At 69.9% G+C, this 220,833-nt stretch carries 205 protein-coding genes, 3 tRNA genes and 1 rRNA gene (1 of these 209 only partly in view); 104 read left to right on the top strand and 105 right to left on the bottom strand.

Going from position 1 to position 220,833, the window contains the following annotated elements:
• The 7 genes from AAHG09_RS03750 to AAHG09_RS03720 all read left to right on the top strand — a co-directional run.
• Positions 1–197, top strand: a 197-nt coding sequence (locus AAHG09_RS03750) for a hypothetical protein (RefSeq protein ID WP_342105432.1), incomplete at its 5' end; no start/stop codon positions are given.
• Positions 185–300 (top strand): 5S ribosomal RNA (rrf, locus tag AAHG09_RS03745). The genes AAHG09_RS03750 and rrf, both read left to right, overlap by 13 nt.
• A gap of 382 nt (positions 301–682) precedes the next feature.
• A complete protein-coding gene (locus AAHG09_RS03740) occupies positions 683–1,378 on the top strand; it encodes a response regulator transcription factor (protein WP_342105431.1) in 696 nt (231 codons plus the stop codon).
• On the top strand, positions 1,375–2,847 hold the full coding sequence (locus tag AAHG09_RS03735) for a sensor histidine kinase (RefSeq protein WP_342105430.1): 1,473 nt from the start codon (positions 1,375–1,377) through the stop codon (positions 2,845–2,847). Before AAHG09_RS03740 ends, AAHG09_RS03735 begins: the two co-directional genes overlap by 4 nt.
• A gap of 239 nt (positions 2,848–3,086) precedes the next feature.
• Positions 3,087–4,217 carry a patatin-like phospholipase family protein gene (locus AAHG09_RS03730; protein ID WP_342105429.1) on the top strand — a complete coding sequence of 377 codons (1,131 nt, stop codon included), beginning with the start codon at positions 3,087–3,089 and terminating at the stop codon, positions 4,215–4,217.
• A 64-nt stretch (positions 4,218–4,281) separates the two neighbouring features.
• A complete protein-coding gene (locus AAHG09_RS03725; protein WP_342105428.1) occupies positions 4,282–5,025 on the top strand; it encodes an acetoacetate decarboxylase in 744 nt (247 codons plus the stop codon).
• 30 nt (positions 5,026–5,055) lie between these two features.
• A complete protein-coding gene (locus AAHG09_RS03720; RefSeq protein WP_342105426.1) occupies positions 5,056–5,841 on the top strand; it encodes a 3-hydroxybutyrate dehydrogenase in 786 nt (261 codons plus the stop codon).
• A 545-nt stretch (positions 5,842–6,386) separates the two neighbouring features.
• Here the strand turns inward: AAHG09_RS03720 and AAHG09_RS03715 are convergent.
• Positions 6,387–6,764: a CsbD family protein gene (locus tag AAHG09_RS03715; protein WP_342105425.1), complete on the bottom strand. Its 378-nt coding sequence runs from the start codon at positions 6,762–6,764 to the stop codon at positions 6,387–6,389.
• Between the two features lie 138 nt (positions 6,765–6,902).
• Positions 6,903–7,889, bottom strand: coding sequence for a methylmalonyl Co-A mutase-associated GTPase MeaB (gene meaB, locus AAHG09_RS03710; RefSeq protein ID WP_342105424.1), 987 nt, complete (start codon positions 7,887–7,889; stop codon positions 6,903–6,905).
• Between the two features lie 181 nt (positions 7,890–8,070).
• Here meaB and AAHG09_RS03705 point away from each other — a divergent pair, with 181 nt between their 5' ends.
• Positions 8,071–9,099 carry an alpha/beta hydrolase gene (locus AAHG09_RS03705; protein WP_342105423.1) on the top strand — a complete coding sequence of 343 codons (1,029 nt, stop codon included), beginning with the start codon at positions 8,071–8,073 and terminating at the stop codon, positions 9,097–9,099.
• A gap of 10 nt (positions 9,100–9,109) precedes the next feature.
• Here AAHG09_RS03705 and AAHG09_RS03700 read toward each other — a convergent pair whose 3' ends face one another.
• Positions 9,110–9,994 carry a transglutaminase-like domain-containing protein gene (locus tag AAHG09_RS03700; protein ID WP_342105422.1) on the bottom strand — a complete coding sequence of 295 codons (885 nt, stop codon included), beginning with the start codon at positions 9,992–9,994 and terminating at the stop codon, positions 9,110–9,112.
• Positions 9,995–10,236: 242 nt separating this feature from the next.
• Here AAHG09_RS03700 and AAHG09_RS03695 point away from each other — a divergent pair, with 242 nt between their 5' ends.
• The 3 genes from AAHG09_RS03695 (at position 10,237) to AAHG09_RS03685 (ending at position 12,450) form a co-directional block, all read left to right on the top strand.
• Positions 10,237–10,581, top strand: a complete 345-nt coding sequence (locus tag AAHG09_RS03695) for a hypothetical protein (RefSeq protein ID WP_342105421.1) — start codon at positions 10,237–10,239, stop codon at positions 10,579–10,581.
• A 69-nt stretch (positions 10,582–10,650) separates the two neighbouring features.
• The gene (locus tag AAHG09_RS03690) at positions 10,651–11,169 is read left to right on the top strand and encodes a DUF533 domain-containing protein (protein ID WP_342105420.1); all 519 of its coding nucleotides are present in this window, start codon (positions 10,651–10,653) and stop codon (positions 11,167–11,169) included.
• Positions 11,170–11,388: 219 nt separating this feature from the next.
• On the top strand, positions 11,389–12,450 hold the full coding sequence (locus AAHG09_RS03685; RefSeq protein ID WP_342105419.1) for an alpha/beta hydrolase family protein: 1,062 nt from the start codon (positions 11,389–11,391) through the stop codon (positions 12,448–12,450).
• A gap of 213 nt (positions 12,451–12,663) precedes the next feature.
• On the opposite strand, the gene AAHG09_RS03680 is transcribed toward AAHG09_RS03685, so the two are convergent.
• Together AAHG09_RS03680 and AAHG09_RS03675 are read right to left on the bottom strand one after the other, a co-directional pair.
• A complete protein-coding gene (locus AAHG09_RS03680) occupies positions 12,664–13,845 on the bottom strand; it encodes a pyridoxal phosphate-dependent aminotransferase (protein ID WP_342105418.1) in 1,182 nt (393 codons plus the stop codon).
• 23 nt (positions 13,846–13,868) lie between these two features.
• Complete coding sequence (locus AAHG09_RS03675; RefSeq protein WP_342105417.1) at positions 13,869–14,060, bottom strand: hypothetical protein; 192 nt, start codon at positions 14,058–14,060, stop codon at positions 13,869–13,871.
• A 175-nt stretch (positions 14,061–14,235) separates the two neighbouring features.
• Between AAHG09_RS03675 and AAHG09_RS03670 the strand changes: the two genes are divergently transcribed.
• Positions 14,236–14,529, top strand: coding sequence for a hypothetical protein (locus tag AAHG09_RS03670; RefSeq protein WP_342105416.1), 294 nt, complete (start codon positions 14,236–14,238; stop codon positions 14,527–14,529).
• A gap of 5 nt (positions 14,530–14,534) precedes the next feature.
• Here the strand turns inward: AAHG09_RS03670 and AAHG09_RS03665 are convergent, their stop codons facing one another.
• The gene (locus AAHG09_RS03665; RefSeq protein WP_342105415.1) at positions 14,535–15,929 is read right to left on the bottom strand and encodes an ATP-binding protein; all 1,395 of its coding nucleotides are present in this window, start codon (positions 15,927–15,929) and stop codon (positions 14,535–14,537) included.
• Positions 15,930–16,529: 600 nt separating this feature from the next.
• Here AAHG09_RS03665 and AAHG09_RS03660 point away from each other — a divergent pair.
• Genes AAHG09_RS03660 through AAHG09_RS03645 form a run of 4 tightly spaced genes read left to right on the top strand, consistent with a single transcriptional unit; the run spans position 16,530 to position 19,159 of the window.
• Positions 16,530–16,853 (top strand): XdhC family protein, encoded by a 324-nt coding sequence (locus AAHG09_RS03660; RefSeq protein WP_342105414.1) that lies wholly within the window; start codon positions 16,530–16,532, stop codon positions 16,851–16,853.
• The gene (locus AAHG09_RS03655) at positions 16,853–17,554 is read left to right on the top strand and encodes an XdhC family protein (protein WP_342105413.1); all 702 of its coding nucleotides are present in this window, start codon (positions 16,853–16,855) and stop codon (positions 17,552–17,554) included. Before AAHG09_RS03660 ends, AAHG09_RS03655 begins: the two co-directional genes overlap by 1 nt.
• On the top strand, positions 17,551–18,579 hold the full coding sequence (locus tag AAHG09_RS03650) for a molybdopterin-binding protein (protein WP_342105411.1): 1,029 nt from the start codon (positions 17,551–17,553) through the stop codon (positions 18,577–18,579). Before AAHG09_RS03655 ends, AAHG09_RS03650 begins: the two co-directional genes overlap by 4 nt.
• Complete coding sequence (locus AAHG09_RS03645; protein ID WP_342105409.1) at positions 18,572–19,159, top strand: nucleotidyltransferase family protein; 588 nt, start codon at positions 18,572–18,574, stop codon at positions 19,157–19,159. The genes AAHG09_RS03650 and AAHG09_RS03645 overlap by 8 nt, the downstream gene beginning before the upstream one ends.
• A 4-nt stretch (positions 19,160–19,163) precedes the next feature.
• Here AAHG09_RS03645 and AAHG09_RS03640 read toward each other — a convergent pair whose 3' ends face one another.
• A complete protein-coding gene (locus AAHG09_RS03640) occupies positions 19,164–19,337 on the bottom strand; it encodes a DUF2256 domain-containing protein (RefSeq protein ID WP_342105408.1) in 174 nt (57 codons plus the stop codon).
• A gap of 34 nt (positions 19,338–19,371) precedes the next feature.
• Complete coding sequence (locus AAHG09_RS03635; protein ID WP_342105407.1) at positions 19,372–20,547, bottom strand: OpgC family protein; 1,176 nt, start codon at positions 20,545–20,547, stop codon at positions 19,372–19,374.
• Between the two features lie 241 nt (positions 20,548–20,788).
• On the opposite strand from AAHG09_RS03635, the gene AAHG09_RS03630 reads away from it, so the two are divergent.
• Positions 20,789–21,739, top strand: a complete 951-nt coding sequence (locus tag AAHG09_RS03630; protein WP_342105405.1) for an NAD-dependent epimerase/dehydratase family protein — start codon at positions 20,789–20,791, stop codon at positions 21,737–21,739.
• Between the two features lie 399 nt (positions 21,740–22,138).
• Here AAHG09_RS03630 and ettA read toward each other — a convergent pair whose 3' ends face one another.
• From ettA to AAHG09_RS03615, 3 genes are all read right to left on the bottom strand, one after another.
• Positions 22,139–23,791 (bottom strand): energy-dependent translational throttle protein EttA, encoded by a 1,653-nt coding sequence (ettA, locus tag AAHG09_RS03625; protein WP_342105403.1) that lies wholly within the window; start codon positions 23,789–23,791, stop codon positions 22,139–22,141.
• Positions 23,792–23,970: 179 nt separating this feature from the next.
• Positions 23,971–24,267 (bottom strand): hypothetical protein, encoded by a 297-nt coding sequence (locus AAHG09_RS03620; RefSeq protein WP_342105402.1) that lies wholly within the window; start codon positions 24,265–24,267, stop codon positions 23,971–23,973.
• 9 nt (positions 24,268–24,276) lie between these two features.
• On the bottom strand, positions 24,277–25,170 hold the full coding sequence (locus AAHG09_RS03615) for a DNA/RNA non-specific endonuclease (RefSeq protein WP_342105401.1): 894 nt from the start codon (positions 25,168–25,170) through the stop codon (positions 24,277–24,279).
• 446 nt (positions 25,171–25,616) lie between these two features.
• Between AAHG09_RS03615 and dxs the strand changes: the two genes are divergently transcribed.
• The 7 genes from dxs to AAHG09_RS03580 all read left to right on the top strand — a co-directional run bounded on the left by dxs (position 25,617) and on the right by AAHG09_RS03580 (position 34,951).
• The gene (gene dxs / locus AAHG09_RS03610; protein ID WP_342105400.1) at positions 25,617–27,596 is read left to right on the top strand and encodes a 1-deoxy-D-xylulose-5-phosphate synthase; all 1,980 of its coding nucleotides are present in this window, start codon (positions 25,617–25,619) and stop codon (positions 27,594–27,596) included.
• Between the two features lie 292 nt (positions 27,597–27,888).
• Complete coding sequence (gene hpnA, locus AAHG09_RS03605) at positions 27,889–28,917, top strand: hopanoid-associated sugar epimerase (protein WP_342105398.1); 1,029 nt, start codon at positions 27,889–27,891, stop codon at positions 28,915–28,917.
• The gene (gene hpnC / locus AAHG09_RS03600; RefSeq protein WP_342105397.1) at positions 28,914–29,825 is read left to right on the top strand and encodes a squalene synthase HpnC; all 912 of its coding nucleotides are present in this window, start codon (positions 28,914–28,916) and stop codon (positions 29,823–29,825) included. Before hpnA ends, hpnC begins: the two co-directional genes overlap by 4 nt.
• A complete protein-coding gene (gene hpnD, locus AAHG09_RS03595) occupies positions 29,822–30,673 on the top strand; it encodes a presqualene diphosphate synthase HpnD (RefSeq protein ID WP_342105395.1) in 852 nt (283 codons plus the stop codon). The genes hpnC and hpnD overlap by 4 nt, the downstream gene beginning before the upstream one ends.
• Positions 30,673–31,974: a hydroxysqualene dehydroxylase HpnE gene (gene hpnE / locus AAHG09_RS03590; RefSeq protein ID WP_342105394.1), complete on the top strand. Its 1,302-nt coding sequence runs from the start codon at positions 30,673–30,675 to the stop codon at positions 31,972–31,974. The genes hpnD and hpnE overlap by 1 nt, the downstream gene beginning before the upstream one ends.
• 42 nt (positions 31,975–32,016) lie before the next feature.
• Positions 32,017–34,014, top strand: coding sequence for a squalene--hopene cyclase (shc, locus tag AAHG09_RS03585; RefSeq protein ID WP_342105481.1), 1,998 nt, complete (start codon positions 32,017–32,019; stop codon positions 34,012–34,014).
• A gap of 226 nt (positions 34,015–34,240) precedes the next feature.
• Positions 34,241–34,951 (top strand): phosphorylase, encoded by a 711-nt coding sequence (locus AAHG09_RS03580; RefSeq protein WP_342105392.1) that lies wholly within the window; start codon positions 34,241–34,243, stop codon positions 34,949–34,951.
• Between the two features lie 130 nt (positions 34,952–35,081).
• On the opposite strand, the gene AAHG09_RS03575 is transcribed toward AAHG09_RS03580, so the two are convergent.
• From AAHG09_RS03575 to AAHG09_RS03550, 6 genes are all read right to left on the bottom strand, one after another.
• Positions 35,082–36,611 (bottom strand): Do family serine endopeptidase, encoded by a 1,530-nt coding sequence (locus AAHG09_RS03575; protein ID WP_342105391.1) that lies wholly within the window; start codon positions 36,609–36,611, stop codon positions 35,082–35,084.
• Positions 36,612–36,784: 173 nt separating this feature from the next.
• Complete coding sequence (locus AAHG09_RS03570) at positions 36,785–37,156, bottom strand: type II toxin-antitoxin system VapC family toxin (RefSeq protein ID WP_342105390.1); 372 nt, start codon at positions 37,154–37,156, stop codon at positions 36,785–36,787.
• Complete coding sequence (locus tag AAHG09_RS03565) at positions 37,153–37,347, bottom strand: type II toxin-antitoxin system VapB family antitoxin (RefSeq protein WP_342105389.1); 195 nt, start codon at positions 37,345–37,347, stop codon at positions 37,153–37,155. Before AAHG09_RS03565 ends, AAHG09_RS03570 begins: the two co-directional genes overlap by 4 nt.
• 134 nt (positions 37,348–37,481) lie before the next feature.
• Positions 37,482–40,199 carry a valine--tRNA ligase gene (locus AAHG09_RS03560; RefSeq protein ID WP_342105387.1) on the bottom strand — a complete coding sequence of 906 codons (2,718 nt, stop codon included), beginning with the start codon at positions 40,197–40,199 and terminating at the stop codon, positions 37,482–37,484.
• Between the two features lie 116 nt (positions 40,200–40,315).
• Positions 40,316–40,858 carry a PopZ family protein gene (locus AAHG09_RS03555; RefSeq protein ID WP_342105386.1) on the bottom strand — a complete coding sequence of 181 codons (543 nt, stop codon included), beginning with the start codon at positions 40,856–40,858 and terminating at the stop codon, positions 40,316–40,318.
• Positions 40,859–41,054: 196 nt separating this feature from the next.
• Positions 41,055–42,650: a TolC family outer membrane protein gene (locus tag AAHG09_RS03550; RefSeq protein ID WP_342105479.1), complete on the bottom strand. Its 1,596-nt coding sequence runs from the start codon at positions 42,648–42,650 to the stop codon at positions 41,055–41,057.
• A 543-nt stretch (positions 42,651–43,193) separates the two neighbouring features.
• Here AAHG09_RS03550 and AAHG09_RS03545 point away from each other — a divergent pair.
• A complete protein-coding gene (locus AAHG09_RS03545) occupies positions 43,194–44,624 on the top strand; it encodes a hypothetical protein (RefSeq protein WP_342105385.1) in 1,431 nt (476 codons plus the stop codon).
• Positions 44,625–45,091: 467 nt separating this feature from the next.
• Here the strand turns inward: AAHG09_RS03545 and AAHG09_RS03540 are convergent, their stop codons facing one another.
• The 3 genes from AAHG09_RS03540 to AAHG09_RS03530 are packed head-to-tail and all read right to left on the bottom strand — an operon-like array spanning position 45,092 to position 47,781.
• Positions 45,092–45,517 (bottom strand): GtrA family protein, encoded by a 426-nt coding sequence (locus tag AAHG09_RS03540; protein WP_342105384.1) that lies wholly within the window; start codon positions 45,515–45,517, stop codon positions 45,092–45,094.
• Positions 45,514–46,803 (bottom strand): NAD(P)/FAD-dependent oxidoreductase, encoded by a 1,290-nt coding sequence (locus AAHG09_RS03535; RefSeq protein ID WP_342105383.1) that lies wholly within the window; start codon positions 46,801–46,803, stop codon positions 45,514–45,516. The genes AAHG09_RS03540 and AAHG09_RS03535 overlap by 4 nt, the downstream gene beginning before the upstream one ends.
• A gap of 48 nt (positions 46,804–46,851) precedes the next feature.
• Positions 46,852–47,781 carry an NAD-dependent epimerase/dehydratase family protein gene (locus AAHG09_RS03530; protein ID WP_342105382.1) on the bottom strand — a complete coding sequence of 310 codons (930 nt, stop codon included), beginning with the start codon at positions 47,779–47,781 and terminating at the stop codon, positions 46,852–46,854.
• A 401-nt stretch (positions 47,782–48,182) separates the two neighbouring features.
• Here AAHG09_RS03530 and AAHG09_RS03525 point away from each other — a divergent pair, with 401 nt between their 5' ends.
• The 6 genes from AAHG09_RS03525 (at position 48,183) to AAHG09_RS03500 (ending at position 54,808) form a co-directional block, all read left to right on the top strand.
• The gene (locus tag AAHG09_RS03525) at positions 48,183–49,652 is read left to right on the top strand and encodes a UbiA family prenyltransferase (protein WP_342105381.1); all 1,470 of its coding nucleotides are present in this window, start codon (positions 48,183–48,185) and stop codon (positions 49,650–49,652) included.
• Positions 49,653–49,684: 32 nt separating this feature from the next.
• The gene (locus tag AAHG09_RS03520) at positions 49,685–51,031 is read left to right on the top strand and encodes an FAD-binding oxidoreductase (protein WP_342105380.1); all 1,347 of its coding nucleotides are present in this window, start codon (positions 49,685–49,687) and stop codon (positions 51,029–51,031) included.
• Between the two features lies 1 nt (position 51,032).
• A complete protein-coding gene (locus tag AAHG09_RS03515; RefSeq protein WP_342105379.1) occupies positions 51,033–51,767 on the top strand; it encodes an SDR family oxidoreductase in 735 nt (244 codons plus the stop codon).
• A 319-nt stretch (positions 51,768–52,086) separates the two neighbouring features.
• Positions 52,087–52,983: a glycosyltransferase family 2 protein gene (locus AAHG09_RS03510; RefSeq protein ID WP_342105378.1), complete on the top strand. Its 897-nt coding sequence runs from the start codon at positions 52,087–52,089 to the stop codon at positions 52,981–52,983.
• Between the two features lie 538 nt (positions 52,984–53,521).
• Entirely contained in the window at positions 53,522–54,148 is a 627-nt protein-coding gene (locus AAHG09_RS03505) for a class I SAM-dependent methyltransferase (RefSeq protein ID WP_342105377.1), read from the top strand.
• A gap of 162 nt (positions 54,149–54,310) precedes the next feature.
• Entirely contained in the window at positions 54,311–54,808 is a 498-nt protein-coding gene (locus AAHG09_RS03500; RefSeq protein ID WP_342105376.1) for a thermonuclease family protein, read from the top strand.
• 6 nt (positions 54,809–54,814) lie between these two features.
• Here the strand turns inward: AAHG09_RS03500 and AAHG09_RS03495 are convergent, their stop codons facing one another.
• The gene (locus AAHG09_RS03495; protein WP_342105375.1) at positions 54,815–55,936 is read right to left on the bottom strand and encodes an AI-2E family transporter; all 1,122 of its coding nucleotides are present in this window, start codon (positions 55,934–55,936) and stop codon (positions 54,815–54,817) included.
• 303 nt (positions 55,937–56,239) lie between these two features.
• On the opposite strand from AAHG09_RS03495, the gene AAHG09_RS03490 reads away from it, so the two are divergent.
• The 6 genes from AAHG09_RS03490 (at position 56,240) to AAHG09_RS03465 (ending at position 59,444) form a co-directional block, all read left to right on the top strand.
• Entirely contained in the window at positions 56,240–56,548 is a 309-nt protein-coding gene (locus AAHG09_RS03490) for an acyl carrier protein (RefSeq protein ID WP_168427441.1), read from the top strand.
• A 25-nt stretch (positions 56,549–56,573) separates the two neighbouring features.
• The gene (locus AAHG09_RS03485; RefSeq protein WP_342105373.1) at positions 56,574–57,041 is read left to right on the top strand and encodes a 3-hydroxyacyl-ACP dehydratase FabZ family protein; all 468 of its coding nucleotides are present in this window, start codon (positions 56,574–56,576) and stop codon (positions 57,039–57,041) included.
• Positions 57,038–58,165: a beta-ketoacyl-ACP synthase gene (locus AAHG09_RS03480; RefSeq protein WP_342105372.1), complete on the top strand. Its 1,128-nt coding sequence runs from the start codon at positions 57,038–57,040 to the stop codon at positions 58,163–58,165. Before AAHG09_RS03485 ends, AAHG09_RS03480 begins: the two co-directional genes overlap by 4 nt.
• 356 nt (positions 58,166–58,521) lie before the next feature.
• A complete protein-coding gene (locus AAHG09_RS03475) occupies positions 58,522–58,731 on the top strand; it encodes a cold-shock protein (protein ID WP_091715064.1) in 210 nt (69 codons plus the stop codon).
• A 107-nt stretch (positions 58,732–58,838) separates the two neighbouring features.
• A complete protein-coding gene (locus tag AAHG09_RS03470) occupies positions 58,839–59,207 on the top strand; it encodes a DUF6481 family protein (RefSeq protein ID WP_342105371.1) in 369 nt (122 codons plus the stop codon).
• A 36-nt stretch (positions 59,208–59,243) separates the two neighbouring features.
• The gene (locus AAHG09_RS03465) at positions 59,244–59,444 is read left to right on the top strand and encodes a hypothetical protein (protein ID WP_342105370.1); all 201 of its coding nucleotides are present in this window, start codon (positions 59,244–59,246) and stop codon (positions 59,442–59,444) included.
• A 38-nt stretch (positions 59,445–59,482) separates the two neighbouring features.
• Here AAHG09_RS03465 and AAHG09_RS03460 read toward each other — a convergent pair whose 3' ends face one another.
• Together AAHG09_RS03460 and AAHG09_RS03455 are read right to left on the bottom strand one after the other, a co-directional pair.
• A complete protein-coding gene (locus tag AAHG09_RS03460; protein WP_342105477.1) occupies positions 59,483–59,965 on the bottom strand; it encodes a GNAT family N-acetyltransferase in 483 nt (160 codons plus the stop codon).
• Positions 59,966–59,967: 2 nt separating this feature from the next.
• The gene (locus AAHG09_RS03455) at positions 59,968–60,735 is read right to left on the bottom strand and encodes an NAD kinase (RefSeq protein ID WP_342105368.1); all 768 of its coding nucleotides are present in this window, start codon (positions 60,733–60,735) and stop codon (positions 59,968–59,970) included.
• A 173-nt stretch (positions 60,736–60,908) separates the two neighbouring features.
• On the opposite strand from AAHG09_RS03455, the gene cutA reads away from it, so the two are divergent.
• Both cutA and AAHG09_RS03445 read left to right on the top strand, forming a co-directional pair.
• Complete coding sequence (gene cutA, locus AAHG09_RS03450; RefSeq protein ID WP_342105367.1) at positions 60,909–61,250, top strand: divalent-cation tolerance protein CutA; 342 nt, start codon at positions 60,909–60,911, stop codon at positions 61,248–61,250.
• A gap of 95 nt (positions 61,251–61,345) precedes the next feature.
• The gene (locus tag AAHG09_RS03445) at positions 61,346–61,942 is read left to right on the top strand and encodes a cupin domain-containing protein (RefSeq protein ID WP_342105366.1); all 597 of its coding nucleotides are present in this window, start codon (positions 61,346–61,348) and stop codon (positions 61,940–61,942) included.
• 31 nt (positions 61,943–61,973) lie between these two features.
• On the opposite strand, the gene AAHG09_RS03440 is transcribed toward AAHG09_RS03445, so the two are convergent.
• The 4 genes from AAHG09_RS03440 to AAHG09_RS03425 all read right to left on the bottom strand — a co-directional run bounded on the left by AAHG09_RS03440 (position 61,974) and on the right by AAHG09_RS03425 (position 66,742).
• Positions 61,974–63,110, bottom strand: a complete 1,137-nt coding sequence (locus tag AAHG09_RS03440) for a glycosyltransferase family 2 protein (RefSeq protein ID WP_342105364.1) — start codon at positions 63,108–63,110, stop codon at positions 61,974–61,976.
• Between the two features lie 67 nt (positions 63,111–63,177).
• Positions 63,178–63,936 carry a lysophospholipid acyltransferase family protein gene (locus AAHG09_RS03435; protein WP_342105363.1) on the bottom strand — a complete coding sequence of 253 codons (759 nt, stop codon included), beginning with the start codon at positions 63,934–63,936 and terminating at the stop codon, positions 63,178–63,180.
• Positions 63,937–64,268: 332 nt separating this feature from the next.
• A complete protein-coding gene (locus tag AAHG09_RS03430; RefSeq protein WP_342105362.1) occupies positions 64,269–65,798 on the bottom strand; it encodes a phytoene desaturase family protein in 1,530 nt (509 codons plus the stop codon).
• 101 nt (positions 65,799–65,899) lie between these two features.
• Positions 65,900–66,742, bottom strand: coding sequence for a type 1 glutamine amidotransferase (locus tag AAHG09_RS03425; protein WP_342105361.1), 843 nt, complete (start codon positions 66,740–66,742; stop codon positions 65,900–65,902).
• 249 nt (positions 66,743–66,991) lie between these two features.
• On the opposite strand from AAHG09_RS03425, the gene AAHG09_RS03420 reads away from it, so the two are divergent.
• A complete protein-coding gene (locus AAHG09_RS03420) occupies positions 66,992–67,294 on the top strand; it encodes a hypothetical protein (protein WP_342105360.1) in 303 nt (100 codons plus the stop codon).
• A gap of 45 nt (positions 67,295–67,339) precedes the next feature.
• Entirely contained in the window at positions 67,340–67,819 is a 480-nt protein-coding gene (locus AAHG09_RS03415) for a cache domain-containing protein (protein ID WP_342105358.1), read from the top strand.
• 9 nt (positions 67,820–67,828) lie between these two features.
• Here AAHG09_RS03415 and AAHG09_RS03410 read toward each other — a convergent pair whose 3' ends face one another.
• The 8 genes from AAHG09_RS03410 to AAHG09_RS03375 all read right to left on the bottom strand — a co-directional run bounded on the left by AAHG09_RS03410 (position 67,829) and on the right by AAHG09_RS03375 (position 75,793).
• The gene (locus AAHG09_RS03410; protein ID WP_342105357.1) at positions 67,829–69,052 is read right to left on the bottom strand and encodes an ABC transporter permease; all 1,224 of its coding nucleotides are present in this window, start codon (positions 69,050–69,052) and stop codon (positions 67,829–67,831) included.
• On the bottom strand, positions 69,049–70,023 hold the full coding sequence (locus AAHG09_RS03405) for an ABC transporter ATP-binding protein (RefSeq protein ID WP_342105356.1): 975 nt from the start codon (positions 70,021–70,023) through the stop codon (positions 69,049–69,051). Before AAHG09_RS03405 ends, AAHG09_RS03410 begins: the two co-directional genes overlap by 4 nt.
• Positions 70,024–70,027: 4 nt before the next feature.
• Complete coding sequence (locus AAHG09_RS03400; RefSeq protein WP_342105476.1) at positions 70,028–70,459, bottom strand: DUF2141 domain-containing protein; 432 nt, start codon at positions 70,457–70,459, stop codon at positions 70,028–70,030.
• 26 nt (positions 70,460–70,485) lie between these two features.
• Positions 70,486–72,075 carry a phytoene desaturase family protein gene (crtI, locus tag AAHG09_RS03395; protein ID WP_342105355.1) on the bottom strand — a complete coding sequence of 530 codons (1,590 nt, stop codon included), beginning with the start codon at positions 72,073–72,075 and terminating at the stop codon, positions 70,486–70,488.
• 277 nt (positions 72,076–72,352) lie between these two features.
• Positions 72,353–73,072, bottom strand: a complete 720-nt coding sequence (locus tag AAHG09_RS03390) for a cytochrome c biogenesis CcdA family protein (RefSeq protein WP_342105354.1) — start codon at positions 73,070–73,072, stop codon at positions 72,353–72,355.
• Between the two features lie 7 nt (positions 73,073–73,079).
• Positions 73,080–73,469: a thioredoxin family protein gene (locus AAHG09_RS03385; protein WP_342105353.1), complete on the bottom strand. Its 390-nt coding sequence runs from the start codon at positions 73,467–73,469 to the stop codon at positions 73,080–73,082.
• 44 nt (positions 73,470–73,513) lie between these two features.
• Entirely contained in the window at positions 73,514–74,314 is an 801-nt protein-coding gene (locus AAHG09_RS03380; protein WP_342105351.1) for a pentapeptide repeat-containing protein, read from the bottom strand.
• Positions 74,315–74,566: 252 nt separating this feature from the next.
• The gene (locus AAHG09_RS03375; protein WP_342105350.1) at positions 74,567–75,793 is read right to left on the bottom strand and encodes a YbfB/YjiJ family MFS transporter; all 1,227 of its coding nucleotides are present in this window, start codon (positions 75,791–75,793) and stop codon (positions 74,567–74,569) included.
• 80 nt (positions 75,794–75,873) lie between these two features.
• Between AAHG09_RS03375 and AAHG09_RS03370 the strand changes: the two genes are divergently transcribed.
• On the top strand, positions 75,874–76,749 hold the full coding sequence (locus AAHG09_RS03370) for a LysR family transcriptional regulator (RefSeq protein ID WP_342105349.1): 876 nt from the start codon (positions 75,874–75,876) through the stop codon (positions 76,747–76,749).
• 64 nt (positions 76,750–76,813) lie between these two features.
• On the opposite strand, the gene AAHG09_RS03365 is transcribed toward AAHG09_RS03370, so the two are convergent.
• From AAHG09_RS03365 to croR, 6 genes are all read right to left on the bottom strand, one after another.
• Entirely contained in the window at positions 76,814–77,068 is a 255-nt protein-coding gene (locus tag AAHG09_RS03365; RefSeq protein WP_342105348.1) for a hypothetical protein, read from the bottom strand.
• A 327-nt stretch (positions 77,069–77,395) separates the two neighbouring features.
• Complete coding sequence (locus tag AAHG09_RS03360) at positions 77,396–78,700, bottom strand: TadE/TadG family type IV pilus assembly protein (protein ID WP_342105347.1); 1,305 nt, start codon at positions 78,698–78,700, stop codon at positions 77,396–77,398.
• A 126-nt stretch (positions 78,701–78,826) separates the two neighbouring features.
• Positions 78,827–79,438, bottom strand: coding sequence for a TadE family protein (locus AAHG09_RS03355; RefSeq protein ID WP_342105346.1), 612 nt, complete (start codon positions 79,436–79,438; stop codon positions 78,827–78,829).
• Entirely contained in the window at positions 79,438–80,028 is a 591-nt protein-coding gene (locus AAHG09_RS03350; RefSeq protein ID WP_342105344.1) for a TadE/TadG family type IV pilus assembly protein, read from the bottom strand. Before AAHG09_RS03350 ends, AAHG09_RS03355 begins: the two co-directional genes overlap by 1 nt.
• A 237-nt stretch (positions 80,029–80,265) precedes the next feature.
• On the bottom strand, positions 80,266–81,096 hold the full coding sequence (locus AAHG09_RS03345; RefSeq protein ID WP_342105342.1) for a TrmH family RNA methyltransferase: 831 nt from the start codon (positions 81,094–81,096) through the stop codon (positions 80,266–80,268).
• 1 nt (position 81,097) lies between these two features.
• Positions 81,098–81,571 carry a 3-hydroxybutyryl-CoA dehydratase gene (gene croR / locus AAHG09_RS03340; protein ID WP_342105340.1) on the bottom strand — a complete coding sequence of 158 codons (474 nt, stop codon included), beginning with the start codon at positions 81,569–81,571 and terminating at the stop codon, positions 81,098–81,100.
• A gap of 186 nt (positions 81,572–81,757) precedes the next feature.
• Between croR and AAHG09_RS03335 the strand changes: the two genes are divergently transcribed.
• The 3 genes from AAHG09_RS03335 to AAHG09_RS03325 all read left to right on the top strand — a co-directional run bounded on the left by AAHG09_RS03335 (position 81,758) and on the right by AAHG09_RS03325 (position 84,250).
• The gene (locus AAHG09_RS03335) at positions 81,758–82,375 is read left to right on the top strand and encodes a cation transporter (RefSeq protein ID WP_342105339.1); all 618 of its coding nucleotides are present in this window, start codon (positions 81,758–81,760) and stop codon (positions 82,373–82,375) included.
• Positions 82,376–82,380: 5 nt separating this feature from the next.
• Positions 82,381–83,235 (top strand): metallophosphoesterase, encoded by an 855-nt coding sequence (locus tag AAHG09_RS03330; RefSeq protein ID WP_342105338.1) that lies wholly within the window; start codon positions 82,381–82,383, stop codon positions 83,233–83,235.
• Between the two features lie 136 nt (positions 83,236–83,371).
• On the top strand, positions 83,372–84,250 hold the full coding sequence (locus AAHG09_RS03325) for a transporter (protein WP_342105337.1): 879 nt from the start codon (positions 83,372–83,374) through the stop codon (positions 84,248–84,250).
• A 49-nt stretch (positions 84,251–84,299) separates the two neighbouring features.
• Here the strand turns inward: AAHG09_RS03325 and AAHG09_RS03320 are convergent, their stop codons facing one another.
• A complete protein-coding gene (locus tag AAHG09_RS03320) occupies positions 84,300–85,745 on the bottom strand; it encodes a homospermidine synthase (protein WP_342105336.1) in 1,446 nt (481 codons plus the stop codon).
• Positions 85,746–86,116: 371 nt separating this feature from the next.
• Here AAHG09_RS03320 and AAHG09_RS03315 point away from each other — a divergent pair, with 371 nt between their 5' ends.
• The 4 genes from AAHG09_RS03315 to AAHG09_RS03300 all read left to right on the top strand — a co-directional run bounded on the left by AAHG09_RS03315 (position 86,117) and on the right by AAHG09_RS03300 (position 91,119).
• A complete protein-coding gene (locus tag AAHG09_RS03315; RefSeq protein ID WP_243998534.1) occupies positions 86,117–86,293 on the top strand; it encodes a hypothetical protein in 177 nt (58 codons plus the stop codon).
• A 112-nt stretch (positions 86,294–86,405) separates the two neighbouring features.
• Positions 86,406–87,098, top strand: a complete 693-nt coding sequence (locus AAHG09_RS03310) for an invasion associated locus B family protein (protein WP_342105334.1) — start codon at positions 86,406–86,408, stop codon at positions 87,096–87,098.
• Between the two features lie 161 nt (positions 87,099–87,259).
• Entirely contained in the window at positions 87,260–90,658 is a 3,399-nt protein-coding gene (locus AAHG09_RS03305) for a hypothetical protein (protein WP_412759982.1), read from the top strand.
• Positions 90,655–91,119: an AAA family ATPase gene (locus AAHG09_RS03300; RefSeq protein WP_342105332.1), complete on the top strand. Its 465-nt coding sequence runs from the start codon at positions 90,655–90,657 to the stop codon at positions 91,117–91,119. Before AAHG09_RS03305 ends, AAHG09_RS03300 begins: the two co-directional genes overlap by 4 nt.
• Positions 91,120–91,135: 16 nt before the next feature.
• Here the strand turns inward: AAHG09_RS03300 and fliP are convergent, their stop codons facing one another.
• The 3 genes from fliP to AAHG09_RS03285 all read right to left on the bottom strand — a co-directional run bounded on the left by fliP (position 91,136) and on the right by AAHG09_RS03285 (position 93,550).
• Positions 91,136–91,867 (bottom strand): flagellar type III secretion system pore protein FliP, encoded by a 732-nt coding sequence (fliP, locus tag AAHG09_RS03295; protein ID WP_412759981.1) that lies wholly within the window; start codon positions 91,865–91,867, stop codon positions 91,136–91,138.
• 62 nt (positions 91,868–91,929) lie between these two features.
• Positions 91,930–92,997: a flippase-like domain-containing protein gene (locus tag AAHG09_RS03290; RefSeq protein WP_342105331.1), complete on the bottom strand. Its 1,068-nt coding sequence runs from the start codon at positions 92,995–92,997 to the stop codon at positions 91,930–91,932.
• A 100-nt stretch (positions 92,998–93,097) separates the two neighbouring features.
• Entirely contained in the window at positions 93,098–93,550 is a 453-nt protein-coding gene (locus AAHG09_RS03285) for a hypothetical protein (protein WP_342105330.1), read from the bottom strand.
• Between the two features lie 180 nt (positions 93,551–93,730).
• Between AAHG09_RS03285 and AAHG09_RS03280 the strand changes: the two genes are divergently transcribed.
• Together AAHG09_RS03280 and AAHG09_RS03275 are read left to right on the top strand one after the other, a co-directional pair.
• A complete protein-coding gene (locus AAHG09_RS03280; protein ID WP_342105329.1) occupies positions 93,731–95,041 on the top strand; it encodes a capsule biosynthesis protein in 1,311 nt (436 codons plus the stop codon).
• 95 nt (positions 95,042–95,136) lie between these two features.
• Complete coding sequence (locus AAHG09_RS03275; RefSeq protein WP_342105328.1) at positions 95,137–95,421, top strand: hypothetical protein; 285 nt, start codon at positions 95,137–95,139, stop codon at positions 95,419–95,421.
• A gap of 708 nt (positions 95,422–96,129) precedes the next feature.
• Here AAHG09_RS03275 and flbD read toward each other — a convergent pair.
• The 8 genes from flbD to AAHG09_RS03235 all read right to left on the bottom strand — a co-directional run bounded on the left by flbD (position 96,130) and on the right by AAHG09_RS03235 (position 104,223).
• Entirely contained in the window at positions 96,130–97,491 is a 1,362-nt protein-coding gene (gene flbD, locus AAHG09_RS03270; RefSeq protein WP_342105327.1) for a sigma-54-dependent transcriptional regulator FlbD, read from the bottom strand.
• A 75-nt stretch (positions 97,492–97,566) separates the two neighbouring features.
• Positions 97,567–97,899: a flagellar motor switch protein FliN gene (gene fliN, locus AAHG09_RS03265; protein ID WP_244043230.1), complete on the bottom strand. Its 333-nt coding sequence runs from the start codon at positions 97,897–97,899 to the stop codon at positions 97,567–97,569.
• A gap of 10 nt (positions 97,900–97,909) precedes the next feature.
• The gene (locus AAHG09_RS03260; protein ID WP_342105326.1) at positions 97,910–98,521 is read right to left on the bottom strand and encodes a FliH/SctL family protein; all 612 of its coding nucleotides are present in this window, start codon (positions 98,519–98,521) and stop codon (positions 97,910–97,912) included.
• Positions 98,518–99,564, bottom strand: coding sequence for a flagellar motor switch protein FliG (locus tag AAHG09_RS03255; RefSeq protein ID WP_342105325.1), 1,047 nt, complete (start codon positions 99,562–99,564; stop codon positions 98,518–98,520). The genes AAHG09_RS03260 and AAHG09_RS03255 overlap by 4 nt, the downstream gene beginning before the upstream one ends.
• Before the next feature lie 25 nt (positions 99,565–99,589).
• On the bottom strand, positions 99,590–101,221 hold the full coding sequence (gene fliF / locus AAHG09_RS03250) for a flagellar basal-body MS-ring/collar protein FliF (RefSeq protein WP_342105324.1): 1,632 nt from the start codon (positions 101,219–101,221) through the stop codon (positions 99,590–99,592).
• Between the two features lie 218 nt (positions 101,222–101,439).
• Positions 101,440–101,715 (bottom strand): CtrA inhibitor SciP, encoded by a 276-nt coding sequence (gene sciP / locus AAHG09_RS03245; RefSeq protein ID WP_007569077.1) that lies wholly within the window; start codon positions 101,713–101,715, stop codon positions 101,440–101,442.
• A 91-nt stretch (positions 101,716–101,806) separates the two neighbouring features.
• The gene (locus AAHG09_RS03240) at positions 101,807–102,490 is read right to left on the bottom strand and encodes a flagellar hook assembly protein FlgD (RefSeq protein WP_342105323.1); all 684 of its coding nucleotides are present in this window, start codon (positions 102,488–102,490) and stop codon (positions 101,807–101,809) included.
• A 74-nt stretch (positions 102,491–102,564) separates the two neighbouring features.
• Positions 102,565–104,223 carry a flagellar hook-length control protein FliK gene (locus tag AAHG09_RS03235; protein ID WP_342105322.1) on the bottom strand — a complete coding sequence of 553 codons (1,659 nt, stop codon included), beginning with the start codon at positions 104,221–104,223 and terminating at the stop codon, positions 102,565–102,567.
• A gap of 250 nt (positions 104,224–104,473) precedes the next feature.
• Here AAHG09_RS03235 and mnmA point away from each other — a divergent pair, with 250 nt between their 5' ends.
• From mnmA to AAHG09_RS03215, 4 genes are all read left to right on the top strand, one after another.
• Positions 104,474–105,628 carry a tRNA 2-thiouridine(34) synthase MnmA gene (mnmA, locus tag AAHG09_RS03230; protein ID WP_342105321.1) on the top strand — a complete coding sequence of 385 codons (1,155 nt, stop codon included), beginning with the start codon at positions 104,474–104,476 and terminating at the stop codon, positions 105,626–105,628.
• Between the two features lie 25 nt (positions 105,629–105,653).
• Entirely contained in the window at positions 105,654–106,307 is a 654-nt protein-coding gene (locus tag AAHG09_RS03225; protein WP_160533634.1) for a class I SAM-dependent methyltransferase, read from the top strand.
• On the top strand, positions 106,304–107,092 hold the full coding sequence (locus AAHG09_RS03220) for a TVP38/TMEM64 family protein (protein WP_342105319.1): 789 nt from the start codon (positions 106,304–106,306) through the stop codon (positions 107,090–107,092). Before AAHG09_RS03225 ends, AAHG09_RS03220 begins: the two co-directional genes overlap by 4 nt.
• Before the next feature lie 361 nt (positions 107,093–107,453).
• Positions 107,454–108,908, top strand: coding sequence for a sensor histidine kinase (locus AAHG09_RS03215; protein ID WP_342105318.1), 1,455 nt, complete (start codon positions 107,454–107,456; stop codon positions 108,906–108,908).
• A 259-nt stretch (positions 108,909–109,167) separates the two neighbouring features.
• Here AAHG09_RS03215 and bioB read toward each other — a convergent pair whose 3' ends face one another.
• Positions 109,168–110,163 carry a biotin synthase BioB gene (gene bioB / locus AAHG09_RS03210; RefSeq protein WP_342105317.1) on the bottom strand — a complete coding sequence of 332 codons (996 nt, stop codon included), beginning with the start codon at positions 110,161–110,163 and terminating at the stop codon, positions 109,168–109,170.
• A gap of 66 nt (positions 110,164–110,229) precedes the next feature.
• Complete coding sequence (locus tag AAHG09_RS03205; RefSeq protein ID WP_342105316.1) at positions 110,230–111,114, bottom strand: fumarylacetoacetate hydrolase family protein; 885 nt, start codon at positions 111,112–111,114, stop codon at positions 110,230–110,232.
• Between the two features lie 412 nt (positions 111,115–111,526).
• Here AAHG09_RS03205 and AAHG09_RS03200 point away from each other — a divergent pair, with 412 nt between their 5' ends.
• Positions 111,527–112,840, top strand: coding sequence for an OmpP1/FadL family transporter (locus AAHG09_RS03200; RefSeq protein WP_342105315.1), 1,314 nt, complete (start codon positions 111,527–111,529; stop codon positions 112,838–112,840).
• Between the two features lie 181 nt (positions 112,841–113,021).
• On the opposite strand, the gene AAHG09_RS03195 is transcribed toward AAHG09_RS03200, so the two are convergent.
• Positions 113,022–114,803, bottom strand: a complete 1,782-nt coding sequence (locus AAHG09_RS03195; RefSeq protein WP_342105472.1) for a PHA/PHB synthase family protein — start codon at positions 114,801–114,803, stop codon at positions 113,022–113,024.
• Positions 114,804–115,021: 218 nt separating this feature from the next.
• On the opposite strand from AAHG09_RS03195, the gene AAHG09_RS03190 reads away from it, so the two are divergent.
• Both AAHG09_RS03190 and AAHG09_RS03185 read left to right on the top strand, forming a co-directional pair.
• On the top strand, positions 115,022–115,423 hold the full coding sequence (locus tag AAHG09_RS03190; RefSeq protein ID WP_342105314.1) for a hypothetical protein: 402 nt from the start codon (positions 115,022–115,024) through the stop codon (positions 115,421–115,423).
• Between the two features lie 109 nt (positions 115,424–115,532).
• A complete protein-coding gene (locus tag AAHG09_RS03185) occupies positions 115,533–116,750 on the top strand; it encodes an LL-diaminopimelate aminotransferase (RefSeq protein ID WP_342105313.1) in 1,218 nt (405 codons plus the stop codon).
• A gap of 70 nt (positions 116,751–116,820) precedes the next feature.
• Here AAHG09_RS03185 and AAHG09_RS03180 read toward each other — a convergent pair whose 3' ends face one another.
• Positions 116,821–117,150 (bottom strand): hypothetical protein, encoded by a 330-nt coding sequence (locus AAHG09_RS03180; protein WP_342105312.1) that lies wholly within the window; start codon positions 117,148–117,150, stop codon positions 116,821–116,823.
• A 505-nt stretch (positions 117,151–117,655) separates the two neighbouring features.
• Between AAHG09_RS03180 and AAHG09_RS03175 the strand changes: the two genes are divergently transcribed.
• Both AAHG09_RS03175 and AAHG09_RS03170 read left to right on the top strand, forming a co-directional pair.
• On the top strand, positions 117,656–117,868 hold the full coding sequence (locus AAHG09_RS03175; RefSeq protein WP_342105310.1) for a hypothetical protein: 213 nt from the start codon (positions 117,656–117,658) through the stop codon (positions 117,866–117,868).
• A gap of 111 nt (positions 117,869–117,979) precedes the next feature.
• Positions 117,980–118,339 (top strand): hypothetical protein, encoded by a 360-nt coding sequence (locus AAHG09_RS03170; RefSeq protein WP_342105309.1) that lies wholly within the window; start codon positions 117,980–117,982, stop codon positions 118,337–118,339.
• Between the two features lie 113 nt (positions 118,340–118,452).
• Here AAHG09_RS03170 and AAHG09_RS03165 read toward each other — a convergent pair whose 3' ends face one another.
• Positions 118,453–118,791, bottom strand: coding sequence for a DUF3140 domain-containing protein (locus AAHG09_RS03165; RefSeq protein WP_342105308.1), 339 nt, complete (start codon positions 118,789–118,791; stop codon positions 118,453–118,455).
• A gap of 199 nt (positions 118,792–118,990) precedes the next feature.
• Between AAHG09_RS03165 and prfB the strand changes: the two genes are divergently transcribed.
• A protein-coding gene (prfB, locus tag AAHG09_RS03160) for a peptide chain release factor 2 (RefSeq protein WP_100794053.1) occupies positions 118,991–120,119 on the top strand; the annotation gives its coding sequence in 2 pieces (ribosomal slippage) (positions 118,991–119,059 and positions 119,061–120,119; 1,128 coding nt in all).
• Positions 120,120–120,324: 205 nt separating this feature from the next.
• On the opposite strand, the gene AAHG09_RS03155 is transcribed toward prfB, so the two are convergent.
• The 6 genes from AAHG09_RS03155 to AAHG09_RS03130 form a co-directional block, all read right to left on the bottom strand.
• On the bottom strand, positions 120,325–121,926 hold the full coding sequence (locus AAHG09_RS03155; RefSeq protein WP_342105307.1) for a gamma-glutamyltransferase family protein: 1,602 nt from the start codon (positions 121,924–121,926) through the stop codon (positions 120,325–120,327).
• A gap of 195 nt (positions 121,927–122,121) precedes the next feature.
• Positions 122,122–123,045 carry an ABC transporter ATP-binding protein gene (locus AAHG09_RS03150; RefSeq protein ID WP_342105306.1) on the bottom strand — a complete coding sequence of 308 codons (924 nt, stop codon included), beginning with the start codon at positions 123,043–123,045 and terminating at the stop codon, positions 122,122–122,124.
• A complete protein-coding gene (locus tag AAHG09_RS03145; protein WP_342105305.1) occupies positions 123,042–124,058 on the bottom strand; it encodes an ABC transporter ATP-binding protein in 1,017 nt (338 codons plus the stop codon). Before AAHG09_RS03145 ends, AAHG09_RS03150 begins: the two co-directional genes overlap by 4 nt.
• On the bottom strand, positions 124,055–124,969 hold the full coding sequence (locus AAHG09_RS03140; protein WP_342105304.1) for an ABC transporter permease: 915 nt from the start codon (positions 124,967–124,969) through the stop codon (positions 124,055–124,057). Before AAHG09_RS03140 ends, AAHG09_RS03145 begins: the two co-directional genes overlap by 4 nt.
• A 286-nt stretch (positions 124,970–125,255) precedes the next feature.
• On the bottom strand, positions 125,256–126,200 hold the full coding sequence (locus AAHG09_RS03135) for an ABC transporter permease (protein WP_342105303.1): 945 nt from the start codon (positions 126,198–126,200) through the stop codon (positions 125,256–125,258).
• A gap of 13 nt (positions 126,201–126,213) precedes the next feature.
• Complete coding sequence (locus AAHG09_RS03130) at positions 126,214–127,701, bottom strand: ABC transporter substrate-binding protein (protein ID WP_342105302.1); 1,488 nt, start codon at positions 127,699–127,701, stop codon at positions 126,214–126,216.
• Positions 127,702–128,155: 454 nt separating this feature from the next.
• On the opposite strand from AAHG09_RS03130, the gene AAHG09_RS03125 reads away from it, so the two are divergent.
• The 10 genes from AAHG09_RS03125 to tcuC all read left to right on the top strand — a co-directional run bounded on the left by AAHG09_RS03125 (position 128,156) and on the right by tcuC (position 140,527).
• Positions 128,156–128,629 carry a PilZ domain-containing protein gene (locus AAHG09_RS03125; protein WP_342105301.1) on the top strand — a complete coding sequence of 158 codons (474 nt, stop codon included), beginning with the start codon at positions 128,156–128,158 and terminating at the stop codon, positions 128,627–128,629.
• Between the two features lie 82 nt (positions 128,630–128,711).
• Positions 128,712–129,311: a HupE/UreJ family protein gene (locus AAHG09_RS03120; RefSeq protein WP_342105300.1), complete on the top strand. Its 600-nt coding sequence runs from the start codon at positions 128,712–128,714 to the stop codon at positions 129,309–129,311.
• Positions 129,312–129,355: 44 nt separating this feature from the next.
• A complete protein-coding gene (locus AAHG09_RS03115) occupies positions 129,356–129,694 on the top strand; it encodes a winged helix-turn-helix domain-containing protein (RefSeq protein WP_342105299.1) in 339 nt (112 codons plus the stop codon).
• 124 nt (positions 129,695–129,818) lie between these two features.
• On the top strand, positions 129,819–130,508 hold the full coding sequence (locus tag AAHG09_RS03110; protein WP_342105298.1) for a metal ABC transporter permease: 690 nt from the start codon (positions 129,819–129,821) through the stop codon (positions 130,506–130,508).
• Between the two features lie 406 nt (positions 130,509–130,914).
• Positions 130,915–132,567: a porin gene (locus AAHG09_RS03105; RefSeq protein ID WP_342105296.1), complete on the top strand. Its 1,653-nt coding sequence runs from the start codon at positions 130,915–130,917 to the stop codon at positions 132,565–132,567.
• A 1,060-nt stretch (positions 132,568–133,627) separates the two neighbouring features.
• A complete protein-coding gene (locus AAHG09_RS03100) occupies positions 133,628–135,214 on the top strand; it encodes a porin (protein WP_342105294.1) in 1,587 nt (528 codons plus the stop codon).
• A 120-nt stretch (positions 135,215–135,334) separates the two neighbouring features.
• Positions 135,335–135,622: a hypothetical protein gene (locus AAHG09_RS03095; protein WP_342105292.1), complete on the top strand. Its 288-nt coding sequence runs from the start codon at positions 135,335–135,337 to the stop codon at positions 135,620–135,622.
• Between the two features lie 283 nt (positions 135,623–135,905).
• Positions 135,906–137,504, top strand: a complete 1,599-nt coding sequence (locus AAHG09_RS03090) for a porin (protein WP_412759976.1) — start codon at positions 135,906–135,908, stop codon at positions 137,502–137,504.
• 307 nt (positions 137,505–137,811) lie between these two features.
• Entirely contained in the window at positions 137,812–139,194 is a 1,383-nt protein-coding gene (locus AAHG09_RS03085; protein WP_342105287.1) for a 2-hydroxycarboxylate transporter family protein, read from the top strand.
• Positions 139,195–139,219: 25 nt separating this feature from the next.
• The gene (tcuC, locus tag AAHG09_RS03080; RefSeq protein ID WP_342105286.1) at positions 139,220–140,527 is read left to right on the top strand and encodes an MFS transporter; all 1,308 of its coding nucleotides are present in this window, start codon (positions 139,220–139,222) and stop codon (positions 140,525–140,527) included.
• 135 nt (positions 140,528–140,662) lie between these two features.
• Here tcuC and AAHG09_RS03075 read toward each other — a convergent pair whose 3' ends face one another.
• Positions 140,663–141,316, bottom strand: coding sequence for a GntR family transcriptional regulator (locus tag AAHG09_RS03075; RefSeq protein ID WP_342105285.1), 654 nt, complete (start codon positions 141,314–141,316; stop codon positions 140,663–140,665).
• 116 nt (positions 141,317–141,432) lie between these two features.
• On the opposite strand from AAHG09_RS03075, the gene tcuA reads away from it, so the two are divergent.
• The 3 genes from tcuA (at position 141,433) to AAHG09_RS03060 (ending at position 146,828) form a co-directional block, all read left to right on the top strand.
• Entirely contained in the window at positions 141,433–142,929 is a 1,497-nt protein-coding gene (tcuA, locus tag AAHG09_RS03070; protein WP_342105283.1) for an FAD-dependent tricarballylate dehydrogenase TcuA, read from the top strand.
• 130 nt (positions 142,930–143,059) lie between these two features.
• Positions 143,060–146,224 (top strand): double-strand break repair protein AddB, encoded by a 3,165-nt coding sequence (addB, locus tag AAHG09_RS03065; protein WP_342105282.1) that lies wholly within the window; start codon positions 143,060–143,062, stop codon positions 146,222–146,224.
• A gap of 112 nt (positions 146,225–146,336) precedes the next feature.
• The gene (locus AAHG09_RS03060) at positions 146,337–146,828 is read left to right on the top strand and encodes a bleomycin resistance protein (protein WP_342105281.1); all 492 of its coding nucleotides are present in this window, start codon (positions 146,337–146,339) and stop codon (positions 146,826–146,828) included.
• Positions 146,829–147,035: 207 nt separating this feature from the next.
• Here the strand turns inward: AAHG09_RS03060 and AAHG09_RS03055 are convergent, their stop codons facing one another.
• The 3 genes from AAHG09_RS03055 to AAHG09_RS03045 form a co-directional block, all read right to left on the bottom strand.
• The gene (locus tag AAHG09_RS03055; RefSeq protein WP_342105280.1) at positions 147,036–148,265 is read right to left on the bottom strand and encodes an acyl-CoA dehydrogenase; all 1,230 of its coding nucleotides are present in this window, start codon (positions 148,263–148,265) and stop codon (positions 147,036–147,038) included.
• 112 nt (positions 148,266–148,377) lie between these two features.
• Positions 148,378–149,307 carry an AEC family transporter gene (locus tag AAHG09_RS03050; RefSeq protein WP_342105279.1) on the bottom strand — a complete coding sequence of 310 codons (930 nt, stop codon included), beginning with the start codon at positions 149,305–149,307 and terminating at the stop codon, positions 148,378–148,380.
• A 108-nt stretch (positions 149,308–149,415) separates the two neighbouring features.
• Positions 149,416–149,874 carry a hypothetical protein gene (locus AAHG09_RS03045; protein ID WP_342105277.1) on the bottom strand — a complete coding sequence of 153 codons (459 nt, stop codon included), beginning with the start codon at positions 149,872–149,874 and terminating at the stop codon, positions 149,416–149,418.
• Between the two features lie 414 nt (positions 149,875–150,288).
• On the opposite strand from AAHG09_RS03045, the gene AAHG09_RS03040 reads away from it, so the two are divergent.
• Entirely contained in the window at positions 150,289–151,962 is a 1,674-nt protein-coding gene (locus AAHG09_RS03040) for a methyl-accepting chemotaxis protein (RefSeq protein ID WP_342105275.1), read from the top strand.
• A 30-nt stretch (positions 151,963–151,992) separates the two neighbouring features.
• On the opposite strand, the gene AAHG09_RS03035 is transcribed toward AAHG09_RS03040, so the two are convergent.
• Positions 151,993–153,198 (bottom strand): trans-sulfuration enzyme family protein, encoded by a 1,206-nt coding sequence (locus AAHG09_RS03035; RefSeq protein WP_342105274.1) that lies wholly within the window; start codon positions 153,196–153,198, stop codon positions 151,993–151,995.
• A gap of 79 nt (positions 153,199–153,277) precedes the next feature.
• Between AAHG09_RS03035 and AAHG09_RS03030 the strand changes: the two genes are divergently transcribed.
• Positions 153,278–153,796 (top strand): TspO/MBR family protein, encoded by a 519-nt coding sequence (locus AAHG09_RS03030; protein WP_342105272.1) that lies wholly within the window; start codon positions 153,278–153,280, stop codon positions 153,794–153,796.
• Between the two features lie 368 nt (positions 153,797–154,164).
• On the opposite strand, the gene AAHG09_RS03025 is transcribed toward AAHG09_RS03030, so the two are convergent.
• From AAHG09_RS03025 to AAHG09_RS03010, 4 genes are all read right to left on the bottom strand, one after another.
• Entirely contained in the window at positions 154,165–154,692 is a 528-nt protein-coding gene (locus AAHG09_RS03025) for a phosphate-starvation-inducible PsiE family protein (protein WP_342105271.1), read from the bottom strand.
• Between the two features lie 70 nt (positions 154,693–154,762).
• Positions 154,763–155,320: a DUF4337 domain-containing protein gene (locus AAHG09_RS03020; protein WP_342105270.1), complete on the bottom strand. Its 558-nt coding sequence runs from the start codon at positions 155,318–155,320 to the stop codon at positions 154,763–154,765.
• A 71-nt stretch (positions 155,321–155,391) separates the two neighbouring features.
• Positions 155,392–158,520, bottom strand: a complete 3,129-nt coding sequence (locus tag AAHG09_RS03015) for an efflux RND transporter permease subunit (protein WP_342105269.1) — start codon at positions 158,518–158,520, stop codon at positions 155,392–155,394.
• A 21-nt stretch (positions 158,521–158,541) separates the two neighbouring features.
• Entirely contained in the window at positions 158,542–159,780 is a 1,239-nt protein-coding gene (locus tag AAHG09_RS03010) for an efflux RND transporter periplasmic adaptor subunit (protein ID WP_412759975.1), read from the bottom strand.
• A 244-nt stretch (positions 159,781–160,024) separates the two neighbouring features.
• Here AAHG09_RS03010 and AAHG09_RS03005 point away from each other — a divergent pair, with 244 nt between their 5' ends.
• Entirely contained in the window at positions 160,025–160,207 is a 183-nt protein-coding gene (locus AAHG09_RS03005; RefSeq protein ID WP_342105268.1) for a hypothetical protein, read from the top strand.
• Between the two features lie 50 nt (positions 160,208–160,257).
• On the opposite strand, the gene AAHG09_RS03000 is transcribed toward AAHG09_RS03005, so the two are convergent.
• The 3 genes from AAHG09_RS03000 to AAHG09_RS02990 are packed head-to-tail and all read right to left on the bottom strand — an operon-like array spanning position 160,258 to position 163,473.
• Positions 160,258–161,301 carry a glycosyltransferase gene (locus AAHG09_RS03000; RefSeq protein WP_342105267.1) on the bottom strand — a complete coding sequence of 348 codons (1,044 nt, stop codon included), beginning with the start codon at positions 161,299–161,301 and terminating at the stop codon, positions 160,258–160,260.
• Complete coding sequence (locus tag AAHG09_RS02995; protein WP_342105265.1) at positions 161,298–162,377, bottom strand: glycosyltransferase family 2 protein; 1,080 nt, start codon at positions 162,375–162,377, stop codon at positions 161,298–161,300. Before AAHG09_RS02995 ends, AAHG09_RS03000 begins: the two co-directional genes overlap by 4 nt.
• A 1-nt stretch (position 162,378) precedes the next feature.
• Positions 162,379–163,473: a glycosyltransferase family 4 protein gene (locus AAHG09_RS02990; RefSeq protein WP_342105264.1), complete on the bottom strand. Its 1,095-nt coding sequence runs from the start codon at positions 163,471–163,473 to the stop codon at positions 162,379–162,381.
• A gap of 296 nt (positions 163,474–163,769) precedes the next feature.
• Between AAHG09_RS02990 and AAHG09_RS02985 the strand changes: the two genes are divergently transcribed.
• Positions 163,770–164,747, top strand: a complete 978-nt coding sequence (locus AAHG09_RS02985) for an SPFH domain-containing protein (RefSeq protein ID WP_342105263.1) — start codon at positions 163,770–163,772, stop codon at positions 164,745–164,747.
• A gap of 5 nt (positions 164,748–164,752) precedes the next feature.
• Complete coding sequence (locus AAHG09_RS02980) at positions 164,753–165,211, top strand: NfeD family protein (protein WP_342105262.1); 459 nt, start codon at positions 164,753–164,755, stop codon at positions 165,209–165,211.
• Positions 165,212–165,244: 33 nt separating this feature from the next.
• On the opposite strand, the gene AAHG09_RS02975 is transcribed toward AAHG09_RS02980, so the two are convergent.
• Entirely contained in the window at positions 165,245–168,124 is a 2,880-nt protein-coding gene (locus AAHG09_RS02975; RefSeq protein ID WP_342105261.1) for a phosphoenolpyruvate carboxylase, read from the bottom strand.
• 117 nt (positions 168,125–168,241) lie between these two features.
• Here AAHG09_RS02975 and AAHG09_RS02970 point away from each other — a divergent pair, with 117 nt between their 5' ends.
• Positions 168,242–168,559 carry a hypothetical protein gene (locus AAHG09_RS02970; RefSeq protein WP_342105260.1) on the top strand — a complete coding sequence of 106 codons (318 nt, stop codon included), beginning with the start codon at positions 168,242–168,244 and terminating at the stop codon, positions 168,557–168,559.
• A 140-nt stretch (positions 168,560–168,699) separates the two neighbouring features.
• Positions 168,700–169,206, top strand: coding sequence for a hypothetical protein (locus tag AAHG09_RS02965; protein ID WP_342105259.1), 507 nt, complete (start codon positions 168,700–168,702; stop codon positions 169,204–169,206).
• Between the two features lie 101 nt (positions 169,207–169,307).
• Here the strand turns inward: AAHG09_RS02965 and AAHG09_RS02960 are convergent, their stop codons facing one another.
• Positions 169,308–169,673 (bottom strand): helix-hairpin-helix domain-containing protein, encoded by a 366-nt coding sequence (locus tag AAHG09_RS02960; RefSeq protein WP_342105258.1) that lies wholly within the window; start codon positions 169,671–169,673, stop codon positions 169,308–169,310.
• Positions 169,674–169,897: 224 nt separating this feature from the next.
• Here AAHG09_RS02960 and rpmF point away from each other — a divergent pair, with 224 nt between their 5' ends.
• Positions 169,898–170,086, top strand: coding sequence for a 50S ribosomal protein L32 (rpmF, locus tag AAHG09_RS02955; RefSeq protein ID WP_003601373.1), 189 nt, complete (start codon positions 169,898–169,900; stop codon positions 170,084–170,086).
• A gap of 16 nt (positions 170,087–170,102) precedes the next feature.
• Here the strand turns inward: rpmF and AAHG09_RS02950 are convergent, their stop codons facing one another.
• Positions 170,103–170,417, bottom strand: coding sequence for a hypothetical protein (locus AAHG09_RS02950; RefSeq protein WP_342105256.1), 315 nt, complete (start codon positions 170,415–170,417; stop codon positions 170,103–170,105).
• Between the two features lie 95 nt (positions 170,418–170,512).
• Entirely contained in the window at positions 170,513–171,100 is a 588-nt protein-coding gene (gene phaR, locus AAHG09_RS02945; protein WP_342105254.1) for a polyhydroxyalkanoate synthesis repressor PhaR, read from the bottom strand.
• 318 nt (positions 171,101–171,418) lie between these two features.
• Here phaR and AAHG09_RS02940 point away from each other — a divergent pair, with 318 nt between their 5' ends.
• The 5 genes from AAHG09_RS02940 to yddG all read left to right on the top strand — a co-directional run bounded on the left by AAHG09_RS02940 (position 171,419) and on the right by yddG (position 175,938).
• Positions 171,419–172,603 carry an acetyl-CoA C-acetyltransferase gene (locus tag AAHG09_RS02940; RefSeq protein WP_342105253.1) on the top strand — a complete coding sequence of 395 codons (1,185 nt, stop codon included), beginning with the start codon at positions 171,419–171,421 and terminating at the stop codon, positions 172,601–172,603.
• Positions 172,604–172,718: 115 nt separating this feature from the next.
• Positions 172,719–173,447, top strand: a complete 729-nt coding sequence (gene phbB, locus AAHG09_RS02935; protein WP_342105252.1) for an acetoacetyl-CoA reductase — start codon at positions 172,719–172,721, stop codon at positions 173,445–173,447.
• Positions 173,448–174,153: 706 nt separating this feature from the next.
• Positions 174,154–174,447 (top strand): hypothetical protein, encoded by a 294-nt coding sequence (locus AAHG09_RS02930; protein WP_342105251.1) that lies wholly within the window; start codon positions 174,154–174,156, stop codon positions 174,445–174,447.
• Between the two features lie 21 nt (positions 174,448–174,468).
• Positions 174,469–174,708, top strand: coding sequence for a hypothetical protein (locus AAHG09_RS02925; protein WP_342105250.1), 240 nt, complete (start codon positions 174,469–174,471; stop codon positions 174,706–174,708).
• A 315-nt stretch (positions 174,709–175,023) separates the two neighbouring features.
• Positions 175,024–175,938, top strand: coding sequence for an aromatic amino acid exporter YddG (yddG, locus tag AAHG09_RS02920; protein ID WP_342105248.1), 915 nt, complete (start codon positions 175,024–175,026; stop codon positions 175,936–175,938).
• On the opposite strand, the gene AAHG09_RS02915 is transcribed toward yddG, so the two are convergent.
• Positions 175,935–176,363 carry a cupin domain-containing protein gene (locus tag AAHG09_RS02915; protein ID WP_342105247.1) on the bottom strand — a complete coding sequence of 143 codons (429 nt, stop codon included), beginning with the start codon at positions 176,361–176,363 and terminating at the stop codon, positions 175,935–175,937. The genes yddG and AAHG09_RS02915 overlap by 4 nt on opposite strands.
• Positions 176,364–176,447: 84 nt before the next feature.
• On the opposite strand from AAHG09_RS02915, the gene AAHG09_RS02910 reads away from it, so the two are divergent.
• Positions 176,448–177,071, top strand: a complete 624-nt coding sequence (locus tag AAHG09_RS02910) for a ribonuclease D (protein WP_342105246.1) — start codon at positions 176,448–176,450, stop codon at positions 177,069–177,071.
• 18 nt (positions 177,072–177,089) lie between these two features.
• On the opposite strand, the gene AAHG09_RS02905 is transcribed toward AAHG09_RS02910, so the two are convergent.
• Both AAHG09_RS02905 and glnA read right to left on the bottom strand, forming a co-directional pair.
• Positions 177,090–177,728 carry a VOC family protein gene (locus AAHG09_RS02905; protein ID WP_342105245.1) on the bottom strand — a complete coding sequence of 213 codons (639 nt, stop codon included), beginning with the start codon at positions 177,726–177,728 and terminating at the stop codon, positions 177,090–177,092.
• A gap of 115 nt (positions 177,729–177,843) precedes the next feature.
• Entirely contained in the window at positions 177,844–179,253 is a 1,410-nt protein-coding gene (glnA, locus tag AAHG09_RS02900) for a type I glutamate--ammonia ligase (RefSeq protein WP_342105244.1), read from the bottom strand.
• Positions 179,254–179,590: 337 nt separating this feature from the next.
• Here glnA and AAHG09_RS02895 point away from each other — a divergent pair, with 337 nt between their 5' ends.
• The gene (locus AAHG09_RS02895) at positions 179,591–180,625 is read left to right on the top strand and encodes a glutamine synthetase beta-grasp domain-containing protein (RefSeq protein WP_331315326.1); all 1,035 of its coding nucleotides are present in this window, start codon (positions 179,591–179,593) and stop codon (positions 180,623–180,625) included.
• A 260-nt stretch (positions 180,626–180,885) separates the two neighbouring features.
• On the opposite strand, the gene AAHG09_RS02890 is transcribed toward AAHG09_RS02895, so the two are convergent.
• Together AAHG09_RS02890 and AAHG09_RS02885 are read right to left on the bottom strand one after the other, a co-directional pair.
• Positions 180,886–181,065 carry a DUF2735 domain-containing protein gene (locus tag AAHG09_RS02890; protein WP_342105243.1) on the bottom strand — a complete coding sequence of 60 codons (180 nt, stop codon included), beginning with the start codon at positions 181,063–181,065 and terminating at the stop codon, positions 180,886–180,888.
• A 168-nt stretch (positions 181,066–181,233) separates the two neighbouring features.
• Positions 181,234–181,572 (bottom strand): P-II family nitrogen regulator, encoded by a 339-nt coding sequence (locus tag AAHG09_RS02885; protein WP_003600526.1) that lies wholly within the window; start codon positions 181,570–181,572, stop codon positions 181,234–181,236.
• A 194-nt stretch (positions 181,573–181,766) separates the two neighbouring features.
• On the opposite strand from AAHG09_RS02885, the gene AAHG09_RS02880 reads away from it, so the two are divergent.
• Complete coding sequence (locus tag AAHG09_RS02880; RefSeq protein WP_342105242.1) at positions 181,767–183,284, top strand: NAD(P)H-hydrate dehydratase; 1,518 nt, start codon at positions 181,767–181,769, stop codon at positions 183,282–183,284.
• Here AAHG09_RS02880 and AAHG09_RS02875 read toward each other — a convergent pair.
• Entirely contained in the window at positions 183,277–184,740 is a 1,464-nt protein-coding gene (locus tag AAHG09_RS02875; protein ID WP_342105241.1) for a multicopper oxidase family protein, read from the bottom strand. The two genes, AAHG09_RS02880 and AAHG09_RS02875, sit on opposite strands and share 8 nt — an antisense overlap.
• 147 nt (positions 184,741–184,887) lie before the next feature.
• On the opposite strand from AAHG09_RS02875, the gene AAHG09_RS02870 reads away from it, so the two are divergent.
• From AAHG09_RS02870 to AAHG09_RS02840, 7 genes are all read left to right on the top strand, one after another.
• Positions 184,888–184,972, top strand: a tRNA-Leu gene (locus AAHG09_RS02870).
• A gap of 139 nt (positions 184,973–185,111) precedes the next feature.
• The gene (tig, locus tag AAHG09_RS02865) at positions 185,112–186,530 is read left to right on the top strand and encodes a trigger factor (protein WP_342105240.1); all 1,419 of its coding nucleotides are present in this window, start codon (positions 185,112–185,114) and stop codon (positions 186,528–186,530) included.
• A 125-nt stretch (positions 186,531–186,655) separates the two neighbouring features.
• Complete coding sequence (locus AAHG09_RS02860) at positions 186,656–187,282, top strand: ATP-dependent Clp protease proteolytic subunit (protein ID WP_012322036.1); 627 nt, start codon at positions 186,656–186,658, stop codon at positions 187,280–187,282.
• Positions 187,283–187,466: 184 nt separating this feature from the next.
• Positions 187,467–188,738 carry an ATP-dependent Clp protease ATP-binding subunit ClpX gene (gene clpX / locus AAHG09_RS02855; RefSeq protein WP_010684321.1) on the top strand — a complete coding sequence of 424 codons (1,272 nt, stop codon included), beginning with the start codon at positions 187,467–187,469 and terminating at the stop codon, positions 188,736–188,738.
• Positions 188,739–188,988: 250 nt separating this feature from the next.
• Positions 188,989–191,415 (top strand): endopeptidase La, encoded by a 2,427-nt coding sequence (gene lon / locus AAHG09_RS02850; RefSeq protein WP_342105239.1) that lies wholly within the window; start codon positions 188,989–188,991, stop codon positions 191,413–191,415.
• Between the two features lie 83 nt (positions 191,416–191,498).
• Positions 191,499–192,218, top strand: coding sequence for an aspartate/glutamate racemase family protein (locus tag AAHG09_RS02845; protein WP_342105238.1), 720 nt, complete (start codon positions 191,499–191,501; stop codon positions 192,216–192,218).
• A 61-nt stretch (positions 192,219–192,279) separates the two neighbouring features.
• Positions 192,280–192,355, top strand: a tRNA-Val gene (locus tag AAHG09_RS02840).
• 19 nt (positions 192,356–192,374) lie between these two features.
• Here the strand turns inward: AAHG09_RS02840 and AAHG09_RS02835 are convergent.
• From AAHG09_RS02835 to AAHG09_RS02820, 4 genes are all read right to left on the bottom strand, one after another.
• Positions 192,375–193,529: a glycosyltransferase family 4 protein gene (locus AAHG09_RS02835; protein ID WP_342105237.1), complete on the bottom strand. Its 1,155-nt coding sequence runs from the start codon at positions 193,527–193,529 to the stop codon at positions 192,375–192,377.
• A gap of 145 nt (positions 193,530–193,674) precedes the next feature.
• Positions 193,675–194,790, bottom strand: a complete 1,116-nt coding sequence (locus tag AAHG09_RS02830) for a glycosyltransferase (RefSeq protein ID WP_342105236.1) — start codon at positions 194,788–194,790, stop codon at positions 193,675–193,677.
• Positions 194,791–195,151: 361 nt separating this feature from the next.
• Positions 195,152–196,471, bottom strand: a complete 1,320-nt coding sequence (locus AAHG09_RS02825; protein WP_342105235.1) for a polysaccharide biosynthesis/export family protein — start codon at positions 196,469–196,471, stop codon at positions 195,152–195,154.
• Between the two features lie 715 nt (positions 196,472–197,186).
• On the bottom strand, positions 197,187–197,414 hold the full coding sequence (locus AAHG09_RS02820; RefSeq protein WP_342105234.1) for a hypothetical protein: 228 nt from the start codon (positions 197,412–197,414) through the stop codon (positions 197,187–197,189).
• A 221-nt stretch (positions 197,415–197,635) separates the two neighbouring features.
• Here AAHG09_RS02820 and AAHG09_RS02815 point away from each other — a divergent pair.
• Together AAHG09_RS02815 and AAHG09_RS02810 are read left to right on the top strand one after the other, a co-directional pair.
• A tRNA-Pro gene (locus AAHG09_RS02815) sits at positions 197,636–197,712 on the top strand.
• Between the two features lie 25 nt (positions 197,713–197,737).
• The gene (locus AAHG09_RS02810; RefSeq protein ID WP_342105233.1) at positions 197,738–198,049 is read left to right on the top strand and encodes an ETC complex I subunit; all 312 of its coding nucleotides are present in this window, start codon (positions 197,738–197,740) and stop codon (positions 198,047–198,049) included.
• Between the two features lie 4 nt (positions 198,050–198,053).
• On the opposite strand, the gene AAHG09_RS02805 is transcribed toward AAHG09_RS02810, so the two are convergent.
• Together AAHG09_RS02805 and AAHG09_RS02800 are read right to left on the bottom strand one after the other, a co-directional pair.
• Positions 198,054–198,512: a nucleoside deaminase gene (locus tag AAHG09_RS02805; protein WP_342105232.1), complete on the bottom strand. Its 459-nt coding sequence runs from the start codon at positions 198,510–198,512 to the stop codon at positions 198,054–198,056.
• A gap of 50 nt (positions 198,513–198,562) precedes the next feature.
• Complete coding sequence (locus AAHG09_RS02800) at positions 198,563–199,630, bottom strand: spore photoproduct lyase family protein (protein ID WP_342105231.1); 1,068 nt, start codon at positions 199,628–199,630, stop codon at positions 198,563–198,565.
• A 267-nt stretch (positions 199,631–199,897) separates the two neighbouring features.
• Here AAHG09_RS02800 and AAHG09_RS02795 point away from each other — a divergent pair, with 267 nt between their 5' ends.
• Both AAHG09_RS02795 and AAHG09_RS02790 read left to right on the top strand, forming a co-directional pair.
• Positions 199,898–201,925: a putative bifunctional diguanylate cyclase/phosphodiesterase gene (locus AAHG09_RS02795; RefSeq protein ID WP_412759974.1), complete on the top strand. Its 2,028-nt coding sequence runs from the start codon at positions 199,898–199,900 to the stop codon at positions 201,923–201,925.
• A 491-nt stretch (positions 201,926–202,416) separates the two neighbouring features.
• Complete coding sequence (locus AAHG09_RS02790) at positions 202,417–203,184, top strand: collagen-like protein (RefSeq protein WP_342105230.1); 768 nt, start codon at positions 202,417–202,419, stop codon at positions 203,182–203,184.
• A 26-nt stretch (positions 203,185–203,210) separates the two neighbouring features.
• Here AAHG09_RS02790 and AAHG09_RS02785 read toward each other — a convergent pair whose 3' ends face one another.
• Entirely contained in the window at positions 203,211–204,221 is a 1,011-nt protein-coding gene (locus AAHG09_RS02785) for an NAD-dependent epimerase (protein ID WP_342105229.1), read from the bottom strand.
• Positions 204,222–204,373: 152 nt separating this feature from the next.
• A complete protein-coding gene (locus AAHG09_RS02780; RefSeq protein WP_342105228.1) occupies positions 204,374–205,144 on the bottom strand; it encodes an MOSC domain-containing protein in 771 nt (256 codons plus the stop codon).
• Between the two features lie 199 nt (positions 205,145–205,343).
• On the opposite strand from AAHG09_RS02780, the gene clpB reads away from it, so the two are divergent.
• On the top strand, positions 205,344–207,968 hold the full coding sequence (gene clpB, locus AAHG09_RS02775; RefSeq protein ID WP_342105227.1) for an ATP-dependent chaperone ClpB: 2,625 nt from the start codon (positions 205,344–205,346) through the stop codon (positions 207,966–207,968).
• A gap of 108 nt (positions 207,969–208,076) precedes the next feature.
• On the opposite strand, the gene AAHG09_RS02770 is transcribed toward clpB, so the two are convergent.
• Both AAHG09_RS02770 and AAHG09_RS02765 read right to left on the bottom strand, forming a co-directional pair.
• Positions 208,077–208,805 (bottom strand): SDR family oxidoreductase, encoded by a 729-nt coding sequence (locus tag AAHG09_RS02770; RefSeq protein WP_342105226.1) that lies wholly within the window; start codon positions 208,803–208,805, stop codon positions 208,077–208,079.
• A gap of 150 nt (positions 208,806–208,955) precedes the next feature.
• Positions 208,956–210,104 carry an MFS transporter gene (locus AAHG09_RS02765; protein WP_342105225.1) on the bottom strand — a complete coding sequence of 383 codons (1,149 nt, stop codon included), beginning with the start codon at positions 210,102–210,104 and terminating at the stop codon, positions 208,956–208,958.
• A gap of 50 nt (positions 210,105–210,154) precedes the next feature.
• Between AAHG09_RS02765 and AAHG09_RS02760 the strand changes: the two genes are divergently transcribed.
• On the top strand, positions 210,155–210,472 hold the full coding sequence (locus AAHG09_RS02760) for an ArsR/SmtB family transcription factor (RefSeq protein ID WP_342105224.1): 318 nt from the start codon (positions 210,155–210,157) through the stop codon (positions 210,470–210,472).
• 78 nt (positions 210,473–210,550) lie between these two features.
• Here the strand turns inward: AAHG09_RS02760 and AAHG09_RS02755 are convergent, their stop codons facing one another.
• The 6 genes from AAHG09_RS02755 to AAHG09_RS02730 all read right to left on the bottom strand — a co-directional run bounded on the left by AAHG09_RS02755 (position 210,551) and on the right by AAHG09_RS02730 (position 217,012).
• Entirely contained in the window at positions 210,551–211,447 is an 897-nt protein-coding gene (locus AAHG09_RS02755; RefSeq protein WP_342105223.1) for an inositol monophosphatase family protein, read from the bottom strand.
• Positions 211,444–212,019 carry an NUDIX hydrolase gene (locus AAHG09_RS02750; RefSeq protein WP_342105222.1) on the bottom strand — a complete coding sequence of 192 codons (576 nt, stop codon included), beginning with the start codon at positions 212,017–212,019 and terminating at the stop codon, positions 211,444–211,446. Before AAHG09_RS02750 ends, AAHG09_RS02755 begins: the two co-directional genes overlap by 4 nt.
• A gap of 9 nt (positions 212,020–212,028) precedes the next feature.
• Positions 212,029–212,736, bottom strand: a complete 708-nt coding sequence (locus AAHG09_RS02745) for a glutathione binding-like protein (protein WP_342105220.1) — start codon at positions 212,734–212,736, stop codon at positions 212,029–212,031.
• 283 nt (positions 212,737–213,019) lie between these two features.
• Positions 213,020–213,589, bottom strand: coding sequence for a c-type cytochrome (locus tag AAHG09_RS02740; protein ID WP_342105219.1), 570 nt, complete (start codon positions 213,587–213,589; stop codon positions 213,020–213,022).
• A 23-nt stretch (positions 213,590–213,612) separates the two neighbouring features.
• Complete coding sequence (locus AAHG09_RS02735) at positions 213,613–214,902, bottom strand: PQQ-dependent sugar dehydrogenase (RefSeq protein WP_342105218.1); 1,290 nt, start codon at positions 214,900–214,902, stop codon at positions 213,613–213,615.
• Positions 214,903–215,035: 133 nt separating this feature from the next.
• Positions 215,036–217,012: an alpha/beta hydrolase domain-containing protein gene (locus AAHG09_RS02730; protein WP_342105217.1), complete on the bottom strand. Its 1,977-nt coding sequence runs from the start codon at positions 217,010–217,012 to the stop codon at positions 215,036–215,038.
• Positions 217,013–217,319: 307 nt separating this feature from the next.
• Between AAHG09_RS02730 and AAHG09_RS02725 the strand changes: the two genes are divergently transcribed.
• Positions 217,320–217,970: a protein-L-isoaspartate O-methyltransferase family protein gene (locus tag AAHG09_RS02725; RefSeq protein WP_342105216.1), complete on the top strand. Its 651-nt coding sequence runs from the start codon at positions 217,320–217,322 to the stop codon at positions 217,968–217,970.
• Positions 217,971–218,181: 211 nt separating this feature from the next.
• Here AAHG09_RS02725 and AAHG09_RS02720 read toward each other — a convergent pair whose 3' ends face one another.
• The 3 genes in view from AAHG09_RS02720 to AAHG09_RS02710 are tightly spaced (at most 1 nt apart) and all read right to left on the bottom strand, a layout consistent with a single transcriptional unit that may run on beyond the window.
• Positions 218,182–219,660, bottom strand: coding sequence for a flavin-containing monooxygenase (locus AAHG09_RS02720; RefSeq protein ID WP_342105215.1), 1,479 nt, complete (start codon positions 219,658–219,660; stop codon positions 218,182–218,184).
• Positions 219,657–220,565, bottom strand: a complete 909-nt coding sequence (locus tag AAHG09_RS02715) for an alpha/beta hydrolase (protein WP_342105214.1) — start codon at positions 220,563–220,565, stop codon at positions 219,657–219,659. The genes AAHG09_RS02720 and AAHG09_RS02715 overlap by 4 nt, the downstream gene beginning before the upstream one ends.
• 1 nt (position 220,566) lies before the next feature.
• Positions 220,567–220,833: the end of an SDR family NAD(P)-dependent oxidoreductase gene (locus tag AAHG09_RS02710; protein ID WP_342105213.1), read on the bottom strand. 585 nt of this gene lie beyond the right edge of the window; 267 of the gene's 852 nt are visible here — the last part of the coding sequence; the start codon falls outside the window, past its right edge — the gene reads right to left on this strand; its stop codon occupies positions 220,567–220,569.

The following is a 220,833-nucleotide window of genomic DNA, read 5'->3' as shown; positions in this document are numbered from 1 at the left end:
CCGATTGGCTTGATCGCTCTCGTGATCCGTGTCCGGACTGGTTCGGCAGCCGCAAGGCTGGCGCAGCCAGAGACACACGCAAACAAAAAGACCCGCAGCGTATCCGCTGCCTGCTTGCCGAACACAGTACGCGCCGTCGCAGCACCCTGCGCCGCCACGTGCCAGAAGAATTGCGATGCGCCGGTCTGGTGGCCTGAGCGGCGTGCCCAGAACCCGATCCCATCTCGAACTCGGCCGTTAAACACGCCAGCGCCTATGGTACTGTGTCTCAAGACACGGGAGAGTCGGTCGCCGCCAGACCCGCCCATCGCAATCAGCATCCCCTCGACACGATCCGTACGATCCAAACAGGCCGCTTCCTCCGGGGAGCGGCCTGTTTGCGGTTGCGTTTGCGCGCGATGCACCGGCGCTATTCTTGCCGGAAAGTCATCTCGGCGCGACCCTCCCGTAATCGGCGCTCGTCCAAGGTCCGCATGCCACCGATCCGCACGGCGGATCAGGCGGACGATGCCGTTGGCAGACTTCGTGCCCTCCGAAGTGTCTGACCGGCGGCGTCGGAACGGGCCGGGATACGCGCCCCGCGGTTCCGGCCCGTTCATCGGGCGCGCGGGGAGGGGAGTGGCTGACTATGCTGAGCGAGGCACGTTCCCCCGATCCGCGCGGCGCGCTATGGACCGGATCCATGCGACTTCTCATCATCGAGGACGACCGGGACGCGGCGGCCTACCTGGTCAAGGCGTTTCGCGAGACCGGGCACGTCGCTGATTGCGCCCATGACGGCCTGGACGGCTATGCCCTGGCGCGCGAGGGTGCCTACGATGTGCTGATCGTCGATCGCATGCTGCCGAAGCTCGATGGCCTGTCGCTGATTCGCTCCCTGCGCGAGCAGACGGTGGCGACGCCGGTGCTGATCCTGTCGGCGCTCGGTCAGGTGGACGACCGGGTCAAGGGCCTGCGGGCCGGCGGCGACGATTACCTGCCGAAACCCTACGCCTTCTCGGAGCTGCTCGCCCGCACCGAGGCCCTGGCCCGGCGGCAGGCCGGGTCCGGTGCGGCGGAAGAGACGCGCTACCGGGTCGGTGACCTCGAGCTCGACCGGCTCTCGCACCGCGTCACCCGGTCCGGCCGCGAGATCCCGCTGCAGCCGCGGGAATTCCGGCTTCTCGAATACCTGATGCGGCATGCCGGCCAGGTGGTCACCCGCACGATGCTGCTGGAGCACGTCTGGGACTATCACTTCGATCCCCAGACCAACGTGATCGACGTCCACGTGTCGCGCCTGCGCGGCAAGCTCGACAAGGGCTTTCCGTCGCCGATCATCCATACGGTCCGGGGGGCGGGTTACGTGCTGCGCGTCGATGACGGCGCGGCCGGGTGAACCGGTTGCCGATCGACGCGCTCAACCCGACCGAGACCGGCGCGGCGCGTGTCCAGAAGCTGTTCCGCACCACCGCCTTCAAGCTGTCGCTCGCCTATCTGGCGATCTTCACGCTCTGCGCCTTCCTGGCCCTCGGCTACGTCGCCTGGAATGCCCGCGCGGTGCTCGACGATCAGCTCGTCTCGACGATCGACGCCGAGATCAACGGCCTGTCGGAGCAGTACAATGCCGGCGGCCTGCGCCGGCTGATCACCGTTGTCGAACGCCGTTCGCGGGAGCCCGGCGCCTCCCTCTACCTCGTCACCACGGCCGGCGGCGACCACGTCGTCGGGAATGTCGGCTTCGTGCCGGCCGCGGTTCTGGCGACGCCCGGCCAAAGCGAGACGCGGTACGGCCGCAACGATTCGGATGCCGAGGCCCATCGGGCGATCGTGCGGGTCTTCACCCTGCCGGGCGGCTTCCGGCTGCTGGTCGGTCGGGACACGGAGGAGCGCGACCGCCTGCGCGCCGTGATCGGCCGGGCCTTCGGCACCTCGGTGGCGGCCGTGGTGCTCCTCGGGGTGATCGGGGGCTGGCTCGCGGCGAGCCGGGTCCTGCGCCGGGTCGACGCCATGACGCAGACGACCCGGTCGATCATGGCGGGGGATCTCGACGGGCGGTTGCACGTCGCGGGTAACGGCGATGAACTGGACCGCCTCGCATCCAGCCTGAACTTGATGCTGGAGCGAATCGGAGAGCTGATGCGTGGGATGCGCGAGGTCTCCGACAACATCGCGCACGACCTCAAGACACCGCTGACCCGCCTGCGCAACCGCGCCGACGAGGCGCTGCGCCGGCCTTCGACGCCGGAGGAACTGCGTGCCGCCCTGGAGGCCGTGATCGAGGAAGGCGATGGGCTGATCCGGGTCTTCAACGCCCTGCAGATGATCGCCCGGCTCGAGGCCGGCAGCGCCCGCGAGATCATGGCGCCCCTCGATCTCGGGGCCACAGCACGCGGTGTCGCCGAGCTCTACGAGGCTCTTGCCGAGGATCAGGGGTTCACCCTGGCGGTGGAGGCGCAGGACGGCGTCTTGGTCGAGGCCAACCGTGAGCTGATCGGGCAGGCGCTCGCGAACCTCGTCGACAACGCTCTCAAGTACGGCGATCCGCCGGGAGGCGGGCCGGGGCGGATCGTCGTCGCGGTCTGGCGCGACGGCGGGCAGGCCCGCCTTTCGGTTTCCGACACGGGGCTGGGCATTCCCGAGGGCGAGCGCGCGCGCGTGCTCGAGCGCTTCGTCCGCCTGGAGCAATCCCGGTCGCGGCCGGGGCTCGGGGTCGGCCTCAGTCTGGTCAACGCGGTGATGCGGCTGCACCGGGGCGCACTGTCCTTGCGCGACAATGGGCCGGGGCTGCGCGTGGAGGTAACGCTGCCGCTGGCTCCCGGCAATGCGGCCGGCGCGGAGGATCGCGAAGGGGCGGAGGCTCGGTAGGGCAGGGCGCTGCGCCGTGAACCGGGCCGATACGGCGAATCGGTAACGTCCCTCGGTGCCGGGCGGCCCCGGTCGGGACGGGGCGGACCGGGGGGCGCGACGACCGAACCGATGTTCGACGGCGTGGTGCCTGCTTCCCTGTGGACAAGGCCGCCATGGCCCGGGTCCATGACAGGATGTCACATTCCCAAGATCTCGGGCTGGCACGGGAGCGACGCGCTGAAAGCTTGGCGGCCCCGATGACGATACCCGAGTCCCTCTATCCCTCCGGCGAGGCGTCGGTCCTCGTCCTTCAGGGCGGTGGTGCGCTTGGATCCTATCAGGCCGGTATCTACGAGGCGCTCGCCGGGCATCAGACGGCGATCGACTGGGTCGCCGGGATCTCGATCGGGGCGATCAACGCGGCGCTCATCGTCGGCAACCCGCCGGAGCGCCGCGTTGACTGCCTGCGGGCGTTCTGGGAGCTGGTCTCCTCCGACCTGACCGCGAAGCCGTTCGTCCCCGGCGAGCAGGCGCGCACCGCGTTCAACGAGATGTCGGCGGCCTGGATCGCCACCTTCGGCGTGCCGGGTTTCTTCACGCCGCGGGTGCCGCCCGCGAGCTTCTATCCGCCCGGCGCTCCGGAGGCGCTCAGCCTCTACGATACGAGCGCCCTCAAGGGCACCCTGGAGCGGTTCGTCGATTTCGACCGGATCAACCGGGGGGAGGTCCGGCTCAGCGTCGGGGCCGTCAACGTCCGCTCGGGCAACTTCGTGTATTTCGACAATCGGACCGACCGGATCGGCCCGGAGCACATCATGGCCTCGGGGGCGCTGCCGCCGGGCTTTCCGCCGGTGATCATCGACGGCGAGGCCTACTGGGACGGTGGCCTCGTCTCGAACACGCCCCTCGATTACGTCCTCGACACCGAGCGCCAGCGCGACCTCGTCGTCTATCAGGTCGATCTGTTCTCGGCCCAGGGGGCGATGCCGCGCACCCTGGTCGAGGCGGCCGAGCGCGAGAAGGATATCCGCTATTCGAGCCGGACACGGCTGAACACCGACAAGAACATCGAGATCCGCAGGGCCAAGCGCGCCATGCGGCGGCTGATCGAGAGGCTGCCGCCCGAGATGCAGGCCGACGACGACGTGGTCTTCCTGCGTCAGGTCACCCGGCAGAACTTCATCACCATGATGCAGCTGATCTACCGGCAGAAGAGCTACGAGGGGAATTCGAAGGATTACGAGTTCTCCCGGGCGACGATGCTGGAGCATTGGCAGGCGGGCCACGACGATGCGGTCCGGTCCCTGCGCCACCGGCGCTGGCGCGAGCGGGCGCACAACGAGGACGGCGTCGCCGTCTTCGACCTCAGCCGGCACGCCCGCGATTGAGACGACCCTGACGGAAGCCGGGGCGGACCGGATCGCCCCGGCACGGACGAGCGGAGGCTTGACCATGACCCGCGACGAGATCCTGTCCACGACCTCGATGCCCGCCTTCAGCCCGAGCTACCCGCGCGGGCCCTACCGGTTCCGCCAGCGCGAGTACCTGATCATCACCTACGAGACCGATCCGGTTGCCCTGCGCCGGGCGCTGCCGGAGCCGTTGGAGCCGCATCCGGACAACCTCGTCTTCTACGAGTGGATGAAGATGCCCGATTCCTCGGGCTTCGGTGATTACGAGGAGAGCGGCAGCGGCGCTTACGCCTTCTACAACGGCGAGCCGTGCAACTTCTCGATCCAGATGTACCTCGACGACGAGCCGCCGATCACCGCCGGCCGCGAGATCTGGGGTTTTCCGAAGAAGTGGGGCCAGCCGGAGCTCAAGCTCATGAAGGACACGCTCACCGGCACGCTGTTCTACGACGAGCAGCGCGTCGCGATCGGGACCATGACCTACAAGCACGAGAGCCTGGACCACGATCTGGGCTCGGTCCGCGAGGGCCTGCGCAAGCTCAACGTCAACCTGAAGCTCCTGCCGGACGTCGACGGGCGGCCGAAGGTCGCCCAACTCGTGGGCTACCGGCTCGAGGACATCTCCGTGCACGGCGCCTGGAACGGCGAGGGCCGCCTCCACCTGATCCCGCACGTCAATTGCCGGGTCGCCGACCTGCCGGTGCGCCGGATCGTCGGGGCGCGCCACATGATCGTGGACTTCACCCTCCCGTACGGCAAAGTGCTGCACGACTATCTCGCCTGATTACGGGCCCGCACAGATCCGGAGGTTGCCATGACGCTCAAGACCAAGACCGCCCTCGTCACCGGCTCGACCAGCGGGATCGGGCTCGCCATCGCCCGGGCCTTCGCCGCCGAGGGGGCCAACATCGTGCTCAACGGCTTCGGCGAACCGGAGGCGATCGAGCAGGCCCGCACCGCCATCGAGACCGAGTTCGGGGTGCGCACCCTCTATTCCGGAGCCGACATGTCGAAGCCGGCCGAGATCGGCGCGATGGTCCGGGACGCGCAGGATTGCTTCGGGTCCCTCGACATCCTGGTCAACAATGCCGGCATCCAGTTCGTCGCGCCGATCGAGGAATTTCCGGCCGAGAAGTGGGAGCAGATCATCGCGATCAACCTGTCCTCGGCCTTCCATGCGATGCATGCCGCGATCCCCGGCATGAAGGCGAAGGGCTGGGGGCGGATCATCAACACCGCCTCGGCGCACTCGCTGGTGGCCTCGCCGTTCAAGTCGGCCTACGTCGCCGCCAAGCACGGCATCGCCGGCCTGACCAAGACGGCGGCGCTGGAACTCGCGCCGCACAAGGTCACGGTGAACTGCATCTCGCCGGGCTATGTCTGGACGCCCCTCGTGGAGGCGCAGATCCCCGACACCATGAAGGCTCGCAATCTCACCAAGGAGCAGGTGATCGAGGACGTGATGCTCAAGGCGCAGCCGACCAAGGAGTTCGTCACGGTCGATCAGGTCGCCGCGCTCGCGGTGTTCCTGTGCTCCGATGCGGCGAGCCAGATCACCGGCGCCAACATCCCGATGGATGGCGGCTGGACGGCGCAGTAAGGCGCCTTCAAACAAAGGCTTAGAGCTGGGCCCGACTGCAACGCGCACGGTACACGACAGGCGTGCCTCGACAGGCTTGGCAGGCGCGACAAGCCTCCCATCCCCGACGTGAGAGGGTTGGGGTGAGGGACGAGAAGTCTCAGGATCGAGCGCGATCGATGCGCCGACAACGCGTGCTTAGTTCTGAGCGTTCTCAATCCTCACCCGGCTTTCTGCGAAAGCAGACCTCACGGGAGAGGGGACCCGCGCCTCATCCGCGGAGAAGGGTACACGACACAAGACCACGAAGCCTTTTTTCGGTCGCCCAACCCTCCACCGCGTCCTGAGGCGCCGGAGCGCAGCGCAGGCCTCGAAGGAGCCCTCCAGAAGCCACAGCGATCCCAGGAGCCCTCCTTCGAGGCCCGCTGATGCGGGCATCTCAGGATGAGGTGGGCGGATGGGATCACCCGCTCGCCTCGCTGTCGCATATCGTGTGCAACGCCATCGGGTCCGGCTCCAGCGCCGGACCCGGCCCCGCCCGCGCATTCGGGCGGGGCCGCGTTCGATCAGCGGCGGCCGTGGATCAGCAGGGCGAGGCCGTAGCCGACCGCGCCCGCGATGAGCAGCGCGACCAGCGGGTTCTCCTCCACCCGGGCGCCGACGGCGGCACTGCCGTCGCGCAGGTAGGAGCCGCTGCGCTCGTAGGCGTCGCTGGCATAGTCGCCGGCGCGGTCATACACGTCGCTGGCGACGTCGCTGGCCTGGTCGGCGATGTCGCGGGCCTTGTCCTTCACCTGTCCGTAGACGTTCTGCGCCTGGCCCTGCGCCTCGCGGAACCGCCCCTCGACCGAGTCCCGGTTGGAGCCGACGTAATCGCCGGCCGCGCCCTGAACCTTGCCGACGGCTTCCTTGGCGCCGCCGACGATCCGATCCGTATCCACCATGGCACTCTCCTGGGACGTGCGCGGCGCCGCGACGGGGCGCCGCTCGATACGCCGTCGTCCTCGGAACGCGCGAGACCGGGTTTGTGCCCCCGCCCGGCACGATTTTGTGCGGCCGGGCTCTTCACAGGGCTGCCGGCCTCAGAGCCCGATCAGCTCCGCGATGGCGGCAGCGCCCGCGGCCGGCGAGGTCTCCCCCCGGGCCACGGCCGCCTCGGCTTCCGCGGTGCGGCGGCGGACCTCCGGCGACCCGACGAGGCGCTGATGCAGGCGCTCGTCGACGAGGGCCCACATCCACTTCACATCCTGGGTCCGGCGCTTCGCCTGGATTTCACCCGTGGCGGTGAGCTTCTCCCGGTGATCGACGATCCTGGACCACAGGGCATCCAGCCGGAGGTTGTGGAAACCCGAGATGGTCACCACCGGCGGCGTCCAGGTCGCGGAGGCCGGGGTGAGGATGTGCAGGGCCGCCCGGTATTCGGAGGCCGCTGCGTTGGCCCGCTGCTCGGCCTCGCCGGCATCGGCCTTGTTGACCGCGATCATGTCGGCGAGTTCGAGGATGCCCTTCTTGATGCCCTGCAGCTCGTCGCCCGCGCCGGGGAGCATCAGCACGAGGAAGAAGTCGGTGAGATCGGCCACCGCGGTCTCGGACTGGCCGACGCCGACCGTCTCCACCAGGATCACGTCGAACCCGGCCGCCTCACAGAGCAGCATGGTCTCGCGGGTCTTGGCCGCGACCCCGCCCAGCGTGCCCGAGGACGGGGAGGGGCGGATGAAGGCTTGCGGATCGTGGGCGAGCCGGGCCATCCGGGTCTTGTCGCCCAGGATCGAGCCGCCCGTGCGCGAGGAGGACGGGTCGACCGCCAGCACCGCCACCCTGTGGCCGGCCGCCGTCAGGTTCGAGCCCAGCGCATCGATGGTGGTCGATTTGCCGACGCCGGGCACGCCGGTGATTCCCACCCGGATCGCCCGGCCGGTCTGCGGCAGCACGGAATCGATCAGGGTGGCGGCGAGCGCGCGGTGATCGACCCGTTTGGACTCGGCCAGGGTGATGGCCCGGGCCAGGGCGGCGCGGTCGCCGCGCAGCAGGCGCTCGCGCAGGCTCTCGATGTCGATGGTCGGCGTCATAGGCTCTTCATGGCGGTGGCGTGGGCCGCCGTCGAGGGATAGCGCGGCCTGTGTCCCAGGCACAACACGCCGCACCGTGCCCGTACTCCACAGCGGACAGAGCCTTGCCCGCCTCGGGCCTGCCCCGCCACGGCCAAGATCCTGCGCCACGCAGGCCGCCCCACCCGAGCGTAACCGGATCATGTCGAGCCAGACCGTCTCACGCCGCGTCCTCCTCCGGTTCACGGCCCTCGCCGGTGCCGCGTCCCTCGCCCCGTCGCTCGGCGCCTGCGTCACCGACGATCTCGGGACCGGCGCGGCCCTGCCCGAGAAGCAATCGGCCCTCGACGTCATGCCGGTGCTGCTGGTCGCCACGACCCGAAAGCCCGTGGGCAACCCGCCGAAGCCGCCGTATTTCAGCAGCGAGCGCGGCCGGGGCCTGAGCTTCGCCGAGGTGCGCCTCTCGCCGCCGGACCGCTCGCTGCTCGGAAAGGTCTCGTCGGTCATCACCGGCGACTGGACGATCGGCGCCGTGCCGAAGACCGAGACCGGGCCCGGCGCGGCGGAGGCCTTCGCGCAGGCGGCGCTCGGCCGCGACGTGCTGATCTACGTCCACGGCTACCGCGAGACCTTCGAATCGGCCGCCGTCAGCGCCGCGCGACTCTCGGACGGGATCCGCTTCCGCGGCGTCTCGGGCCTGTTCACGTGGCCCTCGGCGGCCGCGACCCTCGACTACAATTACGACCGCGAGAGCGCCCTCTGGTCCCGGGACGCCTTCGAGGATCTGCTCAAGGCGCTCGCCGCCTCGCCGAGCGGCGGCCGCATCAACATCGTGGCGCACTCGATGGGCACGCTCCTGACGCTGGAGACCCTGCGGATGCTGCGCGCCGAGGCCGGCGAGGCGGCGATGGGGCGGATCGGTGCCGTGGTGCTGGCCGCCCCCGACATCGATTTCGACCTGTTCTCCAACGGCGTCTCGCGGCTCGGGTCGGACGTGTCGAAGATCACGGTGATCTCGGCCACCAACGACCGGGCGCTCGAACTCTCCGCGGCCCTGGCCGGCGGCGTCCGGGCGGGGGCGGTGGACCGCGCCAAGCTGGAGGCGCTCGGCGTGCGCGTCGCCGACGCCTCCGATTATGGCGGCGGCCTGATCAACCACGACCTGTTCCTGTCGAACCCGGAGGTTCAGGGCGTGGTCAAGCGGGCCATCGCGCGGGGCGCGGGGGTCTGAGGTCCGGCCCTCACCCCGTCCGGGTCGTCATGCTCTGCGGCGGCAGCGGCTCCTCCGGCGGGATCGCGGCCTCCTCGGACTGATCGAGATGGTCGATCCGGTCGGCCCAGACCCGGAAGCCCACCAGCGGGTTGGGCCCGAAGGTGTGGGTCAGCGGCACGTCGGCGGCGTCGCGCCCATAGGCCACCATCACCCGGCCGATCCGCGGCGCGTTGTTGCGCGGATCGAACACGTGCCAGCGCCCGCCGAGATAGACCTCCATCCAGGCGGCGAAATCGCCGGCCGGATGCGGCTCGGGCTCGCCGATGAAGCTGATGTAGCCGGTGCAGTAGCGGGTCGGCACGTTGAGGGCCCGGCAGAAGGCCACCGCGAGATGGGTGAAGTCCCTGCAGACGCCGCGGCCGCCCGCATAGGCGTCCAGGGCGGTGCGGTCCCGGTGGGCGAACTCGTAGCCGAACGCGATGTGGCCGTGGACGAAGTCGCAGACGGCCTGGACGCGGCCCCAGCCCGGGGTGATGTGCCCGAACAGCCGCCACGCCTCGTCGGCCAGCAGGTCCGATTCGCAGTAGCGGCTCGGCAGCAGGAACACGATCGTCTCCGCGGGCAGGGCCTCGATCGGGTGCTGCTCGGCCTCGGGATGGGACGAATCGGGATCGCCGTCGTCGCGGATCACCGCGTCGGTCCCGAGGGTGAAGCTGCCCGCCGGAGCCGTCAGGCGGCCGCACAGGTTGCCGAACCCGTCCTGGTAGGTTTCCACCGGCACGGGGGGCTCGGTGCGCAGCGCGTCGGGCGCTTCGAGGGACGCGGCCCGGCTGGGATGCACGTTGAGCATCACCACCATGGGCACCGGATAGGGGAAGGCGTAGCGCATCTCGCAGCCGAGCCTGATCCGCATGCGCGGTGATCCTTCGTTATCCGCCGATGATCCGGCCGGCCTGGCCGGGTGCGCCGCGCCAAATCGCGCTGACCCCGTGTGACGGGCTTGGCGCCCGCCCGCTTCACCCCTACAGCATCCCCTTGGCGGCGCGGATGACCGCCGGGCGAATCCCACGGGTTTTCGTCCGGGGCCCGGCGTCGCACCCGCGCGATCCCGCTGACCGGGCGCGCCTGAGGACGGTTACGAGAGGGATGCCGGCCATGTTCACGCTCGAGATCGACGGCACCGCCGTTGCGGTGATCAACAGCGACGAGGCGTCCGCCAAGGACCTCTTCACCTGTGCGGGCTTCAAGGAAGACATCCGGACCATGACGAGCGAGGGCAAGCCGCTCTGGAACGGCACCTCGGCCCTCAAGATCCGGCCCGCCACCGAGGACGAGATCGAGATCTTCGAGGACGCCCTCACGGAGGACGATGGCGAGGGCGAGTACGTCGAGGATCCGCACCACGCGGGTGGCGCATCGGACGACGAGGAGGACGAGGATGAGGCCGACATCGTCTTTCTCGTGGACATCGACGAGGACGAGGATGAAGCCGACGCCTGAGCGCGGCTGAACCGAAGCGCCTCCCGGGCCGTTTCCGAATCGATTCGGGACTGAGTTCGGGAGGGTTGCATGGCCGACAGCAGGCAGATGGTCGACGCGCTGGTGCGCTCGCGGCGCGGCGGACTCGCCGCGAGCGCGGCGCTCGGCGGGCTCGCGCTGATCGGCGGCCTCGCCTTCCGGGCCCTGCGCGGCACGGAGCCGGCAGCGCCGTCCAAGGGCGGGCCGGATTTCACCGCCGTCGGCGAGGATGAGGCCCGGCTGATGCTCCGGGCCATGGTGGCGGCCACCAGCGCCGACGGGCTGGTCGATGCCGCCGAGCGCAAGCGCCTGCAGGCGGCCGTGTCCGAGGCCGGCCTCGACGCGGACGGCCAGTCCTGGCTGGAGCGGGAGCTGGAAAGCCCCGCCGATGTCGACGAGATCGCCGAACGCGTCGCAGATCCCGACGCGGCGGCCCGGATCTACGCGGCGGCGCGACTCGCCATCGATCCCGACACGCTGCAGGAGCGCCAGTTCCTCAAGATGCTGGCCGAGGCCCTGGATGTGCCCGCCGAGGCCGCCGGCCGGATCGAGCGCGACATCGCCGCCTGACCGCCCCGCCGTCCGCGCGACGAGCCTTCGCGCGGACGGGTTCATGGTCCGGCGTCATGCGAAGTAGGTTTCATTGCGGTGTTTGACTGGTTTCCGACAAAGTCGATGGATCATCAAAGATCTGCACCCGTGAACCATTGGCTTGCCGGTGCACGCCCGCTTAGGATCCCTGTCCGGGACGGGGCCGGACGGGCCCGATCGAGGGGGCCGGAACGCGTCATGGCAGGACTGTCGATTGCCGCCCGCTCGCACGGGTGGTCGGCCCTTCGCGCGGCGGCCATCCTGCTGCTCCTCGGCGGCGCCGCGGTGGCGGCGGATCCGTCTCCCGGCCCGCTCACCATCGCCGAGCAGGGCAGCTTCTTCGTGGGCGGCCGCGACGTCCAGTCCGACACGCTCTCGACGCTGCCGGCCTACGCGCCCTCGGGCACGATCAGCGTCGATCAGATCTATGTCCACTATCAACTGCCGGTCGGTCCAACCCGGCCGCCGCTGGTCCTGATCCACGGCTGCTGCCTCACCGGCAAGACCTGGGAAACGACGCCGGACGGCCGCATGGGCTGGGACGAGTTCTTCGTCCGCCGCGGCTTTCCGACCTACGTGATCGATCAGGCGTGGCGCGGGCGCTCGGCGGCGAGCCCGGCCCAGATCGACGCGGTGAAAATGGGCCGGGCCGAGCCCAACACGCTGCCGGCCGTCTTCTCGGCGGGCCGCGAGCCGGCCTGGGCGATCTTCCGGTTCGGCCCGGAATACCCGAAGGTCTTCCCGGGCATGCAGTTCCCCCTGGAGGCGCAGGGGGAGTTCTGGAAGCAGATGGTCCCGGACTGGTCGGCCGCCCTGCCGGTGCCGAACCCGACCGTGCCGGCCCTGTCGGAGCTCGCCAAGCGGCTCAAGGGGGCGGTGCTGGTCTCGCACTCGCAGTCGGGGATCTACCCGTTCCAGACCGCTGCCCTCGACCGGACGGGTATCCGGGCGATCGTCGCCATCGAACCCGGTGCCTGCCCGGATCCGGCCAAGGACGATCTTGCGCCCTACAAGGACATGCCGATCCTGGTCCTGTTCGGCGATTACGTGGACGCCTCGCCCCGCTGGGCGCCGCGGCTCAAGCAGTGCCGGGGCTTCGTGGCGGCGGCCAACGCCGCGGGCGGCCGCGCCGAGTTGATCCTGCTGCCGGAGATCGGCATCCACGGCAATTCGCACATGCTGATGCAGGACAAGAACAGCCTCGACATCGCCGATTGGCTGGCGGGCTGGATCGAGAAGCGGGCCGCGGTGAAGTCCTGAACGTCGAATTCCACCCCGCGAAGTCCGCGACTCACCCATCGGGGTTCGGCATCGCCGTTCGTCACGGAGCGCGACCGGCCCCCCCCTCCCGCTCGGAAGAGGGGACCCGCGGCTCGTCCTGCCGGCGTAGCGCCACGCACGATGTGTGAACCTGCAAACCAGCGGAGGGGGAAGGATAACCCGGCAGATCCAGCCCGGCGCCCGTAAGCCGCCTCAGCCCGGTCTGCATTCGCTGAGGAATGTCCCCATCCGCTCCAGCGCCCGGCGGATGTTCTCCGCCGAGTTGGCGTAGGACAGGCGGATATAGCCTTCGCCGTGGACGCCGAAATCCGGGCCGCCGATCACCGCGACGCCCGCCTCTTCGAGCAGCGTCGAGGCCAGGGCCTTCGCCTTCCAGCCCGTCCGGGAGATGTTCGGGAAGGCGTAGAATGCGCCCTTCGGGACGATGCACGACACGTCCGGCAGGGCGTTCAACCCGTCGACGACGATCGCCCGGCGCCGGTCGAACTCGGCCACCATCGCGGCCACGCAATCCTGCGGGCCGTCCAGGGCCGCGATGCCGGCCCATTGGGTTGCCGCGTTGACGCAGGAATGCGCGTTCACCGCGAGCTTGCGCGCCGCCTCGTAGAGCGGCTTCGGCCAGACCGACCAGCCGAGCCGCCAGCCGGTCATCGCGTAGGTCTTGGAGGCGCCGTCGAGATAGACCAGCCGGTCGCGGATTTCTTCATACGTCAGCAGCGAGTGATGGTGCTCGCCGTCGTAGGTCATCGTGCCGTAGATCTCGTCGGACAGCACCGCCACGTCGGGATGGTCGGCCAGGCCCTTCACCAGGGCGTCGATCTCGGCCTTCGGAGTCACGCCGCCGGTGGGGTTGGCGGGCGAATTGACGATCAGCAGCCGCGTCTTCGGGGTGATCAGCGCCAGGGTCTCGGCCGCCGAGAAGGCGAAGCCGTTCTCTTCGCGGATCGGCACCGGCACCGGCATGGCGCCCGTGAACTCGATCATCGAGCGATAGATCGGGAAGCCGGGATCCGGATACAGGATCTCGACGCCCGGCGCGCCGAACATCAGGATCGCCATGAACATGGTGACCTTGCCGCCCGGCACGATCATCACGGAGTCCGGCGAGACCTCGACGCCGTGGCGCCGGTGGATGTCGCGCGCCACCGCCTCGCGGAGCGGCGGGATGCCCACCGCCGGCGTGTAGCCGTGGTGACCGTCGCGCAACGCCTTGATGCCGGCCTCGACCACGTGGCCGGGGGTCGGCATGTCGGGCTGGCCGATGCCGAGATTGATCACGTCGCGGCCCTGGGACGCCAGGGCCTGGGCGCGAGCCAGCACCGCGAAGGCGTTCTCCTCGCCGATGCGCGAGAAGGCCGGGACCACGTGCAGCATCGCGCCCTCCGTGGGCTGAACCGTCAGTTCTTGGTGCGCTCGCCGAGCTTCATGGCGGCGAAGGACATCGCCAGCGAGATCGCGCCCAGGATCACGAAGGTCTTCACCGAGGCGTAGAACAGGGCCGGCTCGATGCCCGTGTCGGTGTAGAGCACGAGGCCGATCGCCGAGAGCGGCAGCAGGAGCACGATGAAGATGGGAACGAGCGGGTTCATGTTCGGCACTCGGATCCGGCGCGCGGCGGAGTGCGCGCCCGTGGGAAGCGGCCCTGCATAGCATCCTGCTGCAACGGTTGGGACCCCGGAGGCTGCAGTTTTTCGCCGGACCGCCGACCCGCTCACGCTTGTTCAATCTTTCGGCCCGATATTAGTCTCGGGAGATTGGATTCACATGAGCCGATCAACGGTCACGCAGACGGGCAAGGGCGCGGACTCCGCATCCGCCGTCGATTTGCTCGCCGCCCAGATCGGCAGGCTCCTGCGTCACCCGGCCTATCGGCGCGGCGCGATCGTCAGTCCCCTGCTGCTGCGCCACCTCCCGGCCGATGCCGGCTATGCCTGGAACGGCGAAGCCGCCCTGCGCACCCGCCTCAAGGCGGCCGCCCTCGATGCGGCGAGCCTCAACCACCTGATGCGGAACGTGCAGGACGAGTTCACGCGCCTGCGCCGACCCGCCGAATCCTGACCGGCTCAGGCCGGGACCCGCACCGTGGCCCGCAGGCCGCCGAGCGGGCTGTCCTGCAGCGTTATGTCACCGCCATGGGCACGGGCGATGTCCCGGGCGATGGCCAGCCCGAGTCCCGAGCCGCCGGCATCCTGGCGGGCGTCGTCGAGCCGCAGGAACGGCTTGAACACCGCCTCGCGGCTCTCCGGGGGGATGCCGGGCCCGTCATCGTCGATCGACACGAGAAACGCCCGGGCTTCGAGACGGCCGGAGATCGCCACCGTCTCGCCGTAGCGTGCGGCGTTGGAGGCGAGATTGAACAGGCAGCGACGGAAGGCGCCGGGGCGCACGGTCACCTCCGGCGCGCCGGCGAGGTCCACCTCCGAGACATGGGCGCCCAGCCGCTCCACATCGGTGCGCAGGTCCTCGAGGAGGGCGCGCATGTCGGTGGGCGTGGCGGGCTCGGCCGAATCGCCGCGGGCAAAGGCGAGGTAGCCCTCGAGCATCCGGCTCATCTCGTCGACGTCGCGGCTGAGATCCTCGATCTCGTCGGTCTGCTCGATCAACGCCAGGGAGAGGCGGAACCGGGTCAGGATCGTGCGCAGGTCGTGGCTGACGCCGTTCAGCATCGTGGTGCGCTGCTCCATCGCCCGCTCGATGCGCCGCTTCATCTCGATAAAGGCGTGGCCGGCCTGCCGCACCTCCCGGGCGCCGCGGGGGCGGAACTCGATCTCCCGGCCCTTGCCGAACCCCTCCGCCACGGCGGCGAGCCGCAGGATCGGCTTGATCTGGTTGCGCAGGAACAGGATCGCGACGCCGAGCAGCACCAGCGAGGAGCCGATCATCCAGACGAGGAAGATGTGCGAGTTCGACGCGTAGGCCTGGCTGCGCCGGGCGGTGATGCGCATCACCCCGTCGGGGATCGCCACCCGGATCTCGATCAGGTTCGAGCGGCCGACCGTGTCGATCCAGAAGGGGCGGCCGATCTGGCGCTGGATCTCGTCCGAGAGGGCCTCGTCCAGGATCGAGAAGAACGGCCGCGGCCCCGGCGGCGGCGGCTTGGCGCCCCTGAGGATGTCGAGGTCGAGGTTCAGCCGCTCGCCGGCGATGCGCGAGAGGGTTTCGGCGTCCTTGTCCTGCGGGTAGCTCTCGTAGATGTCGATCAGCGCGGCGACGTCGGCGGTGACCGCCGCCGAGAGGCGCTTGGTAACCAGCTGCCAGTGCCGCTCCATGAAGGTATAGGCGATCACCGACTGGAGCAGCACGACGGGCGCGATGATGATGATCAGCGAGCGGGCGTAGAGACCCTTCGGCAGGACATCGCCGATCGCCCGGCTGACGCGCTTCCACAGCCGACGCGGCGCGGAACGGGGCGGATCGTTCCGGAGTGCCCGCGCGAGGGCCGGATCGGGAGCGTTCATGGGCTCGCGCACCGGTGGCGCGGTGGTGGGGGTACGAGGCGGATGGCTTTCTGTTGAGGATGAGGCGCGGGAAGTCCCGTGTCCCACTCTCCACTCCGCGGATGCCGGTGCTCACATGCAGGCCAAGCGCCGACGTTGCTGGCAGGGCGCGACGCACCCCCTCTCCCGTGCGGGAGAGGGTTGGGGTGAGGGTCGAGAACGTTCAGGATCAAGCACAGAGTCGATGTGCTGACAGGGCGCGCCTCGTCCTGAAGGACCTGATCCCTCACCCGGCTTTCTGCGAAAGCAGACCTCTCCCGCACGGGAGAGGGGACCCGCGCCTCATCCTGACAGCATACCGACCTGCAATCGCGCGCGGGCTGTAGACGCGCCACATCGCAGTCATGCGCCTCCGTCCCGATCCCCGGGCTTGGGTTGGACAGGCCGGACATGGCTCGGGACGCCGTCTCCGCTCCAGGGTTGCGGCCACAGAGTAGGCAAGCGGACCGCCGCGCGCCATCCTTTCCTGCTCTGACGGCCCGGAGCGCGCGCCTTGCACCGCGCCGCCGGGGCCATACCTGTAGGTCTGCGGGGGGCGCCCGCCGAAGGCTTCCGCGCGCTATGCTCAGCACCGATACCGACATCCTCTCCGCCGCCGAAGCCTGGCGGCGCGACGGGCGCGCCGTGGCGCTCGCCACCGTCATCGAGACCTGGGGCTCGGCCCCGCGCCCTGTGGGCAGCCACCTCGTCGTCGACGAGGCGGGCAACTTCCTGGGCTCCGTCTCGGGCGGATGTGTGGAGGGCGCGGTCATCACCGAGGCCATCGAGGTCATCGAGGCCGGCGTACCGCGCGTCCTCGAATTCGGCGTCGCCGACGAGACCGCGTGGCGGGCCGGCCTGTCCTGCGGCGGGCGGATCCGGGTCTTCGTCGAGCGGGTCGACTGATGCGCGCCGACCTGCTGTCCGAACTCAACGCCGAGCGGGCCGCCCGCCGGGCCGCCATCCTGGTCACCGACATCGCCGACGGCACGCAGCGCCTCGTCCGGGAATCGGCGATCGCTGCCGACCCGCTCGGCCCGGTGCTCGCCAAGCATCTCGCCTCGGCCAGGAGCGGACTCGTGGAGGCGGACGGGCGCACGCTGTTCCTGACCGTCCACGTGCCGCCGGTCCGGCTCGTGGTGATCGGCGCCGTCCACATCTCGCAGGCCATGGCGCCGATGGCGGCAGGGCTCGATCTCGCGCTCACGGTGATCGACCCGCGTACCGCCTTCGCCACGCCGGAGCGGTTCCCGGGCGTCGAGCTCGTGGCGGAATGGCCGGATGCCGTCCTGGGCTCCCGCGTGCCGACCCTCGACCGCTACTGCGCGCTCGCCGCCCTGACGCATGATCCGAAGATCGACGACCCGGCGCTGAAGGCGGCGCTCGCCGCGGAATGCTTCTACGTAGGCGCCCTCGGCTCCCGGAAGACGCATGCGGCCCGTGTCGCCCGGCTCACCGAGGCCGGGTTCACCCCTGAGCAGATCGGTCGGATCCGGGCTCCGATCGGGCTGCCCATCGGGGCCGTGAGCCCCGCCGAGATCGCGCTCGCCGTGCTCGGCGAGGTCGTGGCCGCCCTGCGCCGCGTGCCCCGTCCGGAGGCCGCGTGAGGTTCGGTCCCGTCCCGATCGCGGAGGCGGCCGGGCTGATCAGCGCCCATACCGTTCGGCGGGACGGGGTCACCCTGCGCAAGGGCGCGGTGATCCCCCCGGATCTGGCGGCGGATCTGGCCCGGTCCGGCCTGTCGGAGATCGTGACGGCCGCCCTCGAACCGGGCGATATCGGCGAGGATGCCGCCGCGGCGCGCCTCGCGTCCCATTTGGCCGGCCCGAACCTGCGGGTGGAGGCGCCCTTCACCGGCCGCAGCAACCTCTTCGCCGAGATGGCCGGGGTGCTGACCCTGGATCCGGCCCGGATCGATGCCGCGAACGCGGTCGACGAGGCCGTGACGGTCGCGACGCTCCCCCGGTTCAAGCCGGTGGTGGCGGGCGAGATGGTGGCGACCGTCAAGATCATCCCCTACGCGGTGCCGGGAGCGGTGCTGGACCGCGCCTGCGCGGCGGCCGGGGGCGGGGCGCTCGCGGTGGCGCCCTATCGCCGCCGCCGGGTGGGGGTGATCTCGACCCGGCTGCCGAGCCTCAAGGAGGCGACGATCGACAAGACCCTCCGGGTGCTGGCCGAGCGCCTCACCCCCGCGGGTGCAAACATCGTGGCCGAGACCCGGGTGCCGCATGCCGCCGAGTCCGTCGCGGATGCCCTGGCGGGGGCGATCGACGGCGCCGGGGCCGATCTGGTGGTGGTGTTCGGCGCCTCGGCCATCGCCGACCGGCGCGACGTCATCCCGGCCGGGATCGAGGCCGCCGGGGGCCGGGTCGCCCATCTCGGGATGCCGGTCGATCCCGGCAACCTGCTGCTCGTCGGAAACCGCGGCGGCGTCCCGGTGATCGGCGCCCCGGGCTGCGCGCGCTCGCCGAAGGAGAACGGCTTCGACTGGATCCTGCACCGCCTGCTGGCGGATCTGACCGTGACTCGGGCCGACATCGTCGCCCTGGGGGTCGGAGGCCTGCTCATGGAGATCGTTTCCCGGCCGCAGCCCCGCGCCGGTGGCGAGACCGTCGGCGACGCCGATGCCTGAGATCGGGACGATCCTGCTCGCCGCGGGCCGCGGCATTCGGTTCGGTCCGGAGCCGAAGCTGCTCGCGCAGCTCGACGGGAAGCCGCTCGTCCGCCACGCCGCCGAGGCCGCCCTGGGCGCCGGGCCGCGCCCGGTCATCGCCGTGCTGGGCGCGCACGCGGATGCGGTCCGGGCGGCGCTCGATGGCCTCGACCTGACCTGCGTGGAGAACCCCGATCATGCCGCCGGGCTCGCTACCTCGCTGCGGGCGGGGCTCGGAGCACTGCCGGCATCCTGCACCGCCGCCGTGGTGGTGCTCGGCGACATGCCGCGGGTGACGGCCGCCCATATCGACCGCCTCGTGACGGCCTTCGCGGACGCGGCCTTGGAGCCGGCCGCCGTGGTGCCTGTGCGGGACGGGCGTTCCGGCAACCCGGTGCTCCTGAACCTGCGCCGCCTCGGCGCGGACATCGCGCAGCTGCGCGGCGACCACGGCGCGGGTCCGCTTCTCCGGGGGCGGACGGATGTGCTGGAAATCCCCGGCGACGCGGCCACCGGTCTCGACATCGACACGCCGGCCGCGCTCGCCGCGTTGAGCTGACCGATCAGGTCTCCGCCTCGGCCCGCCTGCGCGCCGTGCGCGCCTCGGCCCGGCACCGGTCGGAGCAGTAGCGCACCTCGTCCCAGACGCGCGCCCATTTCTTCCGCCACGCGAACGGCTTGCCGCACTGTTCGCAGATCTTCTGCGGCAGGTCGCCCTTGCGGCGCATCGGCGGCATCGTCCGTCCTCATTCTGTACCGGCCGGCTGCCGACTATCGCCGGGCGTCCTGGCGCCGTGCCCGCGCATCCAGGATGTGCGCGAGGCTCAGCATCACCGCGACGCCGCCGAGATTGACCGCGACCTGAAGCGGCCATGTGGCGTCGAACGTCCGATAGAGGATGCGGCCGATAAGCGCCGCCAGGCACCCGGCCGCGAAGATCTCCAGCGAGTGCCGTCCGCAGGCATCGACCAAGCGGAGCCGGCGCCATCGGCAGAGGCGCGCCACCGCGGGGGCGCTGAGGAACAGGTACATCAGGGCCAGGATGTTGAGCAGGCGCAGGGGGCCGACATGGCCCTTGTCGGGCACCGGGATCGCAAGCGGCCTGGGATCCGGCAGACCCCATGCGTCCCAGGATCCGCCCTGGAGCAGCGCGAAGCCGAGATAGAGACCCGCCGCCGCAGCGGCCCAGTTGCGCCAGGGCAGCAGCCCGTCGCCGGCCCGGACCGCGAGCGCCAGGGCGGCCCCGATCACGAACAGAAACTGCCACGCGAACGGGTTGAAGTACCACCCGTCATCGACCGCTGCCGCGTTCGGCAGGTTGAGCTGATGATCGAGGTTGGCGGCGAGCCAGACGGCGCCGGACAACGCCAGCACGCCCCAGACGCTGCGCCGCATCCCGACATGGACGAGCGGGAACAGGGCCAGCAGCAGGATGTAGAGCGGCAGGATGTCGAGGTAGTTGGGCAGCGCGTTCAGCGCGAGCCCGCGCAGCAGGCCCGGTATGAGCCCCATCTGGAGCAGGGGCGCCACGCCGAATCGCGGCACGAGCCCGGTCAGATCCATCCAGATCCGGACGATGATCAGCGTGGCGAGCAGCAGCCCGGCCTGGAACAGGTAGATGCGCAGGCAGCGCCGGGCGATGCGCACCAGCGTCGTCCGGATTCCGGCCCGGCGGAACAGGCCGCCATAGGCGATCATCGAGGAGTAGCCCGCCAGCAGCACGAAGATCTCGGCGGCATCCGAGAAGCCGAAATTGTGCAGCGTGAACAGGGCCGGGGCGTTGCGCGGGATGTGGTCGACGAAGATCGTCAGCAGCGCGAGACCGCGCAGCACATCGACCCGCGCGTCCCGGATGGGCTTTGCGGGGCGCGGCGCCTGCGCCAGGTCCGCAGCCGGTTGCTGGGGCGAACCGGCGGCCGGACGTTCGAGATCGTCGATGCTCTTCAACTCAGGTCATCATCGCGTGCGGTGCGGCCGGACATGGCGTGAGGATGCCGCGGCGCAATACGAGCGCCGCCGCAGACTGTGCCGATCACGCGTCTGTGTTCGCCCGTGGACGAAAGCCGGTTGCGGATGGCCGCTGTCCGACGCCCTGCGGCGAACGCCGCTCGCCTCGCGGGCGGCTGCGGTATAGACGCGGCGGATCGATCCCGGCCGCCAGCGACGGTGCCGGGCAGGGGCAGGGTTCATGCGCGTCCTCGTCACCGGAGCCGGAGACTATCTCGGCCGCCGCCTGCTCGAGGCGCTGCGCCGGGACCTGCCGCCCGGCAGCCGTATCCTCGGCATCGACCGTGCTCCCCAGCCCCCGCTCGACGGCGCGACGTTCCTCTGTGTCGATCCGTTCGATGCCGGGCGTCTCTCCGAGGCGGTGGCGGATTTCGATCCGACCCTGGTGTTCCACCTCGCGGCCCTCGCCTCGGTGGCCCAGTCGAGCGAAACGCCGTCCTTCGCCTGGCGGGCGGATCTCCTCGGCACGCTGAACCTCGCCGAGGCCTTGGCGAAGACCCGCGCGACCCTCGTGTTCCTGAGCGCGAGCGTGGTCTACGGCGAGGCGTTCCGGATCCGGCCTTGCCCGGACGAGGGCGTGACCCCGCGGCCCGACACGATCTCGGGGCGGACCAAGACCGCCTGCGAGTACATCCTGCGCGACGTGCTGGCGCATGCCGGCGTCAAGCACCTCGTGCTCCGGCCGTCGAACTACATCGGGCCGGGGCAGGCCGAGACCTTCGTGGTCGCCTCCCTCGCCGGCCAGATCGCCCGGATCGAGCGCGGGCTCGCGCCCCCGTATCTGGAGGTCGGCGATCTCTCGGCGGGACGCGACTTCTTCGACGTGGCCGATCTCACCACAGCCTGCCTCCGCGTGACCGAGCGGCTCGCGGATCTGCCGGACGGCGGCATCTACAATGTCGGATCGGGCACCGTGACCCCGGTCTCCGGCATCCTCAATGCGCTGCGCGATATGACGGAGGCGACCTTCACGGTCCGGGTCGTGTCCGACCGCGTGCGTGACAAGAGCACCCGCGCCGAGGGCTGTGACCCCGCGGCTTTCATGGCGGCCACAGGGTGGAAGCCGGTCATCCCCCTGACCCAGAGCCTGTCGGCGATCCTGGCGGAGGCGCGGTCGCGGCTCTGTGGCTAACGACGCTCCACAACCTCGGACGCGATACGCTCTCTTACTCGCACGGGCTTGCAGTTTTACACGTCGGGCTTGGGATCCTCGTCGGGTTGACCGATCTGGCGATCCCGGCCTGCCACGCGCCCTCCCTCCCCCCTCTGCGGGGGAGGGTATCCTGCGCAGCAGGGGGGAGAGGGGAACGACGGTTCAGTCAGGGCCTCGCCTGACATGAAGGCCGAGCCCACTTCTGCCTCGTCGCGCTGCCCCTCTCCCGACCCCCTTCGGGGGCCACCCTCCCCCGCAGGGGGGGGAGGGGGATGCGCGGTTCCCTTCACCGCCTGTCCGATGAAGACGGGTCGATGGTTCAGACCGCACCGGGGAGGACAAAAGTGTGCATCTTCCGAAAAACCTCGCCCCCACGCCTCAGCGCGAGAACCGCTTGTACTTGATCTTCTTCGGCATGATCGAATCCGCCCCAAGCCGCCGGACCTTGTCGGCCTCATAGTCGGAGAAGTTGCCCTCGAACCACTCCACGTGGCTGTCGCCCTCGAAGGCCAGGATGTGGGTCGCGATCCGGTTCAGGAACCAGCGATCGTGGCTGATGATCACCGCGCAGCCGGCGTAATCCTCCAACGCATCCTCCAGGGCGCGCAGGGTCTCCATGTCGAGGTCGTTGGTCGGCTCATCGAGCAGCAGCACGTTGGCGCCGCCCTTCAGGGTCCGGGCGAGGTGGACGCGGTTGCGCTCGCCGCCCGAGAGGGTGCCGACCTTCTTCTGCTGGTCGGGCCCCTTGAACGCGAAGGCCGCGCAATAGGCGCGCGAATTGATCTCGCGCTTGTTGAAATAGATGATGTCGTTGCCGCCCGAGACCTCCTGCCAGACCGTGGCGTTCGGATCGAGGGCGTCGCGCGACTGGTCGACATAGCCGAGCTTGACCGTCTCGCCGATCTCGATCTTGCCGCCGTCCGGCTTCTCCTGGCCTGTGATCATCTTGAACAGGGTGGTCTTGCCGGCCCCGTTCGGACCGATCACGCCGACGATTCCGCCCGGCGGCAGCTTGAACGACAGGTCCTCGATCAGCAGCCGGTCGCCGAACGCCTTGTTCAGGTGCTCGAACTCGATGACGTTGTTGCCGAGGCGCTCGTCGATCGGGATGACGATCTGGGCCGCGGCGTCGATCTTCTGCGCCTGCCGGGCGACCAGCTCCTCGTAGCGGGTGATGCGGGCCTTCGACTTCGACTGGCGCGCCTTCGGGGAGGCGGCGATCCACTCCTGCTCGCGGGCGATGGAGCGCTGGCGGGCCATGTCCTCGCGGCCCTCCTGCTCCAGGCGCTTCTGCTTCTGGACCAGCCACGCCGAGTAATTGCCCTCGTACGGGATGCCCTTGCCGCGATCGAGCTCCAGGATCCAGCTCGTGACGTTGTCGAGGAAGTAGCGGTCGTGGGTCACGATCAGGATCGCGCCCGGATACTGACGCAGGTGGCCTTCGAGCCAGTTCACCGTCTCGGCGTCAAGGTGGTTGGTCGGCTCGTCGAGGAGCAGCAGCTCCGGCTCCCACAGGAGCAGGCGGCACAGCGCGATGCGGCGACGCTCGCCGCCCGAGAGGGTCGCGACCGGCTGCTCGTCGCTCGGGCAGCCCAGCGCCTCCATGGCCTGATCGACCTTCGAATCGAGCTCCCAGAGGCCCAGGGACTCGATCCGGTCCTGGAGCTCGGTCATCTCGTCGGCGGTCTCCTCCGAGTAGTTCATGGCGAGCTCGTTGTAGCGGTCGAGCATGGCCTGCTTCTCGGCGACGCCCTCCATCACGTTCTCGCGGACGGACTTGTTCGGATCGAGCTGGGGCTCCTGCGGCAGGTAGCCGACGCGCGCCCCTTGCGCGACCCAGCCGTCGCCGGTGAACTCCTTGTCGATCCCCGCCATGATCTTGAGCAGCGTCGACTTGCCGGAGCCGTTGATGCCGAGCACGCCGATCTTGGCGTCCGGGTAGAACGACAGGTTGACGTTATCCAGGACCTTCTTGCCGCCGGTATAGGCCTTGGTCAGGCCTTTCATATGGTAGATGAATTCGCGAGCCATCGCGGAAATCCTCGGCGTGGTGTGCGGGATGCGCGGTGCGTGCCAGCGGCACGGGGCAGGCGCGGGGCCCATCCCCCGTCCTGTACGCACGCCCCGACGATATAGGAATGACGCTGATCGACTATCAGGCCCGCCGGGACCCGGCAAGGATGCCGTCGTGATCCCCCTCTACCGGGCGCTCAGGCGAACGGGTTCGGGACCGAATTCGGCGCCGCCTCCGGGGCCTCGGCCACGGTGTCGGGCAGGTCTTCGCCTTCCAGGGCCTTCACGATGGCGTCGAGCGTCTGCTTGAGCAGGCGGGCCTGGGTGAGGCCGGCCTTGTCCCGGGTCAGGTCGAGGGATCCGTGGAGGGCGATCCGGTCGGTGCCGTTCTCGAAGCTGAGGGCTCCGATCGTGCGCACCCCAGCCTCGTCCGCGTAGGGCGCGAAGGAATCGGACGGTTGCTCGGCCTTGGCGCGGTGCTTGTCCTGTTGCATGGATCCCTCTCAGAAGATCGCGCGGATCACGTCGCGGACGAACTTGCGCAGGGCGCGGTGGAGTTCGCGCTGGAGCCAGTCCTGCCACGTCGGCTCGTGGCGGGGGCGGTGCTCGTCGGCGCGGGCGGAGGCGTGGGGATCCGGCAGGGTCATCGCGGTCGCCCGGGCGACCGCGGGGAGGCCCGGGAAGACGTCGATCCCGGCTTGGCCGCGCAAATCGTCGATCGAGACCGCGTGCCAGTGCTTCGAGTCGTCGTTGCGGGCGAGATAGGCGCCGGCCTCGCCGCTCGCCGGGTCGTAGAGCGCCTTGAACAGCTGGGTCGGCACCAGCACGCCGCCCTTGATCTGCTGCACCGCGTCCCCGGAAAAGATCACCCCGGTTACCACGAAGATCGAGCCGCGCCGGGTCGCCAGCCGCCGGGTGCTCTCCTCGATATCGGCCCAGAGGCCGCGGTTCAGCACCCGGTTCTGCGGCACGATGTTGGCGAGGCTGAAGGATTCGGCCTGGGCGCTCAGGGTCGGCATGTCGCCCGCCGGCGCGAGATGGCCCCGGTCGTAGCCGCTACGGACGTAATCCTCCAGCGCGGCGCGCTCATCCGCCGGAAGCCGGGGCTCCTCGTGGAAGGCATCGTCCCGCGCCACGGTGCGCGCCGCGGCGACGCTGGCGCGGGTCAGATGCTCGGCGGAATAGAGCGGCGTGCGCGTCACCCCGGAATGCAGCACCGCGAAGGCCTCGAAGCAGAGCGGGACCGTCCGCACCGCGAGCTTTGGATTGGTGAGGACCGGCGCCTGCCCGGTGGCGAACAGGGCCGGGCAGGCCTCTTCGGCCCGCGCCGCCGGACCGGAGACCAGGACGAGCAACAGGGCCGCGGCAAAGAGCCCCTGGTGCGGGGTCACCAGCATACGCGCACCCGCCGCAGGCCCTCCGGCGTCGGACGGTCCCGCCATGCGCAGGGCTGGCCGAGGGACCGGGTGAAGGGCCGGACGTCGCGATCCGGGGCCCCCGGGGCGAGCCGGAGCGGGCAATCGCCCAGGAAGTTGCAGAGGAAGTCCAGGTTGCCATCCACCGGTCGCGGCGCGGCGTAAGCCTGGCCGTTACCCGTAATCGCCAGCGTGAGCAGGATTGTGCACAGACGAGCGGGACTCAAAGGCGGACCTCTTGTGGCGGTGAAGGCACGTAACTGAAAAAAACGACGCTCTGACATTGATCGGGGCGCCGATCATCCGTAACTGGCACTATCATGACAGCGGCGGACGGGCGGGTTCTAGCATGAACGCGGACCTCCGGGTGCCTGCATCGCGAGGGCCGAGGGCACGCGAAGCGGCCGTCGCCACACTCGAACGAGCGGATGCGACCATTGGCGATATCACCTGAGCAATCGGCGTTGCTGGATCGTGTCCCGAACCCCGCCGCCCTGCGCCGCCTGCCCGAATCGGAGCTGCCGGCGGTGGCCGAGGCCGTGCGCGCCGAGATGATCGACGCCGTCTCGATCACCGGCGGCCATCTCGGATCCGGGCTCGGCGTCGTCGAGCTGACCGTCGCCCTGCACCACGTGTTCGACACCCCCGACGACCGCATCGTCTGGGACGTCGGACACCAGTGCTACCCGCACAAGATCCTCACCGAGCGCCGCGACCGCATCCGCACCCTGCGCCAGGGCGGCGGCCTGTCGGGCTTCACCAAGCGCTCCGAGAGCGTCTACGATCCCTTCGGCGCGGCCCATTCCTCGACCTCGATCTCCGCCGCGCTCGGCATGGCGGTCGCCCGCGACCTCGACAACGCCACCGCCAAGCAGACCGGCGGCGCGCAAAAGCGCCGCAACGCCATCGCGGTGATCGGCGACGGCTCGATGTCGGCCGGCATGGCCTACGAGGCGCTCAACAACGCCGGCGCCCTGCACTCGCGCCTGATCGTCATCCTCAACGACAACGACATGTCGATCGCCCCGCCCGTGGGCGCCATGTCGGCCTACCTCGCCCGGCTGGCATCGGGCGGCGCCTACCAGTCCCTGCGCGAGACCGCCAAGCAGCTCGGCAAGCTCCTGCCGAAGGCGATCTACCAGCGCGCCGCCGCGGCCGAGGAGTACGCCCGCTCGCTGGTGGTGGGCGGCGGCACGATGTTCGAGGAGATGGGCTTCCACTATGTCGGCCCCGTGGACGGGCACAACCTCGACCACCTGCTGCCGGTGCTCAAGAACGTGCGCGACGCCGAGCACGGCCCGATCCTGCTGCACGTCGTCACCCGCAAGGGCAAGGGCTACGCGCCGGCGGAAGCCTCCGCCGACCGCTACCACGGGGTGGTCAAGTTCGACGTGGTCTCGGGCGTGCAGGCCAAGGCCAAGCCCAACGCGCCGGCCTACACCCGGGTGTTCGGCGAGAGCCTGATCAAGGCGGCCGACGCCGACGACAAGGTGGTGGCGATCACCGCGGCGATGCCGGGCGGCACCGGCATCGATCTTTTCGGAAAAGCGCACCCGGACAAGACCTTCGACGTGGGCATCGCCGAGCAGCACGCGGTGACCTTCGCGGGCGGGCTGGCGACCGAGGGCTACCGGCCGTTCGTGGCGATCTACTCGACCTTCCTGCAGCGGGCCTACGACCAGGTGGTGCACGACGTGGCGCTGCAGAACCTGCCCGTGCGGTTCTGCATGGACCGGGCCGGTCTGGTCGGCGCCGATGGCGCGACGCATGCCGGCGCGTTCGACCTCGCCTACCTGTGCTGCCTGCCCAACATGACGGTGATGGCGGCGGCGGATGAAGCCGAGCTGGTCCACATGGTGGCGACCGCGCATGCCCATGACACGGGCCCGATCGCGCTGCGCTACCCGCGCGGCGAGGGCGTGGGCGTCGAGCTACCGGAGCGGGGCGAGGTACTGCCGATCGGCAAGGGCCGGGTGGTGCGGCGGGACGCGGAGGCGCGGGTGGCGATCCTGTCGCTCGGCACGCGACTGGCGGAGGCGCTGAAGGCGGCGGACGCGCTGGCCGAGCAGGGCGTGGCCGTGACGGTCGCGGATGCGCGGTTCGCCAAGCCGCTGGACGAGGCGCTGGTGCTGGATCTGGCGCGGGACCACGCGGTGCTGATCACGATCGAGGAGGGCTCGCGGGGCGGGTTCGGGGCGATGGTGCTGCACCTGCTGGCCGAGAAGGGCGCGCTGGATGCGGGCGGGGTCCGGGTGCGGACGATGACGCTGCCGGACGCCTACCAGGATCACGACAGCCCGGAGAAGATGTACGCCGAGGCCGGGCTCGACGCCGACAGCATCGTCAAGATGGCGCTCGATACCCTGCCGGAGCGCAAGGAAGGGCGGTCGCGGCTGCGGCTCGCCTGATCGGAGGGGCCGCTGTCGCGGCGAGTCCTGTGTTGGATCCCGGATCAGGTTCCGCTCAGCTGCACCTGTCCGGGAGAGGGGCCGTGGAGGATAGAACACGCGGCCCCTTTCCCGGGCGCATGCAGCGAAAGCGGAATGCGACCCGGGACCCAGCACAGGAAGTGCCGCGCAGCGGCCCCAGATTATCCATCCCCGCCGCCTCAGCTTGCCGCTCAGGCGGTTCGGTGACACAAGCGCGGCGCGGCCGGCCATCCCCGGCCCCGCCGAGAGACGGTAACCCTCCAGATCCCCGATGGCAGAGGCCACAATCCCCGGCTCTCCCGAGGTCGGCCCCGTGCTGATCACCGGCGCGAGCGGCTTCCTCGGCTCGGCCCTGGTCGACGTGTTCCGTCGCGCCGGCTTCCCGGTGCGCATCCTCGTGCGCGCGTCGAGCCCGCGGACCAATCTCACCTGGACCGACGTCGAGATCGCCGAGGGCGACATGCGCGATCCGGCCGCCGTGGCGGCGGCGATGCGCGGCCAGCGCTATCTGATCCACGCCGCGGCCGATTACCGGCTCTGGGCGCCCGACATGGAAGAGATCGTCCGGACCAACCGCGACGGCACGCGCTTGATGATGCGCGCCGCCCTGGAGGCCGGCATCGAGCGGGTCGTCTACACGTCGAGCGTCGCGACGATCAAACCGCCGGCCGACGGCGTGACCCCCTCCGACGAGACCATGCCGCTGACGCCCGAGACCGCCATCGGCGCCTACAAGCGCAGCAAGGTCGTGGCCGAGCGCGTGGTCGAGGAGATGGTGGTCCGGGACGGGCTCAAGGCCGTGATCGTCAATCCCTCGACGCCGATCGGTCCCCGCGACGTGAAGCCGACGCCGACGGGCCGGATCATCCAGGAGGCGGCGCTCGGCAAGATGCCGGCCTTCGTCGATACCGGCCTCAACCTCGCCCATGTGGACGACGTGGCGCAGGGCCATCTGCTCGCCCTCCGGAAGGGCCGGATCGGCGAGCGCTACATCCTGGGCGGCGAGGACGTGTTCCTGTCGCAGATGCTGGCCGACATCGCCGGCATGGTCGGTCGCAAGCCGCCGACGGTGAACCTGCCGCGTGCGGCGGTCTATCCGGTGGCGTTCTTCGCGCAGCTCGCCGCACGGGTGACGGGCAAGCAGCCCTTCGCGACGATCGACGGTATCCGCATGTCGCGCTACCGCATGTTCTTTTCCGATCGCAAGGCCCGTGCGGAGCTGGGCTACACGGCCCGGCCCTATCGCGAGGGCCTGTCGGACGCGATCGCATGGTTCCGGGAGGCCGGATATCTCACATGAGTACCCTCGACACCGCCACCGCGGCCCGCTCCGGCAAGGGGCATCGCGACGAGAACTTTCCGGTCGCCTCGCACCTGATCCATCCGCAGCACCGCGGCGCGATCCTGGCCTTCTACAATTTCGTCCGCGCCGGCGATGACGTCGCCGACCATGCGGACCTGTCGCCCGAGCGCAAGATCGAGCTCCTCGACCGGCTGGCCGACGCGCTGACCGGGGCCGGCCCGGCCGATCCGGAGGCCGCGCCGCTGAAGCGCGAACTGGCCACGCGGGTCCTGCCGCCCCGCCACGCGCTCGAACTCCTGGACGCCTTCCGGATGGACGCCCGGAAGAACCGCTACGCGGACTGGAACGAGCTGATCCATTATTGCCGCTACTCGGCGATGCCGGTGGGGCGCTTCGTCCTCGACGTCCACGGCGAGGATCCGACTCGGGTCTGGGGGCCCTCCGACGCGATCTGCGCGGCGTTGCAGGTGATCAACCACCTCCAGGATTGCGGCAAGGACTTCGCCGCCCTCGACCGGGTATACCTGCCGCAGGATTGCCTCGACCGCCACGGCGCCACCGTCGACATGCTGGGCGAGGCCACGGCGCCGCCGCAGCTCCTGGCGGTGATCCGCGAGCTGGCGCAGAACTGCCTCGACCTGCTCGACGAGGGCGCGGTCCTGCCCGACCTGATCGACGATCTGCGCCTCTCGATGGAGATCGCCGCGATCCACCGCCTCGCCGTCGTCCTCGCCCGGGGCCTGCTGGAGCGCGATCCACTCTCCGAAAAGGTCCACCACAGCAAGCGCGCCTTCGCGCTCACGGCGCTCGGCGGGGTCGCCGCCACGCTGGTGCGCCGCCCCCTGCGGTTCCGGACCGTGCGGGCCGCTGCCCGGGGGATGCGCTCGCAGGGATTCCGGTCGTGAGCGCCACCGCGACGCCCGCCCCGGCCGGGACCGAGCCGGCCCCGGCCCTCCCGGCCGCCGGCTCCTCCTTCTACACGGCCATGCGCCTGCTCCCGAAGGAGCGGCGGGAGGCGATGTACGCGGTCTACGCCTTCTGCCGGGCGGTCGACGACGTGGCCGATGACGGCGGCACCCGACCGGTGCGGCAGGCCGAGCTGGACCGCTGGCGCGCCGACATCGACGCCCTCTATGCCGGACGCCCGGTCCCGCGGGTCCAGCCGCTCGTCGAGCCGGTGCGCCGCTTCGATCTCAAGCGCGAGGATTTCCAGGCGGTCATCGACGGCATGGCGATGGACGCGATGGAGGACATCGTCGCCCCCGACGCCGAGACCCTGGACCTCTATTGCGACCGGGTCGCGAGCGCGGTCGGCCGCCTGTCGGTGCGGATCTTCGGCATGCCGGAGGCGGACGGCATCCGGCTCGCCTGGCACGAGGGGCGGGCGCTCCAGCTCACCAACATCCTGCGCGACATCGACGAGGATGCCGAGCGCGGGCGCCTCTACCTGCCGCGCGAGAAGCTCCAGGCGATCGGGCTCATCGATCCGACCCCGGTCGAGGCGATCAGCCACCCCCGCATCGGCGAGGTCTGCATCTCGCTGGCCCGGGAGGCCGAGGAGCACTACCAGGCGACCTGGGAGATCATCCGGCGCAGCCCGCGCAAGGCCACCAAGGCGGCCCGCCTGATGGCGGCAGCCTATCATCTCTACCTGAAGGCCGTGCTCGCCCGCGGCTGGGCCATGCCCCGGGCCCGGGTGAAGCCCGGCAAGCGTGCGCTGCTCGGCGTCGTCCTCCGGCATGGCCTGATCTGATGGGAACCGTTCACGTCGTCGGGGCCGGTCTCGCCGGGCTGTCCGCCGCCGTCGCGCTGGCCGAGGCCGGCGCGCGGGTGGTGCTGCACGAGGCCGCCAAGCAGGCGGGGGGGCGCTGCCGCTCCTACTACGATCCGGCGCTGGGCCTGACCCTCGACAACGGCAACCACCTGCTGCTCTCCGGCAACGCCGACGCCCTGGGTTTCCTCAAGACGATCGGCGCCCCCGCCGACGCCCTCGTCGGGCCGGACGCGGCCGAATTCGACTTCGCCGACCTCGCCACCGGCGAGCGCTGGCGCCTGCGCCCCAATGCCGGGCGGCTGCCCTGGTGGGTGATGAGCCCGTCCCGCCGCGTCCCCGGCACGAAGGCGCGCGACTACCTCGCGCCGCTCGGCATCCTGCGGGCGGCCTCCGGCAAGGCCGAGGGGGCGGGCGGCACGATCGGCGCCCACATGGCCTGCGAGGGCGACCTCTACCGGCGGCTCTGGCATCCGGTGCTGCTCGCCGCCCTCAACACCGAGCCGCGCGACAGCGATGTCGGATTGGCCGCCCGGATCCTGCGCGAGACCCTGGGGGCCGGCGGCAAGGCCTGCCGACCGCTGGTGGCGGTGGAGGGCCTGTCCTACGCGTTCGTCGATCCCGCCCTGCGTTACCTGACGGCCCGCGGCTGCGAGATCCGGTTCGGCCGGCGCCTGCGCGGCCTCGATCTGGCGGAGGGCCGGGTCGCCCAGCTCCAGTTCTCGGACGGTGCGGAGGCGATCGGTCCCGAGGACGGGATCGTGCTGGCGCTGCCCCCGTGGGTCGCCCGCGAGGTGTTGCCCGGTCTCCTCGCCCCGGTGGAATTCCGCTCCATCGTGAACGCGCATTTTGCGATTGTGCCCAAGCCCGGCAGCCCGCTGGTGCTCGGCGTCGTCAACAGCCTCACGGAGTGGCTGTTCGCCTATCCGGACCGCTATTCGGTGACGATCAGCGGTGCCGACAGGCTCCTCGACGTGTCCCGCGAGGATCTCGCCCGCCAGATCTGGTCCGAGATCGCACGGTTGTGTGACCTTGCCCCGGAACTGCCCAGCTGGCAGATCGTAAAGGAGAAGCGTGCGACCTTCGCGGCGACGCCGGCGGAAGCCGCGCGCCGCCCGGGGGCCGAAACCGCCCATAGCAATCTCGTCCTGGCAGGCGACTGGACCGCAACCGGTCTGCCGTCGACGATCGAGGGAGCGATCCGTTCGGGCAAGACGGCCGCGCGCGCCCTGCGCGCCGGATCTGTCGCGCGCGCCGGAACCCGGCTGCGCGGCGCAGCTTGAGGCATACGTCCGCCGCGAGGCGGGTGTTCGAGGTCGAGGATGATGAGAGAGGCCGTAAGCAAAGTCGAGCCGCTTCAGCGGTCGAAGACGCAGGGGATCTCGCTGGACGATGTCGAGCGCGGTGTCGCGCAGGCGACGCGTGCCCTCACGGCATTGGCCCAGGACGACGGGCATATCTGCTTCGAACTCGAGGCGGATGCCACGATCCCGTCCGAGTACATCCTGTTCCACCAGTTCCGCGGCACGCAGATCCGGGATGGCCTGGAGGCCAAGATCGGCAACTACCTGCGCCGCACCCAGGGCCGTCACGGCGGCTGGGCCCTCGTCCACGAGGGGCCCTTCGACATGAGCTGCACGGTCAAGGCGTATTTCGCCCTGAAGATGATCGGCGACGACATCGAGGCCCCGCACATGCGCCGGGCCCGTGAGGCGATCCTGTCGCGCGGCGGGGCGGCCAACGCCAACGTCTTCACCCGCTTCATGCTGGCGCTCTACGGCGAGGTGCCGTGGCGCGCCGTGCCGGTGATGCCCGTCGAGGTGATGTTCCTGCCGAAGTGGTTCCCGTTCCACCTCGACAAGATCAGCTACTGGGCCCGCACCACCGTGGTGCCGCTGTTCGTGCTCCAGGCGACGAAGCCCCGGGCGCGCAACCCGCGCGGCATCAGCATCCAGGAGCTGTTCATCACGCCGCCCGAGAGCGTCCGGCGCTGGCCGGGCTCGCCGCACGCGACCTGGCCCTGGACGCCGATCTTCGGCTTCATCGACCGGATGCTCCAGCTGGTCGAGGACCGCATGCCGCGCAAGAGCCGGCAACGGGCCATGGAGAAGGCCCGCGCCTGGGTCAGCGAGCGCCTGAACGGCGAGGATGGCCTGGGGGCGATCTTCCCCGCCATGGTCAACTCGGTGCTGATGTACGAGGTGATGGGCTATCGGCCCGATCACCCGCAGGTCCGCGTCGCCTGCGACGCCATCGAGAAGCTCGTAGTCGAGAAGGCCGAGGAGGCCTACGTCCAGCCCTGCGTCTCGCCGGTCTGGGATACGGCCCTGGCGAGCCATGCCCTGCTGGAGGCCGGCGGCCCCGAGGCCGAGGCGCATGCGCGTGCCGGCCTGGACTGGCTGAAGCCCCGTCAGGTGCTCGACATCGTCGGCGACTGGGCAGCGCGCAAGCCGAAGGTCCGGCCGGGCGGCTGGGCGTTCCAGTACGCCAACGCCCACTACCCCGACCTCGACGACACCGCCGTGGTGGTGATGGCCATGGACCGGGCGATGCACCAGCACGGGCTGGTCGCCGGCATGCCGGACTACAAGGCCGCGATCGCCCGCGCCCGGGAATGGGTCGAGGGGTTGCAATCGGAGGATGGCGGCTGGGCGGCGTTCGACGCCGACAACAACCACATGTACCTGAACCACATCCCGTTCTCGGATCACGGGGCGCTGCTCGACCCGCCGACCGCGGACGTGACGGCCCGCGTGGTCGGGATGCTGGCCCAGCTCGGCGAGACCCGCGAGTCCTCCCGGGCGCTGGACCGCGGCGTGAACTACCTCCTCAACGACCAGGAGGAGGACGGCTCGTGGTACGGCCGCTGGGGCATGAACTTCATCTACGGCACGTGGTCGGTGCTGTGCGCCCTCAACGCCGCCGGGGTCGATCCGGCCGATCCGCGGATCCAGAAGGCCGTGTCCTGGCTGATCCGCATCCAGAACCCGGATGGCGGCTGGGGCGAGGATGCCTCCTCGTACAAGATCGATCCGGCCTTCGAGCCCGGCTCGTCCACCGCCTCGCAGACCGCCTGGGCGCTGCTCGCCCTGATGGCGGCGGGCGCGGTCGACGATCCGGCGGTCACCCGGGGCATCAACTTCCTCACCCGCACGCAGGGCGCGGACGGGTTCTGGAAGGAGGAGCGCTACACGGCGACGGGCTTCCCGCGGGTGTTCTACCTGCGGTATCATGGCTACCCGAAGTTCTTCCCGCTCTGGGCGATGGCGCGTTTCCGCAACCTCAAGCGAACCAACAGCCGGCGCGTCCAGTTCGGCATGTGATGCGACGGGGCCGGTCCGGACGGGCTGGCCCCTCTCGCCACCGGGTCGCGGCGCGTTCGACCGTCCCGGTGACCGACCTGCGAGCCCCGGTATCCGACACGTGGCCTCCTCAGACAGCGATTCCGCGGGCGCGGGTGTGCCCCGTTCTCCGCAGGATCAACCCGCCACCGCCCCGCGGCGTTCGCGTCTGCTTGCGGACCTTGCGGGACTGGTCCACCAGCGGACCATGATCGACCCGAAAGCCCCCGTCCTGGCCGTCACCGGCCTCGCCCGCGAGCGCCGTATGGCGGCCGGGGCAGGCGTCGAGGCCGTGGGCGCCGGCGGCAACCCGCATCGTCTGCGCCAACTTCTCGACGCGCGCGTACCCCCCGGCTGCCGGGCGGTCGTGAGCTTCGGCATTGCGGGGGGGCTCGATCCCGCCCTCAAGCCGGGCGACGTGGTGGTCGGAACCGGCGTCGTCAGCGAGGACGGCCGGCGCGCGGCCGATCTCGACCTGTCGGCCACGCTGCTCAACAGGCTCTCGGGCGTCGGCTCCCGTGTGATCGCGGCGGATCTGGCGGGTGTCGATACGGCGGTGCTCGCCGTCGACGGCAAGACGGAGCTGCGGGCCACGACCGGCGCAGCAGCGGTCGACATGGAATCGCACGTGGCCGCGGCCTTCGCGGGCCGGCACGGCCTGCCCTTCGCGGCCTTGCGGGTGATCTGCGACCCCGCCAGTCAGGCGCTGCCGGCCTTCGCCGCGGAAGCGCTGACAGCGGACGGCGAGCCCGACATCGCGGCGGTGTTCTTCGCCTTTGCCCGGGGAAGGGCGCGGCTGGGGGACCTCATGCGTCTGGCCAAGGATTCGAACGCGGCTTTCGCGGCCCTCGGGCGGTGCCGGGCGCGGCTTGGGCCGGGGCTCGGCGTTCCCGCGGGTGAGGCAGCCGCGGCGGACTGAGGGGTCTGTCGCGCCCTGCCGAGGCGAACCCATCGATGCACGAAAAAGCGCCGGCCTATACAGCCGGCGCCAGTCGGAGGTCATCACGAGACGGCGCGGGGCGAAAACCCCGCGCCGGGGAGAACCGGCCTCAGCCGGCGTTCTTGCTGAGCGAGACCGCCACGAAGCGGGTCTGGCCCTTGCCGCTCTTCACCCGCATCAGCACGGCCTTGCGCCCACTGGACTCCGCCGCCCGGATCTGAGCCGCCACGTCCGCCGGCCGGGACACGCTCTGACCGCCGACATCGAGGATCACATCGCCCGCCTCGATGCCCTTGGCGGCGGCCGGACCATCCGGATCGACCTGGACCACCGCGACGCCCTGATCGGACAGGCCGACATCACCGGCCGGAGCGAGCTGCAGGCCGAGCCGCGGCTGGCCGTTGCCCGAATCCTCGTCGCGGCTGGCCATCTTGGTGCCGTCGGTCGGCATGGTGCCGAGCGTCACCGTGGCGGTGTCGGACTTGCCGCCGCGTAGGTAGCTCAGCTCGACCTTGGCGCCGGGCTTCATGCCGGCGATCTTGCGCGACAGCTCGCGGGCGCTGTCGACCGTGTCGCCGTTGACCTTCTCGATCACGTCGCCGGCCTTCAGCCCGGCCTTGGCCGCCGGGGTGCCGTTCTCGGCGTGGTCGACCAGGGCGCCCTTGGCCTTGTCGAGGCCGAGGCCCTCGGCGATGTCCTGCGTCACCGGCTGGATCTGCACGCCGAGATAGCCGCGGGCGACCTTGCCGTCGGTGCGGAGCTGATCGACCACCGCCTGCACGGTCTCCGAGGGAATCGCGAAGGCGAGGCCGACGCTGCCGCCCGAGGGGGACGCAATGGCGGTGTTCATGCCGACCACTTCGCCGTTGACGTTGAAGGTCGGGCCGCCGGAGTTGCCCTTGTTGATCGGGGCGTCGATCTGCAGGAAGTCGTCGTAGGGGCCGGCGCCGATGTCGCGGCCGCGGGCCGAGACGATGCCGGCGGTCACGGTGCCGCCGAGGCCGAACGGGTTGCCGATCGCCACGACCCAGTCGCCGACCTGCGGCGCGGCCTTGCCGAACTGCACGTAGGGGAAGTTCGAGCCCTCCGTGATCTTCAGGAGCGCGACGTCGGTCTTGGCATCCTTGCCGATCACCTTCGCGTCGAGGGTGCGGCCGTCGTCGAGGGTCACCTGCACGGTCTTGGCGTGGTCCACGACGTGGTTGTTGGTCACCACGTAGCCGTCGGCCGAGATGATGAAGCCGGAGCCGACCGCGCCGCGCGGGCCCTGGTGCTGGGGCTGCATGCCGCCGGGGCCGTTCTGGCCGAAGCGCTTGAAGAACTCGCGCAGCTGCGGCGGTACGTTCTGGAGGTTGCGGCCCTGGTTCGGCCCATCCTCGTCATCGCTGCTGCTGGCCGAATCGTCGAGCTTGACCTTCACCGAGACCACGCCCGGCTTCACCTTGTTGACGATGCCGGCAAAGGAGCCCGGCGGATGCTCGGGGGCCTCGATCGGCGACTTGGGCAGGGCCTGGGCGTAGGCCGGGGTGGCGGAGGGCAGGTATCCGCTGCCCAGCGCGCCGCCGGCGATCAGCGCGGCAGCCGCCACCGAAGCGAGGGCGCGGCGCGAGGTGCGGCCGGAAGGACGGGTCTCGGTCATGGGGAGTCTCAACCTCTCGGGGATGATCGGGACGACGCCGGCTCACGCGGCGTTCGATGCGATCGGTCTAGAGGTCGGCCCCTGACCCGGGCGTGGCGGTCACATTACGGTTTGGACAGGTCGCTCAGCGACTGCCTCGACGCTCGCTGGTACGATGGATCCCGCTGGTGATCTCAGTTGATCGCTTGGTAACTCAGTCCGAGCCGCTCGCTCACGGCGGACAAGCGGCGGTCGCGTGTCCAGAGTCTGGAACCGGGCATCAGTTTCGCGGATGCCAGGAGATGCGCGTCGACATAGCCGATGCCGAGACCGTGCAACACGCGATCTTTGATCAAGCGCATGACCTCGTCCGGCTCTGCAAGCTGGGCTCGCGGCATCCGCTCGAGGAAAGTCAGCACGGTCGTACGATCGCGCAGGTTTCCGAGTGCAAGTTCGCCGATGACGTAGGGATGAACGCGCTGGCGTCCCTCGCCGAGGAGCGCGATCAGGATAGGGTCGGCGTTTCTGAGATGGTCGATCCAGACGCTCGTGTCGATGATGATCACGGCTCAGAGCGGCGGCGCGGACCGGCCTCGGCTGTCGGATCGCTTCCGCCGAGGAGGATCATGCGCCGGGATACCTCGCGCTGAATGAGCGCCCGCAGGGCCTCACGCAGAAGCTCCGACTTCTCGCTGATGCCGGAGTATCGCCGTGCCTCGTCCACGAGATTGTCATCAAGGTTGATCGTCGTCCGCACGGCGCACCCCCATGTGACGCATCATTTAACGCATCACATGATGCCTTTAAAGATGCGTCGGGGATATCTGCGCATAGATAGCGCGAACGGATAACCTCACAACGCGCCGGCCCGTGCTGGGTCGGAACCGGCGATCAATCCCCGCTCAGCCGCGCGAGCGCCTCCTCGATCTTCGCGAGCAAGGCCGCCTGGGTCTCCCGCCGCTCGCGGTTCTCCTCGATGATCTCCTCAGGGGCGCGGGCGACGAAGTCGGCATTGCCGAGCTTGGCGTCGATCTTCTTGATCTCGCCCTCCGCCTTGCCCTTCTCCTTTTGGAGGCGCCCCACCTCGGCGGCGAGGTCGACGACGCCCTCCAGTGGCAGCGTGGCGACGCTGCCCCGCACCAGAAGCTGGACCGAGTTCTTCGGAGGCGTCTCCGCGAAGGTGATCTCGGAGAGGCGCGCGAGGCGCAGCAGCGTGTCCCGCCACGCCTCGACCCTGGCCCGAACCTCCGAACTCGAGCCGACCATCACCAGCGGGATCTGCGATGCGGCCGGCACGTTCGTCTCGGAGCGGGCCGAACGGATCTGGCTGACGAGATCGACCACGAAGCCGACCTCGGCCTCGGCCGCGGCATCGGCGAGGCCGGCGAGCTCCGGCCAGGACGACAGGGTCAGGAGGCCGCGCTCGGGCAGCCCGGCGCCCTTGATCGCCCACAGCTCCTCCGTGAGGAACGGCATGAACGGGTGCAGGAGCTTGGCGACCTGATCGATCAGGAACGCCACGCTCGCCTGCGTCTCGCTCCGAATCGCGGGGTCCACACCCTCGCCCTGCAGCACGGGCTTGGCGAGTTCGAGGTACCAGTCGCAGAAGATGTTCCAGACGAAGCGGTAGGCCGCGCTCGCCGCGTCGTTGAACCGGAAGGCGTCCAGCGCCGCCGTCACCTCGCCGACCGCCCGGGCCGCCTCGGTGAGCGCCCAGCGGTTGATGGCGCCCGTGGCGGCGCGCGGGTCGAAGGCCGGATCCAGGCGGCAGCCGTTCAGCTCGGCGAAGCGGGCCGCGTTCCAGAGCTTGGTGGTGAAGTTCCGGTAGTCCTTGACCCGGTCCTCCGACAGCTTGATGTCGCGGCCCTGGACGGCGAGCGCGCAGAGCGTGAAGCGCAGGGCGTCCGCGCCCATCTTCTCGATGAGGTCGAGGGGATCGACGACGTTGCCCTTCGACTTCGACATCTTCGCGCCCGACGCGTCCCGCACCAGGGTGTGCAGGTAGACCGTGTCGAAGGGCGCCCGGTCGGTGAGGTGCAGGCCCATCATCATCATCCGGGCGACCCAGAAGAACAGGATGTCCTTGCCGGTCACCAGGGTGTTGGTGGGGTAGAATCGGGTGAGTTCCGGGGTCGAATCGGGCCAGCCGAGCGTCGAGAACGGCCAGAGCGCCGAGGAGAACCACGTGTCCAACACGTCCGCGTCGCGGGTGAGCGCGACCTGCCGGCCGTGCTTCGCGGCGGCCGCGGCCAGCGCCGCGTCCTCGCTCTCGGCGACGAAGACGCCACCTTCGGCGTCGTACCAGACCGGGATCTGATGGCCCCACCAGAGCTGGCGCGAGATGCACCAGGGCTCGATATTGGTGAGCCACTGGAAGAAGGTCTTCTCGTAGGCCTCGGGCACGAACTTCGTCTGCCCGTCGCGCACCGCCTGGAGCGCGCGCTCGGCGAGCGGCTTGACGTTCACGTACCACTGATCGGTGAGATACGGCTCGATGACGACGCCCGAACGGTCGCCGTGGGGAACCGCATGGGTGTTCGGCTCGATCGTGCGCAGGCGCCCGCGCGCCTCCATCAGGGCGACCACATCCTTGCGCGCCTGCGCCCGGTCGCGGCCGTGGAGCGCCAGCGCCTCCGGCTCGGGAGACGTCCCGTCGAGGAAGGCCGCATTGCCGTCGAGCAGCATCCGGCCCTCGGCGTCGAGGACGTTGATCAGGCCGAGATCGTGGCGGCGGCCGACCTCGAAGTCGTTGAAGTCGTGCGCCGGGGTGATCTTGACCGCGCCGGTGCCCTTCTCGGGATCGGAATAGTCGTCGGCGACGATCGGGATCAGGCGGCCGACCAGCGGCAGGCGCACGCGCTTGCCGACCAGCGCCGTGTAGCGCTCGTCCTCGGGATGGACCGCGACGCCGGTATCGCCCAGCATCGTCTCGGGCCGCGTGGTCGCCACCGTGATGACGGCGCCGGTCTCGTTGCCGGCCGCGTCGACCACGGGATAGTCGAAGTGCCAGAGATGGCCCTTCACCTCGACCTGCTGGACCTCCAGATCCGAGATCGCGGTCTGGAACTTCGGGTCCCAGTTCACGAGGCGTTTGTCGCGGTAGATCAGGCCCTGCCGGTGCAACTCCACGAAGGTCTTGAGCACCGCGCGGCTCAGGCCCTCGTCCATGGTGAAGCGCTCCCGCGACCAGTCGCAGGAGGCGCCGAGGCGCTTCAGCTGGTTGACGATGCCGCCGCCGGATTCCGCCTTCCAGGCCCAGACCTTCTCGACGAAGGCCTCGCGGCCGATCTCCCGGCGGCCGGGTTCCTGAGCCTCGGCCATCCGCCGCTCGACCACCATCTGGGTGGCGATGCCGGCATGGTCGGTCCCGGGCTGCCAGAGCACGTCCTTGCCGCGCATCCGCTCGAACCGGCAGAGCACGTCCTGCAGCGTGTTGTTGAGGGCGTGGCCCATATGCAGGGAGCCCGTCACGTTCGGCGGCGGGATCACGATGCAATAGGGCGCCGCGCCGGCGCGCTCGGGCCGGCCGGCGCGGAAGGCGCCCGCCTCTTCCCAGTCGGTGGAGATCCGCGCCTCGACGGAGGCGGGCTCGAAGGTCTTGTCCATCATCGCGGGTACGGGCGGGCGCTTGTCCAAACGGGGTTGGACCCGCTTTCGACCGTCACGCCGCGTCCGTCAACACGCCCCCGGCGCGCCGAGGGCGCCGTACCCAGGCGCGAAGCGGCTCAGCGGCCGCGCGAGACCCGCTCGATCTCGGCGCGCACCAGCCGCTCGACCACGGCCGGGAGGTTGTCGTCGAGCCAGGATTTCAGCATCGGCCGGAGCATCTCCTTGACGAGATCCTCGAGGGTCCGGGCGTTCTGGGTCAGGACCGTGTGGGCGAGCAGGTTGAAGGCGCCGCTGACGCTGGCATCGGTGGCCGCCGAGACCAGGGACTCCGGCTCGGGCTCCGGCTCGCGCGGCCGCGCGGCCTGAACGGCCGGCTGTGGCGCCGCTGCTGCCGGTTTCGGGGAGGGCGGCGGGGGCGCAACCGCGACCGGCGCGGGCTCCGCCTCGAAGGCGGGCGCGTCGAAGTCGATCGCGTCGAAATCGAGCGGCTCCGGCTCCGGCTCGGGCTCCGGCACGACGGCACGGGGGCGCGCCACCGGCTGGGCGACCTCGGCGAGGTCGAGCACGTCGTCGGGCTCCGGCTCGGGTAAGGCTTCGGCGGGCTTGGTCGCCTGATCGTCGGCGATGATCCGCCGGATCGAGGCGAGGATCTCTTCCATCGAAGGTTCCTGCGCCTTATCGGCAGCCTTGTCCTGGAGTTTCGTGTCCGGGATCTTGGGGCTAGCTGCACTCATCGGCAGGCGCACTCGGCATGGGAGACTGGAACGCGATCCGATCGGATCGATGTTCAATCAGTATTCCATGCCGTTTCGCTGCGGCAAGCGTGCTTTCACCACACTCCCCGTGGAAAAGGCCTCAGCGCCCGTCCGGGGTGCGCAGGCCGAACCACAGGTCCTTGACCTGATCGTAGTGGACCTTGGCGCTGTAGTACTCGACCGGCAGGGCGGTGAACCGGGCCGTCAGCTGTCCGATCGCCTGAACCACCCCGTAGGAGAAGATCACGCGGTCGCGCTGGGCCAGGATCAGGTTGACGCGCGAGTTCAGGAGTTCCTGCTGCGCGTTCAGCACGTCGAGGGTGGTGCGCTGCCCGACCCGGGCTTCCTCGCGCACGCCGTTCAGCGCCACCTCGTTGGCCTGGACCTGCGCCTGGGCGGCGATGACCTGCGCCTTGGCGGCTTCGAGCCGGCCCCAGAAATCGACGATCTGCGCACGAACCTGATCGCGGACCTGATCGACCTGGATGCGGGTCTGGCCGACCGTCTCCTTGGCCTGCCGGATCTGCGCGTAGGTCTGGCCGCCCTCGTAGATCGGGATATTGAGACGGCCGCCGACGAAGCCGACGAAGTAGGATTGGTTCGGGCCGGTCTGATCGTAGATCTGGCTCAGCGAGCCCTGCAGGCTCAGGTTCGGGGCGAGCTGGCCCTCAAGAACCTTGACCTGCGCCTCCGCCGCGTCGACGGCGTGGATGGCCGACACGATCTGCGGATGCTCGCGCAGGCCGATGGCGATGGCGGCATCGAGCGAGGCCGGTACGAACCGGTCCAGCGGGCGGCCGGGCGCGAGCTGGCGCGGCTCGACGCCGATGTTCTGCCGATAGACGCCGATGCTGGTGCGCAGGGCCGATTCGGCCGCGCTGACCTGCGAGCGCGCGCCGGCGAGGCGGGCCTCGGCCTGGGCCACGTCCGTGCGGGTCACCTCGCCGACGTTGAAGCGGTCCCGGGTCTGCCGGAGCTGCTCCTCCAGAACCTCGACGTTGTTCCGGTTCAGCTCGAGCGTGGCGGTGTTGCTTAGGACGTTCATGTAGGCCTGAACGGCGGCGTAGAGCACCGTCAGCTCGGTGAAGCGCAGGGTCTCGCGCTGGCTGAAGACGTTCGATTCGGCGCGCCGCGTCAGGTTGTCGGTCTGGAAGCCGTTGAAGATCGTCTGCGAAACCGTCAGGCTCGCCGTGGTCGGAAGATAGGTCGTCCGGACCGTCCGGTTCGACGTGATGGCTTGCGCCGTGGTCGCCGTCGAAGACGCGCCGCCGACGCCGCCCGCTCCACCGGTTCCCGATGCCGTCGTCCCGCTGGTGGTGGTCCCGATGCCGGACGTACCGGTCGACGTCCCGATCCCGGTGGTTCCCGTCGAGGTTCCGATCCCGGTGGTTCCCGTCGATGTTCCTCCCAGCGCGGTGCCGGTGGTCGCCGTCGTCGCGCCGGTCGCCGCAGCGCCGGCGGCGGCCTCCGTCGTGCTGGCACTGCGGGTCTGGAGGTACTGCACGCCGATCGAGGCGCCGACATTGACCTGCGGCCGATACCCGGATTGGGCGATCGCCACGTTCTCATCGATCGCGCGCACTCCGGCGCGGCTGGCATTGAGGGACGGGTTGCCCTGATAGGCCTTCGCGAGGGCGCTCTCCAACGTCTCGGCGGCGGCGGGAGCCGCAACCGAGATCGCGAGCCCGGACGCCATCATTCCGATCACGCGGAACGTGGAGCGAGTCGCTGGCGGACGTCGTGTCACGATGAGCAAGCCCTTCCGGCCTTTTCCGATCCGAATATGTGCGACGAAAACAGCCAAGGTGAGGCGGTCCGTTGGTATTCGATCAAGCCCGCCCCACGGTCACGCTTAGCGCAAATTCGTTGCTTTGGCTTCCGCCGACCGGCCGGCAGAGTCGGAATGTACCAAGGTTGGGGCATTAAGGTGACACATCGCCCGATCGTCCCGGGGAGCCGGACGGGGCCGGCTGCACCGCCTCCTCGGACCGCCCCATGCCGCAGGCTCTTCGTTCGTTCGGCGCATGGGCGGCTCGGTAGTCGCCGGCTTCACCGATGACGGGGCGCCGAAGACTGTTCGCTTCACAGGCAATCTCGGCCCATGATAACGAAGTCGGGTCCTGGAAACGTGAATGTCTATCGGAAGGCGCCCGCTGGACTTTTATCCACAGGCGGGTCGGTATGGCCGTCTGAGGCTGCGCGTCGGGCTGGGACAGGGCGGCGTTCGCGTTGAGGCAGCATGCAGATCGAGCTGATCGGAGTCGTCGCCTTCCTCATCGGGCTCATCAGCTTGGGGCGCAGCCCCGGTTTTTCGGTCTACATGGTCTTTCTCAGCACGCTGCTGGGGGCATCCGCGGCCGCCATCCTGACGGCCCTGGGCGGGGCCAGTCTGCAGCCGGCCCATCTCATGCTCGCCTTCGTGCTGCTGAAGGTCGGCACGAATCCCTACCGCCTCGCCGACGGCCTCTCGTCCCTCAGCTTCCCACGGCCCGGCTTCTGGCTCCTGATCACGGTGCTGTACGCCCTGGCCGGGGCCGTGCTGATCACCCGCCTGTTCGCGGGCAGCACCAACGTCTACTCGATCGCGCGTCTGGGTGATGGTGTCCGGATCGCCCTCGTGCCCCTGGTCCCCACGACCGGAAATGTCACGCAGAGCCTGTACTTCGCCTCGGATCTGCTGGCCTACGTCGCCTTCTACGCCTGCTCCAAGGAGCTGGGCTCGCGCAGCCTCGCGGTTCTCTGCTCGGCGGCCGTCGTCTGCGCCTTCGCCAATTTCGCGTTCGGGCTGATCGACGTCGCGACCTATCTCACCGGAACCGGCGAGCTCCTGTCGTTCCTCAGGAACGCGGGCTACACCATGCTCGTCGAGGTCGAGATGGCCGGCTTCAAGAGGGTCGTGGGTTCCTTCTCCGAAGCCTCCACCTATGGGTCGGCCTCGCTGTTCCTGTTCACCTTCACGGGCAAGATGTGGCTGGAGGAGGTGTATACCCGGCGCGCGGGTCTGGCCGCCGCCGTATCGCTCATCGCGGTCATCGCCTCGACCTCGACGACGGCCTATGCCGGCTTGGCCATCGTCGCGACGATCGAGTACCTGACCTGCCTGTACAGCCTCGTCATCAACCGGCGATCGACGCGCAACGCGACGCTGTTCCTGTTCCTCGGTCCCTTCGTCGTCGCCTTCATCGTGATGGCCGGCGCGCTGCAGGAATCGGTGTGGAATGCGGTCCAGAGCATCTACCAGGCGGCGTTCTCGGAGAAGCTGACCTCTGATTCCGGCGTCGAGCGAAGCTCCTGGAACTACCAGGGGCTGCAGAATCTCTTCGAGACGAACGGGCTGGGGGTCGGCGTCGGCAGCACCCGGACATCCAGCTGGCCGCTCGCGGTGCTGGCGAGCCTCGGGGTCATCGGAACGGTCACGTATTTCGCGTTCGTGCTCCTGTTCCTGCTCGCCCGTCCCGTCGGCGATGCGCGGACGCAGAGCTTCCAGAAGAGCATCCGGCTGGCCTGCGTCACCCAGGTGGTCCTGGGTTCGATCGGCTCGCCGTTCGTCGACCTCGGCCTGTTGTTCTTCATGTGTGCCGGCGTGTCGATGGCTGTCACCGAGAGCGAGAGGAGCGCCTCCGTGGCGCGGGCCCAGCTGCTGGAACGGGGCGGCGTCCCGGCGGAATGATGCCGCTTACGGGCGATGAATGCGGCTGCCGAACCGGTATCACGTGGAATGGCTGGCGGGCTGCGACCGGCTCCTTCCCCGGCAAAGGCTCAGATGATCGCACATCCGGGTCGGGCATCGACGTTCGCGACAGAGCGCGACCGGCCCCCACTCCCGTGCGGGAGAGGGTTGGGGTGAGGGACGAGAACGCTCAGGACAGAGCGAACCCTTGCGGCGCCGACAGGTCGCGCCTTTTCCGACCCGTTCTCCTCCCTCACCCTGTCCCGCTCCCACTCGGGAGAGGGGACCCGCGGTCGATCCTGAACCGATTGCAAATCCGGTCGCCCGCAAAAAGGGTGGGGAGACGCGCGCAGTCGGCCTTCGTCGCGAACGCCGATACCAGGTCCGGTTGGGAGGTCGGGATCGATCTGTGATACCGGCGCGGCTTCTCCCTGCCCGGGGCCCGAATCGGATCCCGCCGGCTCCGTTCAGGCCCGCTGTGCCCGCTTGCCGAACGAGAAGTACTTGTGGGCGTAGAAGCTGAGCAGGATCGGGCTCGCGACGCCGATCAGGTGGGCGACATCCTCGGCATGCCACGTGAAGCCGATCCGGGGGAAGACCACCCGCGCCAGCCCGACGCTGACCCCGAGCACCATCAGGAAGCTGAACACGTTGACCAGGGCGAACCGGCCGTATTCGCCGATCCAGCTGCCGGTCGAGGCGAAGACGTAGCGCCGCGCGAGCACGAACGCCGTGGTCAGGCCGACGAGGTAGGCCAGCGTGACCGCGAGTTCGTAGACCATCGCGAAGCTCAACGCCCAGCGGGTCGCCAGATTGGCGAGCGCCGCGATGCCGCCGGTGACCACGAAGCTCGCGAGCTGCCGCCCCTCGCCGCCTTCCGTCGCCGCGCTCATGCCGGGATCCGGGCGGCCATCTCCTCGGCGAGCCGGACGCTCTCCGAGATCCCGCGATCCTCGGGATAGTAGAAGCAGGTGTCGGCGATCTGGAGGCCCTTGATCGGGGTCTGGACCGGCGGCAGCTTGGCGGCAAAGCCCGGCTCGCAGATCGGCTGGGCGTAGCGCAGCCGCGCGACCTTGCGGGCGAGCACGTCCTGCGGACCGATCGCGGGGTTGACGCGGCGGATATACGAGAAGGCCTCGTCGAGCAGCCGGTCGTCGTCCCAGGAGAATTTCGGATTCGTGACCGGCATGTAGTAGGGCACGAACACGATCGACTCGCCGTTCGGGATCGGCCGGAGGTTCGAGAACTCGATCAGGCCGGGGATGGCCACGTCCGGCTCCGAGATATTGACCCAGAAGTGGGGCGTGACCGGCTTCTTCAGTTTGAACAGCAGGCAGCAGACGCCGATGTTGTTGATCGCGTCGTACTTGGCCTTCCAGTCCGCCGGCAGGTCCGGCACCGTCGCCGAGACGAACGGCGTCGGCATCGTCGAGATGACGGCATCGGCGGGATGGAAGCCGTCCGAGGCCTCGACCCCCGTCACCCGGCCGCCCTCGGTCACGACGCGCTTGGCTGGGGTCGACAGGCGCACGGATCCGCCCATCGCCGCGATGCGCTCGACCAGTCGGTCGACCAGGGTCTGGCTGCCGCCCTCGATATAGCCGAGCTGCTCGTCGAACATGGACTTGCGCGAGCGGCCGATCCGCTTCACCCGCGTCCAGATCCAGGCGGCCGAGACGTTGTCGGCGTATTCGTAGAACTTGAGATCGAACAGGGGCCGCCAGAGCTTCTCGTAGACTTCCCGGCCCGACCAGCGGGTGATCCACTCCTTGGCGCTCTGCGTCTCCAGCGCGTCCCAGCGCTCGCGCTTGGTCGACACGAAGGCCAGCAGGCCGTAGCGCAGGCGCGCCATCAGGCTGACGTTCGGGTAGCGCAGCAGCGAGATCGGGTCGCCCCAGGGGTGCAGCTTGCCCCCCGAGAAATAGCCCATCGTGGTCTTGCGCCAGCGCATCGAGCCGCCGAGGCCGATCTCGTCCAGCAGCTTGAAGGTCGGCTCGTCCGTCTTGCAGACGAAGTGGTAGAACCGCTCGATCGACACGCCGTCGAAGTCGAAATGCGCGGCCATGCCGCCGGGCTCCGGGCCGGCTTCGAGCACCTCGACCTGATGGCCCGCCTTGGCGGCATGGTAGGCGGCGGCGAGGCCCATCGCCCCGGCGCCGATCACGATCAGGCGCGCCATCAGCCGGGCTCCCGCGCGAGGAAGCAGCGAAGGTGCATCATCGGGCCCTCAGAATTGCAGCGCGATCTTGGAATAGACCGGGTGACGGAACGTCTCGTCGAACGCGCTCGCCAGCGGCGTCGCCCGCACGCCGAAGATCTTCGGCCAGTCGATCACCTCGAACACGTCGGGGGTCGACAGGGCCTTGAGCTGCTTCTCGGTGAACGGCGGGTTCTTGCTGAACAGCCCGTAGACGCGCAGCAGAAGCGCGAACAGTTGGTAGGGGATGCGCACGATCTGGGTGCGCGCCCGGGTCGCCCGCTTCATCTCCCGGACGAGGTCGATGTAGTCGATCCGCTCCTGGCCGGTGATGTTGTAGGCTCCGGTCATCCGCCGTTCCACCGCGGCGACGATGACGTTGCAGAAATCGCCGACATAGAGCGGCTGACGCAGGTAGCGGCCCGAGCCGGGGATCGGGAAGACCGGCATCTTCTCCATGAAGCGGGCGAGCCAGCCGACATGCTTGCGGTCGAACCAGCCGAACATCAGCGTCGGCCGCAGCACGATCTGCGGGATGCCGGTGGCCAGGACCAGGGCCTCCTGCGCCTTCTTGGTCTCGGTGTAATCGTCGACCGCCAGCGAGTTCACGACCGACGAGGAGATGTTGACGAGGTAGGGGACGGCATGGGCCTTGGCGGCCGCCATGACGCGCTCGCTGGCCGTGATGTTGTTGCGGACGAACTCCTCCGACACGAGCCCGCCGATCTGGGCATGCGCGTGGACCAGGGCGTCGAGCCCGGCGAGCTTGTCCTGCCAGCCGTCATCGACGGCGAGGTCCGCCACGATCACGTCCACGTCGGGATGGTGCTCCTTCAGGATCGCCGCGTTCGCGGCCGCCTTGTCGATCACCACGATGTCGGTGAAACCGCGCGCCTTGAAGCGCGGTATGAGATTCTGACCGACGAGGCCCGCACCGCCCGTGATCAAGACACGTCTCATTCGCGAAAATCTCTCGATACAAGTCGCAACCCGCGGGACCTCTAACGAATATACCCCCAATCAGCAAGGACGCCCGTCGGGTCGGAACACCGATATTAAATTATGTTTCAAGGCATTATCGTTACCGATGCGACCAGAAGCGGTTAGAACGTGTATAGAATTGGCTGTGTCCCGCCCGCCGCGCGGTTAACCAAGGCCGTGGCGAGGTTCTCTCAGTTGTTACCGCGCGCATCGCCGGGCGCTATGGCCGGTCTCGCCGCCCGTCCGAGCCTTGACATTCTTGGTCTGCCAAGTTCACGTATTTTCCGTCGTACGGCCATCCAATTTTCCACTAACTCGGCGGGAAGATTGTAGGAAGTGACCTCTATAACAGTAGGACACCACTTGTTGAGAGTGCCCGCATGAGCGTCGCGAGCGCCGCGATCCGGGATGCGGGCACGAGCGACGTCCCGCTCGTGGTCGATGTCGACGGCACGCTGATCAAGAGCGATCTTCTCTACGAGTCGGCGCTCCAGTTCCTGGCCCGCTTCCCCCTCGAGGCCTGGCGGCTGCCGCATTGGCTGTTCACCCAAGGCAAGGCCGAGCTGAAGCAGCGCCTCTCCGAGCGCGCCGACCCGAGTATCGCCACGATCCCGCTGCGCGAGGAGACCGTGGCGCTGATCCGGACCGCGCAGGCGGAAGGGCGCCCGGTCTACATCGCCTCCGCCTCCGACCGACGCCTCGTCGAGGCCCTGGCCGAGCGGGTCGGCGGGATCGCCGGGGTGTTCTCGACCGAGGGGGGCGTCAATCTGGCCGGCGACGCGAAGGCCCGGCGCCTCGTGGCGGCGTTCGGCGAGAAGGGCTTCGACTATGTCGGGGATGCCCCGGTCGATTTCCCGGTCTGGCGGGCGTCGCGCAACGTGCTGGCGGTGGCGCACGGCGGCGATTTCTCGCAGAAGGTGCTGGCGGCTTTCCCGGGGGCCCGCATCGTCACGGAGACCCGGGTCCAGCCCCGCGACGTGGTCCTGGCGCTGCGGCCGCACCAATGGGCGAAGAACGCCCTGGTCTTCGTGGGACTGGTCACCGGCCACCATTTCGATGCGGCGAGCACCTTCGCGTCGCTCCTCGCCTTCGTCTGCTTCTGCATGGCGGCGTCGAGCGCCTACCTGATCAACGACCTGCTCGACCTGCCGGCCGACCGGATCCATCCGCGCAAGTCCCGGCGGCCCTTCGCGTCGGGCGCGGTGCCGGTGCTGTACGGGGTCGTCCTGGCGGCGATCCTCGCGGTCGGGGCCTTCGTGCTCTCGTTCGGGCTGCCGGCGAAGTTCAGCCTCGCGCTGCTGATCTACCTCGTTCTGACGCTCGCCTACTCGTTCTACCTGAAGCGCCGGATGATGATCGACATCGTGGTGCTGGGCGGCCTCTACGCGATCCGCGTCTTCGGCGGCGTCGCCGCCCTGGGCCTGCCGCAGACGCCCTGGCTGCTGATGTTCTCGCTGTTCCTGTTCACCAGCCTCGCGATCGTGAAGCGCTGCTCCGAACTCACGGCCAGCCTTCCGGGCGAGGGCCGGCCGGGCGAGACGAAGAAGCTCGCCGGCCGCGGCTACGCGGCGGAGGATCTGCGCGTCCTGTTCCCGTTCGGCGCGGCGGCCGGCTACGGCTCGGTCTTCGTCTTCGCGCTCTACATGTCGAGCCCGGACGTGGCGGCGCTGTACACGCATCCCAACCGGCTCTGGCTGATCTGCCCCCTGCTCATCTACTGGATCAGCCGCATGTTCCTGCTCTCGAACCGGGACCAGCTCCACAGCGATCCGGTCGTGTACGCGCTCACCGATCGCATCAGCCTCGCGACCGGGGCCTGCGTTGCGGCCGTGCTGGCGATCTCCATCTGAAACCCCGGGTTCCCCGAATCGAGGTCTTGGCCGTGCCTGAACCCGACCGCACGCGCGTCCCGCTCACCGGGTGGGGACGCTACCCGCGGCGCGACTGCGACGTCGCGGCGCCGACCGACCCCGCCGCCGCCGCGGTCGCGCGCGCGCCGGCCCGGCCGCTCATCGCCCGCGGCAACGGCCGGTCCTACGGCGATGCCAGCTTCGGCCCGGGCCTGACCGTCGACATGCGCCGGCTCGGCCGGCTCATCGCCTTCGACGAGGCGACGGGGGAGCTGACCTGCGAGGCCGGCGCGCTGCTGAGCGAGATCGTGGCGGTGTTCACGCCCCGCGGCTGGTTCCCGCCGGTGACGCCCGGCACCAAGTTCGTGACCGTCGGCGGCATGGTGGCGTCGGACGTTCACGGCAAGAACCATCACGGCGCCGGCTCGTTCTGCGACCACGTCCTCTCGGTCCGCCTCGCGCTCGGCGACGGCACCATCCTCACCTGCTCGCAGGCGGAGAACGCGGATCTCTTCGCCGCCACCTGCGGCGGGATGGGGCTGACCGGTACCCTCCTGACCGTCACGTTCCGGCTGATCCCGGTGCGCTCGTCGAAGATCCGCCAGGAAACGGTGCGCGCCCCCGATCTCGCCGCCGCGATCGACATCTTCGAGGCCGGCGCTGCGCATACCTACTCGGTCGCCTGGATCGATTGCCTCGCCTCCGGCGCGAATCTCGGCCGGTCCGTCATCATCTTCGGCGAGCATGCCGAGCCGCAGGATCTCGACCCGGCCGAGCGGGCCACGCCCTTCGCGCGGCCGGCGCCCCGGGGCAAGCGCGTGCCGGTCGACTTCCCCACCGTGGCGCTCAACCGGCTCTCGGTGTCGCTGTTCAATCAGGTCTATTACCGGCTGCAGAAGCCGGGCCGGAAGGTGGTCGACATCGACCCCTACTTCTACCCGCTCGACGCCATCCAGGACTGGAACCGGATCTACGGGCGCCACGGCTTCGTGCAGTACCAGTGCGTGCTGCCCCTGGAGACGAGCCGCGACGGGCTGACGGCCCTGCTGACCGAGATCGCCCGGGTCGGACAGGCCTCGTTCCTGGCGGTGCTCAAGCGGCTCGGGCGCGAATCGTTCGGCTATCTCTCGTTCCCGCGCGAGGGCTATACCCTCGCCCTCGACTTCCCGGCCAATGCCGAGACCTTCGCGCTCCTCGACCGGCTCGACCGGATCGTCGCCGAGGCCGGCGGCCGGCTCTACCTCGCCAAGGACGCGCGGATGCGCGCGCCGATGCTGCGCGCCGGCTATCCCCGGCTGGAGCAGTTCCATGCCGTCCGGCGCCGCTACGGCCTCGACGGACGTTTTCGATCGGCCCTGTCCGATCGCCTGGAGATCTAGCGTGACGCCAAAGTCCGTCCTCATCCTCGGCGCGCGTTCGGATATCGGGCGGGCCGTCGCCCGGCGATTCGCCGAGAGCGGCGCCTCGGTGACCCTCGCGGCCCGGCGCGCCGAGGCTCTGGCCGACGATCTCGCGGATCTGCGCATCCGCTACAAGGTCGCGGCCGAGGCCGTGGAGTTCGACGCCACGGATGGCGGAGCCGAGCGCTTCTTCGACGGGCTGTCCGCGCTGCCGGACGTGGTCGTCATGGTGGTGGGCCTGCTGGGCGATCAAGCGCAGAGCGAAGCGGATCTCGACGCCGCGAACGCCGTCATGGCGGCCAACTACACGGGGCCGGCCTGCTATCTCCTGGCCGCCGCCCGGCGGATGGGCACGCGCGGCAGCGGCTGCATCGTGGGCATCAGCTCCGTCGCGGGCGACCGCGGACGGCAATCCAATTTCGTCTACGGCTCGGCCAAGGCGGGGTTCACCGCCTTCCTGGCCGGGCTGCGCAACCGCCTGTTCAAGAAGGGCGTGACCGTGGTCACCGTCAAGCCGGGCTTCGTGGCGACCGCCATGACGGCCGGCATGAAGCTTCCGCCCGCGCTGACCGCGCAGCCGAGCGAGGTCGGGAACGCGATCTTCACCGCCGTCACCAAGGGGCGGGACGTGATCTACGTCCGGCCGATCTGGCGGCTGATCATGACGGTGATCCGGAGCGTGCCGGAGCCCGTGTTCAAGCGTCTCTCGATGTGAGCGACCGCGCGCGGACGTGCCGGCCGGCCGTTTGCGGGGCTCGGATGAGCATGGGCCTCCGCACGATTCGCGGCTTGATAAATCCGGGCCATGCCGTAAGCCCTTCCCCGTCGCGCGGACCGAAGACTGCTGGAGACTCGATCTCCTGCGCGCCGGGACTTGTTCTCCCGCCGGGCAAGAGGCTCCAGACCCGCGCACGACACTTTCAAATCGTCTGCTCTTCGGGGCGGGGATTGCCGGAAGGGCGATGATCATCGTGCCGCACGCCGCGTCGAGGCCCGTCGGCCTCGTGGCGTGAGGCTTGAGAGAGAGACGCGTGATGACCCGCCTGTTCGTCGGCATTCCGAGCGCTGGTCGGAAGGGAATCCTGAGCGATACGCTCGCGCATCTCAGCCAGCAGGTCCGGCGCCCCGACAGGGTCATCCTCTGCACGCCGGACGATGAGGATTACCAGACGCCGGACTTCGACCGCTCGCTCGACCTGACCCACATCCGGGCGACGAAGGGCTCCTGCTCGCAGCGGAACGCGATGCTCGACCTGCTGAAGGACGAAAGCGGCATCCTGCTGATCATCGACGACGATTTCTTCGTCCACCACCAGTATCTCGACGCCATCGAGACGATCATGCGGGCGCGGCCCGATATCGCGCTGGCCAACGGCCACATCATCCAGGACGGGATCATCGGCCCCGGCATACCGGTCGCGGAGGCGAACCGGATGCTCGACGAGACCCCGGCCGATCCCACGCGCCCGGCGACCGTGCGGGACAAGATCGTCGGCTACGGGTGCAACATGGCGATCCGCCTCGAACACGCGCGCGATGTGCGGTTCGACGAGAATCTGCCCCTCTACGGCTGGCTGGAGGATGTTGATTTCTCGCACCAGCTCAGCCGATCGGGCAAGATCGTCGACGTGTCCGCCATCTCGGGCGTGCATCTCGGGATCAAGATGGGCCGGACCCCGGGCAAGAAGTTCGGATACTCGCAGATCGTCAACCCGATCTACCTGATCCGGAAGGGGAGCATGAAGCCGCGCCACGCCCTGTTCCTCATGGCCCGCAATATGGGGATGAACGTGACGCGGAGCGTCTCGCCAGAGCCCTACCTCGATCGCCGCGGCAGGCTCTACGGCAACCTGCTCGGGTTGCGCGACATCATCCGCGGGCGCATCAACCCGCGCGCGGTGGCCCTGCTGGACCAGCCGCGGCCCGGCTAGGTGCGGGCCGGGGGTCGTTCCGGTTGGACCGTACGCGCACGCGGCACGCCTCTTGCGCACCGTCGTTCTGAGGGTCGAAACCACAGAGCCGAGGCGTTTCCTCGCATCTGGGTCCGTGTGTCGACGCCTGTCCGGCTCAAACCACCCAGGGGTGGAGGTATTGGCTGCCACCGGCGGATCGCCTGCCGCGGGATCAAGCACGTCCCCTGCGGCCGTCCTTGAGACGATGCGGCGTATCAGGATCGATAGCCGTTACTCATCATCGCGAAACTGTTGATCAAAGAAATTGCCGCCTTTGCCCATCGAGCAAGTCATGGGCTGCTGTCGGGTTGGTTCCGGTCCGCGTAGGTCGACGCTGGACGACGCGTTCAGCATCGACTGCCCATCCTGCCGCTCACGCACTTCGTCTGTCGATTCACATGAAGGTAGTCTCACACATCGCATTGTCGTGGCCCGGAAATTCATATTCGCGTTATAGCGGCATCGCCTGATCGGTCGTGGTAAGACCGCGCCCGGTTCAGGGTACTGGAGTGATTGGATGGCCAACGTGGATGTCGCCGACAGGGTGTCCGGTCTGATGGGGGGGCGGGATCGGGTCCGGTCGCTCCTCAACAGATTCGGCTACGACACCACGGATTGGGTCCGCGTCGTCATGTATCGGGAGTGCTTCTCGTTCATCGAGAGCCTCTCGCCCGGCACGCTGGACACCCTCGAGATCGCCGCCGGCCCGCAATGGAAGCGCCGGTTCCAGTTCAAGTCCTACACGGCGGCCGATTACCCGGCCTTCGACATCTGCGAGGATCGGCTCGACCGGAAGTTCGACCTCATCATCGCCGATCAGGTGTTCGAGCACCTCAAGTGGCCGCAGCGGGCGGGGAAGAACGTCTTCTCCATGCTCAAGCCCGGGGGCACCTTCATCGTGACGACGCCGTTCCTGATCCGGCTGCACGACAGTCCGATCGACTGCTCGCGCTGGACCGAGACCGGCATGTCCTACCTCCTGCAGGAATGCGGTTTCGAGGCGCAGAACATCAAGACCGCCTCGTGGGGCAACCGGGCCTGCGTGCGCGCCAATTTCCGCCGCTGGCCGCGCTACGGCTGGTACAAGCCGCTCCACAACGAGAAGGATTTTCCGGTGACCGTCTGGGCGTTCGCGCGCCGGTAATCCCGTGCGCCGCATGGCCGATCCGAGGTGGACGCAGCCGCGTCTTGTCAAATTCGCCACATTGATCGGCGAGCGTGGGCCCCTCGTCAGGCGCGTGCCGGCAACCTCGGGCCGATGGCCTGTTGCCGGCACGCGCCCGCCGCCACCGTGGACAGTTTCGTGATGATCAGAACGACGCTCGCCTTGCTCCTCCTCTGCGGTCCCGCAGCCGCGGCAGGAACGATCAGCGGCCCGGCGACCGTGATCGACGGGGATACGATCGAGGTCCAGGGCACCCGCCTCCACCTCTACGGCATCGATGCACCCGAGACCGCCCAGAGCTGCGAGACCGCCAAGGGCCGCGAATACCGCTGCGGCCGCGACGCGGCGCGGGCCCTGCGCGCCCGGATCGGCGCCGCGCCCGTGACCTGCGAGCGGCGGGAGCCGGCCGTCGCGGGCCGCCTCGTCGGCCTCTGCCACGTCCACGGGGAGGACCTGTCGGCCTGGATGGCGACCCAAGGCTTCGCGCTGGCGAGCCGCCACCTGACCACCGCCTATGTCGCGCAGGAGGGCCATGCCTGGGCCACCCGCCGCGGGATCTGGGCCGGCACCTTCGAGAAGCCGGCCGACTGGCGCAAGGACCGGCGCCGGGTCGAGGCCTCGGCCGTCGCGGACGAGTAGGGCCGCTCAGGCCTTCTCGTCGTGGCCCTGGGTGAACTCCCGCCACAGCAGCACCAGGGCCGCCATGACGGCCGGGCCGACGAACAGGCCGAGCAGCCCGAAGGTCTCCACGCCGCCGAGGATACCGAGCAGCACCCACAGGAACGGCAGCTTCGTGGTGCCGCCGATCAGGGCCGGGCGCACGAAGTGGTCCGCCACGAAGGTGACGACGAGGCCGGCCGCCGCCACCACGAGGGCCGCCTTCGTGGCGCCCGCCGCCACCAGCAGCAGCGCCGCGATGGCGATGGCCAGCGCCGCGCCGAACGGGATCATCGCGGCCACCGCCGTGAAGGCGCCGAGCAGCACGGGGTGCGGCACGCCCGCGAAGTAGTAGACGATCCCGAGCAGGACGCCCTCGCCGAGGCCGACGAGGACGAGGCCGTCCACGGTGCCGTGGATCGACGCCACCATCTGGCGGGCGACGCGCTCGCCCCGCGGCCCGAACAGCTTCTGGCAGGCGGTCAGCGACTGGTCCCGCACCGTGCGCCAGTCCCGGAACAGGAAGAACAGGGCCACGAGGCTGAAGCCGAACAGCACGATCCGCCGGACGATCTCCCGCCCGAGATCGCGGGAGGTGCCGATCACCGAATGATTCTCGAATCGGTGCAGGAGGTCCGTGCCCGCCTGTGCGTGGTTGAGATTGTCGTTCCACCATGCGGTCGCCTGCGCGGCGCCGTAGGGCAGATGCTGGAGGAATTCCGGGGCCGGGATGCCGTTCGCCTCGGCGTTGCGCACGAACTCGGCCACGTCGTGGGCCTCCCGCGCCGCCTGGACGCCCAGGATCGCGAGCGGGGCGAGGAACACCAGCGCCACGGCCGCGGTCATCAGCGAAGGCAGCAGGAGGTTGTGCTTGCCGGGCGGGAAGCGGCGCTCCAGCCGGTTGTAGAGCGGGAACAGGGCGATCGCGAGGACGACCGCCCAGGCGAGCGCCGGCAGGAACCGGTGCAGGATCCACAGGCCGAGGGCCGAGAGCGCCAGGACCAGCAGGACGCGCGCCGCCCCCTGCGAGCGGGCCCGCTCATGCGGCGGGAGCGGCGGCGCCTCCGCGATCCGCGCCGGCGGGCGCGGGGGTTTGGTGATCGGTGGCATCCGTCTCAGTCTCCTCGGAACGCGGCCGGCATCCCGCCCCTCAGCTAGGGCCGAGGGGACGGAAGCGGAACGGCTGCCCGCAGGCGCCGCGACGCGTGCCTGTGGATCGCCGCTGAAACGCCGGTCAGCCCGCCAAGGTTGCCGCCCCTGACACCCTCGTGTAGAGGTCGCCGCCATCCCACGGGGCCGCGTATCGGGACCCGTAGACGCTGAGGGTGGTCGCGCGGGGCGTGCCGGACTGTCCGGTGGCGAAGGGGGCTTCCCGCCCGACCGATCCGGAATCCGTCCAGCCCGCGAGAAGACATGTCCGACGAGCCCGCACACGGCAGCGCCACCTTCGAGCGCGTGGCCGACATCATCGCCGAAACCGCCGACATCCCGCGGGAGAAGATCACCCCCGAGAGTCACGCCATCGACGACCTCGGCATCGACAGCCTCGCCTTCCTCGACATCGCCTTCGCGGTCGACAAGGCCTTCGGGATCAAGCTGCCGCTGGAGCGCTGGACCCAGGAGGTCAACGAGGGCAAGGTCCCGGCCGAGCAGTATTTCGTGCTCAAGAACCTGTGCGCGCGCATCGACGGCTTGGTGGCCGAGAAGGCCGCCAAGGTCTGACGCGAAGCCGGCTGATCGTCCCGCCATGCGCCTCGAATATTTCGAGATGATCGACTCCGTGCGGCTCCTCGACCGGGCCGCCGGACGAATCGAGGCGCTCGCCCGGGTGCCGCTGGAGAGCCCGGTCTTCGAGGGGCACTTCCCCGGCCATCCCCTGGTGCCCGGCGTGCTCCTGACCGAGACCATGGCGCAGGCCTCGGGCTACCTCGTGCTCGCCCATCTCGACTTCACCCGGATGCCGTTCCTCACCGGGGTCGACAAGGCGCGGTTCCGCTCCTTCGTCGGGCCGGGGGCGGACCTCGTCGTGACCGCGAGTTTGGAGCATGACGGCTCGGGCTACGCGGTGACCAAGGCCGCGATCAGCCATGACGGCAAGGCGCTCTGCGATGCGGAGCTGCGCTTCCGCACCATGCCGTTCCCGGACGGGCTCGACGGGCCCATGCGGGACCGCGCCCGGGCGATCGGCCTGTTCCCCGATCCGGTGCAGCCGTGAACCGCCCCGTCGTCGTCACCGGCCTCGGCCTCGTCTCCTGCGCGGGCGAGGGGGTGGACGCCCACCTCGCGGCCCTCGACGCGGGGGCAGCGCCCCGCACCGACACCGAGACCTTCGCGCCTTATCCGGTCCATCCGGCCCCCGCGATCGCCTGGGACGGCCAGATCCCCAAGCGCAGCGACCAGCGCCAGATGGAGGCATGGCAGCGGCTCGGCGTCTACGCGGCGGGCCTCGCCCTGGATTCCGCGGGGGTGAAGGACGACGCGGCCTTCAAGCAGGCGCTTCACCTCGTGGTGGCGGCCGGCGGCGGCGAGCGCGACTACGCAGCCGACGGCGCCATTTTGACGGGCCTGCGCGAGGCCGAGGATCCGGGCGCCTACCTGAACGAGCGGCTGCAGAACGACCTGCGTCCGACCCTGTTCCTGGCCCAGCTCTCGAACCTGCTCGCCGGCAACATCGCGATCGTGCACGGGGTGACGGGGGCCTCGCGGACCTTCATGGGTGAGGAGGCCGCCGGCGTCGACGCCCTGCGGATCGCCCAGGCGCGGGTGGCTTCCGGCCAGATCGACGCGATCCTGGTCGGCGGCTCGTACAGCGCCGAGCGGCCCGACGTGCTGGTGATCCACGAGATGGGCGGCTTCCTCGCCCGGGACGGATACCGGCCGGTCTTCCAACGCGGCGAGGCCGGCGGCTTCATCCTCGGCAGCTGCGCGGCCTTCCTGATGCTCGAGTCGGAGGCTCATGCCGCCGCAAGGGGCGCCCGCGCGCTCGCCCGCCTCGACGCGGTGGCGAGCGACCGGACCCGACGCGCTGCGGGCAGCGTCGCGGCGAGCCTCGAAGCCCTCTGGCGGCAGGCGGGCGTGTCGGCGCCCGAGCGCGTCCTGTCCGGCGCGACCGGCGTCGCGCCGATCACCACCGAGGAGCGGGACGCGCTGATGCGGCTCGCGCCCGGTCGCCGTCTGACCGCCTTGGGTGACGTGATCGGCCATGGGCTCGAAGTGGTGGCGCCGTTCGGTGCGGCCGTCGCGGCCGCCCTCGTGGCGTCCGGCCGCGCCCGCGAGGTGGCGGTGACGGCCGTGGGGCATCGCCGCGGCGAGGGTGTGCTGCGCCTCGGCCCGGCTTGAGCCGGCTGCGCCGAGGCGGGCCAAGTGACGATCCCTAACCATAGGTTTCAAGCTCGGCCGCTGCGTAGAAGTCCCGCCGGCCGCCGCTCAATCGACCGCTCCTGGGGCGATTGTCGCGGTCTTCAAGCCTCGAATGCCCACTCGACACGGCTGCCAAGCGCAAGAAATATTTCTCCGCGCTTGCCATGAAACCGCGAGCGGTCTAATAATACGGGATCGGCACGTGTCCGGATATCTTGGACCGTTACGCCTTCGCAGGGCGGTTCTGACTTTCCTATCGCTATCGGTCGATACCGGCGTTAGCCCTTATGGGTTGATGCCTTCTCTCACTATGCCTGCGAAGATCAAGGACTTCCATGAGCACCGGAACCGTCAAGTGGTTCAACGAGACCAAGGGCTACGGCTTCATCCAGCCGGATGACGGCGGCAAGGACGTGTTCGTCCACATCTCCGCCGTCGAGCGCGCCGGCCTGCGCAATCTGGCCGAGGGCCAGAAGGTCTCCTACGAGCTGGAAACCGACCGCCGCAGCGGCAAGCAGTCCGCCGGCCAGCTCCAGACGGCCTGATCTTCGGCCGAACGTCTGTCTTCGAAGCCGCTCCCCCCAGAGCGGCTTCTTCGCATATAAAATCCCTCGGGACGCCGGCCGTCGCCGCGTCCGATTCAGGAGTGTCTGTGAGCTTTCCCAACAAGCAGGGCGTCGCTGATCGCCTTGAGACGGCCGCCAAGGCGCGGTCCGAGATGCTGGCCCGGTTCCGGGCGCGCCCGTCCGCCGACGATCCGGAAGTCCTCGCCCGGCAATCGGCCCGCCGCGCCGTCGTCGATGCCCGCGAGGCCCGCGCCGCCGAGCGCGAGGCCCAACGTCAGGCCGAGATCGCCCGTGCGGCGGCTCAAGCCGAGGCCGACCGCCTCGCCGAGATCGAGCGCAAGCACGCCGAGCAACTCGCCGCGCAGGAGCGCGCCAAGGCTCTGCAGGCCGAGCAGAAGGCGCAGCGCGATGCGCGCTACCTCGCCCGCAAGGCGAAGGCCCAGAAGAAGCGCTGAGGCGCCGGCGCATCACCCCCGTCGCAGGAGCCCGCCATGTCCCACAAGTTCAAGGTCGGCCAGCGGGTCTGCCGGCCCCGGCTCGGTCTGCCCGGTGACAGGGGCACCGATGAGATCTTCGAGGTTCTGCGGCTGATGCCGGAGGACCAGACGGGCGAGCCGGGCTATCGCATCCGCACGCAGGGCGGCGAGCGCGCGGTCCGCGAGAGCGATCTCATGGCGGCGCCGCGAGCCTGAACTGGCCGCGGTGTTGGGCGTCTCGGCCGTTCCGGATCTCACAGCATCCGGAACATCACCAGGGCATCGACCCATCCCAGGCCGGGATGCCGGAAGGCACCCGGGAGTCGTCCGACCACTGCGAAGCCGAGGCTCTCCCAGAGCCGCACGGCGCGGACATTGGTGCTCACCACGAAATTGAACTGCATGGCCGCGAAGCCGCAGGTCCGGGCCCGGTTGAGGGCGTGCGCCCCCATGGCCCGGGCGATCCCGCGGCCCGATGCCGCCGCGGCGGTCATGAAGCCGCAATTGGCGACATGGGCACCACCGCCCGCCTGATTGGCCCGCAGGTAGTAGGTGCCGAGCACTGCGCCATCCTGCTCGGCCACGTAGGTCTCGCGGTCCGGACCTGTCCAGTAGGCGAGAGCGTCTGCCTCACCGAGGTCGCGGTCGAGGGCGTAGGTCTCCCCGGCGCGGATGATGGGCAGCATGATCCCGGCGATCGCCGCGTGGTCCGCCTCCGCGGCCAGTCTGATCCGCAGGCTCACCCGAACTGCTCGCGCAGGATGCGCTCGTCGAGGCTGTGGCCGGGATCGTGCAGCAGCACCAGTTCGGTGGAGCGGTCGAGCGACGTCTCCACCGTGCAGACCCGGCGGAATTCGGTGTGGTCGGCCACGGCCGCCACGGGGCGGTGGGGCGCGTCGAGCACGTCGATCCGGATCTTCGCGTAATCCGGCAGGAGCGCGCCGCGCCAGCGCCGGGGCCGGAAGGCCGAGATCGGGGTCAGGGCCAGGAGCTTCGCGTCCAGCGGCAGGATCGGGCCGCCCACCGACAGGTTGTAGGCGGTCGAGCCGGCGGCAGTGGCGACCAGCACGCCGTCGGCGATCAGCAGGTCGAGCCGGACGTTCCCGTCCACGGCAATCTTCAGCTTGGCCGTCTGATGCGTCTGGCGCAGCAGGTAGACCTCGTTGATCGCCCGGGCCCGGTGCGAGCGGCCCTCGGTGTCCAGCACATCCATCACCAGCGGGTGGATGACGCTGCGATGCGCCGCGTCCAGATGCTCCAGGAGGTCGTCGTCCCGGAACTCGTTCATCAGGAAGCCGACCGTACCGCGGTTCATCCCGTAGATCGGCTTCGGGTTGTCCATGAACCGGTGCAGCACCTGCAGCATCAACCCGTCGCCGCCCAGCGCCACTACGACATCCGCCTCCTCGGGCGGGACGTGGTCGTAGCGGCGCATCAGGGCGGCGGCGGCCTCGCGGGCGTGGCCGGTCGGGCTCGCCACGAAGGCGATTTTTTTGGTGTTCGGCATGAATCAGCCAAGGCCGGGCGGGCGCATCGGGGTCGGGTCGGGCGTCATCACTCACGGCTCCAGTGCTGACGAGCGAACCGCCCGGTTGACGTCGGTGCCCCGCATGCCCCTCACTCGCCGAGACAGCGTGACTTGGACTGCGCGTTTTGGACTGCGCGACGTGGAGGCATAGCATGGAGCGTCCGCTCCTCGTCTACACCACCTTTCCCGATGCGGCCTCGGCCCTCAACATCGGCGAGGCGCTGGTGCGCGAACGGCTGATTGCCTGCATCAACGTGCTGCCGGGCATGCGTTCGGTCTACAGCTGGAAGGGCGCCATCGAGCGGGGCGAGGAAGTCGCCGCCCTCCTCAAGAGCCGCGAGGGACTGGCCGACGCCCTGGCGGCCGCCCTGAAGGCGCTCCATCCCTACGACACGCCGATCATCCTGCACCTGTCGGTCGCCGGGGCGGATGCCGACACGGTCGCCTGGATCCTGGCGGAGACCGGTCTGGACGCGACGCCGTCCACGGCCTGACGCGGTGCGGCGCGGGCGCGCACCCGCCCGCGCCGTCGCGGGTGATCGCGTTGTCCTGCGTGCCTCAGGGGCGGGCGGGATGGGAACGTGAAACGATGGCGGCATCGAGCAGCGGAGCCCGCACGGCGGCCCTCCTGATCGCGCTTCTCCCGGGGATCGGGCCCGCCTGGGCGGCCGGGGACACCCCGGCGCTGACCATCGTGCCGGCACCGTCCGGTCCGGCGGGTCTCGCCACGGCCGATCCGCCCACGCTCCGCTACGGCGTGCTCTATGCCGACGCCCAGGGGCGCAGCCACGTTCAGTATTGCGACCTGAAAGACTTCGCCTTCAAGAGCTACGCACCGCCCGCACCGCCGCAATATGTCGGCGCGCCGCCCGGCGATGTGGCGTCGATCGCCTACGCGGTCCTTCCGGTCGGCTATGTCGGGCCCTGGCACGCCGCGCCCGGCCCGCAATGGGTCATCACCCTGTCGGGCCGCTGGTCGGTGGAGGCCACGGACGGCACCGTGATGGAGCAGGGACCCGGCGAGGTCCAGTTCAACGCCGATTCGGGCTCGAAGCCCCAGGGGCCGGATGGCCGGGCCGGTCACCTGACCCGGCAGGTCGGCGACGTGCCGACCGTGCAGCTCATCGTTGTGCTGAAGAAGAAGCCGGATGGCGCCGGCACCACGCCCTGTCAACCCGTGCCGTGACGATCCCCGGCGGGACCCGGATCGGGTTGCTTCAGGCTTGACGCACCGGATAGCTGCGACCCTTCCAGGTGGCAGCGCCGGCCCGCTCCCGGCGCAGCAGCACGTTCCACTGGATCGCCAACGCCACCGCGACGGCGGCCGGGTGGAGCGGGATCGTCGCCAGCGGCGCCCGGACCGCCAGGGTAATGGCCGCCCTCGTCGCCAGCGACAGGACGAGGGCCACGGCGGCCGGGATCAGGGCGGCGGTCGGGACCAGGCCGAGCAGGCCGGCCAGGACGAGGACCGGCGGCAGGAGCTGCCCGCCGCCGAGCAGCAGGGTCCAGACCGGCAGGGCCCGGAGCGTCGCCATGCCCTCGTGGGCGTTCTTGGAGAAGCCGGCCCAAGCCTGCGCGAAGCCGCGATACATCCGGCAGGTCGCCAGACCCGTGGCGGCCACGAGATCCGTCCGGTGGCCGGCCGCGCGGAACAGGCGCGGCAGGCGGACCCCGTCGTGCAGCGAGGTGCGGATCGCGCCATGGCCGCCGGTCGCCGCGTAGGCCGCGGCCTCCATCAGGATGAGCTGCCCGCAAGCCGCCCCGAGCGACGGATCGCGCAGATGGCGCATCAGCGGCACCGGCAGGTAGCCGAGGAGCAGGAAGTCGATCATCGGGACGGTCAGCATCTCGCCAAGCGTGCCGAGATCCTGCCGCGGCACGCCGCTGACCAGGGCGGCGCCGGTGCGTCGGGCCTGCGCCGACAGGGCGGCGGCGGCGTCGGGTTCGAGGCGTACGTCGGCGTCGATGAACAGGAGATGCCGCCCGCCGGCGAGGCCGGCCATGTGGATGCAGGCGTGGTTCTTGCCCGTCCAGCCCTCGGGCAGCGACGGCACGGCGACGAGGCGCAGGCGCGGATCGTCGATGGCGCGCACGATCTCCGGGGTCGCATCGGTAGAATGGTCGTCGCCGACGATCACCTCGACCGGCACCAGCGTGCTGGCGAGCGCCGCGCGGACGGTGGCTTCGATGTTGCCGGCCTCGTTGCGCGCCGGGATCAGGATCGAGACGAGGCCGGGATCCGCCTCCGGCTTCGGCCGGCGCAGGACCGTGAGGTTCACCGCTGCCAGCACGGCGGGAAGGAGGGCCAGGGCGAGACCGAGCAGGGCCAGGGCCGTCAGGATCGTGTCGGTCATGGTCCGTGCCGGAAATGGGTCCCGCCCGGTCCCTGCATCGCACGGGGGCGGTGTGGAGTCGAAGCCCTCACGCGGCGTGGTCCTGCCCGTCCGCGGCGCGATGGGCCGGATCGAAGCGGCGGCCGGAGAGCCGGGCCGCGAGGCCACGCCAGAGGTCGTAGACGCCCCCGACGCCCTTACGGCCGGAGAGCAATGCGCGGAAACGCGCCGGCTCGCGGCTGATCACGTCGGCGCTGAGCCGGTCCAGGGTGGCGGTCAGGTCGGATTCCAGCCGGGCGAGGCGCTGCGGCCGGGGCAGGGCGGCGAGGTCCGAGGCCGGGATGCCGGGCCCGAACGCCGCGAAGGCCCCGGCGCCGCGCTCGTCCCAGAAGGCGTATTCGACGGCCATCGGCACGAACAGGGCATCGGGGGCGAGTTCGGCGAGGCGCGCCACGCCGGGCCGCAGCGCGAGGGGCCGCGCGCGGGCATCGGCGAAGCGGCCCTGCGCGGTGATCCAGAGCATCCCGTCCGGGGCCGACAGGATCGTCCGGGCGGCCGCCAGGAACTGCGCGGCGCCCCGGGGGCTGTCGAGATCGACCCCGAAGGCGCCGATCCGCTCGAAGATCCGGTAGCGCGCCAGCATCGCGGCGTCGAACGGCGCCCGGCTCGGCCGCTCCGGGTAGAGGCGCCCGGCCAGCACGATGATCAGGGCCGCATCCCACCACGCGGGATGGTTGCAGTAGACCACGATCGGACCCGGGTGGCCGCGGTCGGGCGGCGTGCTCCAGAGCGGGAGACGCAGGGCGTCGAGGTGGCGGTGCAGGTAGCGCTCGAACCACGCCACCATGAAGCGGCGGATTGGCGGGGAGACGGGGGGAAGGGGCGCGGCTTGCCACCCGCGTATGGAGCCCTCTTGTCTCGCGGCGGGGCTAAGAGGTCCGGACATCTTGGGTCGCCACCGACGCGAGCCACGGAGCGCGACCTGCCCCCTCTCCCGTGCGGGAGAGGGTTGGGGTGAGGGGCGAGAACTTTCAGGATCAGGCACGCCGCTGATGCGCGTGCCGGCCGTGCCTCGTTCGGCCAGACCTGATCCCTCACCCTGTCCCTCTCCCGCACGGGAGAGGGGACCCGCGCCCGATCCTGCGGTCGCATCGCCGGAGCGGATGGTCGAGTCCGTCGTCACGCCGTCGCGCGCAGGGTGCCGCGCGCGTCCTGATCGTGCGCGTCGGCGGCGATCCAGCCGGACATCATCACCATGGGCATGCCGGGACCCGGATGGGCGGCGCCGCCCGCGAGGTAGAGTCCGCGCACCTGCCGCGAGCGATTGCCGGGCTTGAATGCCCCCATCACCCGCCCGTGCGAGGCCAGCCCGTAGATCGCGCCGTTCAGCACCTTGTAGCGTTCGTGGATGTCCTGCGGCGTCAGGTGGCGCTCCACCACGATCCGCTCCTCCAGATCCGGCATGTTGGCGGTGCGCTTGAGCTTGTCGAGGATGGTCCGGCGGTAGTTCTGGAACAAGGGCCCGTCCGGGCGCCAATCGTGGTGCGGCCGGAGATACGGCGTGTGCACGAGGACGTAGAGCGCCTCGCCGCCCTCCGGCGCCACGCTCGGATCGGTGGAGGAGGGGGCCGCCAGATAGGCAGTCGGGTCCGGGGCCGGCTCGCCCTTGTTGTAGATGTAGTCGAACTCCTCCTCCGGATCGCGGGAGAAGACGAAATCGTGGTGGTTCAGGTGCTCGTAGCGCTTGTTGAGCCCGAGATAGAGCACCACGCCCGAGCAGGCCGGCTCGGGGTTCTTCTTGGCGTAGGTCTTGGCGGCCTCGCCGCCGACGAGCTCGCGGTAGGTGCGCACCGAATCCATGTTGGAGATCACCGCGTCGAAGGGCGTGACGCCCGCGGCGGTGCGCACCCCGCGGACCGCGCCGTTCGCCGTCTCGATCCCGGTCACCTCGGTGTCGGTCTTGCAGGTCGCGCCGAGCTCCTGGGCGAGCTTGGCCAGCCCCTCCGCGACCGCCCGGGTGCCGCCCATCGGGTACCAGACCCCGTCGGCGGTCTGCATGTGCGCGATGGCGCAGAGCACCGCCGGCGCGCCGTAGGGCGAGGAGCCGACATACTGCACGAAGTGGTCGAGCATCTGCGCGAGCCGGGCATCCTTGACCTTGCCGCGGATCGTCGAGGCCACGGAGGCGTGCATGCGCAGGGACAGCACGTCGCGCAGCGTGCCGGGGTTCATGTTGGCGCGGATGTTGATCGTGTCGAACAGATCCTCGACCGGCTTCCAGAAGAAGAATTTTTCCGAGACGGTGTGCAGGTGCTCCGAAATGGAGAGGAATTTCTTGTAGCCCTCCCCGGTGCCGGGGGCGAAGCGTTCCATGTCGCCCGCCATCCGCTCGACGTCCTGCATCAGGTCGATGTGGGTGCCGTCGTCGAAGAAGCAGCGCCATTGCGGGTCGAGGCGGCGCAGGTCCATGTAGTCGTGGACCGAGCGGCCGGCCTCCGCGAAGATGCGCTCCAGCACCCGGGGAACGGTCAGGATGGTCGGGCCCATGTCGAAGCGGAAGCCGCCCTCGTGGAGCACCGCCGCCTTGCCGCCGAGCCAGCCGTTCTTGTCGTAGACCGTCACACGGTGGCCCCGCGCGGCGGCGACGCACGCGGCCGCAAGTCCGCCGAGCCCGCTGCCGATGACGGCGACCGTAGAATCCTGGGTCATCCTGTTGGGTCGCTCCCGGGGCCGTCGAACCGGCCCGCTGTAGCGAAGCTAGACCCGCGACCGGGCGGGTCAACGCGCCACCCGGTCGCGGCGCCCCCCGATCAGCCTGCGCTTGTGGACAGTTGGCTCAGAAAATTACCGATTTCCCGGCGGCGCAACGCGGCTTCGAGCACCTCCGGGCCGATCCCGTGGCGCCAGGCGAGGCGATGGGCCGCCTCCGGGTCCGATCCCTGGAGGCCGGCGATCTCGTCCGCGTAGGCGGCGACCGCCCCGGGATCCTCCGCAAAGCCCGCCTCCACCAGGGCGCTGTCGCAGAGACGCAGCATCGCGGCGAGTTCGTCGAGGTCGAGTTCGGGATGGTACTGCGTCCCCCAGAACCAGCCGGCGCCGTGGCGGATCTCGATCGCCTGGATGCCGAGCACCGGGTTGCCGGCCAGCACGCGGGCCCCCGGGGGCGGCTCCAGCACGGCGTCGGAGTGGATCGCCGGGGCGTCCCAGGCGGCCGGGCGGCCGGCGAGCATCGGATGGGTCCGACCCTCCTCGGTCGCGGTGATCGCCCGGGCGAAGCCGTATTCGGGCCCGCGCGGGTTCTCGGCGGCCTTGCCGCCCGCCACCGTGGCGGCGACCTGCACGCCCCAGCACGAGCCGAACACCGGCAGGCCCGCCTCCAGGCCGGCGCGCATCAGATCGAGCTGCCGGATCACGGCCTGCGTGCCCTCGGAGACCTTGAGGGTCGAGCCGGTGAAGATCAGGCCGTCGAAATCGGCGAGCCCCGCCGGCAGGGTGGCGTCCGCGTCGGCCGGGCTGACGAGCCGGCAGGTTGTCCCGGGGGCGAGCGCCTGCACCACCGCGGCGTAGGATTCGGCCGAGGTGCGGCCCGTGGCGGCGACGTGCCGATCGCGGGCCGCACGTTCGTTGCCGTCGGCGATGAGCAGGCGGAGCATGGGTTTCCCTGGTCGAGCGGAGCCGGACCGTGCCTGATCGGAGCGCCCCTGTCCGTGCGCCCCTGGTCGCAGGGCCGGCGCGGATCGTCGCGTCCCCGCCCCGGGGTACGGATCGGGCGGCGCCCCGGCCCACGACGCGGCGATCGCGGCCGATCCGCGATGCCCCCCAAACAGGTGATGTGCCCTGGCCAACCGCAGCGGTACTCAAAAACAGTCGGATACGGAAACGCGATCGGCGCGGAGGTTGCGATGCCAGATCTTGCGGAGATGGAACTCTACGTTCTGGAGGCGCGGGGACTGATCGAACGCGCCGAGGAGGCCCTTCGCCGTCTGGACGAGACCGATGCCTGCGAGGGCCATCGCCTGATGGCGGCGCAGGGTCTCGCGGCGATCCGACACCTCCATCGGATCATCGAGCTGCATCGCAACCGCCTCGCCTTCGAGGCCCTGCCCAACGCCGTGACGCCCCCCGTGGTGCCGCGGCGGACGTGGCTGGCCGGCCTCCGCCAGCGTCTCACGACCGGCGGCCCCATCCTGGAGACGCGGGCCTGACGGGCTCCGCCCCGTGATCGGATCCTGCTGCGGCGAGGCGAGGCCATGGCGAGAGTCCTGCTGATATGGCCGGTGCTGCTCCTGATCGGTGCGACGCTGCCTGCGTTCGGGCGGCGATCGCCGCCGGCCTTCCATCAGGCCGCGGAGATCGAGACCCTCGTCAACCGAGCGGCCGAGGCCCTGGAGGAGCGCGGCCCGGCCGCCTTCGCCGAGTTCCGCCGCAAGGGCGGCGGGTGGCGGTATGGGGACGTCTACCTGTTCGTCGTCGACATGCAGGGCATCGTGCTGTTCAACGCCGCACACCCGGACCGCGAGGGGCGGGACCTGCTCCACGAGCGCGACGCCGACGGGAAGCCGTTCCACCAGGATTTCATCGACACGGTCAGCCGGTTCGGATCGGGCTGGGTCGACTACATGTTCCCGCGACCGGGGCAGACGACCCCCACCGTCAAATGGAGCTACGTCTGCGAGACGCATGTGGCGGGCGCGGAGGTGCTGATCGGGGCCGGCGTCTATGTCGAGTAGCGCGGCCGTTCAGGCCGTGCGCCGGGCCGCCAGCGCGAGGGCGAGGCCGAGGCCGGCGAGGGCCAGGGCTCCCAGCACGGCCAGCGCCGGCGCCGCGACGGCAAACCCTTCGCCCAGCGCATCCTGATAGGCGGCGATCGCCCAGGCATTCGGGGTGAGCCAGCCGGCCTGCTGCAGCCAGGGCGGCATCAGGAAGCGCGGCACCATCGAGCCGCCCACCGCCGAGAGCAGCAGCACCCCGAAGGTCGAGGCGAGGTGCGCCTGCTGGCGCGTCGCCGCGAGCGCGCAGGCCGCGAGCGCCAGCCCCGCCGCCATGGCGGAAACCAGCAGGCAGGTGGCCAGGAACGCCGGCCAGTGCGGCCCGATCTCGACTCCGTAGAGCAGCCCGGCGGCGAGAAAAATCAGCCCCGCCTGCACGACCCCCTGGAGCGTCAGGAACCCGAACTTGCCGAGCACCACCACCGGCAGGCCGCCCGGTCCCGCCATCAACCGCTCGGCGAGGCCGGTCTCGCGCTCCTCGACCAGCGACATCGCCCCCTGCATGGCGGCGAACAGCAGGAACACCGCGGTGATCGCCCCCGCGTAGTAGCTGATCCGGGCGTTCGCCGTGCCGGCGGCGGTGCTGCGCCGCTCGACCATATCGGCGAAGCTGAACGGCTCCTTCTTGGCCCGCTGCTCGGCGAAGGCGTCGTCGAGGAAACGGCGCTCGTCCGGGCCGATCTTGCCGCTGCGCTCGACGTCGGCGACGATCCGCGACAGCACCACGTCGGGCAAAGCGGCGTTCAGCACGCGCTGGAGCTGCCCGAGTGCGATCGGCGTCGCCAGGGCCTTGGCGGGGTTCTCGACCAGCACCACCGGCTGGTCGGCTTCCGTCTTGTCCGCGGAGCCGCGCAGGTCCCCCGCGGGGGCCGCGATCAGGTCGCCGCGCAGGGCGAGCGCCACGTCGACCTCACCCGAGCGCACCGCCTCGGAGACGCCCGCGAGGTCCGTCACGGGCAGGCGCGTCACCCGCAGGGACGGATCCGCCGCCAGCGCGTCGGTGAGGCGCTGGGTGGCGGCCGTGTGGGCGAGGTCGGCAAGCCCCAGATGGATGCGGATCCGGTCGCCGGTCGCCCCCGAGAAGATCGCCGCGAAGATCGAGAAGATCACGGTCGGCAGCACGAAGGCCATGACCAGGGCGGCGCGGTCGCGCAGCAGGCTGAGTGCCATCACGCGGAACGCGGCGCCGATCATCCGGCGATTCCCGCGCGCCAAGCCGACGTGCCGGCATCGTTCGCCTCACGCGGCCGGAGGGCGTCGAGGTAGAGCGCTTCGAGCCGCGGGGCGCGCACCCGGACCTCGGTGACCGGCACGCCCTGGGCGCGCAGGGATCCGAGCAGGGCCGCCCCGTCGAGGCCGGCCCGCTCCACCGAGCGCCAGACGAGGCCGCCCGGCTCTGCGGCCGCGAAGCCGGCCCGGCGCAGGGCCCCGGCGGCGGCCGTGTCGGCCGGGACCGTGAGGCTCAGTTCCCGTTCGGGCGCGCCGGTGCGCAGCTGCGCCAGGAGATCGGCGAGGCGGCCGGCGCGCACGATCCGCCCCTGCGCCAGGAAGGCGACCTGCGAGGCCAGGCGCTCGGCTTCGGCGAAATCATGGGTGGCGATCAGGATGGCGGTGCCGGCGGCCTTGAGCCGGTCGAGGACGGCGTGGATCGCGGCCCGAGCGGCGAGGTCGACGCCGCTCGTCGGCTCGTCGAGCAGGACGAGGCGCGGCTGGTTCATCAGACTCGCCGCGATGTTGACCCGGCGCCGGTAGCCCCCCGACAGGGTGCCCACCGGGCGCCGGGCGACCTCGGCGATATCGGCCATCGCCAGCGCGGCCTCCACCGCCGCCCTCCGGTCGCGCCTCGCTAAGCCCGCGAGCTGGCCGAACACGCCGAGATTCTCGGCGACCGTCAGTTTCGGGTAGAGGGCGATCTCCTGCGGCACCCAGCCGATGGCCCGGCGGGCGCTGCCCGCGCGATAGGGATCCACGCCGCCGACCCGCACGGTCCCCGTGCTCGGCGCGAGTCGGCCCGCCACGAGGCGCATGAGCGAGGACTTGCCCGCCCCATTCGGACCGAGCAGCGCCAGGGTCTCGCCGGCTTCGAGATCGAGATCCACGCGGTCCAGGACCCGCCGCCCGCCGAGATCGAGGGCGACGTCCGCGATCCGGACCAGGGGATCCATCCGGTCAGCGCCGCGGCAGGGCGCGGGCGAGGCGCACGCGGATGGAACCGCCCGGCTCCCGCAGGCCGAAGGCGGCCTCGGCGAAATCCGGCCGCGCCCGGCGCCCGGCTACACCGGAGAAGCCGTAGGGTTCGAGCGGCAGGCCGAGGCCGGTCCGGTCGAGCCGGCCGTTGTCGTTCGTGTCCTGATAGGCCGCCACCGCGTAGGTCCCGGTCGGAACGCCCTGGAAGGTGAACAGCACCCGGCTCGCAGAGGCCGGCGCCTCGTCGCCCCGGGCGCAGGCAGCCTCCCCGAGGCCCCCCTGACACAAGGCGACGCGCACCGGGCCGCCGCCCGGCTCGATCCCGTCGATCTCGACCTGCACGGTCGCGGCCGCGGCCGGCACGGCGCCGCAGAGTCCGCCCGCGAGGAGGAGCCCGGCGAGACGGCGCCGCAGCCCCGACCGTCGGCCGGTCGGCCCTCTCACGAGGCCTCGCCGGAGGTGGCCAGCGGCGCGGTCTCGGGGATGCCGGCAGACGCGGCGGCGCGGGCGCCGGCCAGCTCCTCGATCAGCAGGCGGGCCGAGATGCGGGCGCCCTCGTAGATCACCGGCAGGCCGGAGCCCGGATGGGTGCCGCCGCCCACGATGTAGAGCCCCGGCCCGAAGCGGTTGTGGGGCCGGAAATACAGCATCTGCATCAGGTCGTGGGCGAGGTTGAAGGTGGCGCCCTCGTGGACGGCGAAATCCTCCTCCCACTGGGTCGGGTCGATGATCCGCTCGTAGCGGATCCGGGATTCGAGATCCTCGATCCCGAGGAGCTTCAGCCGCTCCAGCACCAGGGCGCGGTAGCTCGCGCGCTCCGCGGCCCAGTCGATCCCGGCCTTCAGGTTCGGCACCGGCACGAGCACGTAGAGCGCGGTGTGCCCGGGGGGCGCCATGCCGCCGTCCGTGTAGCCGGCGTGCTGGACGTAGAGCGAGGGCTGCATTGGCAGCGTGCCCTCGGTGATCTCGCGGATGTTCTTCTCGTAGCCGTCGGCGAGCAGGATCGTGTGATGCCCCAGGCTGTCGGGCATTTTCCCCTCGAGACCGAGGTAGAGCATGAAGGTCGAGCAGGAGAGCCGCGCCTTCTTGATCTTCGCGTCGCGCCAGCGCGGGCGGTGCCGCTCCGGCACCAGGGCGCGGACCACCTTGGCGAAATCGCCGTTGATCAGCACCGCATCGGCGTTGAAGGTCTCGCCGTCCGCCACCACGCCGGTGGCGCGCTTGCCGTCGAACAGCACCCGCTCGACGTTGCTGTTGAGCCGCAGATCGACGCCCATGCGCCCGGCCAGACCCGCCATCGCGTCCGAGACCGCGCCGCAGCCGCCGACCGGGTGGTAGACCCCGTGCTCGTATTCGAGGAACGACAGGATCGTGAACAGGCTCGGGCACCGGAACGGCGACATGCCGAGGTACTTGGTCTGGAACGAGAAGGCGAGGCGCACCCGCGGATCGGCGAAGTGGCGCTTCAGGTCGCGGTCGACGCTCCGGCCGGGGTGCAGGTAGGGCAGGGCGGCGAGCATCGCCGGGCTCGCGAGGCTGCGCAGGGTGTGGAAGGCCTGCTGCAGGATCGGCTTGAAGTATTCGAGCTTGGTCCGGTTCTCGGTGAAGAACGCCTGCACGTTCTTGGCATCGTCCGGCGCAAGGCGGGCGATCTCCTGCTCCATGCGGGCGATGTCGCCGGTCGCCCGGATCGTCCCCGAGATCCCGTCCTGGCCCTCGAAGACCAAGTGGTATTGCGGATCGAGCCGTTCGAGCTTGACGTGGTCCTCGAGCCGCTCGCCGCAGCTCGCGAAGATGTCGGCCAAAATCTGTGGATAGAGGAAGAAGGTCGGCCCGATATCGAACTTGTAGCCCCCCGGCGCCGCCACCGTCTTGGTGCGGCCGCCGACCTGGGCGTCCTTCTCGAACAGCGTCACGTGGATCCCGGCCCGCGCCAGCAACAGGGCGGAAGCCAAGCCCCCCGGACCGGCGCCGACCACGGCCACCCGGCGTCCGGTCAGTGCCCGCAACCCATTCCCTGACTGAAGCAACGCCGCCGACTCCCTGCCGAATCCCCCACAGACCCAATGGTCAAGCTAGGCCCGACTTCGCGCGTGGCAATTGCTGCCGTTTGTCGCGCGCAGACTGGCGCCCGTGATGAGATCGGGACAATCCTACCGCACGGACAACGCGCCGACAGCCTCTATCCGCGGTTTGAACCCGAGACGTCGAGCCACGGATAGGCTCGAACGGGTGTCCTTACCGGTCAACTCCTGGCCAAATCGCCGCGCATGCGGATGTTCGATCAGGCGCCCACACCTGCCGGCATCAGAGGCGCGTGGTCAGGTTCGTCAGCCAATCCGGGGACGCGTTGACGAGGGCGGCCTCCGCGGCCTTGTCGTAGCCGGTGACGATCATCAGCCCGGTCGCCACGAGAATCAGGCCCAGGGCGGCCTTGAGCCCCTTGCCCAATCCCAGCATCCCGTCGCGCCAGCGCATCAGCACCTCGCGGGACAGCGTGCCGAGGAGCAGGAGCGGCAGGGCGGCGCCGAGGCCGAACAGAAGCATCGTCAGCGCGACTGTACCGAGGTCGCGTCCCTGCGAGGCGAGCAGCGACGCCGCCCCCAGTGTCGGCCCGACGCAGGGGCTCCACACCGCCCCGAGCAGCAGGCCGACGCCGAACTGACCGGGCAGGCCGGCGGAGGAGAAACCGCCGAACCGGCTCTCCGTCCAGTTGCTCACCGGGCCGGCGGCGACGGCGAGCCGGGTCTGCGCCGCCGGAACCATCAGGACGAGCCCGATCAGGATCAGCAGGATGGCCGCGCCGGAGCGGAAGAGGCCGGCGTCGAGACCGATGGCGAATCCCACGGTCGCCACGAACAGCCCGATGGCCACGAAGGACAGCGCGAGGCCGGCCGCGAGCGCGGCGGGGCCGAGCCTGTGCTCGGATGCCGCCGCGCCCAGAACCAGCGGCAGCAACGGCAGCACGCAGGGGGACAGCACCGAGAGGATGCCGGCGAGGAACGCGAGGCCGAACGTCGTGGCCATGGCCGACCTACAACGCCTTCTCGACGACGCCCTCGATCCACTCCGGTTGGGTATCGCCGACCGAACGACCCGTCTCCGTCTCGCCCTTGAAGGTGATCAGGGTGCTCTGCGTCGTCACGCCGAACCGCTTCAACACGTCCTTGCGGCTGTCGAAGTCGACGTCGAACACCTGCAGGTCCTTGAACCGGGGCTGGGCCTCCAGCTTGGCCAGGATCGGCTTCTGCGCCGCGCAGACGGTGCACCACGGCGCGGTGACATGGACGAGGATCGGCTTGCCGGCCTTCTGGGCCGCCTCGAAGGCGGCGGGCGTGAAGGTGGTCTCGGCGGCGTTCGCCCCGGTCCCGAACAACAGGGGAGCGGCGGCCAGGGCGCCGAGCAGGACGCGACGGGTGGTCATGGTTTGGCTGTCTCCTTCATGGAATGGCGCGGCGAACGGACGGCTCAGTTGGATGCCTGGGTGATGGCACGGTCGATGTTGACGCGCTCCGCCCAGTCCTTGGCCGCGGACTGACCCCTGAGGTCGATGAGCCGGGCGCCGCTGACATCGACGTTCCTGAAGTCGGCACCCGCGACCGTGGCGCCGGTCAGGTTGGCGCCCGACAGATCAGACCCCATCAGCACCACATCGGTGAGATTGGCGTCCTTGAGGTTGGCGTATTCGAGCCGCGACCGCCCGAGGTTGGCCCCCTTCAGGTTCGCGCCCGACAGGTTCACCGATGTGAACACCGCCCGCATCAGGCCCATCGACTGGTTCTTGATGTCGGCGCCGCCCTTGAGGTCGATCAGCGTCGCGCCGCTCATGTCGGCGCCCTTGAAGTCGCCGATCGGCATGGACCGGCTGAGGTCGGCGCCGCTGAAGTCGGCGTCCCGGGCGGTGATGCCGAACATCTTCGCCTCCGCGAGCTTGGCGCCGGCGAGGTCGGCCTTGATGAACCAGGCCTGTTCGAGGTTCGCACCGCTGAGATCGGCGCCGCGCAGGTTGGCCTTGTTCAGGCGCGCGGTGCGCAGGTTGGCGCCCCGGAGGTTCAGGCCGGAGAGATCGAGGCCCGACAGCGCCTTATCGTGCAGGTCGACCGGCGTCCCGTCGGCGGCCTTGATCAGCGCCTCGACGTCGGCGCGGCTCATCTCGGCCCTGGTCATGGCGGGCGAGGCCATGTCGGCCCCGAGCAGGAGGTCCTGTTCGGCCGCGGCGGGGCCGGCGGCGAGGACGGCGAGCATGAAGCTCAGGGCGAGGCGGCGCATCGGTTCACTCCCGGTGGGCGCCGCACAGGGCGGGCGCCCTTATCGTGTTCGTTCTGTCGCGATGCTAGGCCGGGGCGCTGCGCCCGGTCGGTGACCCAGGTCACACAAGACCGGCGCGGCGGGATAAAAACGCAACGCGCACCGTGACGATCCTCCCATCTTCGTAGCCGGGGGGCACGCCAGTTAGGATGGATGCCGGGACGGTCGTACGGCGGATCGACCGGATCGGGGGCGTGGGCGCGAGGTCCGGTATCAGGCCGGGGCACGGCCTTCCGGCGCAGGTCGGTCCGACCGCCACAGCCACAGCGCCGTCAGGACCAGCAGCAGCGTGGCGACCGCTCCGGTCCAGCCGAGCGCATCCCAGCCGCCCCAGCGGCCCGGTCCGATGGCGCGCACCAGCAGCGGGCCGGCGATCTGACCGGCCGCGAAGGCGGCGGTCATCCGCGCCAGCAGCGGGGTCGGATTGTCGGGCCGCGCCTCGCGAGCCAGCTGCAGGCCCGCCATGGTGGCCACCATGAACGTGCCGCCTACGAGAACGGCCGACAGCGCGATGGCCGGGAGGGTCTGGACGACCAGGGGCAGGGCGGTGCCCAGCGCCATGACGCCCTGCGCCAGCGCCCAGATCCGCTGCCGGGACCCGCCCGGTGCGAAGCGCGCCACGGCGGCGACCGAGAGGGCGGCGGCGAGGCCGAACAAGGGCCAGGTCAGCCCGAACACGAGGGGATCGGGCGCCAGCGCCCGCGCCATGGAGGGCAGGAAGGTCGCCGGGACGATGTAGCCGAACCCGAAGGTTCCGTAGCAGACCACCAGGGACAGCTGCCGCCCCCGCGAAGGCGGCGCGGCGGACGCGGCCGCGCGCTCGGTGAGCCGGGCGGTCCGCGTGTCGGCCCCTGCGGACGCCAGGGGGGATTGCGCCCAGACGAACAGCGCGCCCACACCGGCCAGCGCACCCAGTTCGAGCCAGAGCCCGCGCCCCGACTGGCGCCCGCCGAGCCACGTCAGCAGGCCGGCGAGCGCGATCCCCAGGCCGACGCCGGTGTAGATCCAGGCCCCCGCCTGCCCGGATTGCCGCCGGGCGAGTTCGGCGAGGCACCAGCCGCTCGCGCAGACCAGCGCCCAGGCGCTGAACACCCCGGCGGCCGCGCGCAGCCCGAGGCCGAGCAGCGGAACCGTCCCGGTGCCGATCGCCCCCATGGCGAGGGTCGTGAGCGCCACGCCGAGCAGGCTTAGCAGCAGGCCGCGCCGCGGATCGCCCGCGAACCACGCGGCGGTCAGGGCGCCGAGGAAGTAGCCGACATAATTCGCCGCCGCCCATTCCGCGCCGGCCGCCGGGCTCAGGGTGCCGTCGCGGACCATCAGCGGCAGGAGGGGCGTGAAGGCGAAGCGGCCGATCCCCATGGCGACCGCCAGGGCGACGAGGCCGGAGGCGACGATCGGCCAGGCGGCGGATCGCGGTTCGACGGCGGCAGTTCGAGTCATGCGCATCGGCCCCCATGAACACCGATCCGCCTATCTTGGAAAATGAATTTTTGTGACATATCGTTCTTGCTATGAGAACGATGGATCTCGAGGATCTGGACATCTTCCGCTGCGTGGTGCGCCAGGGCGGGGTGACGCGGGCGGCGGCGCATCTGCACCGGGTGCCCTCCAACGTGACCACGCGGATCAAGCAGTTCGAGGAGCGTCTGGGTGTCGCGCTGTTCCGCCGGCAGGGTCGCAGCCTCGCCTTGACGGAGGCGGGGCGCACCCTGCTCGGCCATGCCGAGACGCTGCTGCGGATGGCCGATCAGGCCGAACGGGACCTGCGCGGGGGGGCTGTGCGCGGCGTGCTGCGCCTCGGCTCTCTCGAGAGCGCGGCCGGCGCGCGGCTGCCGCCGATCTTGTCGGCGTTCTACGCGCGGTATCCGGACGTCGCGATCGAACTGCAGACCGGCACGACCCAGGCGCTGCTGCGCCAGCTCGACGACTTCGCGATCGAGGCGGCGTTTGTTTCGGAGCCGTTCGAGCGCCGGGGTCTCTCGTCGCTGCACGTCTTCGAAGAAGAGCTGGTGCTGATCACCGGCACGGGCACGACCACGATCCGCGACGCCGTCGCGCTGGGCGGACGGACCGTGGTGGCTTTCCCGCAGGGATGCTCCTACCGCGCGCGCCTCGTCGCATGGCTGGCCGGGGAGGGCGCGTCGCCCGAGCGGGTGCTGGAGATGAACTCCTACCACGCGATCGTGGCCTGCGTGGCGGCAGGCACGGGGGTGGCGATCGTGCCGAGCGAGATGCTCGACCATGCCGTCCTGAGCGATGCGGTGCAGCGCCACCCGCTGCCCGAGCGCCTGCGCCGCAACCGGACGCACCTCGTCTGGACCGGCGCGGCGAGCGCGCCCTTGCAGGCGCTCATGGCGCTGCTTCCGAACGCGGAGGTCGAGCCCCGGGCGGCGTGACGCGGGTCGATTCCAGCCGACAGGGTTGACGCGGAGCGCTCGCCAATCTCCGCGCATGCCTTGCCTAGCGCGTGCGCGACATCCGATGATGGAACGACTGCGGCAGTTCGTTGCCAAGAACGTGTATGCGAGGCTCTTCCGGTTCCCGCACGGGCGGGTCGGCCGGCGGCCCGTTTCGGGGGCCGATCTCCGGGACATGCAGGCGCAGACCGGAACGCGGTGGCATCGCCTGCCGGATCCGGGCATCCGCTTCTTCGCCGATCCGATGGCGATCGAACACGCGGGGCGGACGATCCTCTTCGTCGAGGATGTCCACCATGACGGCCGATGGGCCGGCGGGGCCGGTGCGCTGCGTCCTCGAAGAGCCCTGGCATCCGTCTTGTCCGCACGTCTTCGCGCAGGGCGGCGAGATCCGGAAGATCCCGGTACGCAGGCTGGTGCCCGGAATGCCCCCGTCACAGGGGGGGGGCGGCTTCTCTGGGGCGGGCCCGACAGGCGCGTGCGCATGACGGCGTCGATCACGATCGCGTGTCCGCGCCGGCCTGCGTGAGGCCAGCTTTCCCCGAGCCGAACTGGATTGGCGCGCCGTGCCACGGATGCCCGGGCCGCGCCGAGTCTTCGCGGGCGGCCGGCGTCGAGCGTTGGCTTACTTGCTCAGTCTGACGGAGGCGACGGCGGTCGAGAAGAGCTGGAGCATGGCTGCCGTGATATCGCCGCCGGAGGAGACGGGAAAATACAGGCCGTCCGACGCGCAGGCCTTCAGCATCGGCCCGATCTGATTTTCGTAGGGTTGAACGTAGGCCGCATAGAAAGAATTGTCGTAGAGCGGAAGGTACTGCGTGTAGATGATGCCGATGCGGACGTTGTTGTTCTTCAGCGCATTGCACGTCGAGGGGCTGAAGGGCCCGATGAAGCGATTGCTGTTGATCTGGAATCCTGCGCTCTGGTTGGTGACGGTGCCGCCGGTATCCTCGACGCCATCGGTCACGAAGAACAGGAAGCGGATCGGCGACGCTGACGTCACGCCCGTCCCGCTGGCCGGGATCGTCGCATTCATCTTCGTGATGGCGCGCTCGAAATCGGTCTGGTTGTCGGATTGATTGTAGTACGCGTAGGCGATGTCGATGTTGGCAGCCGCGGTTTTGATCTGGCTGAGGGTCGGGGTCATCGCCTGCAGCCGGGTCTGCGTGGCGGAATCGTTGAAGGTCCACATCTCCATCTGGAATTGCTGGTTCAGCGACATGCTGGCATTGGCCTGATCCACCAGCGCCGAGACCGCATCCCGTAAGACCTGGATACGCAGTTTGATGTTGTTCTTCTGGGCGATGTGATAATTGTCGTTCACATTGTCGCCGGTCACGTTGCCCGCGCTGTCATAGGTGTGCTCGTGGCAGGCGAAGGCGCACCCGCCGGTCGCATTTTTCAGGTTGCTGACATCGGCGTCGGTCGCGGCCAGTCCCATTGAAGGGGAGTTGTCGAGCAACAGATAGAAATTGATGTACTGAAACAGGTTGCGGGTGCTGGCCGAGGTGCCGCCGATATTCATCGTCATGACCTTCATCATCGAGGCCAGACTGGTCTTCACGGTCGCGGTGTAGCTCGCCGTCAGGCTCACGGTCGACGTCCCATTGACCGGCGTCCCGGGGGTGAAGGAGGTGACGGTGACACCCGGAACCTTGGCGGCCTCCGTCCGGAACTGGGTCTCCATGTTCTGGAGATTGGTCGACGTGATGGTGTTGGTCTTCTGGGACATGACTGCGAGGACGGCGCCGTCGAGGGCGGCGTCGAGGCGGGCCTTGGCGGCGTTGCGCCGCCCGTAATCGATGGCGGCGGCCGAGGCGAACAGGATCGGCATCGCCACAAGGGCGAGGGTGATGGCGACCTGGCCGGAGCGAGCGCGCCGGAAGCCCGTGAGATGCGCGTTGATGGCGCGGCCATGGAACAGCGACACGATATCCTCGCGGGGTCGGGCGCTCGGTTGCGGACCGGGTTCGAGGTCCGGCGCGAGCGCGCTGAGACACAGACAATGTGTCGTGCCGGGCCGTCGCGGCCGGGAACGACTTTTGGAATCACGGTTCTAGAAGGTCGGGCAGACCACCCCGCCCGGCATGACGATCTCGTTCACGGTCCGCTCCGACCACGGGATCTGCCGCGTGAAGGTCAGACCGCGCGAACCGAAGATCCACCGGTACAGGGCGCTGCCGATGATCGGCGTGTAGGCCATCGAGACCTCCGCCAGGATGTAGCGGGCGCCATCGAACTGATAGGCGGCCGGCGTGGCCGGCAGGCCGTTCGTCCCGTTGATCTGCTGGACCGGACGCTTGGTGGCGTTCTGCGCCCAACTGGAACAGACGCCGCCGTAGAGCGTGCCGTAGACCGACTCGACGCCCATGGCGTTGACGACGATCTGGAGGCCCGAGGCGTCCAGCGGCCTGAGGATCGCGGTCGCCGCGCCGGCGATCGTCGCCATGTCGTTCGCGGTGGGATTCGGGTTGTCGGCGCGCCCCGAGAGATCGCCGAGCGTGCGGGCAAACAGCGTCAGCTTGCGGTTCGCGTCGAGGATCCGCGTCAGCTCGACGGTGCCGAAATACATGACGATGAGCACCGGAAGGACGAGGGCGAACTCCACCGCGGCGATCCCGCGCCGGTCGTTCCGGAAACGTCTCAGACGGGTCGCGAAGGTCGTCATCACGAACAGACGGATTGGGTGGTGTAGGGCTCGATCTTGAACACGGTCGCGGCCTGAAGCGCGCGCCGCTTGCCCGGGAGGTTTGCGGTGGCGGCGCCGAGCAGCGGGAAGAAGACCGGGATGTCGACGGCGGCCTGGACCACCATGATCGAGGAGGCCCGGCCGCAGGTGTAGCTCTGGAAGTTCGGGTTCCAGTCGCTGACGCCGCTGCTGTTGACGGCCACGGGGGAGACCGTCGTGGCACCCGCATAGGTGGCGGCCTGGGTGACGCTGACCCGCACGTTGGCACAGTTAAAGATCGTCACCCGCGGGGCGCCGCTCGGCTGCGTGCAGATCGCGGTCCGGAACCGGCCGATCAGCGTCGCCGGGTCCGTCGTGCCGACATTGGCGGTCTGGAAGGAGCCCGTGTAGATCTGTCGACCGGCTTCGATGACCGCCTGCTGGAGGATCTCCTGCTCCCAGGCGACCAGCCCGTTCTCGAGGCAGGCGCCGAGCAGGCCGATGAAGGGCAGCGCCACGAGGCCGAACTCGACCGCCGTGGCACCGCTCCGCTCACGGCACAGCCGTGCGACGGGACGCGGCAGCCTCATCCAACGGTGCGCGACATCGCTCAATGGTCTCACGGTCCGACCCAGCGGGCTGCGGTACTGCGGCCGGATAGACCATAGAAATCTTACGTTTTCCCGTATGCGACCGTCGAAAGGCGGGCGGTGGATTGATACTGTTGTCTTCTAGGGTTGTAGAGTCGAAGCGCTTTCAACCAAAGATTTGGGCTGGCGGCTGAGCGGGCCGAGACTCAGGCCCGGCCGCTGCGTTCCGGCCGGAGCCTATCCTGTGCGGTCGAGCCGCCCCTGGCTGCGCGCGATGTCGTGCAACGCGATTCCCGCCGCGGTGGCGACGTTGAGGGAATCGAAGCCCGCCGCCATCGGGATGCGAACCGGCCGGGCCCGGGCGAGGAACTCCGCAGCGAGGCCCGGCCCCTCCGTCCCGAGGATCAGGAGCGCCCGGGCGGGGGCGGCGCGGTCCGCCAGGGTCTCGGTCGCCCCCGGGCTGAGCGCCAGCGCCTGGAGGTCCAGCGCTTCGGCGAGGCTCAGCCAGTCCCGCCCCGCGGCGAGCCGCGCGAAGGGCTGGATCAGCGCTGCGCCGGCCGAGACCCGGATGCTCTTGCGATAGAGCGGATCGCAGCTCGCCGCGTCGAGCAGCACCGCATCCGCCCCGAAGGCGGCGGCGTTGCGGAAGGCGGCCCCGACATTGTCGTGGTTGGTCAGGCCTGCGAGCCCCAGCACCAGGGCCGGCGCGGGCGCGGGCGGCACGAGCGAAGCCGCGTCGGGCTCCGGCCCGCGCAGACCGACCGCCAGAACCCCTCGGTGGATCGGGAATCCCGCCACGGCGCTCATCACGGATCTGGCGGCGAGGAAGACCGGCGGGGGCGACGGGCAGGCGGCCACGGCCCCGGCGAGGCCCGGCCACCGTTCCGGCAGGAGCAGGATCGATTCGGCGCGGAAGCGGCTGCGCCGGCCGAGCAGCAGCCGCAGGGTCACCTCGCCCTCGGCGATGAAGCGCCCGGCGCGGCCCACGAGGTCGCGCTCGCGCATCCGGGCGTAGGGTTCGAGGCGCGGGTCGTCCGGGTCGGTGACCGTCTCCGGGACCGGATCCACCTCAGCCCTGCTGGCGCTCGGTGCGGCTGGCGAGCGGGTCGGCCTCGGCCTTGGTCGGCACCTTCACCAGCGCCTCGCCGTCGAGGACGGTCTCCCCCGCCACCGAGCATTGGCAGGCGAGCCGCGCGCGCCGCCGCTCGGGCATCAGCTCGGCGACCGTCACGGTGACCTCCACGACATCGCCGATCCGCACCGGCGCGCGGAAGTTGAGGGTCTGCGAGATGTAGACCGCCCCCGGCCCCGGCAGGCGGGTGCCGAGCACCGCCGAGATCAGCCCGGCGGTGTAGAGCCCGTGGGCGATGCGGGTGCCGAAGGGCGTGCGGGCGGCGAAGTGCTCGGACAGGTGGATCGGGTTGCGGTCCCCGGTGATCTCGGCGAAGCCCACCACGTCCGAGGACGCGATCGTCTTCGTCAGGGTCTCCGACAGGCCGACCTCGAGATCCTCGAAATAGAGCACGCGCAATTCGGGCAGCATGACTCGGCAGACCTCCGTTTCCGGCCTGTGACGCCTTCTTGCGCCCGGCCCCGCTGCTGGCCTCGCACGATCGCGGGGGCGAATCCACCCGGACGAAGGCGTAAGAGCCCGGAACCATCTTGGAACTTTCTTGAGGCGCGGACAGGGTTTTCTCAACAGCCCTCGACAGGCGTGCCCGGGTCGGCGATGACGCGCCCCGTGACCGCCGATCATGCCGCCGGGCCCCCGCCGCCCGCTCTCCGCCCCGTCGTCGCCCGCGTGGCGGCGCTGAACCTCGGCTATTTCGGCATCGAGATCGCGGTGGCGCTCGCCATCGGCTCGGTGGCGCTCATCGCCGACAGCCTCGATTTCCTGGAGGATGCGGCAATCAACCTGCTGATCTTCGCGGGCCTCGGCTGGAGCGCGCGCAACCGCGCCCGGCTCGGCACCGCCATGGCGGGCATCCTGCTCCTGCCGGCGCTCGCGGGCGCCTGGGCGGCCTACGGCAAGATCTCGGATTTCGTGGCCCCGGCCGCCCTGCCGCTGACGCTCGCCGGGCTCGGGGCGCTCGCCGTGAACCTGACCTGCGCGCTGATGCTCGCCCGGCACCGGACCGGCTCCGGCAGCCTGACCCAGGCAGCCTATCTCTCGGCCCGCAACGACGCCTTCGCCAACCTCGCGATCATCGCGGCCGGGCTGGTGACGGCGCTTTATCCATCCCCATGGCCGGACCTCGTGGTGGCGGCGGGGATCGCCATCCTCAACGCCGATTCCGCCGCCGACATCCTCAAGGCCGCCGCGGCCGAGCGCCGGGCGGCCCGGTAACCCCGATGCGCATCTTCCCGATCTCGGACCTCCACCTCGAGCGGCGGCGCCTCGACCTGATCGCGCCGCCGAGCGAACCGTTCGACCTGCTCGCCTGCCCGGGTGATCTCTACGAGGGCCATCCCGAGCGCGGCTTGGCGGCGCTGCTGCACCTCGCGCAGGGGCGCCCCATCGTGCTGGTCCCGGGCAACCACGAGCGCTACGCCCCGATCGGCGACGGGCGCACCGCGCCGGACCTGCTGGCCGCCCTGGAGGCGGAGGTCGAGCGCCTGAACGGCCTCGGCGCCGGGATCCACCTGCTCCAGCGGGCGCAGACCTGCGTCATCGACGGTGTGCGCTTCGTCGGCACGACCCTGTGGAGCGACTGGACGCTGGCCGGCCGCTGGCTCGACGCCGCTACGCCGGATCGCCCGGAGGATCCGGTCGCCTACGCGGCCGCCCGCATGACCGATCCGGTCACCGGCTCGCGGGAGTATCTCGGGTCGATCCGGAAGGCCGACGGCAGCCCCTGGCAGCCCGCGGACGCGATGGCCGAGCACCGGATCGAGCGTGAGGCCCTGCACGCGGCGCTGCGCATCCCGCATGACGGCCCCACCGTGGTGGTGACCCATCACCCGGCGAGTCCCCTCGCGGCGGATCGCTACCGGGCTGCGCCCGGCGTCCCCTGGTGGGTGCCGGCCTTCTACGCCTCCACGGCGCTCGACGACCTCGCCGATGCCGAACGCCCGGATCTGTGGATCTCCGGGCATTTCCACGCCGGCCATGACATAGCGGTCGGGCGCTGCCGCTGGGTCTCGAACCCCGTCGAGGGGGCGACCTACCGCCCGGACTTCACCCTGGCGGTCGGGACGGAGATCTAATCCCGAGCCAAGCGCCCGTCGGACCGGTGCCGTGCCGGACCGCACAGCTTGGCCGTGGCGCGGGGATGCGCGCGCGCGCGGCGTCCGTCCCATCCTGATCGGCCCCGGCTGTCGGGGCCCGCAATCGGGATTCTCGATGGCCGCATACCGTTTGACGTCACGCACCCTCTGGGCGGCGCTCACCGTCGTGATCGTGTCCGGCGCCCGCCCGGTGCAGGCCGGCTCGGCGGCACAGCCCGGACAGACGGTGGGGCTGCCGGTCGGGGCGCAGCTTCCGGTCGGGCTCTACTTCGTCAACTTGTCGAGCTTCGGCACGCGCAGCACGCAGCCCCGCGACTCGTCCACCAACGTCAACCTGCCGACGCTGGCCTGGGCAACGCCCTGGGACGTGGCGGGCGCGCGGCTGCAGTTCTTCTTCACGCAGCCGGTCGCAGCGGCGAGCAGCCGGGGGGCGCCCTACCAGAGCGGCATCGGCCAGCAGCTCCTGGCCGCGCAGCTCGCCTGGGATCTCGGCGGCGATGTCGGCGTCAGCTACCTATTCGGCGGCTATCTGCCGATCCAGACGCGCTTCCTGACCCAGTCGGCCTCGCTGACCCACCGCTTCGCGGCGAGCTATACCGGCCAGGACTGGAACCTGACCGCGAACCTGCTCTACGGCGTCTTCCTCGACACCCGCTCGCCCTCCGGGACCATCTATCCGGACTATCTCAACCTCGATCTCACGATGACGCGGAAGTTCGGCAAGTGGCAGGTCGGCGCGGTGGCCTACGGGTCGAGCGACCTGCCCACGGGCGTCGGCAGCTACCGGCCGCAGGGGCAGATCGCGGTGGGCGGCCTCGTCGGGTACAATTTCGGTCCGGTGAACCTGCAGGCCTACCTCACCCGGGACGTGGTCCAGCGCAATTACGGCGGGCGCGAGATCCGCGGCTGGCTGCGGGCGATCGTGCCGCTCTATCAGGACCGGGGTGAGGTCGAGCCGAACCGCACGTTGGTGACGCGGCGTCAGGCCGAGTAGGCCGGTCTGGGGGCCCTCCACCCTCTGGCGGGGAGGAGGGCTTCCGCGCTCAGCCGTGCACCAGCACGTTGCGGAACTGCCACGGATCGCTGGTGTCGATGTCCTCCGGGAACAGGCCGGGACGGTCGGTGAGCGGCGTCCAGTCCGTGTACACGCCGACCACCGGGCCGAGATACGGGGTCTGGACCTCCAGGCAGCGGCGGAAATCCATCTCGTCGGCCTCGACGATGCCGGCCTCCGGGTTCTCCAGCGCCCAGACCATGCCGGCGAGCACCGCCGAGGTCACCTGCAGGCCGGTGGCGTTCTGGTAGGGGGCGATTTGCCGGGTCTCCTCGATGGAGAGCTGCGAGCCATACCAGTAGGCGTTCTTCTTATGGCCGTAGACCAGCACGCCGAGCTCGTCGATGCCGTCCACGATCTCGGTCTCGTCGAGGATGTGGTGCTGCTCCTGCACCTTGGCGGCCTTGCCGAACATCTCGTGGAGCGACAGCACCGCGTCGTCGGCCGGATGGTAGGCGTAGTGGCAGGTCGGCCGGAACACCGGCTGACCGCCCTCCTGCACCGTGTAGTAGTCGGCGATCGAGACCGCCTCGTTGTGGGTCACGAGGAAGCCGAACTGGGAGCCGGCGGTCGGCACCCAGGTGCGCACCCGCGTGTCGGCGCCCGGCTGAAGCAGGTAGATGGCGCAACGCGAGCCCTTCTCCTGCTCGCGGGCATTGGCGGGCTTCCAGGTCTCGTGCGTGCCCCAGCCGAGCTCGGCCGGCTGGTTGCCCTCGGAGACGAAGCCCTCCACCGACCACGTGTTGACGAAGACGCCACGCGGCTTCGGGGTCTTGGCGCGCTGCGTGTCCCGCTCGGCGATGTGGACGCCCTTCACGCCCAGATCCTTCATCAGCCCGGCCCACTCGGCCCGGGTCTTGGGCTCGGGCCGCTGCAGGCCGGTATCCTGTGCGATGTTGAGCAGCGCCTGCTTGACGAACCAAGAGACCATGCCGGGATTGGCGCCGCAGCACGAGACCGCGGTGGGGCCGCCGGGCTTCTGGGCGCGGGCGTCGAGGATGTCCTCGCGCAGGGCGTAGTTGGTGCGGTCGCCCTGGCTCTTGCTCTTGTCGAAGTAGAAGCCCGGCCAGGGCTCGGCCACCGTGTCGATGTAGAGGGCGCCGAGTTCGCGGCAGAGTTCCAGGATGGCGCGCGACGAGGTGTCGACCGAGAGGTTCACGCAGAAGCCCTGGCCGCCGCCCTCGGTGAGGAGCGGGGTGAGCACGTCGCGATAGTTCTCGGGCGTCAGCGCCACCTTCTCGAAGCGCAGGCCGTGCTTCTCGGCCAGCGCCCGGTGGGTGTCGACCGGGTCGATCACCGTGAAGCGGGCCTTGTCGTACTCGAAATGGCGCTCGATCAGGGGCAGGGTGCCCCGGCCGATCGAGCCGAAGCCGATCATCACGATGGGGCCGCTGACACGGCCATGGATCGGGTGACGGGTCGGCTGATCGGTCATTCAGGAATCCTCGGAGCTGGCGAACGCAACCGGCGTCCGCGCGGTCTGGCCAGCGTGCGGGTTATGGCGCGCATGTGACACTGCGGCGACAGCTGCGCCCACGCGCTGCGGCGCGGCCGATGGGGCCATCGCCGAACGCGGCTCAATGGCGGCTCGCCCGGGCGCGGTCAACCGTCCGCTGCATCGCGATGTAAACACAACGTTGACGTGCCGCGCCTTTGGCTATGATCTGAGCGCATGAACCATCCGCGCTCCAGCTGGTGGCCGGCTCCTGCGACATTCCTCATATTGCGTTGCAACACGGCCGCCGAGACGGTCGCCTGACGAGGGATTCCGGAAGCGTCCGAGCCACAGCCCTGTCGGAGTCCGTCATGCTCGCTCTCATCGCCTCCCGGATCCCCGGCCCGGTTACCGAGACCGCCGATCGCGATCCTGGCTTCCTCACCCTGGTGTTCGCCTGTGCCCGCGCCGTCCGCACCGGCGCCGAGGCGTCCTTCGCGCGCCGCTGCGCCCTGGCCCGCGCCGCCGGCGGCCCCAACCCGCTCTGAGCCTGCCGCGCGCGGGCCGGCATCGCCGTCGGCCACGCCGGATCATTTGCGTCGTCCCCGCTTGGGCTTTAGGCGGCTCTGCCGTTCCATGGCCCCGGGGGTTGTTGATTCCATGCCGACGATTCGCGCGCTCCTGCGCTCCAGCCTGACCGTCACGCTGCTGCTCGCCCTCCCGCTGGCGGCGCCGCGGGCTCAGGATGCCGAGCCGGCGGCCGCCCCGGCCGAGGCGCCGCACAAGGCCAAGCCGAAGCCCAAGCCCAAGCCCGCCCCGAAGCCGGCGGCCAAGCCCGCCGCGGAGGCCAAGCCCGCCGCGGAGGCCACGCCGGCCGCCGCGCCGGCGCCGGCCCATGCTGCGTGGCCCACGGGCGCCAGCACCGTGACCGAGAGCTACGGCGACTGGTCCATGACCTGCACGCATCCGGGCGAGACGGTCACCTGCATCGTCGCCCAGTCGCAGGGTGATTCGAAGACGGGTCGGCGCAAGTTCGGCATCGAGCTGCAGACGCCGAAGGACGGCCGTGCCGAGGGGATCGTGCTGATGCCGTTCGGCCTGTCGATCGAGCCGGGCATCAGCTTCAAGCTCGACGAGCAGACCCTCGGCAAGGGCGCGCCCTACACCGCCTGCGGGCCGGACGGCTGCTTCGTGCCGATCAGCTTCCCGACGCTTGCCCTCGACGGCATGCGGACCGCCAAGAAGCTGTTCGTGATCGGCCACAAGAGCAGCGGCAGCGACGACGCCACGATCACGGTCCCGCTGGAGGGATTCGCCCAGGCCCTCGACCGCGCCGTCGCGCTGAGCGGCTGACGCAGGCCGATCCCTCAAGCCAATCCCCCAAGCCGATCTCGCCGATTTGCGGGATACGGTTAAGGCCACGTTAGTGGCCGCGCCGCAGGATGACCGCGACAAGTGGCGCCGCGCGCCGCGGCCCCGCCGGTGCCGCGGGCCGGAATCGGATCGGCGAGGCGATGGGATCGGTGGGCGGGCGACCCCGGATCGGTCAGGGGCTCGGACGGCGGATGCTGCGCGCGTCGCTGCCGGTGCTCGCCCTGCTGGCGGCGGTCGACCCGGCGCTGGCCGCCCGGCTGATCGGCGCCAAGGGGACGGAGAGCGCCGCGGTGGCCGGCGCCGGTCCCGGTGGCTACGGCCGCATCGTGCTCACCTTCGACAAGCCCGTCACCGTCAAGGCCAAGCTCGCCGGCGGCGTGCTGCTCCTCGGCTACGGCGAGCGCGTCGGACAGGGCCCTGAACGCCTGTCGGACGAGATGCCCGCCTACGTGTCGAGCGTCCGGCGCGATCCGGACGGGACCGGGCTGCGGGTCGCCCTGCAGCGACCCTACCGGGTCAACCTGCAGATGGCCGGCGAGCGCGTCTTCGTGGATCTGCTGCCGGAGGGCTGGGCCGGATTGCCGCCGCCGCTGCCGCCCGAGGTGGTGGCCGAACTCGCCCGCCGCGCCAGGGCCGCCGAGGAGGCCCTCAAGGCCCGCATCCCCGAGCCGGTGCGCAAACCCCTGTCACTCGAACTGGCGCTCCTGCCGACGCTGACGCGCCTCGCGCTGCGCATGCCCGCGGAGGCCGTCACGACCCTCACCACCGAGGGCTCCGCCACACGCCTGCGGGTCGTCGGCCCCTGGACCATCGACCCGAGCGGGACCCGCGGGCGTCCCCGGCCCGGCATCGCCAAGCTGGCGACCGAGACGGATGCGACCTCGGCCAGCCTGCTCGTCACCCCCGAGGACGGGTTCCAGATCGGCTCGGAGCGCGAGGACGGGGCGTTCCTCGTGGATGTCGTCCGGCGCAAGCCGGCGGAACCCGCCAGCGCCGCCGTCGCGATCCCCGGCCCCGCGACGCCGGCACCCGCCCCCGCCGCGCCCGCCGCCCCCGTTCCGGCCCCCGCGCCGCCGGCCCGGGCGGAGGCGGCCGCCGTCCCGGAACGCCCGCCCGCGCCGCCGCCGATGCGGCCGGCCGGGTCTGGCCTGGTCTTCCCGTTCCATGCCCTGCCGCCGGTCGTCCTGTTCGAGCGCGGCGGCGTGGTCACGCTCGCCTTCGAGACCGCCGAGCCGGTCCCGGTGCCGACCGGCAAACAGGGTCTCGCGCCGCTGGGAAGCCCCACCCGGACCGGGCCGCTGACGGTCCTGCGCTTCTCGGCGCCCCAGGGTCGCCTGGTCGATCTGAACGCGGTCGCCACGGAGGGCGGGGCCGGCTGGGAACTCTCGGCGGGCGACACCCTGAGCCCGAGCGACACGATCGATCCCGTGCGCAGGCCCGATGCGTCGGGCCGGATCACGGTCTCCCTCGGCCTGCGCCGGCCGGGCTCCGCGACGTGGCTCGACCTCGACGGCGAGCGGATCGCGGTGGTCACCTCGGCGGCCCAGCGGCCGGTCGGCAATCCGAAGAGCCGGCGATTCGTCGATTTCGAGATCCTGCCGAGCCGGCACGGCCTCGCGGTGCTCGCCAGTGCCGACGACCTCGCGGTGCGCCCCGAACTCGACACGGTGACGATCGGCCGGGCCAGCGGCCTCGCCACCTCGGCGACCGCGCGGAAGGACGATACCGCCCTGGCCGAGGCGGGGCCCCTGGCCATCGCGACCGAGGCCTGGAACCGGGCGCGGTCCGGGAACGTGCGCGATACCCTGCGCGCCGCGCTCGACGCGGCCGCCGCCGCCAATCCGGCCGATCGCGGCCCGGCGCGGCTCGCGCTGGCCCGCGCCTACCTGGCCAACGGGCTGAACCCCGAAGCCCTCGCGGCGCTCGACGCGGCGGCGGCCGACGATCCGCTGCTCGCCGGCCAGCGCGACACCGCCCTGCTGCGGGGCATCGCGCTCGTTCGGAGGGGGCACGACGCCGCGGCGCTGAAGGCTCTGTCGGTTCCGGTCCTCGCCGGGAATCCGGAAGCCGCCCTGTGGCGGGCGATGGCCGCGGCCGGCGCGGGGGACTGGAAGGCGGCCGAGACCGGCTTCCTCAAGGTCCTGCCAATCGCCCAGGGCTATCCCCTGGATCTGGCGCAGACGATCCGCGCGGCCGCGGCGGAATCGGCGATCGAGAACGGCGACACCGAATCGGCCGCCGCCCGCGCCGCGGACGCCCGCGACCTGCCCCCCTGGATCCGCGACCGTCTGGCCCTGGTCCGGGCCCGCGTCGCCGAGGCGACTGGTCAGATCGAGGCGGCGCTCGATGCCTATACCCGCCTGGAGGCGGAGGCGGTGCGTCCGGTCTCCGTGGAGGCGGCCCTGCGCGGAACGTTGCTCGCCCGGTCCGCCGGCAAGCTGACCCCGGAGGCCGCGACCGAGCGCCTGGAACGGCTCGCCATGACCTGGCATGGCGGCCCGATCGAGGAAGCCCTCACGGCGGGCGTGGCCCGGCTCGACCTTGCGGCCGGCCGCTGGCGCCAAGCCTTCACGGCGGTGCGCCGGGCCAATGCCGCCGCGCCCAACGCCAGCGCCTCGGAGGCGCTCTCCCGCGAGGCGCAGGCCGCCTTCGAGAGCCTGTACCTCACCGACAGGGGCGAGAGCCTGCCGGGGGTCGAGGCCGTGGCCCTGTTCTTCGATTTCCGCGAGCTGAGCCCGATCGGGCGGCGCGGCGACGAGGTCGTGCGCCGGCTGGCCGACCGTCTCGTGGGTCTCGACCTCCTCGAACCGGCCGCAGACCTGCTCCAGTACCAGATCGACAACCGGCTGACCGGCCCGGCCCGGTCGGCGGTCGCGGCGCGGCTCGCCACAGTGCGGCTGATGGACGACAAGCCCCTGCAGGCGCTGAAGGTCCTCGACGCCACCGACCTGCCCGAGCTGCCGGGCGAGCTGAAGCGCGCCCGGAACCTGATCCGCGCCCGCGCCCTCTCGGACCTGACCCGCACCGACCTCGCCCTGGAGACGATCGAGGGCGAGAGCGGGCCGGATATCGAGCGCCTGCGCGCCGACATCTACTGGGGCGCCCGCCGCTGGCGCGAGGCCGGCGAGACCCATGAGGCGCTGCTCGGCGAGGCGTGGCGGACCGGCCAGCCCCTCGACGCGGCGTCCCGGGCCGATGCCATACGCGCCGCCATCGCCTACAACCTCGCGGGCGAGGCGATCGGCCTGGAGCGGCTGAAGGCGAAGTTCTCGGAATCCATGGCGGCGAGCCCGGACGCGCGCACCTTCGCGCTGCTCACGGGGACCGATCCGACCCGCAACCCGGGCTTCCGCGCGGTGGCGGCCCAGGCCACCAAGGCCGAGACGCTGTCGGCCTTCCTGGCCGAGTATCGCAAGCGCTATCCCGACGCCTCCGCGCCCGACCGGGGGACGGCGAAGGGCGCCGACGAGGCGGGATCCGCGCCCCCGGGCGGCGACCGGCAGAGCAACGCCGCGACCCCCGGCACGCCGCCGGGATGAACGGCATCCGCGTCATCGATCCGGACGCAGTCCTGGAGACCGGGGCCGGCCGCATCTGGACGCCGGAGCGCAACGCCGAGGCGTGGTGCCAAGCCTTCGCGGCGCTACGCGGATGGCTGGAGGCCGGGACCGTCGCGCGGCTGGTGGTTGTCTGCGGCCTGCAGGGGTCGGGTAAATCGACCTGGATTGCCAGCCAGGAACCGGAGGCCGGAACGGTCTGTTTCGACGCGGCGCTGCCCGGCGCCCGGCACCGTGCACCCATCGTCGCGCTCGCCCGATCGTACGGCGTCCCCGTGGCGGCGGTCTGGATCCGGGCGCCGCTCGCCCTGGCCCTGGAGCGGAACAGCCAGTGCCCGGACGACCGGCGCGTGCCCGCGGAGAGCATCCGCTCCGTCGACCGCCTGTTCGAGCCGCCGGGCACCGACGAGGGCTTCGTCACGGTCCGGATCGTCGAGGCCTGACGACAGCCCGCCGACGTCAGCTCCCGTAGCTCTGCACCAGCGAGCCCGCCACCAGGGTCCATCCGTCGACCAGCACGAAGAAGATCAGCTTGAACGGCAGCGAGACCGTGGCGGGCGGCAGCATCATCATGCCGATCGCCATCAGCACCGAGGCGACCACGAGGTCGATGATCAGGAACGGAATGAACAGCAGGAAGCCGATCTCGAAGGCGCGCCGGAGCTCCGAGATCATGAAGGCCGGCGTCACGATCTCCAGGCCGACATCCTCGGGGCCCTTCGGCGCCGGGATCTTGGCGAGGTCGAGGAACAGCTTGAGATCCTTCTCGCGGACGTTCTTCAGCATGAAGGTCTTGAACGGCGCCGAGGCGCGCTCGAAGGCCTGGGCCTGCGTGATCCGCCCGGCGATCAGGGGCTCGATGCCGGCGCTGTAGGCGGCGCGGCCGGTCGGCGCCATCACGAAGGCGGTCAGGAACAGGGCGAGGCTGACCAGCACCGCGGTCGGCGGCGCCGTCTGGGTGCCGAGTGCCGAGCGCAGGAGCGAGAGCACCACCACGATCCGGGTGAAGGCGGTGGCCATCACCAGCACCGAGGGCGCGACCGCGAGCACCGTGATCAGCGCGACGAGCTGCAGCGCCCGCTCGGTCGTGCCGCCGGCGCCGAGGTCCAGGGTGACGCTCTGGGCGAGGGCCGGCGAGGCGGCGAGCAGCGCGAGCGCCGGGATCGCCAGCAAGCCCAGGCCCAGGCCCAGGCGCCGGCGGTGGCGCCCCGGGCCGGGGCGGTTCGGGGTTGTCGGAAGGTCGGGGATCGGGGTCACGAGCGGTCGCAGGTCGGCGCGGCGGGGCGCACGCCCTCGCGGCGCGCTTCGAGGTTCTGCCAGACGAGGAGCGACGGCAGGCCGAGCACCACGTCGGGTACCCGGCGGGCGAGGGACAGGGCGATGGCCGTCCCGGCATCGATGCCGAACAGGCCGCAGACCAGTACGAGCCCGCCCTCCTGCACGCCGAGCCCGCTCGGGACCAGGAAGGCGGCGGCCTTGATGGCTTGGCTCAGCGATTCGATCACCAGGATGTCGGTGAGCGTCACATGGTCGACCCCGATGCAGGTCAGCACGACGAAAATCTCCGTCGCGCCGAGGAGCCAGGCCAGGGCGTGCAGGATCACGGACTGGGCGAGACGCCCCCGCCGCCCCGGCGCCCAGATGGCATCGAGCGCGCCCTGGATGCGCTGGCTCGGCTCCGGCCGGGCCTCCGCCTCGCGCACGAAGCGCCGGCCGAGGGCGGCGATCCGGTCCTCAAGGACACGGACGATGCCGGTCCGCTGGAGCGCGAAGAACGCCGCGACGGCGAGCGCCGCCACCGCGAGGGTCCGCAGCGTCCAGTCGGCGAGCTCGGCCGCCTGCGCGCCCTCGACGCGGCTCAAGAGGCCGGCGCCGAGGCCGGCGAACAGGGCGAGCGTGCCGACCTGGAACAGCAGATCGGCCAGCACGGAGGCGGCGGCGAGCGAGCCGGCGACGCCCCAGAAGGTGAGGAGCCGCGCGCCCAGCACCTCGCCGCCCACCGAGGCGACCGGCAGCAGGACGTTGATGCCCTCGCGCACGAACCGAAGGCTAAGAAAGGCCGAGGCCGGCGCCAGCGACAGCCCGTCGAGGATCCGCGCCCAGGCGATGCCGCAGATCACCAGCACCAGCGCCCGCACCAGCGTGACGCCGACGAAGCCCGCGACGCCGATCCGGCCGAAGGCCGTCGCCACCGCCTGGAGGTCGTTGGTCGCCACCAGCCAGACCGCGAAGCCGAGCCCGATCAGCGTCCCGAGCAGCGGGAGGCGGCGCACGAGGGCGCGGACGGCCCGGCGCGTCCCGGATTTCCGCTCTTCTGTCACGGTCTCAGCGTGCACGTTACGCGTTGAGAGGTGGGCAAGAGCAGTGGCTCCAGGTTGTGCCGGTCAGGGGCCGGCGGCGATTCGTCGGCGCGTCATGCCGCTAGAGCGGTATTGGGGCCGAATTCGGGGGCCGGCGCGGCGGCATCGGATCGAGCACGGCGGCCAGCGCCTCCGCCGGCCCGGCCTCGGGATCGAGCAGGACGACGCGGCCGGCCGCGAGGCTCGCCCCGGTGGCGACCGCGATGGCGTGCTTCGGACACGGGCCGAGGCAGCCCGACTCGACGATGCAGAGCTTCCTCCGGCCGCCCGCCGCGTCCTTCGCAGGATGGACCTTGGCGGCTTTCTTCCCGGCCTTCTTTAGGAGCGCGCGCACGGCACGCGGGTGCAGGCCCTGCCGCTTGGCGCATTTGGAGCAGACGACCACGACCTCGGTGAACTTGGTCTTGGCGGACCGGCCGGCGGTTCGGCTGGCGGACCGGCTGGCGGATCGACCCGCCGGCCGGCCGGAGGGGCTGCGATCCGCGTCGTCCTTCGGGCGTGGTTCTGTCATCATTCAGAGAACCTAGGGCGCGATACCGGTCTCGGGCTACGTCGCCCGTCGCCGCGGCCCCGCGGGCCGAGAGGGGCGCCATAAAAAGGGCCTAAAAGAACGGGATTCCGGTTCCGCGCACGGGCCGCCCCTTGGCCGGCGCCGCCTCGGCGGAACCGGCGCAGACCCAGGAACAATGAGCGGATGAGCCTCGACGACGTCAAAGACGACACGCGCGAAAGCGAGATCGTGACGTTCGCTGCCCCGACGATGACCGAGCTGCGGCGGAGCGCGGAGACGATCCGGCCGGTCCCGGAAAAGCGGGGCGCCCAGGCCCTGGCCGCGGCGATTCGCCAGCGCCTGGACTGGACCCAGCTGCCGGGCCTGCGCCCGCGCCGGGAGGACACGTCGAGCTACGGCGCGCGGATCATCCGCCGCATCAGCCTGTTCGTCGTTCTGCCGACTCTCGTGGTCGGGCTGTACCTGTTCGGCTTCGCGTCCAACCAGTACGTGGCCGAGGCGCAGTTCGCCGTGCGCGGCAATGTCGAGCCGATGGAGAACATCTCCCTCGGCCAGTACACGAGCCTGATCCAGAAGCATAACAGCCAGGACAGCTTCATCGTCCGCGACTACATCACCAGCCAGACCATGGTCGACGCGCTCGAGAAGAGCATCGGCCTGTCCAAGATGTTCTCCCGCCCGGAGGCCGATTTCTGGACGCGGTTCGATCCGAAGGATCCGATCGAGGATCTGACCCAGTACTGGCGCAAGCACGTCGACGCGCATATCGACTCGATCTCGGGCGTGATCCGCCTGTCGGTCCGGGCCTTCACGCCCCAGGACGCCCTGACCATCGCCGGAGAGGTCGTGAGACGCTCGGAGGCGCTGATCAACGAAATCTCGAAGCGCGCGCAGTCCGACATGGTCGTGCAGGCCGAAACCGACGCCAAGACCGCGCAGGATCGCCTGCGCAAGGCGCATCTCGCCCTTCAGGGCTTCCGCAATCAGTGGGGGGTGATCGATCCCGTCAAATCCGCCGAGGGGGTCCTGACGACACTCACGATGCTGCGGAAGGACAAGCTCAAGGCCGAGAACGACCTTCAGGTCCTGCGCAGCTCCAACCTGGACGAGCGCTCGCGCTCGATCCAGACGCTCGTCGCCAACATCACGGCCATCGACCAGCAGATGAAGACTCTGCAGGACGAGATGACCACGGCGGGTGCCGCCGCCGGCGGCTCGAACCTGACCGAGGCCCTGCTCCAGTACGAGGGCCTGCTGGTCGAGCGGACCATCGCCGAGAAGCTCGAGGAATCGGCCCATCTGCTGCTCGACCGCGCCCGCGTGGCGGCCGGCAAGCAGCACATCTTCCTGGCGACCTTCGTGCCGCCGGTCCTGCCGACCGACAGCCTCTACCCGGAGCGGGGCCACACGTTGCTCGTGGCGTTCTTCTGCTTCTTCGTGATCTGGAGCTCGTCCTCGCTCCTGATCGCCGGCATCCGCGACCAGAGGATGTAGCAGCCGCCACGCGGCTCTGGATCCTGTGCCGCGTGGTCTGTAGAGGGGTGGCCGGCGATACCGGCGCCGGGTGGAAGAGCGAAGTCGAACGGTCCATGTCGGATTTCTCCGATCTCGTCGCGAAGGCGATCCAGCCGTCGATGACCCGGGAGGAGCGCGAGGCGGTCTACACCGTGGTCCGACAGGCCGTCCTCCGCCTTCAGGAGCGGGAGGCGCTGCCGCCCGACGATCCGCGCGTCGCGCTCCAGCGCCATCTCGTCGAGGAAACGATCCGCGACGTCGAGGGCGACGTCGCCCGCTACGCCTCACTGCGCAAGCTCGACGCGGCCTTCGCGGCTCAGAACGCGCAAGACCGGGCGGCGAAGGGCGGACGCCGGTAGCGCGCACGCGGTCTCGGCGGGCACGAGACGCGACGGTCGCCTGCCGATGCGTTAGGTGGATGCAGGCTCCCATGGATGCTTGCGGCCTCACGCATCGGGAGCTGGCACCGCGCGTCTCCCTCCCCCTCTACGGGCTTGTAGATTCACGCTTCGCTGCCCGACACTCAACCCTCTCAAAGAAGAGCGCTTTTCCCTCCCCTGGCGATCCCGGGCTTGCCCGGGATCGCTCGAGCTTGCGGGAAGCGGCCAGGGGTGGGGGTGGTACAGGATCGATCGTGACGGTGCCTCCTGCACCACCCCCACGCGGGATCTGCGATCCCCTAGCGCCTCCCCGCAAGGGCTACGGGCGACACAGGTTTGAGGCATGCGGCTCATGACAGAGCGCGACAGGCCCCCTCTCCCGTGCGGGAGAGGGTTGGGGTGAGGGATGAGAAGGTACAGGATCGAGCGCGGGAATGATGTGCCGACGAGGCGCGCCTCAGTCGGAGAGTTCTCGACCCTCACCCTGTCCCTCTCCCGCTCGGGAGAGGGGACTTGCGCCTCGACCTGCCGAGGACGCGCTCGTCGAGACCGCAAACCTGTGTTGCTCGTAGCCGTAAGAGGGAGAAGAGAGCGCCCCGGCCCGCGACGTATGCCTCCGGTGGCTCGCAGAGGGGGAGGGGAGGCGCGTCGCCGGCAGATCCTGTTTCCTCTTAGATCGGCGCGGCCCTAACCGAAGGCCGCGCTCGCCCGAATGCTCCCGGGCTCGGCCACCTCAAGGCCCGCCGAGACGTACTCGTTGAGCTTGTTGCGCAGGGTCCGGATCGAGATGCCGAGGATCTTGGCCGCATGGGTGCGGTTGCCCAGGCAATGGTCCAGGGTGTCGAGGATCAGGTCGCACTCGACCTGCGCCACGGTCCGCCCCACCAGCCCGCGGGTGGCGGCCTCGGCGGCCTGGGCGGCGCGCGTCGCCGGACCCTCGGCGGCCATCGCCTCGCCGTCAGGCGACAGGATCGCGTCGGGGTCGATCGCGTCGCCCGAGGCCAGCAGCACCGCCCGGTGCAGGGTGTTCTCCAGCTCGCGGACGTTGCCGCGCCAGGGGTTCTTCAGCACCAGCGCCCGCGCCTCGGCCGAGAGCGGGCGGAGCGGCACGCCGTTCACCGCGGCGTATTTCTTGGCGAAATGCGCGGCGAGTTCGAGGATGTCGGCCGGCCGCTCGCGCAGGGGCGGCAGTTTCAGCGCCACGACGTTGAGCCGGTAGAACAGGTCCTCGCGGAACGTCCCCTTGCGGACCTCCTCGGCGAGGTTGCGGTTCGAGGTGGCGAGCACCCGGATGTCGACCCGCACCGGCGCGGTGCCGCCGACCCGGTCGATCACCCGCTCCTGAAGGGCGCGCAGCAGCTTCGCCTGCAGGCGCACGTCCATCTCGGAGATCTCGTCGAGGAGCAGCGTGCCGCCGTTGGCCTCCTCGAACCGGCCGATGCGCCGGGCGACCGCGCCGGTGAACGCCCCCTTCTCGTGACCGAACAGCTCGGATTCGAGCAGGGCCTCAGGGATCGCCGCGCAGTTCACCGACACGAAGGGCTTGCCCGCCCGGTTCGACTTCTGGTGGACATGGCGGGCCAGCACCTCCTTGCCGGTGCCGCTCTCGCCGGTGATCAGCACTGAGGCCTCGGACCGGGCGACCTGCTCGGCGAGCTTGACCACCCGCTCCATCGACGGGTCGCGCCACACGAAGGCGGCGCGGTCGGTGGCGACCGCCTCCAGCACCGCGGCGATCAGCTCGGGGTCCGGCGGGAGCGGGATGTATTCCTTGGCTCCGGCCCGGATCGCCGCCACCGCGGCCGAGGCGTCCGCCGAGACCCCGCAGGCGACCACGGGCGTGCGGATCCGCTCCGCCTCCAGGGCCGAGACCAGCCCGGCGATCGGCAACGACACGTCGATCATGATGAGGTCGGCGCCGCGGGCGCGCAGCACGTTGAGGCCCTGCGGCACGGCATCGGCCTGCGTCACGGAGGCGCCGCGCTGCATGGCGATCTTCGAAGCGGTGATCAACTCGCCGTTGAGCCGCCCGATAATCAGGAGCCGCATGGTTCGTCCCTCTCAACTGCACTGGCGCGGACAGCCCCCCGGCGGCCGCGCCGAAAAAATCACTCGGCCCGGAAATCACTCGCCCTTGACGATCTCGGTCATCGTCACCCCGAGCCGGTCCTCGACGAGGACGACCTCGCCGCGGGCGACCAGCCGGTTGTTGACGAACACGTCGATCGCCTCGCCGACCTTCCGGTCGAGTTCGAGCACGGCGCCGGGCGCCATCCGGAGCAGGTCGCCGATCGGCATTCGGGCGGAGCCCAGCACCGCCGAGACCATCACGGGCACGTCGAAGAGCTGCTCCAGGTCGGCGGCACTCTTCGGCGTGGTCGGCGCATCGCGGATCGAGCCCCCCGCGTAATCCGGGTCTTGCTCGCCGAGCTGGGGCAGGCTGAAATCGTCGGACATCGGGGTTCCTTCACGGGCTCGTCGGCAGGCCGAGGGCGTCGAGCACCGCCGCCTCGATGCGGGCGCGCTCGCGCACGATGCCGCCGTCGGCCCACTCGATGCGGGCATCGCCCGCCGCCATGTCGGGATCGCCCAGCACGACGAGGCGGCCCTCGTAGCCACGCTCGCGGGCGAGGCGCTTCATCAGGGACTCGGCCTCCTCGACGAGGCCGTCATGGACCCGCACCACGAGGTGGGGCACGCCGCGCAGGTGCTGGAGCGCGGCGCGCGCCGCCTCGCCGATCCCGGTCAAAGGCGCCGCGTCCAGCGCGTCGCCCGCGACCTTCCGGGCGATCAGCATCGCGACCTCGACGGCCTGAACCTCGCGCTCGGCATCCCGGGCGTCGGCCTGGGCGATGAGGCCCGCGGCGGCGAGCGCCAGCCGGTTCAGGGCGTCGGCGAGCCGGCCCTGGATCTGCGCCTCGGCCTGGATCCGGCCCTCCTGCAGGCCGCGGGCATGGGCCTCGGCCTCGGCGCGGGCGGCCGCCTCGGCGGCGCGCTGCGCCTCGGCGCTGGGGCGGGCGCTGCGGAAATCGGTCTCGAACAGGAACGGCTTCGCGCTCCGGGCGGTCTGGGCGCTCAATAGACCAACTCCTCCTCGGCGCTATTCTTGGCGATCATGATCTCGCCCTTCTCGGCGAGGTCCTTGGCGATCTCGGTCATCTTGGCCTGCGCCTCGTCCACCTCCTTGAGGCGGACGGGCCCGAGGGAGGCCATCTCGTCCGTGAGGTTCTTGGCGGCGCGGGTCGACATCTGCTGCATGAAGAAGGCCCGGGTCCGCTCGTTGCCGCCCTTGAGCGCCCGGCACAGGGTGTCGTTGTCGACCGAGCGCATCAGGGTCTGGACGCTGCCCGGATCGAGCTTCAGCAGATCCTCGAAGGTGAACATCAATTCGCGGATGCGCTTGGCCGAGCCGCGGTTCGCTTGGTCGAGGGCGGCGAGGAAGCGGCCCTCGGTCTGCCGGTCGAAGGCGTTGAACACGTCGGCCATCATCTCGTGGGCGTCGCGGCGCTGGGTCTGCGCGATGGTGGAGACGAACTCGACCCGCAGCGTCTCCTCGATGTGGCGCAGGGCCTCCTTCTGCACCGTCTCCATGCGCAGCATCCGGTTGAGGCAATCGATGGCGAAATCCTCGGGCAGGATGGTGAGCACCTTGGCGGCATAGTCGGCCCGCACCCGCGACAGCACCACCGCGACGGTCTGCGGGTACTCGTTGCGCAGGAACGAGGCGAGGATCTCCGGGTCGACCTGGGCGATCGAGGCCCAGACGCGCTTGCCCGATGCGCCCTTGATCTCCGCCATGATCAGCGAGACCTGATCGCTCGGGAAGATCTTGAGGAGCAGCGCCTCGGTCCGCTCGAAGTTCGACGAGATGCCGCCGCTGTTGCTGAGCTTCGTCACGAACTCGATGATCAGCCGCTCGACCGTGGCGACCTCCAGCGTGCCGAGCTGGACCATCGCGTGGCTGACCTTCTTGACCTCGTCCTCCTCCAGCATCTGCCAGATCGGCGCGCCTTCCTCCTCGCCGAGCATCAGCAGGAGCGCGGCCGCGCGCTGCGGACCGGGCATCGACGCGAAGGAATCGCCGCCCACCGCCGCCAGGGTATTTGCCAGACCTGCCGCCATCGTTGCGCCCTCGACTCCCTACGCGTCACTCTTCCTGGATCCAGCCGCGCAGCACCTCGACGGTCTCGGCGGGGCTCGCCCGGACCATGTCGACGACGCGCTGGACGGTCTCGGCCTGGACCTGACCGTTGATCTTGGCGAATTCCATCAGCCGGGCGGTCGGGTTGTCGCGCTCGATGACCGTGACGGTCCCGGCGGGGCCCGCCACGGCAGCCGCGTCGCCCGCGATCCCCATCCCGGGCGCGGCGAGCGACGGCGGGGCCGGCACGGGCGCGAGGACCTGCTTGACCAGCGGACGCACCACGGTGAGCAGGACGATCAGGGTGAGGAGCGCCAGCACGGCGAGCTCGGCCATGCGCAGCACGTCCTCCTTGGTGGGGGCGAGCAGCGACTGGATCAGCGTCGGCTCGGCGAATTGCGGCAGGCTCGGCGCCTCGGCGAAGCGCAGGTTGACGACCTCGATCTGGTCGCCGCGGGCCTTGTCGAAGCCGACCGCGCTGCGCACCAGGGCGGTGATCCGCTCCAGCTCGGCGGGCGGGCGGGGGCTGTAGGTCTGCTTGCCGTCGGGCGCCGTCGCGTAGACCCCGTCGACCACCACGGCGACCGACAGGCGCTTGACCCGGCCGCCCTCGGCCACCTCGGTCTTGGTCACCCGGGAGATCTCGTAATTCGTGGTCTCCTCGTTCTTGTTGGTCGCGTCCTTCGGGGCGGGCGCCTTGTCGGTGGCGTTGGCGCCGGGCAATTCGTTGCCGACGCTGACCTGCCCGTCGGCGTTGCTGGTCTGCGAGGATTCGGTCCGGGTCTGGGCCGAGCGGACGACCCGGCTTTCGGGGTCGAAGGTCTCGGACCGGCTCTCGATCCGGTTGAGGTCGAGTTCGGCGTTAACCTGCACCCGCGCCCGGCCCGGCCCGACGATGCCGGCGACCACGTCCTCGATCTGGCCGCGCAGGCGCCGCTCCAGGGCGACCTGCCGGTCCTCGAAGCCGGCGGCGGCGTCAGCCTCCGCGTCCCGGGCGCCGTCGGCGAGCAGCCGGCCGCGCTCGTCGACGATCGAGACCCGCTCGGGCTTGAGGCCCTCCACCGCGGAGGCCACGAGGTGGCGGATCGCCCGGACCTGCCCGGCATCGAGGTCGCCCATCAGCTTCAGCACGATGGCGGCGCTCGGGTTCTCCCGGTCGCGCTCGAACAGGCGCCGCTCCGGCAGGACGAGGTGGACGCGTGCCGCCTGGACCCGGCCGATCGCCCGGATCGAGCGGGCGAGCTCGCCCTCCAGGGCGCGCAGGTGGTTCACGTTCTGCACGAAGTTGGTGGACGAGAACGCGTCGCCCTTGTCGAAGATCTCGTAGCCGACGCCGCCCTGGGTCGGCAGCCCCTTGCCGGCGAGGTCCATGCGCAGCTTGGCGAGGTCGGCCCGGGGCGCCAGGATCGTCTGGCCCGCCTCGCCCCGCGTCTCGTAGCGGATGCCGCGGCTGTCGAGGTCGCGGACGACCGAGGCCGAATCCTGCATCGACAGGTCCGAGAACAGCACGCCCATGTCGGGGCGCGAGACCCGCAGGATGATGAAGGCGAAGAAGCCGATGAGCGTCAGCGTCACCGCCGCCATGGCGGCGATCCGGGCCGGTCCGAGCTTCGTGACGAGATCGAGGACCGGCTTCACGGGCGGATTCGCTGCACTCTGAACGCGATGCGGGCCCCAGCGGCTCGCCCGGCAGAATTTGCCCAGGACGTGGTTAGCGGGGCGTTAATGCCGGGCCTCGCTCGGTGCGAGGGGCTCCGAAACGCAGCGAAGCCGCGCCCGGATCTGGGACGCGGCTTCGCTGGACTTGCCTGTCGGCCGGCATGGGAGGGGATCCCCATTCCCGGCGCTGCCGCGGCTCAGTGCCGGTAGTGCTGGATCCGCGTGGTGCGCAGCCCGGCGAGGCCGTGCTGGTCGATCGAGAACTGCCAGCTCAGGAATTCCTCGGTGGTCAGGGTGTAGCGCTTGCAGGCCTCCTCCAGGCTCAGGAGACCGCCGCGCACCGCGGCCACCACTTCGGCCTTGCGCCGGATCACCCAGCGGCGCGTGCTCGGGGGCGGCAGGTCCGCGATGGTCAGGGGACTGCCGTCGGGCCCGATCACGTACTTTACTCTCGGGCGGCTAGGTTCGGTCATGATACGCTCTACACTCGACTGACCTGTCGAGCCTTCAAGGTACTTGCGCCCGCTTAAGAGATGTTGAAGCGAGTCACTCGGATGTGATTCGTTAAGCGCCACTTGTGGACAACCCGATGGTCTGCACGCTGGACAGCGGCACTTTCTGCTGACCGATCATCAGGACCAGCGAAGAACCGCTGAGATCGACCTCATCGACCGTGCCCGACAGGCTGGTATCGACCGCGACGTTGGACCCGGTGGCATCCGTGGCCGAGACCTTGATCGAATAGGCACCGTCGGGCGCGCTCAGCCCGGCCGAGGTCTTGCCGTTCCACGTGTAGGTCTGGGCTCCGGCGGCGAGGGAGGTGGTCTGGGTCGCCACCACGTTGCTCTTGGAGTCGAGGATCGTGATCACCGCCTTGGAGGCGGCCCGGGCCGGCGTCAGCGTCCAGGCGGCCGAGCCGCCGGAGAGCTGCGAGGACGATCCGCTCGCCGTGACGGTCTTGCCGATGTAGCTGGTCGCCGTGGCCGAACTCGCCGATTGCGAGGCGGTCAGGATGCTGTCGAGGCGGTCGTTGGTCTTGAGCTGCTGCTCGACGCCGGCGAACTGCACGAGCTGCTGCGTGAACTGGTTGGTGTCCATCGGGTCGAGGGGATTCTGGTTCTTGAGCTGCGTGGTGAGCAGCGTCAGGAACTGCGTGAAGTTGCTGGCGATCTCGGTGGCGTTCCCGCTGCTCGAGGCCGTGCCGGCGGTGGAGGCCGTGCTGGCGAGGCTCGATATGCCGCTGGTCATGCTGGTCTCTCCCGTGCCGCGCCCGGGCGCGGGCGCACGATGGTTGCGTGTCGTCCGGCGAAGGGCCGCCGCGCCTAGATCCGGATGTCGAGGCCGCCGTATCCGCGCAGCCATCGGGTCGGGGCGATGTCCTGTGGGGCCTCGGCCTGATCCCGGGTTCGGCCGGCGGCGCCACCCTGGGGAGACCCGCCCGGCTGGCCGTTGCCGCCGCCGGTCTGCGCGCTGCCGTCGCCGCGCAGCGACAGATTCAGGCCGCCGGCCGAGGGATCGAGGCCGGCCTGCATCAGGGCCTGCTGCAACTGGTTCGCGTCGCGCTGGAGCATCGCCAGGGTCTCGGGCCGGTCGACCACGAGGTGCGTCGTGACCGTCCCGCGGGCCTTGTCGATCTCGAGTTTGACGTCGACCCGCCCGAGTTCGACGGGGTCGAGCCGGATCTGGAAGGCGTTCGATCCGTTCAGCGAGCGCAGGCCGATCGCCATCGGCACCTGTCCGATCGGGATCGGCGGATCCGTCTGGGCGGTCGCCGCCGTCTGTGCGGGTACGGCCTGCGCGGCGCTGGCGGTTCCGGTGGAGGCCGTCGACGCCATCGGCGTTCCGCCTGGATTGGCGAGGCCCGCCCCCTGCGGCGCAGGCCCGGCCGCTGCGGGGGCCGCGGGGCCGGCGGCCTGCCCGGCATCGGCCAGGGCCGCGAGGAAATCCGCGCCGGGGCCGGTCGCGGGCGCCGCCGGGTCGCCCGCGCCGGTCTGCACGGCCGCGACCGGGCTGGCGCCGGGACTGGCCGGCTCGGATCGTGCCGCGCCGGCCGAGGCCTTCGCGCCGAGGGCTGCACCGGAAATCCCCGCGATCTCCGAACCCTGTGCCGGGTCGGCCGAGGCCGTGACTGCGGGCATCGGCCCCGATGCGGCAGCGGATCCGGACAGGGTGGTCCCGGCGCCGGCCGGGGGGGGGGCGCCCGTGATGCCCCCGGGGCCGGCCGTCTCCGTGTCCGGCGGCGGATCCTCACCCTTGGTGGGGGCGACCCGGGCCGGGGCGCCACCCGACAGCGCGGCGAGCAGGCTCAGCAGCGTGGCGGCGGGATCGGGCTGCGCTGCTTGTGCCGGCACATTGACCTGGGCTGCCGGCGCCGCGGGTTCGGCCTGAATGGGGGCGTCCGCGTCCGGTGCGTCGGCTGCCGGATCCTGTGCGGTCGTGCCCGCTTTCGCCGCCTTCGACGCGTCGGGCTTGTCGGGCGCTGACGACGGCGTCTGCTCCGGCAACGCGGCCGAAGCCTCCCGGGCCGGATCGGAGGTGGCCCGCGGTTCCGCGGCGCGTGGGGCGGTTGGCTGTCCGGGCGCCTGCCCGGATGCCTGGTTGGATGCCTGCCCGGATGCCTGGGCGGTTCCAGCCGTCGCCGTGCTTCGCGGCTGGACCGTGGCCGAACGCCTGTCGGCAGCCCGGGCCTCGGCCTGCGCGGCCGTCTCCCGGTCCCGCTCGGAGGCTGTCCGCGAGGCATCGGCCTGCGTGCGCTGCGTCGCCTGCCGCGTCCGCGTCGCGTCGGCGGCGTCGCGCTGGCTGGACGCACGGGCCTGCGCGGACGCGGCGTCGTCCTGGGTCCGGGCAGCGGCGAGGGCCGCGCCGAACCGGTCCTGCGCGGAGGTGCCGGACCGCGCGGCGATCCCCGCCGATTCCCAGCTCGTCCGCGCGGAGGGAATCCACGCGGTCACGTCCAGCCGATCCGTCGCACCGCTCGCCATTCCGGACTCTCCTCGGAGGCGGTGTAGCAAGGCGCACGCCAACGCGGCTTTGCGCCAAGCATCTGAAAAGGCTCGGGTTTATCTTCGGCCTGCCCGCGGCCCTGCGGTCGAAGCTGCCGCCTGCCCGGCAGGATCTGCCGGGCCGCTGCACCCCTGCGGGCCCTTCACCCTGGAAAGCTGGCCGGACTCCCGCTATAGACGCCCCGTGCAGCCGGGACGCTTCCGGGCAGGCGGCTGCGGATCCTCGTTGATGAACGCCCTCGATCTCCCCAAAGCCCCCCACGAGACGCGCGTCGTCGTCGCCATGTCGGGCGGCGTCGATTCCTCCGTGGTCGCCGGGCTCCTGAAGCGCCAGGGCTTCGACGTGGTCGGCGTCACGCTCCAGCTCTACGACCATGGCGCTGCGAGCCACCGCAAGGGCGCCTGCTGCGCCGGCCAGGACATCAACGACGCGCGGGCGGCGGCCGAGCATCTCGGCATCCCGCACTACGTCCTCGACTATGAGGACCGGTTCCGCGACGCGGTGATCGAAAAGTTCGCCGAGAGCTATCTCGCGGGCGAGACGCCGATCCCCTGCGTCGAGTGCAACCGCACGGTGAAGTTCCGCGACCTCCTGGGCCTCGCCCGGGACCTGAACGCGGACGCGCTCGCCACCGGCCATTACGTGGCGAGCCGCGCCCTGCCGGGCGGCGGGCGGGCGCTGCACCGCGCCCTCGATCCCGCCCGGGACCAGAGCTATTTTCTGTACGCCACCACGGCCGAGCAGCTCTCTTTCCTGCGCTTCCCGCTCGGCGAGATGGAGAAGACCGAGACCCGGGCTCTGGCCAAGGACCTCGGCCTGTCGCTCGCCGAGAAGCCGGATAGCCAGGACATCTGCTTCGTCCCCCAGGGCCGCTACAGCGACGTGATCGCGCGCCTGCGCCCGGACGCCGCCCGCCCGGGCGAGATCGTCGACCTCGCGGGCCACGTGGTCGGGCGGCACGAGGGCATCGTGCATTACACGGTCGGCCAGCGCCGGGGCCTCGGCCTGTCGGGGCCGGAGCCGCTCTACGTGGTGCGGCTGGAGCCCGATTCCGCCCGCGTGGTGGTCGGCCCGCGCACGGCACTCGCCACCACCCGCATCCGCCTCTCCGAGCTGAACTGGCTCGGCGAGGGACCGGCCGAATCCGTGCGCGACCTGCCCGTGGCGGTGCGCGTCCGCTCGACCCGGCCGCCGCGCCCGGCGACCCTCACGGTCGGGGCGGACGGCGCCGCCGAGGTGGTGCTCGCCGAGCCCGAGGACGGCGTGTCGCCGGGTCAGGCCTGCGCGATCTACGCGGATGACGGCCCCCGGGCCCGGGTGCTCGGCGGCGGCACCATCCGGCGCGTCGATGCGTTGTCGGCCCGGCCCCGCGAGGCCGCCTGATCTCAACCTCTGGAATTGACGAACGATGCTGAGCGAGCCGCAGACGGCCGGGCCGAGCACGGCCCTGATGCGCAAGGCCTATGCGCGCTGGGCCCCCGTCTACGACGTGGTCTACGACAAGCTGACCGAGCCCGCCGCCCGCGCCGCCGTCGAGGCGGCCGCCGAGCACGGGCCGCGGATCCTGGAGGCCGGCGTCGGCACCGGACTGGCGCTCGGCTACTACCCGAAGGCGAGCTTCGTCTGCGGGGTCGACCTCTCGGAGGACATGCTGAAGCGCGCCCGCGCCAAGGTCCGGCGCCGGAACCTGTCCCACGTGAAGGGCCTCCAGGTGATGGATGTCTGCCACCTGGGCTATGCCGATGCGAGCTTCGACGCCGTGGTGGCGCAGTTCCTGATCACCCTGGTGCCCGATCCCGAGGCCGCGATGTCGGAGTTCCTGCGGGTGGTGCGCCCCGGCGGCGGCATCGTGCTGGCCAACCATTTCGGCCAGAGCGAGGGGCCGGTCGCCCGGGTCGAGGAGATCGTGGCGCCGCTCTGCACCAAGATCGGCTGGTCCTCGGACTTCAAGGCGACGCGGATCGAAGCCTGGGCCCGGCGCAACGGCGTCGAGGTGATCGGGCTGAAGCCGACCTTCCCGGGCGGGTTCTTCAAGATCCTGCGGATGCGCAAGCCCGGGTGAGCGAGGCCCTGCCCGTCGCCGCGGGGCCCCGCGAGGGCCGCTGGAAGCGCGTCCGGCGCTGGCTGCCGCTCGTGCTGCTCCTCGGCATCTCGGGCGTCGTCCTCGTCTCGGGCGCGGCGCAGCTCCTGAGTCTCGACCGTTTGCTCGCCTCCCGGGCGTGGCTGCGGGGCTATGTCGAGGCCGATTACGCCCGGGCGCTGGTCTCGGCCTACTGCCTCTATGTCGGGGCCGTGGTGGTGTCGGTACCGGCCACGCTGATCCTGACCATGATCTGCGGCTTCCTGTTCGGGATCGTGCCGGGGGCGCTCACGGCGCTCTGCGCCGCCACCACGGGGGCGGCGATCGTGTTCGCGATCGGCCGCGGCCCCGGCGCCGACCTGCTCCGCCGGATGGGCGGCACCCGCCTCGCGGCCCTCGCTGAGGGGTTTCGCCGGGATGCCTTCGGCTACATCGCGGTGCTGCGTCTGCTGCCGCTGTTTCCGTTCTGGATGACCAACCTCGCCCCCGCCGCGTTCGGGGTGAAGATGCGGGTCTTCGTGCTCGCGACCTTCCTCGGGCTCCTACCCGGCGCCTTCGTGTACGCCACCACGGGGGCGGGGATCGAGGATGTGGTCGCCGCCCACGAGGCTGCCCGCTCGGCCTGCTTGGCCGGGGCCGGGGCCGAGTGCGACCGGGCCCTCACTCTGCGCGATCTCGTGACGCCCAGGATGGTGGCGGGGCTCGTGATGCTGGCGGTCTTCGCCCTGATCAGCATGCTCCTGAGCCGGCGCGCCCGACGCCGCTGAAGCGGAAACCGATTCGGCGCGCGAGCGCCTGTCGGACCAAGGGCTTGGCGCCCTCCCAGAGTGCCGGGCCGCTGAACCGTACCTCTGGAACGCGTCAGGACAGAGTTTTGAAGCGGCCGGATTGCAACGCGATGAGACGACCGCGCGAAGACACACGGCGGATTCTCAACCGCGATTCCGGTGATGAGGGGGTACATGCAACCGCTGGCCGGCCACGCCATTATAGTGCTCACGGCCAAGACGCTGTATTGCCTGCAAAACTGTGGCTGGTGATCATGTCCCCCGCGACGGCCGGAACCGGCTCGAGCAACATCCCCCCTGCCGATCCGCATCCGCGACCCCTGCGCGGAGCGTGACCGGTATGGCGCTCGACTCCGACACCGCCGTTGCGGCGTCCACCCTGCCCATGGCGGCACCGGCCCGCGACGGACCCGACCGGCGCTGGATGCGCCTGGGCCTGTCCGGGCGGCTGTTCCTCGTCACCGTGGCCTTCGTGGTGGTGGCCGAGGTGCTGACCTACGTGCCGGCGGTCGCCAATTACCGGATCGAATGGATGTCTGACCGGCTGGCGGCCGCGCAGGTCGCCGCCCTGGTCCTCGACGGCCGGACGGGCGAGCCGGTCTCCGAGGCTCTGGAGAGCCGGCTGCTCGCCGGCGTCAACGCCCGGGCCATCGCGGTGCGCGGCGGCGGCACGCAGCGCCTGCTCGCCATCGAGTCGGTACCGGAACGGGTTGCCGACACCGTCGATCTGCGCGACGTCACGGCCTTCTCGGCGATCCGCGGTGCGTGGCGCACCCTGGTGGCCCCGACCCGGGAACCGATCCGCGTGATCGGGGAGGGCGGCGGCGGCTTCGACCGGGTCGAGATCCTGCTCGACGAGGCGCCGCTGCGGTCCGCCATGGTGGATTATGCGCTGCGCCTGCTGGTCTCCTCGTTGATCATCGCGGCCTCGGCGGCGGGGCTGGTGTTCGTGGTGCTGCAGGTCCTGATCGTGCGCCCGGTGCGGCGGCTGGTCACCAGCATCACGGTCTTCGCGGACGACCCGGAGGATGCTGGCCGGATCATCGCGCCGTCCCGCCGCAGCGACGAGATCGGGCAGGCCGAGCTCGCCCTCGGGCGGATGCAGCGCAGCCTCGCCGATCAGCTCCGCCAGAAGCGGCGCCTGGCCGAACTGGGGCTCGCGGTCAGCAAGATCAGCCACGAACTGCGCAACCTCCTCACGGGCGCGCAGCTGCTCGGCGACCGTCTCGAGGGCACCGCCGATCCGACGGTCCAGCGCGTCGCGCCCCGGCTCGTGGGCACGCTCGCCCGGGCGATCCGGTTCTGTGAGGCGACGCTGGCCTATGGCCGGGTGACCGAACGGGCGCCGCGCCTCGTCAGGACGCCGCTGGCGCCGATCTTCGCCGAGCTTCCGGACCTCGCTGCGCTCTCGGCGCATCCCGTCGCCGTCCAGGTGGTGCCGGGCGGATACGCCGTGCAGGCCGATCCGGAGCAGCTCGGCCGGGCGTTCGCCAACCTCGTGCGCAACGCCGTGCAGGCCCTGGACGGGGCCAAGGTCGCGGACGCCGCGGTGCGGATCGCGGCCACCCGCGAGGAGCCCGGCCGGGTGACGATCCTGATCGCCGACAACGGCCCCGGCCTGCCGGCGCGCGCCCGGGAAAACCTGTTCGCGCCGTTCGCGGGCTCGACGCGGTCCGGCGGTACCGGGCTCGGCCTGCCGATCGCCGCCGAGCTGATCGCGATCAACGGCGGGACCCTGACCCTCGACGAAGGCGAGGGCGGCGCGCGCTTCCGGATCGTGCTGGCGGAAGGGTGAGGGCCAGTCTGCTCTCAAGTGCCGGGTGCATGACGCGCGCCCCATTCCCGGACAGGCGGAGCGTCAGCGGAACCTGATCCGGGACCCAGCGCGACCGGCGCCGCGTCGCGGCATCGAAAATCGACGCTTCGCGACGTCTCGTGCTGGATCCCGGGTCGCATTCCGCTGACGCTGCATGCGCCCGGGAAAAGGGTCGAGCCGACAGGCCCGACCCGCTATCGCGACCTCAGCCTCGCACCGCAACGCGTCGGCCGAGAACCTACTCCGCCGCGGCCAGAACCGGCTCGGCGACGCGGATGCCGAGATCGGCCAGCAGGACCGCGTCCGCATCCGCCTCGGCATTGGCGGTCGTGAGCAGCACCGCGCCGTAGAAGATCGAGTTCGCCCCGGCCAGGAAGCACAGGGCCTGGGCCTCCCGGCTGAGCGCCCGCCGGCCCGCGCTGAGCCGGACCCGGGCCCGGGGCATCACGATCCGGGCGGTGGCGCACATGCGCACCATGTCGAACGGATCGATCGCCTCGGCTTTGTCGCCCAGCGGCGTGCCGGCGACCGCCGCGAGCGCATTGATCGGCACGCTTTCCGGATGCGGCGCGTGGTTGGCCAGCACCTGCAGCATCGCCACGCGGTCGCTTGCCGCCTCGCCCAGGCCGATGATGCCGCCGCAGCACACGCCGATCCCCGCCGCGCGCACCCGCTCCAGCGTGGTCAGGCGATCCTCGTAGGTCCGGGTCGACACGATCTTGTCGTAGTAGTCCGGGCCGGTATCGAGGTTGTGGTTGTAGGCCGTCAGCCCGGCCTCCGCGAGACGCTCGGCCTGGCTCGCCGTCAGCATGCCGAGGGTCACGCAGGCCTCCATGCCGAGGCCGCGCACCCCGCGCACCATGGCGAGCACGGAATCGAAGTCCGGCCCGTCCTTGGGGCTGCGCCACGCGGCGCCCATGCAGAACCGGGTCGCGCCCGAGGCCTTGGCGGCCGCGGCCTCGGCCAGCACCGTCTCCACCGGCATCAGCCGCTGGCGGGCGAGGCCCGTCTCCTTGTGGTGGGCCGATTGCGAGCAGTAGCCGCAATCCTCCGGGCAGCCGCCGGTCTTGATCGACAGCAGGCTCGCCCGCTGGACATCGGCCGGGTCGTTGTGCGCCCGATGCACGGTCGCGGCCCGATGCACGAGGTCGAGCAACGGCATGTCGTGGATCGCCTGGATCTCCGCCACGGTCCAGTCGTGGCGGATGTCGTGCAGGTCGGCGGCTTGGCTCATGGTCCCCATGGTCCCTTTGAGTGGGATCGGCGCGGAAAAATCAAGCACCCCAATCCGGCATCCCGCTCAGTCGGTGGGCTCGCCCGCCGAGACCTTGGCGGTCCAGTCGTCGAACGCGATCACCTTCTGGCGCTGCTCGCCCAGGCGCTCGATGCGCAGCACCATCTCGTCGCCGGCCTTCAGATAGCGCGGTGGCTTCATGCCGAGGCCGACGCCGGGGGGCGTGCCGGTGGTGATCACGTCGCCGGGCTCCAGCAGCATGAAGTGGGACGTGTAGGCCACGAGCTGGGGCACGTCGAAGATCATCGTGGCGGTGGAGCCGGTCTGGCGGCGCTCGCCGTTCACGTCGAGGCTCATGGCGAGGTTCTTGAGGTCGGGGACCTCGTCCAGCGTCACCAGCCAGGGGCCCAGGGGGCCGAAGGTCGGTGCGCTCTTGCCCTTGGTCCAGGTCGGGCCCCGGTTCATCTGCCAGTCCCGTTCCGAGACGTCGTTGCAGATGCAGGCCCCCGCCACGTAGCTCAGCGCCTCGTTGGCGTGGACGTAGCTGGCGCGCCGGCCGATCACCACGGCGAGTTCCACCTCCCAGTCCGTGCAGGATGAGCCCTTGGGGAGAATGACCGTGTCGTTCGGCCCGCACAGGCTCGACGGCGCCTTGTTGAAGATGATCGGCTCCGCGGGGATCGGCGAGCCGGTCTCGGCCGCGTGGTCGGCGAAGTTGAGGCCGATCGCCACCACGTTGCGGGTGCCGCCCACGCAGGGGCCGAGCCGCACGTCCTGGGGCAGCTTCGGCAGGCTCTCGGGATCGAGCGCGCGCAGCCGCGCCAGCGATTCGGGCGCCAGCGCCGGGCCGGCGATGTCGCGCACGACGCCCGAGAGATCGCGCAGTCCGCCCTGCGCGTCCACGAGGCCAGGCTTCTCGTCACCGCTCGGGCCGTGCCGGAAGAGCTTCATCGCCGCGCTCCTAAATCCTACCCTGAAACCGATCTTCGCCGGTCGCCCGGACCATGGCCGGGCGTCGGCCGCGGCGCAAGCACGGCCGTCCGACGACGGCGGGGATGGTGTCGCACCGGCGCAACAGAGTGGCGACAAAGTGCGTGTCGGATTCAAGCAGGATTTATTGTTCTTGATCCCGGATGCCGGGTGGAATGCAGGCACCGGCTTGCGAACATCTGTACTGCGTGAGCATTCAGGTGTGCCGTGAGGCGCGTTCAGCTGATTTTGCTGTACCTTGTCTTGCCTGCGCAGATGCCGAATGTCGTTGCGATCTGACCGTCAAAACCTGCACCATGCACCGAACGGCGCCGGATAACGGCTCTCGAATAATCGACGGCGTCGGATGGGTCGGAAGGGCTTGGGGAACACGATGAGCGGGACGATGCGCGCGGCGATGCTCGCGGCGACAGCGATGGTGCTCGGCGCCGGCGCGGCGCATGCGGGCGCGTTTGCCATCCGGGAGCAGAGCACGCAGGCGCAGGGTCTGGCGTTTGCCGGTGCGGCGGCCGGCTCGGGCGGCGTGTCCTCGATCTTCTGGAACCCCGCCACCATCACCATGAACCCCGGCTTCGTCGCCGAGCAGAACTTCACCTTCGTCGGCCTGTCGTCCACCATCCGGCCGGATGTCGGCACGAACCCCGGCTTCGCCCGGCTGGGCGGGTCCGGCGATATCGGTCAGGGCGCCGTCGTGCCGGCCGGCGCCACCTCCTACCAGATCAACGACCGCCTCTGGCTCGGCCTCGCGACCGGCGCGCCGTTCGGCCTCGTGACCAAGCCCCGGCAGGTCTGGGCCGGCGAGGTCTACGCGCGTTCGTCCCGGATCTTCTCCCTGGCGATCAACCCGGTGATCGGCTTCAAGGTCAACGAGTGGCTCTCGGTCGCGGCCGGTCCGAACATCGAGTATTTCCGCCTGACCCTGCGGCAGGCGCTGCCGATCCCCGGCATCCAGCCGACCGTCTACCCGAGCTCCTTCCTCAAGGGCGAGTCCTGGGGCGCAGGCTTCACGGCCGGCGCCACGATCACGCCGCGCGACGGGACCGTGCTGGGCATCGGCTACCGCTCCTCCGTGCATCACGACATCGATGGGTCGATCGGCGTGCCGCTGCTGGCGCTCGCGCCGCTCGCGGGCCAGGTCCGCTCGAAGCTCAACACCCCCGACAAGCTCAGCGTCGGCCTGACCCAGGCGCTCTCGCCGGTGGCCCGGGTGGATCTCGGCTTCGAGTGGGACAACTGGTCGAGGCTCGGCACGGTCGGCATCGTGTCGAAGACGCTGGGCGTGCCGGTCAATTTCCTGCCACTCAACTACAAGGACGGCTATACGTATTCGATCGGCGCCGAGTACGACGCGTCGCCGAACCTGACCCTGCGCACCGGTTTCGCCTACGAGACCTCGCCGATCGACTTCTCCAACCGCTCGGCGCGCCTGCCGGACGGCGACCGCTACAACGTCTCGGTGGGTGCGAGCTACCGGTGGAGCCAGGCGCTGACGCTGAACGTGGCCTATTCACACTTCTTCCTGAACCGCTCGCGGATCCTTTCCGGCATCGGTCGCGACTACAACGTCGGCAACATTGCCTTCGCGGGCGTGGTCGATTCGAGCGCCGATCTCGTCTCGGTCGGCTTCCGCTACGTATTCGGCGCCCCGCCGCCCCCGGCCCCGGCGCCGCTGGTGCGGAAGTACTGACAGTCCGTACGAGTCGGACGCTTCGCTGCCGCCGTCTTCGCAAGCACAGCGAGGTGGACCCTGGGGCTGGCCGCGCTGACCGGTGTGGCGCGGCCCTGGGGCAGTTCGCGCCGTTCGTGATGTCGGGGTGTCCCCGTGATCGCTCCGGTCGATCACAGCCCCTTCCGGTGCGGATCGGCCCTCAGGCGCGCATCCGCACATAGGTCCCGGGTGCCGGCCCAAGCGACTGCAACGTGTCGCCGCCGGGCTTCCGCGCCGGGACCCGCTCGGGCGCCTGCGCCTCGATCCACTGGAACCAGTAGGGCCACCACGAGCCCTTGGTCTCCACGGCCGCCGCGATCCAGGATTCGAGTGTTCCCTTCACCGGGCCGCCGGTCCAGTAGCCGTATTTCGGCTTGGACGGCGGGTTGATCACCCCCGCGATGTGGCCCGAGCCCGCCAGCACGAAATCGACCTTGCCGCCGAACGCCTTCGAGCCCTCGAACACGGAGAGCGCCGGGGCGATGTGGTCCTCGCGGGTGGCGAGGTTGAAGATCGGAATCTGCACCTTCTTCAGATCGAGCCGGACGTTGCCCAGCACCATCCGGCTCTGCGCCAGCGTATTGTTGAGGTAGCAGTTGCGCAGGTAGAAGGAATGGTTCGCCGCCGGCATCCGGGTGGCGTCCGAATTCCAGTACAGCAGGTCGAAGGCCGTCGGTGCCTTGCCCTTGATGTAGTTGTTGACGACGTAGGGCCAGATCAGGTCGTTCGGCCGGAGCATGTTGAAGGCGTTGGCCATCCGGGACCCGTCGAGGTACCCCTGCTCGGCCATGCGCGCCTCGACCTGGCGGATCTGCTCCTCGTCGGCGAAGACCTTCAGGTCGCCCGCATGGGTGAAATCGACCTGGGTGGTGAGCAGCGTCGCGCTCTTGATCCGCCGGTTGCCGGTGGCCGCCTGCATGGCGAGCGTGACGGCGAGCAGGGTCCCGCCCACGCAATAGCCGGCCGCCGTCACGGCATTCTCGCCCGTGGCGGCGCCGATCGCGTCGATGGCGGCCTCGATCCCCTCGCGCATGTAGGACTCGAAGTCCTTCTCGGCGTGGCGCGAATCCGGGTTGACCCAGGAGATGCAGAAGACCGTCAATCCCTGATCGACCATCCACTTCAGGAAGCTCTTCTGCGGGTTGAGGTCCAGGATGTAGAACTTGTTGATCCAGGGCGGCACCATCAGGAACGGGCGGCGCAGCACCGTCTCGGTGGTGGGGGCGTACTGGATCAGCTCGATCAGGTCGTTGCGGAACACCACCTCGCCGGGGGTGACCGCCACGTTCTTGCCGACCTCGAAGCCGCTCGGATCGGTCTGGCGCACGCGCAACTGCCCGCCGCCGGCCTCCAGATCCTCCTCGTACATCTTCAGGCCGCGGACGAGATTGGCGCCATTCTCCTGCAGGGTGTGGCGGATCAGCTCCGGATTGGTCGGCAGGAAGTTCGAGGGCGAGAGCATGCTGGTGAACTGGCGCAGGTAGAACTGCGCCTTGTGGCGCGTATGCGCGTCGAGCCCCTCGGCCTCGTCGACCAGCCCCTCGGCCCAGCGGGTGGCCAGCAGGTAGGCCTGTTTGAGGAAGTCGAAATACGGATTGGTCGACCACTCGGCATGCGCGAAGCGCGCATCCCGGGGCTCGGGCTGCGCCACCGGTTCGGCCGGCTGGCCCTGCAGGCGCAGGTAGGTCGAACCCCACAGCGTCAGGAACGCCTGGGACAGCTGGGCCTGGGCCTCGGCACTCTTGTTGGGGTCGGACAGCCACGCCTCGGCCACCTTCTGGAGGACCTTGGCGGCCTCGTTCATCTCACCGCCGGGGGCGCCCTGCTGGGCGTCGGGCTGGAGCAGGCGGCCGACATTGCGGCCCATCGCCTCCACGAACTGCCCGGCATTGCGCGACAGCGCCTCGAAATCCGGCAGCGGCGCGCCGAGTCCGGCCGGCATCGCGCCGTTGGGGACCGGGTTCGAAGGGGTGGTCCGGTCCGGCGCCTGAGGGCTGGTCAAGCGTGCCTCCCTGTGTGTTGGTCCGTCGACCCGTGCGGGGGCCTCGTTTCCGACAAAATAAGGAGCGAGCGAGAGTTTTCGCCAGTGCGCCCCCGAACGCGACCGAAACATCCGGCCGATCTTCTCATGCCCACCCGTCGTCTCATGGACATGTGACTATGGATCGACCCGCTTCGAGCCCTGTCGTCTGCGTTCAACGCGCGAGCCGGCTCCCCGGCCTCATCCGCGCGGCAATTCTCGCCGGCCTCGCCGGACCGCTCGCCGCCTGCTCGGGCGATGTCGTCCGCTCACTCGCCTCCGACGCAGGATACGGGCCGCGCGTCGTTGCGGCGCCGGATTTCGTGGCCGAGTCCCGCAGCAAGGAGGCGCCGGCCTATATGCCGGTCGGCGTCGATGCGCCGAAGCGTCCGGTCCGGGCGAAATCCGTCACAGGCCAGAAGGAACTGCAGGCGGAGCTGGAGAGCGCCCGGGGCCGCAACGAGGCCCGCGGCCGCGCGGCGGCGAATGCCGGCCAGGGCGCGGCGGCCACGATCAAGCCGGCGCCAGCGCCCCCGCAATAGCCACGGTTTTGTGGGTCGGCGACGGCGCACAAGTCTGCTAAACTCGATGGTTCGCGCGACCGGCACAGATGAGAGACGCCAGCACCGGGGCGCGCCGATGGACAGGCCCATGACCGACTTTCACCGCATCAAGCGTTTGCCGCCTTACGTCTTCGAGCAGGTCAACCGGATCAAGGCCGCCGCCCGGGCGCAGGGCGCCGACATCATCGATCTCGGCATGGGCAACCCGGATCTCGACGCCCCAAAGCACGTCATCGCCAAGCTGTGCGAGACCGCCGGGCGCCCGCGCACCGACCGCTACTCGGCGTCCAAGGGCATCGCCGGGCTCCGCAAGGCCCAGGCCGGCTATTATCAGCGCCGCTTCGGCGTGAGCCTGAACCCCGATACCCAGGTCGTGGCGACGCTGGGCTCCAAGGAGGGCTTCGCCAACATGGCCCAGGCGATCACCGCCCCGGGCGATGTCGTGCTGGTGCCGAACCCGAGCTACCCGATCCACGCCTTCGGCTTCCTGATGGCGGGCGGCGTGATCCGCTCCGTGCCGGCCGAGCCGACCCCGGCGATGTTCCCGGCGCTGGAACGCGCCATGCGGCACTCGATCCCGAAGCCCGTGGCGCTCGTGGTCTGCTACCCGTCGAACCCCACCGCCTACGTGGCGAGCCTCGATTTCTACAAGGATCTCGTGGCCTTCGCGAAGCAGCACGAGTTGATCCTGCTCTCGGACCTCGCCTACGCGGAGGTCTATTTCGACGGCAACCCGCCGCCCTCCGTGCTGCAGGTGCCGGGCGCGATCGACTGCACGGTGGAGTTCACCTCGCTCTCGAAGACCTACTCGATGGCCGGCTGGCGCATGGGCTTCGCGGTGGGCAACGAGCGCCTGCTGTCGGCGCTGACCCGCGTGAAATCCTACCTCGACTACGGCGCCTTCACGCCGATCCAGGTCGCCGCCACCGCGGCCCTCAACGGTCCGGACGATTGCATCCACGAGATGCGCAGCATCTACAAGAAGCGCCGCGACGCGCTGGTGGAATCCTTCGGCAAGGCCGGTTGGACGATCCCGTCGCCCGCCGCCTCGATGTTCGCCTGGGTGCCGATCCCCGAGCGCTACCGGGAGATGGGCAGCCTGGAATTCTCGAAGCTGCTGCTGGAAAAATCCGACGTCGCGGTGGCGCCCGGGATCGGCTTCGGCGAGTTCGGCGATGAATACGTGCGCATCGCCCTCGTCGAGAACGAGCAGCGCATCCGGCAGGCCGCCCGCAACGTCCGCCGGTTCTTCGACGGCACCGACAAGACCCTGCACAACGTCGTGCCGATGGTCCGGGCCGGCTAAGGCCGACAGAGGAAGGGATGCGGCGGTTCGGGTTGCCCGAGCCGCCTCCATCGTGCAGCGCGGTGCCGCCTCAGAGAGCGCGGCCGGATAGTTCGGCCCGTGAGACGCGCAGGCCTGCAAACCGCGGCGTGAGCGCCTCCGCCGCGCGGATCCTGCGCGCCGCGAGATCCCGGATCGAAATCGCCGCCTGCGCGAAACCTCCGGCCGCGCCGGGCCGCTCCGCCGTCGCGGTTGCCCGCGCGGCGAGCCCGTCGGCCCGGCTGGTGATCGAGGCGAGCAGGGCGTCCCTGTCCGGCGTCCCGAGCGCGGGCCGCGTCGCCCACATCTCGGCCAAGCCATCCGCGAAGACCCGCGAGGCGGCTGCGATCTCGACCCTGAAGTCTGCCGCCGCGCCGCCCACGGCATCGCCTCCCCGTTTGGGGCCGCCGTTCGTCGAAGACGTGGATCGGTCTGTCATCAACGATGCGAGGGACGATCTCATGATGATGGTTCCAGACTGTTGAGCGTCGGGTCGGGCAAAGTTCTAGGAATCGATGGTTAAGAAACCTCAAACCGCCGATTTTAATCCTGAGTTGTGCCTTGATGGATCGAATGAATCCTTCAGGATGAAACGACGATAGTTTCGACGCAGTCACGAATGCGGGATAGGTTTGAATCTCATCTTCGGCTGAGCGCAAGTCTGTTATGTGATATGCCGGGCGATCGCCGCGCGATGGACTACCCATCGCCCGGACGTGCAGGTACGGTGTTCGGCTCGCGCTGCGCGCCGCGATCACACGCGCTGAGATTGTTGCCGCAGGGCGACAGGCTTCGCCAAAGGTGTCGCCATCCCGCCGCGGCGCTTGTCAGGGCGGACCGCAATGGCCACGGTCGGGGGAGGGGTCTTCCCGCGTCCCGAGTGAAGCATGCGCCGCCTGAACCTGATCGCCGCCCTGCTGCTCGCCGCCGCGGCCTCGGCCTGCGCGCCGAACCCGATCATCGCCCGCGATCCGATCCCGGCACCGGGCCCGACGGATGTCTACGCGTGCGATTCGAAGCCGTTGCCGGTCAACGCCTTCATCTCGAACTGCCGGCCGATTCCGGCGAGCCCGCAGGTGGTCCTGCGCGCCCGGGGCTGATCCGGCCGAACATTCGCTAACCGGTCGGGCCGAAGGGGCCGGACAATCCGGCCGCAATCAGCTAGACTGTTCCCGAGTTGCCGGCCGAGCCGGCCCGTGACGGAGCATCGCGTGAGCACCAAGACCCTGATCGCCGCTACACTCCTCGCCCTCGCGGCCGGGCAGGGCGCCTCGGCCTCTGATGCGGCCTACGCGCCGGCGCCGTATCACGGGCCGTCCTACGTGTTCACGGCGCCGAACGGCCCGACCGTTCTCGACACCGAGGGCTGCTGCAAGGTGATCGTACCGCCGGGCCGACCCGATCTCGCTCAGCCGCCGGTGCCGGTGGCCGAGGTGATGAACGGCGGCGGCTTCGGCTACACCGGGTTCGACTACTACAACGACCAGATCACCGAGGGGCGGTTCGGCGCGCGCAAGCGGCCGAAGGAATACGTGATCGCCCCGTCCTACGTCGTGCCGCCGCGCTACTGAGCCAGTAATCCGGGTTTCCCGAGGGCAAGCCCTGGGGCGGGTTTTCAGGGCGGAGCCCTGAAGCCCACTCAAGGCTCTGCCCCGGACGACCGCGGCCCGGGGCAAACTGGCCTTCAATCCTTCTGCGGATCGTGGCCCCAGTTCATCAGGGACATCCGCCAAGCCGAGTCCGGGTCCTTCCGGGATGCGCCGCCCTGCTTGAGATGGCGGTGGACGTAGCTCACGACCTTGCCCATCGCGGCGTAGTCGTCGTCCGTGAGATCCGCCTTCTTCTTGTCCTTGATGGCCAGGATGCGCCGGCCCATCTCGTGGCCGGTGGATTCGCCGCCCTCCTTCTTCTGGCCGACCTCCTTGCTGGCGTCGCTGTCGAGGTGCTTCTTCAGCGCGGCCGGCGTCATGTTGACGGCCTCGTTGAAGTCCTTCCACGTCGCCGCGTGATCGTCATCCGCCATCTGTGCGCTCCTCCGTGTCCGTGCGGTTGGTGCCCGACAACGCGCCCGGCGCGGACCGGCTCGCGGGCATCCCTGCGGTCGGGCGCCGCACGGGTTGGAGGCCGCGGCGGCGGGGCGGCGTTTACAGGCCGGTCCCCGGGGGCTATCACCCCGGCCCGACACCGAACCCGTTTCCCGCACCCCATTCCCGAAAAACCAGATGCGCGCCGAGATCGAGCAAGCCTCGGATGCCGCCAAGCAGTCTATAGGGCTGCTGAGGAGGCATCTTTGACTGGGATACAGTCGATAAACGCCTCGCGGAGCTGAACGCAGCCTCCGAGAACCCCGACCTCTGGAACGATGCCGAGGCCGCCCAGAAGGTCATGCGCGAGCGCCAGCAGCTCGACGAGGCCGTTACGGCGATCAAGAAGCTGGAGCGCGACCTCGAGGACGGCGCCACGCTGATCGAACTCGGCGAGATGGAGGGTGACGAATCCTCGATCCGCGAGGGCGAGGCGGCGATCCTGGCGGTCGAGAAGGAGGCCGCGAGCCGGCAGGTCGAGACCCTGCTGTCCGGCGAGGCCGACGGGTTCGACACCTATCTCGAGGTGCATGCCGGGGCCGGCGGCACCGAGAGCCAGGACTGGGCCAACATGCTCCAGCGCATGTATGCCCGCTGGGCCGAGCGCCGGAAGTACAAGGTCGAGGTCGTCGAGATGACCGACGGCGAGGAGGCCGGGATCAAGGGTGCTACGCTCCTGATCAAGGGCCACAACGCCTATGGCTGGCTCAAGACCGAGTCCGGCGTGCACCGTCTGGTGCGGATCTCGCCCTACGATTCCAGCGCCCGGCGGCACACCAGCTTCGCCAGCGTCTGGGTCTATCCGGTGATCGACGACCGGATCGAGATCGAGATCAAGGAATCCGATTGCCGGATCGACACCTACCGGTCGTCCGGCGCCGGCGGCCAGCACGTCAACACCACCGACTCGGCGGTGCGCATCACCCACAATCCGACCGGGATCGTGGTGGCGTGCCAGCAGGAGCGCTCGCAGCACAAGAACCGGGCGACCGCCTGGAACATGCTGCGCGCCCGGCTCTACGAGGCGGAGCTGAAGAAGCGCGAGGAGAAGGCCAACGCCGAGGCCGCCTCCAAGACCGATATCGGCTGGGGCCACCAGATCCGGTCCTACGTGCTCCAGCCGTACCAGCTGGTGAAGGATCTGCGCACCGGCACCCAGTCCACCGACCCGGACGAGGTGCTCGACGGCGACCTCGACCCGTTCATGGAGGCCTCGCTCGCCCAGCGGGTCTATGGCGGCGGCGAGGCGGTCGAGGATATCGACTAGTTGGCTGGTGGGATCGGGATGATCGGTGTTCCGGTCCCCGGGCTTCCAACCAATTCACCTCATCCTGAGGCGCCGGAGTGAAGCGGAGGCCTCGAAGGAGCCCTCCAGATGGACCTGCGATCCCTGGAACCCTCCTTCGAGGCCCGCTGACGCGGGCACCTCAGGATGAGGGGGGGGGTGGATGGGATGGTCCCATGCAAGCCCCTCAATACCCCAGCGCCGCCCCGTCCTTGCGCGGGTCCGAGCCGGCCGCCAGCGTGCCGGCCTTGCGGTCGATCCAGATGACCTGCCCGCCGCCGAGCGGCAGCGGCGCGCGGATCGCCGGGTGGCCGCGCTCGATCAGTCCCGCCATCACGGCGTCGGGAATCCCACCTTCCACCTCCAGGGTCCCGCCGTAGGCGAAGCTGCGCGGGGCATCGAGGGCCGCCTGCACGTCGAGGCCCCGGTCGAGCAGACCGGACAGCAGCTCGACATGGCCCATGGCCTGATAGTGGCCGCCCATGACGCCGAACGGCGCGACCGCCTGCCCGTCCTTCATCAGCATGCCGGGGATGATCGTGTGCATCGGCCGCTTGCCCGGCCCGACGCTGTTCGGGTGGCCGCCCTCCGTGCGGAACGACAGGCCGCGGTTGTGCAGCAGCACGCCGCTCTCGGGCGCCAGGATCCCCGAGCCGAAGCCCTGGAAGATCGAGTTGATCAGCGACAGCGCGTTGCCGTCCCGGTCGACCACGCAGAGATAGACCGTGTCCTTGTGGGCGCGGCCCTCCGCGACCTCCCGGGCGATCTCAGGGTAGATCTCCGGCGGGCGCGCCCGGCCCATGTCGATCGCCCCGTGGGCGGCGGCTTTCCAGGCGTCGGAGAGCAGGTGCTCGACCGGCACCTTGGCCAGCGCGGCATCGCCGAACAGGACGTCCCGGTGATGGTAGCCCTGCTTGCAGACCTCGGCGAAGAGGTGGAGCCGGTCGAGCTCCGAGAGGGCGCCGACGTCGTAATGCGACAGCACGTTGAGCATCATCAGCGCCGCCAGTCCCTGGCCGGCGGGCGGGCACTCGTAGACGTCGTAGCCGCGGTAGCGGGTCGAGACCGGCGTGACGATGTCGGGCTGCGCGGCGGCGAAATCGTCCAGCGTATGCAGGCCGCCGAGGGCGTTCAGCCGGCTCACCATGTCCTCGGCGATGGGGCCCGCGTAGAAGGCGCGCGCGCCCGCCTCGGCGATCGTACGGAGCGTCGCGGCGAGCCTCCGTAGGCGGACGACGCTGCCGATCGCCGGCACCTGTCCGCCGGGCAGGTAGGTCTCGGCGGCGTGGGGATCGGCGGCGACGCGCTCGGCGCCGCGCAGCCAGTCCCAGCCCACCCGCTGCTGGACGACGAACCCGTCCTCCGCATAGCGGATCGCCGGCTGCAGCAGCTCGCCCAGCGACCGGGTGCCGTGCTCGCGCACCAGAAGATCCCAGGCCGCGACCGCCCCGGGCACCGTCACGGCGTGCGGCGAGGTCGGCGTGATGGTGACGCCGTGCTCGACGTACCAGTCGGGCGTCGCGGCGGCTGGCGCCCGGCCCGAACCGTCGAGGGCGACGGGCTTGGCGGCGCCCGCGGGGGCGTAGAGCGCGAAACAGTCGCCGCCGATGCCGGTCATCAGCGGATCGACCACGCATTGTACGGCGACCGCCGCGATGCCCGCATCGACGGCGTTGCCGCCCGAACGCAGCACCTCGATGGCGGCCAGCGTCGAGAGCGGGTGCGAGGTCGCGACGGCGGCGTTGGCGGCGTAGACCGGGGAGCGGCCGGGGGCGGAGAAGTCTCTCACGGGATGTCCTGCTGTCCTAAACGGTTTGGAGGCTGCCTGATCCAAAACACCACCTCATCCTGAGGTGCCGGAGCGAAGCGGAGGCCTCGAAGGAGGCCTCCAGGGATCGCGCGGCCGGCTGGGGCCCTCCTTCGAGGCCCGCTGGCGCGGGCACCTCAGGATGAGGTGGAGAAAGGGAGAGACCGTGTAAGGTCGTCACGCGTGCCTCCCCTCCGGCAGCGCAACCCAATGCCCCGGCGCCACCTCGATGAGCGGCCCGTCGGGTGGCTGGTCGTGGCCGGCGAGGTCCCGGGCGGCGAGGCGGGCGCGCTCCTCGGCCGGGTGCGGCACCGGCACGGCGGCGAGCAGGCGGCGGGTGTAGGGGTGGCGCGGATCCTCGTAGAGGGCGTCGGCCTCGGCCAGCTCGACGATGCGCCCCCGCCAGAGCACCGCGACCCGGTGGCAGAGGTAGCGCACCATCCGCAGGTCGTGGGAGATGAACAGGTAGGACAGGCCCATCTCGTCCTGCAGATCCTGGAGCAGGTTCACCACCTGGGCCTGGATCGAGACGTCGAGGGCTGCGATCGGCTCGTCGGCGACGATGAAGCTCGGCTTCAGGGCGATCGCCCGGGCGATGCAGATGCGCTGGCGCTGGCCGCCCGAGAACTGGTGCGGGTAGCGCCCCATGAAGCGCGGATCGAGCCCGACCCGCTGGAACAGGGCCGCCACCGCCTCCCGCCGCTCCGGAGCCCGCATGTCGCGCCGGTGCAGCTTGAACGCCTCCGCGACGTAGTCCCCGGCGCTCATCCGCGGGTTGAGGGCCGCGTAGGGATCCTGGAACACGGTCTGGATCCGCGCGCGCATCTTGCGCATCGCGCCCGCCGAGAGCTTGGCGAGGTCGGTGCCCTCGAACGCGATCGTGCCGGAGGTCGGCGGGTTGAGCATGGTCACGGCCCGGCCGATGGTCGACTTGCCGGAGCCGGATTCGCCCACGAGCCCCAGGGTCTCGCCGGGACGGATGTCGAAGCTCACGCCCTCGACGGCGCGGAACACCGACGCCTTGCCGCCCCACCACGAGCGCAGGGGATAATGCTTGGACAGGTCGCGCACCGAGACGATCGGGTCATCCTGAACGCTCATCGGGCGGCCTCCGCGGCCAGGAGCATCGGCAGGTCGTACCAGGCGGCGACGAGGTGGCCGGGGGCGGCCCCCGGGGCTTGGGCCAGCGGCGGCATCTCGGTCCGGCAGCGCGACGTGGCGAAGGCGTTGCGCGGCGCGAACGGATCGCCCGGCGGCGGGTAGCGCATGTCCGGCGGCGCGCCCTCGATCTGGTGCAGGCGGCGGCGCCCGGCGCGCCCGCCGGAGAGATCCGGCAGGGAGCGGAGCAGCCCCAGCGTGTAGGCGTTGCGCGGGTCCGAAAAGATGTCGTCGACCGGGCCGCGCTCCAGGATGCGGCCGGCATACATGACCTGCACGGTGTCGCTGATGCCGGCCACCACGCCGAGGTCGTGGGTGATCCAGATGATCGCCATGCCGAGCTCGCGCTTCAGCTCCTGCACCAGGGCGACGATCTCGGCCTGGACGGTGACGTCCAGCGCCGTGGTCGCCTCGTCGGCGATCAGCAGCCTCGGCCGGCAGCTCAACCCGATGGCGATCATCACCCGCTGGCGCTGGCCGCCGGAGAACTCGTGCGGGTACTGGTCGAGGCGCGCTGCCGCGTTCGGGATGCGGACGAGGTCGAGGAGTTCCTTCGCCCGGGCGCGGGCGGCCCGGGCGTCGAGGCCGAGATGGATGCGCAGGGGCTCGATGATCTGCGCCGCCACCGTCATGCCGGGGTTGAGCGAGCTCATCGGATCCTGGAACACGAAGCCGATCGCGCCGCCGCGGATCTTCCGCAGCTCCCGCTCTTTCAGGGCGAGGAGGTCGCGGCCCTCGAACAGCACCTGCCCGCCGGTGATGCGGCCGGGCGGCCGCGGGATCAGGCCCAGCATGGCGAGCACGTGGACGCTCTTGCCGGAGCCGGATTCGCCGACGATCCCCAGCGTCTCGCCCTCGTGCAGCGTGTAGGAGACGCCGTTGACCGCGTGGACCGCGCCGCCATCGGTGTCGAAGGCGACCGCGAGGTCGCGGACGTCCAACAGGGGCTTCGTCATGTGCGCTGCCTCGGGTCGAGGGCGTCCCGCAGGCCGTCGCCGAACAGGTTGAAGGCGAGCACCGCCAGGAAGATCGACAGGCCGGGCCAGATCGCCATCCAGGGGGCTTGGTCCATGAAGTTCTTGGCGGTGTTGAGCATCGCGCCCCAGGACGGCTCGGGCGGCTGCTGGCCGAGGCCGAGGAACGACAGGCTCGCCTCCGCGATGATCGCCGCCGCGATGGTCAGCGTCGCCTGGACGAGGATCGCCGGGACGATGTTGGGCAGGATGTGGACCCGGGCGATCCGCCAGGGCGGGTTGCCCATGGCGCGGGCCGCCTCCACGAACTCCTCCGCCGCCACGGCGCGGACTTGCGCCCGAGTGAGCCGGATGAAGGTTGAGGTCGCCGAGAGGCCGATCGCGATCATCGCGTTGACGAGGCTCGGGCCCAGGAAGGCGGCCAGCGCGATCGCCAGGATCAGGAAGGGAATCGCCAGGAGCGCGTCGGTGAGCCGGGAGATCGCCCCGTCGATCCAGCCGCCCGCATAGCCGGCGAGCAGGCCGAGCGGCAGGCCGAGGGAGACCGCGAGCGCCACCGAGACGAGGCCGGCGCCGAGGGAGGCCCGGGCGCCGAAGATGATCCGGGAGAGCACGTCGCGCCCGACCTCGTCGCCGCCGAACGGGTGCGCGAGGCTCGGCGCCCCGCGGACGTTGGCCCAGTCGGTGGCGGTCGGGTCGTAGGGCGCGATCCAGGGGGCGAACACCGCCATCAGGATCAGCAGGCCGACGATGACGAGGCCCGCCACCGCGCTCCTGCGCGCGCGCAGGCGCCGCCAGAAGGCTTTAAGGGTGCCGGGTTCCTGGATGAGGGCCGGCGCGCCCGCGGGGGCCGCGAGGCCGGTGGCTTCGGCGATGGGGGTGCCGGTGCTCATCGGGGGCTCGCGGGGTTGGCAGCGATGAGTACGATCCGCGCACACTGCTTTTCAGCGCAGCCCATGATGGTTTCAGGCCGGCCAGTGCGAGATGCGACGCGCTCCCTCTCCCGTGCGGGAGAGGGTTGGGGTGAGGGATCAGGTCTTTCCGGAGAGTTCTCCTCCCTCACCCTGTCCCTCTCCCGCTCGGGAGAGGGGACCCGCGCTTCACTCTGTGCACTCAATTGTAACTCCCGAAGTCGCAGCTCTGAAGACTGCGAGAGCGAGGCGCGGGCAATCATTGCGCTCATGCCCGCCTCAGCTTCGGGTTCACGGCGGCCGAGAGCAGGTCGGCGGCGAGGTTCAGGGCGATGTAGGTGGCGGCCGTGCAGATCACGACGCCCTGCACGGTGGCGAAATCCCGGTTGAACACCGCATCGACAATCAGCTTGCCGAAGCCCGGCACGGAAAACACCTGCTCGGTGAGCACCGCCCCCGACAGGAGCTGCCCGAATTCCAGCGCCCCCAGGGTGATGATCGGGATCGCGGCGTTCGGCAGCGCGTGCCGCAGGGTGACCCGCAGGGGCGAGACGCCCTTGGCGCGGGCCGTGCGGACGTAGTCGGAGCCGAGCACGCCGAGCATCGCGGCCCGGGTATGGCGCATCATCACCGCCGCGATGGCGTTGCCGAGCACGAAGGCCGGCATCACCATGGCGGCGAGGTTTTCGGACAGGCTCTCGAAGGGCGAGACGTAGCCCGAAGCCGGCAGCCAGCCGAGCTGCACCGAGAACAGCAGGATCAGCAGGATCCCCAGCCAGAAATTCGGCACCGACAGGCCCCAGAGGGCGATGCCGTTGGCGATCGTGTCGGCGGCTTGGCCGCGCTTGACCGCCGAGAGCACGCCCATCGGTACGCCGATGGCCAGCGCCACCAGCATGGCGAGGCAGGCGAGTTCGAGGGTGACCGGCAGCTTCTCGACGATCAGCTCGGAGACCGGCTTTTGCAACCGGATCGACTCGCCGAGATCGCCCCGCAGCACCCCGCCCGCCCAGTAGGCGTAGCGCACCGGCAGGGGCTCATCGAGGTGGTACTTCTCGCGGATGAACGCGATCACCTGCGGGTCGCGCTCCTCGCCGGTCAGCGCCGTGGCGACATCGCCCGGCAGCAATTGCTGCAGGGCGAAGATGATCATCGAGGCGAGGATCAGGGTCGGGACCGCCAGGGCGAGGCGGCGCGCCAGGAAGCGAAGCATCAGGCGCGCAGCGTCAGTTGAGCTTCAGGCCGGTGAAGCGCACGAGCCCGTCCGGATAGGGCACGAAGCCGGTGATCTTCTGGCTGTAGGCCCAGAGCAGCTTGCGGTGCAGGATGTAGATGCCGGGCCGGTCCTTCAGCACCTGATCGGCCAGGGCCTTCCAGGCGGCCTTGCGCTTGGCCGGGTCGACGGTGCCGCGCTCGGCCTGAAGGGCCGCGTCGGCCTCCGGGCTGCAGTACTTGGGATAGTTCAGCGCCGCCTTGCAGAACAGGAAGCTGAACGTGTTGCCGTCCGGGTCCGAGCGGCCGCTCCAGGAATAGAGCTGCGCCTCGTAATTGCCCTTGTCGGCGGCATCGAGCGCCGTGGTGAAGTCCACGGCCTGGAGCTTCACGTCGAAGCCCGCCTCCTTGGTCATCGCCTGGATCACCTGACCGACCTGGGGCGACTCGCTGTTGGCGTAGACGGTCAGCGTGATCTGCGGGTTCGGCTTGCCGGCCTCGGCGAGCAGGGCCTTGGCCTTGGCGACGTCCCGCTTCGGGATCGGGTACTCGGCGACGTAGTTCGGGTTCTTCGGGTTGACCCACTGGTTCCCGGCTAGGAACTCGCCGTTGTAGACCACCTGATTGATGGCGTTGCGGTCGATGGCGGCCTCGAAGGCGGCGCGCACCTTCGGGTCGGAGACCGGCGAGCCGGCCTTGTTGGGGTTGAACAGGATCTCCTGGAAGCCGAGCTCGTAGGTCGAGTCGAGCTTCAGCTTGGCGTCGCGCTTCACCTGCGGCACGTCGGTGGGGGCGAGGCGCTCCAGCAGGTCGAGCTGCCCGGCCCGCAGGTTGGTGAGCCGTACCGTGGCGTCGGGGATCGGCCGGAACTCGATCCGCTGGATGTGGATCGCGTCCTTGTTCCAGTAGTCGGGGAAGCGCTCGACCACGATCCGGTCCTGCGGCACCCGCTCGACGAACTTGTACGGACCGGCGCAGACCGGCGCGGAGGCGAACTTGTCGCCCAGCCGCTCGGCGGCCTTCGGCGAGACCATCATGCCGGCCCGGTCGGTGAACTGCGCGAGCAGCGGCGCGAACGGCTGCTTCAGGTTGATGCGGAAGGTCAGGTCGTCGACCACGTCCACCGAGTCGATCGGCGCGATCTCCGAGCGGCGCTGCGAGCCCGGCATCTTCATGTGCCGCTCGATCGAGTACTTGGCCGCGGCGGCATCGAGCTTCTCGCCGTCGTGGAACAGCACGTCCGGCCGCAGATGCATGGTGAGCGCCTTCTCGTCGGGCGACAGCTCCCAGGAGGTCGCGAGCTGCGGCACCGGCTTCAGATCCGGGCCGATATCCACGAGCTTGTCGCAGAGCGCCGCGAACACCATCCGGCTCGCGAAGGTGCGGGCGAGCGTCGGGTCGAGGGCGTCCGGATCCTCCATCATGCCGTAGCGCAGGGTCTGCGCGGCAGCGGGTCCGGACAGGATCAGTCCGGCGAAGAGGCAGGCGGCGAGACGCAACATGACGGCGGTCCGGAGGCTGGCGCGGGCGGAAGGATGCGATCGGCCAGGGCCGATCCGAAGGTGGCAAAGAGTGTTGCGCACCTCCGTGGCATGCACAATCCCAAGGCAGCATCCATGCCAGACGGTCAAGCTGCATCTTATATTCAGTTGGTTTGGGCGGGGTCGAAGGCGTATCGAGAGCAGCAGATTGCGATCTTCATGCGGCAAGTAATTGTGAATACGCAGAAGTAATTGGAATGACAAATGCGTCGTCAGGAAATCAAACTTCGCAGCGCATAAGACAAATTTTAGCAATTCTCTGCATCGATCGGCAGATCTTTCTGCCGCAGAGCGTTGCGATGTCTCAAAGGCGTCGATGAAGGACATGCATGGCCCGCGACATCGTATCATCCTGCCGGCCCTATGTTGGACTCAGAGCCGTCGTGATTTTTACGCGATCACCACCGACGTCTCCGTGGAGGGAATCCGTTTCCGCTCGTCATCGCTCCTGATCCCGGGCGAGGATCTCACCTGCAGCATCCGGCATATCGGCCTCCTGCACGCGCGGATAGATCGAGCGGCGGGCCAGGAATTCGTCGCCTCGGTCCGCGGGGGCGGGCCAGCGCTCGCCGGCTTGGCGCGTCAGTTCATCACGCTGTCCCGCGCCCAGGATTTCCGCATGGAGCGGATCCGGATCGATCACCGCATCGTCCCAAAGCAGAAGGTGGTCGTCGTGACGCTCGAGGGCGGCCATGCCCTGACGGGGCACGTGCTCAATATCTCGGCGTCCGGCGCGGCCCTGCTCATCGACCAGACGGTGGAACTCGGCGCGACGATCCGGGTCGGGCAGAAGCCGGCCCGGGTGATGCGGCATTTCACCCATGGGCTGGGGGCTGCCTTCGTGGAGCCGTTCGAGCCCGGCGAGGTCCACGAGGCGATGACCTTATAGGCCGCGTCATGCAGTATGGGCGGGGGCCTCGCAGTGGCCGCCGATGGGCGCTACATCTTACAGCATCAGCGAAGGACCCCCTATGAAGCGCCATCTCACCGCCTCTCTCGCCGCCTCCATCCCGGCCGCGCTCGCGCTGCTGCCGCAGGCGGCGCTCGCCCATCCGGGCCACGGCGTCGCCACCGGCGCGGAGGCGGGCTTCCTGCATCCGCTGATGGGAGCCGATCACGTGCTGGCGATGGTCGCCGTCGGCCTGCTGGCGGCGCTCCGGGGCGGGCGGGCCCTCTGGGCGCTGCCCCTGTCCTTTCTGGCGCTGATGAGCGCGGGGGCGGGGCTCGGCATGGCCGGCATCGCGCTGCCCTACGCCGAGACCGGGATCGCGCTCTCCATCGTGGTCTTCGGCCTCGCCGCCATGGTCGGCCTGCGGGCGCCGGTGGCGCTGCTCGCCGCCCTGGTCGGGGTCTTCGCGGTGTTCCACGGCTACGCCCACGGGGCCGAGATGCCGGAGACCGCCTCGGGCCTGACGTTCGGCTTCGGCTTCCTGGCCGCGACGGCGCTGCTCCATGCGGCCGGGATCGGCCTCGGCGTTGCCGGGTCCCGCCTCGGCGCCACCCGGGCCGCACCGGCCCTCGGTGCCGGTGTCGCGATGGCGGGTCTCGCCCTGCTGGTGCTGCCCGCCTGAGCGAGGCGACCGGACCGTCGACGCGCAGGCCTGACGCGGGGTCGGTGCCGCGCCTGAGTATCCGCATCGATCTCGGGCCGGGGCACCGGCTCGGCCCCGGCAAGGTGCGCCTGCTGGAAATGATCGCCGCGCACGGCTCCATCGCGGGGGCCGGGCGGGCGCTGGGCATGTCGTACCGGCGCGCGTGGCTGCTGGTCGAGGCGATGAATACCGGCTTCGGCCGCCCGGTGGTCGAGGCGCAGACGGGCGGCCGGGCCGGGGGCGGCGCGCGCCTCTCGGAGTTCGGAGCCGACGTCGTGGCGCGGTACCGGGCGATCGAAGCGGCTGCCGAAGCGGCGGCCGCCCCCTACCTGAGCCAGCTGGGGCCAGCCGGGGACATGTAACCGGCCCGGGTGCGGGGGCGATAAGCGGGTGCGGATGCCGCAGGCCCCAGGGGCTGATTGCGCCGCCCGCTGCACCACGTCCCGCCGGTCGCGATCATCTCCGGCGGCATCAAGAGGACCCCACATGGCAAAGATTACGACGCTCGCCCTGATGAGCCTGCTGGCCATCACCACGGGTGCGCAGGCGGCCCCGAAGGTCGAGCGCCTGCGCGGGACCGTGGAGGCGGTCAAGGGCGACGGCTTCACGCTCAAGACCATCGACGGCAAGTCGGAATCCGTGGCGCTGCCGCCGGACGCCAAGGTCTCGTGGGTCATCCCGGCGAGCCTGGACGAAATCAAGGACGGCGTATTCATCGGCACGGCCACCAAGGGCGAGCCCCCGGTGGCGCTGGAGGTCGTGCTGTTCCCCGAGGCGATGCGCGGCACCGGCGAGGGGCACTATGACTGGGACATGATCCCGGATCACACGGCCGGCGGCGCGCAGGTGAAGAGCGCGATGACCAACGGCACCGTGAAGGCCGACACCCGCTCGACCGCGCCCGACGCCCCCCGGGTGAAGTCTGCCATGACCAACGGCACCGTGCGGGCGAGCGGCGGCGGGGCCGAGCGGACGCTGACCGTCGATTACGGCAAGGGCCAATCCATCCAGGTCCTGGTGCCGCCGCAGGCGCCGGTCGTCACCTTCGCGCCGGCCGATGCCTCGGCGCTCAAGCCGGGCGCCAAGGCGTTCGTGGTCGTCGCGCGCGAAGATGACGGCCACCTCGCGGCACGGCGCGTCGCGGTCGGCAAGGACGGCCTCACCCCGCCCATGTAAGCCGGCAATGGAACCGGGCCGTCCCACGTAGTGCCGCCAGCAACGGTGGCCGGCCGGGACTCGAGACACGAATCGTCCGGCGCGCGAATACGGGCGCCGGGCTATTCGAGGCCGAAGACGCTCTAGAAATAAGCGCGAGACCGGCCTCCCCAATCTGGTTAGAGGCCAGAGCGCCCCAAAATTGTTGCCAGCGCGCAACATCCAGTCGGAACCGCGGCAATAGTCGAGATTCCGCGTTGCCGCCCGAAACCCGTTCGCACATGGTGAGGGTGCACGGGGGCATCGCCAAGCGAGAGCCCGCAAGAGCCTGCCGCTCAAGACGCAGGCCAAGTCTACAAAACGTGCGGCTAGATCCGGTCAACCGGGCACGTCCGCATTCTTGGGTCTCGAAGCTTTGGAGATATCGATGAAGCTCTTGAAGGGCTCGCTGCTCGGGTCGGCTGCCGCGTTCGCGGCGGTGGGCGCCGCGCACGCCGCCGATCTGCCGGTCAAGAAGGCTGTGCCGATCGAATACGTCCGCGTCTGCACCGCCTACGGCGCCGGCTTCTTCTACATTCCCGGCACCGACACCTGCCTGCGCGTCTCGGGCCGCGCCCGGTTCGAGGGCGGGTACATGACCAGCTACTCGCGCCAGAACGGCAACGGCGGCGACACCTCGGGCTACCAGGGCCGGATGCGCATCAACCTCGATGCCCGCACCCAGACCGCCTACGGCACGCTCCGCGCCTTCGTCCGCCTCGATGCCGGCGCCCGCACCGGCTATTCCGGCGTCGGCACCTCCGGCACCCAGCAGCGCATCGGTCAGGCCTATCCGGGCCTCGGCATCGACAGCTTCGGCCGTGACCAGCAGTTCGTGAACGTCGACAAGGCGTTCATCCAGTTCGCCGGCATGACCGCCGGTCGCGCCTCCTCGTTCTTCGACTTCTACGCCCACGATTTCGAGTTCGCTGGCGCCACCGCCGGTTCGGATATTGCCTCCACCAACCTGCTCGCCTACACGGCGACGTTCGGCAACGGCCTGTCGGCCACGATCTCGGCCGAAGACCCGGTCTTCCGCCGCAGCCCGATCTTCTCGGCCTCGAACAACCCGGCCGGTGCTACGGTCAACGCGAACCTCGCGACCTTCGCGCAGGGCAACTCGCCGGCCGAAGTGTTCATCGGCTACACCAACGGCCAGCCGACCCGGTACAGCTTCGTCGACGTGATCCAGCGGTCGCGCATGCCCGACGTCGTCGGTGCTCTGCGCCTCGATCAGGCCTGGGGCTCGGCCCAGCTGTCGGCCGCCGTGCATGAGCTGAACGTCGGTAACGTCGCCAACGGCGCCGGCACCGGCAGCGGCTCGAACATCAGCATCCCGCACACCAGCAACTCGTACGGCTGGGCGGTGCAGGGCGGCCTGAAGATCAACACGCCGTTCATCGCGCCGGGCGACGCCCTGTACCTGCAGGGTGCCTACGGCTCCGGCGCTCAGCTCTATACCGGCTACTCCGCGTTCAGCGGCTCCTACTCGCAGAACGCGGCCACGATCCAGGGCCAGAAGTTCAACCAGTTCTTCAACGACGCGACGGTCAACCCGTTCACGGGCCAGCTGCAGCAGTCGACGAGCTTCAGCGCGACGGCGTCTTACCTCCACTACTGGACGCCTGAGTGGCGCTCGGCCTTCTTCGGGTCGTACGGCGAGATGAACTTCTCGCAGGCAGCCCGTGCGGCCCAGGGCATCGCCTACGCGGTCGCCAATCCGTTCGGGCTGATCAACTTCGGTGCGAACGCCGTCGGTACGCCGGGCACGCGCTTCTATGCCCTGAGCGAGGCGCTGCGTGACACCTACCAGTTCGTGGCGGGCGCCAGCATCATCTGGTCGCCGGTGAAGGACCTCGATATCGGTGTCGAAGGTTACTACACCCAGATCGGCGTCAAGAACGGTCGGGTGATCGACAAGGACAAGAGCCCCACCGCCTACGCCAACGTCGCGGCCATCAATGCCGGCACCTTCGTGCCGCGGACCACGACTTCGGACGGCGTGTCCTCGTTCCGCTTCCGCGTCCAGCGCGACTTCTGATCCAAGACGCCGGGGCTTCGGCCCCGGCCGATTGCCTCGTGCTTCTCATCTCAGGGCTCGGCTTCGGCCGGGCCTTTTTTGTTGCGCCGGTCGATTCGATAGACCTTCGCGCGTCGTGAGCCCGACGGAGGCGCGACGCCTGGGGCCTTTCCCGGCTGTACGCGTCCGGGTTGGGCATCGACGGTCGTGACCGAGCGCGACCGGCGCCGCCCGCATTCGATCCTGAACCGGCGTGACCGGACCCGGTCTGCGGAACCGCAAGCGGATGGCCCCGGGGCGTGGCCGCCGAGGTCGCGGCTGGTACGGCTCGGGCACCCGCCCATACCGCACCACGGCGCCCCGCCCCAGGCCTCCGTAGCGTGTGCCGATCAGGGCAGGGCGGGGCAGCCGTCCCCGATGAGGACGGCCGCAGCCCGAATCCAGACCGGTTTGGCGGCCCGATGGCGGTTGCCCCTGGGGGGCATCCTGAGCCCGGCCATGACTTCGCGGGGGTTCGCTGCAGGCCCGCGATCCGGCCATCCCTGACATTCCGCGCAGTCGCGCTGCGATCCGACCGAGAATCAGGCGCGCCCTTGAGTCTGCGCTGGACCCGCCGTCGCGGCGCCATTTCCGTTTTGGTTGCGAGCAGAGGCGGGCGGTGCGCGCACAGCGTGCAAGTCGACCGCGGCGCGGGTGCAGTCATGCGGTCGAGGGGGCGCGTAGATTCTGAAAATCTATCTGACGTCGTGATTGCTATAAGATCGATAGGACAAAACATCATAGAATTGATCCGCCAAAAATCCGCGACTGTATTGTAGGATCGCCCGGCGCATTGACGGTCTATATCAATATTATATTTGTTGCATACGTGCAACGTTTCCAACCGACACTATTCTTATGCGTTGATCAAAGTTGCGACCGCGATCTTGTTTGCACAATGTGCCCAGGCATCGGAGCATCTCGATAACGAGATCCCGAACAGCTTTGCCATCAACAGGCAAGCTGCGCAAACAATAAGCCGCCAACGCAGGAATAGACTGCGTGAACGGTGCTATCGGGTCTCGAAGCCTTGGAGATATCTATGAAGCTCTTGAAGAGCTCGATGCTCGGGTCGGCTGCCGCGTTCGCGGCGGTGGGCGCCGCGCACGCCGCCGACCTTCCGATCAAGAAGGCGGCGCCGATCGAGTACGTCCGCGTCTGCTCCGCCTATGGGGCCGGCTTCTTCTACATCCCTGGCACCGACACCTGCCTGCGCGTCTCGGGCCGTGCCCGGTTCGAGGGCGGGTACATGACCAGTTCGTCGCGTCAGGGAACCGGTGGTGACACGTCGGGCTACCAGGGCCGGATGCGCATCAACCTCGATGCCCGCACCCAGACCGCCTACGGCACCCTGCGCGCCTTCGTGCGCCTCGATGCCGGCGCCCGCACCGGTTATTCCGGCATCGGCACCTCCGGTACGCAGGCGCGTATCGGCCAAGCCTACAATGCTACGGGCGTCGACGAGATCGGGCGTGCGCAGCAATTCGTGAACGTCGACAAGGCGTTCATCCAATTTGCCGGGCTCACCGCCGGTCGCGCGTCCTCGTTCTTCGACTTCTACGCCCACGACTTCGAGATCACCGGCAACACGGCTGGCTCGGATATCGCGTCAACCAACCTGTTCGCCTACACGGCGACCTTCGGGAACGGCCTGTCGGCGACGCTCTCGGTTGAAGACCCTGTCTACCGTCGCAGCGGGATCTTCGCGCCGACCGGCGGCACCAGCCCGCTCGCCCCCGTCGTGGTCGCGTATAACAGGCTGGGTGTCCCGGTCGCCGCCAGCAACGTCGACGTCGTTCAGCGCGAGCGCCTGCCCGACTTCGTCGGCGTGTTGCGCCTCGACCAGGCGTGGGGCTCGGCTCAGATCTCCGCCGCCACCCACGAGCTGAACGTCGGCAACATGGCCACGTCGGTCCCCGGCGCGAACGTCGCGATCGCCCATACGCGGAGCGTCCAGGGCTGGGCGGTTCAAGGCGGCCTGAAGGTTAACGCGCCGTTCGTCGCTCCGGGCGACGCCCTCTACCTCCAGGGCGCCTACGGCGACGGCGCGGACATGTATACCGGCTACTCTAACTGGGCTGGATCGTACAACACGTACGGCGCCAGCGGCACGATCCAAGGCCAGAAGTTCCTGCAATACTTCTCCGATGCGACGGTCAACCCGTTCACCGGACAGCTGCAGACCTCGCAGAGCTTCTCCGCGGTGGGATCCTACCTGCACTACTGGTCGCCGGAGTGGCGCTCGGCCTTCTTCGGCTCCTACGGCGAGCAGAACTTCGCGAAGACCGCCCGGTTCGGCCAGGGCGCAATCTACAATGTCATCGGCGGAAGCGGCAACAACACCGTCGGGCTGCCCGGCACCCGCTTCTATCAGCTGAGCCAGGCGTTGCGCGACACCTACCAGTTCGTGGCCGGCGCGAGCCTGATCTGGTCGCCGGTCAAGGACCTCGATATCGGCGTGGAGGGTTACTACACCCAACTCGGCGTCAAGAGCGGCCGGGTGATCGATCTCGACAAGGACCCGGGCGCGTACGGTCGGGTCAGCCAGATCAATGCCGGCGGTCCGGTTCGGACGGCGACACAGGATTCTGTCTCGCAGATCCGCTTCCGCGTCCAGCGCGACTTCTAATCCGCAATGCCGGCGCCGGGATCACGGTCCCGACGCCGGCCCTCGTGCGAACCGACTTCCGAGGCTTGGCTCCCCGCCAAGCCTCTTTTCATCGCAGCATCCGTTGTCCCGCGTGCAGGCTTGCGCCGGGACGACGCGGATTTCTGCCCCGACTCGGCGCTGGTTCACCGGCTTTCGCCGGGCAAGATCGATCGTCGGTCCGCCACGCCCTGCACGGTGCGCGTTTCCGGGGCGCTGCCGTTGATGGAATGCGCGCAGGCGCAGGCGCGATTCGCCCGGCATCGCCCAGATGGCCGCCCATCCTCGCTCTGGCTGACCGAACAACGAAGAAAACCCGTCTGCTTCAACCCGAACGTGTTCTCACCGATCGAAAGTCTCGGCCAGCGAAATGAACTGATCGTACCGTGAACCAATTATTCTGAGCGTTTGTGCTCAACATGATAGACCGATTTTATAATCCAAAACTTACTTGGCTGAAGCTGAAGTTATATTGCGGGATGTAAAACGATAACTGAAGGACCGAACTGACTTGGGTACTTGTGTCGTGGGATAAGTCTAATCATCAAATATCAATGTTAAAGACGATTTTTGGTCGTAAGTATATTCGAATGGTATGTTTCAGTACCGTGATACACGATCGAAATAAGAAAAAATCGGAATAATCGATCTATAAAATCAATCGGGGGTTTCGATGACATCGCTGATGCGCTCCCTGCTCGGGACTGTGGCCGCGTGCGCGGCCGCGGGGGCCGCACGGGCCGCCGACCTGCCCGTCAAGAAGACGGCGCCGACCGAGTCTGTCCGCGTCTGCACCGCCGACGGAGCCGGCTTCTTCTACATCCCCGGCACCGACACCTGCCTGCGCATCTCCGGCCGCGCCCGGTTCGAGGGGGCCTACCAGACCGCGTCCAGCCGGCAGCCCGGCGCCAGCGGCGACACATCGGGTTATCGCGGCCTGCTGCGCTTCAATCTCGATGCGCGCACCCAGACCGCCTACGGCACGCTCCGCGCCTTCGCGCGCCTCGAAGCCGCCTCCCGCACCGGGGTCATCCACACCGCGACCATGCTGCGGATCGGCCAGGCCTATGGCGCCACCGGCGTCGACGAGGCGGGTCGCACGCAGCAATACATGAATGTCGACAAGGCGTTCATCCAGTTCGCCGGGCTGACCGCTGGTCGCGCGTCCTCGTTCTACGATTTCTACGCCCACGATTTCGAGTTCTACGGCGCCACCTCGGGCTCCGATAATTCGTCCACCACCGTGCTCGCCTACACGGCGACCTTCGGGGAGGGCCTGTCGGCGACGCTCTCGGTCGAGGACCCGGTCAACACCCGCTCGCCGGTCTTCGCGCCGCTCTCCGGGCCGCCGGCAAGCCCGGTCTTCGTCGCCTATGCCGACGGCCTGCCGACGCGCTACGGCACCGTCGACCCGGTCCAGCGCTCACGTCTGCCCGACGTCGTCGCCGCCCTGCGGACCGATCAGGCGTGGGGCTCCGCGCAGCTCTCGGCCGCCACGCACGAACTCAACGTCGGCAACCTGTCGACCGCGGTTGCGGCCGGCACGGGCGGCGTGCTCACCGGCATCCCGCACACTCGGTCGGTCCAGGGCTGGGCCGTCCAGGGCGGCGTGCAGATCAACCTGCCCGCCATCGCGGCCGGCGACACGGTCTATCTCCAGGGTGCCTACGCCGACGGTGCCCAGAGTTACGCCGGCTACTGCATGATCGCGGGGTGCTACCGGCAATCGAACACGGGCTTCGACACGCAGAAGTTCGAGCAATACTTCGCGGATGCGTCGATCAACCCGTTCACCGGCCAGCTCCAGACCTCGACCAGCTTCTCGGCCGTCGCGGCGTTCCTGCACTACTGGTCACCCGAGTGGCGCTCGGCCCTGTTCGCCTCCTATGGCGAGCAGGATTTCTCCGCTGGCGCCCGCTTGGCCCAGGGGGCCCTGTGCGGCCTCGCCAGTGCGAACGGCACGGGCGACTTCGGTGTCGACGCCGTCGGCGTCCCGGGCACCCGCTTCTACCAGCTGAGCCAAGCGCTGCGCGACACCTACCAAGTCGCGGCCGGGGCGAGCCTCATCTGGTCGCCGGTGGCCGACCTCGATATCGGCGTCGAGGCCTTCTACACCCAGATCGGCGTCAGGAAGGGTCGTGTGATCGATTCCGACAAGAGCCCGACGGCTTATGCCAACGTGGCGGCCATCAACAGCGGTGCCGTCCTGCCCCACACCGCGACGCAGGATTCGATGACCCACGTCCGCCTCCGCGTCCAGCGCGACTTCTGATCCTCTGCGCCGGTAAGGCGTTGTCAGGCCCGGTCCTGCGTCGTGCCCGTGGCCGGGGCCACGGGGAGAGGGCGGATCGTGCCGCCTTCGTCGGGCGTGGGCTTGTAATCCCCGCCCGCGGAACAGGTCGGGCACTTTGTTCCCGGCAGCGCGTTGCCGCCCTCCGGCCCTGCTGATACGCCGAATGTCACTTTATTTCCGCCGGCTGTGCGGGTCTTGACATGACGCGACGGTCATCGGCCGGCGCAAGATCATGCGTGAGGGCCTTGAGCCGCCGACGGGTCGAGAGGCATCCGGGGGGACGTCCATGACCAGCACTGCGTCGCCGAGCCCGATACCGGCACCGGTCGAGACCCGCGTCGAGGGGACGCGCACGACCCGATTCTGGCCGGAGCGCTGGTGGCGGCTGGTCGATTTCAAGATCGGCATCATCCCGCTGCCGGTCTACGTCATCCTCGCCGCGCTGATCGTGATCCTGGTCCAGGAGGGCGAGATCAAGCCCGACGGGCCGACCATGATCGCCGTGCTGGTGATGGGCGGCTTCACCTGCGCGGAGATCGGCAAGCGGATCCCGATCCTCAAGAACATCGGCGCGGGCGCGATCTTCGCGACCTTCATCCCCTCGGCGCTGGTCTACTACGCGCTGGTGCCGCCGCAGATGGTCAAGGCGATCACCGACTTCACCAAGTTCACCAACTTCCTCTACATCTACATCGCCACGATCATCGTCGGCTCGATCCTCGGCATGGACCGCGAGGTCCTGATCAAGGGCTTCCTCAAGATCTTCGCGCCGCTGGCCACCGGCTCGGTGGCGGCGGCCCTGGTCGGCACCCTGGTCGGGACGCTGCTGGGCCTCGGGCCGTACAAGACCTTCTTCTTCATCGTCGTGCCGATCATGGCGGGCGGCGTCGGCGAGGGCGCGATCCCGCTTTCGATCGGCTACGCGGCGATCCTCGGCCAGCAGCAGGGGGTCATCTTCGCCCAGGTCCTGCCGCCGGTGATGCTCGGCTCGCTGACCGCGATCATCTTCTCCGGCACCCTCAACTCGGTGGGCAAGCGCTATCCCCACCTCACCGGCGAGGGCCGGCTCCAGCCGGATTCGGACGGCATCAAGTCCAGCGACGCGCAGGCCAAGTCCGAGGCGGCGCGGGGCCAGATCGATCCCGCCACGATCGGCGCGGCGGGGCTCACCGCCATCACCCTGTACCTGCTCGGCGTCATGGCGCATCACCTGGTCGGCCTGCCGGCGCCGGTGGCGATGCTGTTCCTGGCGGTGTTCGCCAAGCTCGCCAGCGCGGTGTCGCCCCATCTCCAGGCCGGCGGCTTCGTGGTCTACAAGTTCGTCCAGGTCTCGATGACCTACCCGCTGCTCTTCGCCATCGGCGTGGCGCTGACCCCCTGGCACGAGCTGATGGCCGCCTTCACGCTGGTGAACCTGATCACCATCGTGTCGACCGTGGCGACGCTGATGGTCACGGGCTTCTTCGTGGGTCGGTGGCTCGGTATGTACCCGATCGAGACCGCCATCGTGAACGCCTGCCACAGCGGCCAGGGCGGCACCGGCGACGTCGCGATCCTCACGGCGGCGAACCGGATGGCGCTGATGCCGTTTGCGCAGATCGCGACCCGCATCGGCGGCGCGCTCACCGTGACGGGCACGATCATCGCGATGAAGTGGATCGGGGTCTGACCGGCCCCGCAGGGAGCGTTTGACCATGGCCGGTGATCCAGGTGCCGTCGAGGCGACCCTCAAATCGAGGATCGGTGCGATCCTGCGCGCGACGAGCGGCAACTTCCTGGAGATGTTCGACTTCTTCCTGTTCGGGTTCTACGCCAGCTACATCGCGCGGGCGTTCTTCCCCTCGGGCAACGAGACCACCGAGCTCCTGCTCACCTTCGGCACCTTCTGGCTCGGGGCGCTGATGCGCCCCCTCGGGGCGATCGTGCTCGGCGCCTATATCGACCGGATCGGCCGCCGGCAGGGTCTGATCGTCACCCTGGCCATCATGGCGAGCGGCACGGTGCTGATCGCCTTCTGCCCGAGCTACGACACGATCGGCGTCGCGGCGCCGCTCATCGTGCTGGCCGGCCGCCTGCTCCAGGGTTTCTCGGCGGGCGTCGAGATCGGCGGCGTCTCGATCTACCTGTTCGAGATCGCGACCCCGCAGCGGCGCGGCTTCTACACCTCGTTCCAATCGGCGAGCCAGCAGGTGGCGATCCTGTTCGCGGCCCTGATCGGCTATGGCTTGAACGCCTTCCTGACCAAGCAGCAGATTGGCGACTTCGGCTGGCGGATCCCGTTCCTGATCGGCTGCCTGATCGTGCCGTTCATCTTCTTCATCCGGCGCTCGCTGCAGGAGACGCAGGCCTTCGCCAAGCGCACCCATCACCCCGGCACCCGCGAGATCCTGACGACGGTCGCCGCCAATTGGCGGATCGTGCTCCTCGGCATGATGCTGACCACGATGACGACGGTGACCTTCTACATGATCACCGTCTACACCCCGACCTTCGGCAAGACCGTCCTTAAGCTCACCGAGACCAACAGCCTGATCGTGACCCTGTGCGTGGCGATCACCAACTTCATCTGGCTGCCGGTGGGCGGTGCGCTGTCCGACGCGATCGGCCGGAAGCCGGTGCTGCTGACGATCTCGGTCCTGTCGCTGCTGACGACCTACCCGGCCCTGCACTGGCTCGTGGCCGACCCGACCTTCGGCAAGATGCTGGCGGTCGAATTGTGGTTCTCGTTCTTCTTCGGGGTCTACAACGGCGCGATGGTGGTCTCGCTCTCCGAGGTGGTGCCGGCCCATGTCCGGGCGAGCGGCTTCTCGCTGGCCTACAGCCTCGCCACCGCGTTGTTCGGCACCGCCACCCCGATGGTCTCGACCTTCCTGATCGAGAAGACCGGCGACCGGGCCTCCCCCAGCTACTGGCTGATGGCGGCGGCCGCCTGCGGCATCGTGGCGACGCTCGCGCTGTTCCGGGGTCGCCCGCAGGTGGAGCGCGTCCCCGCCCACGCCTGAGGAGTTCGGGTTTCCAAAGGGCGTGCCCTTTGGTGGGTCGTCAGGGCAAAGCCCTGATTGTCTCGAGCTTCGCTCGGCACCAGGGCTCTGCCCTGGACCCGCGAAGGTCTCGACCTTTCGAAACCACGACCGGGTTCAGCTCTCCTGCCAGATCCGGATCCGCGCCTTGAAGGCGGCCCGGATATGGGCGCGCGCCGCCGCCTCGGCGGCGTCGCCGTCATGGGCGCGGATCGCCGCCACGATGGCGGCGTGCTCGGCGAGCGACTCCGCGGCACGGTCGGGGGACGCCAGGGTGGTGGCGCCCGGCAGCAGCACCAGCGACAGGCGCATCGTCTCCAGCGTGCCCTGCAGGAAGCGGTTGCGGGCCGCCCCGTGGATCTGCCGGTGGAACAGGCGGTTGGTCCGCGCAAGCGCCGGCGCGTCGCCGAGCAGTCCCCGGTCCCGGGCGACCATCTCCTCCAGGATCTCGGTCTCGACCGCGCTGGCGTGAACGGCGGCGAGGCGGGCCGCCGTCCCCTCCAACACCTCGCGCATGTCGTAGAGTTCGCTGACCTGCCCGTAATCGAGCTGCGCCACGCTCGCGCCCCGGTGCGGCTCGTGGGCGACGAGGCCCTGCGCCTCCAGCCGTCCCAGCGCCTCGCGCACCGGCGTGCGGCTGATCTGGAACCGCTCCGCGAGCTCGGCTTCGCGCAGCCGGCTTCCGGGGGCGAGTTCGCCCTCCTCGATCGCGCGCAGCAGGCGCTCGTAGGCGCCGGCGCCGCTGGGGCGCTCCGAGTCGCTCGCCTTCATCCCGAGATCTCCTCCGGCCGGCCATAGCCCGAAACGCGGCGGCCCGGAACGCTTGCGAAGAATTGCATGCAGACGTATACAATTTGCATTCGAAGAGGAACGGCAGGGAGACGGAGATGCGGCAGGCAGGCGATGCGCAGTGGGATGTCGTGGTGGTCGGCTCGGGCAATGCCGCCATGAGCGCCGGACTCGCCGCCCTGGAGCGCGGCGCCTCGGTGCTGATGATCGAGAAGGCCGAGCGGGATCTGGCCGGCGGCAACACCGCCTACACGGCCGGCGCCATGCGCTTCGTCTACGAGGGCACCGGCGACCTGATGCCGTTGCTGGCCGATCCTGAGGATCCGCGCCTGCCCCGCACCGATTTCGGCGCCTACACGGCACAGACGTTCGAGCAGGATCTCCTCGGCTTCAACGACGGAAGGCCGCTGTCGCGCGAGCAGCGCATCCTGATCGACGAGAGCGGCGCGGCTTTGCGCTGGCTGGGCACGCAGGGGGTGAAGTTCGAGCCGATCTATTCCCGCCAGTCCTTCGAGAAGGACGGGCGCTTCGTGTTCTGGGGCGGCCTGACGCTCGCCACCCACGACGAGGGGTTCGGCCTCGCCCGCGCGGAGCTCGAAGCCTTCACCGAGGCCGGCGGGGAGATCCGCTACGGCTGCCCGGCCAAGGGGCTGATCGTCGAGGACGGGCGCGTCGTCGGGGTGGAGACGCCGCAGGGCGCTGTCCGCGCCAAGGCCGTTGTGCTGGCCTGCGGCGGCTTCGAGTCGAACGCCGCACTCCGGACGCGCTTCATCGGCGAGGGCTGGGACAAGGCCCGGGTCCGCGGAACACCGCACAATCAGGGCGACGGGCTTCAGATGGCGCTGGACCTCGGCGCCAAGGCGCACGGCTTCTACGGCGGCTGCCACGCCACGCCGATGGACCTGCACACCCCCGATTACGGCAACCTCGAGCTGCCGCACGGTGAGCGCAAGCACTACCGCAAGATCTGCTACTTCCTGGGACTGATGCTCAACGCGAACGGAGAGCGGTTCGTCGACGAGGGCAAGGATTTCCGCAACTACACCTACGCCCAGTTCGGCCGCGCCATCATGGAGCAGCCCGGCCACGTGGCGTGGCAGATCTTCGACGCGAAGGTCGATCACCTGCTCTACAGCGAGTACCGCTTCCACGACGCCCACTTCGTCGAGGCCGATACCCTGGACGGCCTCCTCGACAAGCTCGACGGTATCGACCGGGACGGGGCGAAGCGGACGATCGCGGCGTTCAACGCCGCCGTGGACGCGGCGGTGCCGTTCGATCCGACCGTGAAGGACGGGCGCGGCACGAAGGGGCTTCCCCTGCCGAAATCGAACTGGGCGCAGACGATCGAGACCGGGCCGTTCAAGGCCTATCCGGTGACCGGCGGCATCACCTTCACGTACGGCGGTGTGGAAGTCGGCGACGACGGCGGCGTGAAGCGGGAGGACGGCGGCGCCATTCCGGGCCTCTACGCCTGCGGCGAGATGGTGGGCGGCGTGTTCTTCAACGGCTATCCCGGCGGTTCGGGGCTGACCTCGGGCGTGGTGTTCGGCCGGCGGGCGGGGTACGGCGCGGCGGCGGGGGCCAAGAGCTGAAGGGGTCTCGCTAGAACGCGACGCGTTCCCTCCCCCGCAGAGGGGGAGGGGGAGCAGCGTGAACGGTCCGGCACACCCGGCGGCCCACCGCCCCCTGTCCGGAACCCCGCGGCGGGCGTAGAAGCCTGCCATGTCCTCCCGACAGGCCGTCTTCACCATCACCCGCGGCGTCCCGTTCCTGCCGACGCTGGCGGACGCGCTGCTCTCCGGCCGGCTCGTCGGGCCGGTGGCGGACGACCCGCTGGCGCTCGCCGCCGTCACCCTCTACCTGCCGACCCGCCGCGCCGCCCGGGCCCTGTCCGCCATCCTGGCCGAAAGGCTCGGCCGGGATGCCCCCGGGCAGGCCACCCTGCTGCCGCGGATGATCCCCCTCGGCGAGGCCGACGAGGCGGAACTCGACCTCGCCGCCGAGCCGCTGCTGGAGGAGAACGCCGATCCCTTGAGCGCCCCGATGCCGCCGCTGGAGCGCCGGCTGATCCTCGCCCGCCTCGTCCAGGCCTGGGCCAGGACCGTGGATCGCACCCTGCTGCCCCTCGACGCCGAGGTGCCGTTCCTCGTCCCGTCCTCCCCGGCCGACGCCGTGGGCCTCGCGGGCGATCTCGAACGGCTGATGGACGCGCTGACCGTCGAAGGCCTGCCCTGGTCGGAGATCGGCGCCGCCGTCGAGGCCGAGTATTCCCGCTATTTCGGCCTGACCCTCGACTTCGTGAAGATCGCCGCCGAGAACTGGCCGAAGCTGCTCGCCGAGCGGGGGCTCGCCGATCCCGTCGCCCGCGCCCGCGGCCTCCTGCTCGCCGAGGAGCGGCGCCTGTCGCGCGGCGTCACGCCGGATCCGGTGGTCGTCGCCGGTTCGCTCGGCTCGGTCCCCGCCACCGCCCGGCTGATCGCCGCCGTGGCGAAGCTGCCCCGGGGCGCCGTGGTGCTGCCCGGACTCGACCTCGACCTCGACGCCGCAGGCTGGGACGGCATCGACACCGGCGAGGGGTTTTCGCGGATCATCGCCCACGGCCACCCGCAGGCGGTGCTGCACCGGCTGCTCGGGCCCGACAATCTCAACCTCGCCCGCGCGGAGATCGTCGCCCTCGGCGAGCCCGCGCCCGGTCAGGCGGCCCGGGCCGCCCTGCTGTCGCAGGCGCTGCGGCCGGCCGACACCACCGACGCCTGGGCGGCCCTCGACCCGGCCGAGCGCGATGCCAACGCGCGCCTCGGCCTCGACGGTCTGGCGCTGGTCGAGGCCGCGGACGAGCGGGAGGAGGCGCTGATCGCCGCAATCGCCCTCCGCGAGACCCTTCAGACGCCCGGCGCCACCGCGGCCCTGGTCACGCCCGACCGGGGGCTCGCCGGCCGGGTGGCGGTGGAATTGCTGCGCTGGGGCATCGTGGCGGAGGATTCGGCGGGTCTGGCGCTCGCCGGCAGCCCGGCAGGCCGCCTGGCGCGGCTGGCGGCCGAACTCGCCGCCGACCTCGCCCGCAACCAGGCGGACGCGATCCCGGCCCGGCTGATCGCGCTGCTGTCGCATCCGCTGGTCCGGCTCGGCCTGCCGCGCGCCGACGTGGTGCGGGGCGCCGCCGCCCTGGAGATCGGCCTGCTGCGCGGTCCGGTCCCGGCCCCCGGGTTTTCGGGGCTGCGCACGGCGCTGGCGGCCGAGCGCGCCGGGCCGCCTGAGCATCGGCCCCGGGCGAAGCGTCGGCTCACGGACATCGACTGGGATCTCGCCGCGGACCTGCTCGACCGGCTGGACCTCGTCTTCCGGGATTTCCCGGGTCCGGACGGCGCCGGCGACTGCGACCTCGTCACGACGGCCGCCCGCCACCGGGAGGCCTGCGACCGGCTGGTCGCCGGGCCGGAGGATGCCCCGGAGGTCGAGACGGACGGCTCCCTGTCCTGCCTCGATGCCCTGTTCGACGATCTGGACATGGCCGCGCCCGGGCTGATGCCGGGGCGGTTCGACGATTACGCGACCTTCTTCACGTCGCTCACCCGGGAGCGCGTGGTCGCCTGCTCGGGCGAGGCGCCGCATCCGCGGCTGCGCATCCTCGGCCTGCTGGAAGCGCGTCTGCTCTCGGTCGATCGGGTGGTCCTCGGCGGCCTCGACGAGGGCGTCTGGCCGGTACGCACCCTGACCGACGCGTTCCTCAACCGGCCGATGCGCGAGCGGGTCGGCCTCAACCCGCCCGAGCGGCGGATCGGCCAGATGGCGCACGACTTCGTGCAGGCGCTGGGCTGCCGGGATGCGGTGATCACCCGGGCGCTCAAGCGCGAGGGCGCGCCGACCGTGCCCTCCCGGCTGATCCAGCGCCTGCGCGCGCTGGCCGGCGACACGAACTGGGACGTGGTGCTGAAGGCCGGCCGCCGCTTTGCCGGCCTCGCCGCGCAGCTCGACGCGGCCCCGCCGCAGCCGCGGCTCAAGCGGCCCGCGCCGAAGCCGGACCCGGCCCTGTTCCCGCGCTCGCTCAGCGTCACCGAGATCGAAACGCTGGTGCGCGATCCTTACAGCATCTTCGCCCGCCACGTGCTCGGGCTCGATCCCCTGGACCCGCTGGCGGCGGCGCCGGGCGTCGCGACCCGCGGCTCCCTGGTCCACGAGGTCTTCGCCGAGTTCGCCCGGCGCCATCCGCGCGACCTTCCCCGCGAGGCCGCGGAGCGGCTGTTCAACCTCGCGGTGAATGCCTTCGCGGAGATCGAGGCGGAATACCCGAACCTCTACGCTGAGTGGTGGCCGCGCTATCAGCGGATGGCGGCCGCCTATCTGGATTGGGAGGCGCAGCGCCGGCCCGGCCTGACGCAGGTTCACCCGGAGGTGTCGGGCCGCTGGGTGATCCCGATGGGCCGGGAGAGCTTCACGCTGCGCGCCCGCGCCGACCGAATCGAGCTGCGCCCGGATGGGACCGCCTGCATCGTCGACTACAAGACCGGCGCCCCGCCCTCGGCGAAGATGATCTTTTCCGGCTTCTCGCCGCAGCTGACCCTGGAGGCGGCGATGCTGATGCACGGCGCCTTCGCGGATCTGCCGAAGGTCAAGGCGACGCCCGACCTGCTCTACATCCACGCCTCGGGCGGCCGGAAGCCGTTCCTGCCGGTGCCGGTGAAGCCGCCCCGGGGCGAGGCGCGCGAAGTCGCCGCCATCGTGGCCGAACACGCCGAGCGGCTGCGGGGTCTGGTCGCGCGGTTCATGACCGGCGAGGCGGCCTACACGGCCCGGCCCTACCCGCAATACGCCAGCCAATACGGGTCCTACGATCACCTCGCCCGGGTGCTGGAATGGTCGCTTGCGGGCGATGAGGGCGGGGACTGAGGGGGCTCGACCGCGAATCGCGGTAGGATCGAAATGGCGCAAGAGCCGGCCGCGACGGCGCTGGTCCTGTGCCGATCCAAGCCGTCAAAAGCGGCAGTAGCGGAGCGGTTCGATGCCCGACGCGAAGCCCCTCGCCGATCCCGTTGATCGGGCGCGATCCCTCAGTACGGGCGCCGCGCCGCAAGGAGGCTTCGGGGCGCTCGTCCCGGAGTTATACGTGACGGAGCTCGATGCGAGCCTGCGCTTCTGGTGCGACTTGCTCGGCTTCGCGATCGCCTACGATCGCCCGGCCGCGCGCTTCGCCTTTCTGGCGCGCGGTGCGGCGCAGATCATGCTGTGCCAACGCAACGGCAGCTGGGACACCGCCGCACTGGAATACCCGTTCGGCCGGGGCATGAATCTGCAGACGATGATCGAGCCGCTGGATCCGGTTCTCGCCGCGCTCAAAGCGGCGGGCTGGCCGCTGTTCGAGGCGCCGTCCGAGGCTTGGTACCGGGTCGGAGACGCGGAACACGGCCAGCGGGAATGCCTCGTGCAGGATCCCGACGGGTATCTCGTGCGCCTCGCGGAAGATCTGGGAATTCGCGTTCCGGCGAAGGGTTGAGGCGTTCGCGTTGGCGGATCCGGCCGGCACTTTTCCCCTCCCCCTTGTGGGGAGGGGCCAGGGGTGGGGGTGGTACAGGATCGAGCGCAGCGGTGCCTTCTGCACCACCCCCACCTCCAACTCCTCCCCACAAGGGGGAGGAGAGCGCGTCTAGGCTGGCGACGCGTGACGATCATACCCGCAACGCGAGAATAGCCCGTCGGACCCTCAGAAGAACGCCTGCAGCCCCGTCTGCGCCCGGCCCAGGATCAGCGCGTGGACGTCGTGGGTGCCCTCGTAGGTGTTGACCGTCTCGAGGTTCTGGGCGTGGCGCATCACGTGGTACTCGCCCATGATGCCGTTGCCGCCGTGCATGTCCCGGGCGGTGCGGGCGATGTCCAGCGCCTTGCCGCAATTGTTGCGCTTGACGAGGCTGATCATCTCCGGGGCCATCTTGCCCTCGTCCATCAGCCGCCCGACCCGGAGCGAGGCCTGGAGGCCGAGCGTGATCTCGGTCTGCATGTCGGCGAGCTTCTTCTGCACCAACTGGGTCTGGGCCAGCGGGCGGCCGAACTGCTTGCGCTCCAGCGTGTAGTTGCGCGCCCGGTGCCAGCAATCCTCGGCGGCGCCCATCGCCCCCCAGGAGATGCCGTAGCGCGCCCGGTTGAGGCAGCCGAACGGCCCCTTCAGCCCGGAGACGTTCGGCAGCAGCGCGTCCTCGCCGACCTCGACGCCCTCCATGACGATCTCGCCGGTGGTGGAGGCCCGCAGCGACAGCTTGCCCTTGAGGGTCGGGGCCGAGAGACCCTTCATGCCCTTCTCCAGGATGAAGCCCCGGATCGCGCCCTCATGGGCCTCGGACTTCGCCCAGACCACGAACACGTCCGCGAAGGGCGCGTTCGAGATCCACATCTTGGCGCCCGAGATCCGGTAGCCGCCGTCGATCTTCTCGGCCTTGGTCTTCATGCCGGCCGGGTCCGAGCCGGCATCGGGCTCGGTGAGGCCGAAGCAGCCGATCCATTCCCCCGAGGCGAGCTTCGGCAGGAACTTCTGGCGCTGTTCCTCCGAGCCGTAGGCGTGGATCGGGTACATGACGAGGGAGGATTGCACGCTCATCATCGAGCGGTAGCCGGAATCCACCGCCTCAACGGCCCGCGCCACCAGCCCGTAGGCCACGTAGGAGGCGCCGGCGCAGCCGTATTCCTCCGGCAGGGTGACGCCGAGCAGCCCGAGCTCGCCCATCTTCCGGAACAGGCCCGGGTCGGTCTTCTCGTCGGCATAGGCCTCGACGATCCCGGGCAGGAGCTGCTCCTGCGCGAAGCTCTGGGCGACGTAGCGAATCGCCCGCTCGTCCTCGGTGAGCTGGTCGTCCAGCAGGAAGGGATCGTCCCAGACGAAGCGCGGCGAGGCCGGCGCCGAGGGGGAGGCGCTGCCCGGGGGGCGCATCGGTGCGTTCATGGGGATCCTCGCCTACAGGGGTTGTGTCGAGCCTCGTGGGCTCGCGCTTGGCGACACATTAGACCCCCGCCGGCCATCGTCCAACGCGCAGGGTGACGCCGGGGCGCACCCGTCACGCGCGGCCGAGGAGCATCAGCCAGGCGAGGGTCGTGAGCGGGGCCAGGAGCGTCGAGACCAGCACCGAGGCGGCCACCATCCCGGTCTCGGTCCGGTAGCGGGCCGCCAGCAGATAGGCGTTGATCCCCACCGGCATGGCGGCGAACAGGGTCGCGACCCCGGCATAGGCCGGCGGCATCGCGAAGACGTGGAAGGCCAGGATCCAGACCGCCAGCGGGTGCAGAAGATTCTTCAGCGCCGCGATGACGAGGGCGCCCTTGAGATCGAACAGCACCCGGTAGCGCTTCAGGCCGGCGCCGAGCGCCACCAGCGCGCAGGTCGAGGCGGTGCCCGCGAAGGCATCGATCAGGGACCGGACGATGCCGGCCGGCGCGACGCCGAGGCCCTTCATGGCCATGCCGACCAGGAGGGCCACGAAGATCGGGTTCCTCAGCAGAACCAGCACGAGGCCGCGGATCCGCGCCAGGATCGGCAGGCCGGAATCGGATTCGATCAGGAAGGTGGCGCTGCCCATCATCAGCGGCAGGTGGACGGCGAGCAGCATGAACAGCGGGAAGGCGCCGTCCTCGCCGTAGGCCTGGAGGATCATCGGCACGCCGACGAACACGGTGTTCGACTGGCTGGCCGCGAAGCCGTGCAGGATCGCGCCCCGCCGCTCGATCCCGGCGCGCCGCCGGGCGATCAGCGTGCCCACGAACCACGACAGGCCGGCGCCGCCGAAATACGAGACCCAGTAGGACCACGCCACGGTACCGCTCATCCCCGGCTTCGTCAGCGTGGCGATGATCAGCGCCGGCACGGCGACCGCGAAGACGTATTCCGACAGGCCGTCGCTGACCTTGTCGGAGAGCAGCCCCGCGAGCGCAGCCGCCCAGCCGATCAGGATGATCCCGAAGATCGGGGCGATGATGGCCAGGGCGTTCACGGATCCGGACGGCGTGCTGAAAGGCGGGGGCCCCGCCCTTAGCACACGGTCGCGGCTCCGAGCGTCAGCGCCGGGTGAATGACGCGCCGGCGCCCGCTGCCTGACGGACTACTTGCCGTCCAGCACCTGCATCGGGTTGGTGCGCTGGCTCGCCGGGGGTTCCTTGGTGAGGTTGGCGCCCCCTTCGCGCTGTGCCTTCACGTCCCGGGGCGAGCCCGGACCGCCGACCGCCTGACCGCCACCGTCGCTCTGGGTCGGGACCGTGCCGGAGGCGAGTTCGAGGCAGGTCACCATCTCGACGTAGGAGGGATAGCCCCCCGCCTTGAACTGGTTCTGGCACTGCCGCTTGGCCGCCGGGGTGTAGCTGCCCCAGTGCTGCTCGGCTTCCTTCTTGGCCGCCTGCTCGGAGCGGAGGCAGCCGTCGTAATTGGCCTTCTCGCTGATCGACGTGTTGGTGACCTGCGCCGATTGGCAGGTCCGCTCGACGTCGAGATCCGGCACCGCGTCGGCCAGGGCCGGGGCGGTCGCAACGAGGATCGCGACGACTGCGCAGGGGAGAGGTCTCATGGCGTTCAAGACTCGCAGGCAGGAGGATTTCCAGTCTGAACGCGCCAACATCCATTTTGGTACCGGCCGGCGCCGCCACCCTCCTATGGGTTGCCGAGCCCATCCTGCGCACGGTCGCCGACCCAGCCTCTCGGCAAGCGGCATCGTCGGCGAGATCCCGAACGGCGCTTGACGCCTGCCCCGTCTTCGCAAGCAAAGTCTGCCGCGAAGCAGGTGGATCAACTCGCCTGTGTTTCATAGCGAAGGGTTCATGCAAGCCTGTCAGGCGAACGACTTGCGTTCAGCGGACACAGATCAGCCGTTCGGCTATGCCAACACTCCACGCTGCCGAAAATGTGAACCAAAGTTTCATGCAGATCTCAGATCGTGATGCTGTATCGTCGGGCGCCACCAAGCGGGTGGGGGAAAGCGATTATGGCCGTCATCTATACCATCAAGGGTCGTCTCATCATCCTGCTGGCTCTGCTCGGTGCTCTGTTGTTGGCCTCAGATATCACCGGACAATTCTTCTTGTCGCGGAGCAACCATAGTCTCGAGACGGTGTACGAGGACCGCGTCATCGCGCTCAGCCAATTCCTGGCGATCCGCGATCATTACGACAGGCTCCTCGATGCCTCGCGCACGGTGCGCGACCAGGCCGCCGACCCGAGCGACGCGGCGAAACAGATCGCGGCGGGTCTCGCCGGCCTCCAGCAGCAATGGGCGGCCTATCTCGCGACCTATCTCACCCCCGAGGAGAAGGCGCTGGCGGCCGACATGCAGGCGCAGATCGACCGAAACGCCACGCTTGTCGCCGGCATCCTCGAGCGCCTGCGCACGCGAAACCTCGACGGGTACGCCGCCATCCACCTCACGCTCAATCAGATGATGACGCCGACGATCGCCGCATTGGCGAAGCTGACATCGCTGCAGATCCGGGAGACGCAGGCGCAGTACGCGCAGGCCCAGGAGAATGCATCCGAGGCCAGGCTGATCCTGATCCTCCTCCTCGTGGTGGCGGGCGTGGCCATCCTGTTCGGCCTCCACACCGTTCTGACCCGGGTGACCCGGCCGCTCGATCGGACCACCGCCCTGATGGGCCAGCTCGCCTCCGGCGACCTGACCGTGACCGTCGCCGGGGCCGAGCGGCGGGACGAGATCGGGGCGATGCTCCGGGCCGTGCAGGTGTTCAAGGACGCGATGATCGCCAAGCGGGCGGCCGACGAGGCCGCCGCGGTCGAGAACGACGCCAAGGCGCGCCGCGCCGCGTTCCTCGACGAGATCACGAAGCGGTTCGAGCACAACATCTCGGCTCTGACCGCGAGTCTCGCCGGCGCCGCCTCCGAGATGGAGAGCACCGCCCAGGCGATGGCGAACGTGGCCGATCAGGCCACGCAGCAGGCCGGACGGGTGGCGCAGGCCGCCGAAGAGACCTCCGGCAACGTGCAGACCGTGGCGGCCGCCACCGAGGAAATGGCGTCCTCGGTGGATGAGATCGTGGAGCAGGTAACCCGCTCGGCGCAGATCGCCGAACGCGCGGTCGAGGGCGCGACCCGGACCGGCGCGACGGTCCGCCGTCTGGCCACGACCGCCGAGCGCATCGCCGCGTTCGTCGACGTCATCGCCACCATCGCCAGCCAGACCAACCTGCTGGCCCTGAACGCCACGATCGAGGCCGCACGGGCGGGGGAGGCCGGGCGGGGTTTTGCCGTGGTCGCGGGGGAGGTCAAGGAACTGGCCGAGCAGACCGCGAAGGCCACCGGCGAGATCGGCGAGCGGATCGGCGAGATCCAGAGCGCCACGAACGAGGCGGTCGACGACATCGAAGGCATCAGCCGGATCATCGGCGAGATGTCACGCTACGCCACCGGGGTTGCCGCCGCGATGGACGAGCAGGGTGCGGCGACCCGGGAGATCACCCGCAACGTGCAGGAGGCCGCCCGCGGGACTGAGCAGGTGACGCAGAACATCGCCGGCGTCCGGGAAGGCGCCGGTCAGACCGGTGCGGCCGCCGCGCAGGTCCTGAACGCGGCGCAGACGCTGTCTCAGCACTCCGACAGCCTCTCGCGGGAGGTCGGCGCGTTCCTGGGCGGCGTGAAGGCGGCCTGAGCGCAGCCCTGGGCGGCACCTCAGCGCCGTTCAGGGCGCCGCATGCGCGCCGCGTAGCGCCTGGTCGAGATCCGCCAGCAGATCCTCCGTGTCCTCGATGCCCGTCGACAGGCGCAGCAGATCGGTCGGGCAGGGGCTCCCCGGCCCCTCCACCGAGGCCCGGTGCTCGATCAGACTCTCGACGCCGCCGAGCGAGGTGGCGCGCTTCCACAGCCGCACCCGCGCCGCCGTCGCGATGGCGCCCGCCTCGCCGCCCGCGACCCGGATCGACAGCATGTAGCCGAACCCGTCCCGCATCTGCCGGCGGGCGACGGCGTGGCCGGGATCCTCCGGGAGCCCCGGATAGAGGACCTGATTCACGTGCGGGTGCCCGGTCAGGCGCTCGGCGAGCCGCAGGGCGCCCGCAGATTGTGCCGCCGCCCGCAGATGCAGGGTCCGCAGCGAGCGCATCAGCAGATAGGCCTCGAACGGCCCCAGGATGCCGCCGCTGCCTGCGCGGATCGCGCGGATCCGTGCCCAGAACGCGTCCTCCCGCGCCCCCGCCAGCACGCCCGCCACCACGTCGGAATGACCGTTCAGGATCTTGGTGGCCGAGTGCATCACGATGTCGGCGCCGAGCCTGAGCGGGCACGTGTGCACCGGCGAGGCGGCGGTGGAATCGACCGCAAGCCGCGCCCCGGCGGCATGGGCGATCTCCGCGGCGGCGGCGATGTCGGTGACCGTCCAGAGCGGGTTGCCGGGGGTCTCGATCCAGACGAGCTTGGTCCGGCCCGGCTCGACGGCGGCGCGCAGGGCGTCGCAGTCGTCCGTATCCACGAAGGTCAGGCTCAGCCCGCGCCGGGGCGCCTCCTCGCGCAGCCAGCGCTTCAGCGCCCAGTACATGACGGTGCCGGCGACGACGTGGTCGCCCGGTTCGAGGGCGCCGAACACCGCGGTCGCCGCCGCCATCCCGGAGCCGAACAGCAGGGCGCCGGCGTCCGCGCCCTCCAGCATCGCCAGGACGGATTCGGCCTCGCGCACCGTGGCGTTGTCGGGACGAGCGTAGCAGTAGCCCGAGCTGTAGCCGTTGTCGGGATCGCGGATGAACGTCGTGGCGACGTGGAGCGGCATCACCACCGCCCGGGTCTCGGGCTCGATCCGGCCCATCGCCTGCGCGGCGAGGCTTTGTCGCGTGAAGGCCGGCGTTTCGTCGGGTTGTGTATCCGTCCGCGCTCCCGGCGCGTTAGATTGTGTCATCTGACGATTCCCGGCGGATGGAGAGGGGCGCGTGCCACGGGCCGCCGCCTTCGGCAACCCGCCCTCGGAGACGGATATCATGACGGCCGCCACACAGGTCCCCGAAGGCTCCGCTTTGCCGCGCTGGCTCCGGCTCGCCGCCGCGATCCTGCCGGTCGCGGTGACCGCGGCGATCGGCTCCGTGGCGACGCAGGCCGAGATCCCGGGCTGGTACGCGGCCCTGAACAAACCGGTCTTCAACCCGCCGAACTGGGTCTTTCCGGTGGCCTGGACGATCCTCTACACGATGATCGCGATCGCGCTCTGGCGGCTGCTCGGCGCGATGCCGCGCACGGGCCCCAGCCGGGAGGGCTGGTGGCTGGCGCTCGCCGCCTTCCTGATCCAGATCGCGCTCAACGCCGCCTGGACGCCGGTCTTCTTCACCGCCCACGCGATCGGCACCGGGCTGATCGTGGTGGCGATGCTGCTGGTGATGGTGCTCTGGACGATCCGCCTCACATGGCGGTTCGACCGGGTCGCGGCGTGGCTGCTCGTCCCCTACGCCGGCTGGGTGGCCTTCGCGACGCTGCTCAACGCCGCGATCCTGCGGATGAACTGAGCGACGTGGTCGACCGGATCCGTGGAGGCCCTGGGTCAGCGCCACGATGGCGCCGACCACCACGATCGTCTGAAAGCCGATCGCGGAGAGAACCCATTTCAGGATCTCGTACCACGTGTCGGCGATCTCGGTCCTCAGATCGGACCGGACCAGACTGACCTCAGCGCTGAGATCGGACTTCGTCACCAAGGTTGTCAGATCGCTCGCGCGCGCATCGCGAATCACGCCCGTGACCGCGTCGGCCTGGACGTCGGAGAATCCAGCCGCCTAGAGCTTCGGTGCGATCGCCAGAGTATCGCGTGAGACGAGGCTCATGGAACCGCGCATAGCCCGCGCGGCCTTGCTGAGCAGATGCTTCGCCGTGCGCCTTACTGCCCGCTGCTCGCCGATTCATCACCGGCCGGTTTCCCGTCATCCCGGGCGCGGTGAAGCAGGAAGATCGCGAACACCATCGTGATGATCAGCCCGGCCAGCACGCCGAGCTCGATCATCGAGGCCTGGAACAGCGCCTGCTTCTCGGGCGACCAATCCTTGGCGTGCATGATCTCCGAGGATTGCAGGGTGATGACCAGAACCCGCCGGATCGAGGCGATCAATCCGACGATCAGGAACGGCTCGCAGGTCAGCGTGCCGGACCGCATCGAGACCCGTACCGTGTGCAGGATCTCGATCAGCATCAGCAGGAACAGCAGCCGATCGACCACTTCCAGGATCTGCTGGACGTTCCCGAGGGCCTTGAAGGCATCGAGGGTCAATCCGGCCGCATCGATCAGCGCGACGAGGGCGGTGAGCGCCAGCAGGAGCCCGAGCGCGGCATAGATCGTATGCTCGGTGTGAAGGAAGATCGCGCTGGCGACCCGTGTCAGGCGCCCCTGGTCCTCGGTCTCGTGCGGCATCGTACCCCCCGGAAGTATGCCGTGAAGATAAGCGTCCGCGCCGCACGTCCAGTCCGGCGCACCACAAACCTCAGTGGAAGAACGGCAGCGCGTGCGGCGCCAGATAGCCGAAGCCGAGGAGGGCCGCTCCGGCGAGTCCCAGGAAGCCGCCGGCGAAGACCAGCAGCGCGATCCCGGTGATCACCTCGGCCGAGGCCAGCACGATGCCGATCTGGAAGGCCGCCGAGGCCAGCTCGTAGTGGTGATAGCGCAGCAGGGCGAGGTCGCGCCGGCCCTCCGAGGCCCGGGCCTTCTCGGAGAGTTCCTTGCGGCCCTCGCCGGTCGCGGGCTCCGAATCCCAGCGTGCCAGGGTCTTGGCCCATTCGGCGCGCTTGGCCGCGATCGCCTCCTGGTTCGGGCCGGGCGGCACCAGCGCCAGCGCGTCATCGGCGGTCTTGAGCACCGTCGAGCGGATCGTGCGGGCCTGGAAATAGGCCCATTGGTTGGCGGCCTCGACATTGGCGCCGATCGAATCCGTCTGGGACGCCTTGCCCAGGGTCTCGCTGAAGGCGAGGAACAGCGCCAGCACCGAGATCAGCAGCGCCACGCGCTTGTTCGACCCCTCGACCGCCCCGTGACCACCCGACATCGCTCGCCCATTCTTTCGATTCGCTGCGCGAAGTCACAGCGCATCGCGGCGCGGCGCGCAATGCGGATCGCCTATTCCGCGGCGATCCGCGGTGGCGCGGACCGCCCGTCATTGGCCGGATGGAACGCCGCGACCTCCTCCGGATCGTCGCGCTCGCCGATGAAGCGGCCGAACAGCCGCTTCAAGAGGCGCGACAGGTCGTCCATCAGCACGAAGATCGCCGGCACGAAGACCAGCGACAGCACGGTCGAGACGAGCAGGCCGCCGATCACCGCCACCGCCATCGGCGCGCGGAACTCGCCGCCGATCCCGTAGGCGAGCGCGGAGGGCACCATGCCGGCCGCCATGGCGATCGTGGTCATCACGATCGGCCGGGCGCGCTTGCGGCCGGCATCGACGATCGCCTCGTTGCGATCGACCCCGGCGCGGATCTGCTCCACCGCGAAATCCACAAGCATGATGGCGTTCTTGGTCACCACGCCCATCAGCATCAGGATGCCGATCACCACCGGCATCGAGATCGGCATGTGGCAGATCAGGAGGGCCAGGATCGCGCCGCCGATCGAGAGCGGCAGCGAGAACAGGATGGTCAGCGGCTGCAGGAAGTTGCCGAACAGCAGGATCAGCACGCCGAACACCATCATCAGGCCGGCGCCCATGGCGAGGGCGAAGCCCTCGAACACCTCGCCCATCACCTCGGCGTCGCCGGTCTGGCTGATCGTCACCCCGGGCGGCAGGTTCCTGGCGGTCGGCAGGTTCATGACCTGCGTGATCAGCTCGGCGAGGGCGTCGGTGCCCTGCATGTCGCCTTCGAGGGCGACGCGCACCGCGCGGTCGTAGCGGTCGATGCCGGTCGGTCCCTGGCCGAGGCTGATATCGGCGACGGTCGCGAGCGGCACCGCGGCCCCGCCCTTCACCGGTACCTTCAGGGTCTCGAACTCGGAGAGCCGGCCGCGCAGGCTCTCGGGAAGCTGCACCCGGATCGGGATCTGCCGGTCGGTGGCGTTGAACTTGGCGAGGTTCATGCCGATGTCGCCGATGGTGCCGACCCGCACGGTCTCGGCGATCGTGTCGGTGGAGACGCCGAGATCGGCCGCCACGCCGGGCTTCGGCCGGATCCGGACCTCGGTGCGGTCGAGGGGCGCCGTCGACATCACGTTGACGAGGTGCGGGATCTGCTGCGCCTCGCGCTGGAGCTTGGCGGCGACATCGGCGACGACCGCCTTGTCGGGGCCCGCGATGATCAGCGCCAGATCGCGCTGGCCGTTCTCGCGGAGCGCCCAGAAGCGGAGATCCGGCTCCTCGCGCAGGATCGCGGCGACCTCGGCGTCGACCTGCTTCTGCGTGCGATGGCGGGTGTTCTTCGGCGTGAGGTTGATGGTCAGGCTCGCGAGCCGCACCTCCTTCTTGCCGGGCAATTGCCGGCCGCCATCCACGAACACGCTCTTCACCTCGGGCAGCGACCGGATCTTCGCCTCGATCCGATCGCTGACCCGGACCGTGTCCTGGAGCCGGGCGCCCGGCGGCAGTTCGAGGACGAACAGCGTGCGCGCCTGATCCTCCGCGGGCAGGAAGCCCGCCGGCAGGAGGCCCGTGGAGGCGATGGAGGCGGCAAAGCACGCGATGCCGAGCACCAGCGTGATGAACTTGTGCCGCACCGACCACGCCACGAGGCGGGTGTAGCCGCGCATGACGAAGCCGTCCCGCGTGTGGTCCGGCCCGTGGTCGCGCAGGAAGTAGGCGGCGAGCAGCGGCGTGATCAGCCGCGCCACCAGCAGCGACATGAACACCGCCGCCGCGATGGTCAGGCCGAACTGCTTGAAATACTGGCCGGCGATGCCGCCCATGAACGACACGGGCGAGAAGATCGCCATGATGGTCGCCGTGATGGCGATGACCGCGAGGCCGATCTCGTCGGCGGCCTCCAGGGCGGCCCGATAGGGTGATTTCCCCATCCGCATATGGCGGACGATGTTCTCGATCTCCACGATCGCGTCGTCCACCAGGATGCCGGTGACCAGCGTGATCGCCAGCAGGCTGACGGCGTTGAGCGAGAAGCCCAGCGCGCTCATCACCCAGAAGGTCGGCAGCACCGAGAGCGGCAGGGCCACGGCGGCGATCAGGGTCGCCCGCCAGTCGCGCAGGAACAGCAGCACGACGATGACCGCCAGGGCCGCGCCCTCGATCAGGCCCATCATGGCCGAGTGGTAGTTGCCGATCGTGTTGACGACGCTGGTGTCGATCAGGTCGAACCGGACGTTCGGGTTCGCCGCGTGGAGTGCCGCGATCTTCCTGGCGACACCGACCGAGACGTCGGCGTCGCTGGCGCCGTTGGCCCGGGAGATCGCGAAGGCCACCACCGGCTCGCCGTTGAAGCGCGCGAAGGTGCGGGGCTCCTCGGCGGTGTCGGAGAGCGTCGCCAACTCGTCGAGGCGGACCTTGCGGTTGCCCGGAACGACGATCGAGGTCTTGGCGAGCGTTTCCAGGCTTGCCGAGGCGGCGAGCGCCCGGATCGACTGCTCCTGGCCGCCGACCTCGGCCCGGCCGCCCGCCATGTCGGCGGAGGTCAGGCGCAATTGCCGGTTCACGTCCGCGGCAGTGATGCCCAGCGCCAGCAGCCGGTCGGGCTTCAGGGTGACGCGGATCTCGCGGGCGACGCCGCCAAGGCGCTCGACGCCGCCAACGCCCTTCACGCTCTGCAGGCCGCGGGCGACCACATCGTCCACGAACCACGACAGGTCCTCCGGCGTCATCGCGGGCGCGGAGGCGCCGTAGACCATGATGGGCAGGCCGGCGATCTCGACGCGGGAGACGATCGGCTCGTCGATGGTGCGCGGCAGGTTCTGGCGGATCTTGGCGATGGCGTCCTTGACGTCGTTGGTCGCCCGATCCTGGTTCACCTCCAGCCGGAACTCGATCGTGGTGGTGGAGATACCCTCCGTGATCGTCGACAGGATGTGCTTGACGCCCTTCACCCCCGCGATCGAATCCTCGACCCACTTGGTGACCTGGGTCTGCAGCTCGGCCGGCGCGGCGCCCGACTGGGTGATGGTCACCGAGACGATCGGGATGTCGATGTTCGGGAACCGGGTGATCGGCAGGGAGCGGAAGCTCACCAGCCCCAGGATCATCAGGACGAGGAACAGCACCACCGAGGGCAGCGGCTTGCGGATCGCCCAGGCGGAGACATTGAGGCGCATGGCTCGGTCCTTGGATCGGTCCTACCGCGGGTCCGCGTCGGCCATCGGGGCGGCCATCGGTGTGCTGCCGGGCGCCGATACGGGACGCACCCGGTCGCCGTCGCGCAGGAAGCTGCCGGCCCGGGCCACGACGCTCTCGCCGGCCGCGACGCCCGAGCGGAGTTCGGTGAAGCCGTCCGCCGACAGGCCCGTGGCGACGATCCGCGCCTCGACGCGACCGTCCTTGACCACCAGCACGCTGGCCCGGCCATCCGCCGCATAGAGCAGGCTGGAGACCGGGACGGCGACACCGGTCCGGCGGGCGACCTCCACGGTGCCGCGGGCGAAGGCGCCGATCCGCAGGGCCGGATCGGCGCCCAGACGGATGCGCACCTTGCCGAGGCGGGTCGCCCGGTCGACCTCGGGGTAGACCCGGCGCACCTTGCCCTGGAGATGACGGCCGTCGTCGAGGTCGAGGCGCGCCGGGTCACCGACCTGGATGCGGGCGAGCGAGGTCTCGGGCACCTCGCCCTCCAGTTCGATCTCGCCCCGGGCGATCAGACGGAACAGGGGTTCGCCCACCGCGGTGGCGGTGGCGCCAATCCGCGCCGTGCGGCGGTTGACGATCCCAGCCTCCGGCGCGCGGATATCGGTGCGGGCCCGCCGCAGGGCGATCTCGGCCCCGGCGGCCCGGGCGGTGGCGAGGTCGGCCTGGGCGGATTGGAGCCCGCCCTTGGCGGCGGCGAGACGGCCCTCCGCGCCCTGGGCCGCGGAGACGCGCTGTTCCAGCACGGCCGCGGTGGCGTTGCCGGTCTTGGCGAGCGCCTGCGCGCGTTCCAGCGCCTGCTTGGCCTCGATATTGGCGGCCTCCGCCTGGACGATCTGGCTCTGCGCCTGGACGATGGAGGCCTGCGCGCGGGCGATCGCCGCCGCGTTCGAGGCCTCCTGCGTGGCGATCATCTCCAGGGACAGCCGGGCGAGCACCTGACCCTTGGTGACGCGATCGCCCTCTTCAACGAGCAACTCGGTGATGCGCAGTCCCTCGACCTCCGGGGAGACGAGGATCTCGTCCCGGGGGACCAGCGTGCCCGTGACGACCGCCCGCTCGACGATCTCGCGGCTCTCGGCCGGGACGACGGTCACGGCGGGCGCGATGGCGGCGGCATCGGGAACGGCGGCGCTCTCGACGGGCAGCGCCGGTGCCGAGACCGGTGCCGAGGCAAGAACCGCGAGCCCGCACAGGAGGCCGAGGCGGGACGCCCGCCAACGGAAGGATTTCACGACGGGGCCTCGCAGTCGGCGCACGATTGGTAATGCCGCTCCCTCGCCGAGTAGGCCGGCGATTTCATGGCGCAGGGTCCTTAACGAGACCGAGTATAACGCTTGCGGTCGAGGCCGTCGCCGGACCGCGCGCCGCATGCTGCAGGGAGACGAGATCGGCCGCTTTTCCCGCCTTTGTCCTGCAACCGGCGGCGAACCGCGGCGTTATGCCGACACTGGTCTTCTCGTGACCGGAGAAGGTTCGATGAGCATCTTTCAGATCAAGCAGAAGAAGAGCGGCGCGGTGCTCTGGACCGGCGCGGCCGATGACGAGCAGACGGCCCTCGACGCCATGGCGCGGGAAGCCGGCTACCGGGATTTCTCCGCAATCCCGGACACGCTCCGGGCCGACGGGATCGAGGCCGCCAAGCTCGACCTGATCTCGTAAGGGTTCGCACCGCGTCGAACAGGCGCTCGCCCTTGCGGCGGGCGCCTTTTTCATGCGTGCGCGAACGATCCCGCCAGCGCGTCGATCGCCGTCGCGCAGTCGGTGACCGCGGTCGGGCTGTGCAAACGGCCGATCACCGCCGGATCGAGGGCGAGTCCCGCCCGGATCAAGCCCGGCCACGCGGAGGCTTCGGGCCAGCCCGCGTGAACGATGGCGGCGCCGAGCCGGGCGAGCGCCGCCGCCTTCTCGGTCTGCTCGTCGTAGGCCCGCGGCTCCGGCAGGCAGAGGAAGCGCCTGGCCTGCGCCGCCGCCAGAGCCACGACGCCATCGCCTCCGCCGCCGACCAGCAGGGCGGCCCGCGCCACGTGCGCCGCGACATCCGAGACCCAGCCGTGCAGGTGCAGGTTGTCGGGGATCGATCCGGTTCCCGTGACGGGACCGAGGACGTGCCAGGATCGGTCGGGTACGGACCGGGCCGCCGCTGCGAGTTCCGCGCGCGTTCCACCCGCACCGCCCTGGCCAAAGACGACGACGATATCGCGGCTCGTATCGGTGGTGTCCTGGGCGGGACCGCCGAGAAAACCCGCGTAGACCGTCTTGGCTCGAACCCAATCGGGTACGCCCGCGCCGTCCAGCGCTTCGGGAAACGGTGCGAGCAGGCGGCTCGCGCTGCGAAACGCTTCAAGATGCGGGGGATCCGTGCGGGTGCCGGCGAGCCGCACTACCAAAGTCGGGACTGAGAGCAGGCGCGCGAACAGCGCGACCTCCACCGAGACATCGATCACGAGGAGCGCCGGATCGGTCCGCGCCACCCAGTCGGCGATGCGCGCCATGCGGGTGCGCAGGCCGGGATGGTTCAGGGGCGCGTAGTGCAGCGCCTCCGGCCGCTCGGCCACGCCGTCCCGACCGTCGAAGGCCGCGTCATCGAGCGGCCGGTCGTCCGGGAGGTCGAGGATGTCGAGGCCGGCGGTGTCGAAGCCCGCGAGCGTGCCGATGATCGTACAGGGACGGGGCAGGGCGGCGGCCACCGCCCGCGCCCGCTGGAGATGGCCGGCGCCCTGATGGTGGACATACCAGCCGATGCCGCGGGTCACGCGGCGGCCTTCAACGACACGGCCAGGGCGTCGAGCTCGGCGAGCGCCCGGTCGAGGGGACATTCCCGGGCCGGCGCGGCTCGCGATTCGAGGATCCGGTCGGCCCGCTCGACGAAGGCGATGTCGTTGGGGCAGGGGCCGAGAACCGCGAGATCGTCGGCGCCGAGGCCGAGATGCGCACAGGCGGCGGCCTGGGCCTCAGGCCGGACATGGAAGGCCCGGCGCAGCGCCGCCCGGCGCAGGATCAGCGCCTGCCAGTGGGCGGCCTCCGGCAGTAGATAGGCCTCGCCGTCGAGCACGCGGGCGCGGCGGGCCATCTCGGTGGCCATCCCGCCCGAGACCCGACCCTGGTGACGGGCCGAGACCATCACGCGCACGTCGGGGCAATGGCGCAGGCGGGCGCCGTGGGCGCGCAGCAGCCCGACCAGGGCGTTGTCCTCGCCGCAGGGCAGCGGCGGCAGGCCGCCGACCGCGCGGTAGAGCGAGACCGGGACGGCGAGGCTCGCGCCGGTATGGTCGCCGTGGCGCGGGGCGGGATCGTAGGGCGGCGGATCGAGCAGATCCTCCAGGCGCCGGACGCCGGCCCAGTAGCGCTCGATCCGGGCATGGAGATCGGCGAGCCGCGGGTCGGCATCCCCGTCACCGTCGATGATCAGGCGGCCGCCGACGACGTCAGCCCGTTCGAGCGCCCGCAGGTTCGCGGCGATCCAGTCGGCCGGCAGGCGGGCATCCGCGTCGGTGGTGAGCAGGACCCCGTCGGCGACGCCGTCCGCGGCGAGCCAGTCCGCACCGGCGTCGAGCGCCCTGCGCCGCGCGGTGCCGACATGGGCCTCCGTGCCGGACAGCGTGGCCTCGATCAGCCGGATGTCGAGCGCCGCCCAGGCACCCGATTCCTGCCCGGCCCGGATGGCCGCCACCGTCCCGTCCGTGCAGTTGTTGGCCAGCACGACGACGCGCACCGGTGCCGCGAGTCCGGTCTGTCCATCGAGCGACGTGAGCAGGAGCGGCAGCCGCTCCGCCTCGTTCCGCGCCGGGATGCAGACGACACCGCGCGCGAGATCGGGCCGGACGCTCATCTCAGCCGCGCCCGCCCGCGACCCGCAGGGCCGGCCGGGCCCGCTCGGCGCAGCGCGCCATGACGGCCTCGTAGGCTTCGAGGTACCGTGCCGTCATCGCGGCGGCGTCGTAGAGCGCCTCGGCCCGGTCGCGGCAGGCGCGGCGCGACAGGCCGGCGGCCTCCCGGATCGCCACCGCGAGATCCTGCGCGTCGTCGGGATCGGCCAGCCGGCCGCATTGCGCGTCGAGGATGTCGGGCATGGCGCCGCGACGGAAGGCGGCGACCGGCGTGCCGCAGGCCAGCGCCTCGGCCACCACGAGGCCGAACGGTTCCTCCCAGCGCGGCGACACGATCGCCACCCGGGCCCGGCCGAGATGATGGGCGAGATCCCGGTGCGAGAGATGGCCGAGATGCGTCAGGTCCGGCCCAAGCCGGGGTGCGATCTGGGCTTCCCAGTAAGCCGGGTTGAGCTTCGGCCCCGCGAAGACCAGGGGCAGGCCGGCTGCCCGCGCGGCGTCGATGGCGAGGTGCAGCCCCTTCTCGGGCACGATCCGCCCCGACCAGAAGGCGTAGGGCACCGCGTCGGCCACCGCGTTGAACGCGAAGGTCGAGAGATCGACGCCGTTATCGACCACCTGCGCGTCGGGCACGAGGGTGGCCCATTCCTGCGCGAGCGACGGCGAGACCGCCAGGAAGGCCATGTCGGGATCGGCCTTCACGATGCCGCGCACCAGGGCCTCGAAGGGCGGCGTGTGCAGCACCGTCACCCAGGGCAGGCCGAGCCGGGCGCTCTCCTGCAGGGGCAGGGCGTGCAGGGCATTGTTGTGTACGAGGTCGAACCCGCCGACCGCGACCATGTCCATCATCCGCCGGTAGGCGTCGTGCTCGGCGCGGTCGATCGCCTCCTCGCGCTCGGGATCCATCAGCGCGTCGCCGGTGGGATCGCAGAGCATCACCGGGTCGAGCGCCGGGTCCGAGCCGCGGCTCGCGAACAGCGTCACGTCGTGCCCGTGCCGCTTCAGCGCGACGGTGAGCAGGTGCGTGTGCATCTCCAGACCGCCGGCATAGGGCTGGCCGATCGGGTATTTGAGATGTGCGAGGACAGCAATCTTCACGCGCGCACCAACTCTCGTAGGGTAGGGATATCGACCGTTCACAACGTTACGAAAGGACTTAATTCCGTATCGCGGCGGCGGTACTTATGCAGCAGGTCTCTTCACCAAGCGTTGCATCGACGGGCCGGAGCGACGGCGAACGCGACGCTGCCGGGCTTTCTACGCGCGGCGGCCTGAACCAAAGATGATCAAGCTGGTGTGATACCGGTTCATCTGCACCATCTCGCGGCCGCGGGCATGAGTCGGGGACGCGACGCCGGCAGCAGCCGGGTCATCAGAGATGGGCGAGGGGCGCGATGAATCTTCCGTTCGGGCTGAGCGTGTTCGCGGTCGGGGCCGCGGCTCTGGTGATTCTCACCCTCGCGGCCGGGGTCAAGATCGTGCCGCAGGGCTACGTCTACACGGTGGAGCGATTCGGGCGTTACGCCCGGAGCCTCGGGGCCGGCTTGGCGCTGATCGTCCCGTTCGTCGAGCGGGTCGGCCGCCGGGTCAACGTGATGGAGCAGGTCATCGACGTGCCGAGCCAGCAGGCCTTCACCCGCGACAATGCCGGGGTGACGATCGACGCGGTGGTCTTCTATCAGGTGCTCGACGCGGCGCGTGCCTCCTACGAGGTCTCGAATCTCGATCTCGCGGCCACGACCCTGACCATGACCAACATCCGCACCGTGGTCGGCGGGATGGATCTCGACCAGCTCCTCGCCCACCGCGACGAGATCAACGAGCGCCTGCTGCGGGTGATGGATGCGGCCGCCTCACCCTGGGGGGTGAAGATCAACCGGATCGAGATCAAGGACATCCTGCTCCCGCCCGACCTCGCGGGGGCGATGGCCCGCCAGATGAAAGCCGAGCGCGAGAAGCGCGCCTCGATCCTGGAGGCCGAGGGCCAGCGCGCGGCCGAGATCCTGCGCGCGGAGGGGCGCAAGCAATCGGCGATCCTCGAATCGGAGGGCCGCAAGGAAGCCGCGTTCCGCGACGCCGAGGCGCGCGAGCGCTCCGCGGAGGCCGAGGCGCAGGCGACCAATCTGGTCAGCCGGGCAATCGCCGAGGGCGACATCGCGGCGGCGAACTTTCTGGTGGCCGAGAAATACGTCGACGCGGTGCGGGCGCTCGCCACCGCGCCGAACCAGCGGGTCGTGGTGGTGCCGATCGAGGCGGCGGCGCTCGCCGGTACCCTCGGCGGCATCGGCGAGCTCACCCGGGCGGTGTTCGGCGAGGGAACGCCGCCCCGGCGGGCGGGCACGCCCCCCAACGTCACGCCGCCGCGGACCTGACGGCCGTGACGCTCGACGCCGCGCTCGCGACCTTCGACGCCCTCGGGGCCGCCTGGACCTGGGTGATCGCCGGCCTTGTGCTCGCGGGGGCCGAGATCCTCGTGCCGGGCGTGTTCCTGATCTGGCTCGGGCTGGCGGCCGTCGCCACCGGGCTCGCGGTGGCGGCGTTTCCGATACCGTGGCAGGGGCAGACCCTGCTGTTCGCGGGGCTCGCCGTGGTGCTGGTCACGGCCGCGACCCGGCTGCACCGGCGCGGTACCGGGCCAGGGGACGCGGGCCTGAACCGGCCCGATCGCGGGCTGATCGGGCGGGACGGCGTATTGGACGCGCCGATCGTGCATGGCGTGGGGCGCATCCGGTTCGACGACACGCTGTGGCGGGTCGAGGGGCCTGATTTGCCGGCGGGTGAACGCGTGCGCGTCATCGGCATCAACGGCACGGTGCTGCGGATCGAGCGAGCCTGAGGCGCCGACCGCGCTGGGATGGGCCCTCGCCCCCTACCCGAACGCCCCCACCTCGTGCTGGATCATCCCGGAGATCTCCCGCACCTGCTCGAACATCCGGCGGATCGGCTGGAACAGGTTGGCGTGCTCGGCCTCGTAGGTGCCGACGTCCCGCGGGCCCGCCGGCTCGCCGAAATTCAGCCCCAGGGTCGGATCCGGGGTGATCGGGAAGATCTCGTCGAGCAGCGTCAGGCAGCCGTCGATGTCGAGGCGCAGGAAGCGCTCCAGCAATTGCTCCCGGGAGATGCCCGCCTGCGGTCGGAAGCCCGGGATATGCACGGCCAGGAACCAGATCCGGTGGATCAGCGCCAGCCGCAGGGCATGCAGGAGCGTCAGGCGCGGCGACATGGCGGGCAGGTCCGGGGCCGCCGCGGTCAGGGCCAGCCAGTCGCGGGTCAGCCGGCCGAACAGGTTGCGCAGCGCCGAGGCGAGGTCGAGGCGCTCCAGGGCGCCCGCGATCACCACCAGCTCGTCCCGGCGGAAATCCTTCTGGGTGCGCCGCGCCCGCTCCAGCCACACGGCCGGATCGAGGGTGTCGATATAGGCGCGCAGCACGTCGAGGTCGCCCACCGAGGCCGCGTGCTGCACCAGCCGGAAGGCCCGGGAGAAGCGCACCGAATCGCGCCGCATGTCGCGGAACAGGTCGGGCCCGCGCTGGGCGGCGCGGCCGATCCCGTGGAGCGAGTTCGCCAGAAAGCCGAGCTGGTGCAGGATCGCGTTGTTGGGGATCGCCCGCATCTGGCGCGGATGGGTGATGCGGGCCGGGCCGCCGGTGTCGCTCTGGCGGGCCACGGGGCGCGAGCCGGTGCGGTCGATCAGGCTCGGGCCGAAGGTGCCGAGCAGCGCCGCGTAGCCCGGATCGTCCACCAGCGCCTCCATGTCCTGGCGGGCCGCGGTGAAGAATTCGAGGGCGAAATCGGGCTCGGAATAGATCGGGTCGTCCTTGGCGTCGGCCCCTGAATCCTCATTGCCGAGGGCGTAATCGGCGAAGGAATCGTCCTCCGCCATGTCGAGGGCGTAGACGTGCTCGGCAATGCGGGCGACGCTGGCCTCGGCCAGGGCCTCGGTGCCGAACAGAAGGTAGCCGTCGGTGCCCTGGAAGCTCGATTCGAGCCGAACCCGGATGCCGGCCTTGCGGGCGCGGTCGCGGGCATCCTCCGGCGCCAGATAGGCGAGGCGGTCGCGTAGGCTCGTCGGATGGGCGCCGCGGCCGATCGATTCGCCGTGCGTGTCGAAGATCGCCAATTCGATGTCGGCCAGCCCGTTCTGGACCAGCATCTCGGTGATGCGCAGGCGCAGCCGCTCGATCCAGAAGGTGGCGGCGAGCTGCCCGACATAGCGGCCCGAATCCGAGTAGCCGAACTGCACGGTCAGCCGGCCGATGCGCTTCAGGTACTGGCGCCAGTGCGGGTTGCGCAGGGCGTCGTCGAGCACCCGGATGCCCTGTTCGAGGGCGCTCGCCGTCTCGAACAGCGGCGTGATCTCCAGCTTGTCGGCAATGCCGTAATGGCGGGCGAGCCAGAGGGCGGCGAGCAGGGTGTAGCCGGTCTCGGTCTCGGCGATCAGGAAGCGCACCGGATGGGTGCCGTCCACGTGCTTGAGGATCTGGGCGATCGTCATCATCAGCCGGGCGGCCGAGGCCCGCTCGGCGGCGAGCGCCCCGAAATCCACCGCCACCGGCCGCACGTCGTTGAGGAGCGCGTGGATCGTCGCGAGGTGCGAGCGGCGCCGGGCCGCGTCGGTGGGCTCGCCTTCCAGGTCGATCACCCGGCGCACCGCGTTGTGGACCTGGCTGGCGTTCAGCCGGAAATGCGGCAGGGCGTTCGACAGCCCGTGCGTGGCGACGCCGGCGCGCAGGATCGCGATCCGCCGCTTGTCGGCCGCGTCGTCGGCGGCGTCCAGCGCCGCCGTGAGGCCCGCCACCAGGGTGCCCGCGTCGGTCTGGGCGCGCTCGCGCTCGATGATCAGCGCCAGAGCGAAGCGGTGGACCGATTCGAGGGAGGGCTTGTCGCCGAGCCGGGGCGCCACCGCGAGCTGCCGGTTCACCGCCGCCAGCGCCTCCTCGGCCAGCGCGCGGACCGCGCGGCAGCCGGCGATCGCGGGAAGCTCGCGCATCACCCGGTCGAACTGCATGCGCTTCGAGATCAGCCGGTAGCGCAGGGTGTCCCACCAGCCGATATCGGTCCGCCCGTCCGTATCGCAGCCGACCCAGCTGGCGATCGCGAACGGGCGCGGCGTCAGCTCGGTCCAGCGCTCCGGCCAGCGGGCGCGGGCGGCGTCGAGCAAGGCGCCGTTGAAGGCGTCGAGCGCCAGCCGCCCGTTATTGGCCGCCGCGCAGGCCTGGTCGAACTCGACGTCCAGGGTGATCGGCGCATCCGGCCGTGTGGACAGCGCGGCGGCACGCTCGATCAGACCGGCACCGGCGGCCGCGTCGGGCAGGCTTGCGGCTTCCGCGAGCAGGTTCGCCACGGCCCGCGGCATCCCGAAGGTCGGGTGCGCGGTGAACACCACCGCGAAGGCGGTGCGGGTGATGAAGTCCGCGAAGTGCGCGAAGCGGTCGGGGCCATCGGGCGCTGCCCCCACGAGGCGGGCCGGGACCGACGCCTCCGCGTCGACGGGTCCCGTCGCCAGCCCGACATAGCTGCGCAGCCGTCCCGCCCGCGCCGCCAGGGATTCGGCGCGCAGCCGGGCGAACAGGGGTTCGAGATCCTCCGGCGCGATCTCATTCCGGTCGAACCGCCGGGTGATCGCCAGGGTCACGGCCAGGACGGGATTGCGGAACGGGTCCTCCCGCGCCTGGTCCCGGGCGGCCTCGATCAGGCCGAGGAGGTGGTCCTCCAGATCCTCGGGCTTGCGGCTCGGCTCGTGCTGCATCGGTCGGTTCCGGCTCCGGTTTGTCCGCATTGACCCGGTCGGATCGCCCACGCAAGGAGCGTTCCGTGTGGCACGGGCTGGCGGTGACCGGGTGACCGGGTTAGAGCTGCGGGCCTTATGGAGCGTCTGTCCATTATCCTGGCAATAGTGATCTTCGTCGTGGCCATCGTATCGGTCGCCGTGATGGCCGCCCGGGGCCGGCGCGAACCCCTGCGCATGCATTCCGAGCTCGATTCGGAGGACGAGGACCTGTTCCTCGGCGCGGTCGGCCCGCGTAAGACGCCGATCGATCGTTCGGCGCAGGTCCTCGATCAGCGGCCGCCCGATCCGCACGTGCTCGATCTGGAGGCATCCGAATTGGAACCGATCCGAGCCCTGACCAAGCCGGGGCGCGACGCGCCGGCCCGGCGCGATCCGCCGGAGTCCGGCCGATGAGGCGGCCCGCCCGCAGCAGCGGCGCCCTGCTGCTTGCCGCGTCGGTTCCCCTCTGGATCGGTTCGGCTTGGGCCGCGCCGGCGAAGCAACAGGCGGCTGCTCCTGTCCAGGTTCCGCCCGCTCCGGTGCCTGCGGCTCCGGTGCCGGACAAGCCGGCGCCCTCGGCCGCCCTGCCGCCCGGGCAGCCCTGCGGGGCCAGCGCGGCGCGTTTCGAGAACGGCAAGACCTTCAAGATGGTGGTCACCCGGGCCGGGCAGATTCAAACCACCAACCCGTTGAGGCCCCTGACGCCCGAGATGAACGAGGTGCTGCTCGTGGTGATCGCCGGGAAGGTCGCCACCGCGTACGGACCGGATTTCACGACGTTGCGGCGCGGCAGCGCCCCCTCGGCCATCGAGGCGATGCTGGGCGGTCCGATCAAGTGGCAGCCGAGCCTGCCGACGCTGCCCGATTCGATGACGATCGTCAGCGAGGAGGGCGCGCCCCTGGCGCAGCTCACCTTCCGCGCCTGCGAGACGCCGCCCGCCGTGAAGGCGCCGAAGGCGGAGGCCCGGAAGAAGGCCCCCGTTCGGCGCGCGCCGCCCAAGGCCGCAGCCCCGAAGACGCCGCCGGGCTTCTCGATGCCCCAGGGGGCGATCGCCGAATAGGGTGCTCCCCGCCGAACCGGCAGTCCGTTCGGCGGAGGGGGTGTCACGATCGAGGCTCGAAGCCGAGCGCGCGCAACGCGATCGGGACCGGCTCCGGCCGCTCACTTCTGCTTGGCGATGACCTTGTCCTTGATGCCGTCGTAGACGTTCTTCGGGATGATCTTCTTGGAGACCAGATCGTCCTTGCCGCGGTAGGGGCGGCCCTTGATGATCGCAGCGGCGCGGGCCGCCCCGATGCCGGGCAGCGCGTCGAGCTCCGCGGTGCTGGCGCTGTTGAGATCGATCAGCGCCGTCTTGGCGGCGTTCGGCGAGCCGGCGACCGGGGCGCTCGGTGCCGTGGGCCGCGCGGGGGCGGTCGGTGCCGCCGTGCCGGGTGCCTGCGGTGCGGGGGCCTGCGCCAGGGCGGGGGCGCCCACGAGGCTTGAGAGAAGGGCGAGCAGAGCGAGGGTCTTGGTGGAGGAAGCCATGGCGTTCTCCCGAGGGGCACGGCCCGCGGCGCGGCACCGTCGTCCACGCTCTGGGCCGCGCCGCTTGAACCCACGCTTAACGGTTGTGCCCAGTGCCTCTAGCCACGGGCGGGCGCCGCAGCTATAAGCGCGCCCTCATCCGTATCCCGCGGTGCGCGTGGCGATCCTCGATCGGGGAGCCGCCCGGGCGCCGCTTTGTCCGCGGCGTCACGAAGGATCACACCATGGCCGTTCCGAAGCGAAAGACCTCCCCCTCCCGCCGCGGCATGCGCCGCTCGGCCGACGCCCTCAAGGCGCCGACCTATGTCGAGGACAAGGATTCGGGTGAGCTGCGTCGTCCGCACCACATCGACCTCAAGACCGGCATGTACCGCGGCCGTCAGGTCCTCAAGGTGAAGTCCGCCGAGGCGTAAGACGTCTCGCGGCGCCTCAGGCGAGGCGCCGCGCGGTCTCCGCGTAGGAAGCGGCGGCCATTCGGGTCCGTTCGAGGCGCGACGGCAACAGCGTCGGGTCATCGGCCGTCAGCAACTGCGCGATGAAGCCGGCCCGGGATCTCCCCGGGGCCGCACGCTCCGCCGCGACGGCCCTTTCACGCCCCTCGGGGCGTCCCCCATCGATCACGACCAGGGCGCGTCCCGCGGGACGCACGGCCTCGGACCGCGCGCCCTGCGTGGCACCGGGCGCCGCCCGCACAGGCCTGACCTGTGCCGGGCCGAGACGATTGCCTGCTTCGACTCGCACCATCGCGACACGCTCCGCACGTTTCCGTGCCGGTGTCGCAAGGGTGATACCGATATTAAGAGTTCGTCAACTTCTATTCACCCGCAGCGGGCAAGCGATTATTTCTTCGCCAGCGCTTCCAGGCGCTGCTGCATCTCCAGCATCTGCCGCTTCAGGTCGTCCAGCTCGCCGCCGCCGAAGGCCGTGGGGGCGGGGGGCGGGGACGGCTGCGTCCCGGCGGGCGGTGCGAAGCCCGTGAACATCTTCATGGCGTCGCCGAAGAAGTTCATATTGGTGCGCACCTGCTGCTCGATCGCGTTCTGGAACGCGGCCGGGCCGAAGCTGTGGGCGAATTTCTCGCGCAGGCCGTCCTGATCCTTGGCGAAGTTCGCCATGGAGAATTCCAGGAAGCTCGGCACCATGGTGCGCATGCTGTCGCCGTAGAAGCGGATCAGCTGGCGCAGGAACGCCACCGGCAGCAGGTTCTCGGCGCCGGCCTTGTTCTCCTGCTCGAAGATGATCTGCGTGAGCACCGAACGGGTGATGTCGTCGCCGGTGCGTGCGTCGTACACGACGAAATCCTCGCCGTTCTGGACCATCGTGGCGAGGTCCTCCAGCGTCACGTAGGTCGAGGTGCCGGTGTGGTAGAGGCGCCGGTTGGCGTACTTCTTGATGACGGTCTGTGTGGCCTTGACGGTATCCGCCATCGGGATCGGCCTTTCTCGACTCGAGACCTCGGGACATGCGGGGCCGCGCGATGCGGCCCTGCGGGATCATCTTCGCGCCCGCAGCACGATCCTTAAAGCCTTCGCCGGGCGCAGAAAACAGCAAACTGCATCTCTTCAACGCAGAATAATGCAGGCCTTGTCCCGACCAAGCGTCATTTCAGTCTCGCGGGCGCGTCATCGGCATCATTTGCGGGTTTGATGCGCAATCTTGACTTCGCCGATGCCACGCCCTTCATCGCAGGGCCGGCACAGAGCGCGCCCCGGAAGGCGCGCCGGCTCGCAAGAGGAGAACGCAACATGGCAGCCAGCGAAGAGATCGTCATCGTCGGGGCCGCGCGCACGCCGGTCGGCTCGTTCGGCGGTGCCTTCGGGGCGGTGCCGGCGCACGAGCTCGGCGCGACGGCCATCAAGGCCGCCCTGGAGCGCGCCAAGGTCTCGCCCGACGAGGTCGACGAGGTGATCTTCGGTCAGGTGCTCACCGCCGGCGCCGGCCAGAACCCGGCCCGTCAGGCCGCCATGAAGGCCGGCATCCCCGAGAAGGCCACCGCCTGGGGCCTTAACCAGGTCTGCGGCTCGGGCCTGCGCACGGTCGCCATCGGCATGCAGCAGATCGCCAACGGCGACGCCAAGATCATCGTGGCGGGCGGCCAGGAGTCGATGTCGCTCTCGCCCCACGCCCAGTACCTGCGCGGCGGCCAGAAGATGGGCGACGTGAAGCTCGTCGACACCATGATCAAGGACGGCCTCTGGGATGCCTTCAACGGCTACCACATGGGCCAGACCGCCGAGAACGTCGCCCAGGCCTTCCAGCTGACCCGCGAGCAGCAGGACCAGTTCGCGACCCGCTCGCAGAACAAGGCCGAGGCCGCCCGCAAGGAGGGCCGGTTCAAGGACGAGATCGTCCCCGTCACCGTGCCGGGCCGGAAGGGAGACACCATCGTCGACACCGACGAGTACATCCGCGACGGCGCCACCATGGAGGCGATGGCCAAGCTGAAGCCCGCCTTCACCAAGGAGGGCACGGTCACGGCCGCCAACGCCTCGGGCCTGAACGACGGTGCCGCCGCCCTGGTTCTGATGTCGGCCTCCGAGGCCGAGCGCCGCGGTCTCACGCCGCTCGCCCGGATCAAGTCCTGGGCGACGGCCGGCGTCGATCCGAAGGTGATGGGCACCGGCCCGATCCCGGCCTCCCGCAAGGCCCTGGAGAAGGCCGGCTGGAAGCCCGCCGACCTCGACCTGATCGAGGCCAACGAGGCCTTCGCGGCCCAGGCGCTGGCGGTCAACAAGGATATGGGCTGGGACGACGCGAAGGTGAACGTCAACGGCGGCGCCATCGCCATCGGCCACCCGATCGGCGCCTCCGGTGCCCGCGTCCTCGTCACGCTGCTGCACGAGATGAAGCGGCGCGATGCCAAGAAGGGCCTCGCCACCCTGTGCATCGGCGGCGGCATGGGCGTCGCGATGTGTGTCGAGCGGGCGTGATCGATCTGTAACGTCGGGTTCTCGACAACTTAGACTTAAAGCCAAGATCACAAAAATTCGCGTGCGGACGCCATCCGCACGCGGCATCACGGGATGCGAACAGGAGGAAACATCAATGGCTCAAGGACGCGTCGCCCTCGTCACGGGCGGCACCCGCGGTATCGGCGCGGCGATCTCGAAGCGGCTGAAGGACAAGGGCTACCGGGTGGCCGCCAACTATGCCGGCAACGACGAGGCCGCCAACGCCTTCAAGGCCGAGACCGGCATCCCGGTGTTCAAGTTCGACGTGGGTGATCTCGCCAGCTGCGAGGCCGGCATCAAGGCGATCGAGTCCGAGGTCGGCCCGATCGACATCCTCGTCAACAATGCCGGCATCACCCGGGACGGCGCGTTCCACAAGATGACCTTCGAGAAGTGGCAGGCGGTCATCAAGACCAACCTCGACTCGATGTTCACCTGCACGCGGCCGCTGATCGAGGGCATGCGCAGCCGCAGCTTCGGCCGCATCATCATCATCTCGTCGATCAACGGACAGAAGGGGCAGGCCGGCCAGACCAACTACTCGGCCGCGAAGGCCGGCGTGATCGGCTTCGCCAAGGCGCTCGCGCAGGAGAGCGCGTCCAAGGGCATCACGGTCAACGTGATCGCGCCGGGCTACATCGCCACCGATATGGTGATGGCCGTGGCGGAGGAGATCCGCAACAAGATCATCTCCACCATCCCGACCGGCCGTCTCGGCGCCGCCGACGAGATCGCGCACGCGGTCGAGTATCTCGCGAGCGACGAGGCCGGCTTCGTGAACGGCTCGACGCTGACCATCAACGGCGGACAGCACTTCGTCTGACCCTGACCGGGCGCGCCGGCTCCTGGCCGGCGCGTCCGATCCGCAATCGGAGCGCGCCGACACGCTTACGGCTGCGCGCCGAGGGCTTCCGAAGCCCGCCTGCTGCGCCGATGCGCGCGCTCACACTGCGGTCGTGCCCCCGGCGCGCCTGAACGGCCGGACCGCTTGGGTGTCCGCAACCCGCCGCGCCGGTTCCGGCCTCGCGCGTCTCGCGGCAAAACAACATCGCCAAGTCAAGATCTGCTGCTCGTTTGCGCGCGATCTCTCATCAGCGATACTGACCGATCGTCTGCTTTGGATCAGGCGTTATAGTCTACAAAGGCATCTGATCTTGCGCGCGCGCGTAGTGAAATAATCCGCGCTCCGACTGCGCCGCGAAGATGTGTGCAGGGCGAACGATCCACACACCAATTGTTCACGTGCTCTGGGGCACCAACACGCCGAGTGTGTCCGTATAGGTCTCGTTCCGTCGCGCCGCGGATGTTCGCGCCGACAGTCGAATGAGGGTGCGGGCACCATGATCCAGCGGTTTTACGGTGAATGCGGCGTTCAGCGTGTTCGCGAAACCGTCGCTTGTTCTGTACGGCGCGGCGGGAGTGCTGGGGACCGGCCGGTTCGGCGGCTCCCGAGCGCCGCGAAGATCGCCCTCGCGGCGGCCTGCACGCTGGGTCTCGCGGCCTGCGTCACGCCTCGGGAGCGGTACGCGATGGATCAGACCCAGTGCTACGGCTTCGGATTCGAGCCCGGCACCGAGGCCTTCGCGCAGTGCATGATGGGGCTCCATCAGGACCGCGCGGCCGCCGAGGCCGCCAGCAACCGGTACTGGTCGGCCCAACTCGCCGAGCAGAACCGGCGCCGCGAAGCGCAGCGCGACCTCTACAAGGTGATGAGCCTGCAGCGGAGCGGCGACACGCACTTCCCGGTCTGCGGCGCATCGTACGACGGCGGCATGGATCACCGGACCATGACTTGGTACGGCCCCAACTGCCGCGCTCGCTGACCGGGATCGAGGGAGGCTCCCATGTCCGACATGACGACGCGCGGCCCGGCCAACCCGAGCCGGATCATCTTCGTGACGACGGTTCTGATCAGCGTCGCGGTGGGCTTCGGCACCGGTGACATCCGCTGGTTCATGCTGACCGTCATCGGCTCGGCCGCCCTGCTCTGCACGGGCTATGGCCTGCTCCGGCGCCGGCTCGGCTGGAGGCCGCTGAACGTCGAATACCTCGCCGATCTCATGCGGGTGATCAGCCCGCCCTGAGCCGGCGCCCACGGCGATCCGGTCGGACGAACCGCCGGGTCGGCCCAAGTGGTGGAGGTCCGTGAGGATCTCTCCGCGCCCCATGCTTATCCCCGCCCGATTGCCCCGCTCCGGAGGCCACCATGACGCTCGCCCTGATCATCGCCGGTATCCTCCTCGTCAACGTCCTGATGGCCGGTCTCTTCTCCCTCGTGGCCCTGTGGGCCGACTGAGCCAGATCCAGATCGGCGTGAAACCCCATCGTGGCGGCCGGGCTGGAGACCACGCCGCCGCGCCATCTCGCCGACTCGGATGCCCGCGTGGTAGCGGCCGGTCATGAGTGGATCCGCCTCGACATCGTCCCGCACCCCGACCCGCTCCGCCGCGACCCTGGCGGGCTTCGGCGCGATCGCGCTCTGGTCGCTGCTGGCCCTGTTCACGGCGGCGTCGGGCACCGTGCCGCCGTTCCAGCTGGCCGCCATGACGTTCCTGCTGGGCGGCCTCTGTGGCTGCACCGTCTGGATCGCCCGTCCGGCCCGGGCCCGCGCGCTGATCCAGCCCTGGCCGGTCTGGCTGCTCGGGGTCGGTGGCTTGTTCGGCTATCACGCGCTCTACTTCAGTGCGCTCCGCCTCGCGCCCCCGGCCGAGGCCGGGTTGATCAACTACCTCTGGCCGCTGCTGATCGTGCTGTTCTCCGCGCGCCTTCCGGGATCGGGTGGGTTGCGCCCGGGCCATCTCGCCGGCGCGCTGCTGGGTCTTGCGGGCGTCGCGGCCCTGTTCATCGGACGGGGCGATCTCGACTTCCCGGCGGGGGCTTTGCCGGGCTACGCGGCGTCCTTCGCAGCGGCCTTCGTGTGGGCCGGCTACTCGGTGCTCTCGGCCCGGGTCGGGCAGGTGCCGACCGATGCGGTCGCGGGCTTCTGCCTCGTCACCGCGGCGCTCAGCCTCCTATGTCATCTGGGCTTCGAGACGACGGTCTGGCCCGCCGACGCGACGCAGTGGTGCGCGGTCCTGCTGCTCGGCCTCGGGCCGGTCGGGGCCGCGTTCTACCTCTGGGATATCGGCTGCAAGCGCGGCGACGTCCGGCTGCTCGGCGTGACGGCCTACGCGGCCCCGGTCCTCTCGACGCTGATCCTGGTGGCAACCGGCTATGCCAGACCCGGTCCGGCTTTGGCGCTCGCCTGCCTGCTGATCGTGGCCGGCGCCCTGACGGCCGTGCGCGCGTCGCGGGCGGCACCCACCGAAGTCTAACCCCGCGGCATCGGCCGCCAATCCGGCGGCGCCATCTCGAATCCCGAGAAGTCGAAGCCCGGCGAGACCGTGCAGCTCACGAGTGTCCAGGCGCCAAGGCTGGTGGCGGTCTGCCAATGGCCCGCCGGCACCACGCATTGCGGGCGCTGGCCGGCGGCGAGGTCGGACCCGAGATGCCGGGCCTCAGCGTCGTGGCCGTTCGGGCTCGTGGTGATCACCAGCGGCGCGCCGGCGTGCCAGTGCCAGATCTCGGTGGCGTCGACCCGGTGCCACGCCGAGACCTCGCCGATGTCGAGCAGGAAGTAGATCGCGGTTCCGACCGAGCGGCCGTCGACGGTCCGCGGATCGCGAAACGTCTCGCGGTAATGGCCGCCCTCGGGATGGGGCTTGAGGCCCAGCGTGGCGATCACCTCGGCTGCCGTCATGACCAACTCCCCACCGCACCGACTCCCGCTTGCCGCCACTTGGCACCGATGCTACCGGCCGAGAACCCTCAAGGTCCGAGAAAGATGCCGAGCCCGACCGTACGCCTCCACCGCGGCGACCTGCCCGCCGATTACGATGCGGGCCGGGCGGTGGCCATCGACACCGAGACGCTCGGCCTCAACCCGCATCGTGACCGGCTCTGCGTGGTGCAGATCTCGACCGGCGACGGCACGGCCGACGTGGTGCAGATCCCGCAGGATGGGCCGGAGCCGGTGATCCTCAAGCGCGTCCTGGCGGATTCGGGCGTGCTGAAGATCTTTCACTTCGCGCGGTTCGACGTTGCGGTGCTCTACAAGGCCTTCGGGGTGATGCCGCAGCCGGTCTACTGCACCAAGATCGCCTCGAAGCTCGCCCGCACCTACACGGACCGCCACGGGCTCAAGGACGTGGTGCGCGAACTCGTCGGGGTCGATCTGTCGAAGCAGCAGCAATCCTCCGATTGGGGCGCCGAGAGCCTGTCGCAGGCGCAGCTCGATTACGCGGCCTCGGACGTGCTCCACCTCCACGCGGCGCGCGACCGGCTCGATGCGATGCTGGCCCGGGAGGGGCGCACCGACCTCGCGCAGGCGTGCTTCGCCTTCCTGCCGACCCGCGCCCGTCTCGACCTCGACGGCTGGCCCGAGACGGATATTTTTGCGCACAGCTGAGGGTCCGGCGTCGCGCCGTCAGGCCAGCGTCCGGAGGCCGGATGGCGTCGTGATCCGGGCGGTCCAGCGCGGGCCGTCGCCCGGTACGATCACCGGCGGGTCGGCCAGCCCGAGCGCGGCGTGACGCTGCCGCGCGGCGTCCGGATCCGGATGCGTCAGGACCAGTGCCTCAAGCCGGGCCCCGAGATCCGGCATCGTCCGGGCGGGATTGCCGCTCTGTCCCCACGCCATCGCGCAGGGCGCGGCGCCGTCCGCCGGCCACGCCCCGTCCGGGCGCAGGCCGAAGCGCCACGAAAGGGCGCCGCGGGTCATCGTGGCGGCCTGTCCGAGCAGGTCCGGATGAGCGGCGAGCACGCCGTCGAGATCGTCCGTGCGGGCGACGAAGCCGCGCAGCCGCCGGCCGGCATCCCAGTCAGCGCGCACCCGTGCCGGGTCGCTCAGGCCGAACCAGCGGGGGCGGGATGGGGCGGGCGCCTCGGGATCGACGGCGATCACCTCCAGGAACAACGCATCGCCGAGGCGCAACAGGTGGTTGCGGGTGCCCATCTCGCGGTGGTGGCCGCCCTCCGGCATCGTGAGGCCGAGGCAGTCCCTGACATGCGCCACGCCCTCCGCGAGATCCGGCGCGACGACGACGAGGTGGTCCAGGGTCAGCATGCAAGCGGCCTCAGCGATCGAACGGCGTGCAACGCCCAAACAAAAGGCCGGAGCCCGCAAGAGGCTCCGGCCCGTGACGAGCGCGGGCCGGGCATCGCGCCCGGCCCCTCTCACCTCACAGCGAGTAGTACTGCACGAACTCGATCGGGTGCGGGGTCATCTCGTAGCGCAGCACCTCGGTCATCTTCAGCTCGATGAACGAGTCGATCTGGTCGTCCGAGAACACGCCGCCCTCCTTGAGGAAGGCCCGGTCCTTGTCGAGGCTGGCGAGCGCCTCGCGGAGCGAACCGCACACGGTCGGGATCTTCTTCAGCTCCCGCGGCGGCAGCTCGTAGAGGTCCTTGTCCATGGCCGGGCCCGGATCGATCTTGTTCCGGATGCCGTCGAGGCCGGCCATCAGCAGCGCCGAGAAGGCGAGGTAGGGGTTCGCCATCGGGTCGGGGAAGCGGACCTCGACGCGCTTGGCCTTCGGGCTCTTGGTCCACGGGATGCGGCAGGAGGCCGAGCGGTTGCGGGCCGAGTAGGCGAGCAGCACCGGCGCCTCGTAGCCCGGCACCAGGCGCTTGTACGAGTTGGTCGACGGGTTGGTGAAGGCGTTGAGCGCCTTGGCGTGGCGGATGATGCCGCCGATGTACCAGAGGCACTCCTGGGAGAGCCCGGCATACTTGTCGCCGGCGAAGACCGGCTTGCCGTCCTTCCAGATCGACTGGTGCACGTGCATGCCCGAGCCGTTATCGCCGTAGACGGGCTTGGGCATGAAGGTCGCCGACTTGCCGTAGCTCTGCGCGACGTTGTGGATGCAGTACTTGTAGATCTGCATGTGGTCGGCGAGCAGGGTGAGCGTGTCGAACTTCATGCCGAGCTCGTGCTGGGCCGAAGCCACCTCGTGGTGGTGCTTCTCGACCTTCACGCCCATGGACTGCATGGCCGCCAGCATCTCGCCGCGCATGTCCTGCGCCGAATCCTGCGGTGGCACCGGGAAGTAGCCGCCCTTGGTCTGGACCCGGTGGCCGAGGTTGCCGCCCTCGTAATCCGTGAAGCCGTTGGTCGGCAGCTCGGTGGAATCGAGCTCGAAGCCGGTGCGGTAGGGATCGGCGCCGAACTTCACGTCGTCGAACACGAAGAACTCGGCCTCGGGGCCGACATAGATCGTGTCGCCGATGCCGGTCTGCTGCAGGTAGGCCTCGGCGCGCTTGGCGGTGCCGCGGGGATCGCGGCCGTAGGGCTCGCCGGTCGCCGGCTCCAGCACGTCGCAGACGATCGACATCGTTGCGGCCGAGAAGAACGGATCCAGGGTGGCGGTCGCCGGATCCGGCATCAGCAGCATGTCGGACTCGTTGATCGCCTTCCAGCCTGCGATCGAGGAGCCGTCGAACATCGTGCCCTCGTCGAAGATCTCCTCGTCGATGAGCGACACGTCGAACGTGACATGCTGCCACTTGCCGCGCGGATCGGTGAACCGGAAGTCCACGTAGCGCACGTCGTTGTCCCGGATCGTCTTCAGCACCTCGGCCGCAGTGGTCATCGTGGGCATCCTCCAGGGATCGCTCGGAAACGGTCTCGCGACGCGCCCGCTCTCAGGCGGGCCGCACGGGCGAGCGGCGCTTGATATCCGTCACAGGCGCGTGTTGCCACCCGCAGGGCGCGGGAATCGGCGCGGCGGTGGGACGATCGGCGCCCGTTGGGGCCGGCTCTCGCATCCGTGATCGCGAGAATCGGCGTCGGATCGATCGCGGCGCGGCGGTGGCGGCCTTCCTGGCACACTCCATGCAGAGGCGGCAGCGGCCGTCTGAGAGGCGGCAAGCCGTTCGCGTTGCCCAGGGGCACCCCGGTCGCGCATCGATACGGACGAGAGAACCGGAATGACCAAATACAAGCTCGAGTACATATGGCTCGACGGGTACACGCCGACCCCGAATCTCCGCGGTAAGACGCAGATCAAGGAATTCGACAGCTTCCCGACCCTCGAGCAGCTCCCGATGTGGGGCTTCGACGGCTCGTCCACGAAGCAGGCCGAAGGCGGCAGCTCCGACTGCATGCTGAAGCCCGTGCGCCACTTCCCCGATCCGGCCCGCAAGAACGGCGTGCTGGTGATGTGCGAAGTGATGATGCCGGACGGCACGACCCCGCACGAGTCCAACAAGCGCGCCACCATCCTGGACGATGCCGGCGCCTGGTTCGGCTTCGAGCAGGAGTACTTCCTGTACAAGGACGGCCGCCCCCTCGGCTTCCCGACCTCCGGCTACCCGGCGCCGCAGGGCCCGTACTACACCGGCGTCGGCTACTCGAACGTCGGCGACGTCGCCCGCAAGATCGTCGAGGAGCACCTCGACCTCTGCCTCGATGCCGGCATCAACCACGAGGGCATCAACGCCGAGGTGGCCAAGGGCCAGTGGGAATTCCAGATCTTCGGCAAGGGCTCCAAGAAGGCCGCCGACGAGATGTGGATGGCCCGCTACCTCTTGCAGCGCCTCTGCGAGAAGTACGGCATCGACGTCGAGTACCATTGCAAGCCGCTCGGCGACACCGACTGGAACGGCTCGGGCATGCACTGCAACTTCTCGACCGCGTTCATGCGCGAGCACGGCGGCAAGGCCTATTTCGAGAAGCTCATGGAGGCGTTCAAGAACGCCCGCGAGGAGCACATCGCCGTCTACGGCCCGGACAACCACATGCGGCTGACCGGCAAGCACGAGACCGCCTCGATCCACGAGTTCTCGTACGGCGTGGCCGATCGCGGCGCCTCGATCCGCGTGCCGCACTCCTTCGTCAACAACGGCTACAAGGGCTACCTTGAGGACCGCCGCCCGAACTCCCAGGGCGACCCCTACCAGATCGCCTCGCAGGTGCTGAAGACGATCGCTTCCGTGCCGACCGAGGCCGCTGCAGCCGCGTAAGACGCGGATCAACGCCGAGACGACGAAGCCGGGCCCTCGGGTCCGGCTTCTTCATTCGCGGGCCGAAGGGGGTACCGGGCGCATAGACCATGCGAGCGAAACGCCCGCCTACCCCTCGTTATAAGGTGCCGGAGCGACGCGGAGGCGTCGGCCGAGCCCTCCGGATGGCGCCGACATTCCCGGAATCCGCCGACGGGGCGGCTCAGGCGCACCTTCGGGAGAGGTGCTTGGGAGGAGATAGAGGCCCCTGATCCTGCCGCTCAGGACCGGGGTGGGCGCTCGTCCTCGCGGATTGCCGCCTCGTGGTACCACGCGCCGCCGCCACAACTCGGCACCGCCGCGGGCTTCGGCTCCACGGTCGCCCGGGGCGTGGCGCGGCTACGCCGGAACGCGGACAGATCGTAGATCTTGGCGGTTTCGCGTGGGTCCGTGACGGCCATCGCAGATCCTCCTACATCGGGCAAAGCAACCGATTGCATCGGCTGTTCCCATGCATGTGGGATGCGGATCACGGCGCTCCATGGTGGAACGCGCCGGTGCCGGACATTCGTGCAGAGCGAAAACTTAGGCAGGGACCACGGCCGTCGCCGACCGGTACAACCCGAGGATCAGATCGCGTCGGTCCCGGTCTCGCCGGTGCGGATGCGGATCGCTTCCTCGATGGTCGACACGAAGATCTTGCCGTCGCCGATGCGGCCGGTCTGGGCCGACTTGCGGATCGCCTCGACGGCGCCCTCGACCAGCGCGTCCGACAGGACGATCTCGAGCTTCACCTTGGGCAGGAAGTCGACCACGTACTCGGCGCCCCGATAGAGCTCCGTATGGCCCTTCTGGCGGCCGAAACCCTTCGCCTCGATGACGGTGATGCCCTGGAGGCCGACCTCCTGGAGCGCCTCCTTCACCTCGTCGAGCTTGAAAGGCTTGATGATCGCTTCGATCTTCTTCATGCCGCCCGGGCCCGCGCTACGATGCGGCGTATTTCTAACATCCCCGTGACGTGTCCGCCATGCCGATTTGACGGTGTGCCCAACCAGAATGCCTAATCTCTGTGCGGTTCCCGCACATCCTGCGGGCGTTTTTCGGATTTGTGGCGCGCTTTTCACCAAGTCTGGTCGGCGCACGGGCAGAGACGGAGGCGAACATGCGGTTGCTGACGGTCGCGGCCATGAGGCAGGTCGATGCTGCGGCGATCGCCGGCGGGATCTCCGGTCGCACGCTCATGGAGGCGGCCGGCGCGGCGGTCGCCGATCGGGCTCGCGCCCGGCTGCCGGCGGGTGGCCGTGCCCTTGTTCTGTGCGGGCCCGGTAACAACGGGGGCGACGGCTTCGTGGCGGCGCGCCTTCTGGCGGAGGGCGGCTATGCGGTCGACCTGCGGCTGCTCGGCGATCGCGGGGCGCTTACCGGGGATGCCGCCCTGGCGGCGGAGGCCTGGACCGGCCCGGTCGGACCGATCGCGCCGGCAGACGTCCCGGCAGACATCCCGGCCTGCGACCTCGTGATCGATGCGCTGTTCGGGGCCGGCCTGTCGCGCGACCTCGACGGCGAGGCCCGGGCGCTGGTCGAGGCGGTGAACGCGGCCGGCACGCCCATCCTCGCGGTGGACGTCCCCAGCGGCGTCGATGGCGATACCGGGGCGGTCCGCGGTGCGGCGATCCGGGCGGTCGAAACCGTGACCTTCGTGACGCTGAAGCCCGGCCATCTGCTGCACCCGGGGCGAGGCCTGTGCGGCCAGTTGAGCGTGGCGGATATCGGCGCCGGATCGGCGGCCCTGGAGGCAGGTCTGGCGGCGTGCGGGGCGGCCCTCCACCGGAACGGGCCGACGCTGTGGGCGCAGGCGTTTCCCCGGCTGACCGGGGCCAGCCACAAGTACACGCGCGGCCACGCCCTGGTGTTGTCGGGACCCGCCACCAAGACCGGCGCCGCGCGGCTCGCCGCCCGGGGCGCCCTGCGGGTCGGGGCCGGCCTCGTCACGGTTGCCTCGCCGACGAGCGCGCTGGCCGAGAACGCCGCCCATCTTACGGCGATCATGCTGCGCGCCAGCGAGACCGCCGACGACCTCGATGACCTGCTCACCGACGAGCGCCTGAACGTGGTGCTCGCCGGGCCCGGCCTCGGAACCGGCGAGCCGACCCGGGAGCGCGTCGCGGTGGCGGCCGCGGCCGGGCGCGGCCTCGTCCTCGACGCCGACGCGCTGACGAGCTTTTCCGGGCAGGCGCGACTCCTCGCCGCGCATCTGGCGGACGGGGAGGCGCGGGCCGTGCTCACGCCGCATGCCGGGGAATTCGCGCGGCTGTTCGACGGCACGGAGGCTATGGCCGCCGGGATCGGCAAGCTCGCCCAGGCGCGCGCCGCGGCCGCCCTGACCGGCGCCGTGGTGGTCTACAAGGGCGCCGACACCGTGATCGCCGGGCCGGATGGGCGGGCGGCGATCAACGACCACGGCAGCTCCTATCTCGGGACCGCCGGGTCGGGCGACGTCCTCGGCGGCCTCATTGCCGGCCTGCTGGCGCAGGGCATGGAGCCCTTCGAGGCCGCCGCCGCCGGGGTCTGGCTCCACGGCGATGCCGGCCTGCGCCACGGACCCGGGCTGATCGCCGAGGATCTTCCGGACCTGATGCCCGCCGTGCTCGGCGGCCTCGCCGAGGCGGCCCTCACGTAACCTCGAACATCGTCCAGAGGCCGGTATCGAACCGCTCCAGCACCGTGGCGCTGATCAGCCAGCGCCCGGGATTGTCGGCCAGGAAGCCGATCCGGGCGGTCCGGCCCTCCAGCAACTGGAACGTGTCGAGCCAGTAGGGCTCCCAACCATCATCCAGGGGGTGGAGCAGGCGGAAGCAGTGCCCGTGCAGGTGCAGCGCCTGCGGGAAGGCGGTCTCGTTGCGCAGGGCCAGCACCACCACCTGGCCGCGCTTCACCGAGAAGATCGGCTGCAGGCCGGTGGTGCCGCTGGCGCCGTTCACCGACCAGATCTTGTGCGGATCACCGGTATAGACGGGATCGGGGCTGGCCCCGTCTTTCTTCTCCTTCGGCACGAAGGCCCCGCCGGTGATCACGATGTCGCGGCGCATCGCGTTCTGGAGCTTGATCTCGGCCGGCAGGCGCTTGTTCTCGCCGATCGGGCCGATCGGCGGTCGCTTCTCGGTGATCCTGGCGCCCTTCGTGGTGACGCTCGCCAGCGTCAGGCCCTTGCCGATCAGCGCCTGGATCTCGCAGGTGGCACCCGCATTGTCCGGCAGGTCGACCATCAGGTCGTAGCGGGTGCCGGGCGGGAAGGGCAGCGTGGCCCGCAGCGGCTCGAACGTGTCGGTCGGCTGACCGTCGACCGCCGCGACGTAGACCTTCACGCCCTCGAACTTGATGCGCGTCGCCCGGGCGTTGCAGGCATTGCCGAGCCGCAGGCGGATTCGGGAGCCGGGGCGGGCCTCGAACGTGTCGGGCACCGGCTTGCCGTTGACGGTGACGAGGTTGCCGAGGCGCCCATGGGCCGCGGCGAGGGGCACCTGACCGAACGGCATGAGCGTGCCGTCTTCCTCGAGCCGCCAATCCTGCAGGATGACGCTGACATCCGCATCGACCGGAGGCGGGCTCGCCTCCTCGACGACCAGCATGCCGGCGAGCCCCCGGCCCGAGGGCTCGCCGGCGCCGCCCACCACCAGCGGCCGGATCAGGTAGGAGCCGGCATCCGGCGGCGTGAACGCGTAGAGGAACTCGCCCCCTGGGGCGATCGGCGCCTGGGTCACGCCGCCGACGCCGTCCATGGCGTTGACGATCCGCACCCCGTGCCAGTGCAGCGACAGGGGCTTGTCGGTCCGGTTCTCGACCTTCAGGCGCACCGGCTGCCCGAGCTTCACCCGGATCGTGGGGGGCAGGGCCTTGCCGTCGAAGCACCAGACCGGCGTCTCCGGCGCGGGCTCCGGCCGGAGCCGCGCCTTGCCGGGGGCCGCCGGAAGGGCAGGGGGCTCTGCCGGGGCCGCCGCAGGCGCCGCGGGCGCGGGGGTTTGGGCCCGGCCGACCTGCGGCACGAGCCCGAAGGCGGTGGCAGCCGCCAGAAGGGTCCGGCGCGAGGGCGCGCCAGCGCTCGAATCGGCCGGCGGCACGGGGCGGGATGGCGGCATGAGATCTCGGCGGCTTCTCGCGACGGGCCCGCTCCATAGCGAGGTGGCGGCCCCGGCGCCACAGGACAAGTTTTTTGCTGCGGCCCCGTCGGCCCATGCTATAGGGCCCGCTTCCGGCGGCCGGCGATGCGCCGGATGTCGGCGCGCGCGGGCGTGGCGGAACTGGTAGACGCGCTGGATTTAGGTTCCAGTGTCGCAAGACGTGGGGGTTCGAGCCCCTCCGCCCGCACCAGGACGTCTCTGAGGGCGCGGTCCCAGGCGGACCGCCCCGGCTCCGTTCCCGACGTCTCAGGCATCCCGCACCGCGCGAACACGCCGTACGAGTCCGGCCCGGCCGGCGACCACAGGTTTTTGGAAGAGCGACGACGACGATGCAGGTGACCGAGATCAACGCCCAGGGCCTGAAGCGCGAGTTTCAGGTTCTTCTGGCCGCTCAGGAACTCGAGGAGCGCCTGACCTCCGAGCTGTCCGGCATGAAGGACAAGGTGCAGCTCAAGGGCTTCCGCCCCGGCAAGGTGCCGGTCGCGCACCTGCGCAAGGTCTACGGCCGCTCCGTGATGGCCGAGGTGGTGCAGAACGCCGTCAACGAGGCCAACCGCAAGATCGTGACCGATAACGGCCTCAAGCTGGCCCTGGAGCCGCAGGTCGAGTTCCCGAGCGATCAGGCTGAGGTCGAGAAGGCGCTGGACGCCAAGGGCGACCTCGCCTTCAAGGTGGCGCTTGAGGTGATGCCGAGCTTCGAGCTCGCCGACCTCTCGGATGTCAGCCTGACCAAGCAGGTCGCCAAGCCCTCCGACACGGAGGTGGACGAGGCGCTGGAGCGCATGGCCGGCCAGGGCCGTCCCTTCGCCGAGCGGGAGGAGGGCGCCGAGGCCCAGAGCGGCGACCGCGTCACGATCGATTTCGTCGGCCGGATCGAGGGCGAGGAGTTCCAGGGCGGCAAGGGTGAGGGCATCGATCTGGAGCTCGGCTCCGGCTCGTTCATCCCGGGCTTCGAGGACCAGCTCGTCGGCGCCAAGGTCGGCGACAAGCGCCTGGTGAAGGTGACTTTCCCGGCCGAGTACGGCGCCGAGCAGCTCGCCGGCAAGGATGCCGAGTTCGACGTGACGGTCACGAAGATCCAGGCTCCGGGCGAGGCCAAGGTCGACGACGAGTTCGCCAAGTCGATGGGCATGGAATCGCTGGAGAAGCTCCGCGAGGCCGTGTCCGAGGCGATCGGGCGGGACTACGAGACGGCCTCGCGCCGCCGCCTCAAGAAGGACCTCCTCGACGCGCTGGACACGAAGTACGCCTTCGAGCTGCCCCCCTCCCTGGTGGCGCAGGAATTCGCCGCCGTGTGGGCCCAGGTCGAGCAGGATCTCAAGAGCCGGGGCAAGACCTTCGAGGACGAGGACACGACCGAGGAGAAGGCCCAGGCCGAGTACCGCAAGATCGCCGAGCGTCGCGTTCGGCTCGGTCTCGTGCTTGCGCAGGTCGGCGAGAGCGCCGATATCAAGGTCTCGGATGACGAGGTGAACCAAGCCCTCATCGCCCGGGTCCGGCAGTTCCCGGGCCAGGAGCAGCAGGTCTGGGACTTCTACCGGAAGAATGCGCAGGCGCTCGCTGAACTCCGCGCGCCCCTGTTCGAGGAAAAGGTGGTTGACCACGTCCTCGGGCAGGTCAAACTCGTCGAGGAGCCCGTCTCGAAAGAGGCGCTTTTCGCAGATGATGATGACGACGACACGACCGGCGGGAAGCCGGCAGACAAGGCCGAGGCCGCGGACGAGAAGTCCGAGTCGAAGGCCGACTGAGTCCCGCCCTGTCCGAGGACGGCGGGCAAGAATTAGGCGATGGTTAAGCATCGCCGGTGTTCGCTGACATGTCCGGGGCTGCCCTGATTCGCGGCAGCCCCGGGCCTCACTCTGGGCAGGACGAGATGAGAGATCCGATCGACGTCTACAACAACGCGCTCGTGCCGATGGTCGTCGAGCAGTCGAGCCGCGGCGAGCGCGCCTTCGACATCTACTCCCGCCTGCTGCGCGAGCGGATCATCTTCCTCACCGGGCCCGTGGAGGATTACGGCGCGTCGCTGATCGTGGCGCAGCTGCTGTTCCTCGAGGCGGAGAACCCGAAGAAGGAAATTTCCTTCTACATCAACTCCCCCGGCGGTGTGGTCACCTCCGGCCTGTCGATCTACGACACGATGCAGTTCATCCGCTGCCCGGTGACGACGCTCTGCGTCGGCCAGGCCGCCTCGATGGGCTCGCTCCTGCTGACCGCCGGCGAGCCCGGCCACCGCTTCGCCCTGCCGAACGCCCGGATCATGGTCCACCAGCCGTCGGGCGGCTTCCAGGGCCAGGCGACCGACATCCTGATCCACGCCCGCGAGATCGAGGCGCTGAAGCGGCGCCTGAACGAGATCTACGTGAAGCACACGGGGCGGGACTACGACACCATCCACACCGCGTTGGAGCGCGACAACTTCATGACCGCCGACGCGGCCAAGGAGTTCGGGCTCATCGACGAGGTGATCGAGAAGCGCCCCGAGCCGGCGGCCGCCTGATCGGCCCGCGTCACCAGACAGCCGCGGCGTGGCCTTGATCCCGCCGCGGCAGCGTGTTTGCATCCGAGTTCGGGCCCTTCGGTCAAAGACGCGCAGCATACTGTTTCTTTAAACGGGCCCCCTATTTTGAGTTGATGCGCGTCCGCCCCTAGCCGGCTGCGGATGCGAGGAATCGGAGACCGATATGAGCAAGACTGGCGGCAACGACTCCAAGAGCACGCTGTATTGCTCGTTCTGCGGCAAGAGCCAGCACGAGGTCCGCAAGCTGATCGCCGGCCCGACGGTGTTCATCTGCGACGAGTGCGTCGAGCTGTGCATGGACATCATCCGCGAGGAGTCGAAATCCTCGCTGGTGAAGAGCCGCGACGGCGTGCCGACCCCGAAGGAAATCCGCCGCGTCCTCGACGATTACGTCATCGGCCAGGACTTCGCCAAGAAGGTCCTCTCGGTCGCGGTGCACAATCACTACAAGCGGCTCGCCCACGCGACGAAGCACAACGACGTCGAGCTGGCCAAGTCCAACATCATGCTGATCGGGCCGACCGGCTCGGGCAAGACGCTGCTCGCGCAGACGCTCGCCCGGATCCTCGACGTGCCGTTCACCATGGCGGATGCCACGACCCTCACTGAGGCCGGCTACGTCGGTGAGGACGTCGAGAACATCATTCTGAAGCTGCTCCAGGCCTCGGACTACAACGTCGAGCGGGCCCAGCGCGGCATCGTCTACATCGACGAGATCGACAAGATCTCCCGCAAGTCCGACAACCCGTCGATCACCCGCGACGTGTCGGGCGAGGGCGTGCAGCAGGCGCTCTTGAAGATCATGGAGGGTACGGTCGCCTCCGTCCCGCCGCAGGGCGGTCGGAAGCACCCGCAGCAGGAGTTCCTGCAGGTCGACACCACCAACATCCTGTTCATCTGCGGCGGCGCCTTCGCGGGGCTGGAGCGGATCATCTCCCAGCGCGGCAAGGGCACCTCGATCGGCTTCGGCGCGACCGTGCAGGCCCCGGACGATCGCCGCACCGGCGAGATCTTCCGCTCGGTCGAGCCGGAGGATCTGCTGAAGTTCGGCCTCATCCCCGAGTTCGTCGGCCGTCTGCCGGTCCTGGCGACGCTGGAGGACCTCGACGAGGCCGCGCTGAAGAAGATCCTGCAGGAGCCGAAGAACGCCTTGGTCAAGCAGTACCAGCGGCTGTTCGAGATGGAGAACGTCGACCTGACCTTCCAGGACGAGGCCCTGTCGCTGGTCGCCCGCAAGGCGATCGAGCGGAAGACCGGCGCCCGCGGCCTGCGCTCCATCCTGGAGACCATCCTGCTCGACACGATGTACGACCTGCCGGGCCTGGAGTCCGTGGAGCAGGTCGTAATCGGTCCGGAGGTGGTCGAGGGCAAGTCGCGCCCGCTCTACATCCACGGCGACCGCAACAAGGACGCACCCGCCAGCGTCAGCGCGTAAGCGCTTGGTAGGGTTGCCTTAAGCGCCCGGCTCGAGGCCGGGCGCGCTGCGCGGAACATCTTGAAAACGATGTCCGCCGCAGCCACCTCAGGCTCAGCGCGGTGGCCGCACGCTCCTTCGAGGCGCGGTCCGCGTTACCAGCCGCAAAGTCCCAGAAAGCCCCGACCCTCGCGGCCCGGTCGGCCCCTGGCTGTAGGCGCGCTCCATGCATGGAGGCGGCGAAACCGGGCGTCCCTGAGAGGAAGTCAGCATGTCACAGTCGAAATCGCGCCAGCCGGTGGTCCCGGGTTCGACGGGCTCCTACGCCGTTCTCCCCCTGCGCGACATCGTCGTTTTCCCGCACATGATCGTGCCCCTGTTCGTGGGCCGCGAGAAATCGATCCGCGCCCTTGAGGAGGCCGTTCGCACGGACCGCCATATCCTGCTCGCCACGCAGATCAACGCCGGAGACGACGATCCCGCGACCGACGCGATCTACAAGATCGGGACCCTCGCCTCCGTGCTTCAGCTCCTGAAGCTGCCCGACGGAACCGTGAAGGTGCTGGTCGAGGGTGTCGGCCGCGCGAAGGTCACGGGCTTCACCCGCTCGGACGAGTATTACGAGGCGAACGCGGAAGCCCTGCACGACGAGCTCGGCGATCAGGTCGAGGCGGAGGCGCTCGCGCGCTCGGTGCTCTCCGAGTTCGAGAACTACGTCAAGCTGAACAAGAAGGTCTCGCCCGAGGTCGTCTCCGCCGTGACCCAGATCGACGAGCCCTCGAAGCTCGCCGACACGATCGGCTCGCATCTGCTCGTCAAGATCTCCGACAAGCAGGGCATCCTGGAGACGCCCACGGTGGCGCAGCGCCTTGAGCGCGTGCTGTCGCTGATGGAGAGCGAGATCTCCGTGCTTCAGGTGGAGAAGCGCATCCGGACCCGCGTCAAGCGGCAGATGGAGAAGACCCAGCGCGAGTACTACCTGAACGAGCAGATGAAGGCGATCCAGAAGGAGCTGGGCGACTCCGAGGATGGCCGTGACGAGCTGGCCGAGCTGGAAGAGAAGATCGAGAAGACCAAGTTCACCAAGGAAGCCCGTGACAAGGCCACCGCCGAGCTGAAGAAGCTGCGCCAGATGTCGCCGATGTCGGCCGAGGCGACGGTCGTGCGCAACTACCTCGACTGGATGCTCGGCATCCCGTGGGGCAAGCGCTCGAAGATCAAGAAGGATCTGCTGGGCGCCCAGGCGCTGCTCGACGAGGACCATTTCGGCCTCGACAAGGTCAAGGAGCGGATCGTCGAGTACCTCGCCGTGCAGCAGCGGGCGAACAAGCTCACCGGCCCGATCCTGTGCCTCGTCGGTCCCCCCGGCGTCGGCAAGACCTCGCTCGGCAAGTCCATCGCGAAGGCGACGGGCCGCGAGTTCGTCCGGATGTCGCTCGGCGGCGTGCGCGACGAGGCCGAGATCCGCGGTCACCGGCGGACCTATATCGGCTCGATGCCCGGCAAGATCGTGCAGTCGATGCGCAAGGCCAAGACCTCGAACCCGCTCATCCTGCTCGACGAGATCGACAAGATGGGCATGGATTTCCGCGGCGATCCGTCGGCGGCGCTCCTCGAGGTGCTTGACCCTGAGCAGAACAGCACCTTCAACGATCACTACCTGGAAGTGGATTACGACCTCTCGAACGTGATGTTCGTGACCACGGCCAACACCCTCAACATCCCGGGCCCGCTCATGGACCGGATGGAGGTGATCCGCATCGCCGGGTACACCGAGGAGGAAAAGGTCGAGATCGCGCGCAAGCACCTGATCCCGAACGCCCTGAAGAAGCATGGCCTCGGGACGCACGAGTGGTCGATCGACGACGACGGGCTGATGATGCTGGTTCGCCGCTACACGCGGGAAGCCGGCGTCCGCAACCTCGAGCGCGAGTTGTCCAACCTGATCCGCAAGGCGGTGAAGGAGATCCTGATCACCAAGACCAAGGCGGTCGCGGTGAACACGGAGACCCTTCCGGTCTTCCTCGGCCCGCCGAAGTTCCGCTACGGCGAGATCGACGCGGACGATCAGGTCGGCGTGGTGACGGGTCTGGCCTGGACCGAGGTCGGCGGCGAGTTGCTAACGATCGAGGGCGTCATGATGCCCGGCAAGGGCAAGATGACGGTCACCGGCAACCTGAAGGACGTGATGAAGGAGTCGATCTCGGCGGCGGCGAGCTACGTCCGCTCCCGGGCGATCGATTTCGGGATCGAGCCGCCGCTCTTCGAGCGTCGCGACATCCACGTCCACGTTCCCGAGGGGGCGACCCCGAAGGACGGTCCTTCGGCCGGCATCGCCATGGCCACCGCGATCGTCTCGACGCTGACGGGGATTCCGGTCCGCCGCGACATCGCGATGACCGGCGAGGTGACGCTCCGCGGCCGGGTCCTCCCGATCGGCGGCCTCAAGGAGAAGCTGCTCGCCGCGCTGCGCGGCGGCATCAAGACGGTGCTGATCCCCGAGGAGAACGCCAAGGACATCGCCGAGGTGCCCGACAGCGTGAAGAACGGGCTGGAGATCATCCCGGTCTCGCGGATGGATCAGGTGCTGGAGAAGGCGCTGGTGCGCCAGCCGGTCGCGATCGAGTGGGAGGAGCCGCTGCCAGTGGCCAAGCCCGCCCGGACCGAGGAGGACGGCGCCGCCTTCGTGGCGCACTGATCCGCCTGAGCGAGTGAGACGAGCCCCCGGTGCCTTGAGCCCCGGGGGCTTTTTCATGCGCGGGACCAGGCGCGGAGGAGCGGATGCGCATCCTGCTGATCAACCCGAACACCAGCGCGCAGGTCACCGACCTCGTCGCCGGTCATGTCCGCGGGCAGCTCGGCGGTCGGGCGGAGCTGCGCGCCGTGACCGGTCGGTTCGGCGCCCGCTACATCGCCAGTCGGGCGGCGGCGGCGATCGCCGGCCACGCGGCCCTCGATGCCCTGGCGGAGCACGGGGCCGGGTGCGACGCGGTCTACCTCGCCTGCTTCGGCGATCCGGGCCTCCTCGCCCTGCGCGAGCTGTCGCGGGTTCCGGTGATCGGCATGGCGGAGGCGGCCTGCCGCGAGGCTGCATCAGCCGGCCGCTTCGGCATCGTGACCGGGGGCGCGGCCTGGGAGCCGATGCTGCGGGAATTCGTGGCGACGCTGGGCCTGTCCGGGTCCCTCGCGGCACTCCGCACGGTGGCTCCCAGCGGCGGTGCCATCGCCCGCGACCCGGATGCCGCTCTCGCGATCCTGTCCGAAGCCTGCCGCGCCTGCGCGGCGTCCGGCGCCGAGACCGTCATCCTGGGCGGCGCCGGCTTGGCCGGGCTCGCGGCGCGGATCGCCCCGCAGGTGCCCGTTCCAGTGATCTGCTCGGTCGAGGCCGGGACCCGCGCGGTTCTGGCGGCGGGCGCGTCCGGGTCGGCCCGATCCAGGCCCGAGCCCGTGGACAGCATCGGCCTCGGCGCTGCCCTGGCGGCGCGGCTCATCGATCCCTGACACAGATCCGCGGCACCGACTCTTGCACCGGACCGTCGCCATGCCGTAACGGTCGATCGCGGGGCGGTTAGCTCAGTTGGTAGAGCGTCTCCTTTACACGGAGAGGGTCGGCGGTTCGAGCCCGTCACCGCCCACCAGCGTTCCCCGCGTGGAGCCTCACAGACCCGCGAACACGCCTTCGAGATCCTGTACCGACCGCTCGATCGAGAACCGTGCCATGACCGCGCGCCGCCCGTCCGCCCCTAAACGCGCGGCCAGCGCCGGCTCAGTGATCAGCGATCGTAGGGCCTCGGCGAGCGCCGCGCTGTCCCCCGGCGGATAGAGAAGCCCAGTCGTTCCATGGTCGATGATCTCGCCCACGCCGCCGCCCCGCGTAGCGACCACGGGGCGTCCCAGCGCGAGGCCCTCGACGATGACGCGTCCGAACGGTTCCGGGTCGATCGACGTGTGCGCGACGATGTCGACCGCCGCCATGAGACGCGGAACATCCTTCCGGAAGCCGAGGAATTTCACCCGATCGGACAGATGCTTCTCATCGACCATGGCGCGGAGGCGATCGAAATAGGCGCTGTCCTGATAGGTCGCATCGCCCACGATGAGCGCCTGCAGGCCCGGGATCCGGTCGATAGCCTCGATCAGGACGTGCTGGCCCTTCCATTCCGCGATCCGGCCGAACACGCCGACCGTCGGCCGATCCGGTAAGCCGGCCTCCCGGAGAACAGCATCGCGTTCCGCCCCCGAGTCCGGGAGATCCGCCGTGAAATCGAAGCCGTTGTAGACGACCGAGATCTTGTCGCCGCGGCCGCCGCATTCGATCAGGGCGTCCTTGGCGGCGCGGGAATTCGCCACCACGCGGACGGTCATGTGGTTGGCAAAGAAGACCAGCGCGCGCCGCATGGTCGGCGAGAAGCTGCTGTCCGTCACCAGATCGTGCAGGATCCAGACGAAGGGCTTGCGCGCGAGACGTGCGGCGAGGCCCGCCAGGAACAGCGACTTCTGGCTGTTGGCACAGATGATGTCGACGCCCCGGAATGCCCGGACGAGCGCCCCGACGGCCGCGAAGATGCCCATCAGGGCCGAGACCACGTCCCGGAGGCTCGATCCGCGCTTTAGCTTCAGGATCTGCGCGCCGGCCTTCACGGTCCGCGCCTCCGAGCCGGCCGCGATCAGATCCTGGACCAAGGGGCCGTCATCGAGGAAGATCACCGGCCAATGGTGACCGCCCTGCCGGGCGTGGATCACCATATCGCGCAGGAAAAGCTCGGCGCCGCCGTAATGGGCCGCGTGCGTGACGAACAGGATCTTCTTCATGGTGCGTCCCGAGCCATGACCACCATGCGCCCCCCATGATGGTGCAGAGGCATGATGGTGCAGAGGATTGTGCCGGCCCTGGCGTCACGCCCGCCGGGGCGGCCGAACGGTTCGGTGCGCGCGCGGCGCCCCCCCCGGGTGGACGTCAGATCATGGGCCGGACGGAGGTGCTCGCTCGGGCCATGGTCTGGTCGATGAACCGCGTCATGTCGCGGGTGAAGCGGTCCAGCCCGAATTCGGACGCCCGCTGGGCGATCCGCGCCGGATCGTAGGCGGTCCTTTGGCTTCGCTCGACGGCGTCGATCAGGGCGTCGACGGTCTGGTCTTGGAAGAACGTCCCGGTGATCCCGTCCTGGACGGTCTCCGTGGCTCCGCCGCGCGCATACGCGATGACCGGACGACCGCTTGCCATCGCCTCCACCGGCACGATGCCGAAATCCTCCTCACCCGGGAAGATCAGGGCCTGGCAGCGGGCATAGTGGTGCTTGAGGACCGGAAACGGTTGCGGCCCGAGGATCTTCACCGTGGGACCCGCCAGGGCGCGCAATTCGCGCAGCATCTCGCCGCCGCCGATGACCACGAGGGGCTTCTGGAGCCGGTTGAACGCCTCGACGGCCAGTTCAGGCCGCTTGTAGCGGACGAGTTCACCGACCATCAGGTGGTAATCGCCAAGCTCGGCATCGGGAACGATGCTGAAGGCGTCGGTATCGACAGGGGGATACACCACCGTCGCGTGACGCCGGTAATAGGTCTCGATGCGCCGGGCCACGGTGGCCGAATTCGCCACGAATTCGTGGACGCGATTGGCCGAGATCGAGTCCCAGTTGCGGATGTAATGGGCCGCAGGCGGCATGATAAGGCGATTGATGAAGCCCGTGCGCTCCCGGTAGTCGTGGAACATGTTCCAGACGTAGCGCATCGGCGAATGGCAGTAGCAGATATGCGTGGATGCGGAGGGCGGGATGATGCCCTTCGCGGGGCCCGACTCGCTGCTGATCACGAGGTCGTAGCCGCGCAGGTCGAGCTGCTCCAGCGCCATGGGCATCAGCGGCAGGTACGACTTGTACTTGGCGACCGCGAACGGCAGGCGGCTGATGAACGACGTCTTGATCTGGTGCGCCTTGATGGTCGAGGAGATCGCCGCCGGATCGTAGACATGCGTGAAGATATCGGCGTCCGGATACATGTTGCACAGGGCTTCGACGACCTTCTCGCCGCCGCGCATCCCCACCAACCAGTAATGAACGATCGCAACTTTCATTCAGTCTGCCTCGTCGAAACCGTGTTGTGTCGTTCAAGCCGGAGCGGCGTAGCGTTCGTGTGAGGCCACGCTGGGCGTCGTCGGCCCTGCGGGGAGACCCCGATCTTGCCTGCCGTCGCATGGGGGCAGCCGGGTCGGGATGAGCGCCACGCACCCATCGGCCTGTGCCGCGGCGCAGGCGCGGCGGGCCGGAGGTATCGCTGCCGCGTGGGGTGCCGGTTCGAAGCGGCGGCCGCGCAGCGCCCTTCGTCGGAGCACGCTGCGCTTGCCGCTCCGGTGACCGAGCTTTTATGGAATCCCCGGATGTTCCGGCCACGGGCCGCTTGCATGGACGGCGGCGTCGCCGTCCTGGCGGCGCCCGCTACCGGATGCTCTTCAGCTGCGCTCCGGGAAGCTGCCCGGCCGCCTGCTCGGACCCGAGTTCGGTGCGCCCGGTCTCGACGAAATCGGGCCGCCGGTTGATCCGGACGCGGACCACGTCCTCGGGGAAGACGGGCGTGCTCTCATCGGCGGCGATCTCCTGCACCTTGCCGTCTACCTTGCGGACGATGGTGTAGGAGATCCGGGCGTTCCGGTCGCTCGCCTTGGTGATGTATCCGTCGGTCTCCGACAGCAGCGCCTGCGCGGTGTTGATCTTCTCCTTCGTCTCCTGAACCTTCAGGGAGACGGCGTGGATTTCGTCCGACACCGCATTCTTGAACTTGTTGCGCAGCTCCAAGCTGTCGCGATCGGCTTTGCTCAGCTCCTGCTGGGCGCGCAGGATCGAGGTCGAGATGTCGAGCCGGGATGACTCGAACTGCGCGAGCTGCTGCTCGAGGGTCGATTGCCGCGCGTTCACGGTCAGGCCCTTGTTCATCAGGGTATCGACCGCATCCCGCTCGCGCTTGGCGAGCTCGATCTGCCGCTGCTGAGACTGCGCGCGCTCGTTGAGCGACGTGACCTCCTGAGCGAGCAGCACCTTGAGCGCCTCGTAGGACTTGAGCTGGGCGCGCATCGACTCCTTGCGGGACTGGAAGATGCTGACCTGCTGCTTGATGAAATCGCGCACGGTCGGATTGTTCGCCTGACTGTTGATCTCGGCGGGGAAGGTGATGGTGCCGGCGTCCGACAGTTCGGCGTTCAGGCGCGCGAGCTGCGTCAGGTAGGAGGACATATTCAGTTGCAGCACGCTGAGGTCACCCTCGCCGCTGATCGATTCCCGCTCCGGCCGCTCGTCGGCGGTCCGGCGGAACCCGCCCGCGATGCCGACCGCCTGAAGGACCGTCAGGTTCGGCCGATACGGGTAGTCACCGGCCTTCGACACCGGGCCGAGGATGTAGAACGGCCGATACTGGGTGATCTCGATCGCGATCTCGGGGCGCTTCACCGTGCCGATCTTCTTGACCAAGCCCTCCGCGATGACGTCGGACAGCTCGCTCGTCGTCTTCCCCGCGGCCTTCACGTCGCCGATCAGGGGCATGGAAATGTAGCCCGCCGAATTGACCGTGTATTCGCCCGAGATCGCATCCCATTCGTAGACCTGCGCCTGCGAGGCGCGCCATTCGCTCGCCCGCACGCGGGCCTTGTCGCCTGCGCCGAGCTTGTAGTCGCTGTCGAGGGCATAGCCGCTCGCCGGCAGCATCACGATCAGGACGACCAGCGAACAGACGACGGCCAGAGACTTCGAGCCGGCGTGACGCATGCGTTTTATTCGGCGCTTCCAGCCGCCCGCATGTTTATCCATGGTCGTAATCCTTACGCATAGCCGAGCCGGGAATTAAGCCATTCCTAATATCGGATCCAGGCGGAAAGCCGCCCGATCTAAGATCATGGTGTCCGACCGAAGCCCCGTTCGGCCCGGCGTGTCGCCGGCAACGGTGCCCGCCCCGGTGGGGTAATCCGCGGGCCGGGACCGGCCGTGTCGGTTCAGCCCCATGGCGCAACGTACGAGAGGGCGCGCGAACCGGCTCGGCGCGGGACTGTGCCGGGATGGCCCGGCTGCGTCCAGGGCTCCGAACCGGCTTCACAGGTCGGAGAGTGCGGAGACCGTCCGGGCGCGGCGCAGAATCAGGAGGGACCGGGGGTCCGACGATCCTCGCATGCCGAGACAGGCCTGCCCTGCGGCGCATGGGCGTCTCGGTGCCGGTCATCGATCCGAAGCCTCCTGGGCTGTTCGTGCAACCGGTTCCGTGTGACCTGGAACCGCGCCTCGTCCGATGCCCGATCCCCGGCGGCGCAACGCGGCACGTCTGGAATATACAGGAAAACCGGCGAGAACGCCTATTAGCCGATCTCGTGACGCAAAGAGCGTGCGATCGGTGACGGTGGAGCGGTTGCATGCTCGAGAGCGGTCGGTTCGGCCGGTCGCTGCGGGCAGCCGCCTGTGCGGGTCCGGCTCACCCCCCGAGGCCCGAACGTCACATCCGCTTGGCCGACGAGACCCGGCGGCGTTCGATCCATCCGGCGAGGCGGTACCACACCGTGTTGGGGAGCCAGTACAGCTTCACCACGAGGGCGCAGGCCGCGAGCAGCAGCAGGAATACGTACGCCACCGCGTTCAGCATCAGGCCGGGCGGTTCGTCGGCCTCCACTCGATCGTACCAGAGCGGGTCGTCGTACCGGCGCGGGTCATTATCGTCCAACACTGGGATCTCTCCATCACGCACCGGGCGCGGCAGGAGATCTTAGCAAATCATTTACCAATGCCGCTGTCACGCGGGACGGATGTATCGGCTGCTCGAAGACCGGGATATTTCTGTGGGTTGCGGCGGTATTCGTGGCCCGTTCGGCCGCAGGGGGATACGCGTCGCTCGCCTTGCGGCGGGGCGGCCGAAACGCTAGGGATCGGAAGCCCTCAACGGGGTGTCGGGGTGTGGCGCAGTCTGGTAGCGCACCTGGTTTGGGACCAGGGGGTCGTAGGTTCGAATCCTATCGCCCCGACCATGAGTTCAGGAGCCTGTCGCGTCAGATGCCGAGTGCCCGCATCTTCCGTCCGTCTCGGGACGCCACGCAATCCGGCTTGGCCCGGACCAAGCAGTGGATTCTGGAGTTCGACCGGACCAGCCCACGCGAGATCGATCCGCTGATGGGCTGGAACGGATCGGCCGACATGATGCAGCAGGTCCGGCTGGAATTCGACACGGAGGAGGAGGCCGTGGCCTACGCCAAGCGCGAGGGCATCGCCTACCGCGTCGAGCAGCCGGCCAAGCCCGCCGCCCGCAAGGGTTTGTCCTATTCGGACAATTTTAAGTTCAACCGGACCGCGCCCTGGACGCACTGACGTCTCAGGCGTCCCGCCGCGCCCGCCACGCCGGATAGGGCGACTCGCCCGGCGGCCGCATCTGGCTGAGCCGCATCGGCTGCGCGTCGAGGGGCTGGCACAGTTCGGCATAGATCGCCGCGCTGCCGGCCCCATACTGCTCGGCCTCTTCGGCCGAGAAGGCGAAGTAGCCCCGCTTGAAGCCGGCCAGCCGCATCGCGGCGTGGCACATCGGGCAGGGGCGCCCGCTCGCGTACATCACGCAATCGGACAGGTCGCGGCGGCCGAGGATCCGGCTCGCCTCGCGCAACGCCACCATCTCGGCATGGGCGCTCGGGTCGTTGGTCGCGTGGACGGTGTTGGCGGCCCAGACGAGCACGGCGCCGTCGCGCACGATCACGGCCCCGTAGGGCGAGCCCCCGGCGGCGACGTTCTCGGCGGCGAGCGCCACGGCCTCACCGATATAGGTCTCGTGCGTCGACATGGTTCGCCCCCCTCTCGCTGGCGCTCCAACGCGGGGGGGCGGCCGGGAGTTCAGAACGCGTAGCGCACCGTGCAGCCGGGCAGCGTCTCGGCCAGCAGCGCCTTGAACCGGGTGAGCCACTTCCCCTTCCAGCCGGTCCGATAGCGCAGGTTAGTGCCCCCGCCCTCCGACACCTTGGTCTCCTGAATGTCCGGCCGCCACAGGAGATCCTCCGCGCGGGGGTGCCAGCCCAGATTCACCGCGTGCAGATCCGCGTTGTGGGTCAGCATGATGATCTCGCATTTGAGCTGCGCCCGGGCGGCATCCGAGAGCGTGGCGTCGATCTCGGCGAAGAGCGCGCGCCAATCGGCCTCCCAGCCCTCGTAGAGGATCACCGGCGAGAAGTTGGCGTGGACCTCGTAGCCGGCCGCCACGAAGTCGTTGATGGCAGCGATCCGCTCCGGCATCGGCGCGGTGCGCACGTCCACGACCCGGGCGATGCGCGCCGGCATGAGCGAGAAGCGGATCCGCGTCTTGCCCTGCGGATCGTAGCCCAACAGGTCCCGGTTCACGGTCTTGGTGGCGAAGGACGCCTTCGCGTTCGGCAGGTCGCGGAACAGCGCGATCAGGCGCGCGACGCCGCTGCTCACCGCGGCATCGACCGAGAGGTCGCCGTTCTCCCCGATGTCGTAGACCCAGAGGGCCGGGTCGATCAGGTCGGGCGTCGGCAGGGGGCCCTGGCGGGCGGCGTGCCGGCCGATCGCCGCGCAGGCCTGCTCGATGTTCACGAACAGCGAGATCGGGTTGGCGAAGCCCTTGCGGCGCGGCACGTAGCAATAGGCGCAGGCCATGGCGCAGCCGTTGGAGGTCGAGGGCGCGATGAAATGCGCGCTCCGGCCGTTCGGCCGCATGGTCAGGCCCTTCTTGACCCCGAGCACGAGGGTCTCGCGCTTGATCCGCACCCAATCGTCCACCGATCCGGCATTCCCGTGCAGGTCCGGGATGTTCCAGTGCGAGGGTACGGTGATGCGTTCGGCCTCGGGGAAGCGCGCGAGGATTTCCTGGCCGAGCGGGAAGTCCGCCACTGCGGGCTCTTGGTAGATCCGCCGGATATCGAGGAGATCGCGGGTGAGGGCCATGATCGATCCGGGGCCCGGATGCGGCCCGACCCGCGATATGGGGCTGGACAGGACGGCCGGAATGGCTTGCGACCCGTCGTCCTAAGGGGGGCGACCGCTGTTTCGGGCCGGCCGCGCGACCGGACGGTGAATCCGTGTCGGATCCGAAGGGCCGCTTGCAGCGCCTGAAAACTCGGACAAGTGCGAGTCGGCTGTGGACGCCGGTCACCCGGCAACAGTATCTTATGATTCGGGAAGGATGATCGTGGGTCCCCTGATGGACGCAGGATGACCGTTCGGGATCAGGAGATGTCTGTTCCGGTTCCTCTGGCCTCGAGTGAATCCGCCAGTCCGGCCGGATCGCTCTTGCGCGCGCTCGTTCGGAGGGACCAGCTCGCAGCCATGCGCGGCAGCGTCCTGGCGGCGATTCCCGTGAACATGCTGCTCGGGCTGGCGAGCATGCTGGTCGCGTATCGCAGCGGGCATGGCGAGGCCGGCGCCATCTGGTTCGCGCTCTCGACGATCGTCAATCTCATCCGGATCGGCCTGTGCCGCGCGCCCTGCCTCGGGCTGGGCCTAACGCCGGAGACGACGCCCGCCATGGCGATCGCCTCCATCGCGTCGGTCGAACGGCATCTGCGGGCCTGCATCGCGGCCGCGTTCCTGTCCGGCCTGGTCTGGGCCGGACAGCCGCTGCTCTGCGAGGGCTACACCTCGGCGCAGACCCTGTTCTACCTCGCGGTCACCTGCGGCATCACCGCCGGCGCGGTGACGCACGGGACTGCGTATGCGCGGATCCCGCTGGCCTTCATCCTGCCGCCGCTCCTCACGGTCACCATCTGTCTCGTCGCGGCCGGGGATTTCGATCGGAACTGCCTCGCGGCCTGCGTGCTGCTCTACCTCCTGGCCCTGACGCACACGGCGTTCCGGAGCGAGGCCGGTTTCCAGGAGGCGAGCCGGCTCAAGAACGAGGCGACCGCGCTGGCGCGGTCCCGCGCGGAGGCCCATGCGAGCGTGAGCGCGCTGGCCGACGAGATGCGTCGCCGCGCGACGCACGACGACCTGACCGGCCTCCTCAATCGGGCCGGCTTCATCCAGCAGGGGGAAACCCGCCTCCAGGCCGGCTCGATCAGCCTGCTGCTGCTCGATCTCGACGGCTTCAAGCTCGTCAACGACGTCTACGGCCACAAGGCGGGCGACCGGGTGCTGGTCGAGGTGGCCCGACGCATCCGCGCCGTGCTGCCGGCGGACGGTCTCGCCGCGCGGCTCGGGGGCGACGAGTTCGCGGTGCTGTACGATCCGGCCGCCACCGGCATCCCCCAGGACCGTCTCGCGGCCAGCCTCGTCGCGGCGGTGGCGCAGCCGCTCGACGGTTTCGATGCCGGCCGGCTCGGGGTGAGCATCGGTGTGCATTCCGGGCCGGAACCGAGCCTGACCGAACTGCTGAGCTGCGCCGATGCGGCCCTTTATGCCGCAAAGGCCGCCGGCCGGAATCATTATCGCATGTTCGATACGGGTCTGCGCGAGCGCCTTCAGATCCGCCGCGATCTGGAACGCGACCTCTCGACGGCCCTGGCGGAAGCCGCCCCGGAGGTGTGGTTCCAGCCGATCTACGCGTTGGACGCAAAGACGCTGGTTGGCCTGGAGGCCCTGGTGCGCTGGCGGCATGCGCGGCTCGGCTGGATCGCGCCGCCCGACCTGATCGCCACGGCGGCAGCCGCCGGGCTGACCGAGTCGCTGCTGCGCTGCATCCTCGAACAGGTCTGCGCGATGATGCGGATCCTGCGCGACCGGGACCTCGGGACGGTGCGCGTCGCCATGAACGTCTCCCCCCAGGAGATGGCCCAGGTGCCGGTGGACGAGATCGTCATCGAGCGATTGAAGGCCCTCGATCTGCCGCCCGCCATGCTGGAGATCGAGATCACCGAGGAGACCGCCCTCGATATCGCGGCCGTTCAGGGCAAGCTGCACGCCCTGTCGCGTGCGGGCATCCGTGTCGCCCTCGATGATTTCGGCATTGGCTACTCCTCGCTCTCGTCGTTGCGGCAGCTGCGCGCGGACCGGATCAAGATCGATCGGAGCTTCGTGACGGGCCTCAACGCCTCGGACGACAAGCGCGGCCTGGTCCTCGCGGTCCTCGGCCTCGGGCGTATGCTCGGGCTGGAGGTCGTGGCCGAGGGGGTCGAATCCGACGAGGATCTGCGGACCCTGCAGACGATGGGCTGCCCCTTCCTTCAGGGCTACCATCTCGGCCGACCGATGCCGGTGTCCGAGCTGGAGGCGAAGGTGTTCGCGTTTCACACCGCGGCCGCCTGAGGGCCTGTTCGGCGGGGGCGCCGATCGTGGGTCGCGGATTGCCCCCCAACCGTCGCGAGGGGGCAAGCAGGCAGGCTCACGGCCTGCGCCCCTCCCGCGGGCAGGTGGCGCGACAACGGAACCGGATCCGATATCCCCCCCGAAGAGCGCCGCGCACCGGCACGGGTCGATCCAGATCGACACGTCACGACTGCGTGTGCCGGCCACCGGGTCGCATTCCACTGGCGCGGCATGCGCCTAGGAAGAGGGCGGTGCAATCCGGCTTGCCCGCCTGAGCCGCCCCAGGAATGTCCGTTGCCGGAGCTGTGAGCGGGCCTCGGCGAACCTCTGGCACGGCGTGCCGGTGGTTCGGAGTACCAATGCTTACCAAGGCCGAATTCAGGTAACGACCCTTGGAAAACTACGTTTTTCACATTCGATGTCAGAATCAGGTTATTGCTTAACCTGAGCTTTGCGGCATGGTGGCCGCTCAAATGATCATGGATCTTTCTATGCGCGCAGCGCGGCGGCGCCACGTCGTCTTCGGGATGGTCGCCGCGTGGACCGCCTGGTCGGCCCCCGCCTGGGCGGAGATGCGGATCGAGGCGGCCAAGATCACCGGTGGCGACCTCTGGATCATCGGCTACGCCGACGACCCCGAGACCGAGATCACGCTTGATGGCCAGTTCCCGCAGCGGACCGACAGCAACGGCTATTTCGAGTTTCGCGTCGTCTATCACCCGGCGACCTGCATCGCGACGCTCAAGACGCCGAAGCAGTCCCGCAGCGTCGTGGTCGGAGGCTGCGGGCAGCAGGGGCCGCAGGCGCCCGGCCTCGTCGGGCCGCCCGGGCCGCAGGGCCCTCGGGGCGAGACGGGGCCTGCTGGTCCCGCCGGCCCGGCTGGAGAGCCGGGCGCGATGGGCCTGGCGGGCCCGGTTGGTCCGCCCGGCTTGGCGGGTGCCGCTGGCGCTCAGGGTCCGCAGGGTGAGCCCGGTCGGCCGGGGCAGGCTGGCGAGGCCGGAACGGCCGGCGAGACCGGGCCGATGGGTCCGATGGGGCCAATCGGCCCTGCGGGTCCTCGTGGCGCACAGGGGCCGGCGGGTCCGCCCGGTCCGGCAGGGCCGCCCGGGAAGACCGTGGCCCCCAGCGTCGCGCAGAGGCCGGCACCCGCACCCCGGCGGGCGGCGACACGGCCGCGCCCGGACCGGCAAGCGCCGCCGCCGGATGCCTCGCCCGAGGTCGAGCCGGGCGGTGGCGTGACGTCGGAAGACCGCTACTGAGGCGCGGGGATTCCCCCGGGGCTCGGTCAGACCCGGTAGTGATCCCGATACCAGCGGACGAACCGCTCCACGCCGACCTCGATCGGCGTGCTCGGCGCGTAGCCGATCGCGGCCGCGAGATCCGTGACATCCGCATAGGTGGCGGGCACGTCGCCGGGCTGCATCGGCAGGAAGTCCATGCGCGCCTTGCGGCCGAGGCAGGCTTCCAGGATCTCGATCAGGCGCAGGAGCTGCACCGGCTGATGGGTGCCTATGTTGTAGACCCGGTAGGGCGCGCTGCTGCTGCCGGGATCGGGCGCGTCCGAGTTCCAGGCCGGATTGGCCTGGGCCGGCGCCCCCGCGAGGCGCACGACGCCTTCGACCACGTCGTCGATATAGGTGAAGTCACGCCGCATCTGTCCGTGGCCGAACACCTGGATCGGCTCGCCCGCCAGGATCGCCCGGGTGAACAGGAACAACGCCATGTCGGGCCGGCCCCAGGGACCGTAGACCGTGAAGAACCGCAGGCCGCTGCACGGGATGCCGTAGAGATGGCTGTAGCTGTGGGCGAAGAGTTCGTTGGCCTTCTTGGTCGCCGCGTAGAGGCTGACCGGGTGATCGACGTTCTGGTGGACCGAGAACGGCATCTGCGTCACCGCGCCGTAGACCGAACTCGACGAGGCGTAGAGGAGATGGCCGACGCGCGCGTGCCGGCAGCCCTCCAGCACGTTGAGGAACCCGTCGATGTTGCTGGTCACGTAGGCGTGCGGGTTCTCGATCGAGTGGCGCACCCCCGCCTGCGCGGCGAGGTGGATGACCGTGTCGAAGGTCCGCTCCCGGAAGACCGCCTCCATTGCCGCGCGGTCGGCCAGATCGGTTTTCTGGAAGGTGAAGCTGTCGTGTGGTTCGAGCGCGCGGAGGCGGCCCTCCTTGAGGGCGACATCGTAATAGGCGTTCAGGTTGTCGAGCCCGACCACGTGGCACCCCGCCTCCAGGCAGCTTTTCGCCACGTGGTAGCCGATGAAACCGGCCGCCCCGGTCACCAGGACATGCTTCATGGCGTGCTCCAAGGCTGCGGCAGGATCCGTGAGACGCGGGCCGGTGTCGGGAGAGGCGCCTGCGCCTCAAGGGCCGCATATACCGGCCGCGCGGGCGGGTTGTAGACCCCGCATGCAGCGATCCGGGTTGCCCCGGAGCGGGGCGCCGGTCCTCAGCCCACTGGCCGCAGCGCGTCGCCGCGGGCGATCGCTCCGCCGGCGATCACCTCCGCGTAGACGCCGAGGTCGCGGTGGCCGAGCCGCGCGTCGAGGGTCCAGGGGATGTCGCAGTCGCGGATGCCGCTCACCGGGTCGACGTTGGTGGCCGCGCAGCGCACCGTGCGCTTGGTGATCTTGAGCCGCAGCCCGCTCGGCGCCTCGATCACCCGGCCGACCATCTCCAGTTCGGCGAAGGGCGCCAGCCCCTCGACCAGCAGGTTGCCGCGGAAGCGCAGCGGATCGACCGGGCTGCCGAGGTAATCCTCCAGAGCCGTCACGCTCGCCCGGTTGATCAGCGAGACGTAGCCGGTCGCCGAGTCCGTGAAGCGGTTTTGGGGCGGGGCGGCGAGCACCTTGGGCTCCCCGCGCAGGCTCTCGGGGACGAACCGCCGCATCAGGTCGGCGAGGCCGTCCCGCCCGGCCTCCGTGTCGAGCCGGAAGGCCTGCGGTTCGCCGAATCCCTCGACGGTCAGCGTCGCCGTGGCGTCGTCGAAGCGGGTGCGCAGCCTGGCCAAAGCCTCGTCGCGCATCAGCATCAGGTACTTGGTCTTCGGCTGATGCCGGTACGCGATCGCGTTGAAGCCGGACGGCCCGTTCTCGATGGCGTAGAGCCGGTCGCCGGGGAAGAATCCGCTGGTCTCCAGCTCGGCCCGCTCGACGGGCTCGGGGCTAAGACCCTTCACCGGATAGCGATGGAGGGCGCTGACGTGAATCGGATCGGTCATGCGTGCAGCGTGGCCCTGAAATGATCCCGCGCGCAAGGGCTTTGCCGACCCTTGTGGTGCGCATTTGCAACACCACATCGGGAGCACCGGCGGCCATCTATGGCGCCGGGGCCCTCGCGCGGCGGATAGCCGGAGGGCGACGTTTCGGTGGCGCCGCGCCTCACCATGGGCGGCGGATGCCGGTACGGGAGGATTGGGCATGAATTTCGAAAAGTACACCGAGCGCGCCCGCGGCTTCGTGCAGGCGGCTCAAAACCTCGCGATGCGGGAGGGACATCCCCAGCTTCAGCCGGGTCACCTGCTGAAGGTGCTGCTCGACGATCCGGAGGGCCTGTGCGCCGGCCTGATCGACCGCGCGGGCGGACAGTCGCGGGTGGCGCTGGCCCAGACCGAGCAGTGGCTCGCCAAGCAGCCGAAGGTTTCCGGCAACGCCGCCGCCCCGCAGGCGACGCGCGAACTGATGCGCCTGTTCGACACCGCCGAGAAGGCCGCCGAGAAGGCGGGCGATTCCTACGTCACGGTGGAGCGGCTGCTCCTCGCGCTGGCGGTCGAGAAGGATTCCGAGGCCGGCAAGGCCCTCCAGGCGGCGGGCGTCACCCCCGCCTCGCTGAACGCCGCGATCAACGCGCTGCGCAAGGGCCGCACCGCCGACAACGCCTCGGCCGAGAACGCCTACGACGCGCTGAAGAAATACGCCCGCGACCTCACCGAGGCCGCCCGGGACGGCAAGCTCGATCCGGTGATCGGCCGCGACGAGGAGATCCGGCGGACTATCCAGGTCCTGTCCCGGCGCACCAAGAACAACCCGGTGCTGATCGGTGAGCCCGGCGTCGGCAAGACCGCGATCGTCGAGGGTCTGGCCCTGCGCATCGTCAACGGCGACGTGCCGGAGAGCCTGCGGGACAAGAGCCTGCTCGCCCTCGACATGGGCGCGCTGATCGCCGGCGCGAAGTATCGCGGCGAGTTCGAGGAGCGGCTGAAGGGCGTGCTCTCCGAGGTCACGGCCGCCGAAGGTGGGATCATCCTGTTCATCGACGAGATGCACACGCTGGTCGGCGCCGGGAAGGCGGACGGGGCGATGGACGCCTCGAACCTGCTGAAGCCCGCGCTCGCCCGCGGCGAGCTGCACTGCGTCGGCGCGACCACGCTCGACGAGTACCGCAAGCACGTCGAGAAGGATGCGGCGCTCGCCCGCCGCTTCCAGCCGGTCTTCGTGTCGGAGCCCACCGTGGAGGACACGGTCTCGATCCTGCGCGGCCTGAAGGAGAAGTACGAGCAGCACCACGGCGTGCGCATCCAGGATTCCGCCCTGGTGGCGGCCGCGACGCTGTCGAACCGCTACATCACCGACCGCTTCCTGCCCGACAAGGCGATCGACCTCGTGGACGAGGCCGGCTCGCGCCTGCGCATGCAGGTCGACTCGAAGCCGGAGGAACTCGACAACATCGATCGCGAGATCGTCCGGCTGAAGATCGAGGCCGAGGCGCTCAAGAAGGAGTCCGATTCCGCCTCCCGCGACCGGCTGGTCCGGCTGGAGAAGGAACTCGGCGACCTTGAGGAGCGCTCGGCGGCGATCACCGCCCGCTGGAAGGCCGAGAAGGACAAGCTCGGCACGGCCGCCGGCCTCAAGAAGAAGCTCGACGAGGCCCGCAACGAACTGGCCGCGGCCCAGCGCCAGGGCCAGTACCAGCGCGCCGGTGAGCTCGCCTACGGGGTCATCCCGGGCCTGGAGAAGCAGCTCGCCGAGATCGAGGCGAAGGCCGAGAGCGGCAGCAACGCGATGATGGAGGAGGCGGTCACGCCCGCCCACGTCGCGGGCGTCGTCTCCCGCTGGACCGGCGTGCCGGTCGACAAGATGCTGGAGGGCGAGCGCGAGAAGCTGCTGGCCATGGAGGAGGCGCTGTCCAAGCGCGTCGTCGGCCAGCGCGAGGCGGTGGAGGCGGTCTCGACCGCGGTCCGCCGGGCCCGCGCCGGGCTGCAGGACCCGAACCGGCCGATCGGCTCGTTCATGTTCCTCGGCCCGACCGGCGTCGGCAAGACCGAGCTGACCAAGGCCCTGGCCGGCTTCCTGTTCGACGACGACACGGCGCTCGTGCGCATCGACATGTCCGAGTACATGGAGAAGCACGCGGTCGCCCGGCTGATCGGCGCGCCTCCGGGCTACGTCGGCTACGAGGAGGGCGGTGCCCTCACCGAAGCCGTGCGGCGGCGGCCCTATCAGGTCGTGCTATTCGACGAGGTCGAGAAGGCGCATCCGGACGTGTTCAACGTCCTGCTGCAGGTTCTCGATGACGGGCGGCTCACCGACGGACAGGGCCGGACGGTCGATTTCCGCAACACGCTCTTGATCATGACCTCGAATCTCGGGGCCGAGTATCTGGTAAACCAGCCCGCGGGCCAGGACACCGAGGCGGTCCGCGACGAGGTGATGGGCGTGGTGCGGAGCCACTTCCGGCCGGAATTCCTGAACCGGGTCGACGAGATCATCCTGTTCCACCGCCTCGCGCGGTCGGAAATGGGGGCGATCGTCGAAATCCAGCTCGGGCGCCTGCAGAAGCTCCTGGACGATCGCAAGATCACCCTGGAGGTCGACGAAGAGGCCAAGAACTGGCTCGCCGACAAGGGCTACGACCCGGCCTACGGGGCGCGGCCGTTGAAGCGGGTGATCCAGAAGAACGTCCAGGATCCCCTGGCCGAGCTGGTGCTCTCCGGCAAGATCCATGACGGCGAGACGGTGTCGGTCCGTCTCGGTCCGATGGGGCTGATGATCGGCGACGTCACGGTCGGCTCCGAGCGCCGGCCGGTCCACGCGACGCTGAACTGAGCGTTCCCTGACGGGGCGGTCCGCCTGTGGCGGGCCGCCCCTGTTCGATTCGCGGTCGTCCGACGGCATCGCCGGAGCGACGCAGCGTCTCGCCGGTCCGCGGTCTGGTCAGATCGTCCAGCCGCCGTCGATGGTGACGGCCTGACCGGTCGTGTAGGTCGCCCCCGCGAGATACACCGCGAGATCCGCGATCTCCTCCGGTGTGCCCAGCCGCCCGATCGGCTGGCGCGCGATGAAGGCCGCGCGGGTCTGGTCGTAATCGCCCTGCGCGCGGATGCGCTCCTGCAGGGACGGGCTCTCGACCGTGCCGGGGCAGATCGCGTTGCAGCGGATGTTGTGGCCGACGGTGTCGGCCGCGACCGCCTTGGTCAGCCCGATCACCGCGGCCTTGGTCACACCGTAGGCGAAGCGGTTCGGCACGCCTTTCACCGAGGAGGCCACCGAGGCCATGTTGATGATCGCGCCGTCGCGTCGCGCGATCATGCCGGGCAGCACGGCGCGGATCGTGCGGATCATCGCCTTGACGTTGAGGTCGAAGGCGACGTCGAGGTCGGCGTCGGGCATCTCCAGGATGGTCCCGGCGTGGACGATCCCGGCGCAGTTGAACAGGACGTCGACGGTGCCGATCCCGGCGACCAAAGCCTTGACGGCGGCCTCGTCCCGCACGTCGAGGGGCGCCGTCTGGAGGGTGTCGGCGCGCAGATCCTGCAGCGCCGCCGCGTTGATGTCGGTGGCGTGGACCCGCGCCCCGGCCCGCGCGAAGGCCAGGGCGCTCGCGCGCCCGATGCCCTGACCGGCCGCCGTGATCAGAACCGTTTTTCCGGAGAGATCAGCCATTCCTTGCTCCCTGGCGCGCGTCCCTCTTCTGCGGGGACGGTCGCCGGGATCATAGTGGCAGACCACGTCCGGGGTGCCCATCGCGCGGGCGGATTCCGCAGCGATCGGGGCTACGGAGGGCACCCGTTCGGCCCTCTTGCGCCCCGACGATCAGGCGGCTGCGGCTGACGGCCTGCGCATCAGGATCGCGAGCTGAAGCATCAGGGCCGCCACCGCGACCCCGGCCGCCGCGACCGGCAACGCGGCGAGGCCCCCCAGCGCCATGACCGCGCCTCCGAGCGCCGCGCCCACCGCGCCGCCCAGGTAGTTCGCCGAGCTGTTCAGGGCGACGGCGACGCTGCCGTACGCAGGCTTGAGGCCGAGCAAGGTGTGCTGCTGCGGTGCCTGCGAGGCCCAGCCCATCGCGCCCCAGATCAGGAACGGCAGGTAGCCCAAGGGACCGCGGCCGAGCAGGGCCGGCAGCGCGGCCAGCGTCAGGGTCAGAATGGCCAGGATCAGGGCCATCAGCCGGCGGGGTGCCGCCGTCCGGTCGATCAGCGGGCCGATTGCGAAGCTGCCGAGGAGGCCGCCAATACCCCAGGCCCAGAAATACCCCGCCGCAGCCTCACCGAGCCCCGCGCGATCAAGGAGCGGCGCCGCGTAGGTGTAGAGGCCGAGGCTGGCCAAGGCGGTCAGGAACGAGACCGCCACGGTGGCGAGGATCCGCGGATCGGCGAGGAGCGCGGCCCGCGCCCGCCAGGAGGGCGGTTCCGCAGCGGGGATATCGGGCAGGCGCAGGAGGATGGCGGCGGCCGCCAGGGCACCGAGCAGTGCCACCATCGTGAGCGTCCCCTGCCAGCCGAGCCGCTCCGCGATCCAGAGGCCGGCCGGCACGCCGACCACCGTGCCGGTGCTCATGCCGCCGAGCGTGAACGCGAGCGCGCGGCCCCTTCGGCGCGGCTCGACCAGGTTGGCTGCCGCCGCGACCGCCACGGGTGCGTAGAGACCCGCCGCGAGGCCGGCCAGCGCCCGGGCCAGGAGCAGCCACGACAGGCCGACCGCCCAGGCGCTCAGCGCATTGGCGAGGGCGAAGACCGCGAGCGCCAGCGACAGGACCTTACGGACCGGACGCCCGGCCAGCAGCGTGGCGCAGACCGGTGCGGCCAGGGCGTAGGTGAGGGTGAAGACGGTGACGGTCTGCCCGGCCTCAGCGGAGGCGATCCTGAAGCTCGCCCCGATTCCCGGCAGTAGACCGGCGACCACATAGGCATCCAGGCCCAGGGCGAACATCCCGAGGGCCAGAACAGCGATTCGTTCCATGGCGCGACTCGCTTTACGATGTACGACGAACACCGTACGTTACCGCCACCATGAGCTCACGCAAGTTCTTCCATCCCGAGGCCGACGCGCTGACGCTGCACCGGATCCTGTTCGCGCTGAGCGATCCGACGCGGCTCGCCGTGGTCCGGGCGCTGAAGGACGGGGCCGAGCGCTCCTCCGGCGATCTCCTCGCCGAGAGCGTGCCGCGCTCGACGATGACGCATCACCTCAAGATCCTCCGCGAGGCCGGCGTGACGCGCACGCGACCCGAGGGCATGCGCTGCCTGATCTCGCTTCGGCACACGGATCTCGAGGCGCGCTTTCCAGGCCTGCTGGACGCGATCCTGGCGCATGGGCGTTCGGATTGATGGCCACGTCGGACGCCGATTCTGCGCGAGGGCGCGCGACCACGCACTCATCCTTGGGCCGCGCGATCGGGCGCGGCCCTAAACGCGGCGGATCGCCCGCGCCAGATCGGCCGCCTGATCCCGGTCCCGGCAGATCATCCAGAGATCGTCGTGACCCGATAGCTTCTCATTGAACAGGTCGATGAAGGCGGCGGGCGGCGGCGCGAGATCCGGCCAGTGGAACAGGCCGTAACCCAGCGCCTCGAACAGCGGCAGGAGCGGAGCCAGATCCCACAGCATGTTGCTGGTCAGCGTCGCGTCGAGGCGGCCGGTCGCCAGGAGGGCGGCGTCGGAGATCGCGCCGCCCTCGCTCCAGGGGAACCAGCCGCGCCCGTAATCGAGGGTGTAGCGCTGCGCCGAGACGGCGAGCCAGCCGACATGGCCGGTGCGCGTCGCGGGCCGCTCCAGGGGCTGCAGCGCCCCGGTGAGGCGCCCGCCCCGGGTCTGTCCCCAGAGGGCTCGGCCCTCGCAGGCCGCGAGCAGGACGCCCCGCGCGGCCTCCGGCGGACCGATCCGGGCGGGGCCGGAGCGGTCCTCGTTCCAGACCGGCAGGCTCATCACGCCGATGCGCGGCCAGCCCGAGCGGCAGGCCGCCACCATCACGCCCCAGCCCGTGAGGCCGCCCGCGAAGGGCCGGGTCCCGTCGATCGGGTCGCCCACGAAGGTCCAGGCGTCCCGGGCGAGCAGCGCCGAGGCGGCCGCGTGGCCGAGGGCGTCGGCCGTCTCCTCCTCGATCAGGTCCGGGCCGAGGCGATCGTGCAGCAGGCGGCTGACGGCGAGGTCGGCCTCCGTGAGGGCCTGGCCCAGATCCGGGCCCTTGTTGGTCATGTCCAGCCCGGCGGCCCGCATGCGCAGGGCGAGGGGCGCGGCCTCCTCGGTGAAGGCCAGCATCCGGGCGAGGACATCCTGCGCGGAGGGGTCGGGCGAAGTGGTCATGGGGCGAACAACGCGGGGTGACGGAGCATCAGCGCCTGAACGAGCACGAGCGTCTTGAGGTCGGAGATCCGGCCCGAACGGGCGGCGTCGGCCAGCTCCGCGAGGGGGACCTCGACGGGCAAAACCTGCTCGCCCTCCGCGTGCAGCCCGCCCCCGGGGCCGATCCTGTCGGCCTCTCCGTAGGGGGCGAGGTAGAGCCAGAGGCGCTCAGAGGACACGCTCGGCATGCTGTAGGCATGCACCACGCACTCCAGCTGCCGAAGATGCACCCCCGCCTCTTCCAGGGCTTCCCGGATCGCGGTCGCCTCGGGCTCGCCGCCGTCGAGGCCGCCGGCCGGTGCCTCGTCGAGGTCGGCCGACTCACCCCAGAAGGCCGGCCCGACGCGGGCCTGCCGGACGAGCAGCGCCACGCGCCGCCCGGGATCGTAGAGCAGGACGCAGGCCGCCTCGCCGTGATGCTCCAGCGCCCGGGGCACCGTGCTGCCGTCGGGCAGGGTCAGCGTGGCGATTCCGAAGGTGTTCCACCCGCGGTGGATCACCCTCAGCGGCAGCGCGGCCGGCGTCTCGCTCATCGGTGCGGATCAGCGCTTGGTGTTGGCGGCCGTCTGGCCGAACATCACCTTCTTGGCGTCCTCGCTCATGGTCTTGCCGAAATCGGGATTGACCTCCGGCGCGCGGGCATAGGCCGCCTTGGTGGCGGGCCGCTCGGCGATCGCCGTGAACCAGCGCTTCAGGTTGGGGTGATCGTCGAGGTTCTGGCCCTGCTTCTCCCATGGCACGATCCAGGGGTAGCAGGCCATGTCGGCGATGGAATAGTCGGATCCCGCGACGTAGGCGCGGTCGGCGAGGCGCCGATCGAGCACGCCGTAGAGCCGGTTGGTCTCGTTGACGTAACGCTTGATCGCGTAGTCGATCTTCTCGGGCGCATATTGCGAGAAGTGGTGGTTCTGGCCGAGCATCGGGCCCAGCCCGCCCATCTGCCAGAACAACCATTGCAGCACCTCGGCCCGGCCGCGCAGGTCGCCGGGGATGAAGCGCCCGGTCTTCTCGGCGAGGTAGAGCAGGATCGCGCCCGATTCGAACAGCGTGACCGGGGCGCCGCCACCCACCGGCTCGTCGTCGACAATCGCCGGCATGCGGTTGTTGGGGGCGATCTTCAAAAATTCCGGGTTGAATTGCTCGCCTTTGCCAATATTGATCGGACTAATTTTGTAAGGCAGCCCCGCCTCTTCGAGAAACATCGTGATCTTGTGGCCGTTCGGCGTCGGCCAGTAGTAGAGATCTATCATCGGCTTACGTCCCACGATGCCCCCGCACGGACGGAAGTGGGCCTGCGGGGTCCATCGGTCAAGCTCCGGCTCGAGACCGCGCGTCCATCGCGTCGCGCGAAAGCATCCCGGGTGGGCTGGTCCTCCAACCAAACCACCTCATCCCGAGGTGCCGAAGCGGAGCGCAGGCCTCGAAGGAGCCTTCCGTCCAGCCGCGCGATCCCTGGATCCCTCCTTCGAGGCCCGCTGACGCGGGCACCTCAGGATGAGGCCGAGGGATGGACAGGCGGTTTCGAGTGGCCCCTCAGAGCCGCGACACGTAGGCCGCCAGATCCTTGATGTCGGCCTCGCTCAGTTCCTGCGCGACCTCGTTCATCGCGGGGTCGTAACCCGGCCGGGCGTTCGATTTGTAGCCGGCCAGCGCCTTGGCGAGGTAGTCCTCCCGCTGATCGCGGATCCGCGGGATCGCGTCCCGGCCGGCAAGGTCGGCGCCGTGGCAGGACGTGCACTGGTGCTTGGCGACCAGCGCCTGCCCCCGGGCCATCAGGGCCGGATCGGCGGGGTCGCCGGCCCGGGTCGGCGGCGGCAGCGTTCCGATCGCGTCCGCATAGGCGCGCAGATCGTCGTCGGAGAAGCCGGCGGCGATGTCGTTCATCGGCGCCGCTTCGCGCTGCTTTTCGCGGAACTGGAACAGCTGCGTGACCACGTAATCCGGCATCTGGCCGCCGAGCGAGGGTACGCCCTCGGTCTCGGACGTACCGGCGCCGTGGCAGGCGATGCAGGGGGCGAGACGCTCCTGCACCGCCGCGTCCGGGGCGGCGAGCGCCGCCCCCGCCACCAGCGTGCCGAGGGCTGGGATCAGCCCCCGGATCATGCGTAAACGACCGAGGTGCTGCATCACTTGCCGTAGCTGACCCGGTAGATCGCACCGTTATAGTCGTCCGAGACGAGGAGCGAGCCGTCCTTGGCGACGAGGACATCGACCGGGCGGCCGACATACTTGTTGTCCTGGAGGAAGCCGGTCAGGAACGGCTCGGGCGCGCCGGCCTTGCCGTCGGCGCCGGGCTTGGCCACCACGACCGCGCCGCCGAGCTTGGTGGTGCGGTTCCACGAGCCGTGCTGGGCGATGAAGATCGCGTCGCGGTAGGCCTCCGGGAACTGCGTGCCGGTGTAGAACCGCATGCCCAGCGAGGCAGTGTGCGGCCCGAGCAAGGCCGCCGGTGCGGTGAACTCCGCGCAGGAATGGCCCCAGCCGTATTCCGGATCCGTGAAGGTGCCCTGGTGGCAGTACGGGTATCCGAAGTGCTGCTTGCCCGGCTCCGTGAGCACGTTCAGCTCGTCGTTCGGGATATCCTCCGAGACCCAGTCGCGGCCGTTATCGGTGAACCAGAGCTGCTTGGTCTTCGGGTTCCAATCGAAACCCACGGTGTTGCGCACGCCCCGGGCGATCACCTCGGCGTTCTTGCCGTCGAGGTCGATCCGGCGGATCTGGGCGTGGGTGTCGGGCGGCATCACGATGTTGCCCGGCGCACCGACCGGAACGTAGAGCTTGTTGTCCGGGCCGATGGCGATGAACTTCCAGCCGTGGGCCTCGTCCTTGGGCAGGTCGTCGTAGACGAGGGTCGGCTTCTCCGAGCCGTCGAGATGCTTCTCGATGTCGTCGTAGCGCCAGATCTTGGAGAGCTCCGCGACGTAGAGGGCGCCGTCGTGGAAGGCGACGCCGTTCGGCCGGTGCAGGCCCGACGCGATGGTCTTGATCTCGCGCTTCCCGTCCGGCCCCGCCTGCGGCAACACCGCGTAGACCTTGCCCACGGTGCGGGTGCCGACGAACAGCGTGCCGTCCGGGGCCTGGGTCATCTCGCGGGCGTTGGCGATGCCGCTGGCATAGACCTCGATCTTGAAGCCGTCCGGCACCTTGAGCTTGTCGAGCGGCAGCTTGGCGACCGGCGTCGCCAGGGGCGGGCCGGCCACCGGTGCGAGCTTGGCGGCCGCGCCGCCCTCGGGGCGGCCGTAGAGGGCATCGCCCTTCTCGACCGCCTTCACGGGCGCGGGCGTGGCGGCGGAGGCGGGCGTCTCCTGCGCGCGCGCGGTGCCGGGGGCGAAGGCACCCAGGCCGAGGCAGGTGAGGGCCGCGGCGAGGCTGCGGCTCAGGAGCGGCTTGCTGGAGATCGTACAGGTCGGCGTCATGGTCTCTCCCGATACGGCCGGCATTCGCTCGGCGCGCGTGTTCTGCACTCTTTATTCAACGAGAAGCTTTGGGAGGCGAGCGTCGGGATGGCAATGGAGCGACAGCGCCCTGCCGCCGTAACCCGATGCCGGATCAAGGCCGCGGCGAATTCGTGCGGGCCTGTTCGATGAGCCGGTCGCCGTCCTCCCGCAGCAGCAGACGATCGGCCACCAGCGCATCCACCGCCCGGGCGACGGCATCCGCGTAAGCGGACGAGTCCGGGTAGCGCTCGGCCAGCGACGGGCGCGGGTCGCCCCTGGCGTCGCGCTCGGCCTTCGTGGCCGCGAAGGGCAGGAGGCTGCCCTCCCGGTCGCACAGCTCGCCGGCCGGGAACGGCTCGGCGTAGAGGTTCCAGCCGGTATGGGTGCCGCGCGGCACGGCCACGGCGGGGAGGCGGATGCCGGCGATGTCCTGCCCGTCCGCATCGACCCGCGGCACCAGGGGCCGGTATTGCGGGCCCGCCTCGGGATGCGGATCGACGTAGGTCGGGAAGCGCGCGATCGCGTTGGTGAAGGTCGCGACCGCGAGGCCGGGCGTGTACGGGAAGCTCGTCGCGGCCGGCTCCACCAGGGTCCCGTCCGACAGGCGCGGCACCCGGCTCGCGGGCGGGGCCTTCCCGTCGCGCACCCATTCGTCGAGATCGACCAGCAGGGCGCGCAGGGCCGGACCGGGATTGAGCGTGTTGCGCGGGTTGGCGCAGGGCCCCTTGTCGGAGGCGAGGCCGGAGCGGCCGTAATGGAAGCCGCCCGCGATCAGGTAGGCCCGGGCCGTGTCGGGCAGATCGGCATCGGTCTTGCCGAGGGGGTCGGTGGTCAGCAGCGAGGCGCCCTTCTGCCAGTACTCGGTCTCGGTGTTCACCTCCATCCAGAGGGGATCGAAGCCGTCGCCGCGCAGCAGCGCGCCGCGCCGGCCCGTCACCGGGTCGTGCTGGAAGGCGGCCGAGAACGGGAAGGCGTTCTCCGGGTAGAGGTGATCCTCGTGCTGCGTGTTGGTGCGCGAGGGCTGGGCGAAGCGCGCGTTGAGGAAGACGCCGCCGACACCGGAGATATGGGCCAGCATCCCGTCGAACACGCGGATGCCGGCCTCGTCCCGATTGAAGCCGAGATGGACGAAGTCGCGCAGGAATCGGCCGCTCTGCGAGATGCCGAGCGCCAGGGCGCGTTGCACGCCGCCCCCCGCCGGATTGTCGGCCGCCCGCCCACGCAGATAGGCGACCACGTCCCGTGTGGCGGCGAAGCCGAGGCCCAGGACCTTCGGGCCCACGGCCTCGTAGGTGAACTCGTAGAGCGATCCGGGCTGCGGCTTGGTGCCCTCGGGCAGCAGCTTGAGCTGTTTCGGCCCGGCGAAGGTCCAGGCGGCGCGGGGCACCGGCTGGGGCGGATCGGCCTCCCGGCGCCGGACCGTCAGGGTGGCGTTCGGCTGGTCCGTCCCGGCCGCCGCGAAGGTCAGGTAGAAAGGGGCCTCGGTCGGGCCGCGCGTGCCGCTGACGAGCTCGTCCCGCACGAGGGCGGTGATCGGCTTGCCGTCCCGCGTCGCGACCGGCACGTCGATCGCCATGCCGCCGTTCTGGCGCAGGGCATCGGCTTCCCAGCCCGACCAGACGATGGTGTCGCCGCGGTTCAGCACCAGGGCGGTGCCGACGTCCCGGGCCGTGCGGGGGTCGTTGACGGCCTGGCCAGCCTGCGCGGGCGCGTCCAGCACCCAGTTGAACAGGAACTTCCGGCCGCGGTTCAGCACCTCGTAGAGGAGGGTGCCGCTCCCGCGCTTCGGATCCTTGGGCCGCAGGATGAACAGGTCGGTGCGGTATTCCACGAGGCCGCGGGCGTTGCGGGGCGCCAGCGCAATATCGGCGATGCCGGCATTGGCCGGATCGGCCGGGTCGATCTCGCCGCGGGCGAAGCCGATCACCCGCTCGTAGGGGCCGGCCGGCCCGAATTCCGCCCCCTCCGCGAAGGGCTCGACCGCGGTGACGTCGATGCCGACGATTCGCGCCGAGGCGGGGGCCGTGAGTGGAAGGACCAGCGCCAGGGCGCCCAGACAGGCCCGCAGGCGCACGGCGCGGATACGCATTCCTCGACCTCCCGAATGTTCTGAGCCACGGCGGACCGGGCCTTGTTCATGAGATGACGGAGGTCGAGCGCCCATGTCGACAGAATTCGGTCGACCGGGCTTTCACGTCGGCCGCGGATGTCAGGCTCACGGATCGGCCGCGGGATGGGGCCGCATTCGACCGCGGACGCGCGCGCTCGCCTTGCGTTTTGGCGACCGATCTCCGAAAACGCGCCCCATCCGGGAAGCTGGGCTTGGCCGGGGTGACCGGCCGTCCGCCGGAGCCTGGCCGGTGCGGCGTTCCGATCCGGTGCGAGGACAGGGTTCGATGATCGATTACGCGCAGGCGCGGCGGATGATGGTCGACTGCCAGTTGCGGACCTTCGACGTCAACGACATCGCGGTGCTCGACGCGTTCGACGACGTGCCGCGCGAGACCTTCGTGCCCAAGGGGCGCGAGCCCTTCGCGTATATCGACCAGACCCTGCACATCGACGCGGGCGACGAAACCCGCTGCATGCCGGCGCCGATGGTGCTGGCCCGGATGATCCAGGCCCTGAAGATCCGCCCGGGCGTCGCCGCCCTCGACGTCGCCACCGGCTACGGCTACGCGGCGGCGGTGATGGCGCATCTCGGCGCCCAGGTCACCGCGCTCGAATCGGTGCCCGACCTCGCCGCCGAGGCGCGGAGCCGGCTCGGCACGACCGCGCAGGTGATCGAGGGGCCGATCGAGTCGGGCGCGCCCAAGCAGGCGCCGTTCGACGTGATTCTGGTCAATGGCCGCGTCGAGGTCCGGCCGCAGGCGCTGCTTGAGCAGCTCAAGGACGGCGGTCGCCTCGTCTGCGTGATGGGACCTCACCGCAACGCTAAGGTGACGCTGTTCGTACGCGCCGGCGACGCCTTCGGGGCGCGGCCGCTGTTCGACGCGTCGCTGCCCGGGCTCAAGGCCTTCCAGGAGGAAGCCGGGTTCGCGTTCTGAGGGATCGCAAGTCGTTCAATACAAACGACGTCCAACCCACGACCTCATCCTGAGGTGCCGGAGCCGCAGCGGAGGCCTCGCAGGAGCCCTCCAGATGGACCTGCAATCCCTGGAGCCCTCCTTCGAGGCCCGCTGGCGCGGTCACCTCAGGATGAGGGGGATGGATTGGAGAGACCAAGCGAGGTCGGCACTTGGACCGCGCCTGCCCCCCTCAACCCAGCCGGTAATCCGCCATCCGGGCCCGCCGGGCGCTCCGGCGGTAGGCCATCACCGAATCCGGCCAGAGAGTCGCGTTGCGGCCCTGCGAATCGAGGTACCAGCTCCGGCAGCCGCCCGCCTGCCAGATGCTGTCGGTGAGCCGGGCGCGGATCCGGTCGAGGAAGCGCGCCTGCGCCTCCGGGCGGACCTCGATGGCGCGGGTGCCCTTTCGCAGAGCTTTCAGGCAGTCCAGCACGTGCTGCACCTGGACCTCGATCATCGAGACGACCGAGTTGTGTCCGAGCCCCGTGTTCGGCCCGAGCAGCATGAAGTAGTTCGGGAAGCCCGCGACGGTGATGCCCTGGTAGGCGCCCATGCTGTCGGCCCAGGCGTCCTTCAGGCGCAGCCCGCCCCGGCCGACGAGGTCCATCCGCGCGAAGGTCGCGGTGACGTCGAAGCCGGTGGCGTAGACGATCACGTCGAGATCGTGCGCCCGGCCGTCCCCGGTGACGACGCCGGCCTCGGTGATCCGCGCGATCGGCCCGGTCTCCAGGGTCACGTTCGGGCGCTGCAGAGCCGGGTAATAATCGTCGGAGATCAGCACGCGCTTGCAGCCGAGCCGATAGGTCGGCGTCAGCTTCGCCCGCAGATCCTTGTCGCGCACCGCCTTGGCGAGGTGACGCCGCGCCAGACCCTCCGCCTGGCCGGTGAGCTTGGAGACCTTGGTGAAGCCCAGGAGCGCGCGGACCTCGTGCAGCCAGAACAGCCGGGCCCGCTCCAGCCGGCGGGCGAGCGGTAGGCGCCGGTAGCGGGCCTTGGCGCGCTCCGCGATGGCATGATCGTTTTTGGGCATGATCCAGGGCGGCGTGCGCTGGAACAGGGTCAGGTGGCCGGCGACCTTGGCGAGTTCCGGCACCACTTGAATGGCGCTCGCCCCGGTGCCGATCACCCCGACCCGCTTCCCTTCGAGGCTCACCGCATGGTCCCAGGCGGCCGTATGGAAAGCCGGGCCCGCGAAGCTGTCGCGCCCCGGAATGTCGGGATAGGCCGGATGGTGCAGGCCGCCCATCCCGGAGACGATCGCCTGTGCGGTGATCGGCCCGCGATCGGTCTCCACGTGCCAGACGGAAGCCGCCTCGTCCCAGGTCGCACCCTGGAAGGTCGTGCCGAGTTGCGTCAGGGGCATCAGCCCGTGGCGCTCGGCGGTCTCGCGCAGGTAGGCCAGGATCTCGCCCTGCGGCGCATACATCCGGCTCCAGTCGGCCTTCGGGGCGAAGGAGAGGGAATAGAGGTGGGAGGGGATGTCGCAGGCCGCCCCCGGATAGGTGTTGTCGTACCACGTGCCGCCGATGCTGTCGGCCTTCTCGATCACCCGCAGCGGCCCGATCCCGGCCTGCTTGCAGCGGATCGCCATAGCGAGTCCCGAGAAGCCGGCGCCGACGATCAGGACCGCCAGAGGCTCCGGGGCGGCGTCGCGCAGAGATTCCGTCATCGGGTAAAGCTCCCGGAAGAGGCGTCGGGTTTCGGCGCATGGGCCTTCAGGAAGGCGGCGGCCTCGTCGAGGGAGGCGCGGGCCTCCGGCAGCATGCCGGCGGCGAACTGCCAGGCATGGGCGACGACGGGAAAGATCTTGAGCTCCGCCTCGACCCCGGCCGCCCGGGCCCGTTCGGCCATGCGCACGGAATCATCGCGCAGCACCTCCCGGCCGCCCACATGGAACAGCAGGGGCGGGAACCCGGTCGGGTCGCCGTTGATCGGCGAGATCCGGGGATCGGCCGGATCGGCGTTGCCCAGATACATCGTGCGGATCTCGGCCAGCGCCTTCGGGTCGAACATCGCGTCGCGCCACGCATTCGTCACCCGGGAGCCGGTCTCGGACACGAAATCGGTGGCCGGGGAGAACAGGGCGGCGGCCCAGGGCATCGGCAGGTTGCGCGCCTTGGCCTCGCCCATCAGCACCAGGGCGAGGTTGCCACCGGCGGATTCGCCCGCCACGCAGGCCGCGCCCTCGGCGCTGAACGCCCGCCACACCGCCATGACGTCCTCGAGGGCCGCCGGGAACGGGTGCTCGGGGGCGAGGCGGTAATCGGGGGCGAAGATCGTGAAGCCGCGATTCGCCAGGGCGCCGGTCACGGGCCGGTGCGTGCGCGGCGAGCAGGCGATGAAGCCGCCGCCGTGGATGTAGAGCATCCGCCGTCCCGGCCCCGCCTTTGGCCTGACCCACTCGCCCCGCACGCCGCCGACGGTGCCGGATTCGTAGGTCACGCCCTTCGGATCCGGGAAAGCCGGCGTCTCGAAGATGCGGCGGAAGTCGGCCGCGCTCCGCGCCCGGGCGAGGGGGCCGCGGACCCGGCTGCGGATCATGTAGGCGCCGATATAGGCGCGCAGGCTCGCCATCTCACAGTTTCCCGCCGGACAGGCGCACCATCACCTTCCAGTAGCCCGCCGGCATCAGCCGCTGGATCAACGCCGCGTTGCGGGCATCCTTGCCGATGACGATCCGCGGCGCGCGCGTCTCGATGGCGCCGATGATCGCGGCCGCGGCCTCCGTGGGGGCGAGCGTCAGGAACTTGCCGAACGCCTCGCGGGCCTCTTCATCCTCCACCGCCGCGCGCTTGGCCGCCTCGGGGTCGCTCGGCGGCCGGCGGCCGCGGGCGTTGCGGGA

The sequence above is a fragment of the Methylobacterium guangdongense genome (assembly GCF_038442355.1).
GTDB lineage: Bacteria > Pseudomonadota > Alphaproteobacteria > Rhizobiales > Beijerinckiaceae > Methylobacterium > Methylobacterium guangdongense.
Note: the sequence above shows the minus strand (reverse complement) of the source record. Positions and strands in the feature narration are given on the sequence as shown.

Excerpts from the sequence above, each read along its gene's own strand:
- AAHG09_RS03740 (WP_342105431.1), top strand. The coding sequence starts at position 683 with ATGCGACTTCTCATCATCGAGGACGACCGGGACGCGGCGGCCTACCTG.
- AAHG09_RS03730 (WP_342105429.1), top strand. The coding sequence starts at position 3,087 with ATGACGATACCCGAGTCCCTCTATCCCTCCGGCGAGGCGTCGGTCCTC.
- AAHG09_RS03725 (WP_342105428.1), top strand. The coding sequence starts at position 4,282 with ATGACCCGCGACGAGATCCTGTCCACGACCTCGATGCCCGCCTTCAGC.
- AAHG09_RS03720 (WP_342105426.1), top strand. The coding sequence starts at position 5,056 with ATGACGCTCAAGACCAAGACCGCCCTCGTCACCGGCTCGACCAGCGGG.
- AAHG09_RS03715 (WP_342105425.1), bottom strand. The coding sequence starts at position 6,764 with ATGGTGGATACGGATCGGATCGTCGGCGGCGCCAAGGAAGCCGTCGGC.
- meaB (WP_342105424.1), bottom strand. The coding sequence starts at position 7,889 with ATGACGCCGACCATCGACATCGAGAGCCTGCGCGAGCGCCTGCTGCGC.
- AAHG09_RS03705 (WP_342105423.1), top strand. The coding sequence starts at position 8,071 with ATGTCGAGCCAGACCGTCTCACGCCGCGTCCTCCTCCGGTTCACGGCC.
- AAHG09_RS03700 (WP_342105422.1), bottom strand. The coding sequence starts at position 9,994 with ATGCGGATCAGGCTCGGCTGCGAGATGCGCTACGCCTTCCCCTATCCG.
- AAHG09_RS03695 (WP_342105421.1), top strand. The coding sequence starts at position 10,237 with ATGTTCACGCTCGAGATCGACGGCACCGCCGTTGCGGTGATCAACAGC.
- AAHG09_RS03690 (WP_342105420.1), top strand. The coding sequence starts at position 10,651 with ATGGCCGACAGCAGGCAGATGGTCGACGCGCTGGTGCGCTCGCGGCGC.
- AAHG09_RS03685 (WP_342105419.1), top strand. The coding sequence starts at position 11,389 with ATGGCAGGACTGTCGATTGCCGCCCGCTCGCACGGGTGGTCGGCCCTT.
- AAHG09_RS03680 (WP_342105418.1), bottom strand. The coding sequence starts at position 13,845 with ATGCTGCACGTGGTCCCGGCCTTCTCGCGCATCGGCGAGGAGAACGCC.
- AAHG09_RS03675 (WP_342105417.1), bottom strand. The coding sequence starts at position 14,060 with ATGAACCCGCTCGTTCCCATCTTCATCGTGCTCCTGCTGCCGCTCTCG.
- AAHG09_RS03670 (WP_342105416.1), top strand. The coding sequence starts at position 14,236 with ATGAGCCGATCAACGGTCACGCAGACGGGCAAGGGCGCGGACTCCGCA.
- AAHG09_RS03665 (WP_342105415.1), bottom strand. The coding sequence starts at position 15,929 with ATGAACGCTCCCGATCCGGCCCTCGCGCGGGCACTCCGGAACGATCCG.
- AAHG09_RS03660 (WP_342105414.1), top strand. The coding sequence starts at position 16,530 with ATGCTCAGCACCGATACCGACATCCTCTCCGCCGCCGAAGCCTGGCGG.
- AAHG09_RS03655 (WP_342105413.1), top strand. The coding sequence starts at position 16,853 with ATGCGCGCCGACCTGCTGTCCGAACTCAACGCCGAGCGGGCCGCCCGC.
- AAHG09_RS03645 (WP_342105409.1), top strand. The coding sequence starts at position 18,572 with ATGCCTGAGATCGGGACGATCCTGCTCGCCGCGGGCCGCGGCATTCGG.
- AAHG09_RS03640 (WP_342105408.1), bottom strand. The coding sequence starts at position 19,337 with ATGCCGCCGATGCGCCGCAAGGGCGACCTGCCGCAGAAGATCTGCGAA.
- AAHG09_RS03630 (WP_342105405.1), top strand. The coding sequence starts at position 20,789 with ATGCGCGTCCTCGTCACCGGAGCCGGAGACTATCTCGGCCGCCGCCTG.
- ettA (WP_342105403.1), bottom strand. The coding sequence starts at position 23,791 with ATGGCTCGCGAATTCATCTACCATATGAAAGGCCTGACCAAGGCCTAT.
- AAHG09_RS03620 (WP_342105402.1), bottom strand. The coding sequence starts at position 24,267 with ATGCAACAGGACAAGCACCGCGCCAAGGCCGAGCAACCGTCCGATTCC.
- AAHG09_RS03615 (WP_342105401.1), bottom strand. The coding sequence starts at position 25,170 with ATGCTGGTGACCCCGCACCAGGGGCTCTTTGCCGCGGCCCTGTTGCTC.
- dxs (WP_342105400.1), top strand. The coding sequence starts at position 25,617 with ATGCGACCATTGGCGATATCACCTGAGCAATCGGCGTTGCTGGATCGT.
- hpnA (WP_342105398.1), top strand. The coding sequence starts at position 27,889 with ATGGCAGAGGCCACAATCCCCGGCTCTCCCGAGGTCGGCCCCGTGCTG.
- hpnC (WP_342105397.1), top strand. The coding sequence starts at position 28,914 with ATGAGTACCCTCGACACCGCCACCGCGGCCCGCTCCGGCAAGGGGCAT.
- hpnE (WP_342105394.1), top strand. The coding sequence starts at position 30,673 with ATGGGAACCGTTCACGTCGTCGGGGCCGGTCTCGCCGGGCTGTCCGCC.
- shc (WP_342105481.1), top strand. The coding sequence starts at position 32,017 with ATGAGAGAGGCCGTAAGCAAAGTCGAGCCGCTTCAGCGGTCGAAGACG.
- AAHG09_RS03580 (WP_342105392.1), top strand. The coding sequence starts at position 34,241 with ATGATCGACCCGAAAGCCCCCGTCCTGGCCGTCACCGGCCTCGCCCGC.
- AAHG09_RS03575 (WP_342105391.1), bottom strand. The coding sequence starts at position 36,611 with ATGACCGAGACCCGTCCTTCCGGCCGCACCTCGCGCCGCGCCCTCGCT.
- AAHG09_RS03560 (WP_342105387.1), bottom strand. The coding sequence starts at position 40,199 with ATGATGGACAAGACCTTCGAGCCCGCCTCCGTCGAGGCGCGGATCTCC.
- AAHG09_RS03555 (WP_342105386.1), bottom strand. The coding sequence starts at position 40,858 with ATGGAAGAGATCCTCGCCTCGATCCGGCGGATCATCGCCGACGATCAG.
- AAHG09_RS03550 (WP_342105479.1), bottom strand. The coding sequence starts at position 42,650 with ATGGCGTCCGGGCTCGCGATCTCGGTTGCGGCTCCCGCCGCCGCCGAG.
- AAHG09_RS03545 (WP_342105385.1), top strand. The coding sequence starts at position 43,194 with ATGCAGATCGAGCTGATCGGAGTCGTCGCCTTCCTCATCGGGCTCATC.
- AAHG09_RS03540 (WP_342105384.1), bottom strand. The coding sequence starts at position 45,517 with ATGAGCGCGGCGACGGAAGGCGGCGAGGGGCGGCAGCTCGCGAGCTTC.
- AAHG09_RS03535 (WP_342105383.1), bottom strand. The coding sequence starts at position 46,803 with ATGGCGCGCCTGATCGTGATCGGCGCCGGGGCGATGGGCCTCGCCGCC.
- AAHG09_RS03530 (WP_342105382.1), bottom strand. The coding sequence starts at position 47,781 with ATGAGACGTGTCTTGATCACGGGCGGTGCGGGCCTCGTCGGTCAGAAT.
- AAHG09_RS03525 (WP_342105381.1), top strand. The coding sequence starts at position 48,183 with ATGAGCGTCGCGAGCGCCGCGATCCGGGATGCGGGCACGAGCGACGTC.
- AAHG09_RS03510 (WP_342105378.1), top strand. The coding sequence starts at position 52,087 with ATGACCCGCCTGTTCGTCGGCATTCCGAGCGCTGGTCGGAAGGGAATC.
- AAHG09_RS03505 (WP_342105377.1), top strand. The coding sequence starts at position 53,522 with ATGGCCAACGTGGATGTCGCCGACAGGGTGTCCGGTCTGATGGGGGGG.
- AAHG09_RS03500 (WP_342105376.1), top strand. The coding sequence starts at position 54,311 with ATGATCAGAACGACGCTCGCCTTGCTCCTCCTCTGCGGTCCCGCAGCC.
- AAHG09_RS03495 (WP_342105375.1), bottom strand. The coding sequence starts at position 55,936 with ATGCCACCGATCACCAAACCCCCGCGCCCGCCGGCGCGGATCGCGGAG.
- AAHG09_RS03490 (WP_168427441.1), top strand. The coding sequence starts at position 56,240 with ATGTCCGACGAGCCCGCACACGGCAGCGCCACCTTCGAGCGCGTGGCC.
- AAHG09_RS03485 (WP_342105373.1), top strand. The coding sequence starts at position 56,574 with ATGCGCCTCGAATATTTCGAGATGATCGACTCCGTGCGGCTCCTCGAC.
- AAHG09_RS03475 (WP_091715064.1), top strand. The coding sequence starts at position 58,522 with ATGAGCACCGGAACCGTCAAGTGGTTCAACGAGACCAAGGGCTACGGC.
- AAHG09_RS03465 (WP_342105370.1), top strand. The coding sequence starts at position 59,244 with ATGTCCCACAAGTTCAAGGTCGGCCAGCGGGTCTGCCGGCCCCGGCTC.
- AAHG09_RS03455 (WP_342105368.1), bottom strand. The coding sequence starts at position 60,735 with ATGCCGAACACCAAAAAAATCGCCTTCGTGGCGAGCCCGACCGGCCAC.
- cutA (WP_342105367.1), top strand. The coding sequence starts at position 60,909 with ATGGAGCGTCCGCTCCTCGTCTACACCACCTTTCCCGATGCGGCCTCG.
- AAHG09_RS03445 (WP_342105366.1), top strand. The coding sequence starts at position 61,346 with ATGGCGGCATCGAGCAGCGGAGCCCGCACGGCGGCCCTCCTGATCGCG.
- AAHG09_RS03440 (WP_342105364.1), bottom strand. The coding sequence starts at position 63,110 with ATGACCGACACGATCCTGACGGCCCTGGCCCTGCTCGGTCTCGCCCTG.
- AAHG09_RS03435 (WP_342105363.1), bottom strand. The coding sequence starts at position 63,936 with ATGGTGGCGTGGTTCGAGCGCTACCTGCACCGCCACCTCGACGCCCTG.
- AAHG09_RS03430 (WP_342105362.1), bottom strand. The coding sequence starts at position 65,798 with ATGACCCAGGATTCTACGGTCGCCGTCATCGGCAGCGGGCTCGGCGGA.
- AAHG09_RS03425 (WP_342105361.1), bottom strand. The coding sequence starts at position 66,742 with ATGCTCCGCCTGCTCATCGCCGACGGCAACGAACGTGCGGCCCGCGAT.
- AAHG09_RS03420 (WP_342105360.1), top strand. The coding sequence starts at position 66,992 with ATGCCAGATCTTGCGGAGATGGAACTCTACGTTCTGGAGGCGCGGGGA.
- AAHG09_RS03415 (WP_342105358.1), top strand. The coding sequence starts at position 67,340 with ATGGCGAGAGTCCTGCTGATATGGCCGGTGCTGCTCCTGATCGGTGCG.
- AAHG09_RS03410 (WP_342105357.1), bottom strand. The coding sequence starts at position 69,052 with ATGATCGGCGCCGCGTTCCGCGTGATGGCACTCAGCCTGCTGCGCGAC.
- AAHG09_RS03405 (WP_342105356.1), bottom strand. The coding sequence starts at position 70,023 with ATGGATCCCCTGGTCCGGATCGCGGACGTCGCCCTCGATCTCGGCGGG.
- AAHG09_RS03390 (WP_342105354.1), bottom strand. The coding sequence starts at position 73,072 with ATGGCCACGACGTTCGGCCTCGCGTTCCTCGCCGGCATCCTCTCGGTG.
- AAHG09_RS03385 (WP_342105353.1), bottom strand. The coding sequence starts at position 73,469 with ATGACCACCCGTCGCGTCCTGCTCGGCGCCCTGGCCGCCGCTCCCCTG.
- AAHG09_RS03380 (WP_342105351.1), bottom strand. The coding sequence starts at position 74,314 with ATGCGCCGCCTCGCCCTGAGCTTCATGCTCGCCGTCCTCGCCGCCGGC.
- AAHG09_RS03375 (WP_342105350.1), bottom strand. The coding sequence starts at position 75,793 with ATGACTCGAACTGCCGCCGTCGAACCGCGATCCGCCGCCTGGCCGATC.
- AAHG09_RS03370 (WP_342105349.1), top strand. The coding sequence starts at position 75,874 with ATGGATCTCGAGGATCTGGACATCTTCCGCTGCGTGGTGCGCCAGGGC.
- AAHG09_RS03365 (WP_342105348.1), bottom strand. The coding sequence starts at position 77,068 with ATGGTGGACATCCTCGACGAAGAGGATCGTCCGCCCCGCGTGTTCGAT.
- AAHG09_RS03355 (WP_342105346.1), bottom strand. The coding sequence starts at position 79,438 with ATGACGACCTTCGCGACCCGTCTGAGACGTTTCCGGAACGACCGGCGC.
- AAHG09_RS03350 (WP_342105344.1), bottom strand. The coding sequence starts at position 80,028 with ATGAGGCTGCCGCGTCCCGTCGCACGGCTGTGCCGTGAGCGGAGCGGT.
- croR (WP_342105340.1), bottom strand. The coding sequence starts at position 81,571 with ATGCTGCCCGAATTGCGCGTGCTCTATTTCGAGGATCTCGAGGTCGGC.
- AAHG09_RS03335 (WP_342105339.1), top strand. The coding sequence starts at position 81,758 with ATGACGCGCCCCGTGACCGCCGATCATGCCGCCGGGCCCCCGCCGCCC.
- AAHG09_RS03330 (WP_342105338.1), top strand. The coding sequence starts at position 82,381 with ATGCGCATCTTCCCGATCTCGGACCTCCACCTCGAGCGGCGGCGCCTC.
- AAHG09_RS03325 (WP_342105337.1), top strand. The coding sequence starts at position 83,372 with ATGGCCGCATACCGTTTGACGTCACGCACCCTCTGGGCGGCGCTCACC.
- AAHG09_RS03320 (WP_342105336.1), bottom strand. The coding sequence starts at position 85,745 with ATGACCGATCAGCCGACCCGTCACCCGATCCATGGCCGTGTCAGCGGC.
- AAHG09_RS03315 (WP_243998534.1), top strand. The coding sequence starts at position 86,117 with ATGCTCGCTCTCATCGCCTCCCGGATCCCCGGCCCGGTTACCGAGACC.
- AAHG09_RS03310 (WP_342105334.1), top strand. The coding sequence starts at position 86,406 with ATGCCGACGATTCGCGCGCTCCTGCGCTCCAGCCTGACCGTCACGCTG.
- AAHG09_RS03305 (WP_412759982.1), top strand. The coding sequence starts at position 87,260 with ATGGGATCGGTGGGCGGGCGACCCCGGATCGGTCAGGGGCTCGGACGG.
- AAHG09_RS03300 (WP_342105332.1), top strand. The coding sequence starts at position 90,655 with ATGAACGGCATCCGCGTCATCGATCCGGACGCAGTCCTGGAGACCGGG.
- AAHG09_RS03285 (WP_342105330.1), bottom strand. The coding sequence starts at position 93,550 with ATGATGACAGAACCACGCCCGAAGGACGACGCGGATCGCAGCCCCTCC.
- AAHG09_RS03280 (WP_342105329.1), top strand. The coding sequence starts at position 93,731 with ATGAGCCTCGACGACGTCAAAGACGACACGCGCGAAAGCGAGATCGTG.
- AAHG09_RS03275 (WP_342105328.1), top strand. The coding sequence starts at position 95,137 with ATGTCGGATTTCTCCGATCTCGTCGCGAAGGCGATCCAGCCGTCGATG.
- flbD (WP_342105327.1), bottom strand. The coding sequence starts at position 97,491 with ATGCGGCTCCTGATTATCGGGCGGCTCAACGGCGAGTTGATCACCGCT.
- fliN (WP_244043230.1), bottom strand. The coding sequence starts at position 97,899 with ATGTCCGACGATTTCAGCCTGCCCCAGCTCGGCGAGCAAGACCCGGAT.
- AAHG09_RS03255 (WP_342105325.1), bottom strand. The coding sequence starts at position 99,564 with ATGGCGGCAGGTCTGGCAAATACCCTGGCGGCGGTGGGCGGCGATTCC.
- sciP (WP_007569077.1), bottom strand. The coding sequence starts at position 101,715 with ATGACCGAACCTAGCCGCCCGAGAGTAAAGTACGTGATCGGGCCCGAC.
- AAHG09_RS03240 (WP_342105323.1), bottom strand. The coding sequence starts at position 102,490 with ATGACCAGCGGCATATCGAGCCTCGCCAGCACGGCCTCCACCGCCGGC.
- AAHG09_RS03235 (WP_342105322.1), bottom strand. The coding sequence starts at position 104,223 with ATGGCGAGCGGTGCGACGGATCGGCTGGACGTGACCGCGTGGATTCCC.
- mnmA (WP_342105321.1), top strand. The coding sequence starts at position 104,474 with ATGAACGCCCTCGATCTCCCCAAAGCCCCCCACGAGACGCGCGTCGTC.
- AAHG09_RS03225 (WP_160533634.1), top strand. The coding sequence starts at position 105,654 with ATGCTGAGCGAGCCGCAGACGGCCGGGCCGAGCACGGCCCTGATGCGC.
- AAHG09_RS03215 (WP_342105318.1), top strand. The coding sequence starts at position 107,454 with ATGGCGCTCGACTCCGACACCGCCGTTGCGGCGTCCACCCTGCCCATG.
- bioB (WP_342105317.1), bottom strand. The coding sequence starts at position 110,163 with ATGAGCCAAGCCGCCGACCTGCACGACATCCGCCACGACTGGACCGTG.
- AAHG09_RS03205 (WP_342105316.1), bottom strand. The coding sequence starts at position 111,114 with ATGAAGCTCTTCCGGCACGGCCCGAGCGGTGACGAGAAGCCTGGCCTC.
- AAHG09_RS03200 (WP_342105315.1), top strand. The coding sequence starts at position 111,527 with ATGAGCGGGACGATGCGCGCGGCGATGCTCGCGGCGACAGCGATGGTG.
- AAHG09_RS03195 (WP_342105472.1), bottom strand. The coding sequence starts at position 114,803 with ATGCCGGCCGGACTCGGCGCGCCGCTGCCGGATTTCGAGGCGCTGTCG.
- AAHG09_RS03190 (WP_342105314.1), top strand. The coding sequence starts at position 115,022 with ATGGATCGACCCGCTTCGAGCCCTGTCGTCTGCGTTCAACGCGCGAGC.
- AAHG09_RS03185 (WP_342105313.1), top strand. The coding sequence starts at position 115,533 with ATGACCGACTTTCACCGCATCAAGCGTTTGCCGCCTTACGTCTTCGAG.
- AAHG09_RS03175 (WP_342105310.1), top strand. The coding sequence starts at position 117,656 with ATGCGCCGCCTGAACCTGATCGCCGCCCTGCTGCTCGCCGCCGCGGCC.
- AAHG09_RS03165 (WP_342105308.1), bottom strand. The coding sequence starts at position 118,791 with ATGGCGGATGACGATCACGCGGCGACGTGGAAGGACTTCAACGAGGCC.
- AAHG09_RS03150 (WP_342105306.1), bottom strand. The coding sequence starts at position 123,045 with ATGAGCGTTCAGGATGACCCGATCGTCTCGGTGCGCGACCTGTCCAAG.
- AAHG09_RS03145 (WP_342105305.1), bottom strand. The coding sequence starts at position 124,058 with ATGACGAAGCCCCTGTTGGACGTCCGCGACCTCGCGGTCGCCTTCGAC.
- AAHG09_RS03140 (WP_342105304.1), bottom strand. The coding sequence starts at position 124,969 with ATGAGCACCGGCACCCCCATCGCCGAAGCCACCGGCCTCGCGGCCCCC.
- AAHG09_RS03135 (WP_342105303.1), bottom strand. The coding sequence starts at position 126,200 with ATGCTTCGCTTCCTGGCGCGCCGCCTCGCCCTGGCGGTCCCGACCCTG.
- AAHG09_RS03130 (WP_342105302.1), bottom strand. The coding sequence starts at position 127,701 with ATGTTGCGTCTCGCCGCCTGCCTCTTCGCCGGACTGATCCTGTCCGGA.
- AAHG09_RS03120 (WP_342105300.1), top strand. The coding sequence starts at position 128,712 with ATGAAGCGCCATCTCACCGCCTCTCTCGCCGCCTCCATCCCGGCCGCG.
- AAHG09_RS03110 (WP_342105298.1), top strand. The coding sequence starts at position 129,819 with ATGGCAAAGATTACGACGCTCGCCCTGATGAGCCTGCTGGCCATCACC.
- AAHG09_RS03105 (WP_342105296.1), top strand. The coding sequence starts at position 130,915 with ATGAAGCTCTTGAAGGGCTCGCTGCTCGGGTCGGCTGCCGCGTTCGCG.
- AAHG09_RS03100 (WP_342105294.1), top strand. The coding sequence starts at position 133,628 with ATGAAGCTCTTGAAGAGCTCGATGCTCGGGTCGGCTGCCGCGTTCGCG.
- AAHG09_RS03090 (WP_412759976.1), top strand. The coding sequence starts at position 135,906 with ATGACATCGCTGATGCGCTCCCTGCTCGGGACTGTGGCCGCGTGCGCG.
- AAHG09_RS03085 (WP_342105287.1), top strand. The coding sequence starts at position 137,812 with ATGACCAGCACTGCGTCGCCGAGCCCGATACCGGCACCGGTCGAGACC.
- tcuC (WP_342105286.1), top strand. The coding sequence starts at position 139,220 with ATGGCCGGTGATCCAGGTGCCGTCGAGGCGACCCTCAAATCGAGGATC.
- AAHG09_RS03075 (WP_342105285.1), bottom strand. The coding sequence starts at position 141,316 with ATGAAGGCGAGCGACTCGGAGCGCCCCAGCGGCGCCGGCGCCTACGAG.
- tcuA (WP_342105283.1), top strand. The coding sequence starts at position 141,433 with ATGCGGCAGGCAGGCGATGCGCAGTGGGATGTCGTGGTGGTCGGCTCG.
- addB (WP_342105282.1), top strand. The coding sequence starts at position 143,060 with ATGTCCTCCCGACAGGCCGTCTTCACCATCACCCGCGGCGTCCCGTTC.
- AAHG09_RS03060 (WP_342105281.1), top strand. The coding sequence starts at position 146,337 with ATGCCCGACGCGAAGCCCCTCGCCGATCCCGTTGATCGGGCGCGATCC.
- AAHG09_RS03055 (WP_342105280.1), bottom strand. The coding sequence starts at position 148,265 with ATGAACGCACCGATGCGCCCCCCGGGCAGCGCCTCCCCCTCGGCGCCG.
- AAHG09_RS03045 (WP_342105277.1), bottom strand. The coding sequence starts at position 149,874 with ATGAGACCTCTCCCCTGCGCAGTCGTCGCGATCCTCGTTGCGACCGCC.
- AAHG09_RS03040 (WP_342105275.1), top strand. The coding sequence starts at position 150,289 with ATGGCCGTCATCTATACCATCAAGGGTCGTCTCATCATCCTGCTGGCT.
- AAHG09_RS03035 (WP_342105274.1), bottom strand. The coding sequence starts at position 153,198 with ATGACACAATCTAACGCGCCGGGAGCGCGGACGGATACACAACCCGAC.
- AAHG09_RS03030 (WP_342105272.1), top strand. The coding sequence starts at position 153,278 with ATGACGGCCGCCACACAGGTCCCCGAAGGCTCCGCTTTGCCGCGCTGG.
- AAHG09_RS03025 (WP_342105271.1), bottom strand. The coding sequence starts at position 154,692 with ATGCCGCACGAGACCGAGGACCAGGGGCGCCTGACACGGGTCGCCAGC.
- AAHG09_RS03020 (WP_342105270.1), bottom strand. The coding sequence starts at position 155,320 with ATGTCGGGTGGTCACGGGGCGGTCGAGGGGTCGAACAAGCGCGTGGCG.
- AAHG09_RS03015 (WP_342105269.1), bottom strand. The coding sequence starts at position 158,520 with ATGCGCCTCAATGTCTCCGCCTGGGCGATCCGCAAGCCGCTGCCCTCG.
- AAHG09_RS03005 (WP_342105268.1), top strand. The coding sequence starts at position 160,025 with ATGAGCATCTTTCAGATCAAGCAGAAGAAGAGCGGCGCGGTGCTCTGG.
- AAHG09_RS02995 (WP_342105265.1), bottom strand. The coding sequence starts at position 162,377 with ATGAGCGTCCGGCCCGATCTCGCGCGCGGTGTCGTCTGCATCCCGGCG.
- AAHG09_RS02985 (WP_342105263.1), top strand. The coding sequence starts at position 163,770 with ATGAATCTTCCGTTCGGGCTGAGCGTGTTCGCGGTCGGGGCCGCGGCT.
- AAHG09_RS02975 (WP_342105261.1), bottom strand. The coding sequence starts at position 168,124 with ATGCAGCACGAGCCGAGCCGCAAGCCCGAGGATCTGGAGGACCACCTC.
- AAHG09_RS02970 (WP_342105260.1), top strand. The coding sequence starts at position 168,242 with ATGGAGCGTCTGTCCATTATCCTGGCAATAGTGATCTTCGTCGTGGCC.
- AAHG09_RS02960 (WP_342105258.1), bottom strand. The coding sequence starts at position 169,673 with ATGGCTTCCTCCACCAAGACCCTCGCTCTGCTCGCCCTTCTCTCAAGC.
- rpmF (WP_003601373.1), top strand. The coding sequence starts at position 169,898 with ATGGCCGTTCCGAAGCGAAAGACCTCCCCCTCCCGCCGCGGCATGCGC.
- AAHG09_RS02950 (WP_342105256.1), bottom strand. The coding sequence starts at position 170,417 with ATGGTGCGAGTCGAAGCAGGCAATCGTCTCGGCCCGGCACAGGTCAGG.
- phaR (WP_342105254.1), bottom strand. The coding sequence starts at position 171,100 with ATGGCGGATACCGTCAAGGCCACACAGACCGTCATCAAGAAGTACGCC.
- AAHG09_RS02940 (WP_342105253.1), top strand. The coding sequence starts at position 171,419 with ATGGCAGCCAGCGAAGAGATCGTCATCGTCGGGGCCGCGCGCACGCCG.
- phbB (WP_342105252.1), top strand. The coding sequence starts at position 172,719 with ATGGCTCAAGGACGCGTCGCCCTCGTCACGGGCGGCACCCGCGGTATC.
- AAHG09_RS02930 (WP_342105251.1), top strand. The coding sequence starts at position 174,154 with ATGGATCAGACCCAGTGCTACGGCTTCGGATTCGAGCCCGGCACCGAG.
- AAHG09_RS02925 (WP_342105250.1), top strand. The coding sequence starts at position 174,469 with ATGTCCGACATGACGACGCGCGGCCCGGCCAACCCGAGCCGGATCATC.
- yddG (WP_342105248.1), top strand. The coding sequence starts at position 175,024 with ATGAGTGGATCCGCCTCGACATCGTCCCGCACCCCGACCCGCTCCGCC.
- AAHG09_RS02915 (WP_342105247.1), bottom strand. The coding sequence starts at position 176,363 with ATGACGGCAGCCGAGGTGATCGCCACGCTGGGCCTCAAGCCCCATCCC.
- AAHG09_RS02910 (WP_342105246.1), top strand. The coding sequence starts at position 176,448 with ATGCCGAGCCCGACCGTACGCCTCCACCGCGGCGACCTGCCCGCCGAT.
- AAHG09_RS02905 (WP_342105245.1), bottom strand. The coding sequence starts at position 177,728 with ATGCTGACCCTGGACCACCTCGTCGTCGTCGCGCCGGATCTCGCGGAG.
- glnA (WP_342105244.1), bottom strand. The coding sequence starts at position 179,253 with ATGACCACTGCGGCCGAGGTGCTGAAGACGATCCGGGACAACGACGTG.
- AAHG09_RS02895 (WP_331315326.1), top strand. The coding sequence starts at position 179,591 with ATGACCAAATACAAGCTCGAGTACATATGGCTCGACGGGTACACGCCG.
- AAHG09_RS02890 (WP_342105243.1), bottom strand. The coding sequence starts at position 181,065 with ATGGCCGTCACGGACCCACGCGAAACCGCCAAGATCTACGATCTGTCC.
- AAHG09_RS02885 (WP_003600526.1), bottom strand. The coding sequence starts at position 181,572 with ATGAAGAAGATCGAAGCGATCATCAAGCCTTTCAAGCTCGACGAGGTG.
- AAHG09_RS02880 (WP_342105242.1), top strand. The coding sequence starts at position 181,767 with ATGCGGTTGCTGACGGTCGCGGCCATGAGGCAGGTCGATGCTGCGGCG.
- AAHG09_RS02875 (WP_342105241.1), bottom strand. The coding sequence starts at position 184,740 with ATGCCGCCATCCCGCCCCGTGCCGCCGGCCGATTCGAGCGCTGGCGCG.
- tig (WP_342105240.1), top strand. The coding sequence starts at position 185,112 with ATGCAGGTGACCGAGATCAACGCCCAGGGCCTGAAGCGCGAGTTTCAG.
- AAHG09_RS02860 (WP_012322036.1), top strand. The coding sequence starts at position 186,656 with ATGAGAGATCCGATCGACGTCTACAACAACGCGCTCGTGCCGATGGTC.
- clpX (WP_010684321.1), top strand. The coding sequence starts at position 187,467 with ATGAGCAAGACTGGCGGCAACGACTCCAAGAGCACGCTGTATTGCTCG.
- lon (WP_342105239.1), top strand. The coding sequence starts at position 188,989 with ATGTCACAGTCGAAATCGCGCCAGCCGGTGGTCCCGGGTTCGACGGGC.
- AAHG09_RS02845 (WP_342105238.1), top strand. The coding sequence starts at position 191,499 with ATGCGCATCCTGCTGATCAACCCGAACACCAGCGCGCAGGTCACCGAC.
- AAHG09_RS02835 (WP_342105237.1), bottom strand. The coding sequence starts at position 193,529 with ATGAAGAAGATCCTGTTCGTCACGCACGCGGCCCATTACGGCGGCGCC.
- AAHG09_RS02830 (WP_342105236.1), bottom strand. The coding sequence starts at position 194,790 with ATGAAAGTTGCGATCGTTCATTACTGGTTGGTGGGGATGCGCGGCGGC.
- AAHG09_RS02825 (WP_342105235.1), bottom strand. The coding sequence starts at position 196,471 with ATGCGTCACGCCGGCTCGAAGTCTCTGGCCGTCGTCTGTTCGCTGGTC.
- AAHG09_RS02810 (WP_342105233.1), top strand. The coding sequence starts at position 197,738 with ATGCCGAGTGCCCGCATCTTCCGTCCGTCTCGGGACGCCACGCAATCC.
- AAHG09_RS02805 (WP_342105232.1), bottom strand. The coding sequence starts at position 198,512 with ATGTCGACGCACGAGACCTATATCGGTGAGGCCGTGGCGCTCGCCGCC.
- AAHG09_RS02800 (WP_342105231.1), bottom strand. The coding sequence starts at position 199,630 with ATGGCCCTCACCCGCGATCTCCTCGATATCCGGCGGATCTACCAAGAG.
- AAHG09_RS02795 (WP_412759974.1), top strand. The coding sequence starts at position 199,898 with ATGACCGTTCGGGATCAGGAGATGTCTGTTCCGGTTCCTCTGGCCTCG.
- AAHG09_RS02790 (WP_342105230.1), top strand. The coding sequence starts at position 202,417 with ATGCGCGCAGCGCGGCGGCGCCACGTCGTCTTCGGGATGGTCGCCGCG.
- AAHG09_RS02785 (WP_342105229.1), bottom strand. The coding sequence starts at position 204,221 with ATGAAGCATGTCCTGGTGACCGGGGCGGCCGGTTTCATCGGCTACCAC.
- AAHG09_RS02780 (WP_342105228.1), bottom strand. The coding sequence starts at position 205,144 with ATGACCGATCCGATTCACGTCAGCGCCCTCCATCGCTATCCGGTGAAG.
- clpB (WP_342105227.1), top strand. The coding sequence starts at position 205,344 with ATGAATTTCGAAAAGTACACCGAGCGCGCCCGCGGCTTCGTGCAGGCG.
- AAHG09_RS02770 (WP_342105226.1), bottom strand. The coding sequence starts at position 208,805 with ATGGCTGATCTCTCCGGAAAAACGGTTCTGATCACGGCGGCCGGTCAG.
- AAHG09_RS02765 (WP_342105225.1), bottom strand. The coding sequence starts at position 210,104 with ATGGAACGAATCGCTGTTCTGGCCCTCGGGATGTTCGCCCTGGGCCTG.
- AAHG09_RS02760 (WP_342105224.1), top strand. The coding sequence starts at position 210,155 with ATGAGCTCACGCAAGTTCTTCCATCCCGAGGCCGACGCGCTGACGCTG.
- AAHG09_RS02755 (WP_342105223.1), bottom strand. The coding sequence starts at position 211,447 with ATGACCACTTCGCCCGACCCCTCCGCGCAGGATGTCCTCGCCCGGATG.
- AAHG09_RS02750 (WP_342105222.1), bottom strand. The coding sequence starts at position 212,019 with ATGAGCGAGACGCCGGCCGCGCTGCCGCTGAGGGTGATCCACCGCGGG.
- AAHG09_RS02745 (WP_342105220.1), bottom strand. The coding sequence starts at position 212,736 with ATGATAGATCTCTACTACTGGCCGACGCCGAACGGCCACAAGATCACG.
- AAHG09_RS02740 (WP_342105219.1), bottom strand. The coding sequence starts at position 213,589 with ATGATCCGGGGGCTGATCCCAGCCCTCGGCACGCTGGTGGCGGGGGCG.
- AAHG09_RS02735 (WP_342105218.1), bottom strand. The coding sequence starts at position 214,902 with ATGACGCCGACCTGTACGATCTCCAGCAAGCCGCTCCTGAGCCGCAGC.
- AAHG09_RS02730 (WP_342105217.1), bottom strand. The coding sequence starts at position 217,012 with ATGCGTATCCGCGCCGTGCGCCTGCGGGCCTGTCTGGGCGCCCTGGCG.
- AAHG09_RS02725 (WP_342105216.1), top strand. The coding sequence starts at position 217,320 with ATGATCGATTACGCGCAGGCGCGGCGGATGATGGTCGACTGCCAGTTG.
- AAHG09_RS02720 (WP_342105215.1), bottom strand. The coding sequence starts at position 219,660 with ATGACGGAATCTCTGCGCGACGCCGCCCCGGAGCCTCTGGCGGTCCTG.
- AAHG09_RS02715 (WP_342105214.1), bottom strand. The coding sequence starts at position 220,565 with ATGGCGAGCCTGCGCGCCTATATCGGCGCCTACATGATCCGCAGCCGG.